The sequence below is a fragment of the Nonomuraea sp. NPDC049028 genome, from assembly GCF_043197735.1.
Lineage (GTDB): Bacteria > Actinomycetota > Actinomycetes > Streptosporangiales > Streptosporangiaceae > Nonomuraea.
Genome location: NZ_JBICTR010000004.1, coordinates 458,001 through 688,686, shown reverse-complemented (window position 1 = coordinate 688,686; position 230,686 = coordinate 458,001). Strand labels below are relative to the sequence as shown.

Here is a 230,686-nt window from a genome sequence, read left to right as displayed (position 1 = left end):
GCGCCGGTCCTGGTCAGGTGGCGCAGATGGTGGGCGACCAGGACGCCGGCCATGAGCCGGCGGCGCTCGGGGTCGGCGTCCGGGGTGAAGGCGGAGCCCAGGAGCCGGTCGAGTCGCGTACGCAGGGCGGGGTCGAGTTCGCTGCCCTCCTCGGCGCAGTCGAAGGCCAGGGACAGCGCGGTGACGGTGCCCGAGGACAGGCAGGCCGCCACGATCGGGTCGGCGTCGGAGCGGGCGGCGTACAGGAGGGTCGTCTCCCGCCACCACACGTCGTCGACGGCGGCGACCAGCACGTCGGGCCGGCCCTTGTCACGGATGTGCGCGGCGGCCAGGTACTCCTGGAAGGTGTGGTGGGCGAAGGAGTAGAGGTCGCTCTCGCGCTCGATGAGCAGGCCGTTCGAGCGGACGTCGCACAGGAGCTCCTCCGCGGTGAGCCGCGTCGCCATGCGGCGCAGGGCCGGCCGGATCTCGGCCAGTACGGCGGTGCTCGGCAGGTCGCGGACGCCGCGTTGCATCATCGCGTGCGCGACCCGGCGCAGCAGCACCTCCTTCTTGTCGCCGCTCAGCTCGAGCGGGAGCTTCTTGGCCTTCTGCCGCCGCCAGAGCATCACCTGGCAGATCTCGCTGTAGAGGCGCTCGCGGCTCTCCGGCAGGGCGCCCGGGTGGCGATGGACGTTGGCGATCATCGTCAGCAGCAGCGGGTTGATCGTCAGCTCGTACAGCTCGGGGGTGTGGTTGAGCCGGTCGAGCAGGTCGTCGGCCGCGGCCTCGGCGAGCCGCCGCGCGTCCTCGCCCGCCTCGCCGTGCTTTTCGACGGCGGTGTACCAGCCCCGGACGAACCGGTTGACCTGCTCGTCGGTGAAACCGCACACCTGGAGGACCGTCGCGCCGTCGACCCGGGCCGACAGGTAGCCCCGCGGCCGTGAGGTGATCGCGTAGTCGTTCTTGGGGTAGCGCCTGATCTGGGTCTCCACCCAGTCGGCGACGCTCCTGCGGTCGTCCTGGCCGGCGATCTCGTCCAGGCCGTCGAGCATGACGACGCAGTCGCCGTCGCGCAGCTTCTCCTCGAACCAGCCGGCCGGCTCCTTGACGCCCGGCTCCACCGTGTTCCGTACGAGCTGCGGCAGCGTGACCGTCGGGGCCGCCACGATCTCGGCGGCGTGGTCGCGCAGGTAGAGCAGGATCGGCACGCTACGCCGCCGTCCCCGCCCGGCCCGGCAGATCTGCTGGGCGGTGTGGCGCAGCAGGGTGCTCTTCCCGCTGCCCGGAACGCCGACGATCGCCAGCACCACGGGGCGCCGGCGGTCGAGGAAGTCGCCGATCGAATGGCGGTCGGTCACCTCGGCGGGCAGCTGGGCGAGCACGTCCTGGCGTACGTCACGCGGCGCCCGATAGGCCAGGCTCACGTCGACGAAGACCTCGTCCAGCTCGGGGGTGTAGTAGCCGATGGTCGGCAAGCCCTTGAGATCGATGTAGCGGAGGCTGCCCAGCAGGGACTCCCGGTAGCGCTTGTCGAACCGGGAGACGCGCCGCCCCACGGCCCGGTCGAGGCTGTCGACGATTCGCTGCCGCCAGCGCTCCACGACCTGCCCGGCGATCTGCCCGGCGAAGAGCGCGAGCGCGAGCAGGCCCTCGTAGAGCACGAGCAGGATGCCGGTGACCACCGGGTCGTCCCAGATCCGCGGTCCCCACGCGGCCACCGCCACCGATGGGGGAACGATGGCCGCCAGGAGCCACCTGACGAGCTTGCCGACCATCCGACCATCGTTCACCGGCGACGGCGGCCACGTCCGGATCTCTACGGAAGGTGATCAGAATCTATCCCCGTGTGACTGGGGGTCGCTTCCATGGCTCAGATGTCGTTCGCCGCCACGTAGCCGAAGGTCATGGCCGGTCCGATGGTCGAGCCGGCGCCGGCGTAGCTGTGTCCCATGACGGCGCCGCTGGCGTTGCCGGCCGCGTACAGCCCGGGAATGACCGAGCCGTCCGCCCGGAGCACCCGCGCCCGCGCGTCCGTACGCATCCCGCCCTTGGTGCCCAGGTCACCTGGGACGATCTTGAACGCGTAGAAGGGCGCCAGCCACAGGGGCGCCAGGCAGGGGTTGGGCTTGACGACGGGGTCGGCGTAGTAGCGGTCGTAGATGCTGTCGCCACGATGGAAGTCGGTGTCCTTGCCGGTCGCCGCGAAACCGTTGAACCGGGTGACGGTGGCGCGCAGCGTCGCCGCCGGGACGCCGATCTTCTGCGCCAGCTGCTCTATCGTCCACGCCTGGAAGGCGGCGCCGCTGTCGTACCAGGACTGGGGGAACGGCAGCAGCGGCGCGATGTCCTTGAACAGGTAGCGGTTGCGGTAGTTCTGGTCGACGATCAGCCAGGCGGGGATGTGCGGTGACGCCGCCGTGTTGCGGTCGTACATGACGTGCACCACGTCGCTGTACGGCGCCGCCTCGTTGACGAAGCGCTCGCCCTTGCCGTTGACCAGGATGCAGCCGGGCAGCGTGCGTTCGGCCAGGCAGAAGTACGGCTCGTCGGGCAGCGGGATCGCCGGTCCCCACCATGCGTCGTCCATCAGGTCCAGCGCGGCCCCGGCGCGTTCGCCCGCCTCGATGCCGTCGCCGGTGTTCTCCTTGGCGCCGACCGTCCAGCCGGTGCCGATGGGCTGCCGCTGGAACTCCGCGCGCATCGCCGCGCTGTGCTCGAACCCGCCCGAACCGACGATGACGCCGCGGCGGGCCTTGATCAGCGTCTGTACGCCGTTCCGCGTCACGACCACGCCGGTGACGCGGCCGCCTTCGACGCGCAGGTCGAGCAGCGGGGTGTTCAGCCATACCGGTACGTTCGCGGCGAGCAGTCCGGCGCGCAGGCTCGCCGCCAGGGACTGGCCCATGGTGAGCGGTTTCTCGCCGCGCAGCGCGGCCGCCGTGCCTCTGGCCAGGCACGCGGCGCTCACTTCCAGGCCCTTCGGGTTGACCAGGCTGAGGTTCAGCCACTTGTAGTCGGCGCTGAAGACGACCAGGCCGGCCGGGGTGGGGATGTACGGCGGGTTCAGGTGGGCGAGTTCGGCGCCGAGGATGTGCCCGTCGATCTGGTCGGGCTCGATGGAGCGGCCGTTCGGCATGCCGCCGGGGTACTCCGGATAGTAGTCGGAGTAACCCTCCATCCACCGGAACCGCAGCGGGCTGTTCCGCATCACGAACGAGATCATGGCCGGGCCGTTGGTCAGGAAGGCCTGCTGTCGCGCTTGGGGCACGGTGTCGCCGACGACGCGGGAGAGATACTGGGCGGCCTTGGCCGGGGTGTCCGGGACTCCGGCGGCCAGGATCACCTCGTTGTTCGGGATCCAGATCCCGGCGCCGGAGCGGGCCGCCGACCCGCCGAACGTCGGCGCCTTCTCGACCACCACGCACTGCAGGCCGCGCTTGGCCGCGGTGAGCGCGGCGGTCATCCCGGCCGCGCCCGACCCGACGACCACCACGTCGTACTCGACGTCGGCGGCGTACGCGGGTGCGCGGCCCAGGGCCGCTTCGGTCATGAGGACGCCGCCGGCGATGGCGGCGCCGCGCAGCAGCGTGCGGCGGCTCGGTCCATCTGTGGGCGTTGCGGGCGTCGAATCGGCCATGGTGGATCGGATCCCTTCAACGTGCGTGCGCTGCGGGCAGCACAGGTGGTCGGAGGAACAACCGTGGTGGCACCTCGCGCCGGTGCGACGCTACGGAAGAGCTGGGGGGTGTGGCCCCCGTCACAGCATGAAGCATGCGCTTGGTTGGGAACGCCTGTCAACAGATTGTGCGGGAGTGGCGATCATCAATGCCGCGGCGGCGTGGCGGCGCATGATCCCGCGGCGTCGGGGCAAAGGCCGTACGGCCCATTGGCAAACATGATTGAGTGAAATTTGACTATTCGTCAGGTACGGGAGGCATCAAGGATGCGGAACGGCCGGACCGGCACGACGATGTTCGCGAGCGCGCTCGCCTTGGCGGTGGCCCTGACCGCCGGATGCACCTCCAGCGGTGGCGCGCGGAACCCGGCGGCCGCCCCCCGATCACAAGGCCCGGTGGCGAAGGTGGCGATCAGCCCCGCGGACGGGACCAAGAAGGTCGCGCCGGACACCGGGGTCAGCGTCAAGGTCACCGACGGCAAGGTCACCCGGCTGGCCGTCGCCGATTCCAAGGGCCGTGAGGTGAGCGGCGCCGTGGGCGCCGACGGGACCTGGCGCCCCAAGTGGCCGTTGCGCCCCTCGACGGCGTACACGGTCAGCGCCCAGGTGACCGGCACGGACGGCAAGGAGGTTACGACGCAGGCGAAATTCACCACGCTGAAGCCGAAGCGCGCGCTGGAGAGCGGCATGTCGCCGCTGGACGGCGAGAAGGTCGGCGTCGGCATGCCCGTCCAGCTGCTGCTGTCGCGGTCGGTGACGGGCAAGGAGGAGCGGGCCGCGATCGAGCGGGCCCTGGTGGTCGAGATGTCCGAGCCGGTCGAGGGCGCGTGGAGCTGGGTGAGCGACCGGGAGGTCCAGTTCCGGCCGCGTGAGTACTGGCCGACCGGGGAGAAGGTCAAGGTCGTCGCGCATCTGGCCGGCGTACGGGCGGGTGAGGGGGTGTGGGGTACCAAGGACCGCAGCCTGAGCTTCACCGTCGGCGCCAAGCACATCACCAAGGTGAACGCCCGCACCCACGAGGCGGAGGTGAGCGACGGGGACAAGGTCGTCAAGACCATCCCGGTCAGCCTGGGCAGACCGGGCGACGACAGCTATTCGGGCACCATGATCGCCCAGGAGAAGGCCGCGGACATCATCATGGACTCCGCGACCACCGGTCACCCGGGCGAATACCGCATCCCTACCAAATGGAACGTCCGGATGACCTACAGCGGCACCTTCTTCCACGCCGCCCCCTGGTCGACCGGCGCGCAGGGCAACTCCAACGTCAGCCACGGCTGCGTCAACGCCAGCCCGGCCAACGCCCGCTGGTTCTTCGAGTTCACCCAGCGGGGTGACATCATCCAGGTCAGCGGTACGTCACGGAAGCTGCGGTTCGGCAACGGCCCGACACCGTGGGCCAAGTCATGGGACGACTGGCTGGCCGGCAGCGCGCTGGGCAAGCCCGTCAACGGGGGCTAGCCGCGTCGGCTTTTCAGGTGATGACCCGCGCATCCGTACGATCGCGCAGGTGCGCGACGCTCACGCCGGGCGCGCTCTCGACCAGCGTCAGGCCCTTGTCGGTGACGTCGAGGACGCCGAGGTCGGTGATGATCCGGTGCACGCACGCCCTGCCGGTGAGCGGCAGCGAGCACTCCTGGACGATCTTGGGGGATCCGTCCTTGGCGGTGTGATCCATGATCACGAGCACCTTGCGGGCGCCGTGGACCAGATCCATGGCCCCGCCCATGCCCTTGACCAGCTTCCCGGGAACCATCCAGTTGGCCAGATCGCCGCGAGCCGAGACCTGCATGGCGCCCAGCACCGCGACGTCGATGTGGCCGCCGCGGATCATGCCGAACGACAGCGACGAGTCGAAGAACGACGCCCCCCGCCTTACGGTCACCGTCTCCTTGCCCGCGTTGATCAGGTCCGGGTCGATCTCCTCCGGCGTCGGGTAGGGGCCGACGCCGAGGATGCCGTTCTCGGAGTGCAGGATCACGTCCACGTCAGGGGGCAGGAAGGACGGGATGCGCGTGGGCAGTCCGATGCCGAGGTTGACGTAGTCGCCGTCGCGCAGCTCGGCGGCCGCGCGCGCGACCATCTCGTCCCGGGTCCAGCTCATGACGAGGTCCCTTCGGGGGGAGTTGAGGTGGTACGTCGTTCGACGGACTTGGCGGTGGCCTGTTCCGGGGTGAGAGCCACGACGCGGTCGACGAACACGCCGGGCAGGTGGACCTCGTCGGGATCGAGCTCGGTCAGCTCCTCGACCTCGGCGATCGCGATTCGCGCGGCCATCGCGGCCAGCGGGTTGAAGTTCCTGGCGGCCTTGTTGAAGACCAGGTTGCCGTGCCGGTCGCCCTTCGCCGCCCGGACCAGCGCGAAGTCGGTGGTGATGGCGTGCTCCAGGACGTACTGCCGGCCCCCGAACTCGCGGACCTCCTTGGGAGGCGAGGCGAGCGCGACCGACCCGTCGGGCGCGTGGCGCAGCGGCAGGCCGCCCTCGGCGACCGGCGTGCCGACCCCGGCCGGGGTGTAGAAGGCGGGGATGCCGCTGCCGCCCGCGCGCAGCCGCTCGGCCAGACTGCCCTGCGGGGTCAGCTCCACCTCCAGCTCGCCGCCCAGATATTGCCGGGCGAACTCCTTGTTGTCACCGATGTAGGAGGCGGTCACGCGGGCGATCCGCCGATCGGCCAGCAGGGTGCCCAGGCCGCCGCCGTCTACGCCGCAGTTGTTCGACACGACGCTGATGCCGTGCACGCCCGAGTCGTACAGCGCCTGGATCAGCACGTCCGGAATGCCGCAGAGACCGAAGCCGCCGACCGCGAACGACGCGCCGTCCCGCACATCGGCCAGCGCCTCATGGGCGGTGGCCACCACTTTGTCTCTCCGCACGACACTCCGCTTCGTAGTGTTCGCCAGGTGAACTTCAGTTCATTATCCTGGTCGAGTATGCGGAGCCGCATCGCTCCCTGTCAAAGTCCTTGGGGCGGCTTGGGTCGAGGATGGGCGGCTTGAGGCGGGTTGAGGCGCGCGGGTTGAGGCGGATGGGTGGAGGTTGGAGGAGGCAGGTTGGTTGAGGTCGGAGGAGGGCGGATGGAACCGGCGGGCACTCTGGAGCGCGGGCTGGCCGTGCTGCGCGTGCTGGCCGCCGGTCCCAGGCGGCCGATGCGTGCGACGGACCTGGTGCGGGCCACGGGCCTGGCGAGGTCGACGGTCGACCGGATCGTGGCCACGCTCGTCCGGCTCGGCTACGCGCGGGCGGAAGAGCGCGACGTGCTGCTCGCGCCGCGCCTGATGGAGCTGGGGGAGGCGTACCTGACGTGCGGCGGTCTGGGGGCGCTCGATCCGTACGCCGAGCGGCTCGCCGACGAGCTGGACGAGTCGGTGTCGCTGGCCGTACGGGACGGCGACGGGGTCCGCTTCGTCGGGCGCTTCGTCCGCCGGCGAACCATGTCGGTGGCCTTCCGCGTCGGAGACCTGCTGCCCGCCGACCGCTGCGCGGCCGGACTGATCCTGCTCGACCCCGCCGCGCGGTGGGCCGAGGACGACCAGCTCACCGAGCCCGGCCTGGTCGCGGTCGCGGTGCCGGTACGGGACGCGGACGGGACGACGGTCTGCGCGCTGACCGTCGCCAGCCACACCAGCAGGCACACGGCCGCCGGCCTGCGCGACCACGCCCTGCCCAGCCTGCTGAAAACGGCGGCGGACATGGCCGCGCCCCTGACCGACCCGCCACTCCCGCCGCCTGCCCTGCCTCTCCTGGCTGCCCCGTCCGCTCCGCCCGTGCCGAGTGCTGCGGGCGTGGACACGTCTCGTGCCAGGAAGGAGGAGTTGGGCGCGGAGTATCTCCAGTCGCTGGCCCGGGGTCTGGCCGTGCTGGTGTCGCTCGGTTCGGCGCGTGGCGGGCTCACCCTGGCCGCCGCGGCCAAAGCCACCGGTCTGCCGCGGGCCACCGTACGGAGGGCGGTCCAGACTCTCGACCGCCTCGGGTACGTCGCCGCCGACGGCGCGCGTTTCGTCCTGCTGCCCAAGGTGCTGGAATTGGGGTACGCCCACCTGTCGGGCCGGACCTTCGGCGAGATCGTCCAGCCGCACCTGGCGGACCTGGTGGCGCGGGTCCACGAGTCGGCCTCGGTCGCGATGCTGTCCGGGGACGATGTCGTCTATGTGGCGCGGGTGCCGACCGTCGCCATCATGAGCGTCGACATCACCGTGGGCACGCGCTTCCCCGCGTACGCCACCTCGATGGGCCGGGTTCTCCTGGCCGACCTGCCCGGGGAACGGCTGGCCGGGATGCCCTCGCCCCCGCTGACCCGCCACACGCTCACCGCGCCCGCCGACCTGGCGGCAGCCGTACGACAGGCGGCCTTGGACGGGTACGCCCTTGTCGACCAGGAGCTCGAGGAAGGCGTGCGGTCCATCGCGGTGCCGATTCGCGACCGGAGCGGCCGGGCCGTCGCGGCCGTCAATGTGGCCACGCACGCCAGCCGCGCCACCCCCGCCGAGCTGATCCGCGACGTCCTGCCCGCGCTCACCGAGGCCGCCGCACGCATGGAGGCGGACCTGGCCCACACACGCGGCGCCGCGCGTCTTCACTGAACGTCCTCTTCACTGAACGTCCTCTTCACTGAACGTCCTCTTCACTGAACGTTTGCCACCACGATGGTCGGTGGCGCCACGTGAACCCCGGCCCGCCGTGGCCGGCCGGGGCACGTCACCCTCCAGGGCTACTCCAGAAATACTTAGGGGTTAGGAGGTGCCGTTGATCAGGGCCATGGCCAGCTTGGGGCTGAAAGTGCCGGCCGGGATGCCCGCGCCCAGGTTGCAGCTGCCGTCTGAGTCACCCGGGACCTTGACCCAGAAGACGTACTCGGCGCCGCTCGTCTGCTTGGCGGGCGCGGTGCCCAGCTTGCGTCCGGGCGGGTTGCACCAGTTGTCCACGCCGGTCCAAGGGCCGTTGCCGTTGCGGCTGGTGTCGATCACATACTTCTTGGCGCCGACGGTCCCCGAAAGGTAGCCGTTGACCGCGACGGCGTAGCTCTCGGAGTTGGCGGTGGTGATGTAGTTGGAGACGTTCACGGAGAAGCCGCGCGTGTTGGCGATGCCCGACTTGACCAGCAGCGGAGCCATGTCGGCGGCCGGAATCCAGGTGGCGTTGCCCGCGTCGAGGTACACCCAGGCGTTCGGCGCCTGGGCTTTCAGCACCTGGGTCGCGTCCAGCAGCATCTTGTACTGGTCTTCCGGATCCTTGCCGATCTGGGTCACGCAGCCGGCGGCGGCGACGGCGTCGGGCTCCAGTACGACGATCGCGTGCCTGTTGCCGATCGCCTTGGCGAACTCGGTGATCCAGGCGTGATAACCGGCCGCGTCACCCGCGCCGCCGCCCGACTGGTTCGCGCAGGCGTCGCGGTTCGGGATGTTGTACGCCACCAGCATCGGCAGCTTGTCCGCGGCCTGGGCGGCGCCGACGTAGGTGTCCACGGCCAGCGTGAGGTCGGTGAACCAGCCGCCGAACCACTCGAAGATCGGCTTGTTGGCGATGTTCGAGCCGATGGCCGTCGCGTCGCTCGTGCCCTGGTTGGCGGCGACCCACTTGGCGGGGTTCGACTGGTTGTTGACGTACAGGGCCGTGGGCCGGGTCGTCTGCGTCTCCATCAGTGAGACGTTGTCGAAGCGGACTGTCGGGGTGCCGCCGGACCCGCCGAGCTGGAAGGTCACCTCGGCGGCGGTGTTGGTGGCGGACGCGGCCACGAACGGGATGCTGTAGCGCCTGCTGCCCGTCGTGAGCTGGACGGGCGCGGCCAGCGACTGGTTGGAGCTGGGCGTCGCCACGTACTGCACGGTCGTGGTGGCCTTGAAGGCCGTCGTGGAGTACGCGTCGAACGAGAGCGTGTAGCTCTTGCCGGCGTTCAGGGCGGTCGTGGTGGGACTGGACACCATGGCGTCCCACGGGTTGGCGACGACGGACGTCACGTTCACCCGCATTCGGCCGGACTCGGCCGTGATCGTCGTCTGGCCGATCGTCTGCCAAGGGGCCGTCGAGCTGGTGAAGGCGCCGTTGCCGATCAGCTGGGCGGCGGCTGAGGCAGGCGGTGGGACGGCCAGGACAGCGGCCACGACCGCGGTTAACGCTGCGGCGGCTTTTGCTGCGATAAATCGCACTAAATCACCTTTCAGTGGGGTGTGGTGCGCCGAAGGGCTCGGTGGGGTTGGGCGCACCAGGAGAGCGTCGTCGACGGAGGCGCTGGAGGGGGAGGGTCACCACGGCCGGCGCACACGCCGGCCGCACTCGAACAGGCATGCCGGACCTCTCTCGGTGCGGTACCGCGGCGTCGGCGTGATCATTACTGACCACCCTAGATACGGTCAAGGGATTAGGTAGTGGTAAATATCCATCCCATGGGCCCTCTTCTCTCCGGCACAGGTGATGGTCTACCGTTTATGGGAGCGCTCCCAGGCAGTTGAGGCACCGATCGGCACAGGTCAGGTCTGTTCCCAAGAGAGCCGCGACCGCGCACCGGACGCCGAGGTCGCCTGTGGCGGTGGCAACGGCTCAATGGATCGGCCGTTGCGGGCGGGACGATCGAGCCGGTGGTCACGACCTTTAGCGGATTGCGCCGCCGGATCACCTCGGCGGCATCATGGAGAGGGCCGTCAGGGCATGAGTTTTCTCTGGGGCGCGGCGACGTCCAGCTATCAGATCGAGGGCGCGTTCGCGGAGGACGGCCGGGGGACGTCCATCTGGGACACCTTCAGCCGCGTCCCCGGCAAGGTGCGGGGCGCCGAGAACGGCGACGTGGCCTGCGACCACTACCACCGGTACGCCGACGACGTGCGGCTGATGGCGGAGCTGGGGTTGCGGGCGTACCGGTTCTCCGTCGCGTGGCCGCGCATCGTGCCGGAGCGCGGGGTGGTCAACCAGAAGGGTCTCGACTTCTACCGCCGCCTGGTGGACACGCTGCTGGAGCACGGCATCACCCCGTGGCCGACGCTCTACCACTGGGATCTGCCGCAGTACTTGGAGGACGCGGGCGGGTGGCCCAACCGGGACACGGCCTATCGGTTCGCGGAATATGCCGACATTGTGCATACGGCATTGCGCGATCGGGTGGCGAACTGGACGACGTTGAACGAGCCGTGGTGTTCCGGGCTGCTCGGGTACGCCAACGGGGAGCACGCGCCGGGGCGTCAGGAGCCGTCCGAGGCCGTCAAGGCGGTGCACCACCTGCTGCTGGGCCACGGCCTAGCCGTCCCCATCTTGTCCGGAAATATCGGCATCACGTTGAACATGTCGGACGTGACGCCCGCCACGGAGTCGGCGGCGGACGCGGACGCCGCCCGCCGGATAGACGGCATCCAGAACCGGCTGTTCATCGACCCGGTGCTGCGCGGCTCCTACCCCGAGGACGTCATCCGCGACCTGGCGCCCCACAGCGACTTCTCCCACGTCCTGGACGGGGACCTGGCGCTCATCTCCCGGAAGATCGACATGCTCGGGGTCAACTACTACTCGCCCGCCCTGGTGGCGGCCGGCGAGCCCGTACCTTCCGGCAGTACGCCGTGGATCGGCGCGGAGGACGTCCGCTGGGTGGACGGCGGCCGCAAGCGCACCACGATGAACTGGGAGATCGACGAGAACGGCCTGCTGCGCCTCCTCCAGCGGCTACGCAAGGACTACCCGGCCATCGACCTCTACATCACCGAGAACGGCGCGGCCTTCGCCGACGAGGTGAGCGAGGACGGCGCGGTGCACGATCCGGACCGCGTCGACTACCTGGAACGCCACATCAACGCCTGCGCCGAGGCGGTGAACAGTGGCGTCCCGCTCAAGGGCTACTTCGCCTGGTCCCTGCTGGACAACTTCGAGTGGGCCCACGGGTACGGACAGCGGTTCGGCCTCGTACACGTGGACTTCGACACCCAGCGGCGCACCCCGAAGGACTCCGCCCTCTGGTACGCGGCCCGCATCCGAAAGGGCGGCCTGGTGTGAACTGACCACGAGATAGGTTCAGCCGCGTGACCCGTACTTCTCCGTATACGTACGGGCAACGCGCAGGAGCTCGGACTCCATCCACTCGGCGGCGGCCAGCGTACGCGGGAGCAGGTGGCGCTCCGTGGTGGCGGCGCGGAGCAGCAGAGCCGCCGTGATGTCGTGGTCGGGACGGCGGACGACGGTGATCGGATCGCCCGCGCGGATCTCTCCCGGCGCGATCACCCGTAGCAGCGCGCCGGTGCGGCCGACCTCGATGAACCGTTTCATCCAGCCCTGCTCTCCGACCCACCCCGCGAACGTGCGGCAGGGAATCCGGCCGGCGGTCACCTCGACCACCAGGTCGGAGCCCACCTGCCAGCGTTCCCCGATGAGCGCCTCGGTCACGTCCAGCCCGGACGTGGTGAGGTTCTCGCCGAAGGCGCCGTTGGCCAGCGTACGGCCGAGAGCCTGCTCCCAGGCGTCCAGGTCCTCGCGCGCGAACGCGTACACCGCACGGTCACTGCCGCCGTGGAAGCGGCGGTCGCAGACGGCGTCCCCCGCCACGCCGCCGCCCGCCGTGCCCTTGGGGCCGACGGGTGACACCTGGACCGGCCCCGTCACCGGGCGCTTGTCGATGCCCGTCATCCCGCCCGGGGCATCGGTGTAGTCCACGGGCATGGGGCGGCCGACGTTCACCGACAGAAGTCTCATGGCCCCCAAGCTATGCGGAGCGAACACTTTTGGGGCTATCGGTGAAGGAGGGGGGACCGATCCCCCGCGACGGAAGACAGGCGATGACTCGAAGAGCTACGACATGGCCCCGATGACGGAGCGGGCGGAGGACGCCGCGATCATCGAGCGGTCCTTACGGGAGCCGGAGTGCTTCGCCGAGCTGTTCGACCGCTACCACGGTCCGATCCACGGTTATGCCGAGCGGCGGCTCACCCGGCCCCTGGCCGACGACATCGCCGCCGAGACGTTCCTGATCGCGTTCCGCCGGCGCGACACCTACGACCTGTCCCGGCCGGACGCCCGGCCCTGGTTGTACGGGATCGCCTCGAACCTGATCTCCCGCCACCACCGGGCCGAGGTCCGGCAGTACCGCGCGCTGGCCAGGGCCGGGGTCGAGGAGAGCAGCGAGGACCACGCCGACCGGATCGCCGCCTCGCTGGCGGACCGGCCTTGGCTGGCGGCGGCGCTGGCCGAGCTGCCCGCAGCGGAACGCGACGTACTGCTGCTGGTCGCCTGGGCCGACCTGACCTCCGAAGAGGCGGCCAAGGCGCTCGGCGTTCGGGCGGGCACGGTACGGTCCCGGCTCCACCGGGCCCGGACGAAGATCCGCGCCGCGCTGGACCCGGCACTCACCAGGAAGGACAGCTGATCATGAGCGAACATCCGGACGCCGATCTGGACGCCCTGCGCCGGGCCTGGCCCGAGCCCGTCCCGCCGTCCCGTGACACCCGTTCCGCCGCCAGGACCGCGCTCCTTCAGGAGGCGACCGCGGCGCTTCCCCGGCGTGCGCGCCGCTTCCGCCTGCCTCGCGCTGGCGGGCGCGTCCTCGCGGCGGGAGCGCTGGCCGTCGTGATCACGGCGGTCGCGTCCGTCGTCGGGAACCCCGAGGGAGACGCACCGCGCCCGATGGTCCCGGGCCTGGCGCTGCCGGCCGCCAACGCGCAGGTACTGCTCCACAAGGCGGCCGCCGTCGCCCGGGACCGGCCCTTCACCGCGCCCCGCCCGAAGCAATGGATCTACATGGAGACGCGCTACCAGGGTGTCCCCAAGGCCACCTCAGGCGAGGTACAGACCGCGGAGACGCCGCTGGAGAGCAGGGTGGATCGGGCCTGGACACGGGCCGACGGCAAGGTATTGGCCATGTTCGAAGGCGGCAAGCTGGTCCGCTCGCCCACCGGAGGTGGCATGCCCCCCACCGACTTCGCCACGGTCGCGGCGCTGCCAACGGATCCCGATGCGCTCCTGACCTGGCTGTACGGAAACGTGGGCGTTCGCCAGAAGCGGGATGTCACCGCCTACTTGATACTCGGCTCCCTGCTCAACAACAACCTCGTCCCCCCGGCCCAGGAGGCGGCCGTCTACCAGGCGATGGCCAAGATCCCCGGGGTGACGGTGAACCCGGACGCGGTAGACGTCGCAGGACGTCCGGCGCTGGCCGTCGGCTGTGTTGAAGACGGCTGGGTGGGTCACGAGATCCTGCTCGATCGGACCACCTACACGTACCTGGGCGAGCGCGCCGTCGCCATCGCCGACTACGTATCCCCCAACCCGGACATCGTCTTTTCGATCAAGAAGGGGACGATCATGAGCCGCTCCGTCCGCCTCGCCATCGGAATCACCGACAAGCCCGGAGTACGGCCCTGAACGGTGGCACGGCCCGCCCGCGCCGGTGGGCGGCGCCGGCGGCGTCGCTGCTGCTGGTGCTCCCACCGGTGGTGAACCTGGCAGGCGGGCTCACCTGGATCTGGACACCGTCGCTGCCGCTCCCACTGCTCCACCTGCTGACCCGGGCCGGCCTGCTGGACGCGTGGCTGCTGCTGGATCTCCTCGCCGCTTCGGGCATCCTGGGCGGGGCCGCCCTGGCGGCGCTGGCGGCACGGGAGCGGGCCACAGCCGTCCTGCTGATCGCCGCGATCTCGGCGATCAGCCTCGCCGCCGCTGTTGCCGGAGGCGCGTGGCCGCCCACTTGGTACGCCGTGGCGTACGGGGGAGCGCTGGTCCTTCTACGCGTTTCGCGGTGATGGATCACGGGGTGAACGTTTCACCGGCCGCACCGAGCTGACCCGGCAAGACCCGAAGGCTCCGAGCCCGCGCCTTGACGCTCCCCGTACGGCCGAGAAGACTCACCGGCGATCCCCTCAGGTGTTAGCGATAACAGCGAGGTGGCCCATGGCGCGATTCCTCGTCTCTCTTGTGACCATGCTGGTCACGGCGGTGATCGCCTACGCCGCCTCCACGTTCGGCTCCCGCAACTCGGCGATCTTCCTGGCCACCAGTGCCACCGGCGCCTCGGGTACGTGGGCCAACCAGGGCCTGGTCATCTCCACCACCTCCGCCAGCAGCTACAACGCGATCGACCCCAACCTGGTCACGGACGCCGCCGGCAACTGGTGGCTGTCCTTCGGCTCGTTCTGGAACGGCATCAAGCTGATCCCGCTCAACTCCTCGGCCGGGCTGCGGAGCGGGAGCGTGCTCTACTCGATCGCGCAGCGCACCGGCGCTAGCACGGCCGTGGAGGCGCCGTTCATCTTCCGGCACGGGTCGTACTACTACCTGTGGCATCAGGCGGTGATCACGGACAGCGACGCCGACGTCCTGTTCTACCACTACGCCGACAACGGCGCCTTGCTGCTGGGCATCAACCTCATCGCCTACGACGGCGCGGGCTGGCCCTACGTCTACTGATCAGGTCCGAAAGGAGCAGGCATGCTTCCCGCGCGAAGGCGCTCCCTCTCTCTCGTGATCGCCGTGGTCCTCGCCCTGACCGGGACCATGAACGTCAGTACCGCCTCAGCCGCCGCGGCCAGGCAGGTGGAGAACCTGGATCGCGGCCTGATCAGCGTCCATTCCGGCAGCGGCAACCTGGTGTCCTGGCGGCTGCTCGGCAGCGAGAGCATGAGCACGGGATTCAACGTCTACCGCGGCTCGACCCTGCTGACCTCGTCGCCCATCACGAGCTCGACGAACTACCTGGACTCCGGCGCCGCGGCGACGTCCACCTACACCGTGCGCGCCGTGGTCGGCGGGGTGGAGCAGGCGCCCTCCGCGGCGGCGACGCAGTTCGCCAACGGGTACCTGGACGTCCCGATCCAGCGGCCCGCCGGCGGCACCACGCCGGACGGGGTCGCCTACACCTACAGCGCGAACGACGCGAGCGTGGGCGATCTGGACGGTGACGGCCGCTACGAGTTCGTGCTCAAGTGGGATCCGTCCAACGCCAAGGACAACTCCCAGTCCGGCTACACCGGCAACGTGTACGTGGACGCGTACCGGCTGAACGGGACAAGGCTGTGGCGCATCGACCTGGGCCGCAACATCCGCGCGGGGGCGCACTACACCCAGTTCCAGGTGTACGACTACGACGGGGACGGCAGGGCCGAGGTCGCGATGAAGACCGCCGACGGGAGTGTCGACGGCACCGGCCGGGTCATCGGCTCCGCGTCCGCGGACTACCGGAACTCCTCCGGATACGTCCTGTCCGGGCCGGAATTCCTGACCATGTTCAACGGTCAGACCGGGGCGGCCATGTCCACCGTCAACTACAACCCGCCGCGCGGGACCGTGTCCAGCTGGGGCGACTCCTACGGCAACCGGGTCGACCGGTTCCTGGCCGGTACGGCGTACCTGGACGGGCAGCGGCCCAGCCTGATCATGGCGCGGGGTTACTACACGCGTACGGTGATCGCCGCGTGGGACTTCCGAAGCGGCGCGCTGACCCAGCGGTGGACGTTCGACTCCAACGTGTCCGGCTCCCAGTACGAGGGGCAGGGCAACCACCAGCTGTCGATCGCGGACGCCGACGCCGACGGCCGGGACGAGATCATCTACGGCTCGGAGGCGATCGACGACAACGGGAGCCCGCTGTGGAACACCCGGCTGTTCCACGGTGACGCGCTGCACGTCGGCGACCTGATCCCGGCCCGCTCCGGCCTCGAGGTGTTCAAGCCGCACGAGAACACCAACCAGCCGGCCACCTCCATGGTCGACGCCCGGACCGGCGCCGTCATCTGGACGAACCCCTCCTGCGGGTGCGACAACGGGCGCGGCGTGTCCGACGACGTGTACGCGGGCAGCGCGGGCGCCGAATCGTGGTCGTCGGCCGTCTCCGGGATCTTCAACACCTCCGGCGCGAACATCGGCCGCAAGCCCGGCTCGACCAACTTCCTCATCTGGTGGGACGCCGACCCGGTCCGCGAGCTGCTCGACGGCACGCACATCGACAAGTACGGCACCGGCGCCGACACCCGCCTGCTCACCGGTTCGGGCGTGCACGCCAACAACGGCACCAAGTCGACCCCGTCCCTGTCCGCCGACCTGTTCGGTGACTGGCGCGAGGAGGTCGTCTGGCCGACGACGTCGGAGACGGCGCTGCGGATCTACAGCACCCCCACCGTGACGACCCGGCGGCTGTGGACCCTCATGCACGACCCGATGTACCGGGTGGCGATCGCCTGGCAGAACACCGCCTACAACCAGCCGCCGCACCCGAGCTACTTCATCGGCAACGGCATGCCCACCCCGGCCCAGCCGAACGTCTACGTGCGCTAGATCGTTATGACATCAGCCGCTTTCGCGCCGTACTTCGGGTGCGGGCGGCAACCGTTGGGCCGCGGTCCGTTCCCGGTCGACCCGGTCCGCGACCTCAGTAAGGCGCGCACAGATGTGCTCGAGCCTCTCATGGGCTTGATTTCGCTCCGCGATGATCGCTGCCAGCAGCAGGGCGGTCAGCGACGCGGCCCCGTTGAACGCTTGCAGAGTGACCATGTTGAGGAAGAGGCCGTGCTCGGCGAACGGGCCCGAACCTTGCGCGGCCGCGACGATCGCGACCGTCGACACGATCAGCGCGCATGCCGCGGCGCCCGCCAGCTGGAAACGCAGGGCGGCCCAGATCAGGAACGGGAAGACGAGGAAGAGCAGGTTGATGGAGCTCACCGTTGCCACCACCGTGACGAGGAGCGTGCCCACGGCCAAGGCCACAGCCTCGCCCCAACGGGACAGACGAGCGTCCCACGGAGTCCGGGATGTGCGCAGCACCAGCAGGATGGGCGTTACTACGAGCACGCCCATCGCGTCGCCCGTCCACCACACCGACCACGTCGGCCAGAAGTCACCGCTTCGCAGTGCGCCGGCGAGCAGGAGCACGCCACTGCCCACCGTCGAGCTGATCAGCATCGCGGTCAAGGCGCCGAGGAAGACCAGCGCCAGCGCGTCCCGCAACCGATCCAGCTCGATGCAGAAACGCGCGCGAACGAGCAGGAGGTAAGCGCACACCGGAGCGAAGGTGTTCCCCACGGAGATCGCCGCGACCGCGAGCAACGACGGTCCGAGCATCAGGTTGACCAGGAACGCACCGAGAGTGATCCCGGGCCAGACTCGGATGCCCATGAGAAGCAGACAGGCCAGCGCGATGCCCGTCGGCGGCCAGAGCGGCGTGACCTGCCCGCCGACCAGCTCCTGCGCCAACCCCACCTTCGCAGCTGCGAAATAGGCGCCTGCGACGGCAAGCATCCGCAAGCCGTTCACGGCATATGAGCGGGGCCGAATGTTGTTCAGCACGCCGCCTCACTCCCTCTCACCTGCGAAAACTGCCCCCATGACATTCTGCTACGGGATGGGCCCGCGGTCACCGGCCGCTGGACGGGCTCTCGCGCACGCGACGTGCGGCGCGGGCCCGCCGGGGTTTCCGGCGCGAGCTGGCCTGCAACTTCCGCGGCAGCCGAGGTAAACCCCAGGTAGATGCGTAACGGCCGATCCCGGAGTTAGCGTGGCGGATGCCCATCAGCGCCGCATCACTCGTCCGGCGAGTGTCCGCGGTCAACCCCCTGCTCCTCGACGGCGCCCTGGCCCTGGCGCTGGTCGTCGGGACCTGGCTGTGGGAGATGTACGACCCGGGCAAGGGGCGGCCCCCGGACACGTTGTCCCTGTCCCTGACCGTGCTGGTGAACGCGCCGGTGGCACTGCGCAGGCGGGCGCCGGTCGCCGTCCTGCTGGTCTCCACCGGGGCGGCGCTGGTCTACCACATGCTGGGCTACCACCTCGGGCTCAACAGCATGGGGCCGCTGGTGACGCTCTACACCGTCGCCGCCCACCGGTCCTGGGCGTTCACCCTGGCCGGGGCGGCGCTGATCGTGACGGAGTGGACGCAGGCCTCGGTCCGCCAGCCCGACGTCGCGCTGTGGTCGGCGTTAGGGCAGTCGCTCCTGGTGGCGGCCTACACCGTGGGCGCGGGCACGAGCACGCGGTTGCTGGCCGAACGTACCCGGCAGCTCGCCGTGCTGGCCGACCAGCTCCACCGGGAGCAGGACGCCGCCGCCCGCCGCGCCGTCACCCACGAACGGGTACGGATCGCCCGCGAGCTGCACGACGTCGTCGCCCATCACATGTCGGTGATCTCCGTCCAGGCGGGGCTCGGCCGCTACGTCGCCCTGTCCGACCCGGCCACCGCGCACGCCACGCTGGGGGTCATCGCCGGCACCAGCCACGAGGCGCTGGCCGAGATGCGGCGGCTGCTGTCGATCCTGCGGATCGAGGCCGACGACGAGGACGACGGGCTCTACTCCACCGCCCCCGGCCTGCAGAGCCTCGAACCCCTGGCGGAGCGGATCCGCGCGGCCGGTCTGCCGCTCACGGTGATCGTCGAGGGTGAGGTCAGGCCGCTGCCGCCCGGCCTGGACATGTGCGCCTACCGCATCGTCCAGGAGTCCCTGACCAACGTGCTGAAGCACGCCGGTCGCGCCCGGGTGGAGATCCGGGTGACGTACGGCCCCGCCACGCTGGCCCTTCGCGTGACCAACGACGGCGCCGCGGCCACCGGGAGCTCCCGTTCTCGTGGGCACGGATTGATCGGCATGACCGAACGTGTCAGGCTTTATCAGGGAACGATCAACGCAGGGCCGCTGCCGCTGGGCGGATTCGAGGTGCTGGCGATCTTCCCGCTGTCCCCGCCCGACGATCAGCCTCAAGAAGCGAGCTCATGATCAGAGTGCTCGTGGTCGACGATCAGGTGCTCATCCGTGCCGGTCTGGCCGCGCTGCTGCGCGCGGCGGGCCTGGAGGTGGTGGGCGAGGCCGCCGACGGTGAGGAGGCGGTGCGCCTGGCCGCCGCGGTCAAGCCCGAGGTGATCCTGATGGACATCCGGATGCCGGGCATCAACGGCATCACGGCCACCGAGCGGATCCTGGCCGCCGCCGAGGGGACGCCGCCCAAGGTGCTCATCCTCACCACGTTCGACCTGGACGAGTACGTCTTCAACGCGCTGCGGCTGGGCGCCAGCGGCTTCCTGCTCAAGGACACGCCGCCCGAACGCCTGATCGCCGCCATCCACACGGTCGTCTCCGGCGACATCCTGCTGGCCCCGGTCGCCACCAAGCGGCTGATCGAGGCGTTCGTCGACCCGCCGCCGGCCGTCGAGACCCCGCCACCGGCCCTCGACCGCCTGACCAGCCGTGAGACCGAGGTGCTCGGCCTGGTCGGGCACGCCCTGTCCAACAAGGAGATCGCCGAGCGGCTGTCGGTGAGCGAGGGCACCGTCAAGACCCACCTCAACCGCCTGATGGCCAAGCTGGGACTGACCAGCCGCGCCCAGGTGATCGTCTTGTCCTACGACTGCGGCCTGGTCAGACCAGCCTCCCGGTAGCCCTGGTAATCTCCGAACCGCCCATTCGGGATAAGACCGTTCAGGGATAAGTCCGTTCGGGGATAAGAAGGGGACGGAGTCCATGAAGATCGCCGTAGACGACCTCTCCGGTCCGGAGATCGCCGCGTTCCTCGACGAACATCTCCAGCAGATGCGGTCGATCACGCCGCTGGAGAGCAAGCACGCCCTCGACCTTGACGCGCTCCGCGCGCCCGAGGTGACGTTCTGGACGGTCGTCGACGGAGACACCCTGGTCGGCTGTGGCGCGATCAAGCGGCTGGACGCCGAACACGCCGAGGTGAAGTCGATGCGCACCCGGCCGGTGCGCCGGCGCAGCGGGGTGGCGTCCCTGCTGCTGGGGCACATCATCGCCGAGGCCACGCGCATGGGCTTCACCCGGCTCAGCCTCGAGACCGGCTCCGACGAGTTCTTCCTGCCGGCGAGGAAGCTGTACGAGAAGTTTGGGTTCGCGTACTGCGAGCCGTTCGCGGACTACCGGCCCGACCCGAACAGCGCGTTCATGACAAGGACGCTGTAAGCATCCCCCGGGGCCGCCGACCGGTTTTCGGTGGCGGCCCGGGATCGTCGCGGTCAAGCGGGGCTGGTGGTGCCCAGGAAGTAGTACTCGCCGATCGGGGTGGTGGGGACGACGATGGAGTCGCTGACGCTGACCACCCACCGGTAGGTGCCCGCGGGCTGGCTGGTGGTCAAGGACTTGACGGTGGTGCCGGTGCTGGTGGTCGCCACCTCCACCCAGGACGGGATGCCGAAGGGCCCGCAGCAGGTGTACCTCTCCAGGCTGAGCCGCATACGCGCGGTGCCGGGTCCATCCATGCAGGCGGTGTGCGTGCCGGCGCCGGCGGAGGTGAAGCCGTTCGGCGGGTAGATCCCGGCGTCGGGGATGAGGTTGCCGAAGGTGCCCTGGTGGGCCGTCAGCTCGTTGAAGTGGTGGTTCGGGTGGCCCGCGCACTGGGTGCTCACGGTGGACAGCGTGAGCCCGTACGCGGTGAGGATCTCGTTGACCGGCTGGAAGAAGGTGGTGCCGCCGGCGCTGCAGTTGCCCGAGCCGCCGGAGGTGACGCCCTGCGCCTGGTAGCCGGAGATGAACGGGCCGCCGGAGTCGCCGGGCTCGGCGCACACGTTCGTCCGTACGACCTGGAAGATCGTCCCCTGGGAGTAGGTCACGCTGGTGTTCCGCTCCTGGATGGTGCCGCAGTGCCAGTGCGTGGTGGAGCCCGACCGGCACACGGCCGATCCGACCGGCGCCTCGGCGGAGCCGAAGACCGGCACCATCTCGGTGCCGTAGGGGTTGACCGCCGGGCGCGCGGTCCACTGCGAGTTGACCGCGACCCAGGAGTAGTCGTCCCCGGGGAACGAGGACCCCTGGAACGTGCCCTGGCTCTGCCCCCCGGAGCCGGAGGTGGTCAGTCCGGGAGTGCCGCAGTGACCGGCCGTGACGAAGCCCTGGGTGCTGCCCTGGGTCACCGGGAAGCCGATCGAGCAGCGTGTGCCGCCGGAGATGTAGTAGGCGTCGCCGCCGCGCAGGTTCTGGAAGGTGACGGGCCGCTCGGTGATGGTCTCGATCCGTACGGCGGCGCGGTCCACGCCGCTCGCGGCCACGAACGCCTCACCGGCGGCGGTGTCCAATGCCTGCACCACGACGGTGTTGGCCCGCTCGTCCACGAACCAGACCGGGACCTTTCGCCCTGTGCCTTTGTCGGCGGTGATGTCCAGGGTGCCCTTGATCGAGGTGAGTGTGGCCAGCGACCGGGTGACGACCTTCGCCTGGGCCCCCGCGCTGGTGACGGCGGTGGTCGCGGCGGCGTCGGTGGTGGCCACCACCAGCGTGCCCTCCTGGTTCACCCAGGATCCGGCGTAGCGGTCCTTGAGCTTGGCGCGCAGCTTGGGCTGGAGGCGGCGGGCCTGTTCCTCGTTGCCCAGGCGGGTGATCACCTGCTCGCGGGTGAGGCCCAGGTCGCGCCGCATCGCGTCGAGCACCTCCGGCGGCGGGTCCACCGTGGCCGCCTGTACAGCCTCTCTGGGGACGGCCGGCGCGGGGGCGGCCGTGGCGGGGGTCGCGGTGAGTGCGAGAGCGATGATCGCGAGCACCGCGCCCGCCGCCGACGGGCGGTAAGGGATCATGGAAGCTCCTCGGATCGGGGGGTGCCGTCACGGTATGACGGGGCCGATCAGCGAGGGGCATACCATCCGCGCATATCGCGGCGCTATGGGAACGGGCCCCGCGGCAATCGCCGCGAGGCCCAGCTCCACCGGTCGTCGTCCGGTTCACGATCGGTTGCGGAAAGCGTGCTCAGTTCACGATCGGCTGAGGGAACGCGCTCAGCTGGGGATCGGGTACGGGAACGCGCTCGTCACGCCGATCTTGTCGTACTCCATCTTCGAGGTGTCGAAGCCGTCCGCCCAGTTGGCGTTGGTGACCTCGTTGCACTTGTACGCCTGGTACTTGTCGTCGCTGACCTTGCCCACCTCGACGTTGGAGATGGCGAAGCCGCATCCTCCCGCGTCCATGTGCACGCCGCGGGTGCCGGAGTCCGGCATCTGCCCGGCGGGGTCGTTGAGGACGTCGCCGATCACCATCTGCGTGACGTAGTTGTCGATCGGGTGCGGCTCGACGTTGTGCACGCCGTAGGTGTAGAAGGCGCCCATGTCGCCGCTGTCGAGGCCGGTCTCCTCCAGGCGGATGTAGGAGAACTTGTTGTTGCGGGCGTAGTTGTCCTCGTTCTTGATCTCGGGGCGGACCTCAAGGCTGATGCCGTAGCGGGCGCTGTGCTTGACGACGATGTTGCTGACGGTGTTGTTGCCCGTGCTCATCAGCTCGATGCCGGCCGCGTCGCCGGGGACCAGCTCGCCGACGTGGTAGATGTAGTTATTCGTGATCGTGTGATGTCCGGAGATATCACCTTCGCCGGGGTAGCCGCCCTCCACCTTGATGCCGTCGCCGCCGAGGTTGTCCAGCAGGCTGTCCGACACCTTGACCCGCTCGTTGGCGAAGAGCAGGAAGACGCCCGTGAAGCCGCTGTCGGACAGGTGCAGCCTGGTCAGGTCGATGTCGCGGGAGTTCGTCACGGTGATCATGCCGAACCTGTTGCGCGGCATCTCGATCTGCCGGTCGTAGATCGGGTACTTGTGCTCGTAGCCCGAGTCGCCCGGGGCGTTCCAGGCATAGCGATACCAGTCGACGAAGTCGGAGTACTGCAGTTGCAGCCCGTCGAAGGCGAGGTTCTGGACGCGCCGGTCGGGGGACGACCCGGCCAGCGAGATGATCGTCTTGACCGTGGGCGCCATGACCTTGTCGATCGAGCCCTTGGGCCAGTAATAGACCTCGCTGTTGGCGAAGTCGAAGTAATACTCGCCCGGCTGGTCCAGGAAGCGCAGCGTGTTCTGCAGGAAGTAGCGCGAGCCGCTGCGGCTGTTGACGAGGGTGAAGCGGGCGTCGTGGTTGAGCGTGAAGAAGTTCTTGCGGAAGTCGGCCCCGCCGAGTGGCACGGTGTCGGTGAACCAGCTCCACGAACCGCCGGACCAGACGACCATCTGGGCGTTCTTGTCGAAGTCGGCGTCCCACTCCTTCGGGATGTCCTTGGCGTCGAAGAAGAGCCAGTTGTGCACGGCCTGGTATTCCGCCTCGGGCGTCACCGAGAACAGATACGGCGACCACAGGTCGTCGCTGGTCCTGTTCGGGTAGCGGGCGGTCGTGGCGCGCTTGCCGTCCTCGAAGAGGGTGTAGAAGTTGCGGTCGACCTTGGTCTTGTAGATGGTGTCGTTGTACTTCTGCCAGCCGGTCAGCGGCTTGGCGCCGAGCAGCCTGGCCTTGCCGGGGCCGTCGGCGCTGCGGTAGGTGATCTTGTGGCCGTTCTCGCCGGAGTCGGCCTCGGTGAAGGTGATCGTCTTGTCGACGACGTAGTCACCGGTCTTGACGTTGACCACGATGTCGCACTTCTGGTGCTTCTTCTTGGTTCGCAGCTGGTCGCGGGCCTGCTCGATGGACTTCCACGGGCGCTGGGCACTGCCGTCGGCCCGGTCGCCGCCCGTGGGGGAGACGTAGTAGTCACACGTGGCCTTCTCCGCCGCCGTCGCTGGTGCGGTCAAGCTGCCTAGCAATAAGACGACCGCACCCAAGGACCTGAGGATCACTGGCTCTCCTTTGCTTCCCGCCACTGCTCGTACTCGGCGCGGGTTTGGGGGGTTAGGGGGTAGTAGTCCGACAGGGCGCCGCCGTCCTCGATGCGGGCGCGGCTGTAGCGCTCCCACTGCTCGTGTTCGGCGGCGGCTTCGATCACCGACTCGGCCCGGCGGCGCGGTACCACCACGGCGCCGTCGTCGTCGGCGACGAGCAGATCACCGGGGAGCGCGAGCGCCCCGCCGACGGCGACCGGCACGTCATAGGCCCACGGGAACAGCTCCGCCTGCGAGGCGTAGTGCGGGGTCGCGCCCGTGGACCAGATCGGCACGTCCAGCTCGGCGACCCGGGGCAGGTCCCTGATGCGGCCGTCCACGACGATGCCCGCGCCGCCCTTGCGCTTGAAGTAGCGGACCAGCATGTCGCCGAAGCAGCCGGTGTAGGCGCTGCCGTACGCCTGGACGACGAGCACGTCGCCGGGCCGCACCTCCTCCAGGACCGCCCACAGCGCGGTGTGCCGCTCGACGTACTCCTGGCCGAGGCCCGAAGCGATGTCCTCGCGTTGCGGCATGAACTGCAGCGTCCGGACCCGGCCGGCGATCTTCTGCCCCCGCGCCAGCGGGAGCGGTCCCTCGACGAAGGTCCGCCGGATGCCCTGGGCGTGCAGTTTCGCGCAGGCGGTGGCCGAGCTGATCCGGGACAGCCCGGCCACGAGGGCGGGATCGGGTTCGGCGGGCAGCGGCCCGCGAACGGGAAGGTCCCAGATGGGGTCGTCCATGAAACTCCTCGGTAGAAGGGCTCGGTGCGGCTCGGGGTAGGGCCCGTGACTCGATAGGGCTCGGTACGGCTCGGGGTGGGGCCCGTGACTCGGTAGGGCCCGGGGATGGGCCCGGCCTCGGTCTCGATACGGCGAGAGGCTTGATACGGCGAGAGGCTTGATACGGCGAGAGGCTTGATACGGCGAGAGGCTTGATACGGCGAGAGGCTTGATACGGCGAGAGGTGCGGGTCAGTAGTGCTGGTGCGACGGGGTGCGGACGCGCGCCGTCGTGTGCAGGTCGAGCCGGATGCGGCGCCCGGGCGGCAGCTCCACCAGCAGCCGCGGACCGCCCACCGCCACCTCCCGCTCGGCCTCAATGATCGGGGGCGCGGTGTAGGAGCGCGGATCGCCCGGATAGCCGGGCTCGGCCCCGGTCACCACCGCCCGGTCGATGTCGTGCTCGCCGAACGCGCCCGCCTGCACCACGACCCGGCGGGTCCGGCTCAGTCCGAGGTTCACCAGCTCGACGCGGACGCCGTCGGGACGTACCGAGTCGACCAGCGCGGCCACGTCGGCGGGCAGGCCGGGGCGGTGGCGGTCGGCGTCGAAGTAGGCCAGCCGCGTCGGCAGCAGCCCGCCGTTGTAGAGGACCTGCGGCGTGCCCGTGACCAGCTGCAGCAGCGCCTCGGTGAGCACCGGGTTGAGCCGCTGCCAGTGGTGCACGTGGACGGTGGCCAGGTCGGCGTGGTCGGCGTCGATGAGCGCCATCCGCCGCTGCACCTGGCCGAGCGCGGTGGCCAGCATGGCCTCGGGGAAGCCGGGGTTGGCGCCGCGCAGGTACTCCAGCCAGGGTGCCTCGTGCCCGGCCTCCTCCTTGTTGCGGAACGGGTGCACCGTGGTCCAGTCATAGCCCGAGGCCGCGCGCAGCCGGTCCAGCCGGTCGGCGTCCTCGGCGGCCCGGCTCGCCTGCCACAGCCAGACGGGCAGGCCGAGCTGCGGCGGCTGGAAGTCGAACCAGCCGCCGTCGTCGTGCCGGTTGGGCACCAGCATGGTCGGCTGCCCGGCCTCCTCGCCCAGCTCGGCCAGCCAGCGGTCGCTGGTGCTCATCTCCGTGCCGGTCACGCTCGCCTGCCTGGCGTGGGCGTACACGCTCTCCAGGGGGTCGCGGCCGATGGCGAGCGTGGCGTCGTCGCCGGTCAGCAGGTGGGCGTTGACGGCGGCGACGGCCGCGGCGGCGCCGACGCTGTAGAGGCCGTGCGGCCACTGCCAGCCGTAGTTGCCGCCGTACCACCGGCCGCCGTGCAGCTCGCCGACCTTGCCCGACGGGCCGACGTTGTCGGGGAGTACGCCGTCGTTGGCGGTGGCCCGCTCCTGCCAGGCGCCGATGTAGCGCAGCGCCCAGTCGCGGTAGCGGTCGTCGCCGTCGTACAGCCAGGCGTTGACGGCCAGGCTGGTGGCGGCCAGGTTGACCGCCACGTCGCCGCGGCCGATCCGCTCGCTCATCGCGGCGCCCATGCGGGCGGCGTTGCCGGGGTCGGCCAGGTCCGCCCAGGTCGTGATCCCGGGCAGGTCGCGCAGCGGCAGGCCGTACGGTCGCATGCTGGTCAGGCCCGCGTGGTAGGAGGCCCACTCCCGCTGCATGCCGTAGCGGGGGCCGCCCGCGCCGTTGTGCGGGGCCCGGATGAGGTCGAGATCGGCGTCGTAGTTGGCGGAGCCGGGCAGGTAGAGCTCGGCGAACCGCCGGGCCCGCTCGCGATAGCGCTCGTCGCGCGGGTCTGCGGCGCAGATGCCATAGAACAGCAGCAGCGACTCGCCCTGGTGGAACCAGTCGTAACCGCGCTCGAACTCGTCCACCAGGTAACCCAGCTCGGTGAGCTGCGCGGTCACGCCCTCCCAGTGGTGCTTGGCCGCGTCGAGCAGGTCGTCGGCGCCGCCGAGCTGGTAGAGCGCCGGCCAGTTGAAGAACGCCTCGTAGAAGTCGTCGGCGCCGTCCCGGTCCTCGGTGGTGCCGTGGTAGATGAGCCGTCCGTCGGGCCCGCAGTAGCGGGCGGCGAAGGCCCGCCACGCCTCGTCGAGGGCGTCGAACAGCCTGCGTTCGAGCACCGCCCAGGCGGGCGGCGCGCCAAGAGGGACAGTCGCGGTGATCTCCCGCATGTCAACCTTTCGTGGCCCCGGCGGTGAGGCCGCTGATGATGTGCCGTTGCATGAAGACGAAGAAGACCAGGAGCGGGGCGATGGCCAGCAGCAGTGTCGGGAAGACCACCGTGTAGTCGGTGGAGTACTGGCTGACCGCCGCGTAGACGCCGGTGGTCACCGTGTACAGGCCGCTGCCGGGGCCCAGGATGATCTGCGGGTTCACGAAGTCGTTCCACACCGAGAAGGTGTTGAGGATGACCATCGTGGCGACCGCGGGCCGCATCAGCGGGAAGACGATCTGCCAGAACGTCCGCAGCCGCCCGGCCCCGTCCACCGCCGCCGCCTGGTCGAGCACGGCGGGGACGGTGGCGATGTAACCGGCGTACAGGAAGATCGAGAACGGCAGCGTGAGCACCGTCTCGAACAGCACGAACCCGCGGATCGTGCCCATCAGCCCGAGCGTCTTGAGTACGTAGACCACCGGGATGACCAGCACCTGCCCCGGGATGAACGTGCCGGCCAGGAAGAACAGCATCAGCACCCGGAAGCGGCGCTTCGGGCTGCGCGCGATCACGTAGGCCGCGGGCGCGGCCAGCACCACCGAGAGCAGGTTGACCGCCACCACGAACAGCAGCGTGACCGCGTACCCCTTGACCACGTTGAACTGCGGGTTCGTCAGCGCCCTGCCCAGAGGCTCCAGCGTGAGGCCCCCCAGGCCGAACGGGTTGCCCAGGATGTCCTGCTGACCCTTGAACGCGTTGACGGTCAGCACGTACAGGGGGATGAGCATGAAGGCGACGGTCGCCCAGAGGAAGGGCTTTCTCACTGGTGCACCGCCAGCTCGCCGCGCCTGCGCAGCCGGGTCACCACGAACGCCAGCGCCGCCGTCACCAGCATCAGCAGCACCGACTGCGCCGAGCCGAAGCCGAGGCGGGCGTCGTGGAAGGAGTTCCACAGGATGAGGTAGGCGACGGTCTGCGTCTGACCGGCCGGGCCGCCCGCCGTCAGCGACACCACAAGGTCGTACGTCTTGAGCAGCGTCACCAGCGACAGCACGATGTTGACCGTCACGGACGGGCCCAGGGCGGGCAGCGTCACGTTCCTGAACACCTGCCAGCGGGTCGCGCCGTCGATGCGCGCCGCCTCGATCAGCGAGTGCGGCACGGCCTGCAGCCCGGCCAGGTACAGCACGACGTTGACGCCGAACCCCGCCCACACCAGCACCGCGATCATGGTGATCGTGGCCCACGTCGGATCGGACAGGAACGGCAGCACCTCGCCGCCCCAGGTGGTCACCAGGTTGTTGACCGCGCCGGTGGTGCCGAGGATCGCCGACCAGAGGAAGCCGACCACGAGGGCGCTGAGCACGTGCGGGTAGAACAGCACGATCCGGAAGAACGTGTTCGCCCTGGAGACGCCGTTCACCAGGAGGGCGAAGCCGAGGCCCAGGAGGTTGAGCCCGGCCGTGCCCGCCGCCGCGACCAGCAGGGTGACCAGGGCGGCGCGGCGCAGCTCGGGGTCGTCCAGGAGGTTGACGTAGTTGGCGGCGCCGACGAAGGCGGGGTTGGCGCTGAAGCCGTCCCAGTCGGTCAGGCTCAGGTAGAGGGCCAGGCCGACCGGGATGATCAGCATCACGGTGTAGAGGACGGTGGCGGGGGCGACCATGATCGCGGTGGCCCATCCGTCGCGGCTCCTGGGCTTGCGCCGCACGACCGTGGCGGTGACGACGGGTGCTTCTTGGGTGAGCGTCATGAACGGCCGGCCAGCCAGCGGTCCACGCCCTCGGCCACTTCCTTGGGCGACTTGCCCACGTACAGGCCCTGGACCTCGGTGTTCCAGGCGGCGTTGAAGCCCTTGGGCAGGGTCGCGTCCCCGTACCCCTCACCCTGCGGGACCCCGGAGGGGGCGCCGTCGAGGATCTGCTGCACCTGCTTCTCCAGCGGGGTGAACTCGCGCTCCACGCCGCTGCGGAAGTTGCCGTCCTGCTTGAGCTGGCTCTTGACCGCCGCCGGGTCGGTGACGAGCCACTTCACCAGCTTGACCGCCGCGTCCTTCTGCGGGGTGGACTTGAGGATCATGTACGGGGCCGCCATCGTGGCGCCCTGGGGGCCCGGGTAGCTCAGGCCCTTGTCGACCGGGGCGGGGAAGACGCCGACTTCGAAGTCCTTCTTGGACTTGGCCTCGGCGGCGGTGAACCAGCTGCCCATGACGTACATCGCCGACTTGCCGGACAGGAAGGCGGTCTCGGCGTCGGCGTACTTCATGCCCAGGGCGTTCTTGTCGACGTAGCCCTTGTCGATCCAGGTGCGGTAGCGCTCCAGGAACGGCAGCAGCGACTCGCCCGCCTTGAGCTTGCCCGCCTTGATGTCCTGCTGCCAGGTGGGGTGGGCCTGGGCGCGCGACGGGCTGGACAACTGCAGCAGCTGGAGCCCGGTCAGGAACTCGCCGCCGGTCTGCAGCGGCAGCGTCCCGGCCGCCTTGAGCTTGCCCATGACCGTGTCGAACTCGTCGAGCGTGGTCGGCGGCTTGTCGATCCCGGCCTTCTCGAACGTGGCCTTGTTGTAGAAGACCAGCGACTGCGCCTGTACGCCGACGCCGACCGTGTAGACCTTGCCGTTCAGGCTCGCCTCCTTGACCAGCGGCGTGTCCTTCGCCCACGGCTGGTCGGTCAGGTCGAGCATCTGCTTGGAGAGCGTCTCGTCGGCCGTTAGCGTCTCCACCACGTCGGGGGCGTTGCCCGCGGCGAGTTGCTGGGGCAGCGTGTCGGCCACGCCCTTGCCGGTCGGCGCCTCGATCTTGACGTCGATGCCGGGATTGGCCTGCTCGAACGGCTTGACCAGCCCGTCCCAGTACGCCTGGGTGAGGTTCGGGGTGATGTTGACCAGCATCCGTACGGTGACCTGGCCCCCCTCGCTCTGCTGCGCCGACGAGCCGCCGGCGAAGCCGCCCCCGCCGCAGCCGGCGAGCAGGAGCAGGCCGCCGAGAGCGGTCAGGGCGTGGGTTGGACGTGGGGAGCGCATCGCACCTCCAGGGGAGACGCCTTTTAATGGGTCGTCACTCGATTAACGATTATTTAATACGTAGGTCACATATGCTCGTCAAGAGCCACGTAAATAGGTTGCGAGCGGATTGCCTGAGTCATAAATACGTTAGGATGGGCGGATGGCTGGACGCGAGGACGGCAAGCGGCTGGTGCTGGGCGCGGAGGAGCTGGACGCCCTGCGGGCGTGGGCGGAGGGGGCCGGTGAAAGCCTGAGCCTGCGCAGTCGCATCGTGCTCGCCTGCGCCGAGGGCCTGCCCCGCAACGAGATCGCGGCGCGGCTGGCGGTGAGCCCCGCGACCGTGGCCAAGTGGCGCGACCGCTTCGTCGAACGCGGCCTCGACGGCCTGGCCGACGCCCCGCGCCCTGGCCGCCCGCGCACCGCGGAGCGGCGGGAGGCCGAACGGGTGATCGCGGCCGCGGCCACCGGGCCGGCCGTCCCTTCGACGCGCACGATGGCCAGGCAGCTCGGCCTCTCGCAGTCCACGGTGGCGCGCATCTGGCAGGAGCAGCAGGTCGCGCCGCCCGCGGCCCGGCAGGTGCCCAGGGAACTGCTGTCCGACCGGGTCTACGAGCTGCTGCGCGGCTGGATCGTCGCCGGCGAGCTGGTGGCGGGGCAGCGGCTGGTGGAGTCGGAGATCGCCCGCCGGGTCGGCACCAGCCAGGCCCCGGCCAGGGAGGCGATCAAGCGGCTGGCGCACGAGGGCCTGGTCATCTCCTATCCCAACCGGGGCAGCTACGTCGCGGAGATCTCCGACGAGCAGGCCCGCGAGGTCCGCGACATCCGGGTGCTGCTGGAGGAGTACGCCGCCCGCGAGGCCGCCACCCGCGTCCGGCCCGAGACGCTGCGGCAGCTGGCCGCCGACGTGCAGGCGATGCGGCGGGCGGCGGGCGACGGCGACATCGGCGCCTTCCGGGACGCCGACCTGGCCTTCCACCGGCGCGTCTGCGCCGCCTGTGGCAACTCCTTCCTGCTGCGCCTGTGGCGGACCATCGAGTCCAACCTGTGGAGCCTGCACGTGGTCGGCAACCCGCTCTACGGCGGTGACTGGGGCGCGATGGCGGGCCACCACGACGACCTGGTGGCTGCGCTGGCCTCCGGCGACCCGGACGAGGCGGCCCGCCTGTTCGCCGCCCACGCCAGGGGCGAGGCGTCCCGCACCCCGCCCCGCACGAAGCCGCCTCAGGCGGACGCGGCCACCTCGTAGACCCCGCCGCGCCGGGTGTCGAAGACGATCACCCCCGGCTCCGGCCGTTCGGCCTTGACCGGCCTGCCGTGCTCGGTCACCGTGACGTCTTTCGCGGTGCGCAGCGTGAGCTTCCGTCCCAGATCCGAGCGGATCTTCCCGCGCAGTACGGCCCCGCCGGCCCACTCCAGATCGATCTCGAAGCCGCCGCGGGCCCGCAGCCCGCGGAACGACCCGGCCGGCCAGACCGAGGGCAGAGCGGGCAGCAGGTGCACCTGGTCGCCGTGGCTCTGCAGCAGCATCTCGGTGATCCCCGAGGTCCCGCCGAAGTTGCCGTCGATCTGGAACGGCGGATGCAGGTCGAACATGTTGGGCGCGGTCCGGGCGGGCAGCAACAGGTTGCTCAGCCGCTTGTACGCCTCGGGCGCGTCCAGCAGCCGCGCCCAGAAGTTGATCTTCCAGGCCAGCGACCAGCCCGCGCCCGCCTCCCCCCGCAGCTCCAGCGTCCGGCGGGCGGCCGTGGCCAGCTCGGGGGACAGGCGCGGGTCGATCTGGTGGCTCGGGAACAGGCCCCACAGGTGGGAGATGTGCCGGCTGCGCGACAACGCGGCGTCGCCCCGGTAGTCCTCCTGCCACTCCTGGATCTGGCCGAGGTGACCCACCTGGGTGGGCACCAGCCGGGAGCGGGCCTGCTTCACCTGCTCCCGCATCCCCTCCTCCAGCCGCAGGATCGTCGAGGCCTCCTCGAAGGCGCCGAACAGGTCACGCAGGATCTGCATGTCCATGGTCGGACCGGCGCAGATGCTGACGTTCTCGCCGCCGTCCTCGTGGTGGCCGACCTCGGGGGAGTGCGAGGGGTTGGTCACCAGGTAGCCGGTTCTGGGGTCGGTCTGCAGCGTGTCCAGGAAGAACTGGACCGAGCCCTTGATCAGCGGGAAGTGCTCGCGCAGCCGCCGCTCGTCGCCCGTGTACAGGTAGTGCTCCCACATCGTCAGGCAGAGCCACGCGCCGCCGCTCGGCCACACGCCGTAGAAGGCGAAGTCGACGGGCGCGGTGCCGCGCCAGCCGTCGGTGTTGTGGTGGGCCACCCAGCCGCCCGCGCCGTACTGTGTCTTGGCGGTCTTGGCCCCCGAGTCGGCCAGGTCCTTGATCAGGTCGAACAGCGGCTCCATGCACTCGGTGAGGTTGGCGGGCGCGGCCGGCCAGTAGTTCATCTCGCAGTTGATGTTGATGGTGTACTTCGACTCCCACGCGGGGGTGAGCGAGTCGTTCCAGATGCCCTGCAGATTGGCCGCGTAGCCGGGGGAGCGGGAGCTGGAGATCAGCAGGTAGCGGCCGTACTGGAAGTACAGCGCCGCCAGCTGCGGGTCGGTGTCGAGCTGCTTGCGGGCGATGCGCTCGTCGGTCGGCAGCGCGACGGCCTCCGAGGTGCCCAGGTCGATCGCCACCCGCCCGAACAACCGCTGATAGTCCCGTACGTGCCGGTGCGCCAGCACCTCGTACGGCCGCCCGCTCGCCCGCTTCAGATGCCGCTCCGCCACCTGGGCCGGGTCGCCGCCGACGTCCTTGAAGTTGCGGTAGCTCGAGCCCATGGAGATCAGCAGCGTGACCTCGTCGGCGCCCTCCACCACCAGCGTGCCGCCGTCGGTGCGGACCGTGCCGCCCTTCGCCTCGGCCCTGGCCAGGGCCTGGAAGCGCACCTCGCCCTTCATGCCCTGGGTGTCGCCGCTGACCCCGTCGAGCGCGATCGTGGCCCGGCCGGCCGCGGCCGTCGTGGAGCTCTGCGCGCTGGAGAAGGCCGCCTGGAACGACACCGCGCCCGGTTTGTCGGCCGTGTGACGGACGACGATGAGCTGGTCGGGATTGCTGGCGAAGACCTCGCGTGTGTGGCGGACGCCGTCGCGGACGTAGGTGACCGTGGTGACGGCGCGGGTCAGGTCGAGCTCGCGGCGGTATTCGGTGAACTCCGCCGACCCCGGGAACGTCAGCGTGAGGTCGCCGAGCACCTGGTACGGGGCCTGCTCGCTGGGCCGGCCGAGGAACTTCTGGTCGGCCAGGTTCTGTGCCGCCTGCCACTTGTCCTCCCAGACCAGCTGCCTGATCTGCGGGAGGGCGGCCAGCGCCTCGGGGCTGTCGTAATTGTGCGGGCCACCGGCCCAGATGCTGTCCTCGTTGAGCTGGAGGCGTTCGGTCGCCACGCCGCCGAAGACCATGGCGCCGAGCCGCCCGCAGCCGACCGGCAACGCCTCCAGCCAGGCGGCGGCGGGCTTGCCGTACCAGAGAGTGAGGGGGTTGTCCCGCGCGGACGGCTCGGCCCGCGCGGGTTCTGCGGCGATGCCGCTCGTGAGCAGGGATCCGGCGGCGGCTCCCAGCCCGGTCGTGAGCACGCCCCTGCGTGTGTAGCCGTGGGTCACCAATACTCCTCTTGTTTCGCTTTCGCGGAGGTTGTTGCGCGGTGGTTAACGCGGATGGGCCAAGGCGGACGTGGGATGTATTAGTACGCTCGATCATCGTCCGCTGTCTAGTTCCCCACGTCCGGCGCATAGGGCTGGCCAGAACATAGGACGTTTGTTAGATTCCAGCTGGCGAACGAGAGGATCAGATGTCCCTGACAGACGAGGCCATCGCCCGGATCCGGCAGCTCATCCAGTCCGGAGACCTGCCGCCCGGCTCGCGGCTGCCGCCAGAACCGCAGCTCGCCGCCCAGCTCGGCGTCTCGCGCAACCCGCTGCGCGAGGCCGTCAAGGCGCTGGTCGTCGCGCGGGTCCTCGACGTGCGCAGGGGCGACGGCACGTACGTCACCAGCCTGGAGCCGGCGCTCCTGCTCGAAGGGCTCGGGATCGCCATCGAGCTGCTGCGTGACGACACGCTCATGGAGGTCATCGAGACCCGGCGGCTGTTCGAGCCGGTCGCCACGGCGCTGGCCGCCACCCGGGTGTCCGACGCCCAGCTGGCGGTCATCGAAGAGCAGCTGGCGGCCATGCGGGAGGTCAGCGGCGACGTGGAGAAGCTCAACCACTTCGACGCCGCCTTCCACCGCGCGGTCGTGGCCGCGACCGGCAACGAGACGCTGTGCACGCTGCTCGACGGCATCTCCGGCCGGACGACGCGGATGCGGGTGTGGCGCGGGAGCGTGGTGGCGGGCAGCGCGGACCGTACGCTGGCCGAGCACCAGGCGATCTACGACGCTCTGGTCGCACGGGACGCCCCGCTGGCCCAGGCGGCGGCGCTGATGCACGTCAGCACGACCGAGAGCTGGTTCCGCCTCGTCCTCGCCACCGAGCCGCCGCGATGACCGGCATGGACGCGCCTGCGTCTGGGGTGGACGCGCCGCGCATAGAGGCGCCTCGGATAGACGCGCACCACCACGTCTGGGACCTCGGGGCCCGGGCCCACAGCTGGCTCGATGCCGAGAAGCTGGCGCCGATCCGCCGCACGTTCACCCTCGACCGGCTCGCCGAGCACGCGGCCGCGGCGGGAGTGGGCGGGACCGTGCTGGTGCAGGTGCTGCCCGACCTGGCGGAGACCGTGGAGTTCCTGGCCTTGGCCGCGGCGTCCGAGCTGGTGGCGGGGGTCGTGGGCTGGGTCGATCTTACCGCGCCCGCCATCGCCGAGACGCTGGCCGGCCTGCCCGGCGGGCGGTCAGGCAGGGCAGGCCAGGCAGGTCGGCCCGGCGGGCTGGTGGCGATCCGCCACGGCGTGCAGGCCGAGCCCGACCCCGGCTGGCTCACCCGCCCCGACGTCCGCCGTGGGCTGGCCGCCGTGGCGTCGGCGGGTCTGGCCTACGACCTGCTCACGCTGCCGCACCAGCTGCCCGCGGCCATCGAGACGGTGGCCGCGCTGCCCGAGCTGACGTTCGTGCTCGATCACCTGTCCAAGCCGCCCATCGCCTCGGGGGAACTCGAACCGTGGGCGAGCCGGATCCGGGAGCTGGCCGCACACCCGAACGTGTACTGCAAGCTGTCCGGGATGGTCACCGAAGCCGACTGGACGTCCTGGCGGGTAGCCGACCTGCGGCCCTACGCCGAGACCGTGCTGGCGGCGTTCGGGCCGGAGCGGGTGATGTTCGGGTCGGACTGGCCGGTCTGCCTGCTCGCGGCTGATTACCAGCGGGTCGTGTCGGTGGCCGAGGAGCTGTGCGCGGGGCTGTCGGCGGGGGAGCGCGCGGACGTCTTCGGCGGTACGGCCTGCCGGGCATATCGGCTCGGAAACCGCTGACGCGGACCCCCGCCTATGACCCCCATACGCCGATATTTCGGGCTTTACAAGATCTTGTCAGCGCATAAAACCAGTGTTAACTCTTGCGGAGGCGCGGGACACGAGTTCCCGCGCCTCTGGACGTTCAGGAGAAAGACGTTCAGGACAAGGATGTGCAGGAGGAAAAGGTGTCGAGCAGGCCCTGGTTACGCAGCACTGTCGTCGTCCTCGCCATCACGGCGTCCTCTCTACCCCTCACCGGAGCCGCCCGGAGTGAACCGGGCGCGACGGCTCCCCAAGTCCAAGGCGTTCACGAGGGCGAGCCCGGCAAGCCCGACCTGGACAACCGGCAAGGCAGAGTCCCGCCGCCGGTCGGGATCAACGCCCGCAGCGCGGGACCGGCGGCCGAGATCCGCTGGAACGTTCTGGGCACCCCCGCCGCCATCACCAGCGCCGAGCCGCTGGCCGAAGGGCTGGGCGCCGACCCGGAGCAGGCCGCGCGCGCCTACCTCAAGAACAACGAGCGGATCTTCGGCCTGTCCGCCGCGTCGGTCGACGCCCTGGAGAAGGTCGCGGTCAACCCGATCGGCGCGGGCCATGCCGTACTGCTGCGCCAGCGCTTCGGCGGTCTGCCGGCCGGCGTGGACGGCCTGGTCGCGATCGGCGTGGCCGGCGGCAAGATCAGGCACGTGACCTCCTCGCTGTCGCGTGACACGGCGGCGCCCCCGGCCGCCACGATCACCGCGCAGCGGGCCATGGAGATCGCGGCCAGGGACGACGGCATCGACCTGGCCACGGCCGTGACCAAGCAGGTCAGCGCGGTGGCCGTGCCGGCGCCCGACGGGGTGCACAGCGCGTACCAGGTCGTCCTGATCGGCGGTCAGGGCGAGGCGGCCGGATACACCACGCACGTGGACGCGGTCAGCGGCGCGATCCTCGTCCGGGAGAACCTGGTCGAGCACTTCGACCCGGACAACCCGACCTGGTCGGCCTTCCCGTCGAACCCGCCGGACGACTACTCCTCCACCGACACCCGCCAGACCTGGTGCTTCGCGGCGGCCTCCGGCTGCGACTACGTGACCGGCGGCGACCCGCCGACCGGCAAGGCGTGGGACGTCGACCACGCCACGAACACCTCCACCACCACCAGCGTCGGCAACGCGGCGAAGACCGTCGAGAACCGGGCGAACCCCGATCCGTTCTCGGTCGGCACCCGCAGCAACGTGCTCACGCCGAGCCGGAACTACGCCTACCCGTGGCGGAACCAGTGGCACGAGGCGAAGTGCGACCCGGCGGTCTTCGACCAGAACGGTGAGAACGACCTAGAGGCCGCCATCGCCAACCTGAACGCCATGCACAACCGCATGCACGACTGGTCCTACCGGCTCGGCTTCACCGAGACGGCGTGGAACATGCAGGTGGACAACGGTGACCGTGGCGGGCTCGGCAACGACCCCGAGCAGGGCAACGCCCAGGCGGGCGCCCGCGATCTGACCGTGCGCGACAACGCCAACCAGATCACCGGGCCCGACGGGGTGGCGCCGATCACGAACATGTATCTGTGGCAGCCGATCGCGGGCTCGTTCTACTCCCCGTGCGTGGACGGCGACTACGACATGTCGGTCATCGGCCACGAGAACACCCACGCCATCTCCGGCCGCATGATCGGCGGCCCGAACGCCGGCTGGAGCGGCGCGCAGGCCGGCGCGATGAACGAGAGCACCTCCGACCTGATGGCGATGGAGTACCTGTTCGAGTACGGCTTCCGGCCCTCCGGCCTGACCCCGTACGTCACGGGCGGCTACGTCACCGGCGACCGCGAACGGGGCATCCGGAACTACGACATGTCCAAGTCGCCGCTCAACTACAGCGACATCGCCTACGACCTCGTCGGCCAGCAGGTCCACGCGGACGGCGAGATCTGGTCGGCCACGCAGTTCGACGTGCGCGACGCCTTCGTCAAGCGATATGGCAAGGGCACCGCCAAGCAGCAGCGAGCCTGCGCGGACGGCAAGACGCCGCTGGACAAGTGCCCGGGCAACCGGCGCTGGGCGCAGCTCTCCCTCGACGCCCTGCTGCTGATGGCCTCGGGCGCGGTCAGCTACGTCGATCACCGGGACGCGCTGCTCGCGGCCGACGCGATGCGCTTCGACGGCGCGGACCAGGACATCATGTGGCGCGCGTTCGCCGAGCACGGCCTGGGCGCGACGGCGGCCAGCGTCGGCCCGAACGACCCCGACCCCACGCCGAGCTTCGTCAACCCGGCAGGCAAGAACGGCTCGCTGCAGCTCAAGCCGCTGGGCGAGGCGAAGGGCGCGGCGCTGCGCCTGTACGTGGGCGACTACGAGGGACGGGTGGTCCCGGTCGCCGACACCGACCCCGCGACGCCGCTCGGTGACACCGTGGAGATGACGCCCGGCGTCTACGACTTCGTGGTGGCGGGCAACGGGTTCGGGCACACGCGGCTGAAGTTCCCGGTGGTGGGTGGCGCGAAGCTGCCGCTTCCCCTGCCGCTGTCGCGTAACCTCGCCTCGGCCACGGCCGGCGCGGTGGCCTCGGGCGACGGCGTCAACCAGGCCAAGCTGATCGACGAGACCGAGGCCACGAACTGGGCCTCACTCACCGGGGCGCCGGCCGGCAAGTCGGTCACGGTGGACCTGGCGGGCGACAGCCCGGTCAAGATCCGCCGAGTCCAGGTCAGCGCGATGCTCAGACCCAACATCAACGACCCGGCCGACCCCGGCGCGCAGAACCGGTTCACCGCCCTGCGCTCCTTCGAGGTGCTCGCCTGCGCCAAGGACTGCGCGAACCCGGCCAATTTCCGGAAGATCTACACCAGCCCGGCGGACGCCTTCAAGACCACGCTGCCCCGTCCCCGTGGCGCGAACCTGCTCATCAAGTCGTTCACCGTTCCCGCCACCACCGCCACCCACCTGATGCTCCGTACGCTCACCACCCAGTGCACCGGCAACCCGCTCTACGCCGGTGAACAGGACAACGATCCCAACTCCTCGACGGACTGCGCCACGGCCAGCCCGGCGCGCGACCAGGCCCGAGCCGCCGAATTCCAGGCGTTCTCGTACTGATCCGCCGAGACGGTACGGCTTGCGCTCACCACCGGGCGCAGGCCGTACCGTTGATCTATGTATCCTCCGATCGAGCCCTACGACCATGGGCATCTCGACACCGGCGACGGCCATCTCGTCTACTGGGAGGTCTGCGGAAATCCCGAGGGCAAGCCCGCGCTCGTCGTCCACGGCGGCCCTGGTTCGGGCTGCTCGGAGAATCAGCGGCGCGGGTTCGATCCGGAGCGTTACCGCATCATCCTGTTCGACCAGCGCAACTGCGGCCGGAGCCTGCCGCACGCCAGCGACCCGGCCACCGATCTGTCCACCAACACCACCCCGCACCTGATCGCCGACATGGAACGGCTGCGGGAGCACCTCGGCGTCGACCGGTGGCTGCTCTATGGCGGCTCGTGGGGGTCCACGCTCATGCTCGCCTACGCCGAGGCGCACCCCACTCGGGTGTCGGAGCTGGTGATCTGCGGCGTCACGATGACCCGCCGCTCCGAGATCGACTGGCTCTACAACGGCGTCGGCCGCTACTTCCCCGAGCAGCGGCAGCGCTTCCGCGAGGGCGTCCCGGAGTCCGACCGCGACGGCGACGTACTGGCCGCCTACGCGCGGCTCATGTCCGACCCCGACCCCGTCGTCCGCGCCAAGGCCGCCCACGAGTGGGTGACCTGGGAGGACACGGTGATCTCCATGGAGGTCAACGGCAAGCCGAACGCCTACAGCGACCGGCCGCCCCTGGCTCTGCTGGCCTTCGTACGGATTTGCGCCCACTACTTCTCCAACGGCGCCTGGCTGGAGGAGGGCATCCTGCTGCGCGAGGCGCACAAGCTGGCCGGCATCCCCGGCGTCCTCCTCCACGGCCGCTTCGACCTGGGCTCACCCTTGGAGACCGCCTGGGACCTGGCCCAACGCTGGCCCGACGCCCGGCTGGTCGTGGTGGACGACTCGGGCCACACCGGCAGCGGCACCATGCGCAAGCAGGTCATGGCCGCCCTGGACGCCTTCGCGACCTGACCCTCTTCGTTTCCCCCGGAGGGGGTCCCTCTCCAGGGTCCTCAGCCCCGACGGACCGGCTTCTTCCGCACCCCCGAAGGGGGTATTCCTCCAAGGGACCCCAGCCACAACGGACCGTCACAGCCCTAATGACGGTCGGCCCCCGGTCGCTTGGCGGCCAGGGCGATCACATCGGCGAGTTCGCCCAGCTCAGCAGGCTCCTCGGTAAGCGCGGCAATGGCCAGCCGCAGATGCGGCCGACCAGGCCGGATCCGATACCGGCTGCCGGGCGCCGCCGAGATGCCGTGGGCGGCCAGCGTGACCAGAGCCTCCGACTCGTCATGGACCGGCACCCACAGCACGAGACTGTCCCGCCCCCCGGTGTGCACACCCCGAGCCGACAGCGCGGTGACCAGGCTCGCCCGGCGCCGGGCGTACGCGATCCGAGCCTGCTCCACGATCGACTGCGTGCCCGGATCGGTGAGCAGATGGGCCAGCGCGTCCTGGAGGATCCTGCTGGTCCAGCCGGTGCCGTAGCTACGCAGCACCCGCACCCGCTCCACAGCCTCCGCCGCCCCGCCGATGATCGCGAGGCGCAGGTCGGGCCCGTGTGACTTGGAGTACGAGCGCACGAGCACCGTCCGGTCGGGCAGCCGCGTGCCGATGCTGCTCAGCGGCTCGGTGGACAGGTCGCCGATCCCGTCGTCCTCGACGATGAGGGTGTTCGTGGGCGCGAGGAGCCGGGCCAGCTCGGCGGAGCGGCTCTCGGGCACCGCGTAACCGCACGGCGAGTGACCGCGCGGCTGGTAGACGAACGCCACCGGGCTGGAGCGCAGGCTTTCGGCGAGCGCGGCCGGGATGGGTCCGTCCTCGTCGCAGGCGACGGGGACCACCTCGACGCCGATCATCTCCAGGATGTCGAGCAGCCTGGCCGCGGTGGGCTCCTCGATGGCGATGCGGTCGCCGGGCAGGGCGGTCGTCTGGCAGAGCAGCTGGACCCCCTCGTACCCGCCACCGAGCGCCAGCCAGCTCTGAGCCGCGAACGGCCAGGTGGGTTCGACCGCGGCCCGCAGGCGCGGGGTGATCGTCTCGCGGACGTAGCCGTTGAAGCCTTCGGCGGAGGTGGCCGTGGCGAGCGCGGCGTCGAGAGGCGGGAGGAGCGCCCGGTCCGGCGCCGCGATGGCGAGGTCGATCGCCAGCCGGCTGCCGAAGTGGCCGATCCGCTCGTAGCGCGCCGGGTGGGGCACGCCAGGAGGTCCGAGCACCACGGTTCCCCGGCGGCCCTCCGTACCGATCATCCGGTGTTTGCGCAGCTCAGACCAGGCTTCGGCGATCGTGCTCGAGCTGACGCCCAGCGCGCGGGCCAGACTCCGCACGGTGGGCAGCCGCGCGCCGGGCCGCAGCGTGCCCTGCCGGATCAGGTCGATCAGAGAGGTGGCGATGCCACGCGCGCTCGGTTCGCGAACCTGCTGCCCCAGCCAGGCGGGATCGACCTCCACGAGAACTCCCATCTGACAAAGCTTTGTTCAGGAACAAAGAGCAACTTGTGTAGCGGATTTCGCTGAACATAAGGTACAGCCCAATACATCACTAAAGGGAGTTTTTGTGACGAAACCTGGCATTCGGCTTGGTCTGCGGGACTGGGATCACCTCGTGCCCGTGGCGACCGGGACGCTGACGTCCGAGGCGTTCGACCTGGATCTCGATTCCCGGTCGATCACGCCGGACGTGCTGAGCGAGCCCGAGCTGGACGGCGGGGAGACCTCCTTCAGCAGGTACGTTCTCGGCCGGGCCAAGGGTGACGACCGGCTGGTGGGACTGCCCGTCTTCGTGATGCGCGGCTTCCGCCAGCGGTGTGTGCTGGTGCGGCGTGACAGCGAGCTGCGCGAGTTCGCCGAGCTGAAGGGGGCCCGGATCGGCCTGACCGGCTGGCCGGACTCGGGCAACACCTGGACGCGGGCGCTCCTGCGGGCGGCCGGAGTCGACCTCGCCGGGATCCAGTGGACGGTCGGCGCCGTGGACGCGCCCGAGCCGGGCAAGGACCGCGTCGGCTCGGCGAAGCTGCCGGACAACGTCAGCGTGACCGACGGCTCGCTCGCCGAGCAGCTCGACGCCGGAACGCTCGACGCGATCATGACCCCGTTCATGCCCGAGGGCTTCTTCACCCCCGAGAGCCGCTTCCGTCACCTTTTGCCCGACCACCCGGCGGCCGAGCTCGACTACTACCGCCAGAACGGCTTCGTCCCCGGCATCCACCTGGTGACGCTCAAGCGCGAGGTCGTCGAGCGCCACCCCTTCCTGCCGCAGGCCGTACAGGAGCTCTTCGAACGCTCCAAGCGGCACTGGCTGGCGCGGCGCCGGCTCCTGACGGACACCACCCCGTGGCTGCTCGCCGACCTGAGCCGGACCCAGGAGGTCTTCGGCGCGGACTGGATGCCGTACGGCACCGCCGCCAACGCCGCCATGACCGCGGCCTTCTGCGCGGAACTGCACGCCCAGGGGATCGCCCCCGCTCCCATCGACCCCCAGGAGGTCTTTCCCTCATGAAGAACCTGCGTGTGGCGGTCGGCCAGTTCGCCTCATCAGAGGACTGGGCGGCCAACCTCAAGACCTGCGGCGACCTCTTCGACGAGGCCGCCGCCGGGAACGCGGACCTGCTGGTGCTCCCGGAAGGGGCGATGGCCCTGTTCGTCGACGATCCGGTACGGATCCGGCAGGCGGCCCAGCCGCTCGACGGGCCGTTCGTCACCGGCCTGGCCGAGCGCACCCGCGGGACGTCCACCACGGTGATCGTCGGCATGCACCAGCCCGCCGAGGACGGCCGGGTGATCAACACGCTGGTCGCGCTGCGCGACGGCGAGATCATCACCATCTACCGCAAACTGCACCTGTACGACGCCTTCGGCCGGCGCGAGTCGAACAACGTGGTGGCCAGCTCGGACAGCCCCGTCGTCTTCGACTGCGCGGGCTGGAAGGTCGGGCTGATGACCTGCTACGACGTCCGGTTCCCCGAGCTGGCCCGGCTCCTGGCCGACCAGGGCGCGCAGGTGGTCGCGCTGCCCGCCGCCTGGGTGCGCGGCCCCGCCAAGGAGTGGCACTGGGAGGTCATGGTCACCGCCCGCGCCCTGGAGAACACCTACTACGTGGCCGCGTCCGGCGAGTGCGGCCGGCGCAACATCGGCAACAGCATGTTCGTCGACCCGCTCGGCATCACCCGAGCCCAGCTCAACGGCGACACACCCGGTCTGCTCTGGTCCGAAGCCTCGGCCGAGGAGCTCGACCGGGCCCGCGAGAGCCTGCCGGTCCTCGCCAACCGGCGTTTCACCGTCAACCCCCTCCCCACCACCCCCTCGACAGGTCCCTCGACCTCGATCGCCCAAGGAGCGTAATGCGTAAGACCCAAGCCGCCGGTGCCGTCATGGCCGGCGCCCTGCTGCTGGCCGGATGCGGCGCCAACCCGACCGAGAGCCAGGGCGCCGTCGGGGACACCCCCTCCGCGCCCGCCGCCGCCAGCCACGCCAAGGACCAGGCCCTGTTCGACCGCCTGCCCGACAAGGTGAAGAGCGCGGGCAAGCTGGTCTCGGTGAACAACGGCTCGTTCCCGCCCTACGAGATCGCCGGCACCGACGGCAAGTCGCTGACCGGTGTCGCGGCCGATCTGTCCGAGGAACTGGGCGGCCTGCTCGGCGTCAAGATCGAGCACGTGACCGTGGACGGGCTGCCCAGCCAGCTCACCGGCATCGCGGCCGGCCGGTACGACCTGGCCCTCGGGCCGGTGGGGGACTTCCCCGACCGCCAGGCCTCCAACGACTTCGTCGACTGGGTGCAGGAGTTCGTCGTCTTCGCCGTGCCGAAGGGCAACCCGAACAAGATCCAGTCGATCGACGACACCTGCGGGCTGCGGATCTCCGTGATGGCCGGCGGATCGGCCGAGAAGGTGATCAAGGCGCAGTCCGACACCTGTGTCAAGGACGGCAAGAAGAAGGTCGAGGTTCAGTCCTACAAGGACCAGCCCACCTCGATCCTCGCGGTCCGCTCCAACCGGGCCGACGCCTTCTTCTCCTCGCAGGCGCCGCTGACTTACTTCGTAAAGCAGTCGGGCGGAGAGCTTGAGCTGGCGGCCACGGGTAAGCCCAACGGGTTCGACACCCTCTACCAGGGCGCCGTCGTGGCCAAGGACTCGCCGCTGCGGGACGTGATCAAGGACGGCATCCAGAAGCTGATCGACGACGGGACGTACGAGAAGGTCATGACCAAGTGGGGGACCAGCGGCAACATGCTCAAGCAGGCCGGCGTGAACCTGGCGGCGAAGCAGTGACGACCGCCACCGAGCGGCACTCGCCCCCTGAAGTGGACGTCGCGGGGGCGGCGCGGACGCGGCACCCGCTGCGCTGGGTGGCCTCGATCATCCTGCTGATCCTCGCCGCCCAGCTGGTGAACCTGCTGATCACCAACCACAACTTCAAGTGGGACGTGGTCGCGCGCTACTTCAACGCGCAGGTCATCGGGGCGGGCATCATCACGACGCTCTACCTCACGGTGATCGCCATGGCCGTCGGCGTGATCCTGGGGGTGATCGTCGCGATGGGGCGGCTCTCCCAGAACCCGATCGCGCGGATCGTCTCCGGGCTCTACGTCTGGTTCTTCCGTGGTACGCCGGTGCTGGTGCAGCTCGTGCTCTGGTACAACCTGTCCGCCCTGATGCCGCAGATCTCGTTCGGCATCCCGTTCGGCCCGGAATTCCTCACGGCCGACACCAACAAGCTGATCACGCCGCTGCTGGCCGCCATCCTCGGGCTCGGGCTCAACGAGGCGGCGTACATGGCGGAGATCATCCGAGGCGGCCTGATGTCGGTCGACCCCGGCCAGACCGAGGCCGCGTCGGCGCTGGGCATGAGCCGGGGGCGGACGTTCCGCCGGATCATCCTGCCGCAGGCGATGCGGTTCATCGTGCCGCCGACCGGCAGCCAGGTCATCAGCATGCTGAAGGCCACCTCGCTGGTCAGCGTCATCGCCCTCGCCGACCTGTTGTACACCGTGCAGGCGATCTACAACCGCACCTTCCAGACGATCCCGCTGCTCATCGTGGCCTGCGTCTGGTACCTGGTGATCACGTCGATCCTGTACGTGGGCCAGTCCTTCATCGAGCGCCACTACGCGCGCGGCGCCACGCGGAACGCTCCCCAGAGCTTCTGGAGCTTCCTGATGTTCCGGCGACGGCAGCCGGCGCCGGCCCCGACCCGCGAGGAGACGCCATCATGAGCACGCCCATGGTGCACGCCCGGGCCGTACGCAAGAGCTTCGGCCACCTGGAGGTGCTCAAAGGCATCGACCTGACCGTCGAGCGGGGTGAGGTCGTCGTCATCCTCGGTCCTTCCGGGTCGGGCAAGTCGACGTTCCTGCGGTGCGTCAACCACCTGGAGACCATCGACGGCGGCGCCATCCACGTCGACGGCGAGCTGATCGGCTTCCGCGCCAACGGCGGGCGGGTGCACCACCTGGGCGATCGGGACATCACCCGCCAGCGCAGGGAGATCGGCATGGTCTTCCAGCAGTTCAACCTGTTCCCGCACTTCACCGTGGTGCAGAACATCATGGAGGCGCCCGTCGGGGTGCGCGGCGAATCCCGCGCGAAGGCCCGTACGCGGGCTCTGGCCCTGCTGGAGCGGGTCGGCCTGGCGGACAAGACGGACAGCTACCCCCGCCAGCTGTCGGGCGGCCAGCAACAGCGGGTGGCCATCGCCCGCGCGCTGGCCATGCAGCCCAAACTGATGCTCTTCGACGAGCCGACCAGCGCGCTGGACCCCGAGCTGGTGGGCGAGGTGCTGGCCACCATGAAGGGGCTGGCCACCGACGGCCTCACCATGATCGTCGTCACGCACGAGGTGGGCTTCGCCCGCGAGGTGGCCGATCGGGTGGTGTTCATGGACGGCGGGGTCATCGTGGAGGCCGGGCCGCCCGCCGAGGTGCTCGACAACCCGCAGAACCCGCGCACCCGCGCCTTCCTCAGCAAGGTCCTCTGAGGTCTGGAACCGGCCCCTGATGTGATGGTCAGGCGCCGGCCGTCTTCCGGGTGAGGGCGGCGTAGAGCTCCGGGTCGCTCGACGCCCGGACGATGAGCTCCGGCCGGAGCAGCTCGGTCTCACCCTGCTCGCCCTCAAGGACCCGGACGAGCTGGTGCAGCCCGCGGCGGCCCATCTCGTGCATGGGGGAGCGGACCGAGGTGAGCGGGACCGGCAACTCGGCGGCGAGCGGGGTGTCGTTGAAGCCCACGACTGCGATGTCCGCCCCGACCCGCAGCCCGTGATCGCGCAGCGCGCCGATCGTGCCGATGGCGCCGAAGTCGTTGACCACGAAGATCGCTGACGGGAGCGGGCCCGTCGCGAGCAGGCGTTCGGCCCCCTCGTGGCCGCCGCGCGCGTCGAAGCGCGAGTGCACGATCCGGTGCTCGGGGATCGGGAGCCCGGCCTCGCGGAATCTCTCGACGAAGCCGCTGGTGCGGTCGATGCCGGTGCTCGCGTACGGCTCGCCGGCGACGATCGCCACCTCCTCGTGCCCGAGCCCCAGCAGGTGCTCCGCGGCCATCCGGCCGCCGAGCCGGTCGTCGCAGACCACCGCCGGGTGCCGCCCGGCCCGCCGGTTGACCAGCGTGAACGGGACACCACGCGCGGCCACCTCGTCGAGGAAGCCCGTGTCCGCGTGCGCGTCGCCGAAGATCATGCCGTCGACGCGGCGGCCGAGGACCATCTCCGTACGGGCGCGCTGGACGTCGGACAGGTCGCGCGTGTTGGTGACGAACGTCGACAACCCCTGCTCGGCCGCGGCCTCCTCGATGCCCTCGTAAATGGTCGCGAGCACCACGTCGGACAGCCGGGGGACCAGCACACCGATCAGGTTGCTGCGCTGGGTGCGCAGGCTCATCGCGTGCGGATTGCGCTGGTAGCCGAGCTCGTCGGCGAGCTTGCGGACGCGCTCCACGGTCGGACTCGACGCCGCCCGCAGACCTTCGCCGGGCTTGGCGTGCAGCACTCGCGACACCGTGGAGACGTGCAGTCCGAGCTGGTCGGCGATCATCTGCAGCGTAACCGGCCGCGCCCTCTTCGCACCCAATGTCCCTCGGCTTCCGGCTGGGGTTTTCTTGATTTTAACGTGAAGTTCTTGACATCTCGTAGGCGCAGGTCAGATGCTACCAAACGTTTGGCGCAAACGTTTGGGTAACTGAGGAGGCCGTCGAGTGTCCAAGGTCATCGTCCTGTCCACAGGAGGGACCATCGCGACCCGCAGGGACGGGCAGGGGGTGGGTCTCGCCCAGGATCGGGCGGGCGAGCTGCTCGGCCGTCTCCCGGTCGACCCCGGGGTGGAACTCGTCGGGCGGGACGTGCTGTGCGCGGGCAGCTACCTGTTCACGCTCGCGGACATGCGCGAGGTCGCGCTGCGGACCCGCGAGGCGTTCACCGACCCCGACGTACTCGGCGTCGTCGTCACCCACGGGACCGACGGCATGGAGGAGACGGCCTACCTGGTCGATCTGTTCCATGACGACCCGCGACCGGTCGTGTTCACGGGGGCGCAGCTGCCGGCCGACGCGGTCGACGGCGACGGCCCGCGCAACCTCGCCGACGCGATCGCGGTGGCGGCGGGCGGCAGGGCCTGCGGGCTGGGGGTGCTGATCGGCTTCGACGGCCAGATCTTCGCCGCCTCCGGCACCCGCAAGACGCACACGCTCGCCTCATCGGCGTTCTCCGCGCCGGACAGCGGGCCGCTGGGCCGCGTACGCGACGGCCAGGTGAACATCGTGATGACCCCCGCGCGGGCCAAGCCACTGGACCTCGACACCTTCGACCTCGACGGAGTCCGTACCGACATCGTGGCCCTCTACCCGGGCTGCGACACCGCCGCGCTGCGCGCGGTGGTCGACGCGGGCGCCACCGGGGTCGTCCTCCAGGCGTTGGGCGCCGGCAACGGCAACCCCCGGATCAGGGACGAGGTGGCCCGGATCACCGAGGCCGGCGTCGTCGTCGCCCTGTCCACCCGGGTCGATGCCGGGCCCGTCGCCGCGCTGTACGGCAACGGCGGTGGCGCGGATCTCGTCGAGGCCGGCGCCATCCCCACCGGAACCCTGCGCTCGCCGCAGGCGCGCGTCCTGCTGAGCGCGCTGCTCGGCGGCCATCGCGACCCGGTCCGGGTACGCGAGGAGCTGCGCGCGCGGACCTGGAATACCTCTCCGATCGAAAGGACGAAGTGACCATGCCCAAGGAGATTCTCGTCGCGTACGGCGTGGACGTCGATGCCGTCGCCGGCTGGCTGGGCTCGTACGGCGGGGAGGACTCGCCGTGCGACATCTCGCGCGGCCTGTTCGCCGGCGAGGTCGGCGTCCCGCGGCTGCTGCGCCTGTTCGAGAAGTACGACCTGCGGACCACCTGGTTCATCCCCGGCCACTCCATCGAGACCTTCCCCGACCAGACCCGCCAGGTCGTGGCCGGCGGTCACGAGGTCGGCGTGCACGGCTACTCGCACGAGAACCCGATCGCGATGAGCAGGGAGCAGGAGAGCGCGATCCTCGACCACTGCATCGACCTGGTCGAGAGGTACTCCGGCAGCAGGCCTACCGGATATGTCGCCCCATGGTGGGAGTTCTCGCCCGTCACCAACGAGCTCCTGCTGGAGCGGGGCATCAAGTACGACCACTCGCTCATGCACAACGACTTCAGCCCGTACTACGTCCGCGTCGGCGACTCCTGGACGAAGATCGACTACTCCCGCCCGGCGGCCGAGTGGATGAAGCCGCTGGAGCGCGGCCAGGAGACCGACCTGGTGGAGATCCCGGCCAACTGGTACCTCGACGACCTCCCGCCGATGATGTTCGTCAAGGCCAGCCCGAACAGCCACGGCTTCGTCAGCCCGCGCCACCTCGAAGAGATGTGGCGGGACCAGTTCGACTGGGTCTACCGCGAATCGGACTACGCGGTCTTCACCATGACCATCCATCCCGACGTCTCGGGCCGGCCGCAGAGCCTGCTCATGCACGAGCGCCTCATCGAGTACATCAGCGGCCACGAGGGCGTGCGCTGGGTGACCTTCGACGAGATCGCCGACGACTTCAAGGCCCGCTCACCCCGGTAGCGGCCCCGCGCCTGTCCATGCCGGTCCGGTGATGACGCATGCGCGAAACCCCCCACTCTCTTTCTCCGAAAGGGCATCTCCATGACAACCACCTCATCGGGCATCCCGGAATCGGGCACCCGGCCCTTCCCACGTGTCGGGGTGCGGCAGACGCGCAAGGCCACGGTGATCGCGCTGTTCGCGTGGATCTTCGCGGTCTACGACTACATCATGTTCGGGACCCTGCTGCCGGAGATCTCCGGCCAGTTTCAGTGGTCCCCGGCGCAGGCGTCACTGATCTCCACGCTGATCTCGGTGGGGACGGCGATCGTGGTCCTCGGAGTGGGACCGCTGGTCGACCGGCTGGGCCGCCGTAAGGGCATGATCATCACGGTGTCGGGCACGGCGCTGGCCTCGGCGGTGTCGGCCGCCACGATGAACGCCGCCTACCTGGTCGGCGTGCGCTCCATCGGCGGGCTCGGGCTCGCCGAGCAGTCGGTCAACGCGACGTACCTCAACGAGATCTACGCCGTCACCGAGGACGAGAAGATCAAGAAGCGCCGCGGCCTGATCTACAGCCTGGTCCAGGGCGGCTGGCCGCTCGGCACCCTGCTGGCCGCCGCGTTCATCGCGCTGTTCCTGCCGCTGGTCGGCTGGCGGGGCTGCTTCCTGCTGGCCACGTTCCCGGCCATCGTGATCGCGCTCCTGCGGCGCGGCCTGCGCGAGACGCCGCAGTTCGAGCTGCAGCAGAAGATGGACCGGATGCGCAAGGAGGGCCGTACGGAAGAGGCGGCCGTCCTCGCCCGCGAGTACGGCGTGTCCGAGGCCAAGTCGGCGCCGTTCCTGGAGATCTTCCGCGGGTCCGCGCTGCGTAACACGCTCGTCCTCGGGTTCGCCTGGTTCGTCAACTGGTTCGGCATCCAGGTGTTCAGCGTGCTCGGCACCACGGTGCTCACCCAGGGCAAGAATGTCAGCTTCACCAACTCCCTGCTCATGTTCATCGTGATCAACGCGGTCGCCTACGTCGGCTACGTCTTCCACGGCTGGGCCGGGGACCGGTTCGGCCGGCGCAACGTGATCGCGTTCGGCTGGATGGCCTCCGGCGTCATCTTCGCGCTCATGCTGCTGGTCGCCAATGGCACGTTCGCCGTGGTCGTGCTGTACTCGCTGGGCATGTTCTTCCTGGTGGGGCCGTACTCGGCGATGCTGTTCTTCATGGGCGAGTGCTATGACACCCGCTGCCGCGCCACGGGGACCTCGTTCATCAACGCGATCAGCCAGCCGGGCGCCATCGCGGCCGGCGCGATCATCACCGCGATGCTGGTCGCGGGCTCGGACTGGAACCAGGGCGCGCTGCTGGTCGGCGCGCTGGGCACGTTCCTGTCGGGATTTGTGATGTTCGGCGCGCGGAAGGTGCCCGCGCTGTGACCGCTCCCGACATTGACGGACGGGTCGCCGTTATCACCGGTGCCGCCAGCGGGATCGGCCGCGCGCTGGCCGTCTCGTACGCCACCCACGGGGTCCGTACGGTCATCGGCACCTTCCCCGGCGACCCGCACAACCCCGCCGAGACCCTCCGCCAAGTGGAGCAGGCCGGCGGCGCGGGCGTGGTGCATGAGGTGGACGTACGGGACGCCGCGCAGGTGGAGGTGTTCGCCCAGCGCGCGCTTGACGAGTGGGGCCGCCTCGACATCGCGGTGGCCAACGCCGGAGTGCTGCGCCGGGCCCCGCTTGCCGAGCTCACCGACGCGGCCTGGGACGACATGCTGCAGGTCGACCTGACCGGCGTCCTGCGCACTCTGCGCTCGGCGGCCGCACGGATCTCCGGTCCCGGCGCGATGGTCGCCGTCTCCTCCATCGCGGGGGGCGTGTACGGCTGGGGCGAGCACGCCCACTACGCCGCCGCGAAGGCCGGGGTGCTCGGCCTGTGCCGGAGCCTCGCGGTGGAACTCGCCTCCCGCCAGATCCGCGTCAACTCGGTCATCCCCGGCCTCATCGAAACCCCGCAGTCGTCCGACCCGGTGAACTCGCTCGGCCCCGACGGCCTGGCCCGAGCCGGGCAGGACATCCCCTGGGGCCGGGTGGGCCGGCCGGCGGAGGTCGCCTCCGTCATCCGGTTCCTCACCTCGGCCGACGCCGGCTACATCACCGGCCAGAACATCGTCGTCGACGGCGGTCTCACCGTCCGCATGCCCGCCTGAGGAGGAACCGCATGCCCGCCCCGGAACACCGGCCCATCCCGGTATATCGGCCCGCCCTGGAACACCGGACCGCGCTGATCACCGGTGGCGCGAGCGGTATCGGCCGTGCGATCGCCGAGGCGTACCTCCGCGAGGGAGCCCAGGTCGTGCTGGCGGACCTGGACGCCGAGCGCGCGGCCACCGACATCGGGGCGGCCGGGCACGTCGCCGTCGACGTGAGCGATCCCGGCTCCGTCGCCGGGGCCGTCGCCGGCGTGCTGGACCGGTTCGGCCGGATCGACGTCCTGGTGAACTCCGCCGGCATCCTCACCGAGGCGCCGCTGGTCGAGATGGACCCGAAGACGTGGGCGGAGACGATCGCGGTCGACCTCACCGGGGTCTTCCTGTGCTGCCGTTACGTCGTGCCGCACATGGTCGAGCGGCGCTGGGGACGGGTGATCAACATCGCCTCCCAGCTCGGCATCAAGGGCGGCCGCTCGCTCAGCCACTACGCGGCGGCCAAGGCCGGGGTCATCGGGCTCACCAAGTCGCTCGCGCTCGAGGTCGCCGAGCACAACGTACTGGTGAACGCGATCGCGCCTGGCCCCATCGAGACCCCGCTGGTGGCCGGGATCACCGAGGAGTGGAAGGCGGCCAAGCGGGCGGAGCTGCCCCTGGGCCGCTTCGGCCGCCCGGAGGAGATCGCGCCGACGGCGGTCCTGCTCGCCAGCGACCCCGGCGGCAACCTCTACGTCGGCCAGACCCTCGGCCCCAACTCCGGCGACGTCATGCCGTGATCCGTGTGGCGAGCCTTCTGGAAAGAGCGAATGGCTGATGTGCGGCGCTTGCGGGCCGGGAGAGCCTACTGATGTGTGGGCGGGGTGGTGATGGCTGATGTGCGGTGCTTGCGGTGAGCGCGGGGACGCGGACTGGGCGCGGCCCTGGGTGGCCGGGCCGGGCGCCCGTGCGGCGGTGGCTCGCGCGGTCAGCCGGGTACGGCCGTCTCCAGGGGCGCGGATCTCGCCCGCCGCCGCCGGCTGGCTCGTCGTCCGTCCCACCGGTGGCTCCGTGGTCTGCGCCACGCTCGGCGAACTCGTCGCCGCGGTGCGCATCGCGTCGTCCGGCGCGATCAGCCCGCTGGACCCAGCGTGTCCTTCGGGGCGGCTGCCGGTTCCCGCAGCGGACGGCCGGACGGGGATCGTCTTGCGCGTAGACCCCCTCGCGCCGCCAAGTCCCGCTCTTGGTGCGGGAGCCGAGGTGGTGGTGCCGGACGAGGCGGCGGCGCTCGCCATACTCGCCGAACTGGCCACGCCGATATGGCTGCGACGGCTCTACCTGGAGCGCGTCGAGGGAGTGAGCGCGCAGTGGGGCCGGCCGTTGGACGGCCCGTCCGTGCCGCCGCCAGGATCCGCAGCGCTCGCCGCCGATGCGGTCGTCCGGCTCGAATGGGCGCGGCAGGCGGGCCGGTTCGACGACACGGCCTTCGCCCTGAGCTGCCCTCTCGACGACGACGCGGCGCTGCTGGACGTGGAGATCCGCGCCGGTCACGTGGTCCGCGCCCGTACGCAGCCGTACGGACGCTTGGAGATCAGCGGTTCAAGAGCGTGCTGAGCCGGGGCGCGTACGTGGCGTGGAAGACCAGCGACGCGGCGCCGATCGCGGCGGCGTCGGCGGCGATGGGGGAGGTCTCGACCTGGACCGTGTGGAGGCGGCGGGCCAGGGGCCGGGTGGCCACGGCCGCCGCGACCACCTGACGGTAGACGTCCGCGACCTCGTGCATGGCCGGGCCACCCAGCACCAGCAGGTCGATGTCGAGCATGTTGACGATGCTCACGGCGGCGTCGGCGAGCCGGGCCGCGACCTGGCCGATGACCGTACCGGCGAGGGGATCGCCGGCCGCGGCCGCCGCGCAGATCGCCGCGTGGTCGAGCCCTTCGGCGCTCAGCGTGCTCTCGGCGCCCTCGGCCAGCCGCGCCCGTACGGTCGCCTCGATCGCGCTCGGGCAGCAGACCGCCTCGACGCAGCCGCGGTTGCCGCAGTAGCAGTCGGGGCCGTCCGGCGCCACCGTGATGTGGCCGAACTCCCCGGCGTTGAGGGATCGGCCGCGGTAGATCTGGTTGTCGAGGAACAGCCCGCCGCCGATGCCGGTCCCCAGATACAGGTAGGCGAAGCTCGGCGCGGCCCGTGCCACCCCGGCCCAGCGTTCGCCGATCGCCGCCGCCGTGGCGTCGTTGTCCGAGGTCACCGGGAAGCCGGCATGCTGCTCCAGCAGGCGTTTGATGGGCACGTGGTCCCATCCGGTCAGGCGCGGCGGGACGTTCATGATGCCGTCGGCGTCGAGCGGTCCCGGACAGGCCAGGCCGATGCCCAGCACCTTGCGGTCGGGTACGTCCGCTTCGCGCAGCACTCTGCGGGCGGTGCGGGCCATCTGGCGGATGACCGCGTCGGGCGCGAGGCCGGGCCGTACGGCGGTGTGCAGCTTGGCGACCGGCTGCCCCGCCAGGTCGGCCAGCACGTACGAGATCTCGCCGGGATCGAAGTGGATGCCGACGGCGTAGCCGGCGGTCGGGTCCACCCGCAGGATCGTGCGCGGTTTGCCGCCCCGGGACGGGAGCGAGCCGTCCTCGATGACGAGACCTTCCTCCAGGAGCCTGCGCACGATGACGGAGACGGTCTGGGCGGTGAGCCCGGCGCGCCCGGCGATCTGGACGCGGCTGATGCCGTCCGAGACCTGGATCGCCTCCAGGACGACGGCCCGATTGAAATGGCCTACTTTCGGAAGATTTGTCCCCTTCTGCATATGACTGCTCCCCGTGTTTCTGGGCTTCTGTCGTTGACTTAATAAATCAAAAAGATTTACCGTCTCGTCAAGTCAGTTCTGTGGGCCGGTGAGAAGGAGTCCCATGAGACGAGCGATGGTGGCCTCGATCCTGACAGTCGCGTTAGCCGCCACGGCCGGCGCATGTGGTGCGGACACGCCGCAGAAAAGCGCCAACGGGGCCAAGGAGATCGAAGTCCTCTACAAGGTGGAACCCTCCTGGCCGCACCTGGAGAAAATGCTCAAACAGGCCAAGGCGCAGTACGAAGCCGCGCACAAGGGCGTGACGATCAAGCTGACCGCGGTCCAGGGCAACAACGAGGTCTACTACACCAAGCTCGCCCTGCTGAACCGCTCGGCCGAGTCAGCCCCGGACGTGTACCTCCACGACACCTTCCAGGTCAACGCCGACGTCGCCGCCGGCAAGCTCGCCCCGCTCGACGACTACCTGAAGACCTGGCCCGACTGGGCCACCCAGTATCCCGACTCGGTCAAGCAGGCCGCCAAGGGCCCCGACGGCAAGATCTACGGCGTGCCGATCAGCACCGACACCCGAGGGCTCTGGTACAACAAGGACATCCTGACCAAGGCCGGCATCCAGCTGCCGTGGCAGCCCAAGACCTGGGCGGACGTGCTGACCGCGGCCCGCGCGATCAAGCAGAAGGTGCCCGGCGTCGTCCCCTTCAGCATGTACTCCACCAAGCCGCACGGCGAGGCCGCCACCATGCAGGGCTTCGAGATGCTGCTCTACGGCACCCCCGGCGGCACCCTGTACGACGACACCCAGAAGAAGTGGGTCTCCTCCGGCAAGGCGTTCACCGACTCGCTCGCCTTCATCAACACGATCTACCGTGAGGACCTCGGCCCGAAGAAGGCCGACGCGTTCAACCCCAAGCTGGGGGAGAAGATCGGGCTCGACTGGTTCCCCAACGGCAAGATCGGCATCGACCTCGACGGAGCCTGGATGTCGGGCAGCTGGCGGCCCACCAGCACCAAACCGTGGCCGCAGTGGGCCGAGAAGATGGGCTGGACCGCCATGCCGACCCAGAACGGTCAGGCGCCCGGCGCCGTCAGCATGTCGGGCGGCTGGGTCATGGCGATGAGCTCCTACGCCAAGGACAAGAAGGACGCGTGGGACTTCATCGCCACGGCGACCAACAAGGAGAACACGCTGGTGTACTCCATCGGCACGGGTGACCTCGCCCCGCGCAAGGACGTGGCCGCCGACCCGAAGTACAGCGCTGACAACCCGAGCGTGAAGTTCTGGTCCGATCTGGCGTCTGTCACGCACTACCGCCCGGCGTACGAGGTCTATCCGAAGGTCTCGGCCGAGGTGCAGAAGGTCATGGAGGCGATGACGACCGGCTCCAAGACCCCGGAGGCGGCGGCCAAGGAGTACGCCGACGCGCTGCCCGGCGTCGTCGGCGGCCCGGACAAGGTGATCCCCGGCTCATGACCGTCACGTCCGTGACGCCGCCACGGCTGGCCGGCTCCCCCGACAAGGGGGAGCCGCGCCGGCGGGCCCGGCGCACCCTGCGCTGGCTGCTGCCGCTCGGACCCGCCCTGATCATGTTCGTGATCTTCATGGTCGGGCCCATCCTGTGGAGCGTCTACATCGCCTTCACCAACGAGACGCTGACCGGCGCCGCGTCGGTGAACTCGCAGTTCGTCGGTGTGGACAACTTCGTCAAGATGTTCAGCGACGAGGACTTCCGCAACTCCCTCCTGCTGACCTTCGTCTTCGTGATCGGCTCGGCCGTCATCGGGCAGAACACCCTCGGCCTGATCATCGCGCTGCTCCAGCGGGGCCGGGGACGAGCGGTCCGGAGCGTGGTCAACGGCATCGTGATCGCGGCCTGGGTGGTGCCCGAGGTGGTCGCGGCGGCGTGCTGGTACTCCTTCCTGGCCGAGGAGGGCACACTCAACGAGGCGCTCGCCGCCCTCGGCTTCTCCCAGGACTGGCTCTACAGCGCGCCCATGATCGCGATCATCCTGGCCAACGTGTGGCGCGGCACCGCGTTCTCCATGCTGGTCTACTCCGCCGCGCTGTCGGACGTACCGGGGGAACTGCTGGAGGCGGCGGCGGTGGACGGGGCGAGCACCTGGCGGCGGCTGGCGCACATCACCCTGCCGTTGATCCGCCGCTCGATCCTGTCGAACCTCATGCTGATCACGCTGCAGACCCTGGCCAGCTTCGGCCTGATCTACGCCCTCACCGGCGGCGGTCCTGGCACGGACAGCCAGACCACCCCGCTCTACATGTACGAGCAGGCGTTCCGCTACTTCGAGATCGGCTACGGCAGCGCCATGGCCCTGGTGATGCTGGTCATCGGCGCCGCGTTCTCCCTCGTGTACCTGCGACTGATCAAGGTGGACACCTGATGACGCGCCTGGCCGCCCGTGGCGCGGCACTCATCTCGCTCGCGGTGATCGCGCTGGCCTTCCTCGGGCCGTTCCTGTGGGTGCTCCTCGCCTCGCTGCAACCCGACGCCAACCTCGCCGCGCAGCCGACCTTCCAGTTCTCGCTCAAGAACTTCAGCGCGGTGCTGACCTGGGAGACCATCTACCACCCGATCATCAACTCGATCCTCATCTCCGGCAGCACGGCGATCCTCACCGTGATCGTCGCCGGGCTCGCCGCCTACCCCCTGTCCCGCTACACCCTGCGCTTCAAGCGGCATTTCATGCTGACGCTGCTGTTCACGACCGGCCTTCCGGTCACGGCGATCATGGTGCCGGTCTACTCGATGTTCTTCCGGTTCAACTTGTACGGGTCGATTCCGGCCATGGTGCTGTTCCTGGCCGCCAGTTCGCTGCCGTTCTCCATCTGGATGATGAAGAATTTCATGGACGGCGTCCCGGTGAGCCTGGAGGAGTCCGCCTGGGTCGACGGGGCCGGCTGGGTGCAGTCGCTGCTCAGGATCGTCGGGCCGCTGATGGCGCCCGGGGTGGCGGTCGTGGCCATCTTCGTCTTCGTCGGCCAATGGGGGAACTTCTTCGCCCCCTTCGTCCTCCTCGACACGCCGGAGAAGCAGCCGGCGGCGGTGACCATCTACACCTTCTTCTCCCAGTACGGGCAGGTCGCCTACGGTGAGCTGGCCGCGTTCTCGATCATCTACACGACCCCGGCCGTGGCCCTCTATGTCGCCGTGAACAAGTACCTCGCCGGTTCCTTCAGCTTCGCCGGATCAGTGAAGGGCTGAGCGGCGTTCCCAGTACGCGGAGACGACCCGGGTGTGCAGCGGGAAGGCCAGCTCCCGCGGCTCGTCCATCACCGACCACTCCATGGTCTCGGCCGTCGGCACCATCGGCGGCAAGGCGGCCGAGACGGTCGGCGGTGCCAGGCCGAAGACCAGCAGGGTGCCGTCAGGAGCGCTGTGCGCGTCGAACAGCCGCACGCGGCCCGCGTCGACGACGACGGCCGTCTCCTCGTACAGCTCCCTGGCGGCGGCCTGCTGCCAGCTCTCGCCCACGTCGATGAACCCGCCGGGCAGGGCGAGCTCGCCCCGATGCGGCTCGATGCCGCGCCGGACCACCAGCAGACCATCGTCCACGGGCAGCAACAGCACCGCGACGGGCAGCGGGTTGAGGTAGGCGGTGTTGCCACAGCCGGCGCAGGTGCGCGGCCAGGGCTGGTCCGGGGTGTACGCCGTGCCGCAAAAGGAGCAGTGCGAGTGCCTGATCGCCATGAGGTGAGACTAGCGATGCCGATTGACGGCCTTGACGACGAGCTGGGCTGTCCGGTCGGCAGTGGTGAACCCCGGCTGCCGGCCCGTGTGGTAGACGACCACCCAGACGTTCGACAGGCGGAACGAGATCTGGGTCCGGTAGATCGTGTCCACGATGGATTCGGCCCGGGTGTAGCTGTACGCCTCGTCGCCGACGTCCGGACCCTTGCGGATCTTGGTGCCCGGGTTGCGCTTCGGTTCCTCCTTCATCGTCTTGACCGTGTACTCCTGGGCGGTGTGCGCGGCCGAGGCATCCGCCAGGCGGTTCGCCGTGACGCTCACGAACGCGCCGTTGTCGGGCCGGGTCCACATACAGGCAGTGGCTGTCTGGTACTGGCGTTTCACCGCGCCGCCGAGTAGTGAGCGCGCCTGGGCGTTGGTCAGCAGGCCACACGCCTCGAAGTTGCGCCCGAACAGCGCCCGGGCGGACCCCGTCGAGCGGGACGTCGGGGCCGGGGTGGAGGTGTCGCCGATCGTTTCGCTGAAGGTGGCGGTGAAGTTCGGCAGGACCCGTACCAAGACCACCACCCCTGTGGCCAGGGCCAGCACGACCGCCAGCCCGGCGCCCAGGAGGATGAGAGGCACGCGGCTGCGCTTGGGCACAGTGCCGGCCTGGGTCCGCTCGCGGTGCAGGGCCGGGTCGGTGCCGGCCGTCCTGAGCGAGGGTGTGACGGGCACCGGGCCCACCTCCGACCGGGCTGGCACGGCGCCCTGGGCGATGGCGTTCAGCCAGTCGGCCGCCTGGCCGGGGGCGCAGCGCCGTACCGGATCCTTCTCCAGGATCGCGGCCAGTACGGGGGCGAGCGGGCCGGCCAGCCGGGCGGGGGCGGGCGGCTGCATGAGCACGGCCGCCATCACGGCGGCCTGGTTGGCGCGGGCGAACGGCGGCCCGCCCTCCACCGCCGTGAACAGCGTGGCGCCGAGCGACCACAGGTCGGCGAGGGGGCCGTCGGTCTCGCCGCGCAGGCGCTCTGGAGCGATGTAGCCGGGCGAGCCGGTGAGCAGGCCGGTCTGCGTGAGCGCGGCGTCCCCTGCGACGGTCGCGATCCCGAAGTCGGTCAGCAGCACCCGTCCGTCGTCGGTGAGCATGACGTTGGCCGGTTTGACGTCCCGGTGCAGTACGCCCGACGCGTGCGCGGCGCCGAGCGCGTCGAGCATCTGGAGGCCGATCCAGGCCACCTGGCGCGGGGCCAGCGGGCCGTTGGTGCGTACGGCCTGGTCGAGGGAGCGTCCGCGGACCAGCTCCATGACGATCCACGGCCGGCCGCCGTCGAGGACGACGTCGTGCACAGTGACGATCGACGGGTGGGAACGCAGCCGCGCCGCGGCTCTCGCCTCGCGTAACGTGCGTTCGGCCAGCTCAGTACGTGCCGCCTCGTCGAGGTCCGGAGGCAGCCGGACCTCCTTGACGGCCACTTCCTGCCGCAGCAGTTCGTCCATCGCCCGCCAGACGGTGCCCATGCCGCCTTGGCCGAGCGGGGACAGCAGCCGGTAGCGGCCCGCGAGCAGCGTCACCGGACCGCCGCGCTTCGCGCACGTCCTGACGTGTTCTCGGTCCCGGGGCCACCCACTGCTTCCTCCGCTATCGGTCCTATGCGGACAGAAGTGATATTAGGGGTCTGTGCTGCCGCGTGGGCACTTACTGCGGAGTCGCGCCGATCGGTGCTCTCCCTCAAAAGGGCCTCCGCTTCGCTCCGGGCGTTCTTCCTCCCCGCCCGTCACCCGATTCGGTGGTTGGCCGTCTGATGCCCACCCGCCCACAACGGCCCTCCGCTACGCTCCGGACGTCCTCCCAGGCGGGCTGACGCCCGCCCCCTGAAGGACCTCGCTACGCACGGACCGCCTTCCAAGAACGCTTCGCCCGGTCGGCTGTCGACGACGGGTGAAAACTGACCCCGTGGCGATGATCGTTCGAATCCGCCGGGATCTGTTCGTCGGGATGTGGGGCATGATCCGCGCTCTGGGGGCGGTGCCCAAGACGCTGGTGTGGGACAACGAGGGCGCGATCGGGCAGTGGAGGGGCGGCAGGCCGCAGCTGACGGCCGAGGCGCATGCCTTCCGTGCGCATCCGCCAGTGCAAGCCCGCCGATCAGGAGGCCAAGGGACTGGTCGAGCGGGCCAACGGCTATCTGGAACCCTCGTTTCTGCCTGGCCGGGCCTTTACCGGCCCGTGCGACTTCAACGCCCTGCTGGCCCAGCGGCTGAGTCGGGCCAACAGCCGCCATCATCGGCGGCTCGGCTGCCGTCCGGCCGACCGGATCGTCACCGACCTGGCGGCGATGGTCGCGTTGCCGCCGGTGGCGCCGGTAGTGGGTTGGCGGACCTCGACACGGCTAGCTCGCGACCACTACGTGCGCATCGCCTCCAACTACTACTCAGTGCACCCCTCGGGCGTCGGGCGGCTGGTGGAGGTCATCGCCGATCTGGAACAGGTCACCGCCAGGTGCGGCGGCCAGGTGGTGGCTCGGCATGCGCGGTGCTGGGCCGCCCATCAGACGACCGCCGATCCGGCCCATGTCCAGGCCGCCGCCGCCCTGCGTGGTGCGCCTGGCCCGCACCTGGCCGGCGCTGCCTTGTCGCCGCCGGGCCAGGTGCAGGTGCAGCAGCGGCGACTCAGCGACTACGACGCCGCGCTGGGCATCGAGACCACGTTGGGCACCGAGCAGGTGAAGGGATGAGCAGCAACACATCCGCCTCCAACGTGACGGACGAGCTGCGACGTGACCGGCGTTGTCAGTGCCGCCCTCTATGTTGGCCCGATGGCTCATAGCATGGTCGACAAGCGGGTCGTCGAGGCAGCGGCGATCGACGCCGAAAGGGCGATAGCCGAGTTCGACGGGGCTTGCCGATGGCTGGCTTCTGTCCAGCGGGGGCCGATGGAGCCTCTCGCGGCCGAGGTGTGGGTGTTCGACAGGGATCTTGCCCGGGTGGTGTTGGTGCAGCATCGTTGGCGGGGTTGGGTTCCGCCGGGCGGGAAAGTCGAGGCCGGGGAGACACCGCGTGAGGGGGCGATCCGGGAACTGCTTGAGGAAACAGGCCTTCGGGTTGAACTACTGCCCGAACCGGCAGCGGTTGCGGTTCGCTCCTATCACCCGGACCGGCCGGTCACCCTCGGGCTGTCATATGCCGCGGTAGTTGATACAGCCGCCCCTTTTGTCGCAGAGGCCGGGCAGCCGGTGGCCTGGAAGCGGCTGGACGAGGAGTGGGAGAGCTATTTTCCCGACGATCTCTCCCGTATCCGTCGGCATGCGACGTGGTTGGCTGGTCGGGGCAATCACTGAGGAACTGCTTTGGTGCCGCCGCGGCGGGCCAATTCGCGTCGGAGGTCGAGGTTCTCGCCGTGAGCGCGCTCCAGCGCTGGCGAAGAGGCGGGTGACGATCTACGCCCAGGTGGTGCCGGTGAGGACGCGGTCGTGACGGGCGGTCAGGACGGTGCAGTGCCAGACGTGGCGGCGCATCGGGTAGCGGTAGGCGTCGACGGGCCGGTTGAGGTGGTTGGCGAGATCGTCGAGGGTGGCCTCGCCAGTGGCGGGGTCGGGCTCGAAGGGGTCTCAGGCGGCGATGAGGTGGGGGTCGCGTTGGTGTTCGTAGCGGCCTGGGACCCGTCAACCCGCTGCGGGTGCCGCCGTTGGCGCACCTGACGGGGCTTGGTCGAGCGCGTGACGGCGGACGCCGCGGATCAGCAGGTAGCCGACCATCCAGAGCTCCCCTACGGTCGCGGGGACGGTGAGAGCGTCTGCGATGCCCTGTACGCCGGGGACGAGATATCCGACGAACGCGCTGAGCAGGTAGCCGATGCCGCCGCCGATGAGAATCCAGCCGAGCGGGCGGGGCATCCAGCCCGAGCGGAGCACGCACGAGCCCATGGGGATGAGCCACAGGCCGAAGAACACTGTTCCCACGCCCCACAGGTTGCCGCTGACCAGGTACAGGACCTGGACGACGGCCGCCGCGTCGCCGATCGGGTCGAGCGCGACCTGGACCGCTGTGGCGAGCAGCGCCGCGCTGGAGAGCACCGTGACCGCGTTGACGAGGCCGAAGGCGGCGATACCGCTGGCGGCAAGCGGGTGTGCGGTCCGGAACAGGCGGTAGAACCACGCCACTGTGAGGGCTTTGGTGACGACGATGAGCAACTCTAAGGCGATCCCGGCGCGGGCGAGCGATTCGTGGTCGACCAGGTGGGCGAGCGTCGCACCGGGATCGCCGGCCGTGAAGAGCCGCGGCCGGATGAGCAGGAAGCCCAGTGCGCCGGTGACGGCGAGGCCGAGGTAGAGCAGCCCGGTCATGCGGGCGGTGCGGATCAGCGCGTGCATGGTGGCTCTCCTTGAGGGCTGTGCCGGCGCGGCGGCCGCGAGAGATCGACTGTGTACCTTACTCCGTAAGGTAACTTACGATGTAAGACGCCGACAAGGGGGTGGAAGACCGATGGCGGCGAAGGCATTCCGCGAGCCGCTCAGCCGCGAGCGCGTGCTGGCGGCGGCGGTCGTCCTGGCGGATGCGGAGAGGATCAAGGCGCTGACGATGCGCCGCCTCGACGCCGGCCTCGACGTTGAGGCCATGTCGCTCTAGCCTTCCAAGAACGCTTCGCCCGGTCGGCTGGTTGGAGCGGACCACGGCGGGGTAGCCCCGATCAATGTGGAGACGTACGCGACTTAGCGGAAAAGTCGCAGAACCCTCTCGGCCTGGCGCTCGAGGGTGCCTACCGGGTTATGAGGCATCGCCGGCCCATCGGGGCCGAGCTGGAGAAACCAGCCCAGCGCGATCAGGCGGCGGAAGCCCCGCACCCGCGCGGCTTCCCCCGGGGCCAGGTCGATGTGGGCCAGCAGTTGCTCGGCATCCAGGGCGCCGTCGATGCGGGAGATGTGCTCGGTTACCTCGCCAAGTTCGAAGGCGCGATCGCTGCGGCCGGAGTCTTCCCAGTCGATAAGCGCACGCGCCGCTCGTGTCCGTCCCACAGCAGGTTCGCGTGGTTGCCATCCGCTAGCCCGAGGACAGGCGGATGGGGGTTCGTCACGAGCTGGTCAGGATCGCTGGATGCCAGCCAGGCGGATCCCGCTTGGAGGGCGTGCCGCACAACCGGGTTCGCGCCGAGGTCAGGTCGCTTGTCGGCCCAGACGCGGGCTTTGTTCAGAGCTGCGGCGGGCCCCCAGGAGGCGGGGCGACTCCTTCCGCCACCCGAGTAGGGATTGCCTGGTGCAATCGGTTCACGGCGGTGGCCATCGCGCTGACCTGCTCGTCAGTGGCATGCGCGCCGCGCAGGATACGGCCGGGTAGCCTGGTCATCACGATCGTGGGTGGGTGAGCGTCGAGTGCGGCGTCCAAAGGCGTGGGTGCGAGGTCAGGCGCGTGTTCGGCGAGCAGTGTGAGTGCTGTCCACTCTCGGTGAGGCTCTCCTCGACCCCATGATGTGTAGCGCTTGACCACGACGTCGTCGCTGAATTCGAGGCTGTGAGTGCATCGGCCAGCCGTCATGTGCTCGCGTCGCCCTTTCTGTTCCTCAGACCCGAGGACAGGACCGGTCACGTCCAGCAATGGGAAGGAAAGGGCTTGAGACTACCGCAGGTCGCGGCCCTGTTCTCAGCTCTGCTAACCGAGCCCAAGTTCGTAGTCCACACGACTTCGGAATTCTCATACTTCATCTGACATGCCCGGAAATCAGTGCGCTCCACATGGCGTTTGCCACGTGGAAGGACCAGCGATCACTCTCATGAATGACGGTCTTCCCGGCCCGGAGAGCTGTCCGGCGAATGAACCGCAACCCGCCGAGCATGATCAGTTCGTAGAAGACCTCATCGCAGTCGCAGGTCCACCGCATTACCCGGCCGTGCGGCTCACCCCCGCGTGGATCGTTCCATGCCAGCTCCTCGTAGTGCGACTGGAGAGCGGGCACGTGCGGCGCCGTGCAATGGGGAGGAAATCGCCACTGACTCATCACTCAACTCACCCCCTCACCTGCCGCCCGCTGTGCGCGACCCCGACCGTCACGTCTTCCCCAGCGCAGACAGGCGCGACCTGGCCCGTGAACATCTCCGCCCAGACCGCGCGCTGCCCCGCGCCCAGCAAGCGCACACCCCACTTGAGCGCGATCTGCTCGACCAGCCACAGACCCCGCCCGTGACAGTCGTCATCGCCGGACGCGCGCGATCGAGGAATGGTGTCCGCCCCGTCGTCGGTCACCTCAACGCGAACGATCTCGGCATCAACGGCGACGACCTCCACCGTCACCACCCCGCCGTGCAGCCCCGAAGCGGTATGGATCAGCGCATTGGTGATCAACTCACTGACGATCAACCGCACGTCCTCTACGACTCGAAGCCCTGCCGCCGCCAGCATCTCCCCGACGCAGCGACGAGCCACCGCCACCGAGTGCGCCACCCCTGGCAACACGACCTCACCAAGAAACCGCTCGCTCACCGCGCCACCTCCCAGACCCGCGTAGCCGCATCCACGGCTTACGCACCCACCCACCGACCCCGACCATGACCCCACGCGAAAATCCACCCCTCACCCCTCAACGCGGCCCTCACATACAGCGGACCCCGCGCCCTGCGTATGGCGATGAACGGCTCATCCCTTCGACGGGCACTCCACCGCCAGCGACAGCCCGAACTGCGACAGATCCCACGACAATCGCACTAAGTAAACAAAACGTTCCTCATTGTCATCGAAGTTGCGCATGCTGATGCCCCTTCGAGTGGCCGCGTCGATCGACTTGATCCAGCTCTGTTCGATGCCTTGCCCGTGTAAATCGCGCGAGTTCATGGACCTGGCGGTCCTGCCGCTGAGGAGGGGGCCTGTCACGGGCTGCTTATTCCTATGATGCACATGAACCAAAGGAAGGTGCAACCGTTGCACGTGCATCTCGCTATAGACGTTCGGTAACCTTGCTCGCATGCCCCAAAGGCACCAGACGCCGACGGTCCGCCTGAGACAGCTCGCGAGGGCGCTCCGCCAGCTCCGCGAGAGTTCCGACCTGTCTCGCGAGGGGGTCGCGGAGATCACCTCCATGAACCGAGCGACCCTCTACAGGATTGAGACGGCCCAGGTTCGACCGCAGGTTCGCACGCTGAAAACGTTGATGGACGTGTACCAGGTGGCCGAGCCTCGGCGGACGGAACTGCTCGCCATCCTCAAGGCGGCGAACGAACAGGGCTGGTTGCAGACTGCTGTGGATCTGCCCCAGCAGTACGCCACATACATCGGGTTCGAGGAAGAAGCGCAACGGATACTCAACTACGAGTCGCTGTTCATGCCTGGCCTACTTCAGACCGAGGAATACGCACGGGCAGCTACCGTTGGAACCGGTCCAACGCTTCCGAAAGACGAAGTCGAGAACCGGGTTGTCGCCCGTATGAGCCGCCAAGAGCGTCGAGACCCACCGTTGGTTGTCTGGGCCATTATCGATGAAGCCACGCTACATCGGCAGGTCGGTGGGCCTCGCGTCATGCGTGAGCAGCTACAACGCCTGATTGACGCAAGCTTGGACCCCCATGTCACGTTGCAGGTGGTTCCGTTTGGAGCTGGCGCGCATCCGGGTATGCGCGGCTCATTCGTGATCCTCCAGTTTCCGGAAGAACATCATCACGATGTCGTCTATATCGAGACGAGTACAAGTGATCTCTTCCTGGAGAGCCAGGAGGATGTAGCACGATATAGCCTGGAATTTGAGCATCTTCGCGCAGTGTCGATCAGCCCCGACGCAACGCGCGATCTTATTGCCGACGTGCTTTCGAACATGAAATGAGAGGAGGTGCGGCGTGGCAAAGAAGGATGTTGACCTTTCGCAAGCTCAGTGGCGCACTAGCAGCTTGAGCGGAACGAACGGTCAATGTGTTGCCGTTGCCTTCGTTGAAGGTCATGTGGCGGTTCGTCACTCCAAGAATACGGATGGCCCTAGCATCATCTTCACGGTTGACGAGTGGCGAGCCTTCACAGGAGGCGTGCGACTGGGCGAGTTCGATCAGCCTTAAGCCACCTAACAGGGCTGCCCGGTCCCCATGGCGGTTCCTCCGAGGGGGCCGGGCATCTGTCTGTCTAAGAGCATGTTTGAGAAGATCGTCCATGTTCGGTGTGGCGGTGTGACGGCGGTGCAATATGTCGCCAGGGTGGCCGGGTGCCGTGGCCTCCTTACGCCTCGCACTTGACCAGCGCAAAGTGGAGCCGGCGATCGGGATCCCACGCCGGGTCCGAAGACCGATGGTCGCCCGGAGAAACGTCCGCGCCGGAAGGTCGTGAACCCAATCCTTTACATATTGCGGTCCGGCTATCCCTTGCGGTACGTACCTTGTCGACCCTCCTCGTCAAAGGACCGTTCTCATGCCTTCTGCCGTCTCACGGATCACCAAGCTCATCCCCCCGCGAACCACCCCACGATCCCGGAACTGGGAGTCTGTAGAGAACGAGCTCGGCACTCCGCTGCCCGCCGACTACAAGCAACTTGCCGATATCTACGGCGCGGGAGTCTTCGATGAGGAGATCTGGCTTCTGGAACCTGGATGCGACCACCACGAGATCTTCAAAGACGACCTGAACTTGGTGTCTGCGGCCAAGGAACGCGACGAGGTGCTGGCCGACCTCTGGGAGTTCGAGGACAAGCCCGCAGAGCTCCGCGAAGACGGGGCGCGCGTGCTGCCCTGGGCCTTTTTCGAAGGGAGCGGCCACTTCCTCTACTGGGTCCTTCAGCCTGGCCAGGCACCGGACGACTGGACTGTCATCATGAACGAAGGACGCGGCCCCGAATGGGAGAGTCACCCTCTGTCGTGCAGCCAGTACCTCTTTGCAGCCATGACCGGAAACCTCGACTCCGTCTACTTTGACGGCCCGCTTGCCACAACCCACCAGTTCCAGCCCATCACAGAATTCGTCTAATGGTTGGCAGGCTCCAGGTGATCGAGCGTTCAGGTGGTGATCGACGTCAGTCGCAGGCGTGGCGCGGTTGGCGTTGGGCGGGTCCTCCTCGGGTGAGGCGGCGGGCCATGTCGGCGATGGCGGCCCAGCGGATGATGGCCTCGGACACGGTGGGGTCGCGTTCATAGTCGCGGGCCAAGCGGCGGCAGGCGGTCAGCCAGGCCAGTGTCCTCTCCACCACCCACCTGCGGGAGATGACGTTGAAGCTGCGCTGGTCAGCGGGCTTGCGCACGATCTCCAGCGCGGTGCGCAGGGTGTCTCGTGCCCAGTGCACCAGCCTTCCTGCGAAGCCCTGGTCGGCAAAGACGTGCCGAACCGGAGTAGTCAGGTACGCCGACAGCAGGGCCGTCTTGGCGCCGTCACGGTCCTGCCAGCTCGCCAATCACTTCTCCGAGAAGGTCGACTTCACCTGTCCGCGATCGTCGATGAGGCAGCCATCCGAAGAGTGGTTGGCGCCCGCTCTGTCATGGAGGAGCAGATCGATCACATCGCGGAGATGTCCAAACTCGCCAACGTGTCATTCCAGGTCATTCCCTACTCGGCGGGGGCGCACCCAGGTATGACCGGCTCGTTCTCAATCTTGGAGTTTCCCCGAGACCGACGCGGACGTGGTCTACATCGACTCAGCGGCGGGGGATCTCTTCGTGGAACGGGAATCCGAAGTGTCTCGATATACACTAGATTTCGGGGACCTTCAAGAGATTGCGGCGAGTCCAACTGATTCCGTTCGGTTCATCTCAGACTCCCAAGGGGCAGGTAGCGATGCGCGACGAGCTTGATCTGACGAAAGCACGCAGTGCCAATGGACAGTGTGTGGAGATCGCCCTCGTTGGCGATCATGTCGCCGTCAGGGATAGCAAGAACCCTAGTGGCCCGAGTCTTGTCTTCAACTCCGGTGAATGGAAGGCGTTCATCGGAGGAGCCAAGAATGGGAAGTTCGACCTCCCATGATGTGATAAATCCGGGAAGGCGTGAAGACGCACATAATGCCGCGCCCCCTGACGCGGGCCGAGGCAGGGGAATGATCAGGCGGGGCAGCGTGTGACGGGCGTCGCAGGTATTACATTCAGCCGACTTGTTGCCCTGCTTGATCGCGCTGGTGTCGTCGGCGATCAGTACTCCGTCCGGGCGGCCCAGATGCTCCGGCACGTAGGAGCGCACCTGGTCGCGCAGGACGTCGGCGTCCCATTTGGCGCCGTTGAGCAGATGCTCGAATCGGTAGGCTTTGACGTGCCCGATGTGGTCGGCCAGCTGCCAGGAGTTCTTCCGTGGCACGTCAGCCAGCAGGCTGCGAACCAGGTCGGGGAAGGTGGAGCGCGGCTCGGGCCGGTTGAACAACGGCCCGGCGATCCGCTCGGTCAGCGTGGTCAGTTCCGTATCCCAGGACACGACCAGATCGTAAGTGAGAGTACAGGTCACCCATCGACGATGGACCCACTACATCCCGTAACGGGCCCGAACCTCAAGATCTCTGAATGTAATACCGGTTCCTGCCGGATTTCCGACCGCACTAACGGTAGGTGGCTTTCCTCTTACGAAGATCGCACTTTACTTTTAGCTGAAATTTATGTGATGATCACTCCGGTTTGCGGCCCATGATCCGAAAGGCTGGAGTGAACACTCGACGATCGGCGTCCGGTTTATCGCAGCGGACGCGGTACCAAGCTGCCCTGATTGCCGCGCTGACGCTGCCATTGACCCTGCTCGCACCCCCAGCGATCGCCCAGGACTCCACGCCATCACCCGCTCCCACCCCTTCCGCGTCCGACAGCGGCGCCACAGGCGTTGCCATGGCGCGGGCGAAGAAGGAGAGTAAGCGCGTCGAGATCGAGGCACTGCGCACGGAGAGCGCGACGTCCTTCGCCAACCCGGACGGCAAGACGCTCACTACCGAGTTCTACGCCGACCCCATCCGCTTCAAGCAGGGCGGCTCCTGGCATCCCGTCGATACCACGCTGGTGGCTGACAACGGCGTCATCAGGCCGCGCTCCACCAGGGCCGGTCTCACCCTCTCGCTGGGCGGCGACACCGAGCTCCTCACCGCAGGCAGCGGACGCGACGGATCGACGATCAAGGTCTCGGCGCCGCGGTCGCTGGCGGTTCCGAAGCTTTCAGGAAACCGGGCCGAATACGCAGACGCCTACGGTCCCGGCGTCGACCTCGTGGTTGTGGCCACGCCGACGGGATTCCGGGAGGAAGTCGTCATCAGGCGGCGGCCGAGCGGCCCGCTGGCATTCTCGGTCCCCGTCCAGCTTCCCGACGGCTTCTCCCTGGGGAAGAGCTCGGCGGGGAAGCTGGTCGTCCGCGACGGAGCGGCGCACACGACGACCGAGCTTCCGCCGCCGATGCTGACGGACGCGAGCGCGGATCTCAGCGTCGGTGAGGAAGGCCATCTGGGCAAGGTGGCCATGACAGTAGGCAAGGCCGCCATCGTCTACAAGCCCGACGCCGGCTTCTTCGGCAATTCGCGAGTTTCCTATCCGCTTTCCCTCGTGGTAGCAGACTCCGATTGGACGGAACTGCCCGTTGGAAATGACACGTTCATCAACAACTCCTCCTATCAGAACGGCTATGCCAACAGCGGCGCCTACCATTTGCAGGCCGGAAAGACCAACGAGGGCACGGTGCGCTGGCGCACCTATATTCGTTTCGAGGAGATTCCCGAGGACTCGCCGCTGCGCGGCGGCCGGGTGACCAACGCCGACCTCGTCCTCTGGAACATCGCCTCCAACGACTGCGGCGTCAGCGTCGGCTCCGGCATCACGGCCCGCAGGGTCACGCAACGCTGGGACGTGTCCACACTGACGTGGAGCAACCAGCCGACCGTGACGGGCGACGGCGCCAACACCGAGTACGGCGCCTATCTGCCCGGGTGCGACCGCGGCTACATGGACTACGAATGGGACCTGTACCACAGCGTCAACGCGATCACCCAGGCGTGGGCCGACGGTCAGGCCAACTACGGGTTCCAGCTCACCTCGGGCAACGAATCCGACTACCTCAACTGGCGGGCGTACCGCTCGAAGGAGTACGTCTCCGGCGGCGGCGCGCACGGTCCCAAACTGGTCATCGGCTACGTGCCGGCCCCGCCGAAGAACCCGAACCACATCACCCTCCTGGAAGAGGGCGAGCAGGTCCCCACCACGCTCGCCGACCTGGACGCGCTGGCCGCCCAGAGCCGGGTGGCCAAGTCGCTCATCGGCATGCCGCAGCTGTCCGACGACGAGATCGTCGACATCAGGAACGACGCCGACGCCGACGAGGCCCTGGTTCCAACGGAGGAACTGGACGAACCGGTTCCCGGTTTACCCGAGCCCGAGCACGGGCTCACCGGCCACTGGACCTTCGACGAGGGATCCGGTGACAGGGCGGCCGACTCCTCCGGCAATCTGCGCACCGCCACCCTCAACACCACCGCGGCCTGGACACCCGGCAGGACCGGGTCCGCGCTGACGAACCAGTCGACGCCCCCCGGCCTGACCCGGCAGCTGAGCCCGTGGATCGGGAACTCCCGGGCGGCCGCCGGGCCGGTGCTCAGCGGATTCGACGTTCAGCCATCACAGAAGGTCAACGGCACGATCGTCACCCCTTCCCTGACGCCTAGCCTGCGTGCCTTGGTCACCGATCCGGGCCGAGCGGCGTCCAAGGTCGACTTCCAGATCATGCGCTACGTCGACGATGCGCCCGTCTGGTCCGGCTCGCTGGCGAGCGTGCCGTCGGGGACCCAGGCCTCGATCGCGGTGCCCGCTGCGAAGCTGCTGGACGGCACGCGCTACGAGTGGCAGGTCCGCGCCACGGCTGGCGGCGTGACCTCGGCCTGGTCGGGCTACCAGTTCTTCACCGCGGACGTGCCCGAGGCGGTGGTGGACCAGTTCCAGGTCACACCGTCCTCGCAGGTCGGCACGGACACCGTGACGCCGACGCTGACACCCACGCTGAAGGCGAGGGTGACAGATCCGCTGGGCGGTCCCGTCGGGGTCGCGTTCGAGGTGAAGCGTTACACCGACGACGTGTCCGTGTGGTCTGGTTCGGTGGCCAATGTGGCCTCGGGCTCGCTGGCGTCAGTCACCGTTCCGGCGGGCAAGTTGGTCAACGGCGTGAAGTACGAGTGGCAGGTGAAGGCCACCACGCCTGGCTCGACCCCGGCCTGGACCGGTTACCAGTTCTTCTCGGTCGACGCCACCCCGTCCGTGGACCAGTTCCAGCTCACCCCCTCGCAACTGGTCGGGGGAGCCATCACCACGACGTCGCTGACGCCGACGATGCTGGCGCGAGCGACCAATCCCACGGGCGGCACGCTCACCGCCGAGTTCCGGGTGCTGAAGTACGCGGACGACAGCATGGTGTGGTCGGGCTCCGTGACCGCCGTGCCCTCCGGCACGCAGGCGTCGATCACCGTGCCCGCGGCGAAGCTGCTGGACGGCACGCGCTACGAGTGGCAGGTCCGCGCCACGGCCGGCGGCGTGACCTCGGCCTGGTCGGGCTACCAGTTCTTCACTGTGGACGTGCCCGAGGCCGTGGTGGACCAGTTCCAGGTCACACCGTCGTCGCTGGTGGGCGCCGAGATCGTGACGCCGTCGCAGACCCCCGCGCTGAAGGTCCGGGTGACCGATCCCCTGGGGCGCGCCGCCACCGTGGACTTCGAGGTACGCGACTACGCCACCGACACCTTGCAGTGGTCGACCTCGGTGCCTTCCGCGCCCTCCGGTGCTGAGGCCTCGGCGTCGGTTCCCCCGAACAAGCTGGCCGACGGCGTCAAGTACGAATGGCGCGTCAAGGCGAGCACGCCAGGCTCGACCCCTTCCTGGACCGGCTACCAGTTCTTCACGGTGGACGTGCCCGAAGCGACGGTCGGCGAGTTCCAGGTGACACCGGCCGAGACCATCGACGCCAACACGGTGACACCGTCGCTGACCCCGTCCCTGCTCGTCAGAGTCACCGATCCGCTGGGCGGCGCGGTCACGGTCGACTTCGAGGTCGCCGACTACATGACCGACACGGTCCTCTGGACGGCTTCCTCCGCCGGGGTTGCCTCGGGAACCACCGCGACGGTGAAGATCCCCACCGGCGTACTGTCCGATCAGCACGACTACGAGTTCCGTGCCAAGGCGACCACGCGGGGATCCACCGCGAGCTGGTCGTCATGGCAGCGATTCCAGATCAACGTCTTCAACCCCGACACCGATCCGGCGCTCGGTTCGCCGCAGGTGGTGCCCTCGCAAGTCGACAACGGCACGGCCGTCACCTCCACCGTGTCGCCCGAGCTGCGGGTGACCGTGACCACCCCGCAGGAGCACACCTCCCGGGTGGAGTTCGAGCTCGAGCACGACCCCTCGGCGCCGGAGGGCCAAGGATCGGGTCAGATCTGGGCCACCGCGCTCGACCAGGTGGTATCGGGCGCCACCGCGGCCGTCCAGGTGCCCGCTGACAAGCTGCACGACGGCTGGGTGACTCGCTGGCGGGTGCGCTCGCTCGACGGTGGCGCGTCATCCACGTGGACCGCCTGGCAGCGTCTCGCAGTGACCATCCCCAAGCCAGGAGTCACCTTCCCGCAGGTGACGCCGTCGTCGGTGATCGACGGCAAGCTGACCACGACGTCGCTGACTCCTGCGCTTGAGGCCGTGCTCACCTACGGGCCAGGCGGGACCCTTCGCGCCGAGTACGAGATCGAGCACGACCCGGACGCGCCGCAAGGCCAGGGAAGCGGGCTGATCTGGTCGGGGGCCGTCGGCGGTGTCCAGGCGGGCGCGCGAGCCGGCGTGAACGTGGAGCCGGGCAAGCTGACCGACGGCTGGCACGTCCGCTGGCGGGTCCGTTCGATCACCGAATCAGGTACGGCGCCGCTGACCTCCGCGTGGACGGACTGGCAGTCGCTGATCGTGGACCTTCCCGACTCGGCGCCGGCGGTGGAGGAGCTGCAGGTGACCCCGTCGAGTTCGGTGGACGGAAAGACGATCACCCCGACGGTCACGCCCCAGTTGCGCGCCACCGCGTTCGATCCCAGGGGCGAGCCGGTCCGCGCGGAGTTCGAGCTGGAGCACGATCCATCCGCGCCCGGGGAGCAGGGATCCGGGCAGATCTGGGCGAGCGGTGTCGACAACGTCCGGCCAGGAACCCAGGCCACCGTCGCCGTGCCAGGCGGAAAGCTCTCGGACGGCTGGATGACGCGCTGGCGCGCCCGCGCCGTCTCGGCGAGCGCCTCCTCGGCCTGGTCGGACTGGCAGCAGCTCACCGTCCGCCGCCCGGCCTCGGCACCCACCGTGGGAGAGTTCAGGGTGGTGCCGTCCGCCGAGGTCGGCGGGCAGACGGTCACCCCGTCGTTGACTCCCCAACTCCTGGTGACGGCGGCAGATCCACGCGGTGACCTCCTTTCCGCCGAGTTCGAGGTCGAGCACGATCCTTCCGCGCCCGAAGGGCAGGGGACCGGGCAGATCTGGACGGCAACGGTCGCCGACGTCCAGGCGGGAACGCAGGCCACGGCGGCGATGCCGGCGGGCGAACTCTCCGACGGCTGGGTCGTACGCTGGCGTGCCCGAGCCCTGTCGTCCACCGCGACCTCGGCCTGGTCGAGCTGGCAGAAGCTGACGATCAACGTCCCCAAGCCTGACGTGAGCGCGCTGGAGGCGACTCCGAACCAGGTCGTCAACGCCAAGCGGGTGGTCACCTCCACGACCCCCACGCTGGGCGCCACGGTCGTCAACCCCGACGGCGCCCCTGTCCGCGCCGAGGTCGAGCTCGAGCACGACCCGTCCGCCCCGGCAGGTCAGGGGAGCGGACGGATTTGGTCCGGCAGCGTGGACGGGGCCGCGTCCGGGAGCCGTGGTCAGGTCACGGTGCCAGCGAACCTACTGTCAGACGGCTGGGTCCTGCGCTGGCGCGCGCGTGCCGTCGCCGGGGAATCGACCGCGGGTTGGTCGCCCTGGCAGGTGATCGTCATCCACCTCGTCCAGCCGGGTGAGGAGGCGCTGGCACAGACGAGTGAGCCGGTCCTGGCGACAGACCACAGCTTCACCGTGGCCGCGTGGGTGCGCTGGACCGCCAGGAACGGTTCCTACAGCGTGGCCGAGCAGCGCGGCGCCCACCAGGCTCCCTTCCGCCTCGGCTACGACCAGGAGCACGGTCTCGTCTTCACCCTGACCAGCGCCGATACGGCCGACGCCACTACCGAGGGCGCCGTCTCCGGGATACAGCCACCGCTGAACGAGTGGTTCCATCTCGCGGGAACCTACGAAGCCTCCTCGAAGACGGCGACGCTGTACCTCAACGGCAGCCCGATCAAGACGGCTGCGATCTCCTTCCCGAGCTGGAATGCCGCCGGTCCGTTGACCATGGGGACCAGCATGCCCGGCGCGATCGACGAACTCCGCACCTACAGCGTGGCCGCCGCGCCGGAGAGCATCGCGGCCCTCTTCGGCGGCGTCGCAGCCCCCGCGGCGGCGAAGATCGCGTCCGCGGCCGCCCTGCCCGGGCGGACCTACGACCGGCTGGGCGCCAAGGAGTGTGCGACGAAGTACTTCTACCCGGAGAACGGCAAGCCGCGCTGGTCCAACGGCTGGGCCAAGAACGGCTTCAGCCTGTGCCGGATCTTCGCTCTCGAAGCGAAGTGGAATGACCGCTACGAGTACGAACCGCGCGTCAAGCAGTATCTCAATCCGATGTTCACCGCCGGGCTCATGGTGGTGGCCAGAACCTACGGCACCAAGCCCGACGGGCTCGACAGCCCGTCGCAGACCAACCGGCTCGTGGTCTTCGACGCCTACGTCCTGACAGGTAAGCGCCTCGGGCCTTCCATCGCCGACGAGGTGGTGACCATCGGCATGCTTCCCCCGCGCAATTCACGGGACTGCCTGGACGTCACCCAGTGGGGAGGCGCCCAGAACCGGAACTTTGTGCAGAAGACCGTCGACCAGTGGGAGACGCAGAATCCCTTCAAGACCGACGTCTGGACACCGCAGGCCACGTTCAGGTTCTGGTCGGACCCGGCCGCCAAGCCGGCCGAGCGCATCACCGGGGAACTGGACGCCAACGGTAAAGCGATCAAGGTGGAGAACGCCGAGGCGGTATCCCACTGCGGCTTCAACACCTACGCCCACGCGGAGGGTTTCGACATCCTGGGAGCCCCCTACCCGTGGGGCCTGTCCAAGCCGGTCCTGGTCCGTTGCGACTCCGCCGCGTACCTCTCCGGGGGCGGGGGCTGCGTCTTCCCCGCGGTGCCGTCGCTGCAGTTGGGGATGGGCAATCTCGCCACTCCCTACGACCAGACGTACATGCACTACTGGAATGCCTGCTACGCGAGCCCGACCACCTACCCGCGGAAGACCGGCAAGTTGATCCGCGGGTGCTACGACTACGGCAACGATCGGTTGCCTTCTCCGGAGCACAGGCTGACACGTAGACCGGACGACCCGGACGGCGGTCAGAACCGCGGCAGGGCGCAGACCCGGTGTGACAGCCTGTGGCTCGGCTACAAGAACAACGGCAGGGAGTGCGACGAGTACCCGTTCGCCACCACCAACAGGACGGTGGATTCCGACAAGAACAGGGAATTCTCGGTCTGTCCCGTTCCTGCCGCGTCGAACAGGAACGCCGGCACGGTGCAGAACCGGTTCTACCAGCAAGATCGAGTACTGTACCGTGACGCGTTCGCCGTACGGTTCAAGCAGTTGCTCGATGGCAAGGACGGACGGCCCAAGGCGTTCCCCATCGACACGCTCTGCGAGCCGCCCAAGAATCCCGTCTCGCCGTACGCGATCGACAAGGACCACGATTGACGCGCGAAACGCACTACCGCGACCTGCTGGAGACCGAGCAGTGGCTCGGCTCCGGCCTGTCGTGGACGGTCGTCAGGCCGGTCGCGGGGGCGATCGGCCCTGCCCAGGTCGCCGCCAGGCTCACCGGCGGCGGCCGGCCGGAGATCCGCGAGCTCGACGTGCAGGACACCGAGCTCGACGGGTTCCATGTCCTGTTCGTGGACACCGTCGGCGACGGCGTGATGCTGTTCGAGCGGTGGGGCGGGGGCTACGAGGACCGGCCCGAGGTGCTCGGCTGGCTGAGCGAGGACGCCTACGTGTGGAATCTCGGCTGGCACGCCGGTGGCGGCGAGCGGATCATCCATGCCGTGCCCGGGCGCTCCGGCTACGAGACCGTCGATCTGACGGATTCCGGCGCCTACTCGGGGGCGTTGGGGCCGGGTGTGGAGCGGGTGCGGGCGGCGTCCGGATGGGCGCGCAAGGCGGCGGCGATGGCGCTGGTGGAGGAGCTCACTGGCGCCCGGCTGGACCGGGAGTGGCTCACAGGTGCGCGGACCGCCGTGCTGATCGACACCCCCACGTCGGCAGGTCCGCTGGAGCCCCTGGGCCTGGAGCACGTCGAACCCGAGCTGGAGCGGCGGCTCCGCGCACTTGACGCGGCAGGCAGGCGGGCGGTCCTGATCGCGGTGGCGGGCGAGCTGGCCGCACGGTTCCAGCTCTGGGACGAGCCGGTCGAGGAGGCGTTGCGCGCGGATGGCCCGCTCGGTGCGGAGGTCAGGGATGGGCTGCTGCTCATGCACGCGCCGCTCCTGCGTGACTGGATGGACAGCAACGGCGGGTTCCCCAGAGAGGGCGACGAGCTCTGGCAGCGGTGGGTGGCCTCGCTCGCCGTACGGCACGCGCTGCTGAACCCCGATGACGGCCTGCACTCTCTCACCTATGCGCGCCGTGCGCTGGGGCCGGAGTGGCTCCACCGGACTATTCCAGAACGGGATTCTTGAATACCATTCTGAGAATGGCGATCACGGCGTGCGAGGCGGACGAGACAGTCCGGTTACGTTACGCCTGGCGGGCCGTGTCCGTCACCGGGCTCGGGATGCTCCTGACCGGCCTCAACTCGAGCTCGCTGAACGTCGCGCTGCCGACCGTCGTCGAGCACTTCCACGCCGAAGCGTTCGTCGCCAGCTGAGTGCTGCTGATCTACATGCTCGTCAGCCCCGTCGGCCTCGTCGTGTTCGGCAGGGTGGCCGATCTGTTCGGCCGCCAGGGCACCTACCTGCTCGGTTTCGTCGTCTTCACCGTCGCCAGCCTGCTCGCCGGGTTCTCGCCGAGCATCGAGGCGCTGCTGGCCGCCCGGTATTACATTCAGAGATCTTTGGGTCTCGGGTCGCCGCGTCGGCGGTAGTGGCTGACCAGGGCACGGGTTTGGTGGAGGCGGCGGAAGGCTGACCAGGCCAGGACGTGCGCGATGGCGTTGGCGGCTGGAATGAACAGGCGGGTCAGGACGCGGCGGATCTCGGCGAGTGAGGGCCGCAGCAGGCGGGTTGGGGTGCTCCTCACGGCGGGTTGGCGTTTGTTGTCGTGTCTTTTCCCTGGTCATCGGGTTCGTCGTGGTCTGGGGGTAAGGCGGCTTGAGTGACGGCGAGGAAGGCCAGGGCGAGCATGACGGTGGTGACGTGCCGGTGCCAGGGCGTCCACTTGCGGACCTGGTATTGCGTCAGACCGAGCAGGTCTTTGCTTTGGGCGTTGTTCTCCTCGATCTTCCAGCGGAGTCCGGCCAGTTTGATCAGTTCGGTGGTCGGGGTGCCGGTGGGGGCGTGGGCGAGGAAGAACTCGATGTCGGCTGGGTCGGTCACCGAGCGGCGGATCAATACCGTGTGGGCGTAGCCGGGAGCGGGGGTCTGCTCGGCCAGGTGGACAGCGACGGTGGCCCAGTCATACAGGCGGATGCCCTTGGTGCCGGATCCGCACGAGCGGCGCTCCCATACCGAGGAGTTGGCGTGGGCCAGGAGCCGATCCAGTAGGTGGCCGACCGGCTCGCCGCCGCCACGTACGGCAATCAGCGGCAGATCGACCGGGACTGCCAGGACGTAGCCGATGTGCTGGGTATGGCAGAAGGCGCGCAGGTCGGGGTCGCGGCCGTAGCCGGAGTCGCCGCACAGGTAGCGGAACGGAGTCCCCGCGGTGATCTCCTCGCTGAGCATGTCGATGAACAGGGCCGGCTTGGTGGCGAAGAGCAGTTGGGCGGGGATGCCCGCCTCCTTGCGCCGCTGCGGGTCGTTGGCCCAGCTCTCGGGCAGATACAGGCGCCGGTTGACGAAGGCGTGCCCGGCGCTGGAGGCGTAAGTGAGCATGGGCATGATCTGGCAGTTTTCGACCTGGCCCGTCAGCCCGCAATATTGGCGGGCCACGCCGGCCGACTTGTTGCCCTGCTTGATCGCGCTGGTGTCGTCGGCGATCAGTACTCCGTCCGGGCGGCCCAGATGCTCCAGCACGTAGGAGCGCACCTGGTCGCGCAGGACGTCGGCGTCCCATTTGGCGCCGTATAGCAGATGCTCGAATCGGTAGGCTTTGACGTGCCCGATGTGGTCGGCCAGCTGCCAGGAGTTCTTCCGTGGCACGTCAGCCAGCAGGCTGCGAACCAGGTCGGGGAAGGTGGAGCGCGGCTCGGGCCGGTTGAACAACGGCCCGGCGATCCGCTCGGTCAGCGTGGTCAGTTCCGTATCCCAGGACACGACCAGATCGTAAGTGAGAGTACAGGTCACCCATCGACGATGGACCCACTACATCTCGTAACGGGCCCGAACCTCAAGATCTCTGAATGTAATACAGGGGTGCTGATAACGCTGACCTATTGCTCCTGGTAAGTCGCAGCATGGGCGACAGGGATGCCGTGCCTGGCTGGTCACTGGCCGAGGTCGGCTTCGCGGGCCTGGATAATGGCTTGGGCGCGGTCGGCGACCTGCAACTTGGTGAAGACGTCGGACACGTTGTTGCGCGCCGTCTTCGGCGACAGCGACAGCGACTCGGCGATCGCTCGGTTGGAGAGGCCAGTCGCGATGAGCTCGAGCCAGCGCTCCCTGAGTGAGGTCACGGCGTAGGAGGCCCTTAATGGCTATTCAGGTATCGGTATGCGGGCCGCGTGACTGTACCGAAGATGACCGTCGCAATGCCCGCGAGCTGGGCCGCATGCTGGCCGAACGCGGAGCGGTAGTGATATGCGGCGGATATACAGGTGTCATGGCGGCGGTTGCCGCCGGTGCGAACGCCGCAGGCGGAACGGTTGTGGGGATCCTCTCCCGCGCTGACCGGGAGCACATCAACCCCGACCTGACCATCGTCATTCCTACAGGGATCGGCGAAGCTCGTAACAACGTCATCGTCAACTCAGGTGACGCCGTGATCGTGGTCGGCGGCTCCTGGGGAACGCTTTCCGAATTGGCCCTTGCCATGAGGAGAGGACGAGGCCCTGTCGTCCAGCTCGGAGGGTGGCGCATTCAAGATCGCCATGGGCGACCGATTCCAGGCATCCATTACGCCGACAGCCCTGAACACGCGATAGAGCTGACAGGTCTGTGGCGGTAGATCGCGACTGGATGTAGAGCCTGGTTCTGGGGTTCAAGGGGGTCGCGGGCTGAGGCGTCGCGGACGAACTGATCTGGTTTGGGCCGGAACTCAGTAGTAGGCCACGTTCGCGGCCAGGGCGGCCGCCGCCAGCGTGAAGAACACGGACCAGGCGCCGAAGTGGTGGTCACGCGCCCGCAGATGAACGCAGAACGCGCCGAGGAAGTACAACACGAGGCCGGCGGCGGCGAGCAGGCCCAGCACCGGAACGGCGAACCCGGCCAGCAGTCCCAGCGAGCCCGCCGCCAGCATCATGCCCAGCGGGAGCATCCAGGAACGGGGCACGCGAAGCTGGTCCGCCTGCTTCTTGGGGTATTCATGGCCGATGAGGTTGGCGATGGCGGCCAGGCCGACGACGGCCGAGGCGAGGAGAGTGATCACGAGGTAGACGGCGAACACGATGGTCCCCTTGTCCGTGCGAGTGATAGGCCGGTTGCGCACTACACGGACGAGATGAGCTGCCGGGAACGTGACATGCCCGGCGTGTGACTTGGGTTACGGCTCCGCCGGCCGACGCCAGGGATGGCGTCACATCGGTTGAGCGCCAGGTGCATGAGGTGGTGAAGGTCGCCCACCGGTGATGTCAACGAGCTGGTCAGACCGCGTCGGCGCGGGTCCACGACCATGTCCATGTCACTCGCCGGCGCCGGTCGGGCTCGCATGTCGGCATACCCCTGATCGTGCAGAGGGAGGCTTATCGGGCAATTCCTGCCGGATAGTCCCAAGACTCCGACTGGCTTCAACGGTCGGCGTTGGTCACATAAAGACCGCAGACGAAGTCGAGGGATTCTTCCGGGCGGCCTCGAGGACCTGCTGGCCCGGATCGAGCGACACGAGCAGAGAAGCTGCGCCATCTTGACGTAGCTGATCAGGGTGGTGGCGTGAGGGTCGTTCGGGGTGCTCGTGCTGGTGGTGGGCGGCAGTCTGAGGTGTAGATCGTCTGGCAGGGTTGGTTTTGCGGGTTCCGAAGCTCGATCGCCGGTTACCGTAAAGTCATATTCAGCGCGGTACGGCTCCTTCTTGCCAGCGGTAGAGGTCGCGCAGCAGGGAAATCTCGGCGCCGTGATGGATCAGCTCCCTGTTGACGTGCAGGACGATGCCCTCCATGGGAAACTGCTCGGGACCCACCGGGGGCGGATTCTCCAGGTCAGCGTCCGAGAGCTCGCGGACCCCCGCGTTCCATCTCCCATACATCTCATCGAGCTGCTTTAGCGCCTCGTCAGCGGTCCCCGCGTAGGCGAATGTCTGGGAGTCGACGTCCTGGCCGCCGAAGTGCCATCCGACCCGATAGCCGAGGCAGGAGACGATGATGTGCGCAAGCCGCCAGGCAATCGTGGTCACCGGAGCCGGCACCGGGGCAGGGGACGCGGAGTCCATCATCCATTCCCCTGAACCTGCCGACATCGGTTTGGCCGATGTGTCACGTGGGCGGATGCTCCAGCAGCCGCGCACCGGCTCCCAGAAGTACTCCTCATCGGCAAGACCGTCCAGCCGCGGCCGCAGATTCTTGTGCCAGTGCCGGTCCAGCTGGTCCGCGAGTCGCTCGCTTCTTGTCATTTCGGCACAGTACAGACAACGGAGACCTGGCTGCGACCCTCGCGGACGCCGTCGCCGGCCGTGGGCCGCGAGAGCGTACCGCACCGGGAGATGACGCTGGGGGCCCAGAAGGAGTCGAACCTCCAGCAGCCCGCTGGCTGCGACCACCAGCCTGCCGTACCGAACCCCGCCGCATAACCCCCAAAGGATTGACGAAGTCGATCACTTTAGGGGAGTCGGTGCCCTGCTCGTACAGCGCCCGCGCCAGGCGGGCCATCGAGGCGTAGTCGTCCCGTGACGCCTCCACGCGCAGCCGTTGGAGCGCATCCTCCGTCACTCTGACTCCCTTGGTCAGGGCCGGATCGTACATGATCGAGATCGTTCACACCTCTCACGAGCACCCACCGGTCACTGTCAGGTGACATCCAATCTGGCCATTGATCACGGCGTGACCTCGTGCTGGTCAGTTCATCTGTCACGGACGGCGAGGTGGCTGTGTCATTTGAAGTGGCCATTTTCCGGCAGTGGTAGCGGTTGCCATGTGTGACGCTGTTCGGCCAGGTGGCGTCGTCGGCGGATGCGGTGCTTGCGTCGCAGTTGCTCGACCCACCGGGTGAGCCCGTCTTGTTGTCCCCAGAGAGAGGGCGGGGCGGGCCCCTTACTCGCTGAAGCGGGCTCGTTCATCTGCTGAGCGACGCGCTCAGAGAAGCTGCGAAGCGCTCGCTCGTCCACCATGGCGACGTGGCGGCGCCAGCCCAGGTCGGTGAGGAGTTCGGTGAGCGCGACGGCTTCGGGTGTCAACGATCGAGCGCTACCAGGTGGTCACGTTCGACCCACGACTCGAACCCCACCCGGCGCTCCATCGTGGCCGACCAGTACCAGCCGGGATAGTTCCGCTGCCCGGTGATAGGACGGGAACGAACGGACGGGCAGCGCCTCCTCCAGCGCCACGCTCGCCAGCCGCTCCAACCCCACGAGCTGCTCCACGCCATCGGCAACGACGTAGGCGCCCCTGAACTCGCTGATCATATTCCGTGACGTAGCGCTCACAAATCACATCATGGCCACTTCGGTGCTCAGTGAGCGAAGGCCATCTGTTCAGTCGAGGATCGCGGTGGCTTCGATCTCGACCAGGTGGTCGGGGACGTCCAGTGCCGCAACGCCTATCAGCGTGGTCGGCGGGGCCGGGGTGACCCCCAGCTTCGCGGCTGCCCGGGAGATGCCTTCCAGGAGCGGGGGCATCTTGTCGGGGGTCCAGTCGACGACGTAGAAGGTCAGTTTCGCCACGTCGTCGAAGGAGCCGCCGACCTCGGCCAGGGCCTTGCCGATGTTGAGGTAACTCTGCTCGACCTGTGCGGCGAGATCGCCTTCGCCGACCGTGACACCCTCGGCGTCCCAGGCGACCTGTCCGGCGATGAAGATCAGCTTTGACCCGGACGCGATCGACACCTGCCGGTAGACATCGATCTTGGGCAATCCGCTGGGGTTGACAAAGGTGATGGCCATGGTGCCTGTCTCCTCGTTCTGAGCGCCTGTGGGCTCGCGTCCGCGCCGACCACGACACTCTTGCTCTCTTGTGGTTACTCAAGAACTATAAGAGACTGGCTGCTGACGTGGAAGAACGCACTTTTCCGTGACTGGAGAACCTTATGGTGACCAAGCAGTTCACAGGCTCGCCCGAGGACGCAGACCTGGCGCGTGCGGGCTCCTTGGCGCGGGAGATCTTCTCGGACGTGGCCAACAAGTGGGCGTTCCTGATCGTCGAGGGCCTCGGTGATCGCACCCTGCGCTTCAGTGAGCTGCGGAGCGAGGTCGAGGGCATCAGCCACAAGATGCTCACCCAGAACCTGCGCATGCTGGAGCGCAACGGCCTGGTCGAGCGCACCGTGTACCCCACCGTCCCGCCGCGGGTCGAATATACCCTCACTGAGCCGGGCCAGGCTCTGCGAGCGACGGTCGATGGGATGTGCGGCTGGACCCACCGGTACTTCGGTCACATAGAGGCCGCACGCCGTCGCTTCGACGCCTGACTTCTGCGGCCAACTGGGATGCCGAGAGGGGCCAGCTAGCGTGCTCAGTCACATTTGGCCACTTCGCCTGACGCTGGCCAACTATCTGGCCACTTTGGCTGGCACGCGGCCAGATGGCGTGTCACCTGACAGTTACCATCATGCAGTAGTCGGCAGGACCCCCCGGAGCCGCACTCCGCCGGCCGCGGCCGCCCGAGCCGGTTCGCCTCAGATCGGACGGTATCCCCGCGACCTGGTCACGGCAGGTGAGTCAGGTGTCCACCCGCGGCATCATTACCTCCAGCGAACCCGATCTCATCTGATCATCTTGGCCACATCTCGGGGGTCAGGGTGTGGCGGAACGGAAACGTACGCTAAGCCCATTCCCGCAGCCACCCTGCATCGGGCACACGCGAGGGATCACAGGCCTGATGGCCTACTGGATGCTCCAGGAGTGCGGATGCGAGGGAACAGGGCAGGCGAAGACGTTCAGCTGACCCCAGCGCCCCACGGTGACCTCGGTCGGCGTGGCGAACCGGTGCGCGGGCAGATCCTGTTCCTCGATCGGCTTCCAGCTGCCGCTGCCGCCGTCCCACTCGCTGCTGTCGATGGTCAACAGTAGGTCCATCGGTGCCGTGCAGGCCCGGCAGTGCATGGGAGACGGGTCGGTCAGGTGCCACGACGCGAACCCTCCGACGCGCCAGCCGGGCGGAATGGACAGGTCCTGCTGGTAGGTGGGCGCCTCGGGTGCGTCGTCTTCCCCTGTCTCTTCGGCCTCCTCCTCGAGGGCTTCCTCCCAGGCGTCAATCCGGGCGTGCAGGTCCTTGGGCAGCAGTCCGGCGAACGGGTAGGTGGCCACTTGTTCCGGGTGCAGCACGCAGGGCTCCGGAACATATCCGTCAAATCCCACGACCGCTGGTCGGGGCGGCGCGGCCAGGACCTCGGCCACCTCGGAGGATCGGCGCCAACGGAGGTCCAGCGACATGCCGCAGCCGGTCGGTCCGTGCCCGTCGAACGGGCACCAGAACACCTGGAGGAGGTCGCACCCGTCCGGTCCCGTCAGCAGATCGGGAACGTCCCGCCGGTACAGCTGGGCGACACCGATCATCGGCAGCGGATCGGTGTCGGCCACCCCCTCGACGCGATGCTTCCGCGCCAACTCCTCCAGGAGTGCCCGTTCCTCCGTCGTGGGACCCGCATCCGGGTCGCGGGCCCAGGCAGCCGCGAGGACTTGTCGCTCCCGATGGATGTCCGCGGGGCGCCGCCCGGTCCCGCGCTTGTGTGGCTTCGTACACACCGGCCATGGCTCGTCCGCCGGCCAAAGAAGGGGGCCGCCCACGGAACTGGACGACACGTCCGGGCTGCCCGGACGAGGGTGCAGCCGGGTAGTCGTACCGCGGTAAGCGGCCAGTTCCGGGAACAACACCTCAACATCGAGCGGGCGCGGCGGCGTGGTCCTCGTCATGGACGCGATCTTAGACAACACCTCAGCTACCGGGAGCCCGCTCCCATTCTCAGGTCAACGGCCCGAACATGACCAAACCCGACCGTCTCCTGGCTCGAGCCCCGGCACCAAATCCCTTTGTCAGCAGGCTCTTTGACCGACCGGCAAATGGATCACTTCAGGCGTCGGGTGGTGGGGCGGTGGTCCCAGCGATAGCGGGTCGTCGAGCGTCGGATGAGCATGCGGAGCGTGACGAAGGCGGCGGCGAGGTATAGGTAGAAGTCCACGGCGCTGCTGCGCTTCTCCCTATGGGTGAGCACGTCCGGGCCCTGTTCGAGGCCGGGTGGCACAGAACGAGCTCATGCCTCCAGGCTGAGGGCGGAGTTCATGGTTGAGCAGGCCCGGCGCAAGAGCGCGGGCAGTTCGCCCGGTGTGCAGTCGGGCAGCCATTCGTCCAGAGCGCAGCGCCAGGTGGCCACGAAGAACTCGATGAGGAGCCGCAGTTCGAGACGGTTTTGTTCGTCAAGTCGGCACGCGATCTCGGCTTGGACTTCGGCGCAGTGCCGCAGCGTGTACCCGTCGAGTGCGGGTGAGTCGGCGATGAGCCGGAGCGTGAGCGGGAAGCGCCGGTACCAGTCCTCGTCCATGCGCTCCAGAGTGGTCAGCATGGCGGCGAGGAAGACATCGGCCAGAGGCCCGGACTTCTGGATGCCGTCCAGGACTTCCAGGTAGGTGTCCCAGAGCTGCTTGACGGCGGTGAGTGCAACGTCCTCCTTGGAGCGGAAGTTGCGGAAGAAGGTCCGCCGGGACACCTCCACCTGCTCCAGCAGCGCGTCCAGCGGAGCGTTGTCGAATCCGCGTTCGCTGAAGAGCGTGATGGCGGTGTCGATCAGTGCCTGGCGAGTATGCAGCTTTTTGCGTTCGCGCAGGCTGGCGGGTTGTTTAACGGTCGTCATCACAATCACTGTACCAAGTACGCCGAGATTACGCATATGCTCTACTAGAGCAAACGCCACACTATGGCACTTTATGAAAGGGAACCTTCCTGTGCGTGCACTCGTCGTGGATCACACCTCACCTGGACACTTGTCACTGACGGACGTCCCTGCCCCGCGACCCGCCGCCCACGAGGTGCTCGTGCGGGTCGAGGCGGTCTCGCTGAACTTCGGTGAGGTCCATGTGGCCACCCGTCCGGAGATGCCGGACGGCACCGTGCTCGGATGGGACGCGGCCGGCGTGGTCGTTCAGGCGGCCGCCGACGGTTCGGGCCCGGCCGAGGGAGAGAGGGTTGTCACCCTTGGAGGGGAGGCCGGCTGGGCCGAGTTGCGCGCCGTACCCGCCGCCCTGCTCGGCACCGCGCCAAAGGACGCCGATCCCGGCGCGTTGAGCACCGTTCCCGTGGCCGGGCTGAGCGCCCTGCACGTGCTACGTCAGATGGGATCGCTGCTCGGTCGCCGCGTGATGGTCACCGGTGCTTCAGGCGGCGTCGGCCGCTACGCCGTCCAGTTGGCCGCCCGCGCCGGCGCGCACGTCGTTGCCATCAGCCGGAGCACCGCTCAGGCGGACGGGCTGCGAGCCCTGGGCGCCCACGAGGTCCACCCCGAGCCGGCCGCCGTGCAGCAGCCCGTCTCGGCCGTTCTTGACAACGTCGGCGGACAGTACCTCGTCGACGCCTTCGCCTCCCTGTCGGCCGGCGGCAGCCTCATCAGCGTAGGCCGATCCTCCGAGGCCGATGCGGTGCTGTCACCGGATGCCCTGCTGGGCGACGGAGGACGGCACGGCCGGTCGATCCGCACCTTCTTCCTCTTCGGCGACCCCACCACCGACTTCTCTGCGGATCTGACCTGGCTGGCTGGAGAGATCGCCGCAGGCAGCCTCGATCCGGGCATCAGCTGGCGCGGCCCCTGGACTCGCCACTCCGAGGCAGTCAAGGTTCTGCTCGACCGTCGCCTCCACGGCAAAGCCGTCCTCGATCTCAAGTAACCGGCTGGCGCGACGCCGTCACAACCTTCCTCCGTGCCGTACGACGCTGATGGAGGTCAAAGACGGGGCTGCGACCGACGGGCGAATGGTGGTGCCGGGTACGAGACAGGCACGGGCTTGAATGATCATGGAGTTCTCTACGCTCAGTGATCACTGGAGGGCCCGTGCCTGCTGTGCCATCTTGCCTGCTCGCCCCCCTGTGGGACCAGTTCGCCGCCCTGCTACCCGCGCGCGATGACTATGCGCCGACCCACCCGCTGGGCTGCCACCGTCGCCGGGTCCCGGACCGAATCGTCTTCGAGCACATCGTGCAGGCCCTGGTCCACGGCACTGGATACGAGCGGATCGCCAGTCCGGGCTGCTCGGACCGAACCATTCGACGCCGCGTCAAGCTCTGGTCGCAGATGGGCATATCAGAGCAGGTCCACGCCCTGGCGCTGCAAGCGTACGATCGCATGATCGGCCTCCAACTGGCTGAGATCTCCGTGGACGGATGCATCACGAAAGCTCCATCGGGCGGCGAGAAAGCTGGACGCTCCCCGGTCGACCGAGGCAAACAGGGACTGAAGCGATCGTTAGCCTCCGACGCGGCCGGGGTCCCTTTGGGAATTGTCTCCGCAGGCGCCAACCGGCACGACTCACCACTGCTCGGCCCCACCCTCGAAGCAACGAAAGCCCAGGTAGGAGCACTCCCCGAGCAAGTGAACGTCAATCTCGACCGGGGCTACGACAGCGCCAGGACCCGTGCCTTGCTCGACGAGTTCGGCTTCACCGGCGAGATAGCCCGCAAGGGCGTGCCCGCACCGATCCAGGCCGGCAAACGGTGGGTGGTTGAGCGGTGCCACTCGTGGATGAACGGCTACGGCAAGCTGCGGCGCTGCACCGAGAAGAGCTGCAGCGTCGTGGACTTCTACCTATACCTCGCCGCCGCCTTCGTCACGCTCCGCATGCTCATCCGACGCTCGACGACCCGCTATCGCTGGGACCACCGCCCCACCACCCGACGCCTGAAGTGATCCATTTGCCGGTCGGTCTTAGCATGATCACCATGCATCGCAGTCGTGTCTACGCCCTCCTGATAGACACCCCCACGCCGGAGGCTGAGGCAGCGGCGGCCTTCTGGGCCGCGGCGCTGGGGGCTACGGCTCGCCCGCTGCCTTCCGAGGAGCAGTTCATCTCGCTGCACGGCGCCTTGCCCGAGCCTGGCCCGCTCGTGGCCGTGCAGGCGGTCGACGACGCTCCCCGTTTCCATGTGGACATCGAGACCGACGACGTCGAGGCGGAGACCCGGCGACTGATCGCCCTGGGCGCGAGTGAGGTGGCGCGGTGGCAGGAGTGCCGCACCCTGCGCGTCCCCGGCGGTCATCTCATGTGCGTGCTTCCCGTGGAGAGCGACCGCGCGGTGTTCGAGTCCGAGGCCAAGACCTGGCCCTAAGTCTGCCGCTGGTAGACCAGGCGGGTGGGGGCCGGCGTGGGGGTCTCGACTGTCGATGGCCTGTGACAGTGCACGAGGCGAACGACGTGCTCGGGGGCCAGGCCGAATATGTGATGCGCGCCGTGCCGGTCGGCCCGTACGGTTGCGCCCATGCCGACGACTGGCTCGCCTCTGTCCGCGTATCCCCCGCTGAACGTGCAGGTGCACACACCTCGGCTGTCCTTGCTCGGGGCGACAGATGAGCTCCTAGAACGCCTGGTCCCGACGGTGCGCAAGGGCGTGGCCGTCAAGCCCCCGTGGCCCTTCGACGATCCGATGTCCCTCTATGCGGACAGCCCGGAGCGCGAGTGGGGCTGGCTGCGGGCGGTGTGGCGGGGCCGGGGCCAGGTCAGCGAGAGCTTGTGGCGTCTGTACTTCGTCGTAGTCGTCGACGGCGAACCGGTGGGCATGCAGGATCTGATCGGCCGCGACTTCGCCGCGTTCGGCACGGTCACCACATTCTCCTGGCTCAGCCCGGACGTTCGGGGCGGCGGCCTGGGCAAGGAGATGCGGCAGGCGGTGCTGCAGCTGGCTTTCGACGGGCTCGGGGCCAGTGAGGCGGGCAGCGATGCCTTCGTCGACAACCACGCCTCGAACCGCGTTTCGCAGGCACTGGGTTACGTGCCGAACGGCGTCGACTGGGACACCCGGCGCGGCGAGCCGGCAGAGATCAAGCGGTGGCGGCTGACCCGGGAGCAGTGGATCAAGCGGCGGCGCGACGACATCGAACTCGTCGCCGTCGGCGACTGCCTGCCAGTCCTCGGGATTGACCTACCACCAGCTGACTGACCAACAAACCTTCCAGGGAGGGTGTCCATTACGCCGACAGCCCTGAACACGCGATAGAGCTGACAGGTCTGTGGCGGTAGATCACGACTGAATGTAGAGCCTGGTTCTGGGTTCAAGGGCGGCGCTCCTGCCGAATCGTTTCGGAGCCAAACAGTCTGTGGGCCGCATTTTCTGGCGCTCTTGCTGGCAGCGTCGGCATCGCCCGGGGTCACGCGCCGGGCCGTATCAGGCCGCTCTCGTACGCCAGGATGACCAGCTGAACCCTGTCGCGCACGTTCAGCTTGGCGATGGCCCTGGTGATGTGGGTTTTGGCGGTGAGCGGACTGATGACGAGCCGCTCGGCGATCTCGTTGTTGGAAAGGCCGAGCGCCACGAGCTTGACCGTCTCCAGTTCCCGGACGGTAAGGGCGGCCAATCGCTGCCCCGCGCTGGGCGTGAGGTCCTGCCGGTGCGCGAACTGCTCGATGACGCGGCGAGTCACGCACGGAGACAGGAGCGCGTCTCCGTCGGCGACGGCGGCGACCGCCCGGCGCAGTTCGGCGGGTTCGACCTCTTTGGTGAGGAAGCCGCTGGCGCCGGCGCGCAGGGCGGCGAAGACGTGTTCGTCAGTGTCGAACGTGGTGAGGATGATGACGCGACAGCTCAGAGCGGTCGAGCCGGTGATGATGCGGCGCGTGGCGGTGATCCCATCCGTGCCGGGCATGCGGATGTCCATGAGGATCACGTCGGGGTGGGTGCTCGAGGCCAGCCGTACGGCTTCGTCGCCGTCCTGGGCTTCGCCGACGACCGTGATGTCCCGGGAGCGGGCCAGCAGGCTGCGGAAGCCGGCCCGTACGAGTGCCTGGTCGTCGGCGAGGAGCACCTTGATCGTCATGCCGTCGAGCCTGCCACAGGGATGTCGGCCCGCACGGCGAAGCCGCCGCCGGGGATCGGTCCCGCGGTGAGCGCGCCCCCGAGTGCGCTCACTCGCTCCCGCATGCCGGCCAGGCCATGGCCTTGGGTGACCTCGGCGCCGCCTGAAGTGCTGCGGCCGTTGTCGGTGATCTCGACGGTGATCGAGCGGGGCTGGTAGCCGATCGTCACCTGGGCCTTGCTCGCTCCCGCGTGCTTGAGCGTGTTGGCCAGGGACTCCTGGACGACGCGGTAAAGGGCGATGGCGAGAACGGCAGGGATGGCCGCGCGGTCGCCGTGCTCGTCGAGGGTCACCTCGAGCCCGGCGGCGCGGGCGTCGGCGATGAGAGTGTCCAGGGAGGCCAGATCCGCCTGGGGTGCGGTGTCAGCTGGGCTCTCGCGCAGGACCGCGACGAGGGAGCGGAGGTCGCTCATCGCCCGGTTCCTGACGTCCTTGGCCAGGCGTAGCGCGGCGGCGGCCGCGGTCGGATCCTCCTGGAGAGTGTCGGCGGCGACATTGAGCTGAACGCCGACGACGGCCAGCGTGTGCGCGATGATGTCGTGTACCTCGTGCGAGACGCGCAGCCGTTCCTCGGCGGCACGAGCACGGCTGTCGGTTTCGCGCAGCCGCTCGCGCCAGCGCATCGCGGCAGCGTAGGCGAGGCCCGCAGCGATGAGGATCGCCAGGAGCAGGCCTTCCCCCGCGACGTGTAAGACGTAGCGGGTCGGATTCGTGTCCAGCGCCCAGCGGAAGTCGACCGCAGAGTAGACCAGCTGGGCCAGGCCGATGGCAGCCACCCAGCGCACGCGTGGCGTGGTTGCGGCGGTGAAGTAGGCGACCGCGGCCGGCCAGATCCAACCGGCGGGAGACCAATGTCCGGTGAGGTGATAGGCGAAGATCCCGCCGATCGACAGCAGCAGCACGGTCATCGGCCAGCGGTGTCTGACCAGCAGGAGCGCTCCAAGAAGCAGAGCGAGGGGGTACGTGCCCTGCCGGGGGGTGTGCACCCCGGTGGCGAGGGCTACGGCGACGAAGAAGACCAGGGTGAGGGCAGCGAGCGCAATGTCGGTGACCCGGGCGAGGTGCCGGACAGGAGCGGGTTCGCGGCGTGGGGGCGGTTCGGCCATGCGAAGGCCCTTTCTCGAGGGGCGAGGGGTGTAACGCCGGGCCGGGGCGAACCGGGACGGCGTCGCCCAGGTGGCCGCCTAGGTGACGCCGTCGGCATGTTCGGCTTCCGGAGTCGCGCGGACCGGCGGACTCACGGACCGCGGAAGCTCTTGATCTGTTTACCAGCCCAGGTGGGAAGGTTCGGATCAGACGTGGGTGACCAGGAGGGTCACGCCTGCCTCGTCGCCACAGTCGACGAAAACGGGACCGACGCCGTTACCGATCGTGGGGGCGAGGGTCGCCTTCACCACGAATCCCTGCGGGTTGTCGTCAATGATGCGGATGTTCTGCAGCAGCGGGCGCGCTCTGTTGATCCCGGCGAGCACCGCCTTGAGCTCTTTGCCACCGCCGCAGTTGCCGGTGATCGTCACCTCCTGGCCTCGCTTGGTGGTGGGATTGGGGCTGACCTGAAGCACCGCCCTGGCGCCCTTCGGCGGCTTCGGCGCGGCCATCGCAGCGGTGGCCTGACTGGCCGTGCCAGCCTGGGCACCAGCCGGCACGCCGACCAATCCCAGCAAACCGGCCGTCAAGCTCAGCCCGGCGATCGCAGTGATCACTTTCTTGCTCATGGCGATTCCTCCAGTTCTCATCCGGCTATCTCGACGAGAAACGGTAGGCCGGACCGCAGCGGGAGCGCGTCGTCCGTTGATCGTCATTTGACCTTGCACCGTTCGCTGTACGAGCTACACCAAAGGGAGTAGGTATCAGGCATGAAATGCCCGGTGACCTGTGGACGGACATGAAGTTCCGCTGCCTATCGATAATGGACGCGCCAGTGGAGCACCCCTAGGGCCCCTATGGTTTCTCCAGGGCCCCCTATGCATTCCCTAGGCCATGGGCGCCGCTGATCGGCGATGGTACGAAATCGTTCGTGACCAAGCGAAAAATATTATCCCTGACATCCAGCAGAATTCTCGGCGCGGTCGCGCTCACCGCGAGCCTGACGACCGCGAGCCTGGCGACCGCGGCCCCTGCGGGCGCGACACTCGCGCCGGTCTGGGACCAGCTGTCCTTTCCCTACGGGTACGTCGAATCCGAGAAGCAACTCAAGGAACTCAACGATGTCGCCGCGCTGAGCGGCACCCAAGCTTGGGCTGTGGGGCAGGTGCGGATGGAGGGCTGGCCGAACCCGCCGGCGGGTGCGGTCTGCCCCGATCTGTTCCGCTGGAACGGTCAGAACTGGGTGAACGACCGGCCGGATATCAACTGCCGGGGCGCGCTGACCTCGGTGTCGGCCGCCGCGGCGAACGACGTGTGGGCCACCGGTTCGACCATCGCCTACCACTGGAACGGTACGGCCTGGACCCTCACTCCGTACCCGACCGAACAGAACAACCCTTTCTACCTTGATGATGTCGCCGCGGTGGGCGGCACCGCCTTCGCGGTCGGCAGGTCCTACCAGTCAAGCAGTGAGGTTTCCACGGCGGGTGTGATCCGCTGGAGCGGCACCGCCTGGCAGAAGATGAGCCTCCCGCCGCTCGCGGGCAACACCGACCTGAGCGCGGTGCATGCTCTGGCACCGGACAACGTCTGGGCGGTCGGCACCACCAACCGCTACGGGCCGAGCACCGATGCGCACACCCTGGTGCTGCACTGGGACGGCCACACCTGGACCCGGCTACCGGATCCGCCGAAGGAAGCGCTGGTCGAGACCGCCCTGGACGCGGTGGCCGCGCGGTCCGGCGAGGTGTGGGCGGCCGGTCAGCGGACCACCTACGAGGCCAACGGCATTTCAGTTAAGAAGCGCGAGGCGTTCGCCATGCGTTGGAACGGTAGCGCGTGGACGGTGACGCCGACCCCGGCGATCACCGGCTGGTACGGATCCTCCATCACCTCGCTGGCCTGGAACGGCACCGAGGTGTGGGCCGGAGGCAGCGGGCAGGACGACGCCACCGCGCGCAGCGTCGGTGTGCTGCTGCGCTGGAACGGCACCGCCTGGCAGCAGGCGCCGAAGCCGCCGCTGCTCGACGACTACCGGATCAAGCAGCTCGGCGCTGTGCCGGGCGGCGGCCTGTGGGCCACCGGCTTAGGCACCCGGGAGACCGACGAGCACGCCAAGGGCCAGTTCCTGGCCCGGGTCACCGGCTGAACCCCGGGCACTTCGCGATGCACCCCGTGGCGTTGACGCCTCGAACCAAGATCCGCCTCCGGCGGGGACGGACTCCGGAATGATCGAGTCCGCGCCGAACGGGACCTTCGTAAGCGGCTGAAGTGGTGGCCTGTTCATTGTCGAGAAGGCGCTCGACCAGGCCATGCGCGTCTTCTGGGAGCAGGGCTACGAGGGCGCCAGCCTCACCGACCTGACCGACGCCATGGGTATCAGCCGCACCAGCATGTACGCCGCCCCAGTTCGTCCAGATGTGCGGTGATATGGCCAGGCCCACATCCCAGGTCCGCGACCTGACCGTCCCCACCCGCACTGACGACCTCGGCGAAGGCACCCAAGATCGCGCGGTCCAGGGGACTGTCTCGCAGCGAGTCTCGGAACAGCCGCGCATAGGTGGGGGCGGCAACGTCGTAAGCGATCGAGACGTCCTGCAGGCGGTTCGCCGTGCCGCTCACGAACGCGCCGCACCGCGCAGACCGCGGTTTGTGGGCGACATCGGCCGGCGATCACCCGTAGAGCGAGCGGGCTCCCGGGCTGGTGCCCTTGAAGCGCTGGCCCACGGCGATCTCCTCGCCGACTACCGACCAGACGGTCTCGTCGTCCTGGAAGGGGAGCGGGTCAATGCTGCTCGTCTCCTGACGGATACGCTCAACCTCGCGTTCCAGGCGCTCGAAGTCGGCTTCCTCGTCTCCGTCGTCGCCGCTGAAGGTGAACTCCTCGAGCAGGCGCTGGAACCGGAGGGTGACCTGGACGAGGGAGGAGACGTCCGTGTGGAGTTCCCGCACGGTCTCCTCGTCGGTGTCGAAGGCGTGCACCTTGCCGGAGCCGGGGTCGAGGGCAAGGTGGGCGTTGAGCAGCCAGCCGATGACGGGCCATTCGCCCGCGTCCCCCGAGACGTCCTCGGCGTCGACGACGTCCCGGACGAGGGGCAGCCGACCGGAGTCCTCGTCGGCCTCATGCAGCCAGAGCGTCCCGGTGGGGACGCCGACGGTCTGCAGGAGGCGGGCGCCCTCGGTGCCTGCGGCGGAGGGCGGGAAGGCGGTGGCGGGCAGGGCCGCGAGCCGGTCCGCGCCGAAGATGTCGGCGAGTTCGCTGCGGGTGACGTCGAAAAGCACTGCCGGAACTCCGAACTCGGCGGCGGCACGGGCGCCGTGGGGATATTAGTGGATGGAAGCGGCCACAACAACAGCGTTGCGGATCGAGGTTTGCGACGTGAACGCTCTGGCACGTCCCAGTGCCGTTGACGACGGGCATCGGACATTCTCCCCGATCAGCTGCGGTCAGTTCGCGCGTTGTGAAGCCGGCTCGCCGGGCTGCTCCTTGCCGTCGGGGCCGCGGCCTGGGCGGCCGGTAGCCCCATCGTGGGAGACAAGATCCAGGAGGGCGTCCAGACGCTCGACACCGTCACCGGGATGCTGTTCGTCGTGGGGCTCTTCGCCTTTGTCTGGATGGTCATGTCCACCTGCGCCGCCGGAGAGGGGGGACCCGGGTGATTCCGGCGGGACTACTCGTGCTCCTGCCCGGCGCGTTCCGCTGGCTGCCGCTGCTCACGGGGATGTGGTCCCCGGTGGCCATGGTGGCTCAGATCTTCGGCGGCTCCACCGTATCGGTGTACGGTAGCGCGGCGTGGCTACTCGGCACGCACGCCCACCTGGGGCGCACGGCTCGCCGCCCACCCCATCAAGCTGTGACGAAGGCACTAGGCGGCCGAGTGGGTGATGGCGCCGGTGTAGGTCCCGGCGACGACATCGGCCGGCAAGGCCACGGTGATCGTCGGGTTCCAGGTGGCGGAGTTGTTCCCCGCGCCGTCGGCGGCGGAGAAGGCGATACGCGCGGAGCCGAGGCCGCCGGCCGTTCCGGGAGTGAATGTCGCGCTACCGGTCGTGTTGATGGCCGGGCCCGGGGAGTAGTTGACGGATCTCTTCGCGATGGTCTCGGGGGCGGTGGCGCCGCCAGTGGTGAAGTCCGTGGAGTCGACGGTCGCGGTCCAGGCGGCGTTCGGGTCACCGCGGGTGTCGGTCACGGTGATCTCGCCGAGCGGGCCCGACACGTTGGCGGCGCCGGCTGCTGCGGAACCCGGGTTCGCGCTGCCGGGCACGTTGATGGACAGTGCGCCGGTGGACCGGCTGATGGCGTTGGTGTCCAGGGTGACGGCGCCGTTGCGGGCCAGGACGCGACCGTTCACGTTCACGCCGGTGGTCACGGTGATCGAGGTCAGCGCGAGGACGTTCCCGGCCAGGCTGGAGCCGGTACCCAGCGTGGCCGAGCTGCCGACCTGCCAGATGACGTTGGCGGCCTTGGCGCCGCCGGTGAGGATCACCGCGCTGGAGGAGGCGGTGATAAGGGTGGAGGCCGCCTGGAAGATGAAGACCGCGTCCGGGTCTCCCTGCGCGTCGAGGGTCAGGTTTCCGGTGATCCCGAAGGTGCCCGCGGCGGAGTTGTAGACCCCTGGTTTCACGGTGGTCCCGCCGAGCTCTGTCCCGATGGTGGTGGCGGGAGTACGAGAGGCGGCGTCGTTGTAGGCGGCGGTCAGGTCGACCTGGGCGTGGGCGGCGGCGGTGTCGGCCACGTGGATGGCACCGCCGACCACGGTGCCGGGCGGGAAACCGGTGACCGACGTGCCCGGGCTCAGCCCGAGGTCGCCGGTGATGACGGTCTCGCCGGTGTTGGTGACGGTGCTGGCACCCAGAACCGCGAAGTTCGCGGCGCTGCCGAGCCCCACCGGCTCGTCCGGGGTGCACGCCCTGGCTTGCGCGGTAAGGAGCATGGTCACGACGGGAATGAGCGCGAAACCGGCCGCCAGCCGGGAAGAGCCAGGAAAGCCGATCTGTGCCGGGGCGGCCACACCGGTGGTCGCGAAGGTCGAACCCCTGGCATATCGCAGCATTGCCGAGACAAGTCTGTTCATACGTCCCTCACCTATGGACGGAGTTGCGGATAGTGATCTTGTAGTCCCCACATCGGCCCGGTGCGGGGGTGGCGTGCTCTGTGGATGACAAGACTTCTTTCCTTGATCACTGACACGGGATACAAGACAGCCGGGGTTCACCGGGATCAGCCCGATCCTTGGGATGGCTATGGCGCCGAATTTCGCTGTCAGCCCGTGACGCACGATTCACGTCGCGACACCACGGCGGGTGAGCTGTGGAAAACCGCAGTCAGATCCGGGTACGCGCTTCCTTCCGGCGCTCGGACCCCCCGGACCTCGCGTTTCTCGTCATGATGGGAAGTTGATCGACGTCCCGCGCCGCACGCTGGAGGGCCGATCTTGACGGGTCCGGTGGACGGGAGAGGCGATACATAGTCGTGAGATAGCGGGACATAGGCGTGGGGTCGCGGGCTGCGGTCGGCAGGGGTCCTACGGCGAGCGCCGCAGAAACCATGGACGGGCGCGGGGTTCCTCCATCGAGGCGCCGACAGCTCCCCGTTGCCAGTAGCCCGACCCGTAAGCGCTGGTCAGACGTTTTCGTCGGCCCTGCGACAGATTTCCGGATTCTTTCTGCCGGAAGGTTGACGTAAAAAATGGGCAAACCATAGGTTTCCAGCGTGTCAACGCCCAATGGAGCCCACGCGCTCGTCCGTCGCTCCCATGAGGAGAGAGTGCTGCGCCTGCTACGCCAGCACGGCGCGCAGAGCCGCAGCGAGATCGCGACGCGGGTCGGCCTGTCGCGCACCACGGTCTCCGAGATCACCAGTGACCTGATCGGGCGCGGCGCGATCCAGGTCGTCGACACCGACGCCGTCGAGCGCGTCGGCAGCGGCCGGCCGGCCGAGCGGCTCGCGCTGGACCCCGGTTCGGGGCAGTACATGGGCGTCGACTTCGGCCACCGGCGGGTGAACGTCCTGGTGGCCGACGCGGCGCACGACATCATCGCGTCCGGCACCTCGCGCTACGAGGAGTCGGCGCAGTGGCCCGAGCGGGTCGAGGCCGGGCTGGCGCTGATCGAGCGGATCAGCGCCGACACCGGTGTCCACTACGGCGCCCTCCAGGCCATCGGGATCGGCGTGCCGGGCTGGGGTGACCGCTCGCGCGCCGACGGGGTGGCGGAGCTGTTCGCCGAGCGCTTCCACACCGCCGTGATCGTCGACAACAACGTGCGCTTCGCGGGGCTGGCCGAGGCGCTGCACGCCCAGTCGGACTCCGTACGCGACCTCATTTACCTGCGCCTGTCCGACGGCGTCGGCGGCGGGCTCGTGGTGGGCGGCCAGCTCGTACGAGGCTCCAAGGGCTACGCCGGAGAGCTCGGCCATGTGACCGTCGTGCCCGGCGGCGCGCAGTGCCGGTGCGGCAAGCGCGGCTGCGTGGAGACCGTCGCGTCGGTCCCGGCGATCCTCGGGCGCTGCCGCGAGCTCGGCCTGCCGATGGAGACGCTCGACGACCTGCGGGCCGCCGTGGAGATCGCGCACCCGGTCGTCGACCAGGTGCTGCGCGCGGCCGGCGCGGCGGTCGGCCGGGTGCTCGGCACCGCCGCGATGACGCTCAACCCCAGCGAGATCGTGCTCGCCGGCGAGATCGTCACGATCGCGCCCACGCTGGTGCAGCAGGTCGCGGCCACGGTCACGTACGAACTGTCGTGGCTGACCGACGCGGCGCCGGTGATCCGCGCCGCCCTGCTGGCGGACGACGGCGGCGCGCTCGGCGCCATCGCGGCCCTGTTCCACGAGTCCCCGCTGCTGGCCGGATACGAAGCGAACGTCACAACGGACGGAGGCCACAGGTGGCCGTGATCACTACGGAAGCGGCGGCGGCCACGAAGGTCCGCCCCCGCAAGAGCCGTACCCTGCTGATGCTCAACATCGGCTCGGTGGTGGCCGGGCTGGCGATCTGGTGGGGGCTGTCCCTGGCCGGGCTGCAGTTCCCGACCCCGGGCGAGGTCGTCGCGGCCGCCTGGCGGATGCTCCTGGACGGCACACTCGTCACCGACGTCGGCGCCTCGCTCGGGCGGGTGCTGGCCGGGTTCGCGCTCGGCTCGGTCGCGGCGGTCCTGATCGGCTTCCTCATGGGGTGGTACACGATCGCGCGCGGCCTGTTCGAGCCGTGGATCCAGTTCTTCAGGACCGTCCCGCCGCTGGCGATGCTGCCGCTGGTGCTGGTCCTGATGGGCATCGGCGAGAGCCCGAAGATCTTCGTCATCTTCCTGGCGGCGTTCCTGGCCTGCGTCATCTCGACCTACCAGGGCGTGGTGAACGTGGACCGGACCCTCGTCAACGCCGCGCGGGTCCTCGGCGCGGGGGACGGGACGATCTTCGCGCGGGTCGTGGTGCCGGCCTCGACGCCGTTCATCCTCGTCGGGATGCGGGTCGGGCTCGGCTCGGCCTGGGGCACGCTGGTGGCCGCCGAGCTGCTGGCCGCGCAGGCGGGGCTCGGGCACCGGATGCAGAACGCGCAGCTCTACTACGACCTGCCGACGATCTTCGTCGGCATCATCACGATCGGGATCCTCGGCCTGATCATGGACCGGCTGCTCATGCTGGCCGGCAACAAGCTGACGGCCTGGCAGGAGAGCCGATGACCACGCCCAAGATCTCCGTACGCGACATCGAAAAGGTCTACCCCGTCGGCAAGGAGGACTTCGTCGCCCTCGGCGGCGTCTCGCTCGACATCGCCGACAACGAGTTCGTGACCGTCGTCGGGCCCTCCGGCTGCGGCAAGAGCACGCTGCTCAACATCCTCGCCGGGCTGGAGCAGCCCACCGGCGGCGCCGCGCTCGTCGACGGCAAGCCGGTCTCGGGTCCTGGCCCCGAGCGCGGGGTGATCTTCCAGCAGTACGCGCTGTTCCCGTGGCTGACCGTCCGCGAGAACGTCGAGTTCGGCCTGCGTACCGCCAAGGTGCCCAAGGACGAGCGGCGCCGGCGGGCCGAGCACTTCATCGGCCTGGTCGGCTTGGAGCGGTTCGCGGACGCGCTGCCCAAGACGCTGTCCGGCGGCATGAAGCAGCGCTGCGCCATCGCCCGCGCGTACGCGGTCAACCCGTCGATCCTGCTCATGGACGAGCCCTTCGGCGCGCTGGACGCGCTGACCCGGGTGCGGCTGCAGGAGCAGCTCCTGGAGACGTGGAGCCAGGAGCGGCGGACGGTCATGTTCATCACCCATGACGTGGACGAGGCGGTGTTCCTCGCCAACCGGGTGGTCGTGATGGCCGCGCGGCCCGGCCGCATCGCCGATGTCATCGACGTCGACCTCCCCTATCCGCGCGACGAGGACATGCGCCTGAGTCCCGAGTTCGGGAACCTGCGCAACCGCGTCTGGCATTCGGTGTACCACCAGCGGCAAGTCAAGGAGCCCGCGCAATGAGAAAGACATCCATCGCCGCTGCCGCCGTCATGCTGGCGCTCGGCACGGCCGCCTGCTCGTCAGGCGACGCCGGCACCCAGGTCAACTTCGGCTACATCGGCGACTTCAACGGCGCCAGCCTGCTCGCCGTCGCCGACCAGCAGGGCCTGTGGAAGAAGCACGGTATCGACGCGAAGACCAGCGTCTTCACCAACGGCCCGCTGCAGATCCAGGCGCTGGGCACCGGCGACCTCGACTTCGGCTACATCGGGCCGGGCGCCATGTGGCTGCCGGCCACCGGCAAGGCCAAGGTCGTCGCGATGAACACGCTCGGCAACGCCGACCGCGTCATCGCGCAGGCCGGTACGGGCTCGATGGCCGACCTGAAGGGCAAGACGATCGGTGTGCCCGAGGGCACCTCCGGCGACATGATCCTCACGCTCGCCCTGAAGAAGGCCGGGCTGGCGAAGACCGACGTCAAGATCGTCCCGATGGACGCGGCGACGATCGTCTCGGCGTTCACCTCCAAGCAGATCGACGCGGCCGGCTTCTGGTATCCGGCCATCGCCACGATCAAGAAGGCCGTTCCGGACCTGGTCGAGCTGGCCAAGAACGAGGACTTCGCCGACACGGTGTCCTTTCCGACCGCGTTCGTGGCCGGCAACGACGTCGTCGCCAAGGACCAGGGCAAGACCCAGAAGGTCATCGCCGTGCTCCGCGACGCGATCCAGTACCGCAGCGAGCACCTCGACGAGACCATCGCCGCGACCGCCAAGATGCTCAACCAGCCGGCCGAGCAGGTGAAGGCCGACGCGGCCAACTCCAAGGTGCTGTCGCTGTCCGAACTGGACGGCTACACCAAGGACGGCACCATCGACAAGTGGCTGACCGGCATGAACGACTACTTCGTCGGCGCGGGCAAGCTCACCGGAGCCGTCGCCCCCAAGACCTACTACACGGCCGACCTGTTCACGGGCGCCGCCAAGTGAACATCCTGTTCCTGATGACCGACCAGCACCGCGTCGACACCCTCGGCGCGTACGGCAACCGCCTGGCCGCCACCCCCGTCCTCGACGAGCTGGCCAGGACCGGAACCCGGTTCGACCGCTGGTACACCCCCACCGCGATCTGCACGCCCGCGCGGGCGAGCCTGCTCACCGGGCAGGCGCCGTTCCGGCACAAGCTGCTGGCCAACCACGAGCGCAACGTCGGCTACATGGAGGACCTGCCCGACGGGCAGTACTCCTTCTCCGAGGCGCTGCGCGAGGCCGGGTACAACTGCGGGCTCATCGGCAAGTGGCACGTCGGGCACCACCGGCGGGCGGCCGACTTCGGCTTCGACGGGCCGGACCTGCCGGGGTGGCACAACCCCGTGGACCACCCCGACTATCTGGACTACCTGGCGGCCAACGGGCTGCCGCCGTACGAGATCCACGACCACATCCGAGGGACGCTGCCCAACGGCGGGCCGGGCAACCTGCTCGCCGCGCGGCTGCGTCAGCCGGTGGAGGCGACGTTCGAGCACTACCTGGCGACGCGGACGATCGAGATGCTGGAGCGGTACGCGGCCGACGAGCGGCCCTTCTTCCTGCAGCTCAACTTCTTCGGGCCGCACCTGCCGTACATCGTGCCGGACGAGTACTTCGACATGTTCGACCCCGAGCTGGTCGAGCTGCCCAAGTCGATCGCCGAGACCTTCGCCGGCAAGCCCGCGGTGCAGGCCAACTACAGCGCGCACTGGACGTTCGACACCATGCCGCTGGAGGTGACGCGCAAGCTCATCGCCGTCTACTGGGGGTACGTCGCGCTCATCGACGCCCAGATCGGCCGGGTCATGGACGCCATGCGGCGCCTCGGGCTGGTCGACGACACGGCCGTGTTCTTCACCTGCGATCACGGCGAGTTCACCGGCGCGCACCGGCTGCATGACAAGGGCCCGGCGATGTACGAGGACATCTACCGCACGCCCGGCCTGCTCCGCGTTCCGGGGCAGGAGCCCGGAGTCGTCCGGTCGGAGTTCGTCAGCCTGCTGGACTGCACGGCGACCATCCTCGAACTGGCCGGGATCGACCCCGCTCCGGCCGTCGACTCGCGCAGCCTCGTGCCGCTCGCGTCCGCCGACGAGGTGGCGTGGGAGCAGGACATCGTCTGCGAGTTCCACGGGCACCACTTCCCGTACCCGCAGCGGATGATCCGGACCGACCGCTACAAGCTGGTCGTCAACCCGGACTCGACGAACGAGCTGTACGACCTGTTCACCGACCCGGACGAACTGCTCAATGTCTACGCGCATCCCGAGATGGAGGCGGTGCGCGGCCGGCTGATGCGGCGGCTGTACCAGGTGCTGCGGGATCGGGGTGACAACTTCTACCACTGGATGACGTCGATGTACGACGTCGGCGACGTCTCCTACGACCCGACGATGAGCGGGCTGGACGAGGCGACCTACCGGTGAGACGGCCCAACATCGTCATGATCCTCACCGACGACCACGCCTCGCACGCCGTCGGCGCGTACGGGTCGGTGGTCAACCGGACGCCGCGCATCGACGAGATCGCGGCGTCCGGGGCCCGGTTCGACAACTGCTTCGCGACCAACGCGCTCTGCTCGCCGAGCCGGGCCAGCATCCTGACCGGCACGTACTCGCACGTCAACGGCGTCTCGACGCTCGTCACGCCCATCGACGCCGCCCAGCCGACGTTCGTGAGCCTGCTGCGGGACGCCGGGTACCGGACGGCCATCGTCGGCAAATGGCACATGGGGGACGGCCCCGGTCATGATCCGCAGGGGTTCGACTACTGGGACGTGCTGATCGAGCAAGGGGAGTACGTCGATCCGCGATTCCTCTCGAAAGAGGGCCTGCGGACCGTCCCCGGCTACGCCACCGACCTCATCACCGACCTGGCGCTGTCGTGGGCCGACGGGCTCGACGGCGACGACCCGTGGTGCCTGCTGATCTACCACAAGGCGCCGCACCGCCCGTGGGAGCCCGACGAGAAGCACGCCGGGATGTACACCGAGCCCATCCCGGTGCCGGCGACGTTCACCGATGACCACGCGACGCGCTCGTCCTCGGCGCGGCGGGCGGCGATGCGGATCGCCGAGCACCTGAACGCCGAGGACCTCAAGCAGGATCCGCCCGAGGGGCTGTCCTACGAGGAGCTGGCGCTGTGGAAATATCAGCGCTACATGGAGGACTACCTGGCCGTCGTCGCCTCGGTCGACGACAACGTGGGCCGGGTCGTCGACTGGCTCCGGGCCCGTGGCGACTTCGCGGACACGCTCCTGATGTACTGCTCCGACCAGGGCTTCTTCCTGGGGGATCACGGCTGGTTCGACAAGCGCTTCATGTACGAGGAGTCGCTGCGGATGCCGCTGGTCCTGAGCTACCCGAGGCGTGTACCGGCTGGTCAGGTACACCCCGGTATCGTGACGAACGTGGATTTCGCGCAGACCGTGTTGGACGTGGCCGGGGTGGCGCACCATCCCCGTATGCAGGGGCGCAGCTTCCTGGCGGACCTGACCGGCGAGCCCGGCCCGGCTCCCGCCGAGGGGATGTACTACCGCTACTGGGAGCACGACGACGTCTTCCACAAGGCGCCGGCGCACTACGGTTACCGGACGTCCCGCTACAAGATCATCTACTTCTACAACGACGGCATGGGGCTGCCCGGTACGGGCGCGTTCACCTACAGCGGGGAATGGGAGCTGTACGACCTGGAGGCCGACCCCGCGGAGCTGCGCAACGTCTACTTCGAGCCGGACTATCTCGCGGTCCGCGAGGAGATGAAGGCCCGCATGTGGCAGGCGCAGGCGGCACTCGGCGACGAGCCGCACCCCAGCCAACCGGTCCCCAGCCAGTTGCTCCCCGGCCGGCCGCGCCCGAGCCAGTCGCTCCCCGGTCAGCCGCACCCCGGCGGGGAGTGACATGTCGGGCAGCTGCTGCACACCCGCGACGCCGGCCACACCCCTGGAGCCGACCCGGTTCGCGGCACAGGGCACGCACGCGATCGAGCAGGTGGACCTGCCCGGCGGCGAGTTCCGGATGGGCGACGCCACCGGCGACGGCAACCGGGGCGACGGTGAGACGCCCGTCCACCCGGTGGTCCTGGCGCCGTTCTCGATCGACGCGACCTGCGTGACGACGGCCGACTTCGCCGCCTTCGCGGAGGCGACCGGCTACCGGACGGAGGCCGAGGAGTACGGCTTCTCCGCCGTCTTCCACCTGGCGCTGCAGGCCCGCCCGGAAGACGTGATGAACCCCGTCCCCGGCACCCCCTGGTGGGTCGGCGTCCATGGCGCCGACTGGCGGCACCCCGGCGGGGCCCTGTCATCGGCGGAGGCCGACCACCCCGTGGTCCATGTGAGCTGGAACGACGCCCTCGCCTACTGCTCGTGGGCCGGCCGGCGCCTGCCGACCGAGGCCGAATGGGAGTACGCCTCCCGTGGCGGCCTCGAGGGCGCACGCTACCCGTGGGGCGACGACCTGCCCGAGGACGAGTGGCGGGTGAACATCTGGCAGGGCGTCTTCCCCACCCGGAACACGCTGGCCGACGGCTACCTGACCACGGCTCCGGTCCGCACGTTCGAGCCCAACGCGTACGGGCTCTGGCAGACGGTCGGCAACGTCTGGGAGTGGTGTTCGGACTGGTACGCCCCCGACTACTACGCCTACTCCCCGTCGGCCGACCCGCGCGGCCCGCTCCGTGGCACGACGCGGGTGCTGCGCGGCGGCTCCTTCCTGTGCCACGACTCCTACTGCAACCGCTACCGCAACGCGGCGCGGTCCTCGAACACGCCCGACTCCTCGATGGCCAACGCCGGCTTCCGCACCGTGACGCTATAAGAGCGCCGACTCTGGCGCTATGAGATCGCCGGCTGGTGGCCGAACCTGACCGGTTCCGGACCGCGCAACCGGACGGCCGGGTCGGTCAGCGCCTGGTCCCGGGCCTCGACTTCGACGGCCGGCTCGATGACCGGCTCGGCCTCGCCCGCCGCCACGATCCGCCGCAGCAGCCGCGCGCGCAGCCCGGCCGCCACCTCCAGATGGGACCGGTGCCCCGCCAGGTTGACCAGCTCGTGCGGGTCGCTGTCCAGGTCGTACAGGGCCTGCTCGCGGTAGTGGGCGGAGGCGGGGCTGGCCACCGGGTCGGCGTCCTCGGCGACGGCGTAGTACTTCCACCGCGAGGTACGGATGCCGCGCCCCACCTCCGATTCGCTCACCTGGAAGAACACCTCGTCCGGCCAGGGGGCGCGGGCGTCGCTGAGCAGCGGCAGGAACGAGCGGCCCTGCATGTTCTCCGGCACGGGCAGCCCGGCCGCGTCCAGCAGCGTGGGCGGCAGGTCGATGACGCTGACCGGCCGGGAGATCGCGCCGCCCCCGTCGAACCCCGGCCCGCGCACGGCCAGCGGCACCCGCAGCGACGCGTCGTGGCAGGACCGCTTGTACTCGCCGTTGCGGGTCTTGAAGTGGTTGCCGTGGTCGGAGGTGTAGGCGACGATCGTGTCCTCGAGCAGGTCCATGCTCCGCAGCGCGTCGAGCAGCCGGCCCAGCCCTTCGTCCAGGCGCTTGACCTGCCCCAGGTACCCGCCCAGGTGCCGGGCGGCCGTGCCGCCCAGCGCGGTCAGGTCCGGCGGCGTCCAGCGGCCCTGGTAGCGCTCCTCGTAGCCGTCGGGGGCCGGGTAGTTGTCCACCTCGTTCTGGTGGTGCGGCTCCAGGAAGGACAGGAAGAGGAAGAAGGGCTCGTCGTGGTGGTCGGCGACGAACCGGACGGCCGCGTCTACCAGGGCGTCGGAGCGGTAACCGGGCAGGAAGACGGGGTCGTTCGCCTCGTCGTACACGATCGTGCGGTAGGCGTCGGAGGTGTGCTCCAGCGCGTTGGCCGCCAGCCACGACCCGTAGCCGCCGCGCAGCTCCTCGGGCACCGGCTCGGTGGCGGCCAGGTGCCACTTGCCGATGTAGCCGGTGGCGTATCCGGCGGCGCCGAAGTGGTGCGCCAGGGTGCGCTCCTCGGCGGGCAGGGCGCGGCCGTTGCGGTAGACCCCGGTCGTGGTCGGGTAGCGGCCCGTCTGCAGGGCCGCGCGGGCGGGCGCGCACACCGGTTGCGGGGTCAGTGCGACCGTGGCCTGCGTGCCGTGCCGGGCCATCCGGTCGAGGTTCGGGGTGAAGGGACCCACGGTGTCCCACCGCTGCTGGTCGGTGAAGACGACGATCACGTTCGGGCGCAAGGAAGAGCTCCTGTCGAAGGGCCGTTGGGAGAGGCTGTTGGGAAGGGCTGTCAGGAAGAGCCGCGTCGCAGGAATGTCCATGGGCGGACCACTTCGCGGGCGGGCAGGGGCCCGTCGGCCTGGAGGCGGTCGAAGAGCAGGCGTACGACGTCGGTGTAGTCGTGTCTGAGCGGGCCGACGGTGCTCAGCTGCGGGTTGCTGATGAGCCCCTCGTCGATGTTGCCGACCCCGATCACCGCGACGTCGCCCGGCACGCTCAGCCCGGCGTCCCTGGCGGCGGAGAGCACGCTGATCGCCGCCCGGTCGGACGCCGCGAAGATCGCGTCCGGCCGGTCGGGGGAGCGCAGGAGCTCGGTGGCGGAGTGGTAGGCCGCCACGCGGTCGTCCGCGCCGGAGACGATGATCCGCCGCTCGACGCCATGCCGGTCGAGGGCCGTCGTGTAGCCCAGCAGCCTGCCGGTCGGGTGGTCTCGGTAGAGCTCGTGGCGGTGCGCCATGAAGGCGATGCGCGTGCGGCCCTCGGCGAGCAGATGCTCGACCGCCTCGGCGCTGACCTCGGTCTCCGGTGTCCGTACGACGTCGCAGCCGTCCGGCACGCTCTCGTTGCGGACCACGACCATCGGCAGACCGCCGGCGGCGATCTCGGCCAGCAGGTCGTGGGTGAGGTGCTCGCCGGCCAGATTGACCAGCGCGCCGTCGGCGATCCCGCTCCGCAGCACGTCGGCCGCGGCCCGCGCGCGAGCCTCGGAGTAGACGGCGAGCGTGATCACGGAGTAGCCGTGTACGTCGGCCATCTCGTGGAGGTCCCTGGCCAGCCGCTCGTCGGTGGGCACCCCGCCGAGCGAGCCCTGAACCAGGCAGACCCGCTGGGTCCGGCGCTTGCGCAGGCTCCTGGCGGCCTGGTCGGGCGTGTAGCCGAGCTGCCTGGCCGCGTCGAGCACCCGCTGTCTCGTCTCGGCGGCGACGGGCCGGTCCCGGCCGCTGAGCACATAGGACACGGTCGCCACCGACACCTGCGCCAGCTCGGCCACCTGTCGTGCTGTGGGTCTCATGTGTGCTGATGTTAAACGATTAACATCAGCGGGCTCTACTCTAACCCTCTTGATCGGATCAACCTTCTGTCGTTCGGACGCTCTTTACCGGTGAGGTAGAATTCAGGTACCGAGGACATTTCGTGCGTTGACACTCAGGTCGGCGTCGCCCACGGCGATCCGCGATTGTCGGCCTCCTCATGTTGGGCCGGACAGGTCAGGCGACCATGAAGGCGTCAATTCTTACTCATCTCAAGCCGCTGCACGCTGTCGCTTCCGCGGTTCCCGCCATCGACTCAGAAGTGCGGCTCAGTCTGAATCCCGTGCTCAGCCGGCGATCCGTCGTGGACGGGGCGTGGTGGCCCCACTCCCGCGACGCGGCCGCGGAGCTGCCAGGGCTCATCGCCGCCGTCGATCAGCGGCTCGACCAGACCACGTTGCGGGTCGGCGTGCGCAAGGAGACGTGGGACCACATCCCGCGCCGTATCCCGGCACCCGGGCGCCAGGTCAAGGTCGGCTGGTTCCGCAACACCGACCCTCAGGTGGTCACGTTGATCCTCGCGGGTGCCGAGCCGATCGTGCTGCTGGTCATCCCACCGGGCACCGCGAGCGGGCCCGCTGCGGCCGCGCTCAAGCTCGGCGCTCAGGACACGACCGGATTGTGGCCGGTCGACCTCCTCACCATCGCCCGCCTGCCCGCCACCCGCGGTGCCCGGCCGGCGGGTCGGGAAGCCTCGGACAGCTGGGAGAACGAGGGTGGGCACATCGCCGACCAGGCGGCCGGTCCGCCGATCGGATAGCCAGTAGTTCCAACCGGATCGCCGGGTCGGCGAGGGCGTAAGCTGCCGGGTGTGGACCTCCCCCCGTCCCACGGCCCGACATTGCAGGTCGCCCAGGCGTTCATCACCCTGGCCGACACGCTGGTAACCGGGTTCGACGTGATCGACTTCATGCATGGCCTGGCCGAGCAGTGCGTGCGACTCCTCGGCGTCGACGCCGCCGGGCTGCTGTTCGCCGCCCCCGGCGAGAAGTTGCGGTTGGTGGGCGCCTCCAGTGAGCAGAGCCGGCTGCTGGAGCTGTTCCAGCTCCAGACCGACCAGGGTCCCTGTCTGGACTGTTTCGCCACCGGTCAGTCCGTGCACTGCGCCGACCTGGCCACGGCGGAGCCCATGCGGCGCTGGCCCCACTTCGCCGAGCAGGCCGGCGTCAACGGGTTTCGCGCGGTCGACGCGCTGCCCATGCGGCTGCGCAACCAGGTGATCGGCGCGATGAACCTGTTTCGCCACGAGCCCGGCGAAATGCCGGCCCCCACCGTCGCGCTCGCCCAGGCCCTGGCCGACATCGCCACCATCGGGCTGCTACAGGAGCGCACCATCCGGGAAGGCCAGATCCTGTCCGAGCAGTTGCAGCACGCGCTCAACAGCCGGGCGGTGATCGAACAGGCCAAGGGCATGCTCAGCGAGCGTTACACGCTGCCGATGGAGCAGTCCTTCGTCGTGCTGCGCCGGCACGCTCGCGACCACAACCGCCACCTGACCGAACTCGCGCGTGAGGTGGTCGCCCGTGCCGCCGACCCCGGCCTCATGCCCTTCCCTCCTGCCCCCTCAGCCGAGGACGCTGACCCGACGCCGTGATACCCGGCGAGGCGTCAGCCCGGTAACCGGACGGTGGTTCCGCCCGTGTCGCTGGAGAAGGTGACCGCGTCGCCGAACTGCCGGATCGGGGGTGGGGTACGGGAGCCCCTGAAGTCCCAGGTCGGTGACAGGTCCTGTACGCCGGTAGCATGGGGCCCAGGCACCGAGTGTTCCCCCGATGTATCGGGGGACGTCAGCCACAATCCTGAGAGCGGGACGCAAGATGCGTAGTCCTCGCACAACCGAAGACTTGACCACGATGGAGTCCGCCCCGACCACCGAGGCCGACGAGCGGGCCGAGCACGCGGCCAACGCCCAGTGGCTCAAGGACAACCCGGCTTCGATGCCGCAGGTGGCCGCGGGCCGCTGGGCCGTGTACAACCGCGCCGGCCACCTGCGCGGTCACCTCGTCGGTGATGGCCCGACCCGCGAGACCCGCTTCAAAGCGACCAGCGCCGACAAAGCGGACAACGACCGGATGCCCGCCGGCAGCGCGCGCTTCGGCATCACCTTGCACGATGCCGGGGCACATCTCCTCGATGGGGGCACGCACGGCGGCCTCGCCGAGGCAACGGGCAGCTGAGCGCCGCTCAGGCACCGGCGCACCGTGCGAGGCCGCTCGGTCATGCGTTGGGGCAGTAGGCCGGGGCCGTGCCGTAGGCGTACTGGAGGAAGTCGACCAGGTCATCAGGCCAGGAGTTCCAGTCGTGGCCGCCGGTGCCGTAGCAGTAGCGGTGGTTCACTCCCAGACTGGTCAGCGTCTTGTCGAAGTCGCTCGCGTACGAGCCGAGGATGGTCTCGTCGACCGACAAGGCGTCATCATGGGCCTTGCTGTCGTAGGCGCACGTCTTCGGCGCTGGGTGGTTGCCGTCGGCGTACTGGGGATTGCCGGGAGCGCCCGGCAACTCCTTGCAGCCGCCCGCGTACAGGCCGAACCGGCCGCTGTAGGGCGCGTACTTGCCCTGTGTCACCAGCTCGGCCGGGTTGACGGACGGCCAGTCGTCGACCGTCTTGCCGTTGAAGACGGTGCTCGTGTACGGCCCGAACAGGCTCTCCAGCCGGTAGCGCCGCTGCTTGTCCTGGTCGAGCACCAGGACGCCGTTCTCGTATTTGTTGACCCTGAACGCCCCCCAGTCCGTCAGTGGCATGATCGCCGCGCCGGACGCCCACATGGAGTCGGAGATCGTCCGCTGGGCGGGCATGCCCCGCAGGTCGATGCCCGGGGAGAAGGCGCCGATGACGGAGAACACGTCGGGGTGCGCGGCGGCGTACTTGAGCGTGCCGAAGCCGCCCATCGAGATCCCGGCCAGCCCGCGCCCGGATCGGTTGGCGATGGTGTTGAAGTTGGCGTCGATCCAGGGGATGAGCTGGGAGATGTGGTACGTCTCCCACTTGGGTGCGAAATATCCGTCAGTGCGGCCGACCCAGTCGCTGTACCAGCCGGTCATCCCCCCGGTCGGCATCACCACGATGCCGTCATAGGCCCCCGCCTGGTCCACCAGGGAGACCAGATCGGTCTTCGTCGTCCATTCGTCGTAGTTGTCCCCGCCGCCGTTGAGCAGGTAGAGCGAGCGGTAGCGGGTGCTCCTGGCCGGGTCGTAGTCCTTGGGCAGGTAGATCCGTACGGTGATCGGACGGGCCAGCGGGTCGATCGCCGGAGTGCCGCCGGACGCCTGGAAGATCGCCGTGGAGGTCATGGTGATGTCCCGCAGCTCGGACCCGTTGTCCTGGAGATGCCGGTCCACGCTCACGCAGGTGATGCCGTAGTCGTCGGGGTGGGGCAGGGTCGTCGAGCAGGTCTGCGCCCGCGCCACGCCGGCCGGGACCACAACCGCTCCGGCGATCATCAGCAGTCCGGTCAATGCGCGCGATAACCACCGTGGGGAACTTCGCATCGCTTCCTCCTCCAAGTGAGAAACCGGGCATCAAGGTACAAAGCGGTGCCGATTTCCGCGTCAACCGCCGGGTGGAGAAAGTGGTCAACCTTCGCCTTGTGGGCCGGGGCCGCGTACAACTCCTGCGGTAGGTCGCCTGGCGTATTGCGGCTTTCGAGTGGGTCTTGCCAGTTTTGTCATGTCGGCTTTCACTGATCTCCATACCGGTGATCCAGGAGGAGCCGATGCGTGGCTTACGGGCGTCCGCAGTCGTTCTGGCGATCGTTCTTCTCACGACGTTCCTGACCTCGGGGCAATCCGTCCCGGCGGTCGCCGGGCCGTCCGACCCGGAGCCGGCCTCTCTGGTCACGCTCTCCGTGCCGGACCAGGCCACGATGGAGCGGCTGACGGCCTCGGGGGCGGACCTCACCGAGCGGGTACGCCCACAGGCGGACGGCAGCGTCCAGGTCGACGCGGTCGTCACGCCGAGCCGGCTGACGGCGCTCGCCGCGCTCGGCGCGACCCTGGCGCCCGGCACGCCGCCCAGCTCCCGGGCGACGCCGAAGGGCACCGCGGCGCCGGATCAGCTGGTCATTGAGCGGGCGGTGTGGTTCAAGAGCCGCGACGGGTACTTCCTGTCGGTCGAGGCGTCCAGCAGCGCGGGGGCGGCGGCCACGCTCAGCGTGAGCTGGACGGGCAAGGGCGGTGCGGGCGGTCAGGTGCCGATGGTGCCGTACGTCGACGCGGGAGCGTACCTGGGCCACCAGCTCAGCACCCCCGTGCCGGCGGAGAACCGGCCGCAGTGGGTCACCGTCACGTCGGCGGCCGGTGGCAAGGCGGACGCGCGGGTCCAGGAGTGGCCCGACGGGGAGCGGCCCGACCGCCAGGGTCCCGGCTACGAGAAGGACTTCGTCAGCCAGTACATGCCGCCGACCCAGCTCAACGAGCGGGTCAAGGCGCTGCACCGGCGCTTCCCCAAGCTCACCGACATCATCACGCTGCCGAACCCGACCAACGGCTACCGGCGCAACGCCCAGGCCCTGATCGGCACCCCGCCCGGCGCCGCCGTCGTGGTCACCTCGAACGCCTACGGCTCCGAGGGCGGCAACGACCTGGCCATCGAGCTCGTCACCCCCGGCGCCCCCGACCGGCAGTTGCAGGTGACGGTGAACGGCAAGCAGATCACCCTCAGCCTGGCCACCGACGGCTCCGGCACGCCCACCAGCACGGCCGCCCAGGTGGTCGCGGCGATCAACGCGACGCCGGGCATCGCCGTCAAGGCCACGACCTACCGCACCGACGCGGGACTCGGCGTCAAGGCGCCCGCCCCGCTCACCCAGCTGAGCGACTTCCTCAAGGCCCCGGCCGACGTCCCCCGCGCGCCGTGGCGAGTGCTGGCCCTGCGCGTCGGCGTACACCGGGACGGCTCGCGCACCGGAGTGCTCGCCTACGCGCAGGAACACGCCAGGGAATGGGTGGGGCCGCTGGTCACCATCGAGGCGGCCGAGCGGCTGCTGCGCAACTACGCGCGCGACGCGGCGACGCGGGAGCTGCTGAAGCGCACCGACATCTTCATCGTGCCCACGGTCAACCCCGACGGCGCGAACTACAGCTTCTACGACTTCAACTCCCAGCGTAAGAACATGACCAACCACTGCCCCGCCCAGCAGTCCGACCCGGCGCTCCGCAACACCTGGGGAGTGGACGTCAACCGCAACTACGCCGTGGGCTCGCTGTCGGACGGATACTTCGGCGCCTCGGCCGGCTGCCAGAGCGGTACGTACGCCGGGCCCGCCGAGCACTCCGAGCCCGAGAGCCGCAACGTCATCTGGCTGGCGCAGCGGTATCGCAACATCAAGTTCGCGATGAACGTCCACAGCTACGGCGGCTATTTCATGTGGCCGCCGGGCGCCTACAAACTCGACGGCCGCGTCACCCTGCCCCGGCCCACGCCCCGGCAGGAGGCGTACTTCCTGCGTTCGGCCCGCACCATCGAGCAGGCCATCGCCGCCGAACGCGGCACGGTCACCTGGCCCCAGCAGACCGGGCCGGTGACCGACGTGCTCTATTCGGCGGCGGGCAACTCCGCGGACGAGCTCTGGTACGACCACGGCGTCTTCGGATGGGACTTCGAGGTCGGCAGCGACCTGTGGAACCCCACGACACAGAGGTGGGAGGGAGTGGGGTTCCAGCCGCCGTTCAGCGAGGGGCACGCGGAGGCGATGGAGTTCGCCTCCGGCCTCATCTCGCTGATCGGGGTCGCCGCGGACTATCGAGAGCCGTGACGGGCAGGTCTCGCCGGCCCGGCCGCGGCGGCGGCTGGGCGTGCCGGAGTGTCAGCCGATCACCCGCGCCACCGCCGGTATCCGCCGGAGCACCAGCCAGTCGAGCAGCAGCACGGCCGCCATGGTGACACCCGCCAGCGGGAACAGCAGGCCGAGCACCGCCATGACGGCGATCACTCCGTACGCGCTGCGCCTGTTGGTCGCGCGGGCGGGCGCACCGGCTCGCCCGCGCGGGCGGCGCTTCCACCACATCCACGCGCCGGTGACCACGAGCGTGATCAGGGACAGGCAGGCGGCGAGCATGACGAGCAGGTTGACGGTGCCGTAGCGGCGGCCCTCGTGCAGGGCGATGCCCTGTTCGACGGCTTTGGCCATGATGCCGTACTCGGCCCAGCCATAGGAGACGAGCACCCGGCCGCTGTACTGGTCGACGTGGAGCGTCTGCGCGGCGGCCGGGTCACGGCGGTTGTCGGTCACGACGGTGTACACGCCCTTCGCGTCCTTGGGGAGGAGGACCTTGACGTCGCATTCGGCTGGCTGGCAGTCGCGCAGGACCGGACGGGCGGCGGCCAGGGCCCGCTCGATGGGCACCGCACCCGGTTGCAGCACGCCGCCGGCCGTTTCGTGCGCGGCGTGACCTCCGGACTGCGGTACGGGGAGTCGTTCGGCGGACCAGGGCACCTTGGCGTCGGGGTTGGTGGACAGGTCTCCGGACAGCGTCGAGGTCTTGGGGAAGGAGTCCGCGCTGGGGGTGGTCGAGCCCGTACTGTCCTGGATGCGCTGCAGGCCATCGCCCCACACGCCCGACCAGGGCAGGCCGGACAGGACGAGGAAGACGACCACCGCCCCGGCGCCGACTCCGGTGAGGGTGTGCAGGCGGCGCAGCCGGCCGCGGCCCGACCGCTTGGCCCGCTTATGTGTACGTCGCCCGCTCCACCACAGGTACGTGCCGGTGGCGATGAGGATCAGCGCCCAGCACGCGGCGATCTCGACGACCCGGTCGCCGATGGTGCCCGCCATCAGCTCACCGTGAATGGTGCGTATGACACGCATGAAGGTGGTGCCGTCGTCGATCTGCCCCACCACGCGGGCCGTGGCCGGATCGACGTAGACCGAGACGCCCTGAGCGAAGGGGCCGGTGTCGGCGCCCTGGAGGATGACCCGGGTGGTCCGGTCCGGGGCGGTGGGCGGGATGACCGACATGACGGCCGCGCCGGGCCGCGCCTGCCGGGCGGCGGCGATCTGCTCCGACAGGGGCTTCGCGGCAGTTACGGGTGTGGCGAGAGTGCGGACGTCGGCGTAGTGCCACTCCTCGAACGGCTCCTTGAACAGGTAGATCGACCCGGTTATGGCGAGGATGAGCAGAACGGGGGCGACGAACAGCCCGGCGTAGAAATGCCAGCGCCAGATGATGCGATAGCGCTGGGACGACAGGGCCGGGGTGGGCTGGACGGTCGGCGGCCGTACCTCGACAGAGGTCATGGGGTTCTCCATTCCGGAGACGCGCCCGTCTCGGGGCGCGCGAACAGCGGGGGCGGTCATGACCGGCCGATCGGGTCTTCAAGGCGCGATCGGGCCGCGAAGGCCGTGATCGTCGTGCGGTCATGACGGACCGGACGTGCGGCTTCCGGGTACGACGACGGCGATGCACGCGGTCGGTCCCGGCGGCACACGGTGCCGGTAAATGGTCGGCTTCAGCAGGCGTCGCCTACTGAGGCGGCCCCCGGCGGCACAGCTCCCAGGTCAGTACCTGGGTGGTGGGCATCCCCGGCGTGACCTCCACTACCGGCGCCACGCGGCGCGGCGTCGAGGTCGGCACGAGCAGGTCGGTCAGCGGGCGCCACAGGTCGCGGAGCGAGCAGGCCAGCAGGAACAGCAGTGTGGCCAGTGCCGTCTCACCACGCTCCAGCCACCAGGCGGACACCGTGGCGACCAGCACGTGCGCCAGCAGCATCCCGACCCCGGCGGACAGTCCGCCGAGGTGGTGTCCCGTCAGCGGAAGGCCGGGGCCGGGACCGAAGAGATGGTGCATGCCGTACTGCGCGGCGAAGGAGGCGACGAGCAGCGTTCCCAAGCTCCGCCGCCGGCGCGCGAGGACGTACGCCCCCGCGCCGGTCACGGCGGTGGCGGTGGCGACGATCCCCAGCCCGGCGCCGGTGCCACCGGCCAGCACGTGCATGCCCAGCGCGGCGTACACGCAGACGACCGCGAACACCGCCGCGCGCACGACACGTCCGGCGGGCTCGTTCCGATCGGCGCTCACGCGCGATCACCGCTCACATGTGCAGATACGGCCCAGCGGGTGTCTCGGTTCGATCGCGCCGTAATGGGCGGTGGTCCCGTGGGCTCCATCGGATTGACCTGCGGAAACTTCGGCTCGCCGGGTAGGGGTGTCGGGGAAGGGGACGTCGGACGGGGGCAGATCATGATCATTGTCGGGGTGGACGGCTCGCGGGCGGGGCTCGAGGCCGTCGGGTGGGCCGCCAGGGAGGCCGCGCTGCGCGAGGTGCCATTGACCGTGGTGCACGCCATGCCGGGATGGGCCTGCGAGACGGCGTCCGGCCACTATGCCGCCGTGGCCAAGTGGATGCGCGACGGGGGCGAGATGGCGCTGGCCGCGGCCGAGGACCGGGCGCGCGGCGAACACCCGAAGATCAACATCAGGACGATGCTCCTGCCCGGCGATCCCCGAGCCGCCCTGATCGGGGCCGCGAAGGAGGCCGAGCTGCTGGTCATCGGCAGCCACGGGCTCGGGGGAGTGCGCGGGCTGCTGGTGGGGTCCGTGGCGTACGGGGTGGCCGGGCACGCGCCCTGCGACGTGGTCGTCGTGCGGCAGCTGCCGTCCCTTCCTCGTGGCGAGCTGGTGGCCGGGGTGGACGGCTCGCCGCGGACCCGCCGTCGGGTGCTGGACTTCGCCTTCTCCGAGGCGGAGTTGCGGGGTGTGACCCTGCGGGCCGTACACGCCTGGAGCGGGTTCCAGCCCACGAGCGAGGAGGATGAGCGGGACGGGCGGCTCATCCTGCGCGAGGCGCTGGCCGGACACCGTCAGGACCATCCCGATGTCGAATTGATCGAGGAGGCCGTGCACGGTCACCCCGTGGAGGTGCTGCGTCAGGCCGCTGAGGGCGCCGACCTGCTCGTGGTCGGCTCGCACGGGCACGGCGCGTTCGCCGGCATGGTCATGGGCTCGGTCAGCCAGGCCATGCTGCACCACTCCCCGTGCCCGCTCGCCGTGGTCCGGAACCGGCAGGACGACCCGGGTTGAGTTTCGAGCATTCATGGGTTGATGACGACCGCGCTGCCCAGCGGGACATGTGCCAGGACGCGCAGGGCGGCGGCCGGGACACGGACGCAGCCGTGACTGACCTCCTGCCCGAACACGCTCTCGTCCGGCCAGCCGTGCAGCCCGATCGTGCCGGGGCCGCCGTCGAAAGTCTGGAGGACGGCGGAATGCGAGCCCAGCGCGAGCATGCGCGGGCTGTACGTCGCGTCCTCAGGAGTCAGCGAGGCGAGCAGGAACGTCCGTCCCGTTGGCGTGGGGGTCGACGGGGAGCCGGTGGCGACTTTCCACGTGCCCAGACTGCGATCGGTCTTGAACACCGTGAGTTGATGAGCGGCCAAATCGATGCGTACGTAATAAGGGCTGTAGGCATTCCGCAATCCGCCGCCAGCGGTATAAATCCAGCCCGTCGACAGATTCGGGCGGCTCGGCAGCATAACGCGTACCCATCCCGGCTGCTCTTCCACTATGGGCACCCATACCGGGCCGCCCACTGAAGTGGTCGGCAATATCCCCACCGGTGCGCCGCCGGGGCTGGCATAAACCACCTGTGGTCGCGTGGGATGCGTCACGTGCCCATTTCCCGGCTCGAAAGGAGCGGTGTCTTTCGGCGCGCCGCGCAATCTCGTGTACGTCGTGGAGCGCGTCAGCCGAGCCCGTTGCGCGGCCGACACCGGCAGCGGCGCGATCTGCTGGATCGGGGCGGCATGGGGCGCGGTGGCCGGTGGCGGGGCGGTCGTTCCGCAGGCCGCGGCCAGGGTCATGGCGGCCAATGCCGTGCTCCACGCGATCGGCCGCGCATTGCTGTTCCTGTCCAGTCCCATGCGATCGCGCAAGGCGGCCTCCACTATTTCCGGGGTGAGCAAGGGCAGTTTACGGAGGAGCCTTGAGCGTCTTGGGCCGAGAATTGGGATAAGTCGTTCTATCGGGTGATCTCGGATCTTGGTTGATAAGTGGCAGAGGCTTTGTCGCGCCTTTACCGGTCGATTGTGCGTGGTCGTTGATCTCCCCGAATATCATGCCGAGTTGCTTGCCGTTTCACCTCGCTGCGCGGGTGGAAGCCGGTTGTATCCAGCGCGCTCCCCTATAGAAAAGATTCACTACATGGAAGTAATCTCTGGTCGCGCTTCCCGCCGGTCGCGATGGGTCTCTCTGCTGGCGGGGGCCTTCGTGCTCGTCGTCGCCGGTGCTCTGCTGACCACATGGCCATCCGGCGCAAAGGCGGCCCAGCCGCGGTCCTGCCACCAAAACGAGGACGTCTGCGATAGCCCGGCCACCAGCATCTCGGGCGATCTCGAAGGCATGACCCTCGAACCCGGCGTCTACACGGCCGCGTCCTCGATCGAGCTGACCGGCACGGTCACCCTCGACGCTCAGGGCGATCCCGACGCCGTCTTCATCTTCCAGATCGGCACCGAGTTCTTCACCGGCCCGGACAGCGACGTCGAACTCGTCGGCGGCGCTCAGGACTGCAACGTCTTCTGGGAGGTGGGCAACACGGTGACGACCGGCGCCATGCCCGACGTGACCGTACCGGTGGACGAGGAGGTCGAAGAGGAGGTCAATGAGGATCGGGGGAGGCCCGGGACCGAGACGGCCGTCACGGACGACTGCCCTCTGGCGCATCAGGTCACGCCGCCCGCCCTTCCGCCATGTGCGGAGACTCCGCCGGTGCGGCCGGTACCGACTCCGATAGAGCGGCCGACCCCGGCCCAGCCGGTGAAGCCGACTCCGACGCCGAAGGTGGTTTCTACGCCCCAGGTGGACGCACCTCCGAAGGCGGTGTCGACGCCTCCGACGGTTTCGACTCCCCACACGGTTACGCCGCCGAAGGTGGTTTCGACGCCTCAGACGGTTACGCCGCCGAAGGTGGTTTCGACGCCTCAGACGGTTACGCCGCCGAAGGTAGTTTCGACGCCCAAGACGGTTGCGACGCCTCAGACGGTTGCGACTCCGAAGGTGACGTCGACTCCGACGGCGACCGCGACGTCCACTCCGACGGCGACATCCACCTCCAGGACGAGCACACCCGATCACCACCGTGATCATCACCACCGCGACCGCCACAACTGCGGTCACCACTGCGGGCTCGAACCGGCGCCCGAGCCCGTCCCGGTCGGCTCGCGTCTGCGTGTGGCCGGCTGACGATCCTGTCCGGCTGCCTGTTTCGGGGCGATGCGCGGGATGACCAGCTCGCTGAGGCCATCCCGCACATCGCCGCAGCCGGTCGGCGTCTGTGAGCGCCGAGGTCGGTCGCGCAGAGAGTCATCGCGCGGGGCCAGAGGACGGGCGTCGAGGGGCGAGCATTCAGAAGACGGACGTCAAGGGGCCGGACGTCAAGGGGTGGACGTCAGAGGACGGGCATCCGGAGATGGGCGTCAGGGGATGGGAGTCAGGGGTGGCTCGCCGTTCAGGACCGCGATGATGTTGTCCACGGCGAGGTCCACCATCCGGGCCCGGGTCGCCTCGGTGGCCGAGCCGATGTGCGGGAGGGCCGCCACGCGTTCGTGCTGAATCAGCGGGTCGCCGACGCCGTTGCGCGGCTCGCGGTCGAACACGTCCAGCCCGGCCGAATGGAGCCGCCCGGCCTGCAGGGCGGCGAGGAGCGCGGCCTCGTCGACGACGCCGCCGCGGGCGGTGTTGACGAGGGTCGCGGTGGGTTTCATCATCGCGAGCTCGTCCGCGCCGATGAGACGGCGGGTCTGATCGGTGAGCGGTACGTGCAGAGACACCACATCGCTGGTGCTCAGGAGCTTGGGCAGGGAAACCGCCTGGGAGAGCTCGTCATCGGGTTTACGGGACAAGGTGTGCTGGACGGTCATTCCGAACCCGATCGCCCGGCGGGCGACGGCCTGCCCGATCTCGCCGTAGCCGATGAGACCCAGGGTCGCCCCCGCCACGTCGAGTCCGAGGTAGGCGTCCAGCCGGCTGCCGGTCCACCCGCCGTTCCTGAGACTGTCGGCCGCGGTGACCAGCCGCCGCCGCGCCATCAGGATGAGGGCGAAGGCGGTGTCGGCGGTGGTCTCGTGCAGGACACCCGGGGTGTTGGTGACCACGATGCCGCGCTCCCGCGCGGTGGCGACGTCGGTGCCGTCGTAGCCCGCGCTCGGCAGGGCCAGTACCCGCAGCCGGTCGCCCGCCTCGAGCACCGCGGCGTCGACATGGTCGGAGTTCTGGCACAGCAGCGCGTCCGCGCCGGTGAGGAGGTCGCGCAGCCGCTCGGGCGGCGGCGGCGTGACCTCGGACCACTGGCGTAGCTGGGCGACGCGGCCGAGCCGTTCGAGACCCGTGCCCGGCAATGTCGGCCGGGTGACCACCACGATCGGCGCCGTCGCCTGCATATTGCTCTCTCCTCCCGATGGGGTCCGGCCTGAGCACGGACAACATCCCTCCATCAACATAGATCACCTGGATGTCGACGAAGTCAGGGGGCGGGGGGAGGAGAGTGCGGGCGGACGAGGTTGACGAAGCCAGAGGGCGGGCGGGGGATGAGCGGGCGGGTGAGGAGAGGGCGGGTCAGCGTGGCTCGGTGGCTCCGGTGAAGGGCATGTGCTCGCCTTCCACGTACTTCGGGAACGGCTGGTAGACATTCGCGCCCGGCTGGCCACGCAGCAGCAGCGCCGAGACGAACGGCTGCTCCTCGCTGGTGATCCGGGTCGAGGTCGGGATGTAGCGGATGGTCAGGCCGCAGCGGCGCTTGGGGGAGGTGTTGGCGCTGGAGGCGTGCAGGATGTTCGGGTGGTGCACCTCCACGTCGCCGGGTGACAGCACCAGGTCCACGGCCTGGGACTCGTCCACCGTCACGGCGCTCTCCGAGCCGAGCACGTTGGCGACGTCGTCGCGCTGCCGCAGCTCGTGCAGGGCCTCCTTGTGCGAACCGGGGATCACCCGCATGCAGCCGTTCTCCGGCGTGGACTCGTCGACGGCCAGCCAGAGCGTGATCACCCGCATCGGCTCCAGCGGCCAGTAGGCACCGTCCTGGTGCCAGAGGACCGCCTTGCCGGAGAAGGGCGGCTTGCTGATGTAGTGCGAGGCGAACAGCGCGAGGTCCGGGCCGACAAAGAGCTCGGCGATGTCCAGCAGCCGATCGTCGGAGATCAGCCGCACCCAGAACGGGTCGTCGGCCACCAGTTCGGTGCCCAGGTCCTCGCCGAGCAGTTCGGGGTGCTTGGCCTGGAGCCAGGCGACGTGGTCGCCGGCCTCGGCGATCAGATCGGCGTCGATGACGTTCCGGAAGATCGTGTAGCCGTCGCGGTCGTAGTCCTGAAGGCGGGTTGAGTCCTGAAGAGTGCGGTCGGCTTCCTGGGTCACGATGTTCTCCTGTGCGCGGGAGCGATGGACATCGATCCGGATTCTTCGGCCTCCGCGCCCCGACTTACTAGCACTCGCCGCCCCATAACTATTAATTTCCTGACATGCCGACTGTGCTGCGCTGGGTGGAGTTCGCGTACGGCCTGCCCTACCACGCGGCGCTGGTGCCAGTGAGCGGCGGCCGTCGCGACCGGCCCGAGCCGCACAGTCATGCCGATTTCCATGAGTTCGTCTTCGTGACCGCGGGAGCCGGCGCGCAGCGCGTCGGCGAGGCGGAGATGCCGCTGCGCGCGGGCGACGTGGTGCTGGTCCGGCCGCATGACCGGCACGAATTCGCGGGTACGGCGGCCGACGGGATGCGCTTCATCAACATCGCCTTCCCCAGTTGGCGCTGGCGTGCCTTCGCCGACCTCGCCGGGCTGGCGGGCACGGCGGAATGGGAGCGGCGCGACCTTCCCCTGGCGGCGCGCACCGACCTGGACGGGCCCGTCGCGGCGGAGTTCGCCCGCGTGCTGGCCGCCTATTCCGGCATGCCGCGCGTGCTCGACCTGGTCGGGCTGTGGACGACGGTCGTGCCGCTGCTGGAACGGGCCGACGGCACGGCCGTGGACCGGCGGCCGGGCTGGCTGGTGGCGGCCTGCGTGGCGATGAGCCGCGAGGAGAACCTGCGCGACGGGCTGCCCCGGCTGCTCGCGATGGCCGCGGTCAGTCCGGGGCATCTGGCCCGTTCCATGCGTACGCACTACGGGTGCACGCCGATCGCGTTCGTCTCCGCGCGCCGCCTGGAGCACGCCGCGCTGCTGCTCACCACGACGACCGAGGGCATCGGCCAGATCGCCCAGCGCTGCGGTTTCTCCGGCCAGTCGTACTTCGGCAGGCTCTTTCACCAGAAATACGGCCTGGCGCCCCGCGACTATCGGGAGGCCACCCGGCGGGCGGTGGTTCCGGCGGCCCTGGACACCCCACACATCAAGTGATTAGATGACTTCACTTGGGCGAAGGACGCATGGTGCGGCCGCCCGATCCACCTCCGGCGGACACGAGCACGCCCTCCCACTCGACGCCCACGTACGAGACACCCCCCAAGATCGAACAGGAGGCCGGGCATGATCCGGTCGCGTTTACTGTGCATGGCCGCCATCTGCGCCGTCGTCACCCCGCTCGCCCTCACGGGCTGTTCCTCCAGCGGTGACACGGCGAAGGAAGCGGGCAAGACCGAGCTGAAGCTCTACAACGACAAGGGCGCCTGGAGTAAGTACTTCGACCAGATGGGTGCCCTGTCCAAGCAGCAGATCGGGCTGTCGATGAAGCCGGTCGGCTACACCGACGAGCCGACGTACCAGGCGTTCATCAAGGCGTCCTTCCGCACCAACGTCAAGCCCGACCTGTTCACCTGGACGACCGGCGGCGGGCTGGCCGAGGTCGTCGCCCAGAAGCAGCTGGCCGAGACGACCGCCCTCTGGCAGGAGGCCATCAAGAACGGCGACCTGTCGGCGGACCTGGCGAAGTACTACACCGTGGGCGGGAAGCAGTACTGCGTGCCGCTGAACGCCGCCTACTGGGGGATGTTCTACAACAAGAAGGTCTTCGACAAGTACGGTCTCAAGCCCCCCACCACCTGGGACGAGCTGATCAAGATCGCCGACACGATGAAGAAGAACGGCGTGCCCGCGTTCTACCACACCTCGGTGCTGTTCTCCTTCGTCTGGTTCGAGCAGCTGCTCGCCGGCACCGATCCCGACCTGTACGACCGCCTCTCCACCGGCCAGGCGAAGTACACCGATCCCGGTGTGGTCGAGGTCATGAAGCGGTGGAAGTCGATGATCGACGCCGGATACTTCAACAACGCCGGCGACAAGACCGACCCGGGTGACGTACTCAAGACCGGCAAGACCGCGATGGTGTCGTTCGGTACGTGGTTCAACACGAGCATGACGCAGCGCGATCTGAAGGCCGGCACCGACTACGGCTACTTCACGATCCCGAACGTCAACCCCGCGCTGCCCAAGACCTCGATGATCTTCGAGAGCGGCCCGCTCTGCTCGCTGGCCAAGGCGCCCGACCCCGAGGCCAGCACGAAGTACCTCAAGTGGTGGGTGACGCCGGCCGCGCAGGAGAAGTGGGCGACCGCCAGGGGAGACGTCTCGGCCAACCCCAAGGTCACCATCACCGACCAGGCGATCGCGGAGGTCAGCAAGGCGGCGGGCAGCGGACAGTATCGCCTGGTCAACCGCTACTTCGAGGCCACGCCGCCGCCCGTGCTCACGGCCGCGCTGGACGGCTTCGGCGCCTTCCTCGTCAAGCCGGACAGCTACCAGAAGGTCCTTGAGGACATCCAGGGCGCCGCCGACGAGTACTGGAGCAGTCACCAGCCCGGCAGCTGAGATTCGAGGGCGCACCGGCACCTGTACGAATTCTGTACGCCGCGCTTGCAGGCTGATCAACAGCGGGTGCCGCGTGCGGCCTCCACTCCTTGCGATGCCCCCCGGAACTGTTCTTGAGGAGAAACCTGTGCAGGTCCGACTCCGTCGTTCGGCCGCGCTGCTAGCCGGTGCGCTCATCCCCCTCTCGCTGCTCACCGGCCAACCGGCCGGAGCCGCGTCCGCCGATCCCATGACCGACGCCTTCGCCCGCGCGGCCACCACGTACGAGGTGCCCCGCGACCTGCTGGTGTCCCTCGCCTACTCCGAAACCCACCTGGACGGTCACCGCGGCCAGCCCAGCGCGTCCGGCGGCTACGGCGTGATGCACCTGGTCAGCAACCCCGTCACGCACACCCTTGAGCGGGCGGCCACGCTGACGAAGCAGCCCGTCTCGGCCCTGAAGGCGGACGCCGCGGCCAACATCACGGGCGGCGCCGCCGTGCTGCGCGCCTACGCCGACGAGCTGGGGCTGGACGCCAAGGCCCGCAAGGACGCCGCCAAGTGGTACCAGGCGGTGGCCAAGTACGGCGGCGCCTCCTCGCCGGAGGTCGCCCGCCTGTACGCCGACACCGTCTACGACCTGATGGCCCAGGGGATCCGCGCCACCACCCCGGAGGGCGAGGCCGTCACGGCGGCGCCGCGGGTCGTCGAGCCCGAGCGTGGTTCCTACGCCAAGGCGCAGGAGCTGGGCAAGACCAACACGCTCGCGGCGGCGGTCGACTACCCGGGGGCGACGTGGGCGGCGGCGCACAGCTCCAACTACGCCGTCTCCAACCGCCCGACCAGCGACGCGATCGACCGCATCGTCATCCACGTGACCCAGGGCTCCTACGCCGGGACGATCGACTGGTTCCAGACCGGGCCGCGGCCGAACCCCACGTCGGCGCACTACGTCATCCGTTCGTCGGACGGCGCCATCACCCAGATGGTCAGGGAGAAGGACCGGGCCTTCCACGCCGGTGACTACAACCGGCGCTCGGTGGGCATCGAGCACGAGGGATTCGTCGACAACGCCTCCTGGTTCACCGACGCGATGTACCGCTCCTCGGCGGCGCTGACCCGCAACATCGCCGACCGGTACGGCATCCCGAAGGACCGGGCGCACATCCTCGGCCACAGCGAGGTGCCCGGGGCCGACCACACCGACCCGGGTCCGAACTGGAACTGGACCACGTACATGAACTACGTCACCGGCGGCAGCGGCCCCACCAACCCGCACACCGCCGAATCGGTCTGCGGCACCGGGTTCAAGGTGATCGACTCGGCGGCGCTGGGCACGGCGGGCACCGTCTACCTGACGTACAACTCGACCACCGGCTACAACTGCGTGGCCACGATCAAGAAGACCCAGCTCGGTACGGCCTCGGCCACCAGCGCCTACCTGGAGGTGGAGGGCCAGACGCGCATCACCGACAGCGGTAACTTCGCCTACTACGCGGGTCCGGTACGCGCCAACGCGGCCGACAAGTGCGTCAGATGGGGCGGCAAGGCCGGCGCGTCCACCTACGACAGCCCGTCCGAGCACTGCGGATAGCCGGAACGTCCCGGCCTCGACGCGCGATGCGCCGGGGGTAGCCGGAAACAGAAACAGCGGGGCCCCGACGAATCGTCGTCGGGGCCTTCGCCATGTCAGATGATCACTGGGCCGGAGTGGGGCGCCGCCGGTTCCAGGAGTCGAGGATGTGCGTGCGCATCGCCGCGGCCGCGGCCTCGGGGTCGCCGGCCGAGATCGCGTCGCTGATCGCCTGGTGCTCGTCCAGCGTCTGGCGCATGACCTCCTCGTTGTACTGGCCGTGGTAGCGCATGCTGGTGCGGGCCTTGTCGTGGATGCTGTTGACGATGGCGCGGCCGAGCCGGTTGCGGGAGGCCGCCATGATCACGTCGTGGAAGCGGACGTCGGCGGCGCCGAAATCGGGGGGAGAGGCGACGTTCGACCGCATGACGCCCAGCGCCTCGGCGATGCGTTGATCGTCGTCGGAGGTGCGGGCCAGCGCCGCGGCGGCGGCCATCTCGGCTTCGAGCGCGGTGCGTACGGTGACCAGCTCGTCGAGGAAGGCCGCGGTCTCGTCGTGCGCGATCACTGAGGTGAGCACGACGTCGTCGAGGAGGTTCCACTGCCTCGGCTCGGTGACCTGGGTGCCGCGACCGTGCTCGATCCGGACCAGGCCCTTCTCCTGGATCACCTTGACCGACTCGCGGATCACCGTGCGGCTGACGCCGAACTCCTCGCACAGGTCGGCCTCGGGCGGCAGCGTCGCACCCGGGCGCAGCGTGCCGCGGATGATGTCGTCGACCAGTTGCTCGACCACCGTGGTGCCCAGCTTGGGGGCCCGGGTGCGGCGGGGTCGTTTCGCGGGCGGTTGGGGCCGCACCGCGTCGTCCGTCCACGGACCCTCCGCGTGCTGAGTCAACGTGCCCTCCCTTGATCACGACAGCGCCTTGAGTATAGGCCATTGTGTAGATGTCATTCGTATGATGTCATATCTCGAAACATGCCGTTAACGGAGGCACTATGAGACGACGCAGTCATGCCGCGTACCGCCGTGCGGTGCCTGCGGCCACCGCCGCCGCGGCGGTTCTTCTCGCCGTCGCGGCCTGCGGTCCCCCCAACCCCACGGCTTCGTCGAAGCCGACCGGCGCCGCCTCCCAGTACGGGTTCAGCACGGCCGAGCAGAAGGACGGCAAGCTCGTGGTCTGGGTGGACTCCACCCGGCTCGACGCCGCGAAGGCGTACCAGACGGCGCACCCCGGCGTGCCGCTGGACATCGTCACCTACGACGGCAACGCCAACGGCTCCAACACCCTCAAGACCAAGGTGCAGCTGTTCAACCGGGCCGGCGAGGGCTGGCCGGACGTCGTGTTCACCACCGACAACAACACCGCCTCCTGGGCCTCGCAGGGCGACGACGCCTTCGTCGCCCCGCTCAACAAGGGCCTGCTCGACGACGCCACGCTGAGCGGCTTCGCCAAGGGCGCGCTCGACGTGTGCGCCATCGACGGCACGGTCTACTGCCTGCGCAACGACCTGGCCCAGGTGGTGCTCTGGTACAACAAGAAGCTGCTCGACAAGTTCGGCTACACGTTGCCCAAGACGTGGGAGGAATACACCGCGCTGGGCGAGAAGGTGGCCGCCGAGCACCCGGGATACATCATCGGCACGGCCGGTGACGCGTGGGCGCCGGAGATCTACATGTGGGGCGGCGAGTGCCCGGCCAACCAGGTCACCGGCGCCAAGGCGATCACCGTCAAGGCGACGGACGCCAAGTGCGTACGGACCGCGCGGATGCTGGACAAGCTCGTGGCGAACAAGACGATGTCCATGTTGCCGCTGTTCGGCCCCGACTTCGTCAAGAACCAGGGCGACAAGGTGCTCATGCTGCCCGGCCCGGCCTGGTACGGCGGGGCGGTGTTCCAGGGGACGATCAAGACCCCGAAGGGCGAGCTCGCGGTCGGCGACGCGCTGCACTGGGCGGACCAGACCCAGCCGGTGACCGGCAACGTCGGCGGCGGCACCTGGTGGCTGTCGCGGCACACCGCGCACCTGAAGGCGGCCAAGGACTTCATCAGCTGGGTCGCCACCGCCGACGAGTACCAGGTCGCCCTCTCGCCGGGCTATCCCGCCTTCTCGGCCGCCGCGACGAAGTGGATCAAGAAGCAGCAGGACAGCGGCTACTACGCGGGCGACATCGCCGCCCCGATCGCCGCCGCGGCCGGACAGGTCTGGTCCGGCTGGGGCTCGCCCGAGTTCAGCCAGGAGGCGATCTGGGCCAAGACCGTCATTCCCGGCCAGACCGCCGGTAAGACCATCGAGTCGCTGCTGCCGGACTGGCAGACGGCGATCGAGCAGCAGGCCCAGGTGTCCGGATACCAGGTCACCAAGTGAGCGTTACGCACGTGCGGAGTCGTTCCTGGCGGCCTGCCGCCGGGCACGTCTTCGTCTCCGGGTACGTGGTGCTCCTGGTGGCGTTCGGCATCGCGCCCACGGTGTACGCGCTCAATCTGGCGTTCACCGATGGCGAGGGGCGCTTCGCCGGCATCTCCAACTTCCTGCGTACCGCCCAGGACTACCGGTTCGTGGCCGCTCTCGGGCATGTGGCGACCTACCTCGTGCTGTGGCTGGTCACCCTGACCGTGCTCGTCCTGCTGCTCGCGCTGGTGGTGCACCGGCTCGCCTCGCGCTGGTCACGGGCCGCGCTGCGGTTCGTCTACTACGTGCCGGGCGCGCTGGCCGGCGCGTCGAGCGTGCTGCTGTGGCTGTTCATGCTGGACCCCTCCGTGAGCCCGGTCGACGGCCTTGTCCGCTCGCTGTGGGGCGACACGTTCGTGCAGGTGATCGCGCCGGGACATCTGCCGTGGATCTTCACGATCATCGCCTTCTGGACCGGCGCGGGCGGCTGGATCACGGTCATGTACGGCGCGCTGAACAGCATCCCGTACACGGTGATCGAGGCGGCGCGGGTGGACGGCGCCGGGCCGGTGAAGACGGCGCTGCGGGTGCAACTGCCGATGCTGCGCAAGTGGATCGTCTACATGCTCATCCTGTCCCTCGCCGCGGGCACGCAGCTCTTCGTCGAGCCGCAGCTCGTCTCGCAGGCCGGGTTCGGGGTGGTCGGGACCGACTACTCGCTCAACCAGCTCGCCTACCTGTACGCCTTCGACCAGAACGACTTCAACGGCTCGGCGGCGATCGCGATCGACCTGCTCATCGTGGCGCTGTGCTGCGCCGGGCTGTTCGTCGCGCGGGGAGGTCTCTTCGATGCGGACTGATCAACGGCCCGGCGTCATCCGGCTGGTCGGCCGGGGGCTGATCGCCGCGCTGCTGCTGGCCTTCGCGCTGTTCTTCGTCCTGCCGATGGTGTGGCTGCTGCTCGCCTCGACCAAGAGCCCGGCCGACCTGATCCACGCCAACCCGCTGTCACCGGGCTCGATCGGCTCGCTCGTCACGAACTGGCAGCACCTCATGTCCTTCCAGGACGGGGCGGTGCTGACGTGGATGACGAACTCCGTCGTCTACTCGGCGCTCTCGGTGGCGCTGACCCTGCTGGTCGGCATCCCGGCCGGCTACGCGATGGCGCTCATGCGGTTCGGCGGACGTCGCCTGCTGCTCATCGTCACCCTGGTGGTGATGCTGATGCCGGCCACCGCCCTGGTGCTGCCGATCTTCCTGGAGCTCAGCTATCTCGGGCTGATCAACAAGACGGCCTCGGTCGTGCTGCCGATGTCGTTCTTCCCCTTCGGCGTGTACCTGACCTACATCTACTTCTCCACCAGCGTCCCCGGCGACCTGCTGGACGCGGCCCGGCTCGACGGTTGCGGCGAGACCGCGACCTTCTTCCGGGTTGCGCTCCCGCTGGCCAAACCGGTCGTCGCGCTGGTCGCCTTCTTCAGCTTCGTCAACAACTGGAACAACTTCTTCCTGCCGTACGTGATGCTGCCGAACAGCGGCAACTACCCCATGCAGGTCGGCCTGACGCAGATGCTGGCCGCGACCCCCACCTTCAACCCCGTCGTCGGCGCCAACGCCGAGGTGCAGCCGCCCGAACTGGTGCTGGCCACCCTGATCTCCATCGCGCCGGTGTTGCTGGTGTTCCTGTTCTCTCAGCGCTTCCTGGTCGCCGGGCTGACCGCCGGCGCGACCAAGGGATGAGGAGTACACACCCTATGACCGACAGCTCCGCCCGGCGCCCGCCCGTTGTCACGGCGAGCGTCCCCGTCATCGAGCCCCCGGCCTGGGCGCTGTCCCAGCGCGCGCTGTTCGACCTGCTGGACAGCGGGTGGCGGCTGTTCTCCTCCCGCTACACCCGGCCCGACGGCTCGCTGCGTTACTCCGGCCGGTTGTCCAGCCGTGATGGCGCGGACGACTTCTTCGAGCCGTTCTTCAACTGGCCGCAGCTCTACCTGCTGGGTGGCGCGGACGACCTGCTCCCGGCGTGCGCCCACCACTGGGAGGGTGTGGTGGCCCAGATGACCGAGCTCGGCATGTTCGCCGAGGAGTTCGAGATCGGCTACGACTGGTTCCACCAGGGCGAGAGCCTGCTCTTCACCTACTTCCTCACCGCCGCCGACCCGGCGGCCTGGGCGGAGCGGGCGACCCGGTTCGCCGACCTCTATCTCGGTCCGGCCAATTACGACCCGGACCACCACATCATCAAGGCCCCGCACAACGGCAGCGGGGGAGCCCGCGACGGGGTGTCCGACACGCCCGCCTATCCCTGGACCGAGGCCGAGGCCGCGCAGTACGGCTACCCGCTGGACTGGCTGGTTCCGGCCGACGCGCCGGTGCCGCCGCTCGCCGACGACCCGCGGCTGGGCGCGGAGATGCGCGAGCGTATGGGCCGGGGCGACGCGGTCGGCAACCTGAGCGTGGCCGGCCTGGTCTGCAACGCCTTCCTGGTCTCCGGCGACGAGCGATACACCGGCTGGCTGCGCGAGTACGTCGGCGCCTGGCAGCGCCGGGCCCAGGACAACGGCGGGATCGTCCCGGACAACGTCGGCCTGGACGGTGTGGTCGGCAGCCAACTGGACGGGCGCTGGTACGGCGGTCACTACGGCTGGACCTGGCCGCACGGCATGTACAGCGTCGGCCAGGCGACGGCCGTCGGCGCGCTCAGCGCCGCGCTGGCCACGCGGGACGACGGCTACCTCGACCTGCTCCGGTCGCTCCTGGACGCGATCATCGGCCTGGGCGTCCAGCTGCCCTTCAGCCAGAGCGACTCGGCCAACCAGGGCCGCTGGCGCGCTCATCTCGGCTCGGACGTGGACACCGCCACCCTGCTCGTGCCCTACCGGCACAGCGACAAAGGCTGGTTCGACTACAACCCGATCCAGACCTCGGTCCCGTTCGCGCTCTGGCACCACACCGGCGCGGCCGAGGACCGGGCCCGCCTGGACGCGCTGCGCGCCGCGGCCGGTTATGACTGGGCGACCATACGGCCGTTCCGCGACAAGGAGGAGGCCGGGCACGAGGAGCCGTGGTACGCCTACCTGTGCGGCGACAACCCGGACTACCCCCAGCAAATCCTCGCCGCCGCGCACGCCCAGGCCCGGCGCCGCATAGCGCTGCTGCTCGCCAACGCCGACCGGGACCTGCCGGAGGAGGCGATCCACCTGTGGCAGAACGTCAACCCGGTGGTGACCGAGGCGCTGGCCCAGACGATGTGGGGCGGCCCGCAGGTCATCTACAACGGCGGCCTGCAGCAGGCCAGGGTCCGCTACTTCGACGCCGAACGCCGCCGCCCCGGCGTGCCGGAGCAGGTCGCCGCGCTGGTCAGCGCCATCGAGCCGGAGGCCACCGTGGTCACGCTGGTCAACCTCTCGGCCACCGACGACCGGGTGCTCATCGTGCAGGCGGGGGCGTTCGGCGAGCACGAGATCGCCACCGCCGTCGCGACCGGGGCCGAGCCCGGCTGGACCGGCCGCGACGCCGAGTACATCCACCACCAGCCGGTGCCGTCCGCCACCGAGCTCACCGTCGGCGGCCCGCACCTCACGGTGGAACTACCGGCCGGCACCACCGTCACGCTGACCCTGCGGCTGCGGCTGCACGCTTACCAGCCGTCGTACCGGCAGCCGTGGGACTGAGCCTTCCCGCCCTGCGGCCTTCCGCGACCGGGTCAGCCGTACGGCCAGGAGGGCGAGGGCGGCCACGGGGAGCGCCAGGTAGATCAGGCCGGCCAGCCATTGCCCGGCCGCCACGCCCGGCGCGCCGCGCGGGGTCACCTGCGCGAACCAGTCCTGGGCCAGCACCGGCCCGTACAGGAGGAGCAGGCCGACCACCACCTGCGTCGCGACGACGGCCGCGAGCAGCCGCGTGCGATCGCGCCGCGCGATCGTCTGGGGCAGCGGGTCGACCCCGGCCAGCACCCAGCAGCACAGCAGCCCGGTACTGAAGAACAGGCCCTGGGTGAGCAGGTGGACCGCCTGGTTGGTGACCGACCAGGCCAGCCACTCGGTGCCGTAGAGGACGAGGACCGGCAGGACGTAGCTGGCCAGGAGGGTCATCGGATGAGTGAGTTGCCTGGTCAGGGGGCTGTTCAGGATGGCGGAGGTGACGTCGCCGTACTGTGAGCGGGATGTGATGGCCCGCGCGGTCAGCGTCAGCGGCGCCCCGAAGGCCAGCAGCAGCGGGCCGACGACGTTGAGCACCGTGTACTGCAGCGCGTGCGCCGACGGCATCGCCCGCGCGTAGGCGCTCACGCCGCCGGCGAGCACCAATGCCAGCACCGCCACCCCGGCGAACCAGGAGATCGTCCGGCCCACCGGCCACGGCACGCCGGCGCGGGCGAGCCTGCGCAGCCCGGCCAGATAGCCGATGACCGGAAGCGCCAGGGCGAGCAGGACCAGCGGGTTCGGCCGGAACTCGGTGATCAGGTGGCCGATCGAATAGGGCGCCAGGTTGTAGCCCAGGAGGTCGTCATGGCTGCCGGTGGTCGGCGGCGCGGAGCGCGACAGGCCGACGGCCAGGCCCATGGCCGCCGCCATCACCACGATCTCGCCGGTGGCCAGCCGGACGAAGGTGCCGCGCTTGGAGCGTTCGGCGATCCCGGCGACGGTACGGCGGCGGTGCATCCACCCGATGACGCCCAAGGCCACCAGCGCCGTCACCTTGGCCAGGACGAGCGTGCCGTACCTCGTCGTCCACAACTGCGGCACCGAGTCCAGCCGGACCCAGGCGCCGGCCACACCGGACACGGTCACCGCGACGAAGCAGCACAGGGCCAGCGTGCTGAATCTGGCGACGACGCCGGCCAGCCGGTCCGAGCGGCGGAAGTGGATCAGCACGGCCACCAGGCCGCCGACCCACACGGCTGCCGCGAGCAGGTGTGTCATCAGCGCGGAGACCGCGACGTCGTGGTCTCCGGCCGAGGCGGCGTGACCGACGTAGGCGGGCGGCAGCAGGCCGAACGCGGCGGCCACGAGCAGGGCGACCGCCCACCGGGGCCGCCGGCCGTCCCGTACCCGTGAGGAGCCGAGCACCACGACCGTGGCCGTGCACGTCACCACGAGCATGGCCTGCGTCTGGGGGAGGGCGGTGCCGAAGTTCAGCAGGGTGAAGTCGCCGAACACCTGGCTCGCCGGGAGGCTGAGGATGTTCGCGAGCGTCAGCAGGTAGGTCAGCAGCGCGCAGACCGCCCAGCCCAGTGCCCAGCCGCCCGCCGCGCGTACGCAGGCGCTCGCCTCCGGCGCGTCGCGCCGGACCAGGACAACCCCGGCGACCAGGGTCCCCACCGTGCCGACGGAGCACACCTCCAGCGCCAGCCGCGCCAGCGGCACTCCCCAGACGGTCAGCGGATCGGGTGTCGGCAGTCCCTTGATCGGCGGCGGCGTTCCGCCTCCGCCGACCCATAACGCGCCTACCAGCGCCAGGACGCCGACCGCGACGGCTACACCGGCGTATAACAGCGCCCGACGCCCGGATGACAGCACCAGCGTCCTCCTTTGTCGGGGGGCGTCCCTCTGTTGGGTAAGCGTCCCCCTATGGACGGGTACGTCCGCGTACCTGCGGCGGTTCGATGGCCGCAGGGGCGGATTTATCGCTTTATTCTTCCGCGAAGCTCGGCGCCGGTGTCGGCGATCGCGGTGATCGCCGCGGTTTCCGCGGCGGGTTCCGCGGCGGCGGCCGGGCCGGGCAGGACGGGCTTGAAGGCGTAGACCAGGGCGGCGGTGGCGATGGCGCCGGTGTTCAGCGCCAGAGCCCGGTCGTTGATGTTCGTCGTGGTGTCGCAGGCCTTGTGGTAGCACGCGTCGTACGGCTGGCCGGCCGTACCACCGAACAGGGCCGCCTCCTGGGCCGTCTTGATGCCCTCACCTCCGGTGAACAGGCCGCCGGAGGCGATGCCGGCCGCGATGAACGGCCCGTAGTCGGAGCGGCCGTCGAAGTCGGTCCCGTTGTGGCCCTGGTGCAGCAGGTCGTAGTAGCTCTCGAACAGCTTCTCGATCTCGGCCGAGCCGGGCGGACCGGCGGGCTCGCCTGTGGCGTCGGAGTCGTCACCGTCGTAGATCTTGAGGGCGTAGTTCGGCGAGGCGATCATGTCGTAGTTGAGGTAGAGCTTGATCCGGCTCCGCCGGGCGGGCGTCAGGTGCTCCACGTAGAACTTCGAGCCCAGCAGGCCCAGCTCCTCCGCGCTCCACCAGGCGAAGCGGAGCCTGTTCCGGGTGGGGATCTTGCCGAGCGCCTCGGCGACGGCCAGGAGCGCGGCGCTGCCCGAGCCGTTGTCGTTGATGCCCGGCCCCTCCAGGACGGAGTCCAGATGCGCCCCGGACATGACCACCTTGTTCGGGTCGCCCCACGGGGAGTCGGCGATCACGTTGGAGGTGGTGCGTACCTCGCTGATCGTGTCGGTCTTGAGGTGGACCGTCGCCCCCGTGGCGAGCTCCTGGCCGACCGCGAAGGAGGCGCCGACGACCGGGATGGAGACCGGTTCGCCGAGGTTGCCCTGCGGAGTCGCGGTACGGCCCGGCTGGCCCTCGTTGAAGATGATCGCGGCCACGGCGCCCGCCGCCTGGGCGTTCCGCGTCTTGACCAGGAAGGTGCAGGTGCCGCGCTGCAACAGCGCGATCTTGCCCGGCGTGAACCCGGCGAAGTCGGCGGCCTCGCAGCCGGAGGTGGAGGTGCTCGGCGTCGGGCCGGGCGGCAGGACCAGGTCGACGTTCTGCAGGGCCGCGATGACGGCGCCGCGCCCGGAGTAGCTCATCGTGGCGAACTCGCCGAGGCCGGAGCCGTCGGGCGGGGTGGGGGCGTAGACCTTGTGCGCCGGGGCGACCCGCTCCATCAGCGCGGTGGATCTCTCCTGGTAGAAGGGGAAGTCGAACGGCTGAACGGTCACCTGGTAACCGGCGGCCCTGAGCTTGGCGGCCACGTAGTCACGCGACGCGTCGTGGCCGCGGGTGCCCGCCGCGCGGGTGCCGTGGTAGATGTTGGCGACGGCCTGCAACGCCCGCAGGTGCTCCTTGACCGCCGTGAGGGCCCCGAAGCCGATCAGCCTCCCCTCGGCAGGGCCGGGGGCGGTGTCGGCGTGGGCGGCGACAGGGGTGAGGGTGAGTGCCGCGACCACGGTGAGGGCGCGGTAGACACCCCCGCGCATGACGGTACGCATAGGGCTCCTCTAACTGGCGGTGGGTGTAGTGCGATCCGGACACCATCAGCCGGGAAGAACCTGGCGACCGCCAGTCAGATGATCACTCCATTCTAGGAGCCGCCCCCGCGAATACCGGACACCCTCCGGCAGCCAGGCATGTCGTGGCGCTGTCCGAGGTGGCCGCGCCTGTTGCTTTATCCGAGGTAGCCGCCCATGGTGCGGAAGTAGTCGGTGGCCGCGTGCTCGGCGCCGTCCGGTGTCCGCAGCCGTTTGACCACCAGCCCGCGCCGCTGCCCCGTCCGCGCGTCCGCGCCGGCGACGATGACCACGCCGTCCCCCTCCCGGATGAAGATCCGTCCGGGGGTGCCTCCGTAGCGGGCCTGCGACACCGCGGCCGAGACGATCTGGATCCGCTCGCCGCGATGGTGGGTGAACGCGTTCGGGTACGGGTCGGACTGGGCACGGACCAGCCGCTCCAGGTCCTCCGCCGGCCAGGACCAGTCGATCCGGCCGTCCTCGACCGACCGCTTGTGGAAGAAGCTGGCCTGGGTACGGTCCTGGGGGACCCAGCGCGCCCGGCCGGAGGCGATCAGGTCCAGCGACTCCCGCACGAGCGGCTCGATCAGGTCCACCGTCCGGTGGAAGAGGTCGGTCGTGGTGTCGTCGTCCTTCACGGGTACGGCCCGTTGCAGCAGGATGTCGCCCGCGTCCAGTTCGGCGTTCATGCGGTGCGCGGTGACGCCGACCTCCCGCTCGCCGTTGATCAGGGCCCAGATCAGCGGGGAGAAGCCCGCGTACGCCGGAAGCAGCGAATCATGGATGTTGAGCGTGCCGTGCGGCGGCAGGTCGAAGATCTCCGGCGGCAGCCAGGTCCGCCAGTTGTTGGCGACGATGATGTCCGGCGCGGCGTCCCGGAGCGCCTGGAGGAGGCCGGCGTCGTCGGGCCGGTTGCGCAGCAGCACCGGCACGTCATGCCGCTCCGCGAGCTCCGCGACCGAGTCGTCCCAGATCTTCTCGTAGGCGTGCTCGCTCTTGGGATGGGTGACGGCGAGGACCACGTCGTGGCCGGAGTCGAGCAGGGCGCGTAATGTCCGATGGCCCCACGTCTGGTACCCGAACATGACCACTCGCATGATCGATCCTCTCTGCCATGATTCTTGAAAGGTTAGCCTTACCTTATCTACTATTGCCCCGATAAGGGAGGCGATGCCGCGGTGGAGACCCTGCCGAGTGGTCCGGACACGATCTACGACATCCTGGGAGTCGGATTCGGGCCATCCAACCTGGCGCTGGCCATAGCCGTCGACGAGCACAACGCGCGGGTCCCGGAAGCGGACCGGCTGCGCGCCGGGTTCCTGGAGAAGCAGGCCGCCTTCGGCTGGCATCGGGGCATGCTGCTCGACGACGCCACCATGCAGGTGTCGTTCCTGAAGGACCTGGTCACCATGCGGGACCCGGCGAGCGACTTCAGCTTCCTGTGCTACCTGAAGGAGCGCGGCAGGCTGGTGGACTTCCTCAACCACAAGACGCTGTTCCCGTTACGGATCGACTTCCACGGCTACTTCGAGTGGGCCGCGGACCGGATGCGGGAGATGGTCGAGTACTCCGCCGAGGTCCTGTCCATCGAGCCGGTCGTCACGGAGGACGGCGAGGTCCCCCTGTTCGACGTGACCAGCCGCGACCCCGGCGACCCGGACCGCGTCATCGTCCGCCGGACCCGCAACATCTGCGTCGCCACCGGCCTGGAACCCCACCTGCCGCCGGACGCCGCCCTGTCCGACCGCGTGTGGCACAACAGCGAGCTGATCCCGCGCGTGGCCGCCCTCACCGAGGCCGGCGTCCCGGTACGCCGGATCCTGGTGCTCGGAGCCGGGCAGAGCGCGGCGGAGACGGCCGACTATCTCCACCGGACCTTCACCGGCGCCGAGGTGTGCGCGGTGTTCGCGAAGTACGGCTACACCCCGGCCGACGACAGCCCCTTCGCGAACCGGATCTTCGACCCCGAAGCCGTCGACACCTTCTTCCAGGCTCCGCCCTCGGTCAAGCAGGCGCTCCACGACTATCACCGGGGCACCAACTACTCGGTGGTCGACATGGACCTCATCGAGTCCCTGTACGCGACCATGTACCGCGAGAAGGTCCAGGGCAACGAACGCCTGCGCATCCTCAAGGTCTCCCGCATCAGGGACGTCAGCGTCAACGGCGACCGCCTGGACGTCACGGTGGAGTTCCTGCCCACCGGCGAGCGGGAGGTGCTGGCCACGGACATCCTCGTGCACGCCACCGGCTACCGCCCCCAGGACATCGGCGCCGTGCTCGGCGAGACGGCCAAGCTCTGCCTGCGCGACGAGGAGGACGAGGTCCGGATCGGCCGCGACTACCGCGTCGAGGTGCCCTGGCACGTGTCGGCCGGCATCTACGTACAGGGGGCCAGCGAGCACACGCACGGCATCACCTCAACCCTGCTGTCCACCACGGCCGTACGCGCCGGCGAGATCCGCGACTCGCTGCTCGCCAACCGCGCGCGAGCCACGAGCTAGTGGTATCCCTGCGCCCACACTCGCCGACTTCGCCCAAGCGGACGGAGCGGCAGCCGACCGGCGGCGTCGCCGCGACGAACGCGGGCCGCAGCGCCTGGCTGGCGATGTGCGTGGTGCTGCTGGCCGTCGCCTGCGTCCTGAGCATCGTCATCGGCACCAAGAACATCGCCCCGGACACGGTCTGGAACGCCTTCGCCCACTTCACCAACACCGACGACCAGGTGCTCGTACGCGAGCTGCGCGTCCCCCGGACCGCGCTGGGCCTGCTCGTCGGCGCGGCGCTGGGCATCGCGGGCGCGCTCCTCCAAGCCGTGACCCGCAACCCGCTGGCCGACACCCAGATCCTCGGCGTCAACGCGGGCGCGGGCCTGTTCGTGGTCTTCGCGATCGGGGTGCTGGGGCTCACCGGGATCTGGTCGTACGTGTGGTTCGCCTTCCTCGGCAGCGCCGTCGCGATGGTCCTGGTGTACGCGCTGGGCTCGGCGGGCAGCAGGGGCGCGACGCCGATCCAGCTGACGCTCGCCGGTGTGGCGCTGGGCGCGGTCATGGAGGGCGTCTCGGGCGGGATCCGGCTGCTGAAGCCGCGGGCGTTCGACTACCTGCGGTTCTGGGACGTAGGCACGCTGGCGGGCAGGCCGCTGTCGATCGCGGGGGCCGTGGCGCCGTTCGTCGCGGCGGGGCTGGTCCTGGCACTGGCCGTCGCGCGCTCCCTCAACGCCATCGCGCTCGGGGACGATCTCGCCCGGTCCTTGGGCACGAACATCGCGCGGGCGCGGGCGCTGTCCATGGTCGCGGTGACCCTGCTGGCCGGCGCGGCCACCGCGGCCGTGGGCCCGATCGGGTTCGTGGGCCTGATGGTGCCGCACGCCGTCCGCTGGATCGTCGGCCCGGACCAGCGGTGGATCTTCGCGTACACGATGGTGTGCGCGCCGGTTCTCATGCTCGCCGCCGACGTCGTCGGCCGGGTGGTCATCCGGCCGGCGGAGCTGCAGGTGGGGATCGTGACGGCGTTCGTGGGCGGGCCGGTGCTGATCTGGCTGATCCGCCGCAGAACGGTGAGCGGCCAGTGACCGGCCCGACGGGTTCCGGTCTGGACTCGGGATCTGGTCTGGACTTCGGCCGGCGGGTCGTGGTCGTGCGTGGGGCGTCGGTGTCGCTGCGGTTCGGGGTGCGGACGGCGGTCATCTGCGGCGTGCTGGGTCTGGCGGCCCTCGCGGTGGGCGTGTTAGCCCTCGGCACCGGCGAGTTCGAGGTGCCCGTCGGGGAGGTGGTCCGCGTCCTGCTCGGCGGCGAGCCAGGTCCCGCCCGGCTGGTGATCATGGAATGGCGGCTGCCACGAGTACTGCTGTCCCTGCTCATCGGGATGGCCCTGGGGCTGAGCGGTGCCGTGTTCCAGTCGTTGATGCGCAATCCCCTGGGCAGCCCCGACGTGATCGGCTTCAACACCGGCGCCTACACCGGAGTGCTGGTCACGATGATGTTCGTCGGCCGCGACTACTACCAGACGGCCGCGGGCGCGCTGGCGGGCGGCCTGCTCGCCGCCGCCGCGGTCTACCTGCTGGCCTACCGGAAGGGCGTCCAGGGGTTCCGGCTGATCATCGTGGGGATCGCGGTCAGCGCGATCCTCGGCGCGGCCAACCAGTGGTTCGTCATCAAGGTGAACCTGCAGACCGCCGTCGCCGCCGCGATCTGGGGACAGGGCAGCCTGAACACCCTGACCTGGGACCAGGTCCTGCCCGTGGCCGTCTCGGTCGCGCTGCCGACCGCGCTCCTGGTGGCCCTCGGGCCGCGCCTGTCCCTGCTGGCCATGGGGGACGACGCCGCCGCGGCACTCGGCGTACGGACGGAGCGGTCGCGCCTGGCGTACCTCGTCATCGGGGTCGCGCTGACGGCGGTGGCGACGGCCGCCGCCGGGCCGATCTCGTTCGTCGCGCTCGCCGTCCCGCAGCTGGCCCGCCTGCTGACGCGTACGGCCGGCATCGCGCTGATGCCGTCCGCGGTCACGGGCGCGTTGCTGCTGGCCACGAGCGACTGGCTCGCTCAGCGGGCCTTCGCCCCCACCCAGCTGCCGGTCGGCATCGTCACGGTGTCGCTGGGCGGCGTCTACTTCGCCTGGCTGCTGGCCAGGCAGGCGCGCAGCCGATGAGGAGAGCCATCGTCGCCGTGGCGCGGGGCGACCCGTAGACGCACACGCCGCTGGTCATCCCGCGCTCCCATCCATCCACCCCGATGCCGAGGAGGCACAGTGTCCGACAACCCCTTCGACGACGAGAACGGCACCTTCTACGTCCTGGTGAACGACGAGGAACAGCACTCCCTGTGGCCCACCTTCAAGGAGGTGCCCGGCGGCTGGCGAATCGTCTTCGGCGAAGGCGGCCAGAGCAAGCGGCAGGCGTGCCTCGACTACGTCGACGCGAACTGGACGGACCTGCGTCCCAAGAGCCTGCGTGAGAGCATGGCCCGCGCGTCGGCCCAGGTGAACGACAGCTGAACGCGTCAGCCACGGCGCGGCCCCGGACGGGGTGGCGCGTTCTCCTGCGTACGGTGACCCGCAACCGGCGGCGGCTGGGCCTGGGAACCGCTCTCATCAGCCTCCACCAGGTGTGCGAGTCACTCGTACCGATTTTCATCGGGGTCATCGTCGACCGGGCCATCGGCCCCGGCGACGGTGGCGCCCTCGTGCTCTGGGTGGCGGCCCTGGCGGTGCTGTTCGTCGTGCTGACGACGGTGTACCGGTTCGGCGCCCGGCAGCTCATGCTCGCCATCGCGGTGGAGGCCCACACCCTCCGGGTCGAGGTGGCGGAGAAGATCATGCATCCGCGCGGCATCCGTACCGACCGGCGCGCCGGCGACCTGCTCACCGTCTCGACCACCGACACCGACAACACCTCGTACCTGCTGGACTACGTGCCGCGCGTCGCCGGCGCGGTGACGGCGACGGTGGTGAGCGCCGTCGCGCTGCTCGTGATCGACTGGCGGCTCGGGCTGGCCGTCCTCGTCGGGACGCCCGTGGTGCTCCTCGCGCTGCAGGCGGGCACGCCGCTGATCACCAAGCGGGTGACCGAGCAGCAGGAACGCGCGGCGGAGGCCACGTCACTGGCGACCGACCTGGTCAGCGGACTGCGTCCGCTGCGCGGCCTCGGCGCCGAGGCCGCGGCCGCCCAGCGCTATCGGGAGGTCAGCGGGCGTTCCCTGCGAGCCGTCGTGCGGGCGGCCCGCACGCAGGGCGTGTACGTGGCCGCCTCGACGACCTGCGGCGCGCTGCTGGCCTGCGGCATCGCGATCCTGGCCGGGTGGTTCGCGCTGACCGGGCGGATCAGCGCCGGGGAGCTGATCACCGTGATCGGGCTCGCCCAGTTCCTGATGGAACCGATCGGGCTGCTCGCCATCGTCCCGAGCTGGGTGGCGGAGGCGCGAGCGTCGGCCGAGCGCGTGGCCGTCATCCTGAACGCGGCCCCACTGGTACCCGACGGCACCGAGCCACTCGACCACGGGGCGTCCGGCGACAGGGCGTCCGGCAACGGAGCGCCCGGTCTGGAGGTGCGCGCCCTCAGATACGGCACCCTCGACGGGGTGGACCTGCTCGTGCGTCCCGGCGAGTTCGTGGGTGTTGCGGCACACCGCTCCGCCGACGGAGAGGCGCTGGTCAAGGTCCTCTCGGGGCGGGTGGCGCCGGAGGAGTACGACGGCCGGGTCCTGGTCGGCGGTCGGGAACTGGCCCGGATACGGCTGGCGCACGCCCGCCGGACGATGCTGGTGGAACCCCATCAGACGGACCTGTTCACCGGCACAATCCGCGACAACCTCACCGTCGGCGCACTGGCGGCGGGCTCGGCCGGTCCGGCTCTGTTGGCTGAGGTCCTGGCTGCCTCGGCTGCCGAGCAGGTGCTCTCCGCCCATCCCGACGGTCTGGAGCACCTGGTCACCGAGCGGGGTGTCAGTCTGTCGGGTGGGCAGCGGCAGCGGGTCGCGCTCGCCCGGGCGCTGCTGGCCCGCCCGCCGATCCTCGTGCTGCACGACCCGACGACGGCCGTGGACGCCGTCACCGAACACGCGATCGCCCAGGGCGTACGAGCGCTGCGGCACGCGCAGGCCCCAGGGCAGGCCCCCGAGCAGGGCGTACAGGCTCCGTGGCACCCGCGCGGCGAGGCAGGGCCGTTCACCACCGTCGTGGTCACGAGCAGTCCCGCGATGCTGGCCGCGACGGACCGGGTCGTCGTCATCGACGGCGGCCGGGTGGTCGCCGAGGGGAGCCACGCCGAGCTGGCCGCGACCGACAGCGACTACAACCGGGCGGTATTGAGATGACCCGAGCAGACGAGGCCGGTGCTGACGTGACTGGATCAGGCGGCGACGGGACGGACGCCGGACGAGATCGCGAGCTGCTCCCGGTCGCCGGCGCGCGCCTCACCTGGGTGTGGCTGTGGCGCGAACTGCGCGCCAGGTGGCCGAGTCTCACCTTCGCGCTGCTGGTGGGCCTCCTGGGGGCGGTCGCCTCCGTGGTGCCGGCGTACGCGCTGGGCGCTCTCGTGGACCGGGTGCGGGAGCACGCCCCAGCCTCCGCGATCGTGCCCATCACGATCGTGATCATCGTCGCGGCCGTGGTCGGCGGGCTGGCCACCGGCCTGGCGACGTACCTGATCGGCCGGTTGTGCGGGCAGATTCTCGCGGTGCTGCGGGAGGCGACCGTGGCGAGGGCGCTGACGCTGCCCGCCACGACGCTCGAACGGACCGGGAAGGGCGATCTGCTCTCGCGGGTGGGCAGCGACGCGGCCGCGATCGGCAAGGCGGCCTCCGACGTGATTCCCACGATGATCTCGGCGTTCCTGCTGGGTGTCCTGAGCGTCGCCGCGATGGCCGGGATCGACTGGCGGCTCGGGCTGGCCGGCGCGGTGGCGGTGCCGTTGTACGCGGTGGCGCTGCGGTGGTACCTGCCGCGTGCGGCGCCCCAGTACGCCCGGGAGCGGCAGGCGGTGGCGGACTCGTCGCAGCTGCTGGTCGAGAACATGCAGGGTGTACGCACGGTGCACGCCTACCGTCTGGAGCAGGCGCGGCTGCACGACATCGGGATCGCCTCCGGGCGGGCCCGCGACATCTCGGTCTCGGTCTTCACGCTGTTCACGCGCTTCGTCGGCCGGGTCAACCGGGCGGAGTTCTTCGGGTTGGCCGCGATCCTGGTGGCGGGGTTCCTGCTGGTGCGCGGGGGGTCGGTGACGGTCGGCGAGAGTGCCGCCGCGGCGGTCCTCTTCCATCGGCTGTTCAACCCGATCGCGATGCTGCTGTTCACCTTCGACGAGGTACAGGCGGCGGGCGCGAGCCTGGCCCGGCTCGTCGGCGTGGTCGAACTCTCTCCGGCGCCCCAACATTCGGATCGGGCGCCACGCGTACCCGCGGACGGCTCGCTTGAGTTGTCCGGCGTGCGCTTCAGCTATGACGGCCAGGTCGATGTGCTCCACGACGTGAGCGTGCGGGTCGCGGCGGGTGCGCGGGTGGCGCTGGTGGGGTCGACGGGGGCGGGCAAGTCCACCCTCGCGGCCATCGCGGCTGGGATCCTGCGGGCCGGGCACGGCGAGGCGCGTGTCGGCGGCGTGCCGCTGGCGGAGCTGGCTCCGGCGGAACTGCGGGAGCGGGTGGCGATCGTCACCCAGGAGACCCATGTCTTCGCCGGGCCGCTGATCGAGGACCTGCGCCTGGCCCGGCCGGGGGTTTCGCCGGACGAGGCCGCCGCGGCACTGGACACCGTAGGCGCGCTGGACTGGGCGCGGAGCCTTCCGGAGGGCCTGGACACGGTGGTCGGTGAGGGCGGGCACGAGCTGACGGCGGCCCAGGCCCAGCAACTCGCTCTGGCGCGGCTGGTACTCGCGGCCCCCGCGTTCGCCGTCCTGGACGAGGCCACGGCGGAGGCGGGCAGCCTGGGCGCTCGTGACATCGAGGCGTCCGCCGCCGCGGCGACCCGGGGACGTACCACCCTGATCGTCGCCCACCGTCTCACCCAGGCGGCGTCGGCCGACCGGGTGGTCGTCCTCGAACACGGCAAGGTCGTCGAGGAGGGCCCGCACCACGAACTGGTCGCCGCCGGCGGCCGGTACGCCGAACTGTGGCGGGCCTGGGAGACGCGTACACCCACTTCCTCATCAAGTAAGGCTAGGCTAACCTAAGTTGCGTGGCGAATACCGTGAACCCAGGGCGTCCGGACGGCATAGGCGAGCGACTTGAGGCACTGCGCAGGTGGAACAACGCGACCACTCCAGAGACGATCACCACGGTCGCCGACCTGTTCACCGCACAGGTACACCGCACTCCCCACGCCCTCGCGGTGGTGGCGCCCGGCGCCCGCCTGACGTACGCCGAGCTGGGTGCCCACGTCTTCCAGCTCGCGCACCACCTGCGCGGTCGCGGCCTGGGGGCGGAGGACGTTGTCGCGGTGTCCACGCCCCGCTCGGCGGAGCTGGTCGTCGCCGTCCTGGCGGTCATGGTCGCGGGCGGCGCCTTCGTACCGGTCGAGCCGTCCTGGCCCGCGGAACGCCGAGCCAAGGTACGCGCCGAGGCCGGGGCGGGCCTGGTCATCGCCGCCCCTGGCCTGGAGACCGGTGACTCCGTCATAGAGGTGGACCTCGGCGCCTGGCGCTACGGCGGCGAACCCGTCGAGCCGCCGCCGCTGCCGCCCATCAGCGGGGGACGGCTCGCGTACGTGATGTTCACCTCCGGCTCCACGGGCACCCCCAAGGGGGCGATGATCCGGCACGAGGCGATCAGCACCCGGCTGCTGTGGCAGGTCGAGGAGATCCTCGGGTTCGGGCCGGGGGACGCGTCGCTGTTCAAGGCGCCGCTGTCGTTCGACATCTCGGTCAACGAGATCCTGCTGCCGCTCGTCTCCGGCGGTTATGTGGTCGTCGCCGAGCCCGGTGGCGAACGCGACCCCCAATACCTGCTGGATCTGATCGCGGGGGAGCGGGTGACGTTCGTCTATCTGGTGTCGTCGATGCTCGACACCCTGCTGGAGATGGCCGACGGGACCTCGCTGCTGTCAGGGCTCAAGCACGTCTGGTGCGGCGGCGAGGTGCTCACGCCGGAGCTGTTCGACCGGTTCCGGAGCCGGCTGTCCACCACCCTCTACCACGGCTACGGTCCGGCCGAGGCGACCATCGGCGTCTCGCACGTCATCTACCGGGACACCGCCGAGCGCATCGCGACCTCGATCGGCCGCCCCAACCCGCACACACAGCTCTACGTGCTCGACGACCGGCTGGAGCCGCTGCCCGTGGGTGCGGTCGGGGAGTTGTACGCGGCGGGGTTCCTGCTCGGGCGCGGGTACATCAACGCCCCCGCGCTGACCGGCTCCCGGTTCGTCGCCAACCCGTTCGGGGACGGCGGTTCCCGGATGTACCGCACCGGCGACCTCGCGCGCTGGAACGCCGACGGCTCGCTGGAGTTCGTGGGGCGGGCGGACAACCAGGTGAAGATCCGCGGCATGCGGCTGGAGCCGGAGGAAGTGGAGGCCGTGCTGGCCACCTACCCGGGGGTCCGGCAGGCGGCCGTCACGGTGGGTACGAACGCGGCGGGCGTACGGCATCTCATCGGGTACGTGACCTCCCACGACGACCTTCCGGCGGCGGAACTACGGCGCTGGTGCGCCGACCGGCTGCCCGAGTACATGGTGCCGAGCGCCTTCGTCGTCCTGGACCACTTCCCGGTCACCGCCAACGGCAAGGTGGACCGCCGAGCTCTACCGGATCCGAAGCCCGAGGTGGGTCGCCGTGCTCTGCCAGAGTCCGGCGGACAGGGCCGCGACGTGGGCGAGTCTCGGATTGAGCGGGAACGTGTTCTCTGCGAGATCTTCGCGCGGGTCCTCGGCCTCGAGGAGGTGGGGGCCGAGGAGGACTTCTTCGCGCTGGGCGGTGACAGCATCGTCGCCATCGGCGTCGTCCGGCAGGCGCGGCGCGCCGGACTCGTGGTGCGGGCGCGCGACCTGTTCGCCCATCCCACTCCCGCCGCACTGGCGGTCACGGTGACCGAGGTCGCCTCGACCTCAGGGCCCACCACCGGTGCCGTGGGGGAGGTGCCCGCGACCCCGATCACCGAGTGGCTCCAGGCCAACGGCCCATCGATGGACGGGTTCATCCAGTCGATGACGGTCCGCACACCCGCCGGCATGACGGCCGAACAGCTCGAACGCGTCGTCGACGCCGTACTCGCCACCCACGACCTGCTGCGGGCACGGACCGACGGCGCCTCCCCCTGGACCCTGGCGGTCCAGCCGGTGGGCTCACCCCGGGCGGCACAACTGATCACCCGCGTGGACGTGACCGACAGCAACGCGGCACAGGTGGCGGCCGTTTTGGACAGCGAGATCACGGCGGCGGCGCGGCGGTTGGATCCGGTCGGCGGCCGAATGATCGATCTGGTGTGGCTGGATGCCGGGCCGCACGCGCGGGGCCGGCTCGTGGTGGTGATCCATCACGTGATCGTGGACGGGGTGTCGCTCCGCGTGCTCCTGGAGGACCTCGGCCACGCCTGGGCGGCGGTACGCGACGGGCAGGCGGTGTCGCTGCCCGGCGTACCCACCTCATTCAGGCAGTGGGCGACCCTGCTGCGCGAACGTACCCGCGCGGGCGCGTTCGCCGCCGACGAGGCGTACTGGCTGCGGGCCGCGGCCACGCCGGACCCGACGCTGGGGGAGCGGCCCCTGGACCCGCGCCGTGACGTGGTGGCCGCCGAGGAGTCGCTGACGGTCACGGTCCCCTCACCCGTGGCCGCCCGGCTGCTCGGCGCGGTGCCCGCGGCCGTTCACGGCGGTGTGCACGACGTGCTGGTCGCGGCGGCGGCGATCGCCCTGGGCCGGTGGCGGGCCGGACACTGCCCGGACGCCGGTTCCGAGGTGCTGCTGGAGCTGGAGGGGCACGGGCGCGAGGAAGACGCTGTGGGGGACGTCGATCTCTCCCGTACCTTCGGCTGGTTCACCACGCTCTTCCCTGCCGTACTCGATCCGGGCCCGGCCGACGCCGCGTACGGCGACGCGGTGAAGGCGGTCAAGGAGCAGCTCCGCGCGGTCCCTGGGCGCGGGCTGAGTTACGGCGCTCTGCGTTATCTCGGTGACGATCCCCGTCCCGACCTGGCGGTGGCGCCGCAGGTGCTGTTCCACTACCTCGGGCGGTTCGCGGCCGGGTCCACCGAGGCGTGGACGGCCGTCGGTGACACCGAGATCGTGGTCGAGCGGCGCGACCCGCGCATGCCGCTGCCACGCGTACTGGAGATCAACTCGGTCGCCGTGGACACGGCCGGCGGGCCGGTGCTGGAGACGCGGTTCAGCTGGCCCGGCGGTGTGCTCGACGACGGACGGGTACGGGCGCTGGCCGATCTGTGGACCGAAGTGCTCACTGGGATCGCCACGAGTGAGACGGTCGCCGGGCACACCCCCTCGGACTTCCCTCTCCTTGCCCTGGAGCCCGGTGACGTGGCCGCCATCGAGGCCGCGGCACCGGAACTGCGGGAAGTGCTTCCCCTGTCTCCGCTGCAGCTCGGCCTCTACTTCCACGCCACCTTCTCCCGCGCCGCCGACCCGTACGTCGTCCAGCAGACCATCGAGCTGACCGGCCCGCTCGACGGCGACCGGTTGCGGCTGGCGGCGGACCGGCTGATCGACCGGTACCCCAACCTGGGCGCGGCCTTCCGCACTGTCGGGGATGGGCGGGTCGTGTCCGTGATCGCGGGCCGTCCGCGGGTGCCGTGGCGGGTGGAGGATCTCACCGGCACCGATGTCGCAGCCTTAGGGCCGGACGGCTTCGCGGGCCTTGGTGCCGAGGACGTCGCAGCGCGGGTGGCCGCCATCGCGGAGGCGGAGCGGTCCGCGCCGTTCGATCTGGGCCGGCCTCCGTCCATGAGGTACGCGCTGCTCAGGCTCGGCGAGCGACGGCACGTGCTGATCCACACCGTGCACCACATCCTGGCCGATGGCTGGTCGGTGCCGCTGATCCTGCGCGACCTGCTGGCGCTCTACGAGGCCGAGGGACGGTCCGAGGCGTTGCCCGCGCCCGCGCAGTACCGGGAATTCCTGCGGATGCTGGCCGCGCAGGACCCTGACGTGGCGACCGAGGCATGGGCGGACGTTCTGGCTGACGTGCAGGAGCCGACCAGGCTCGCCGACGCGCTGAGCACCCCTCAAGCCGCGGGGCTCGTCGATGCGCTGGGCGCTCCCCAAGAAACCGGGCTCGCCGACGAAGGTGGCGGGGGGTTCGGCCGGGTCGAGTGGGAGTTGCCCGCGGACGTCGGCGACCGGGTGCGTGACTGGGCGCGGGAGCACGGGCTGACGGTCGGCGCCGTCATCGCCGCCGCTTGGGGGATCCTCGTCGGGCGGTTGGCCGGTCGGTCCGACGTGACGTTCGGCTCGACCGTGTCCGGCCGGGGGCCGGCCGACGTCGCGGGCATCGACTCCATGGTCGGGCTGCTGATCAACACCGTTCCGGCGCGGGTACGGTGGGTGCCCGGGGACTCCCTCGCCACCGTGGTACGGCGCTTCGCCCGCGACCGGCGTGAGGTGGTGGAGCACGAGCACGTCTCGCTGGCCCGGCTGCAGCGGCGGCTGGGCGTGCCGGAGCTGTTCGACACGCTGGTGGTCATCGAGAACTACCCGGCCGAGCCCACCCCGGCGGGCGAGGTACAGATCGCGGCGGTGCACACCGTCGAGGCGCCGCACTACCCGGTGACCCTGATGGCCAAGCCGGGTGCGCGGATCGCCGTCACGCTGACCCACGACCGGCGGGTGGTCGGGGCGGATGCCGCGGCCCGGCTGGCCCGCCAGTACGAGATGGTGCTGACCGCCCTCGCCGACGACCCCGAGCGGGCCTGCGAGCGGCTGGACCTGGTGACCGATGAGGAGCGTGAGCGGCTGACGGCCGTTGGCTCCGGTGCCCCGGCTCGGGTGGGCAGCACGGTGGTGGGGCTGTTCGCGCGGCAGGTGGCCGAGCACCCGGAGCGTACGGCCATCGTCTGCGGGGAGCGCGTGCTCACCTACGCCGAGCTGGACGATCGCGCCCGGAGAGTCGGCCGGACGCTGACCCGGGCGGGGGTGCGGCGCGGCGACGTCGTCGCGGTGGCGACGAGCCGCTCGGCGGACATGGCCGTGGCTCTTCTTGCCGTCATGCGCGCCGGGGCCGCCTACCTTCCGGTCGATCCCGGCTATCCGGCGGCCCGGATCGAGTTCATGCTCGAAGACGCGCGTCCGGTGTGCGTGCTCACCGACGAGGCGAGTGCCAGGTCGCTGCCGCCGCACGACCTGCCGACGCTCACCGTACGAGCCGCCGCCGACGCCAGCGCCGACGTGCACCCCATCGCCGACGTGGCGGCCGACCCGGGGGATGCCGTTTCTGTCGTGTACACCTCCGGCTCGACGGGTCGGCCGAAAGCGGTCGTCGGGACGCAGGAGGCGCTCGCCAACCGGCTGGTCTGGGCCGCTCAGGAGTGGGGGTCCGGCGTCCGGGTGGCGAAGAGCTCGCTGAGCTTCATCGACGGCACCACGGAACTGCTCGGCGGCCTGGTCGCCGGGGCCACGACGGTCATCGCCGACGCCACCGAGGCCACCGACGGTGCCGCGCTGGCCAGGCTCGTCGAGCGGTCCGGGGCGACCCAGCTGCTCGCTGTGCCCAGCCTGGCCGGTGCGCTGGCGGACACCGAACCGGTGCGGCTCAGCGCGCTCAGCCGCTGGATCTGCAGCGGGGAACCCCTCGATCGGGCCTGCGTGAACGCGCTCCGGCAGGCGTCCCCCGACGCCCGGATCGTCAACTCCTATGGGTCTTCGGAGGTGGCGGGTGACGTACTTCAGGGCGAGGTCGAACCGGCGGGGCCGGTGACGCTGGGCAGACCCGTGCCCGGGGCGCGGGTCTACCTGCTGGATGCCGCTCTCGACCTCGTTCCGCCCGGTGCGGTGGGGGAGATCTATGTCGGCGGGGTTCAGCTCGCTCTCGGGTACCTGGGTCAGGGCGGCGTGACGGCCACCCGCTTCGTGGCCGACCCGTACACCGACGGCGCCCGGCTCTACCGCACCGGCGACCTCGGCCGGTGGACGGCTGACGGCCGGGTCGAGTTCCTCGGCCGGGCCGACGACCAGGTGAAGATCACCGGATATCGGGTCGAACCGGGTGAACTCGAGGCCGCCCTGATGCGCCGCCCAGGCGTGGCCGACGCCGTGGTCGCCGTACGCACCACCGGCGAAAGCACGCGTTCCCTGCACGCGTACGTGGTGGCCGCCCCGGGCGAGGAGCTCGACCCCAACGCCCTTCGCGCGACCCTGCGTGCCGAGCTGCCCGCCTACCTGGTCCCCGCGACCGTGACCGTTCTGGACCGCCTGCCGGCCCTGCCCAACGGCAAGCGGGACCGCCGGGCACTGCCGGACCCCGAGCACATCGCCAGAGGCGGACTGACGCGCACCGCCAGGGAGGCGCTGGTCTGCCGGCACTTCGGTACGGTGCTCGGCCTCGACGGCATCGGTGTCCACGACGACTTCTTCGCCGCCGGGGGAGACAGCATCCTCGCCATCCGCGTCGTCAGCCTGCTCGCCAACGACGGGATCGAGCTGACCACAGAAGACGTCTTCCGCCTGCGCACTCCGTCCGTCATTGAGGCGCACCTGACAGGTGGCGAACCGGCGGCCCAACCGGTCCGGGCTCAACTGGACCCGGCCGAGCTGACGACCGTGTCGCTGACGCGGGCCGAGATCGACCACGTCGTGGCGAACAGCCCGGTTCCGGTGGCCGACATCTGGGCGGTCTCGCCCCTTCAGGAGGGCGTCTACTACCAGGCGGCCTACTCCGAGGGCGCCGGCACCTACATCGCGCAGAACGTGTTCGACTTCGACCACCGGCTCGACATCGAGGCCATGACCACGGCGTTCGCGGCGCTGCTGCGGCGCCATCCCACGCTGCGGGCCGGGTTCACCGGCGACGGCGTGCCCGGTGTCGTGCAGTACATCGGCGCCGAGGTCCCAGCCGAGGTCGCGGTCGTGGACCTGTCGACCGGTTCCAGAACGGATCCGTCTGCCGCCTCCGGGACGGACATGCCGCCTGGTTCCGGGACAGGCCCGTCGACCGACTCCACGACGGACCGGGCGGACGCCCTCGCCAAGTTGCTGCGGTCCGACCGGGAGGAGCCGTTCGACCTCAGTCGGCCGCCCCTGGTCCGGCTGACCGTCATCCGCCTTCCCGGCGGCCGCGACCGGTTGCTGCTGACCGCCCACTTCCTGCTCTGGGACGGCTGGTCGCGCGAGCTGGTGCTGCGTGAGCTGTTCGCGCTGTACGAGTCCCGAGGCGAGCGCGGCGCCTTGCCGCCCGCCCAGGCGGCGTTCACCGACCACCTCGCCTGGATCGCCGCCCGTGACCGCGACGCCTCCACCGCCGCCTGGGCCGCCGCGCTCGCCGACGTCTCCGGGCCGACCATCCTGGTCCCGGAGGCGGTCGGCCGGGAGCCGATCCCGTCCGAACGCGTCCTGGCCGCGCTCCCGGCCGAGGTGACGACCCGGCTGGGGGAGCAGGCCCGGCGCGGTGGCGTCACGCTCAACTCGCTGCTGACCGCCGCGCTCGGCCTCCTCCTCGGGTACGAGACCGGGCGCACCGACGTCGTGTTCGGCACGACGGTCGCGGGACGCCCCGCGGGGCTGGCCGGGATCGAGAACGTGATCGGCCTGTTCCTCAACACCGTCCCGGCCCGGGTGACGGCCTCGCCCGACCTGACGGTGATCGAGCTGGCGCGCCGGGCCCAGGAGGACCGCATCCGGCTGGCGCCGCACGAATACCTCGGGCTCGGCGACATCCAGCGCGCCGCCGGTCAGGAACAGCTCTTCGACACCCTGTACGTCCTGCAGAACTTCCTGTCCGACACCACCTTCACCGACCTGGAACGCGAGCAGGGCATCGTCGGAGTGGAGTACGTCGACACCACCCACTACCCCTACACCTGGGTGCTGACCCCCGGCGCCAACCTGCGGATCAAGCTCGAATACCGGCCCGACGCGGTGACGGAGGCGGACGCGCGGCGGCTGGTCCGGCGCTTCAGGCGGCTGCTGGAGTCGCTCGCCGACGGCCTGTCGGTCCAGGCGGGCGCGCTGGACCCGCTGCTCGACGAGGAGCGCGCCGAGCTGGCCGGGCAGTGGGCGGCCACGGAGCATCCGATCGGCGAGGCGACCATCGCCGACCTGCTCGCCGAGCGGGCCGCGAGTTGCCCGGATGATGTCGCCCTGGTGTTCGGGGAGCTGTCGCTGACCTACGCCGAGCTGGACGGCCGGATCAACCGCTGCGCCCGGCTGCTGCTGGCCAAGGGCGCCGGACCGGGCCGGATTGTGGCGCTGGGGCTGCCGCGCGGCGTCGAGATGGTGGTCGCGCTGTTCGCCGTCCTGCGTACGGGCGCCGCCTATCTCCCGCTCGACCTCGATCACCCGGTGAACCGGCTCGCCGAGATGCTCGACGACGCGCGGCCGGTGCTGCTGGTGTGCGCCGACGCGAGCGCACCGCTGGCCGAGCGGCAGCGGCGGCTGGGCGGGGACTGCCTGGTGCTCGATGGCGAACCGGCCACACTGCCCGCACCCCCGCTGAGCGACGCCGAACTGGGGGCGTTCGCCGGTACGGTTCCGGGCAGGCTGGAGCATCCGGCGTACGTCATCTACACCTCCGGCTCCACCGGCCGGCCCAAGGGCGTGGTCACTCCGTACCGGGGCCTGACCAACATGCAGCTCAACCACCGGGCCGAGATCTTCGACCCGGCCGTCGCCCGCGCGCGGAGCGCCGGGCGGGAGCGGCTGCGCATCGCGCACACGGTGTCGTTCTCCTTCGACATGTCGTGGGAGGAACTGCTGTGGCTCGTCGAGGGCCACGAGGTGCACATCTGCGACGAAGAGCTGCGCCGGGACGCCGCCGCGCTGACCGCCTACTGCCGCGCGAACCGCATCGACGTGATCAACGTGACCCCCACGTACGCCCACCACCTGTTCGAGGAGGGGCTGCTCGACCGGGACGGGCACCCGCCCCGCCTGGTGCTGCTGGGCGGCGAGGCGGTAAGCGAAGCCGTCTGGGACAGGTTGAGCGAGCCGGACGGCGCCGAAGGCTACAACCTGTACGGCCCGACCGAGTACACGATCAACACCCTGGGCGCGGGCACGCGCGACAGCGCCACCCCGACCGTGGGCCGGCCCATCTGGAACACCCGCGCGTACGTGCTGGACGCCTGGCTGCGCCCGGTCCACCCCGGTGTGCTCGGCGAGCTCTACGTGACGGGCGCCGGGCTCGCACACGGCTACCTGCACGCGCCGGGTCTGACCGCCGGGCGGTTCGTGGCGGATCCGTTCGTGCCGGGCGGGCGCATGTACCGGACCGGGGATCTTGTACGGCAGCGTCCGGACGGCAACCTCGACTTCCTCGGCCGGGTCGACGACCAGGTGAAGATCCGCGGCTACCGGGTCGAGCTCGGCGAGGTGGAGTCGGCGCTGGCCGCGCTGCCTCAGGTCCGGCAGGCCGCGGTCATCGCCCGTACCGACTCGGCGGTGACCGGCCTGAAGAAGCTGGTCGCGTATGTGGTGCCGGCGGAGGGGTCCGAGGGGGCCGCCTTAGTCGCGGACTTGCGGGCCGCGTTGGCCGAGCGGCTGCCCGGCTATATGGTCCCCGCGCTGTACGGCGTCGTCGGTGAGCTGCCGCTGACCGTCAACGGCAAGCTCGACGTCGCCGCCCTGCCCGAGCCCATAGCGCCCGTCAGCGGCGGCGACCGGCCACGCGACGACCGCGAGCGAACCCTGTGCGGCATCTACGCCGAGGTGCTCGGCCTGCCGGAGGTCGGCATAGACGACGACTTCTTCGCCCTCGGCGGCGACAGCATCTCCTCGATCGCCGTGACCGGCCGCGCGCGCAAGGCGGGCGTGCACCTCACTCCGCGCGACGTCTTCCGCCGCCGCACCGTACGGGCGCTCGCCGCGGTTGCGCCCCAGGCCGCTCCGGGCGTCGGGCCACGGGACAACGGCGAAGGTACGGTCGCGCTCACCCCGATGCTCGTCGAGACCATGCGGGCGCAGACGCCGCTGGAGCACTTCTACCAGTCGATGGTCTTCCGCACCCCGTCGGAGATGACCCGCGCGCAGCTGGAACGCGTGCTCAAAGCCGTCGGCGAACGCCACGATCTGCTGCGGGCCCGGCTCGACCGCCACGGCGACGCCGAATGGGTGCTGTCGGTGCCGCCACCGGAGGCATTCAGTGCGGCGGACGCGCTCACCCTGTCCGTCCTCGGGGACGTGGAGGAGGCCACCCGGCAGGCCGCCGACCTGCTCGACCCGGATCGCGGGATCATGTTGCGGGCAGTCTGGTTCGCCTCCGAGCCGGAGTCGGAGCCGGGTCGCCTGCTGCTGGTCATCCATCACCTGGTGATCGACGGTGTCTCCTGGCGGGTGCTCGCCGACGACCTCGCGCGGGCCTGGGCGGAGGTACGGGCGGGCCGCGAGCCCGTGCCCGACGAGGTGCCGACCTCCTTCCGTACCTGGTCGAAGCTGGTCGAGGAGGCGAGCGCGCGGGGTACGTTCCGCGACGAGCTCGACCACTGGCGGGCCGTCCTCGCCACCGAGGACCCCTGGCTGGGTCCGCGCCCGCTCGACCCCGCGATCGACACGGCCGCCACCGTGGAGGCGCTGACGGTCTCGCTGCCCGGCGAGGTGAGCGCCGCCCTGCTGTCGGCCGTGCCCGCCGCGATGCACGGCGGCGTCAACGACGTCCTGCTGACCGGCTTCGCCGCCGCACTCGCCGAGTGGCGGGGTGGTGAGAGCGCCGTGGTCCTCAGCTTGGAGAGCCACGGCCGCGACGCCCTCGACGGCGTGGACCTGTCCCGTACGGTCGGCTGGTTCACCGCCATCTACCCCGTACGCCTCGACCCGGGACCGCTGAGCTGGGCGGAGGTCACTGAGGCGGGGCCCGCCCTGGCGGCGGCGGCGAAGCGGGTCAAGGAGCAGCTCCGCGCCGTACCCCGGCAGGGCCTGGGCTACGGGATCCTGCGCTATCTGGACGGTGAGGTGGACCTTCGGGGCGAGGCACCGCAGATCCTGTTCAACTACCTGGGACGGTTCGCCGCCGACGAGGGCGGGGACTGGGCGGCGGCCGGCGCGCTGCGCGAAGGCGTCCACCCGAGCAATCCCGCGATGGGACTGGAGATCAACGCGCTGGCTCAGGACGGATGGGCGGGCACGGTGTTCTCCGCCACGCTGTCCTGGCCGTCCGGCGTCATGACGGCCGCTGAGGTGGGCGAGCTGGCGGAGCTGTGGATGGCCGCGCTGACCGCCCTGACCCGGTGCGCCGAACTCGCCGGGCGTACTCCCTCCGACTTCCCGCTGGTCGAGCTGACCCAGGGTGACGTGGACCGGCTCGCGCCGGACGGCGTGCGGGACATCCTGCCGCTGCTGCCGTTGCAGGAGGGCATGTACTTCCACGCGTCCTTCGCCGAGGACCAGACCGACACGTACATCGTGCAGCAGGTGGCCGAGCTGTCCGGCCCGGTCGACCGGGCGGCGTTGCGCCGCGCGGTGGAAGCGGTGGTCCAGCGGCACGACGCCCTGCGCGCCTGCTTCCGGGAGGTGGCCGACGGCCGGGTGGTCCAGGTGATCGCCGGTGCCGTGGAGGTGCCGTGGCGCGAGGTGGACCTGACTGGTCTGGACGCGGCGGCGGCGAGCGAGCGGCTGGCCGAGGTCACGGCCGCCGAGCTGGCCGAGCCCTTCGACCTGTCGGCCGCGCCCCTGCTCCGCTACGCGCTGGTCTCGCTCGGTCCCACCGAACATCGGCTCGTGGAGACCATGCACCACATCCTCGCCGATGGCTGGTCGTACCCGCTGGTGTTCGGCGACCTGCTGGAGTCCTACGAGCGCGGCCGGTCCGGGAGCGGGTACGACCTGCCCGCCCCGGCGGTGACGTTCCGCGACCATGCCGAGGCGGTGGCCGCCCTGGACCGCGTACGGGCCCGCGAGGTGTGGGCCCGCGCGCTGTCCGGCATCGGCTCCACCACCCGCCTGGTCGGCGCCGCGCAGGGGGAGACCGTCCAGGGACAGGCCGTCCAGGGACAGAAGGTGTCGCGGCACGACAGCGTCCATGTCGCGCTGCCCGCCGAGCTCGCGGGCGCCCTCGTCGAGGCCGCCCGCGAGCAGGGGGTGACCCTCAGTACGTTCGTGCACGGCGCCTGGGGGCTGCTGCTCGGCAGGTTGCTCGCGCGGGAGCGGGTGGTGTTCGGCTCCACGGTGTCGGGGCGGGGCGGAGAGTTGCCCGGCGTCGAGTCGATCGTGGGCCTCCTGATCAACACCGTTCCGGTGCCGATGTCCTGGCGCCCTGGCGACACGCTGCGCGAGGTGCTCGCACGGCTGCAGGAGCAGCAGACGGACCTGCTGGACGTGCAGCAGATGGGGCTCGGGGAGCTCGCCGCCCTGGCTGGGGTCCGGGAGTTCTTCGACACGATGGTGGTGGTGGAGAACTTCCCCGCCGTGCGGGCCGGTGCGGGGGATGGGCTGAGCGTGCTGGGGTTCACCGGCACTGATGCGCCGCACTATCCGGTCTCTCTGGTGGCCTTCCCCGGGGAGCGGCTGACGCTGGAGATCAAGTACGACGTCGAGCTGGTCGGGGAACGGGCGGCCCGTCGGCTGCTCGACCAGGTGGGACGTGTCCTCGACCAGCTGGCCACCGCGCCGAGCACGCCGGTCTCGCGGCTGGACGTGCTGGCGGCGGGCGGCTTGACGCTCGCCGACGCGTACGCCGCCGCACCCGTCCGGCCGGGCTCCATAGCCGTCACCTCGGGCGACACAATGCTCACGCACACCGAGCTGGACGCGGCCGCCAACCGGCTGGCCCGCGCGCTGGCCGCCGGGGGCGTACGGCCGGAGTCGCGGGTCGCCGTCGCGCTGCCCCGCTCGGCGGACCTCGTCGTCGCCCTGCTCGCGGTCGTGAAGGCGGGCGGCTGCTACGTACCGCTGGACATCAGCGCCCCGGCCGGACGGCTGAGCCACATCCTCGCCGACTCGGCCCCCGTATGCCTGCTGACCGACACCGCGACGCTGGACTCGCTGCCCCCCGTCACGGTGCCGGTCATGCTGCTGGACGACCCGCGCCTCCTCGCGGACCACTCCTCCGCCCCGCCGCCCCTGGTCCCGTCGGCGGCGGCTGACAACGCGGCGTACGTCATCTACACCTCGGGTTCGACGGGCCTGCCCAAGGGTGTGGCGGTGACCCATCGCAACGTGCTGTCGCTGTTCGCGGCGGCTGGGGAGCTGTTCGACTTCGGTCCCTCTGACGTGTGGACCATGTTCCACTCGTACGCGTTCGACTTCTCGGTGTGGGAGCTCTGGGGCGCGCTGCTGCACGGCGGTCGCCTGGTCGTCGTCGACCGCGACGTGGCCCGCGACCCGCGCCGCTTCCTGGCGCTGCTGGAACGCGAGCACGTGACCGTACTGAACCAGACGCCGTCCGCGTTCTACCCGCTGATGGAGGCCGAACGGGAGCGGCCGGGCGAGCTCGCGCTGCGGTACGTGGTCTTCGGCGGCGAGGCGCTGGACCTCGCGCGTCTGGCGCCCTGGTATCAGGGTCACGCGGACGGAGCGCCGCGCCTGGTGAACATGTACGGGATCACCGAGACCTGTGTGCACGTGTCGTTCCGTGCGCTGACCTCGGCCGACGCTGAAGACGCGAGCGGCGACAGCGTCGTCGGCGGACCGTTGCCCGGTCTCGGCGTACACCTGCTCGACGACCGTCTCGAGCCGGTCCCGCCGGGGGTCACCGGCGAGATCTATGTCGCGGGCGATCAGCTCGCTCGCGGCTACCTCGATCGGCCCGGCCTGACCGCCGAGCGCTTCGTGGCGCGCACTGGCGGCACCCGCCTCTACCGCAGCGGCGACCTCGCGCGGTGGACTCCCGACGGCGATCTGGTCTACGTGGGCCGCTCCGACCAGCAGGTCAAGGTACGGGGATACCGCATCGAACCCGGCGAGATCGAGTCCGCGCTGCGCACGCTGGACGGAGTCGTGAACGCCGCCGTCACCGTGCGGGAGGACGAGCCGGGACGGCGGCGGCTGGTGGCGTACCTGGTCGTGCGGAACGGGGCGCGTCTCGGTGCCGCCGAGGCCCACGCCCACCTGGCCGAGAGGTTGCCCGGCTACATGATCCCGTCGGCGTTCGTCCCACTCGACGCGCTGCCACTCACGGTGAACGGCAAGCTCGACCGCACGGCCCTGCCCGCCCCTTCGCCCGCCCGGGCCGCCGTCGTTGGCGACGCTGGGGGGTCGCCTGTGGCGGTGTTGCGGGCGCTGTACGCGGAGGTTCTGCGGCTGGACGGTGTGGGCCCCGACGACGACTTCTTCGTGCTCGGGGGTGACAGCATCATCGCCATCCAGCTGGTCAACCTGGCTCGGCGCCGGTCATTGCGGCTGTCTCCCCGTGACGTGTTCGTCCACCGCACTCCGGCCGCGCTCGCTGAGGCGATCGGCCATGGTGCGCAGGGTGTGGTTGCCGGGGGGATCGGCCACGGTGAGCGTGGTGCGGTCGGCCATGGTGTGCGGGGCGCGCTTGCTGGGGCGGTCGGCCACGGTGGCGCGGACACCGGCCCCGGCCGGGCGCCGGACGGGCTCGCGTCCGGCCCTGGCTGGGAGCCGGACGAGGTCGTGTCCGATGGGGTGGGCGAGGTCATGCTGATGCCGATCGTGCATCGGCTGGCCGAGTTGGGCGGGCGGATCTCCCGGCTGAACCAGTCCGAGCTGCTGTTCACCCCACCGGGCGCGACCCACGAGCAGATCGTCGCGCTGATCCACGCGCTCGTCAGGCGCCACGACGCGCTCCGGTTGCGGCTGCATCGGCCGTCTCCACTGCTGTGGTCCCTGGAGGTCCGCCCGGCCACCGACATCCCCGGCGCCGCCGACATTCCCGGTCCCGCTGGTGTCTCCGGCCTCGCTGGTGTCTCCGGTCCGGCTGGTGTTTCCGGTTCGGCCAGTGGCTCCGATCTCACTGGTGCCTCGGAACCTGCCGATGCCTCCGACCCGGCCGTGACCTCGGTCGACGCGGTGGGTCTCGACGACGACGCCCTGCGCGCTCTGGTCGCCGCCCAGTCCGACGCCGCCGCCGATCGGCTGGACCCCGATGGCGGTCACGTACTGCGGGCGGTGTGGTTCGATCGGGGGCCCGAGCACCAGGGCAGGCTGCTGCTCGTCGCGCACCATCTGGTGGTCGACGGGGTCTCGTGGCGGATCCTGACCGACGACCTGCGACAGGGCTGGGACGCCGTGAGCACCGGGCGCCGCGTCCGGCTCGAACCGGTCGGCACGTCCCTGCGCGCCTTTGCGCGGTCCATCACCGAGAACGCCACTCAGGCGGCCCGGCTCGCCGAGTTCGAGCACTGGACGACGACCCTGGCACCGGGCGGCGAACTCGACCCGTCAACCCCGGCCATCGGCCTGACAGCAGGCCAAACCCGGGACCACGTCGTGCGCCTGCCTCCCGAGGTGACCGCACCATTGCTGACCACCGTGTCGCCCGCCCTCGTGGCCGACATGACCGCACCGCCGCTGGCCATCGCGTCGGCCGCCCCTGTCGCCGATGTGACCGCTGTGCTCGTTGCCGCGCTGCACCTCGCCGTTTCGCGCTGGCGTGTGGCGCGTGGCGGCGAGCCCGGGACGCCGCTGGTGATCGACCTGGAGCGGCACGGGCGTGAGCAGATCGCCGACGAAGACGACCTGTCCAGGACCGTGGGGTGGTTCACCGCCATCGCCCCTGTACGCCTGCCCGCCGTTACCGGTGGCCCCCGAGACGTACTCGGCGACGTGGGCCACGCGCTGCGAGCCGCCCCGGACCGGGGCCTGGGGTACGGGCAGTTGCGTTACTGCAACGCGCGCACCGCGCCTGCGCTCGCCCGGCTGGGAACACCCCAGTTGCTCTTCAACTACCTCGGTCGATTCCCCACCGGAGGATCCGGCGACTGGGACTCCGCACCCGAGGCGACGGCGCTGCGCGTACACCCGGACCCCGACCTGGGCACCCCGTACCTGCTGGAGATCAACGTCGCCTGCCACGACACGGCGGCAGGGCCAGAGCTGCACGCCGTGTTCACCTACGCGGACGGCGGGCTCGCCGCGGCCGACGTGGACACGCTCGCCGACGGCTGGGTGACGGCCGCCCGCGAGCTGGCCACCGCATCCTCCGGTTCCGCCTCCCCTGGTTCGGCCCCACCCGGCTCCGCGTCCTCCGGCCCTGGGTCGTCCGAGCCCGGTGGGACCGCCCGGCCCACCCCGGTCACCCACCCCGCCCTCACCCCCGATGAGATCGATCGGGTGGTCGCCGCAGCCCCGGTCGACGTACAGGACATCTGGCCCCTGTCGCCGCTCCAAGAGGGCCTGTACTTCCAGGCGGGCTACGCGGGTGACGCCGACGTGTACGTGGCGCAGAACGCGTTCGACTTCGCTGGGCGGCTCGACGTCGCGGCCCTCCGTCGCGCCTACGCCACTGTGCTCGACCGGCACGCGGCCATGCGGCTCGGCTTCACCGCCGAAGGCACGACCCGGCCCGTCGCCCTGGTCGGGACCGCGCTGGACAGCTCGGTCGGCGTGGTTGACCTGTCGGACGTGGCCGACGGCGACTCGGAAGTCGTCTACGGCGGCTCGGGAGCGGCCGACGGCGGCTTGGGAGCAGTCGACAACGGCTCGGGAGCGGTCGACGATGGCCGGCTCCGGGCGCTGATGGAGGAGGATCGTCGGCGGCCGTTCGACCTGGCCCGGCCGCCGCTGTGTCGCCTGACCGTGGTCCGGCTGCCCGGCGGGCGCGACCGGCTGCTGCTCACGTACCACCTGCTGCTGTGGGACGGATGGTCGCGGGAGCTGGTGCTGCGCGAGCTGTTCGGCCAGTACGCCCTCGCCCGCGACAACCGCCCGACCCCGGAGACCGCCGAGCAGACGGCGACGTCCATCGACTACCCCGCCCCGCGACAGGGAGGGGAGACGGCGACGTCCATCGACTACCCCGCCCCGCGACAGGGAGGGGAGACGGCGATGTCCACCGACCACCCCGCCCTGCCGCCAACCGAGCAGACGGCGACGTTCATCGACTACCTTGCCTGGCTGGGGCGGCAGGACACGGACGCGTCCGCGCGGGCGTGGGCGCGGGCGCTGGCCGGGGTCGAGGAGCCGACCATCCTGTTCCCGGCGGCCGCAGGGACCGCGCCGGTGCCGGCCACCAGCCTGTCGTTCCGGTTGACCCGGGAGCAGACCGGGCGCGTCACCGACCGGGCGCGCCGGGGCGGGGTGACGCTCAACGCGCTGCTCAGTACGGCGCTGGCCATGGTGCTCAGTCATGCCTCCGGCCGCCAGGAGGCCGTGTTCGGGACGACCGTCGCCGGACGGCCGACCGAGCTGGACGGCATCGACTCGGTGATCGGGGTCTTCCTCAACACCGTTCCGGTCCATGTCCGGCTGGCTCCGGGCGAGCCCGCGCTGGAGGTCATGCGGCGGGTGCAGGCCGACCGCGTGGAGATGATGCCGCACGAGTACCTCGGCCTGGGCGACATCCAGCGCGCGGCCGGCCGTGACCAGCTCTTCGACAGCCTGTACGTCCTGCAGAACTTCCTCGGCGACGACACCTTCACCGACCTGGAGCAGGAGCACGGCATCGTCGGCGTGCGGAGCGTGGACGCCACGCACTACCCGCTCACCTGGGTGGCCACGCCGGGGGCGCGGCTGGCGGTGCGGCTGGAGTACCGCGCCGATGTGGTCGCGCCCGAGCAGGCGCGGGCCCTGCTGTCCCGGCTGGAGCAGGTACTGCTCCACCTCTCCGAGCATCCCGCCACGACCGTGGCCGACGTGCCCGTCATCCTCCCGTACGAGCGCGCGGCGCTGGAGGCCGGATGGGACGCCGTCACCCATCCCATCGGCGCCGAGACCATCGCGGAGCTGATGGAAGCCCAGGCCCGGCGGACACCGGACGCCGCCGCGCTCACCTCAGGCGCGCGGACGCTGACCTACGCCGAGCTCGACGCGCGGGTGAACCAGCTCGCGCGCCTGCTGCTCGACCGGGGAGCGGGCCCCGAGCGGATCATCGCGCTGGCCGTGACCCGGTCCATCGACATGGTGGCCGCGTTGTTCGCCGTCCTCCGCACCGGAGCCGCCTACCTTCCCCTCGAACTGGACCATCCCGACGACCGACTGCTGGCGATGCTGGCCGATGCCGGGCCGGTCCTGCTGGTCACCACCGAAGCGGTGGCGCCCCGGCTCGCCTCCCACCCCGTGCCGGTGCTGTGCCTGGACGGCGCCGACGGGCGTACCGGATCGGCGGACCCGATCGAGGACCACGAGCTGGGCGACTTCGCGCCCGGCAGTCCGGGACGGCTCGACCACCCGGCGTACGTCATCTACACCTCCGGCTCCACCGGACGGCCCAAGGGCGTGGTCACCCCGTACCGGGGGCTGACGAACATGCAGCTCAACCACCGCGAGGCCATCTTCGCCCCCACGATCGCCGCCGCCGGGAACCGGATCCTCACGATCGCGCACACGGTCTCATTCTCGTTCGACATGTCGTGGGAGGAGCTGTTGTGGCTGGTCGAGGGCCATCACGTGCACATCTGCGACGAGGAGCTGCGCCGTGACGCCCGCGCGCTCGTCGCGTACTGCGACCGGCACCGCGTCGACGTCGTCAACGTGACCCCGACCTACGCCCAGCACCTGCTCGACCAGGGGCTGCTCGACGGCGCGCGGTATGGGGGGCCGCCCGGTTCGTACCGTCCGGCTCTGGTGCTGCTCGGTGGCGAGGCGGTGCCGCAGACGTTGTGGAACGCGCTGAGCGAGGCCGAGGGGGTGGCGGGTTACAACCTGTACGGTCCGACCGAGTACACGATCAACACCCTCGGCGCGGGCACCGAGGACAGCGCGGGCACCACGGTCGGCCGGCCCATCTGGAACACCCGAGGCTACGTGCTGGACGCCGCCCTGCGCCCGGTGCCCGTGGGCGTGCCCGGCGAGCTGTACATCAGCGGGGCGGGGCTGGCCCGTGGATACCTCGACCGGTACGCGTTGACCGCCTCGCGGTTCGTGGCGGATCCTTTCGTGCCCGGTGGGCGGATGTACCGGACGGGCGACCTGGTACGTGCCCGTGCCGACGGGAACCTCGACTTCCTGGGCCGTACTGACGATCAGGTCAAGATCCGCGGTTATCGGGTGGAACCGGCGGAGGTCGAGGCCGCCGTGACGGCACGGCCGGGCGTGCACCAGAGCGCGGTGCTCGCGGTTCCCGCTCCGTCGGGTGGCAAACGGTTGGTGGCCTATGTCGTTCCCGAGGAGCCCGGTGACGAGGACTCGCTGCTGGTGGCCGTCCATCGTGAGCTGAAGTCGGTGCTGCCCGGGTACATGGTGCCGTCGGCCTTCGCGGTCGTGGAGGCGCTGCCGCTGACGATCAACGGCAAGCTGGACACCGCCGCGCTGCCCGCACCGCGGTCGCTGCCGTCGAGCTCGAGGGCGCCGGCGGGTGAGCTGGAACGGCGGCTGTGCGAACTGTTCGGCGAGGTCCTCGGTGATCTCGGCGGGTTCGGCGCTGAGGACGACTTCTTCGACCGGGGTGGGCACTCCCTGCTCGCCATCCAGCTGTTCGGGCTGGTGCGTGCGGCTTTGGGCGTCGAACTGTCGTTGCGCGACCTGTTCGACACGCGAACGCCCGCGCGCCTGGCCGCCCGTCTCGCCGACCGAGCCGGGACCGCACCCCCCGAGCTCACCTCCCGCCCGCGGCAGGGGCGCCCACCGCTGTCGGCGGCCCAGGAACGGCTCTGGCTGCTCCAGCAACTGGACCCCACCTCGACGGCGTACAACTACCCGCTGCTCGTCCGCCTCCGCGGATCCGTTGACCACGACGCCCTCCGCGCCGCGCTCGGAGACGTCGTGACGCGGCACGAGGTGCTGCGGACGCTGGTCACGGTCATGAACGACCAGCCGTTCCAGGACGTACTCGATCCGTCCCCGATCGAAGTCGCGGTCATGGACCGCCCGGCCGCCGAGACCGGGAGCGTGGTGTCGGCGGCGGTGGCCCGACCCTTCGATCTGGCCGCGGACCCGCCGTTGCGGGTCACCCTGATCCAAGAGCAGGACACCGGGGACAGCGTGCTGGCCCTGATCCTGCACCACATCGCCATGGACGAGTGGTCCGACCGGCCGCTGCTGCGCGACCTCGACACCGCCTATGCCGCACGGCGGGCCGGTCATGCCCCGCAGTGGGAGCCGCTGCCGGTGCAGTACGCGGACTACACCCTGTGGCAGCGCGAACTGCTCGGCGACCCCGGGAACGCGGCCGGCAGGCACGCCGCCGAGCGGACCTACTGGCAGGAACGCCTGCGCGGCCTACCGGACGAGATCCCCCTCCCCGCCGACCGGCCCCGGCAGGCCCGCGCCGCCCGCCGGGCCGGTCGAGTGTCCGCGCCGCTCTCGCCGGGGCTGATCGACCCGCTGCGGGAGCTGGGCAGTGCCGAGTCGGCGAGCCTGTTCATGGTGCTGCACGCCGCACTCGCTACCTTGCTGCACCGCCTCGGCGCGGGTACCGACGTCCCGATCGGCAGCCCGACCTCGGGCCGCGCCGACGCGGTGCTGAACGACCTGGTCGGCTTCTTCGTCAACACCGTCGTACTGCGCGCCGACCTTTCCGGCTCGCCGTCCTTCACCGAGCTGTTGCGCCGGGTGCGCGAGACGGACCTGGCCGCGTTCGAGCACGCCAACGTGCCCTTCCAGCAGGTCGTCGAGGTGGTCAATCCGGTACGCGAGCAGGGGCGCAACCCGCTGTTCCAGGTGATGATCGGTTTCCTGCATCGGCCGGGCGACCAGGACACCGTCCTGGGCCTGCCCACCGGCGAGGCGCCCTCCTCCTTCGCCGATCCGAAGGTCGAGCTGAACTTCACCTTCGTCGACGCCGGACCACGACAGCCGGTCGAACTCATCCTGGAGTACGACGCCGGACGCTTCCACGACCACACCGCCCGGCGCCTGCTCGACCGCCTCATGGTGCTGCTCGACGCACTCGCGGCCCGGCCGGACCAGCCGGTCGACACGGCGCCGATCCTCGCCGCGAGCGACCTCGACGACCTCGCCAGGTGGCGGTCAGGCGGGCCGGTGGAACCCGCTGACCTGTCCTGGTACGCGCGGTTCTCCGCGCGCGCGAAGGCGGCGCCCGACGCGGATGCCTGCGTGTCGGGCGGTCGGACGATGAGCTACGCCGAGCTCGACGCGGTCTCGAACGCGTTCGCCGCCAGGCTCGCCGACCTTGGCGTCGGCCCGGAGAGCCTGGTCGGGCTGGCCCTGCCGCGCTCGGCCGACCTGCTGGCGGCCGTGCTGGGTGTCGCCAAGGCGGGGGCCGCGTACCTGCCGCTCGACCCCGCGTTCCCGGCCGACCGCCTGCGATTCATGATCGATGACGCCCGGCCCGCCGTCGTGGTCATCGACGAGTGTTCGCGTGAGCTGTTCCCCGTCCTGCCTGACGGTACGTCTCTTATCGACCTCGGCCGGGGACAGGCGGACGTGGAACCCTTCCACCCCGTCTCACCCGATCCGGACGCCGCCGCGTACGTCATCTACACCTCGGGATCCACCGGCAGGCCCAAGGGTGTGGTCGTCACCCATCGCGACCTGGAGACCTTCCTCGCCGCCGTGACCGCCGCCGTCCCGATCGGCGACTCCGATCGCCTGCTCGCCGTCACCACCCTGTCCTTCGACATCTCCGTACTCGAGCTGATGGCGCCCCTACGCGCCGGCGGGTGCGTGGTGATGGCCACGGAGGAGCAGGTACGCGACCCGCGACTGTTCACCGCACTGGCCGAGGCCGAACAGGTCACGGTCATGCAGGCGACCCCGTCCCTGTGGTCGGCGCTGACACAGTCGCCGGGCGCCGACCTCGGCGGTGTGCGGGCGCTGGTCGGCGGCGAGGCGCTCCCGCCCCCGCTGGCCCGGGAGCTGGCGGCCAGAGCCCGGAGCGTGACGAACCTGTACGGACCCACGGAAGCGACCGTCTGGGCGACATTCGCCGCTGTGGAGACCGACTGGTGCGACCGCCCCACGATCGGCCGTCCCCTGCCGGGCGCCACGGTCCACCTCCTGGACGCGGCCCTGGGCCCGGTGCCTCCCGGCGCCGTCGGTGAGCTGTATCTCGGTGGGGCCCAGGTCACCAGGGGTTACCTGGGCCGCCACGGTCTCACCGCGTCCCGGTTCGTCGCCGATCCGTACACGCACGGCGCCCGTCTCTACCGCACCGGCGACCTCGCCCGCTGGACCGGTGACGGCTCGCTGGAGTTCCTCGGCCGCTCGGACCAGCAGGTCAAGGTGCGCGGCTTCCGCATCGAGCCGGGCGAGATCGAGTCGGTCGCGGCCGATCATCCCGCCGTCCGGCAGGTGGCGGTGGCCGTCCGCCAGGACGCGCAGGGCGAAACCCGCATCCTCGCGTACGTCACCACCGGCGACGGCTCATCGGCACCGCTGCTGCGGGAGTACCCCGCCATCAGCGACGCCTCATCGACGCCACCGTTGCGGGAGTACCTCGCCCGGCACCTGCCGTCGTACATGGTCCCCTCGGTCGTGACGGTGCTCGACGAGCTGCCGCTCACCCCGAACGGCAAGGTGGACCGCGCGGCCCTGCCGGACGTCGACTTCGCCCGGCTGACCACCCCCGCCGCGCCGCGCTCGCGTACCGAGGCGGCCGTCTGCGCCGTCATCGCGGAGGTGCTGGGGTTCGACTCGGTCGGCGTGGACGACGACTTCTTCGTCCTCGGCGGCCACTCCCTGCTGCTGGTACGGCTGGCCGCGGCCCTGCGCAGGGAGCTCGGCGCCGACCTCCCGATAGCGGAGCTGTTCACGACACCCACGGCCGCCACCCTCGCCCAGCGCATCGCCGACGCGTCCCCCGCCGACGCCCCGACCGCCAGCGACGCGATGGCCCCGCTGCTGGTCCTGCGGGCTGGCGGCACCCGGCCACCGCTGTTCTGCCTGCCGCCCGCCAGCGGCCTGAGCTGGCAGTTCGCCGGGCTCAAGCGCTACCTGCCCGAAGACGTACCCCTCTATGGGCTGCAGTCGCCCCTCCTGAGCCGTACCACCCACCTGCCCGCGACGATGCCCGAGCTGGTCAAGGAGTACGCCGGGCTGATCGACCGGACCGCACCCGAGGGGCCCGTCAGCCTGCTCGGCTGGTCGTTCGGCGGTGCGGTGGCCCACCAGGTGGGGGTGCGCCTGGCGGCCGGCGGGCGCGAGGTGGCGTTCCTCGGCATGCTCGACACGCGGAAGGACTTCGCCGAGAGGCCCGAAGGCGCATGGGACCGGTCGTCGGCGATCGCCGACCTGCTGACCGAGATGGGCTGCCAGGTGCCGGAAGGGCGGCGGGCCACGCTGTCGATCGCCGACGCGGTCGGGTTCGTCCGGGATCTGGGCGGCGGCGTGGCCGCGCTGGAGGACGCCCAGATCGCTCGGGTGGTGGAGAACTACCTGGCCGGCGACCGCCTGATGGAGCGGGCCGTGTACGGCGTCTTCCCCGGAGACGTGGTCTTCGTCGACGCGACCGTACCGGAGCAGGGGTTCGCGGGGACGGCCTCCGAGCAGTGGAGCGGGTACGTCGGGGGAGAGCTACGGACGTTCGCCGTCGAGTGCGGGCATTCCGAACTGCTGGACACCCGCACTCTGGAGACCCTGGGCCCGCTGATCGCCCGCCACCTCTCCCGGTGAGGCCGGGTGGGAGCCGAGGTGGGAGCTCAGGTGGGAGCCGGGTGAGGACCGGTCAGGTGACGTTGGACAGGTCGGTGATCGCGGTCGACGGCTTCATGTCGGCCGCGTTCGCCAGCTGGGGCACGAGCACGTCGAGCGCGTAGAGCAGCGCGTCCGGCCCGCTGTACGACAACGCGCCCCCGAGCGGAGTGGAGAAGTCCGTATAAATGGTCCGATCGGTCTTGACCACGTTCAGCCGGGCGAAGACCGGCGAGGAGGTCATCTTCGCCTTGGTCGAGCCATTGACGAACAGCACGTCCTTGTCGAGCAGGTCCAGCCGCTCCTCGCTGATGTCGCCGCTCTGGCTCTGGGCGGCAAAGCCGAGCGCGTCGAACAGCGCCCGCCGCGGGTCGCGGCCCGGAATCAGGTAGTGCTGCCCGTTCTCTGGCCCGTAGTCCACCACCAGAACCTTCCCGGCGAACTCGGGATGCGCCTGCTTCGCCGCGGCGATCTTGCCGTTGACCTTGTCGACGAGCGCCTGCGCCTGCGCGGACTTGCCCAGTGCCTTACCCGTGGTGAGCGTCTGGACGTCCCACGGCGTCTGCTCGTCCGGATACGCGCTGGACTGAATCACCGTGGGGGCGATCTGCGAGAGCTTGTCGTACGTCTGCTTGTTGATCGTCTCGTAGATCGCGATGATCAGGTCGGGCCGCTGCTTGATGATGGCCTCGAAGTTGATCTCCGCCGAGAACGTGGGCAACGGCTTGCCACCCAGCGCCGTCTTGACCCAGGGATAGGTGAGGTATTCCTCGAACCACTCCCGCGTGCTCACCGGCACGACGCCGAGGGCGAGGGCGTAGTCCTGGTCGTTCCACCCGACGGTGACCACCCGGGTGGGCCGCGACTTGATCGTGGTGGACCCGAACTTGTGGTCGATGGACACAGGAAAGGCCGGATCGGCCGCCGCCGTGGCCTTCGGGGCCGGCGCGGGGCTCGAACACGAGATCAGCGAACTCACCATGAGGACGCACGCCACGGCGATCGCCGCGGCTCGCCAGGGACGGATGGTGCCGGGAGGAGTCATCTGAGTTCCTTGTCTCTGTGCCCTCCGGCGCCTCGGTGACCGCTGGCCCGGGGGGTGCACAGGCGGGAGTCGATGGGTGTACTTAGGATAGCATTACCTAACTTTTACCGACTCTTCGGAGGGCATGGACATGCAGCGCACCCTGCTCGGCGGAAAGATCCACAGGGCCACCGTGACCCAGGCCGACCTGCACTACGTCGGCTCGATCACGATCGACAGAGTCCTCATGGACGCGGCCGACCTGGTCGAGGGCGAGCAGGTCCACGTCGTCGACATCACCAATGGCTCCCGGCTGACGACCTACGTCATCGAAGGGCCGGCGGGTTCGGGGGTGATCGGTATCAACGGCGCGGCCGCCCACCTCGTGTCCCCGGATGACCTCGTCATCATCATGAGCTATCGGCAGGTGGACGAGAGCGAGGTCAAGTCGTACGTCCCGTCCGTCGTCCACGTCGACGGGCGCAACCGGATCGTCGACCTCGGATCCGACCCGTCCGCCCCGGTGCCGGGCGCGACCGACCAGAAGTCCGGCTCGACGGTCGGCTGACCGCCCGGCGACCTCGGGCGAGCCTCCGGTCAGGCGGGCAGTCGCCGGCCGGTGGCCGGGGAGAAGAGGCGTTCCTTGCCCGGCAGGATGCGCAGCCGGACCCGTTCGCCCTTGGCCGGGGGCATGTTGGGGTCGACGCGGGCGATGACGGTCTGCCCGAGGCGGACCGGGTCGGTCGTGTCGGCGTACTGGCCGTAGAGGAAGGCGTCCGAGCCGAGTTCCTCCACGACGGTGACGGTGACCGGGAAGCTGCCCGGCGTGCCCTCGCCCACCACCTCGACGCCCTCCGGCCGGAAGCCCAGGATGACGCGATCGCCGCCCTCCTCCTTGAGCGCCTGGATGGTCTCGCGGCTCAGCCGCACCCGCGTGTCGTCCAGGATCGCCTCGTCGCCCTCGACCGGGTACTCGGCGAGGTTCATCGACGGCGAGCCGATGAAGCCGGCCACGAAGACGTTGGCCGGGTGCTGATACAGCCGCAACGGCGTGTCGACCTGCTGGAGCACGCCGTCCTTGAGTACGGCGACCCGGTCACCCATCGTCATGGCCTCGACCTGGTCGTGGGTCACGTAGACGGTCGTCACGCCGAGCCTGCGCTGCAGGGCGGCGATCTGGGTGCGCGTCTGCACCCGGAGCTTGGCGTCCAGGTTGGACAGCGGCTCGTCCATGAGGAACACCTTCGGCTCGCGGACGATCGCCCGGCCCATCGCCACGCGTTGCCGCTGCCCGCCGGAGAGCGCCTTGGGCTTGCGGTCGAGGAACTCGGTCAGGTCCAGCAGGCCCGCGGCCTCCTTGACCCGGCGGTCGATCTCCTCCTTGGGCGCCTTCATCACCCGCAGAGCGAAGCCCATGTTGTCGGCCACCGACATGTGCGGATAAAGAGCATAATTCTGGAACACCATGGCGATGTCCCGGTCACGCGGCGCCAGGTGGGTGACGTCCCGGTCGCCGATGGAGATGCGCCCGCCGTCGACCCGTTCCAGCCCGGCGAGCATGCGCAGCGACGTTGACTTCCCGCACCCCGACGGACCGACCAGGACCAGGAACTCACCGTCATGGATGTCGAGGTCGAGCGCGTCGACCGCGGGCCGCTCGGTTCCGGGATAGACCCTGGTCGCCTCGTCGTAAAGAACTCTGGACATGATCTCCCCTAAAACTCACTCCTGCGGCCGGACGACGGCTTTGACCAGCTCGGGGTCACGGGCGCCGGCCGTGAGCGCCTGCTCGACCTCGGCCAGGCCGTAATGGCCGGTCACCAGCGCGTCCAGCTGGACCCGGCCGGCGGCGGCCAACGCGATGGCCGCCGGCCAGGTGCCGGCGTAGCGGAACGTGCCCGTCACTTCCAGCTCGCGGGTCTGTACGTGGGCCAGCGGCAGCGGGATCTCGTCCCCGCCCATGCCGACGAGGACGACCCGCCCGGCCCGTCCGACAGCGCGGATGGCCGGCCCGATCGCGGCCGGCTGACCCGAGCATTCGAGCAGCACGTCGGGCTCGAACCCGGCGTCGGACAGCGGGTTCTCGCGCACGTCGAGGGTCTCGCTCGCGCCCAGGTCGCGGGCCACCCTGAGCCGTACGGGGTTCACGTCGGTGACCAGGACGTCGGTGGCGCCGAAGGCCAGGGCGGTCTGCATGCACAGCAGCCCCACCGGGCCGGCGCCGGTGACCAGCACGCGGGCGCCCGGCTGGACCCGGGCCTTGCGGCAGGCCCACACGCCCACAGACAGCGGCTCGATCAGCGCGGCGGCGTCATCGGACAGGCTGTCGGGGACGGGGTAGGCGAACTCCTCGCGCACGACGACGTACTCACAGAAGGCGCCGTCGATCGGCGGGGTGCCGAAGAACCGCATCCGCGGGCAGAGGTTGTACCGGCCGGCCCGGCATTGGCGGCAGGTGAAGTCAGGCATGCCCGGCTCCACCGAGACGCGCCGCCCCACCAGCTCACGGCCGACGCCCGGCCCGCTGACGACCACGGTGCCGGACGGCTCGTGACCCAGGACCAGCGGCGATTCCACCACGAAGTCGCCGATACGGCCGTGCTCGTAGTAGTGCACGTCCGAGCCGCATGTGCCGACCGACGCGACCCGTACCAGCACCTCCCGGGGACCGGGCTCGGGCCGGGGACGCTCCTCCAGCAGGATCTTGCCGATGCCGTGCAGTACGGCCGCGCGCATAGCCTCACCTACTCCCCGGTGATGGCGCCGAGGGTGAGTCCGGTGACCAGCCAGCGGCGCACGGCGAGCCCGGCGAGCATCATCGGCACGACCACGATCGTGCCGATCGCGGTGAGCTGCCCCCAGTCGATGCCCGTCTGCGTGACCAGCTGGGAGGCGGCGATGGGCAGCGTCTGGGAGTTCGGCCCGGAGAAGACCACGGCGAAGGCGTAGTCGTTCCAGGCGAAGACCAGGCACAGGATGAACGTGGTGACCAGCCCCGACTTGGTCAGCGGCAGGATGACCATCCAGAAGGCCTGCCAGCGGGAGCAGCCCGCGACCAGCGCCGACTCCTCCAGCGACGAGGGCACCTCGGCGAAGAACGCGCTCATCAGCCAGATGGCGAAGGGCAGGTTGAAGGTCAGGTAGGCCAGGATCAGCCCGGGAATCGAGTCGATCAGGCCGAGTCCGCGGAAGATGAGGAACAGCGGCACCACGACCGCCGCGATGGGCGCCATACGGGTGGAGATGATCCAGAAGGCCAGGTGTTTCTTCCCGCGCATGTGGGTGCGCGCCAGGCCGTACCCGGCCAGCGCGCCCAGGCCGACCGCGAGCAGCGCGGAGATCCCGGCGGCCAGCACGCTGTGCACGATGTACGGCCCGAGGTTGTTGGCACCGGTGAACAGGTGGCGATAGTTGTCCAAGGTCGGCGAGAAGAAGAACTGCGGCGTGGCCGCCGTCACGGCCTCGGCGTTCTTGAACGACGACATCAGCATCCAGATCAGGGGGACCAGCGTCCAGAGCAGCGCCAGCACGATGAGCAGCGTCACCAGCCACCGCGTACGCCGGCTGCTCTCCTCCAGCGGCGACTGGGCCTCGCCGCGCGGGGCGGCGGTGACCGGTGGCCGGGTGGCCTCGCCGGGAAGGGTCTCCGGAGGTATGGGCGCCGCCGGCGGTGTCATCGAGGTGCTCATCGGGTCAACCCCCTCACGTCCAGCAGCCGGACGAAGGTACGCGCAATGAAGATCGAGAAGGCCAGCATCGCCAGGCCGATGGCGGCGGCGTAGCCCAGGTCGAAGAAGCGGAACGCGGTCTCGTACAGCCGGACCGGCACGATCTTGGTCGCGTCCGCGGGGCCGCCGTTGGTGGTGACCCAGATGATGTCGAAGAACCGGATGGCGTCCATGGAGCGGATCAGCAGCGCGACGAGCAGCACATTGGAGATCGCCGGGAAGAGGATGTAGCGCAGCGTCATCCAGCCCCGGGCGCCGTCGACGGCGGCGGCCTCCCGTACCGACTGCGGCACGCTGGACAGCCCGGCCAGGGTGATCAGGGCGATCAGCGGGGTCCACTCCCACACGTCCATGAGCACGACGGCGGCGAAGGCGCTGACCGGGGCGCCGAGGATGTCACCGGTGTACCCGAGCCCGCGCAGGACCCACGCGTAGAGCCCGAAGGTGGAGTCGGTGAGGTAGCGCCCCAGCAGGCCGACGATCGACGGCGCGGCGAACATCGGCAGCAACAGCAGGCCGAGCAGGATGTTACGGCCGCGCAGCACGCGGAACAGGCACAGGGCGATGCCGATCCCCAGGACCATCTCCAGCCCCACGGTGAGCACGAAGAAGATGATCGTCCGCAGCCAGGACAGCCACATGTCCGCGTCGGTGAAGAAGCGCGCCCAGTTGTTCAGGCCCACCAGGTCGAGCTTCACCCCGCCCAGCAGCCGGACGCGGGAGAAGCTCATCGCGATCAGGGCGATGAACGGCACGATCGACAGCGCGGCCAGCAGCAGCAGGCCGGGGGCCATCATCCAGCCTTCGAAGCCGACCCGCGGCTCCTTGCGGCCTGCGCTCTTCGGCTGGGCCGCGCCAGGTACCGCCGCTGAGGTCTCCGCCGCGTGCGCCATCTAGGCCACCCACCCTCGCGCCACGATCCGGTCCACCCGGGATTTGATCGAACGCATCGCGTTCGCCGGTGACTCCGCCCCGCTGAGCATCGTGGACAGCTGGGTGAAGATCGCGGTGTTGCACTCGTTCCACATGGGGATCTTGGGCCGCAGGCCGATCCGCTCGGGCGTCCACGCCTGCCGTACCGCGGCGGCCGCGAGCATGTTGGGCATCGGCGACGGCCGCTTCTCGGCCGCGCGCACTTCCGGCATCTCGTAGACGGAGGTCCGGGTCGGGGTGCCGCCACCGGCCTTGCTCTTGAGGTTGGCGAGCTGGGTCTCGGGGGAGGTGGCCCACACAAGGAACAGCCAGGCGGCGCCGCGCTCGTTGGGCATCGTGTTCGCGCTGATCCCGATCCCCGTGCCGCCGTACATGTTGGCCGTGGCGACCGGGCCCTTGGGCAGCACCGAGTAGCCGACCTTGCCGGGCAGCACCAGCTCGTTGCTGGCCGCGAACTCATGCCAGTTCGGGCACATCGCCAGCCGGCCCGCGCGGAAGGCGGCGCCGACGCCGTCCCAGTCCCACGTCTTGGAGGCGGGATCGGCGATGGACAGCAGCCGGTTGTAGAACTCCGCGCCCGCGATGGCGGCCTCGGAGTCGAGCCGGCACGGTCCTGGATCCCGTGAGCCCAGACGGCCCACTTCCCTGCCGTGGTCGAAGTAGGTGCCGCCGTAGGACCACAGCACGTTGCTGAAGTCGTTCATGAGGGAGTCGTGCTGCCTGGCCTGGTGCCCGGTGCCGTACTTGACGTCCGAGGTGGCGTTCTTGTTGAACCACTGGGCGATCCGGAAGTACTCCTCCCAGGTCCGCTCTCCGCTCGGCGTGGGGTCGAACCCGAGGTCGTGGGCCATGCGGTCGTGGTACTTGGCGAACAGGTCCTGCCGGTACTGCCAGATCATCGTCGGCGCGTCATAGGGCAGGGCGTAGTACGGCGCGGGCTCGACGAACCGGCCGGCGGCGTCCATCTGGACGGGAATGAAGTCGCCGATGCCGCCGGGCAGATGGGGCAGATTCGGGTTCGCCTCCAGCGTCCGCAGGTCCACCAGCCCTCGCTGGTACGGAGCGAGCACCTGGTAGGGGTCGGCGTAGATCACCTGGTATTGGGCCCGGCCCGAGGCCAGGTCCAGGGCGACCCGCTGGACCAGGGCGGTCAGCTCCAGCGTAACGATGCTGATGTTGATGCCGGTCAGGTCGGTGAACGGCTTGGTGTTGGCGGCGATGGCGGCGGTGGGGGCGGTGTTCTCCGAGATGAAGTTCAGGGTGGCGCCCTGGAACTGGCGCCACTGGTCGGTCGTGCCGGCTCGCGCCACATCGCCGCGAGATCCACAAGCGCTCAGCCCGCCGCCGAGAGTCACTGCTGCGCCGGCGGCCATGGCTCCACGAAGAATGTCGCGCCTGCTCGGTTGAGGTGGATAGTTCACCGCCTCTTCACCCCCCGATACCGCATAAGAAAAGGGCGATGAGACCAGGTTTATCCCTTATCGACATTGTTTGAAAACTCATATGTGAGATTTTCGCAGAAATAAGGGGATATTTTGGCTTTCGTGAGTTAAGTAAAATTGTCAGGTGCGGTGCTCCGCGAGCTCCCGTACCGTGGCGTGGGCGCCTTTGGCGCGCAGCGACTCCAGCGCGCGCAGATACGGCCGGACGAACCGCTCGTCATCGACGAGATCACCGAAGAGCCCCCGATTCGCGATGAACGCCGTAGGGTCCTGGCGCTGCGTCCGCGCGATGGCCGTCAACCGGTCCTTCAGCCGGTCGACGATCGCGATGGGTGCCCCCGATTCGTCGACGCCCTCGGCGTAACGCGCCCAGCTGGCCACCACGGCGGCCGCCCGGGTCACCGAACCGCCCTTGGCCAGCTGCTCGCGTACGACGGGTAGCAGCCACTTCGGGATCCGGTCCGACGACTCGGCGCACAGCCGGGCGAGCGTGTCCCGTACTTCGGAGTTGGAGAAACGCTCGATCAAGGTCCGCTTGTAGACGTCCAGATCGACGCCCGGCACCGGCCGCAGTGTGGGCGTGGCCTCGATGTCCATGTAGTCGAGCAGGAACGTCGCGATCGCCGGATCGGTCGCCGCCTCGTGGACGTAGTGGTGACCGCTGAGGAAGCCGAAGTAGGCCAGCGCCTGGTGCCCGGCGTTGAGCAGGCGCAGCTTCATCAGCTCGTACGGCTCGACATCCGCGACGACCTGCACCCCCACCTCCTCGAACGGCGGCCGCCCACCGGGAAAACGCTCCTCCAGCACCCACTGCGTGAACGGCTCGCAGATGACCGGCCACTCGTCCCGGACTCCGAACCGCCGGGCCACGTCCTCGCGATCCTCGTCGGTGGTGGCCGGGGTGATGCGGTCGACCATGGAGTTGGGGAAGGCGACCTCGCGCTCCATCCAGGCGGCGAGCTCGGGGTCGGCGAGCCGGGCGAAGGCCGTGAAGGTACGGCGGGCCACGTCGCCGTTTCCCTGGATGTTGTCGCACGACATGACCGTGAACGGCGTCACGCCCCGAGCACGCCGCCGCCGCAGCGCCTCGGTGACCAGGCCGAACACCGTGGCCGGGACCGCACCGGGTGCCAGATCCGCGCGGATGGCCGGGGACTCCGGGTCGAACTCACCGGTGACGGGGTGGATGTTGTAGCCGCCTTCGGTGACGGTGAGGGACGCGACGCGTACGGCCGGGTCGGCCAGCCTCTCGATGACCGCCTCCGGATCGTCGGGGGCGAAGAGATACTCGATGATCGACCCGATGACGCGGGCTTCGCGCGTACCGTCAGGGTGCTTCAGCACGAGCGTGTAGAGGCCGTCCTGCGCGGTCAACGCGTCCCGCATCCGCGCGTCGCCGGGCAGGACCCCGACCCCGCAGATCGCCCAGTCGAACGCCTTGCCCTCGTTCATCAGCCGGTCGAGGTACATCGCCTGATGCGCGCGGTGGAATCCGCCGACCCCGAAGTGCACGATGCCGGTCGTGAGCCGCGACCGGTCGTAGGAGGGGACCGCCACCTGCTCCGACAGGCTCGTCACCGTCTCCTGCGTGAGCGTCGTCACCGCCATGAGTCCCCCTTCGGCCCTACGCTCAGCATGGCCAGCTCCACCGGCTTCAAACTCCTGACCTGCGTGTATGCCCGTGAGCGCCAGCCGCGGAGGCCTGGGCGGCTAGGTTGTCCTTGTCACGCGGATCTTTGGTGGAGGAATGATGTGGGAAGAGCAGTTCGCCACGCTTTCGGCCGTCGCCGCGCGCCAGAGCGGGCTGATCACGGAGGCGCAGGCCGGCCGGCTGGAGATCGACAAGCCGGCGCTGCTCCATTTCGCCGAGTCCGCGTTGCTGGTCGAGCTGGATTGGGCGGTCTACCAGCTCGCGTGGTCGGCCACGGGGCCGCGCTACGCCTATCCGATGGCCGCCTGGCTGGCGATCATGCCGGGGAGTTTCCGCTGGGAGCGGTCGCGGTCCCTGCATGAGGACGCCGTCCTGTCGCATGAGTCGGCCTGCGGCCTGCACGGGCTGGGCGCCGAGCCGAGCCCTTTGGTGACGTTCACTGTGCCGGAGGAGTTCGAGGGACCCCGGGCGACGAAGATGCATGTCGCGTCGCTGAAGCCGGACGAGGTGAGCGTGGTCGAGGGGATCCCGGTGACGACCCCCGGCCGGACGATCGTGGATCTCGCCGCCGGTTGGGCCGAGCACGGCGAGCTGCGCCGCGTCCTCATGGACGCCGTACAGAAGGACCTCGTGGACCTGCGCCGGATTCACGCGGATCTGGCGCCGCTGGGCGGGCGGCACGGGTTCCCGGAGGACGGCCGGGAGTTCGTGGCGTACTTCCTGCCCGACCTCGACCCTGCCGAGCTGTCCGCCCGTAACCAGCGCGGCTACGCCGCCCTGGCGCACCCGGACCGGGTGGCGGACCTGCAGCCCGCCGTGGCGCGGCTGATCCCAGAGGGCGGGGACGAGGCGCTGAGCTGGGACATAGCCGCCGAAATCATCGGACGGACCTGAAGCTCACGGCGATCGGGCGGACCTGAAGCTCACGGCGGCGGCGGATCCGCGAACATCGTGGAGATCTCGTACCCGTCCCGCTGCCGGTTGACCTGGAAGAAGAACTCGACGGTGCCGCCGTCGAAGCTCTCCATGGGCGTGGCCTGCGGCTCCGGCACGCCCGGCCGCTCGCCGGCGCGCAGCGCCCTGACCCAGATCAACCGGTTCGCGACGGCGGTCTCGGGGCTGCCGTCGACCGGCACGATCCGGAATCCGGCGCAGTACAGGTGGCCGTCGGGGCCGAGCAGCTCGTCGATCGGCAAGGACACCCGGCCGGGCCGCTGATCGGGGTCGAACGGGGTCGCGAGAGCACCGCGCATGACCGGGTGCTCAAGAGCGCGGACGAAGGCGACGGCGAAGGCGACCGGATCGTGGATGGCCGTGGCCGTGTCCGGGCAGCGGTGCTCCAGGTCGCCCGGCCGGAACGCGTCAGTGGCGCGCCCTCGCAGCTCCTCGTCGAGCTGCGCCGGATCTTCGAGGCGGGCGACACGGCCGTGGAGCCGGCCGTCGGCGGCGAACGCCCCGTGCCGGGCGAGATGATGGCCCTGACCTTGGTCGATGGCGACCAGCACGCGCTGGACGGCGGGGTCCAGACCGGCCGCGGCGGCCAGCCACGGCCGCGCGGCGGCGTTGCGCGCGATGTAGGCGGCGGCCTCCCGCGCGCTCACCTCCGGCAGCCCTGCCCTGGTGGCGTCGAACCGGTCGAGCACCTGGCGGGGCGTCGGCTGCCCGTCGCCGAAGGGGACGTCGAGCCGGTCGGCGTACGGCCGCACCGGCGCCGCTGTCACGCGGGCGACCGCCTCGCCCAGGTCGCGGACCTCTGACCGGTCGAGCTGGAAGAGCCGTAGGTCGTCGAGGGCCTGGCGGGCGAAGCCGGGCGAGTCGAGCAGGGACTTGATCGCGTGCGCGACGGCGGCGGCGCGCTCGCCGGGATCCAGCCCGTACGCCCGGGAGATCCGGATGGCGTCCACGTCGATGCGCGAGCGCTCGAGGTGCAGCACGGCGTACGGATGCGCCAGGGACACGCCCTCGTACTCCTGATCGATGGTGAACTGCGGCTCCAGCACGCCCAGCAGAGCGAGCCGGATGCCGTGCCACTTACGGCCTGCCTCCTCGGGCGTCCTGGCGTCCACGCGCACCCATCGGCGCAGCTGCTCGGCGTAGTACGCGCTGCGCTTCCAGTCCTCCTCGCTCCAGTACGTCCAGCGGTCACCGTCGAGCGTGGCGCTGCGGCCCAGCCGGTTCGGCCACTGATCCAGCTCACCGCCGCGGATGAGCCGGTTGATCCGGTCCACCGTGACCGCGACGCGGGCCGGGTAGTAGACGGCGACGGGCTGACCCCGGCGGTTGGCCGGGTCGGGCAGGTCGGGGCCGAACAGCAGCCGCCGCATCGCCGGCAGCGGGGCCCGGCTGGTCTCCGTCGTGACGAACCGCGTGATGGGCCGCCCGCTCGGATCGAAGCGCGGATTGCCCCGCTCGTCGAGGACCGGCTCGGAGTCGCCGTAGGCCCAGTCCTGCCAGTACAGCTGCCAGCGGTTGCCCTTGTTCCCGTCGTGCTCCCTGGCCTCGAAGTAGACGGTGGGCACGCCGAGCATGGCCGGGATCTCCAGCGCCCCGCTCTCCATCCCGATCTGCACCACGTCGCTCTGGGTGGTCAGGCGATGGAAGAACAGGCCCTGCTCGGCGTAGCTCAACGCCTGCCCGCCGTTGCGCTCGGCCGCCCAGAACTCCACCAGCGTCCGGGTGTCGACCCCGTCCAGCACCCCTTCCTGGCGCCAGGCCTCTTCCAGCTCGGGACGGCCGGCGAAGATGTCGTCGCCGAGGAGGACGACGCGGCGGCCAGGATGGCGCGCGTGGAGCGCCTCGATCGTCTGGCGCAGGACCTCGGGCCGGGTGTCCAGGTGCGGGCCGTGCCGGCCGCCCACCGGCTGGCCTCGGGTGTCACGGACCCAGAGCAGGGCGTACTCCTCGGACTGGCCGTTCGCCTGCCTGTCGGCCTGGCCGTTCGCCTGGTGGAGCCGGTCGATCACCGCCTGGGCCCGTGCCCTGCGCCGTGCGGCCGTCGCCTCGTCCGGCCCGAGCATCGCGGCCACCATGCGCTGCCGCGCCTGAACCGGGTCGGCCTGGATCGCCCGCAGGGCGAAGAGCTGGGCCCGCATCCACTGCGACTCGCTGTAGTGGCTCTTCTGGCTCGTGTTGGCGAACGCCAGCCGGACCCGGTGCGGTTCGACACCGTAGTCGTCGATCAGCTTCTGCCGCAGGGCTAAGGCGTCCCTGAGCGGCTTGGCGTGCAGCTCGATGAGGGCGTCGACCAGCGCCGCCGGGTCGTTGACACTGCGCCCCTTGACCATCTGGTGCAGCACGGCGGCGTTGGCCTCGTCCAAGGTGATGCCGCTCGGCAGGGTGCCGAGGTAGGCCAGGTGGGACTGGTGGGCGTCCCACTGGAAGGTCTTGAAACCGCGGTCCGGCTCGTAGGCGATCTCGACCGTCGTGTCCGGATCGGCCATCAGGGCCGCCGCGTGGCTGTACAGCTCGCCGCGCTGATGGGCGTAGAAGCGCAGGTGTTTGAAGTGCTGGTTGTCCGGGCCGGGGACGCGGGTCAGCTCGACGTACCCGCTGTCGTACATCATCCGGCTGCGGATGAAGTCGACCTTCTCGGCAGGGGAGAGGTCGGTGCGCTGCTTGAGCTGGGAGAGTTCGGCGTCGAGGTCGCCCGCGGACAGGCGGTCCCACGTCGCGATCATGTCCGGGTCGGCGTGCACCGCCGACGCCGGGGCGGTGCTGGGCACCTGCAGATGCCGTACGTCCGCGGTGCCGTCCGGCGCGACCGCGTCGCCGGAGGCGTCCGGGGCCGTGACGTCGTCCGTCTCCACCCAGCGGCGGAGGCTGGGGTCCCAGCGGCTCGGCGGCGGCGCCTCTTCCCGCAGCAGCGGATCGAGGAACGCCTGGGCGACCGGAACGGCCTCGGTGAGCCCGGCGTACGGCAGGCCGGGGGTCGTCCTGGCGTACTGATCGAACTTCCGGAACCAGTCCGGGCTGGGAACCTCGAAGGCCGACGGCACCTTCAGGTTCTCGCCCTGCTCCAGCCGCCAGGCGAACTCCGCGTGCAGCATCGCGTGCGTGGCCGGGCCGTCCCACGAGGAGTTCAGAATGATCATCAGGATGTCGACCAGGTCCTGACACCGGTATGGCAGGTCGCCCGCCTTGCAGCTGAACAACCCCTTGCCACGGGCGATGCAGTCGTGGCAGCGCGTCTCCAGCGTCCTGATGCCGTGGGTGTAGATGCCCGACACCTTGTGCGCCAGCGTGTCGTGATAGGAGATCACCCGCAGGCGCGGGCTCTCGTCGGGGTGCCCCGTCGCGAGGATCTGCTGGGGGAAGGGGATGATCTCCGGTTCCTTCCACACCGCACGGGTACGCGGCGGGGCGAGATCCACGCTGAGCCGCATGATCTCCATGTCGCCGCAGTAGACCGTGTGCGCCATCCTGACCGCCTTGCCGTGCAGGATGTAGGTCTTGGACTCTCGGACGAACCGCAGCTGGTCGCCATGATCGCGGGCGAGCGCGGCTTCGTACTCGTCGGCCATCGCGTCCGGGTCCGGGTTCCCCGACATCCGGACGAGGTCGATGTCGGTGCTCGCCCGGCCGCCCGGGTTCCTGGAGAGCATCGCCTGGCCGCCCTTGAGCATCCAGTCGTCGGGGTTGGCGGCGAAGATACGGCCGATGGCGCGCTGGAGTGCGAACTGCTGCAGCTCGTCGAGGGGCGCCGTCCCGCGCCGGTGGGCTTCGGCGCGTACCTGGTTCATCAGGTCGCGCCAGAACCTCAGGAACTGGCGGGGATCGCTGTCCGCGTTCCGGTCACCGGTGGGGCTGAGGCTGGAGCGGAGCCCGTCGGTGGGATTGGGGGCGGAATCCGTGCTGGGATCTGCCTGCGCCTTCGCGGTCGGATCCGTCGTGGGCGGGCTGATTCCCGCGCGGCGGAGCTGGATGATGCCCGGCATCGAGCGCCGGAAGCTCTGGATGGCCCGGCGCAGCGTGTCCGCTCCCGGCTCTCCGGGGTGGGGTGACACGGTCGCCGCGAGGCGCACCAGCAGGTGGATCTGCTGGGTGGTCACCGGGGTGGTCGCGTCCCTGCCCAGCAACGCGTTGACCGCCGTGCGCAGCAGGTCGATCCGCGGTACGGAGTCGCCGAGCAGCAGCTCGGCCAGGTGCTTCATGGCGGCGAGCTCGGCGATGGCGAAGGAGTACTCCGGCCCGGTGCCGTAGATCTCCTGCGTCATCCGGACCAGCGCGTCCGTGTACGCCAGGTGCTCGTTCGTCAGCGGGCGCCCGTCGGCGAACAGGCCGTCCATGCGTTCGAGCAGCCGGAGGTGCTCCACGAGCGGGCGCCCGTCGGACGGGAACTCCTCGACCAGCCTCAGGACGTTCCCCGGCAGACGACCGGCCGGCTCGAACTCCGGCCGCGCCCACTCCTCGGCCGGGGCGGCGGAGGCGGGCCGGGTCAGCGGCACCTTGGGCCGCAGGTCGCTCTCCGGCAGAAGCGCGAAGAGATGCTCCAGGTGCCGGTCGCGGAGCCCCGCCGTTTCGGCCACCGTACGGCCGTCCCGGTCGAGCACGGGCCGGCCGGCCGACCAGAACAGCTGGGCCTGACCCAGCAGGTTGGAGTCGGCGTGCACGCCGCGCGCGGCCAGGTCGCGCCGGTCCTCGGCTTGCGGGTAGACGTATTCGTCGAGCATGCCGAGCAGATGCAGCGTCTCGTGCGCGAACACGACCGGCTCCATCCCCGCATACCAGCTCAGGTAGTGGATCGGGGACCGGTCGCGGTAGGACCGCAGCTGGTCCAGCGGGGTGCTGATCACCTCGCCCGCGCCGTGCCAGCTCTCGCGGTCGGCGAAGTCGGCGGCGCGGGTGCCGGTCCCGGAGTGCAGCAGGACGACCGTGCCGTCGGGGGCCTCGTCGGGCGCGGCCACGAACTCCATCCGTACGTGGAGGAGCGATCCGTCGGTCAGTTGGTGCTGGTGGTTGTAGTAGAGGTCGATCCCTTCGAGCAGGCGGGCGTGCGCGTCGGCGATCTCCTCGGGGGTGAGCCGGGGGTCGGCGCGATACTGGACCCGGACGGTGAACTCCGTGACGGGGTGCAAGCCGCCCCGCCACGGGACGAGCAGCCTGCGGGCCTCCACCCGGGCCGCGCCCTCGGTGTGGGGGACGGTGATCGGCTCAGGGGCGGCCGATCCGCGCAGGGGCTCCCACTGGGCGGCCAGCGGAACGTTCCGTGGGTCGTGGACGTTGGCGAGCGTCTGGCCGGACCTGGAGGGTGGGTCCATGTTGAGGGTCGGGGTCCGGGTCGCGTGGTCCACGGCTGTACGGGGTGCGGTGTCCCGGTTGACGAGGTCGTCTGTCCGGTCGGTGAGGTCGTCTGTACGGGGTGCGGAGTTCCGGTTGATGAGGTCGTCGATGCTCGTGGGCCGGTGATCTCCCTCGGTGGCGAGCGCCGTCGTCGTGGTCTCGCTGGAGGGATGGCCGGGCGCGTCCGCGACGCCTTGACCGCTGGCTGAGGGTTCCTGGCCGCCCGTCGCCTGCGGGCCTGGTCGGCGCGGGTCGGCGGCTTGCGGATCCGGCTGGGCCGCCGAGTCGGCCTGTGACGCCGAATCGGGCGCTGTCGCCGAGTCGGTCTGTGCCGTGGGACCGTAGGACCCCGTCCCGTTCGGCGGAGTCTGCGGACCATCAGTGGGCCGTTGACCGTGGCCGGGCCGCGCATCCGTGTCGGGCCGCGCGTCCGTGCCGGGCCGGGCGCCCGTATCGGGGCCCGTGTCGGGCCGGGCGTCTGTGTCGGCCTGCGCCAGATCGGTGGCCTGCGTCAGGTCGGTGGGCCGCGCCAGGTCGGTGGCCGCCGCGGTGTCGAAGGCGGAGTTCAGGGCGCTCATCGGGTGCAGCACCGCCCCGGCCACGCTGGGGTTGAACGGGCTGATCGTGTTCGTCCGGCCCGCCCCACCCATGAACCCACCGACCAGGGAGTCGGCGGTCGGCGGCTCCCACTGCCCGTACACCAGCCCGTTGGCCACGAAACTGCCCGCAGGCGAGGCCACCACGTTGTTCAGGCCCGTGTTCAACGCCCGGCCGGGGAATCGCCGGAAGGCGTTGCCCCACCCCGGCAGGTCGCCCGCCGTGCGGTTCAGGTGGCTGATCCCCGGGATGGCGCTGGTGAGCCGGGACACCGGAGCGCCGAGCTTGGTGCCGGCGACGGCGCCCACACCGGCGCCCACCGCCGCGGCCATGGTCTTGTCCCAGTCCCAGCTCAGCCGGGTGCCCATCTGGATCTGCTTGTACTGGGTGAAGGCGTCGATGAAGACCTCTTCACCGATCTCCTCGATCAGTTCGTGCGTCAGCGCGGCCGACATGAACCGGCGGCCCAGTGTGCCGCCCGCGAGGGTGGTCAGCCTGCCCGCCGCGGTGACCCCGGCCGGGCGGGCCGCCGCGATTCCCAGACGGGTGAGGATGTTCCTGATGGCCAGCCGCAGGCTCGCCGCCGCAGGGCCTACCAGTGGCGCCGTCGCGCCGGCCGAGAAGAACGAGACGAGCAACGCGACGGCGATCGCGATGACGGCCACCCAGAAGGCCACGTTGATCGAGATCTTCGAGTACTGGGTCTCCAGCGCGAAGGCGTCCGCCTGCTGGGCGTACTGATGGTGGGCGGCCATCTTGGCCAGCGCGCCGGTCTGCTCGTCGTACATCCGCTCCACGCGGGTGAACGTGACGGGTTTGGCGGGAGACTCCCACCCCGCGGCGATGGTCCGAACCGCCGTGCCGGTCGGCTCGAACGTCGCCACATAGGTGTCCACGGCCCGCCGGTGCGCTTCACGCAGCCGCCACAGACCGCTCTCGCTGGCCTCGGGCCACGCCTGCCCCGACATGAGCATCGGGATCAGCCAGTACACCACCCAGTCCGGCAGTTTCTCCGTCTCCCACACCGGACGCACATCGCTGGCCGAGATCTCCCCGAACCTGTCCGATGGCAGCCCATCCGGCGTCTGTGAATTGACGTCACCGCGACCCGCCACGCTGGACCGTCACACTTCCCTTCTGATCCGACCACCGGAGGCGAGATCCTCCGCGATCGCGGCGTCCGTGGAACGGGAATTGGCGATGGTCTCGCGCAGCAGCGGCCCGACGTCCACGATCTCGCCGACCAGCGCGGTCCCGGATTCGACCAGCCTGCTGGGGCCGTCGTCCTTGAGATAGGCCTGCGCGAACATCCGGCCTTCCGCGCCGTTCCCCCAGGGAGCGGCCGCGTTGAGCGCCCTCAGCTCCGCGGACACCTCCGGCCACGCCTGCTCCAGGTCGAGGGCCATGGTGTTCCATTGGGCGATGCCGCTCTCGATGGACGGGCCCAGGTACAGGGTCCGGGGGCTAGGAGCCGGCATTCTCCCTCCCCGCCATTTGGTCGGCGAGTTGCGCGAGCACGGTCTCCACGTCGCCGTCCAGATGCGCCCGCATCTGCTCGGCGGGGATCACCGGCTCGAAGATCTCCACCACGCGCTGCCGCATCTTCTCCGCCGCGTGGTGGGTGGTGTCGGTGATGACATCGGCCAAAGTACGCGCATCGGGGCGGCGGTAAATCCGGGGGTCAAGATCCAGCCGGACCAGTTCACCGCGCGCGTCGACCGTTACCGCGACCAGGCCGTCCTGGGATTTCTCCGTCACTTGTACGGCTTTCGCCTCCGCGAAAAGGCGAAGCCCGTCGTCCTGTAACCGAATAAACGTCTGGCGTAGTTCATCGGCGTAAGCCTGCATACCAGACGTGTCCGCTTCTCCAGTCGATCGCACGTGCCGTTATCTCCTTATTACAGAGAGGTAACACCCGCTCTAGGAGTAACGGATCATATAGGCGTCATTCACCGTTGTTCATAGTGAATTCCCAAAAAACTAGAGTTTCCCGAGGTCAATCGCGTGCTCGCGCAGTGCGGCCACCTCGTCACGGGCGGCCCAGCGGCGATACACGCCCCGCTCGACCCGCTCCAGCTCGAGCTCCGTCGCCTCGGGCGCCGACGCACCGGCGTACTCCAGCAGGACTTCGCCGTCCCTCTCCGCGATGACCAGGAAGGACGCGCCCTTCCACGCGCAGACCGTCGTGACGAGGTCCACCCGTTCGCACTCCGCGGCGGGCACCGCTCTGACCCAGACGCCGGGAGCGATCTCCTCGAACCCGGCGCCTGCGGCGGTGTCGCGTAGACGCAGCCACACCCCGTCGGCGCGCAGTTCCGGAGCGGCCTCGTAGTCGACCCCGCCCCAGCGGGCGCGGTAGAAGGACCGCGTCATCGCGCCGCCCAGCGGTAGAGAAGCCGGGTCATCGCGCCGCCCGGCGGTAGAGGGACCGGGTCATCGCGCCGTCCTCAGGAGCCACCGTCCGAGGTCCCCGTCGAAGACGGCGCGGCCACGCGTGACCCCGTCGATCCCCAACTCCACGATCTCCGCCCCGTACGGCAGCGCGACTCCCGTCACCTTGTACTCCCTGATCGTCTGATCTACGCTCGGCACCAGTCCCATGCCGACGAAGGGCGGCTCCTCGACCACCCAGCCGGCGACGGCCCGCATCCCCTCCTCGTCCTCCCCGCCGTAGGGCGTCGGGTAGAGGTCGACGCCGATCGCGGGCCAGCGCAGGATGTTCAGGGCGCCCTGGTCGGTGAGCGCGTCCTCCCGCGACAGCGCTTCGGCGAGCACGGACGGTGTCGCGATGTGGGCGACGTCGAGGGCGTGGTGGCAGTATCCGGACACTCGCGGCTCGCCGTCGTCGAGCAATGCCTGGATCTCCGCGGGCCCCAGCAGCTTCTGCACGATCGGGACACCCGGTTCGACCGCGTGGTCCTGGGCCAGAGTGGGCACGGCGAGCCTGGCCACCGTACCCGGCTCCAGGAAGAACGCGAGCTCCAGCCCGGCATTGACCGCCAGCCCCCACCGGAGGTCCGGCCAGCCCGCGGCGAGCTCCACCATCGACACGACCCGGTGCTCCTCGACGCCGGTGGCCGCCCTGAGGGCGCCCGCCGAGGTGTAGACGATCAGCCACGTACGCTCGTCGTCGGCCTGAGTGGCCCAGGCCATGGGCTCGTCGCCGGCGGCGGCGGCCTCGCTGATCGGCATCGCGAAGTCCGCCGCCCGCAGCAGACCAAGGCAGAGGGCAAGGTCGCCTTGCGCCTGTGCTGCCGCGAGTTGTTCTTCGAAAGCACTGGCCTGCCACACACGGCACAGCGTCTTCAACTCTCTGTGTTTACCTGAGTAAAACGGACATCAGCGTAGCCTCGTCGCTTCCCGACCGAGGCCGGGAGGCGATCCGGTGGAAGCCGATGCCGCGTCCGTCCGGCGAGCCGGACGGACCGTGGGTGAGAGCCGCGTTGTCGGGGCCTGACTCCGCATTCCCAGATGGAGTGCGGCTCTTGGGCCACCGCCCCGCCGGACGCTGTCCCGTTGGTGCGAACACCAATGGGGGCGGGGACCGAGCGCCAGTCAGGCACCCGGCTGTTGCTGGACATTACCATATGATTACTTTCGGTAGTGGTCGATCGGAAGCTTCGATCACAGTTCTTCTGGCGGACACAGGTTGGCGTAGCGAGCGCTGGCAACGGTTCATACCCTATAAGCGCGCGCTCGCCGCCCCTGTCAAAGGCAAGCGAACCAGGAGATCGCGATGAACCGGCGCCGCATGATCGCCGTATTGCTGCTCGGAGGCGTGTGGACGGCGCTCGGAAGTGGAGGTCAGTGGAACTGCGGGACGATCAGGTAGATGCCGTAGCCGACCACCGCCGCACAAGCGGCGAAGCACAGGACGGCGGCGGTCAGCGGGCCGGTGCCCGTGGCCTGCCGCTCCTCGGCTACCTGGCGGGCCGATATCGCCAGCACACCGAGGGAGAAGACGACCACGACGACGACGCTGACGGCCAGACTGACGACGAGGACTTGGCCGAGAGCGGCCCATTTGATGTCCATCACGATCCCCTCAGGCGGCGACCCGCTGCGGTTGGGCGGGGAGCTGGTTTCGGGCGGCACCCGCTGTGGCAGGGCAGCTGGTTCAGGCGGCGACCCGCTCTGGCTGGGCGGGCAGTTCGTTGACGTTGCCCGCGTGTACGGGCTCGCGGCGGCTGGCCGCGTACAGGCCGGCTGAGACGGCGATCGCGACCACCGCGGCGATGGTGACGCCGAGCGTGCCGGTGGTGGCCACGGCGGCGGCCACTCCGCCCACCGCGGCCGCCGCGGGCAGGGTGAGCAGCCAGGCCAGTGCCATCCGGCCGGCCAGGCCCCAGCGCACCTGGGCCAGGCGCCGGCCCAGGCCGGTGCCGAGGATGGCGCCGGAGACCACCTGCGTGGTGGACAGCGCGAAGCCCAGGTGGGAGGAGGCCAGGATGACCGTGGTCGCGCTCGCCTCGGCGGCGAAGCCCTGCGGGGACTCGATCTCGGTGAGGCCCTTGCCCATGGTACGGATGATGCGCCAGCCACCCAGGTAGGTGCCCAGGCCGATGGTCAGCCCGGCGGCGGCGATCACCCAGACGGGCGGGCCGGAGCCGGAGGCGAGCGCGCCGGTCGAGATCAGCGTCAGGGTGATGACGCCCATGGTCTTCTGCGCGTCGTTGGTGCCGTGAGCCAGCGACACCAGCGACGCGGAGGCGATCTGACCGAAGCGGAAGGTGCTGGTCACAGACTCGTGCCGGGCGCGGGCGGTGATCGTGTACGCCAGGTAGGTGGCGGTCATGGCCACGAACCCGGCGATCAGCGGCGAGGCCAGCGCCGGGATGAGGATCTTCTGCAGCACCGTGTCGAAATGGACGCCGCGCATCCCGGCCCCGACCCAGACCGCGCCGATCAGGCCCCCGAACAGCGCGTGCGAGGAGCTGGACGGCAGCCCGAACAGCCAGGTGAGCAGGTTCCACAGGATCGCGCCGATCAGCCCGGCGAACACCATCGGCGGTGTCACCAGCTTGTCGTCCACGATCCCGCCAGAGATCGTCTTGGCGACTTCCACTGACAGGAAGGCGCCCACGATGTTCAGTACGCCCGAGATCGCCACCGCCACCTTGGGCCGTAGCGCGCCGGTCGCGATGGAGGTGGCCATCGCGTTGGCCGTGTCGTGGAAACCGTTGGTGAAGTCGAAGGCCAGCGCCGTGATGATCACCACGACGACCAGGAACGTCACGTGCTCCATGTCGTTGTCCCCATCGTCTCGCCGTAACCCGGACGTTAGGCGCACGTGGTGAACCGGCCGTGAATTCCCAGCGGAGACCGGATAACGAACTCCGGTCTCCGCGCCACGGCCGAGCCGGTCCAGCCGGCGTCGGACTGGGTCAGTCGGCGTTGGAGGGACGGCGCCACGGGCCGGTGATCGCCAGGACGTGGCCGGGGCTCTGGATGTTGGCGAACAGGATCCGGCCGTCCGCGCTGAAGTTGGGGCCGGTGAACTCGCTGTCGTTGAGTTCGTTGCGCGCCATCGGGTACGCCTTGCCCTGCGCGGTGACGCCCACCAGGTGCTGGATGCCCTCTCCGTCCTCCGCGAGGATCACTCCTCCGTACGGCGAGACGGTGATGTTGTCCGGCCCGTCATAGTTCGTGTCCTGGGTGGGGTCGGGGTTGACGCCGAAGATGGTCTTCAGCGTGACCGTCTGGTGGCGCGGGTCGTAGAACCACACCTGGCCGTCGTGCTCGTTGACGCTGCCGTCGGTGTGGCGGGCGTAGCTCGCGACGAAATAGGCGCCGCCATCCGCCCACCAGGCGCCCTCCAGCTTGCGGCTGCGGGTGATCTGGTCGTTGGGGAGCTGGGTGCGTACGGACTGGACGAGCGCGTCGCGTTCGGGCACCTCCACCCACCGGACCTGGTAGCGGGTGCCGGGGGAGGTGGCCTCCGACAGGTCGGCGACGTGCGTGCCGTCGCGATAGCAGCTCAGCGCCTCCAGCTTGCCCGCGGTCGCGCCGCCGTCGGAGAGGGCCAGCTCCCGCAGCGCGCCCTTGCCGCCGTGGAACCCCTTCGGCGGCGTCCAGCGGTAGTACAGCCCATTCGGGCCGGAGGCGTCCTCGGTCAGGTAGATCGCCGACGTCTTCGGGTCGACGGCGACGGCCTCGTGCGAGTAACGGCCGAGGAACTTCAGCGGCACCGGGTCCTGGTTGGCCTTCCGGTCGAACGGGTCGACCTCGAACACGTACCCGTGGTCCTTCTGGAAGGCGCCACCGGCCCGCTGCTCGGTCTCCTCGCAGGTCAGCCAGGTGTTCCAGGGGGTCTTGCCGCCCGCGCAGTTGTTGTGCGTGCCGGCCAGGCTGACGTATTCGCGGATCCGTACGCCGTGCGCGTCCACGTCGATGTTGGTGGTGCCACCGCCCGCGCCCGGATCATAGGTGAGGCCAGGCAACGCGGGCACCCGGTACGGCTCGCTGCCGCCGATCTCGTGGTTGTTGACCAGCGTGGCGCCGCCCTTGCCACGGCCGAGCTCTGCGTCCGCTTCGTCGCCGTCAACCCCGATGCCCTTGCCACGGGTGAAGCTCGCCGTCCCGTCCGCGTCGCTCGGCGTCGGCTCGCCGCTCTCCAGCAGCGTCACCCCCGCCTCCGCGACGATCCGGTACGAGAACCCGGCGGGCAGGGCCAGCACCCCGGCCGGATCGGCGACCAGCGGGCCGTAGCCGAGCGGGGGCCGCGTGGCCGCGAACGCGGCGGGCCCGGCGATCGCCTCGATGCTGCCGGCGAACACTATGCCGAGGCCACCGGCGGCGCTGCGGCCGAGGAAGGAACGACGAGAGACAGGTGCGGACATGGGACATCGCCTCCAACGTTGACGTCTGCAGGAGCCGACCCAATTGCGTCGCGGGAACGGGCGGCACCCCGCACTCCGTCCTTATGGTGAACGTTCGAGGAAGAACCGGCACCCGGATCGATCATCTTGATCGCCCGAAAGTGAATGATTCGTACGCACTGTGTTTGGAACCACGTCATGTGACACTCCTAGCGTGCCGGTCATGAAACGCATCTCCCTCGCGGTGGGCGCGGCCCTGCTGGCCGTGAGCCTCGCCCCCACGACCGGTCCCGCGTCCTACGCCGCCGCACAGGACGGCGCGCGGGACAACACGGGCCGCGCCACGCTGACCGGGTTCGCCGCGCTCCCGGCGCAGACCTTCGTACCCGGCAGCGAGCCCTCCGGCTCCCAGATCGGCACCACCCCGATCAACGGCGTCACGCCGCCCTTCGCCGGCCAGCCGGTCCAGGGGTTCAGCGGCATCGTCCGGCGCGGCGACGGCAGCTTCGACGTGCTGTCCGACAACGGGTACGGCGGCAAGAACAACAGCGCCGACTTCCTGCTGCGCGTGCACCGGGTCAGGCCGGACTTCAAAGCGGGCACCGTACGGGTGCTGGGCGGGTTCAACCTGTCAGACCCGCGCGGCCGGGTCTCGTGGCCGCTGACCAGGGCGGACCGGGTGCTCACCGGCGCCGACTTCGACGTGGAGTCGATCGTCCGGGCGGCGGACGGCACGTACTGGATCGGCGACGAGTTCGGCCCGTTCCTGCTGCACTTCTCGGCCACCGGCACGCTGCTGGAGGCGCCGATCGAGCTGCCCGGCGTCAAGGCGCCCGAGAACCCGACCCTCAACGGCGCGACGCCGAACCTGGCCGGCAGCAAGGGCTTCGAGGGCATGGCCCGTTCCGCCGACGGCCGGTGGCTCTACCCGCTGCTGGAGGGCACGGTCAGCGGAGACCCGGCGGGCACGCTGCGGCTGAACGAGTTCGACGTCCGGAAGCGGGCGTACACCGGCAAGCGCTGGACGTACAAGCTGGACAGCCCGACCAACGCGATCGGCGACGCCATCGCGGTGGACGAGCACCGCTTCCTCATCATCGAGCGGGACAACGAGCAGGGCGACGCGGCCAAGCTCAAGCGCGTCTACCTGGCCGACACCCGCGACCGTGACCACGACGGCGCGCTGGACAAGACGCTCGCCGCCGACCTCCTGGACCTGGCCAACCCGAAGGGCCTGGGCGGGTTCGGCGAGACCTTCCGCTTCCCGTTCCAGACCATCGAGGATGTCGTGATCCTCGATGACCGCACGCTCGGCATCCTCAACGACAACAACTTCCCGTTCTCGTCCGGACGGACGGCCGGGCAGCCGGACAACGACGAGTTCATCACTGTCCGCCTGCCGTTCCGCCTGCACGCCCGCTGACGAAGAGGGGCGGGCCGAACCGCCCGCCCCACCGTCGTCAGGGGGCTCTCAGGTGAAGTCGAGGGGCCCGTCGTTGAAGAGCTTGAACGGTCCACCCATGATCGCCTGCTTCCACCCATCGTCGTGTTCGCGCAGGTGGCGCTGGTAACTGGAGCCGTATCCGCCGTCGAGGTAGGTCTCGCGGGCCGCCTGCTCGTGGCCCAGCTGACTCCCCATCCGGTACGCCTCCTGGTCGGCCGCCTGCTCCTCCTTGTCCCGGGCGGCGCTGTACTCGGCGAAGTTCGTGCCGACCGGACTGTTGCCCCACCGGTCCTTGGCCATGTGAACCTGGCGCACGAACTCCCCGGCGAGCGCCTCGGAGCTGGCCGTTTCGGCTCCGCCGATGCGGATGACGTTGAGCTGCCGGTTGTAGTCGGACCACTGGATGTTCTGGCCGCTCTGGTACAGCGTGGTGATGCCGTGCTCCCTGGCGTAGGCCAGCGCCTCCCGCCCGGCGGGGGTCTCATTCAGGACCCGCTCGGTGTCCTCCTGCGCCTGCGAGTTGTTGTCCCACGGCTTGAGCGTCATCGTGTTGACTCCGGCCAGGGCCGTCTGCGCACCCGGAATGATCATGAGACGAGCCAGCATGTGTCTCGCCAGCTGGAGAGACGTGACCGCGCCCCTGGCGATGTTGCGCTCCACCTGGCCGAGAGCCAGGGCGAGGGCCTTGCGCGTCTCCATGATCCGCCGCCTGCCGAACAGCGCCCCCAGCACCGGACCGAGCTGGAAGCCGCGGATGAGCGAGATCAGGAGCACCAGGAGAGTGATGACGAGCAGGTATTTCCACGCGGTCTTGAACACCACGAGGGCGGTGGTCCCGGCGCCGACCAGCGCGGTGGCCACCGAACCGTCGTCCATCCGCCTCGACTCGAGGCTGTACTCGTTCTCGAAGACGTTGATGTCGCCGCTGTAGTTGCCGGCCGCCCGCACGTGCGCGGCGGCGGGATCCGCCTGCGCCTTGCCGTCCTTGGCGGCGGAGGCGAGATCCAGCCAGGAGCCGGCCCCCTGGAGGCGCGACATGTCATCGGATTTCGGCCAGGGAGCGTCGGCCGCGACGAAACCGTGCACCGCACGCAGGGCGGGCGGCAACTCCCAGGTCACAGCGCCTCGATCGGCGGAGTCGTCCGGCCCGCGGCCGCCGTGCCGGCCTGCTCGGCCTGGGTGAGGTTCGCCTCCGACAGGGCGTGCTTGGACGCGATGCCACGCAGGCGCTCGGCGGTGCCGCCGAACGCGCCGCGCACCAGGTCGACCAGCCCCGAGAACTCGGCGTCGAACTGGGCGCCGGGCCGGTCGGGGCCGTCGGTGGCCGCCGCTCGCCCGGCGCCGTGGAGCGAGCCCCACATGGACTGCTCCAACTGGTCGGCGGTGTCCGCGAACCGGCTCGCCGAGACGAGCCGGCTGCCGAAGACGACCCGCAGCTCGCCGTTCCTGTCTTCCACTCGTGTCACCATCGCTCCGCTAGTTACTCGTGTCACCCGCTCCGCCAGGGATCCGGTCGTACGCGTGCGCTCATCAGGTCGGCCGCATCAGCCGGTCCAGCCTCATGGTCAGCTCGTTGGCGACGCTGAGGATCTCGTTCATGTTGCCGTGGGCGTCGGCCTTGATGTCCTGAAGCAGGGCGTTCAGCTCGGGCGTCTCCTGCTTCAGGGCGTCGGGGATGGCCGCCGCCGCGCGTTCCTGGGCGGCGGCTCGCCCCTGGCTGAACGCCACCCTGATCGCGGCGGCCAGCTCGTACGATGACAGCCGCATCGCCCTCGGGTCGATCACGAGCCCGACCAGGTCGCTGGTGCCGTCGACCTCCGCCTTGACGAGGCCGTTCGCCGCCACGCCGGTCTCCCGCAGGGCGGCGAACCGGTCAAGGAAGTCCGAGGACTCGTCGTTCATCTGGGGGGTCTCCAAGCAGCGCGGTGTGGTCAGCGCCTCTGGTGGCGCAGCCAAGATCCTAGGAGGCGGCCTCGGTGCTCTCGGTCAATGATCATCACTGTTCATCGACGGTTAACCACGCGTTCTGGCCGGTCGGAGGTGGACCGTTTTCTTCCTCCCCCCTCCGTGCTGGCTGGGGTTCCTAGCGGGGGATACCCCCTTCGGGGAGCGGAAGACCCGGCGTGGACCTCGCCCTGATGGAGCTAGCCGAGGGCGTGGTCGAGGTTGAAGGCGGCGCTGATGAGGGCCAGGTGGGTGATCGCCTGCGGGAAGTTGCCGAGTTGCTCGCCGGTGTGGCCGATCTCTTCCGCGTACAGCCCCAGGTGGTTGGCGTAGGTGAGCATCTTCTCGAAGGCCAGGCGGGCTTCGTCGACGCGGCCGGCGCGGGCCAGGGCCTCGACGTACCAGAACGAGCAGATCGAGAACGTGCCTTCCGGCCCCTCCAGACCGTCCGGGCTGGCTTCGGGGTCGTAGCGGTAGACCAGCGAGTCGGAGACCAGCCCGCTGCCGAGGGCGTCGAGGGTGGACAGCCACTTGGGATCGGTGGGGGAGACGAACTTGGCCAGCGGCATCATCAGGATGGACGCGTCCAGGACGTCGTCGTCGAAGTGCTGGACGAACGCCTGCAGCGAGGTCGACCAGCCATGCTTCATGATCTGGTGGTAGATCGTGTCGCGGGCCCGCCGCCAGCGCGGTATGTCGGCGGGGAGCCCTCGATGGGCGGCCATGCGCATGGCGCGTTCGATGGCCACCCAGCACATCAGCCGTGAGTAGACGAAGTCCTTGCGCCCGCCGCGGGTCTCCCAGATGCCTTCGTCGGGTTGGTCCCAGTTCTCGCAGACCCAGTCTATTAGCGTGCAGACCTGCTCCCAGCGGTCGCTGGAGATGGGGTTGCCCCATTTGTTGTAGAGGTAAATGGAGTCGAGGAGCGCTCCATAGATGTCCAGCTGGAGTTGGTTGACGGCGGCGTTGCCCACGCGTACCGGCGCGGATCCCCGGTAGCCCTCCAGGTGGTTCAGCTCGGATTCGGGCAGTTCGCTGCGTCCGTCGATGCCGTACATGATCTGCAGCGGGCCGGTACTGCCGGCACCGGTGAGCGGGACGTGCGTGGACAGGAAGCCCATGAAGGCTTCGGCCTCCTCGGTGAAGCCGAGCCTGAGCAGTGCGTACACGCAGAACGCGGCGTCGCGTACCCATACGTAGCGGTAGTCCCAGTTACGTCCGCCCTTGACCTGCTCGGGCAGGCTGGTCGTGGGCGCGGCGACGATCCCGCCGGTCGGCGCGTAAGTGAGCAGCTTCAGCGTGAGGGCCGAACGGTGGACGACCTCACGCCACCTGCCCCGATAACGGGAGGCGGACAGCCACTTCCGCCAATACCGCACCGTGGCGGCGAACTGCTCCTCCGCCTCCGCGATCGGGCAGGGTCGTGGGGTGATCCCGTCGCCGATCCGGTCGAGGGCGAACACCGCGTGCTCGCCCTCCTTGAGCTCGAAGCTCGCCCAGGCGTCCCGTCCGTCGGTTTCGATGGGCACGCTGGCGGACAGCGCGAGGGACAGGGACTCCGACTCGAACGTCGTCCGGGACCCGTGCTGGTGGACCGTGTGGGGTTGCCTGGCGTAGTCGAACCGGGGGGCCACCCGGGCGCGGAACGGGAGGGCTCCACGGACGCAGGCCACCCGGCGGATCACCCGGTGCCGGTCCACATCGTCGGAGTCATCCTCGACCGGCATGAAGTCCTGGATCTCGCCCACCCCGTCGACGGCGAAGAAGCGGGTGATCAGGACATTGGTGTCGGGGAAGTAGAACTGCTTGGTCTTCGCCAGAGTGTCGGCGTACAGCTCGAACGACCCGCCCTTGTCGGCGTCCAGGATCGAGGCGAACACGCTCGGGGCGTCGAAGCTGGGGCAGCAGTACCAGTCGATCGTGCCGTTGGTGCCCACGAGCGCGACCGTGCGCAGGTCGCCGATCAACCCGTGCTCTCCGATCGGCAGGTACCGCGAGTCCTCCGGGTAGCCGCCTGGTCCAGCCGTCATATCTGTTCCCTGCCACGATTCCGGGAAAATATGCAGGTCAGAGCAGCTCGACGCGCGGTCAGGCCGCCGACGGTGGTGGGGGCATGCCGTACGAAGCGCTCATGGTCAGGACCCGCTTCTCCAGATAGAGACACATCATCTCTGTCACGGTGTCTCTGTTCTGCGGCGTGAGGTGGAATGTCTCCACCGCTTCATGTTCCTTCAGGACATCGACCCACGGCTCTGCGGGGGACATCACCGTGCCCAGGATGAGGCACGGGCTTTCGAGCATATCGAGTACGACCTGCCGAAACGCCGCCGAGTACAGTTGCATGGGGCCGATCTCGTCCACCAGCACGATTCCCCCTGGATTGTTCGACAGGGAGGCACGCAGGGCGGGCACGGCGACACCGTCCAGGAATTCGAGGTCCACGCCATACTTGAGCCGTCCATGGCTGAGCAGTCGCCCCACGCGCATATCACTGTCCGAATCAATGGACGCGAGCCGGCCTGACCGGCCGTCCAGCATCTCGATCTCGAAGCCCACGCGCTTACCGTCTATTCGCCGCTCGGTGGCGAAGAATCCGACGACGCTCTTGGGGGCCAGTCTGGTCACGACGTTTCTCAGGGCCGTCGTCTTGCCGACCTTTTTGACGCCAGTAAAGAGCAGTGCCCTACCCATGATCGCTCCCCGGAATGAGTAGCCGCGGCAAACCGGCGCCCTTGAGGTCGCCCCAGAGAACCGGGTTCTGGCGGCCATTGCTATAGTCACGCACTTGATGGAAAACCAGGTCGTACAGACTGGCCAGACCGATGACGTTCGTCGCCCCCGGACTGCGTAGCTGTTCGAGCAGGTAGTAGGAGAACACGCCATGTCCGAGGGTGCCGTCTTCCCGCGCGACTTCGTCGTCGGCACAGGCCGACAGGAAGATCGTGCCTGAGCCGAGCGGCAGGTTTTCCAGCCGGATCCGCGGTCTGTGCGTTCGGCGCTGCTCCGCCAGCAGCGGCCCGGTTATCCCACGCCCATCGGAGTAGCCGGAAAAACAGGCATCGAGGATGAAGACCACGAGGCGCGCATTGAGCCGGCTGGCCAACCGGGCCAGATCTGTATGCACCTCGATGGCGCTCGAAAGCAACGCATGCCGCTGGGTGTCATGGCAGACCAAGAAGCGTGACACTTTATCGACCCCGGGATGAATTTCGGGGGAGCCATGCCCGGCGAAGAAGATCAGCACCGCGTCACGGCGGTCGACGATCTGTGCCAGTCGTACCCCGATAAGGTCGATGATGCCCGATCGGGTTGCCTGACCGTCCACGAGTGGATGCACCTGCACGCTGGACGCGTATAACGCCTGCCCGAACAATTCGGCAAAGGCGAGCGCATCCGCTCGTGCGTATGACAGGTCGGGGATCGTTATATCGGCATACTTGTTCACGCCGATGAGCACCGCATGAAGCCGGGTCATTCGTGACCCCCTGCCGAGCGGTGTTCGAGGTAGTCACGCAGAGCCTCTGCTGCCAGCAAGTCGCCGTAGCCCAGGAGCGCAGCCCCATCGGGGACGGGATATGAGTAAGCAGCGTGGAGCTTGGAGCGGGAGACCGCCAGCTGGTGATACTTCGAGCCGTCACGGAGGCGAACGACAGCCAAGGACGTCACTTTCAGCAGCGCGTCGGCCGTGTCGGACAGCATCGTCACTGACTGATTCTCGCCCTGATGCCCCAGCCCCAGCATGCGTCGCGCGGTGTTGGCTTCGGTGACCACTCCGTCCAGGCCGCCCAGAATCTCCGCGACCTCGGTCAGCGCGTCGAAGAGCCGATAGAAGTCGTGCGGCACCACATCGAGCACCACGAGGGCGCCACTTCGCCTGGCCTCGGCGACAGCCCCGACGACCGCCGCGAACCGTGGTACGGAGCGGGACCGAAGACAAAGCCCCGAGATCCAGATGAGATCCCATGGCCCGGATTCGCCGGCGCGCACGAAGTCGCTCGACAAGGCGTCATTGGCACTTACCGAGGACGTGAACATGTGGCGCGCACCGGACGCGTCGTAGGCGACGAGGGTACGAGCCGTGGGAGCCGTGGTACTGCGCTGGACCCGGCACTCGAACGGCGCCGCGGCCAGCGCATCGCCGATGATCTCGCCGGCGGCATCCTCGCCTACTGAGCCGACGACCGTAGGTGAGAGCCCGAACTGTACGGCCCGTCTGGCGAATTGGTAAGCCGTGCCACCTACCTGGTCGGCTATGGGGCCACGCGCCAACAGTTCGCCAGAGGCGGCGACGCGGGACCAGGTTTTCGGCAGCCAGGTCTCCACGACGGTATCCAGACACAGGTCGCCCATGACGAGCACCCGAGGCGGGTCGTTCACCGCTCTGTTCCCGTGGGCATGTCGAGGATGTGGCCGTGATTGAGCTTGTCCCGGTAGTAATCACGTAGCTGTGGATGGCGTGCCAGGTCGACCGCCACCGGCAGCAGATTCGCTACTTTTATCCCGTCTCCAGCAATGGCACCGGCTTTGGCCGGACTATTGGTCAGCAGGCGAATGGACGTCACCCGCAGGTCGTACAGAATGGCGGTCGCCTGCTCGTAGTGCCGCTGATCGTCGCCGTAGCCCAACCTCCGGTACGCCTCGGTTTGCGGGATGCCCTCCTCGGCGGACAGTTGAGTGGCCAGCATCAGCGCGAAATGCCCATTGGCTCGTCCCTCCTGATCGAGCCAGATCACGACCCCCTTCCCGTGCTCCTGGATCGTCGCCTGCGAGGTGGCCATCTGCTCGCGGCAGTCGCATTCGATGCTGTTGAACACGTGGGCGGAAATGCAGGCCGAGTGGACCCGGCACGGCACTTCCTCCTGGCCGCTCACCTCGCCGTGGACCAGGGCGACGCTCTCCGCGACCCCGTCGTAGTAGAGAATCTCCCGCCAGCTGCCGAATTTGGTCGCCAGCGGGCGCTCAGCGAGTCTGACGATCGCTCTTGGCATGCCGCTACTCCAGATTGTCGGGCAGTTGTAGACCGGCCTGTTTCCGCAATATCAAACTCAGGGCCATGACATGGCTGCAGGTGGCGTGCACTGCGAAGAAGTCGCACGTGCATGACCAGGAGCCGGCCTCGAAGCTGATATGCCGCTCATCGTGTTCGGATCGCATGGTGACCTGTAGCGAGTCAAGGCAGAACCTGTCCTGCTCCCGGGCGTAACGCTCCGCCTTCTGCCACTTGGCGGCGACCGCCGCTGTCATATCAGGCATTGTTTTCCGTTTCTTCATGGGTTTCCAGCCAATTTTGGATCTCCGTGGTAAGTCCGATCCGCAGGACACGGCTCTCCGTCAGAGCGCCCCGCGCTTTGTGTCGGGCGCTTTCACGAGCGCTGTTGGCCCAGTCGAGGAGCGCTTGGCCGAACTGAGCGTGTACCAGCCACACCTGATCACCGAGTGTCTCGGAGATCTGCCGGCTCTCGGTGAACAGCCTTTCCGCGTCGGCCGTCCGGCCGGTCTCGAGAGCGAGTTTGGCCATTTGGAACAGCGTCGCCTGCTCCATCACCGGATCTCCGGCCAACTGCTCCAAGTGCAGCGCCTCCTCGTACAGAGTCCGGGCGGAGTCGGTCCGGTGCGCGGCGTGTTCTATTCGCGCCCGCTCATGGATGGTTTTGGCCAGGGCTCCGTCATGACCGGCGCGGAGTCGGTTCTCGTATACGCGGGTGAACAGCTCCCGCGCCTCATCCAGCCGGTCTTTGCGATAAAAGATCTTGGCGATTTGGTGATCGATGTCAGAGATCGCCTCTTCGTCGTCGGCCAGCCGGCGCGCATCCCGATAGACGGTCTCCGCCTGATCGAAATCGCCCATCCGATAATGCACTTGGCCTACCCCGCGAAGTGCCTGCAGCCTGAGACCGCGGGCGTCCGCCTCCTTCGCCAGCAACGCGGCCTGCGTGTACGCGTTTTCCGCGTTCGTGAAAGCGGCAAGCCGATATTCCACCAGCCCACGGACGATGAGGAAGGCCGCCTGACGCATGTGATCACCGAACCGGGACGCGGACCGGATGGCGGCGTCAAGCAGGTCGAGAGCCAAGGGCCAAGGCCCTCTGCGGATCAACGGGAGGTCCCGGTGGCCCACCACCGTTTCGCAGTAGCTCAGGATGTCTTGCCAGAGCCCCAGATCTTCGGCGACGCGCAGCGCTCTGCGGATGTTGCCCGACTCGTCGGCGGGATAGTTGCCCTCGTTCGCCAATTCCAGCTGTTGGGCGAGTTGCGATCTTATGAGGTCACTCATCTTCTCTTGGGAAAGCCCCGCGTGCCGGCGTCGCAGATGGGCGACGAGGAGCGAATGCATGACGCAGCGCGTGCCGCCGCCCGGCTGGTCGTGGCGGTCGATCAACGCGGCGCCATGAAGCTCGTTGAGCGCCGCGTCGAGCCGGGATCTCGTGGTGGGGGTGAGCTCACGGCCGCCCATCGCCACATGCCGCCATGCTGATTCTTCGGCTCCGTCCTCGAAGACGGCCCAAGCGTCGAGGAGGTCGCGCACCGCGGGAGTGCGCTCCTCCAGAAGAGTGATCACCCTGCCGAGCATCTCGCTGTTGACCGCGAGCGGCCCGCCGCCGCTCAGCCTCAGGAGATCGCCCCGCATCTCCGTCCAGCGTTGTCCGAGCTGCAGGAGAGACGCTGTGTACTCGATGGTCTTCGGATGCCCGAAACACAGCCGAGAGGCTTCGGCAACGTGCTCATCCGCGCCCACCAGCCTCCTCGCCCTCTCGGTTCCGCCCAGACAGGCGACCATGAGTTCGCGGGACGCGTCCTGCGGCAATCCGGTCACGGTGATCCAATTCGCACCGATGATGCTCTGCAGCTCGGCGCGATAGGAGTAGGAAATGAGCACGGCACGTCCGCCGAGGCTGGTGTCCCATGAGCTCAGCAGCGCTATGACCTCGGCGAGGACGGATTCGGGCGCCTCATCGATGTCATCGAAGATGAGGAGGAAGCGGCCGCGCGAGAGTCGCATGGCGACTTCTTCGGGCCGCATGGTGCCTTCCCCTTTCGGCCAGCCCAACACCTCGGCGAGATCGGATGCCGCGAAGCTGCCCCGTAGCGAGAAGTAACCGATGCCGCCACGAAATCGCCAGCCATAGCGATTGGCCATTGTCTGTACTATGGTCGTCTTTCCGTTTCCGGTGATTCCGACAAGGCCGATGTAAGGGCTTCCTCTGTCTTCGTCGAAGAGCCGGTGATAGAGGGCGAGCAGTTCGTCGGCTCGATCGACGACCGCGCGGTGCTGCGTCGGCACGTTCGCCGGCGGATTGCAGGCGAAATAGGTGGGACGTCCGCTGGTCGGCATGGCGTCGAAAGCGGGAGCGCTTTCCCGTGGCCCGCGGACTCGAATGGGATCCGCCGTATTTCTCAGCGGAATGCGGCGAAGCACGGCTTGCGAGGCGCTGTTGACCACCTGGCTGAGCGGAGTCCTGGTGAAAAGGAGTCCGTAGATTTCCTCGATGGCGCGCAGGGCGTCACGCCTGCTGATGCTGCCGGCCACGGAGATGGTGGTCAGGTTGCGATTGGCCAGCGCGAGCCGGTCGGCGAGGCTCTCGGTCGAGCAGCCGTTCAGGACGAGCAGACACTGCTGACGGTTGGGAAACGCGTCGGCGAACTCGTCTTCGCCCACCAAGATCGCCGTGCCGTCATCGTCTTCGAACTCGATTCCGCCGCCACTATGAGCGGCCACGTGAACAATGTCGAACTTATCGCTGGCCAGCGCGCGCCTAAGGCGGCCGATGGTCGGCGGCATTAGGCGGAGGATGTCCACTTCCGCCCCCGCTTCCTCCACGGCGGCAGTGACGTGCGCAAGCTCGGTTTCCGGGTGAAGCCGCCCAGGGTCGTTGATAGGCGACGGCGTGACCAGGAGCAGTCGTATCGGTGCAGTGCTCGCCGCCAGGGCCTCGATCAATGTTACGGGCGTCGTCACGCTCGCCTCCCGGCATGAGGGGAAGCCCTAAATTATGCAGCTGCTCGCTTAGTCTAGACGGAAACTTCGATCAGAACACCGGCAATCTTTTGATGGACACCGTGCTCCGTTGAACGCGAAGGATGTGTGCTTCATCGCGCTGTGCCCGCTTTGTGCACATCGCGGATCGGCGCGTTTTTGTTGATCAAAAGCAGCCATGTGTCGCTCTTAAATGTATTTATGGTTGGTCATGCTGACCGGTCTCGCGTCGAGGGACCCGTAGGCGGCGCCGGTCCTGCCGACGTCGGCCCGCTTCTGAGCTTGTGCTTTCTTTGTGCTCCCGCCTGCCAGGATGACCTTCGACCGCTTGGTCCAAGCAGTTCATCCTTCGTGGAACAGCCGAGAGACAGTCGAGGGTAACGAGCATGATTTCGCAGGTCAGGTTGGGAAGAGGAGTCGCCTTATCGGTCGGCGTCCTGCTCCTGGCCATGTCGGGTGCCACCGCCGCCAGGGCCATGACCCCCGCCACCGCCGGGGCCGTGACCGGGACGACCGCAGCCAGGGCCGTGACCGGCGCTGCCACTGCGACCGGCACGTCCGCGGCCACCGGACCCCTGCCGTTCGATCTGCCGGCGAAGGCCAGGCTGCGGGCCTCCGCCAAGAAGGTGTTCGCGCACTACTTCACGCCGTACCCCGTCTCCTTGGACAACAAGGAGAGCAGCGTCGACTACTACACCAAGAACTACCTCAACCCGGCCGGCGAGAGCGGCAAGCACGCGGCCTACGGCGGGCTGCTGCGCGACCGCCCGCGGCCGCGCGCCGTGCGCTCCGGCGACTACCAGCTCCAGGACATGGAGAGCGAGGTCAAGACAGCCGCCGCGGCGGGCATCGACGGCTTCACCGTCGACATGCTCTCGCTGTCCAGCGCCAACTGGACCCGGCTCAAGCTGCTCGTGAAGGCGGCCGAGACGGTCGACACCGGCTTCACCATCGTCCCGATGCCCGACATGACGTCGTTGTCGGCCGACGCCGCGACGCTCGCCGCCTCCCTCGCCGAACTGGCCGCGTCGAAGTCGATCTATCGCCTGGCGGACGGCCGCGTCGTCGTGTCGCCGTTCAAGGCCGAGGCCAAGACCGCGGCCTGGTGGGCGGATCTCATCGACATCATGAACACCAAGTACGGCATCAAGGTCGCCCTCGTACCGACGTTCCTGAACTTCTCCGCCAATGCCGCGGCCTTCGCCCCCATCAGCTACGGCTTCTCCAACTGGGGCAACCGCAGCCCGGCCGGGCAGTCGGGCATCGCGAGCAACATCAAGAAGGCGCACGACCTCGGCAAGATCTGGATGCAGCCGGTCTCCGTCCAGGACGAGCGCCCGAACCAGAGCATCTACGATGAGGCCCTGAACACCCAGAACCTCCGGACCACGTGGGAGGGCTCCATCAGCAACGGCGCGGACTGGGTCCAGCTCACCACCTGGAACGACTTCTCCGAAGGCACCCAGTTCACCCCGTCCCCGCACAACGACTCGTCCTATCTGGACATCTCGTCGTACTACCTGACCTGGCTGAAGACCGGTGCGGCCCCCGCGATCGTCAGGGACACGGTGTACCTGACACACCGCACCCAGCTCGCCGCCGCCAAGCCCACGGGCGGCCAGACGAAGCTGATGGCGCCCCGCTCAGGCACCAGCACGCCCAGGGACAGCGTCGAGATCCTGTCGTTCCTCACCGGCGCCGCGACCGTGAACGCCACCATCGGCGGCACGGCCAAGACCTACCAGGGCAAGGCGGGTGTGCAGGCCCAGCTCTATCCGCTGGCCAACGGCACCAACAAGGTCTCCGTGGTCCGTTCCGGGGCGACGACGGCCACCGTCACCTCCCCCTGGACCGTGGTGGCCGCCCCCGTGGTGCAGGACCTGCAGTACCACGCGGTCAGCAGCGGCCGCTGATCGCGAAAGGGCCACCCGAGGGGGTTCTCGGGTGGCCCTTTCGCGCGTTCCTCCTTCCGGCTGTCAGCGGTTCCTTCCGGTTGTCAGCACCTCCTGCCGCTGTTGATGCATCGGACGACGTTGTTCATGAGCTGCTTCGACATCACCGCGATGGCACCCGCGTGGTCGGTGTTCGGGCTGTTCCCTTCGCTGGGGGCGCTGTCCACCATGAAGGGGACGTTCGTACCGTCGGGCTGGGTGTTGGGTACGTCGTCGTAGACGAGCGTGACGCGCAACTGCGGCACCGCCTGGGTGTCGGCCGGGCAGGCTCCGTTCTCGTCGGGGAAGACGACGTGGGTACGGTGGTCCGCGCTGTCGAGGTTCTGGCCGTCCCAGCAGCTGGGCATGTCGAAGACACGCATGAGGTTGCTGCCGGACGGGCAGATCGGATACTTGTCGGTCAGCCTGTTGGCGAAGCCGGTGCAGCTCCACGTGGGCCTGGCATTGGCCGCGTCACTAGGCGCGTCACTAGGCGCGTCACTGGGTGCGTCAGTGGCGGTGTCACTGGCCTTGGCACTGGCGGTGTCAGTGGCCTTGGCACTGGCCGTGTCAGTGGGCGGGTCGCTCGGCATGTCACTGGCCGTGTCGCTGGGCAGGTCGGTAGGCACATCAGTGGGCAGGTCGGTGGGCAGGTCAGTGGGCACGTCACTGGCAGTGTCGCTGGGCGCGTCACTGGCCGTGTCACTGGGCCTGCCGCCGCTCACCGCCTGCGCGTCGCCGGTGATCAGCCTGAGGAACTGAGGCGCGGCCGTGACCTTCGACATGGCGTTGCCACGGAACTGCAACTGCACCAGAGACGGCCGCACGGCGTTGCCGTCCGCTCCGCCTACCCGCAGGACCGGCCAGAAGTACGTCGACCTGTCGGCGCGGATGCGGCAGGTGGTGTCCGAAGCGGCCAGGCTCTCGTTCGTGGAGAAGGCGTCCGTGGACACATTGCCCACGTAGTCGTTCTGCTGCTGGCCACCCTTGGCCACACCTGGAGCGGTGATGACGTTGTCGCTGTTGGCGTGACCCTCCTGGGGCGTGCCACACCTGGAGACGAAGGTGCCGCTGGAAGCGGTCCTCTGCAGCTGCTGCACGGGGTCGACCGACTGGATGTCGACGAAGTCGTCGGCCGTCGGCCCGGACGCCGCCTTCGCGCTCGCGCTCGCGCTCGGCTTCGAGGTCGCTGCGCCGCCGTTGCCGAGCGTGCACTTGGCCAGGCCGTCCAGCCCGGTGGGGCGGTCGGCAACTCGTCCGATGGCTGTGGCGATGCGGTTGATGGTGGCTGTTCGTTTGTCGGCCAGGGGGCCGAGGATGGCGTTCTGTACGAAGTTGGGGCCGCCTTCCCCTGCTGAGGTGATGAGTCGGTTGTTGGCTTCGTTGATCTGTGTTTGCAGGAGTTTGAGGTTGCGGTCCACTTCGGCTTGGGCCTGGGCGGGAATGTCGGGAAGTTTGCCCGCTACGTCCGGGCAGGTGATCTTGTTCCCGCCGGTGGCGGGGGGTGTGGTCGCATTGTCGGACGGCGGTGTGGTCGCGTCGTCGGACGGCGGCGACGTGGGGGGCTCTGAGGCGTCAGGGTCCTGGGTGGCGGGGGCGGTCGCGCCGCCGCCGTTGCCGAGTTTGCAGGTGGCCAGGCCGTCCAGTCCGGTGGGGCGGTCGGCGACTCGTCCGATGGCTGTGGCGATGCGGTTGATGGTGGCTGTTCGTTTGTCGGCCAGGGGGCCGAGGATGGCGTTCTGTACGAAGTTGGGGCCGCCTTCCCCTGCTGAGGTGATGAGTCGGTTGTTGGCTTCGTTGATCTGGGTTTGCAGGAGTTTGAGGTTGCGGTCCACTTCGGCTTGGGCCTGGGCGGGAATGTCCGGCAGTTTGTCGGCGACGTTCGGGCAGGTGATCGTGTCCGCGCTGGCGGACAGGTTCACCATGTTCCGCGACTGCCCGGATAACGGGCCACCCGCCAGAACGAGGGCGACACCTCCGACTAGGGAAACGACTCCCAGCCATGGCCTGAATGGCTTGCTCCCCGAGGCATTCGCCATACGGGAACTCCTCCCGGATTGATGACGTGGGCGGGAAAGCCCGCTTTTCATCAGATACGGGGGCATCGGCGGCATGGTTCACCCGGATGGAGAAGTCGCAGGTCAAAGCGGCGATTCGGGCTTGATGGCGAAGGCTGTGCCGTCGTCGGCGTTCACGTACAGGAGCGCGGCAGTTGGGGTCATAGGTGGCGTGAGCGGCACGAGAGTCGCGGCAAGAAAATGGCGATGACGATCCACCTCGTCACGTCGTCATGGGAAACGCGGCGGCAAATTCGCATTCTCCTTCGAGCTGACGCGGTGACGCGTTCTGCCTGGGTATGTGCCCTTTAAATCGTTCAGCGGGATATCTCTTCAGGGCAGTCGCTGAACAGCGCTCTGGCGCTATCCCACGCGTTATCGGTGGATCCCTCGCCGGTCCGGACCATGCGAATTCCGGCCGATGACAGCTTTATTTCTACGTAGGGGGTCCGGGCGGCGCCGGGCGCGGTCGGTGTCGCGATGGCTCTATGCACCTAACCAAGCGCTTGCTACGCTCCGCTCATGCTGTCCACGATCGTCTGGGGCACCGGCAATGTCGGCCGTGCGGCCATCCGTGCCGTCGAGGCTCATCCGGCACTGACACTCGCGGCCGTACTCGTCCACGATCCCGGCAAGGTCGGCCGCGACGCGGGCGCGCTCGCCCGGCTCGACCATGATCTGGGGGTCGCGGCGACCGACGACGTCGACGCGGTGCTGGCCGCCGGTCCCCGCGCCGTCGTCTACGCGGCGTCCGGCGACATCCGCCCCGACGAGGCGCTGGCCGACATCATCAGGGCGATCCGGGCCGGTGCCGTGGTCGTCACCCCCTCGTTGTACGCGCTCTATGACCAGCGCAACGCCCCGCCGGAGCTGCGGGAGCCGGTGCTGGCGGCCATCGCGGACGGCGGCGGCTCGCTGTTCGTCTCCGGCATCGACCCGGGCTGGGGCAACGACGTGCTGCCCCTGTTGATCAGCGGACTCGGCGGCACCGTGGACGTGATCCGCTGCCAAGAGATCTTCGACTACTCCACCTACGACCAGCCCGACTCGGTCCGGTACCTGGTCGGCATGGGCCAGCCGATGGACTACGAGCCGCCGATGATCGCGCCGACGGTCCCGACCATGGTGTGGGGCGGCCAGGTACGGCTGATGGCCAGAGCCCTCGGCGTCGAACTCGACGAGATCCGCGAGAGCCGCGACCGGCGCCCGCTCGACGCCACGGTACGTACGGAGACGATGGGCGAGTTCGACGCCGGCACCCAGGGCGCGGTGCGCTTCGAGGTGCAGGGCATCGTCGAGGGCGAGCCCCGCATCGTCATCGAGCACGTCACCCGCATCCATCCGTCCTGCGCGCCGGACTGGCCGACGCCGCCCGACGGCCACGCGGCGCACCGGGTGATCATCGAGGGCCGCCCGCGCATCGAGGTCACGATCGAGGCCACCGACGAGGGCGGCAACCGGGCAGCGGGCGGGAACGCCACCGCGGTCGGCCGGCTGGTGAGCGCCATCGACTGGCTCGTGGCGGCCGAACCCGGGCTCTACGACGCGCTCGACGTCCCACTGCGCCCCGCGATCGGCAAACTCGGGAGGAAACAGCCATGAACCTCGACATCCCCGAGGGAAAGGACGCGATCGAGTACGTCTGGGGTGAGATGGTGCCCGGCATCGGGACCGCCGCCTCGCACTTCTCCCTGTCGGTGTACGCCCACACGACCCTCGGGCTCCGCGAGTTCGAGGCGGCACGGCTGCGGATCGCGCAGATCAACGGGTGCGCCTTCTGCCTGGACTGGCGTACCGAGCGGGACGGGCAGAAGGTCGAGGAGGAGTTCGCCGACGCGGTGACCCAGTGGCGCACCACCGACGCCTTCGACGACCGCACCCGGCTCGCCGCCGAATACGCCGAACGCTACGCCCTTGACCACCACGGCCTCGACGACGAGTTCTGGACCCGGATGACCGCGCACTACAGCCAGCTCGAGATCGTCGAGCTGAGCATGAGCATCGGGTCCTGGCTGGCCTTCGGGCGGCTCAACCACGTACTGGGCCTCGACACCGTGTGCCGGCTGCCCAGCGGCCGTTCACCCGCTTCCCGGCGGACACGCTAGATCTTCTCCAGGCTTTCTCCAGGCGCGAGCTGCAGCAAGAACCTGTTCTCATCCCACCGAGAGTAAGGACCATCGGATGAGTGACAACACCCCGGGCGAGGCCGGTTCCAGAGGTGTCTCGCGTCGTGGATTCATCGCCGGAAGCGTGGGCGCCCTGGCCCTCGCGGCCCACCCCACCGCGGCCCAGGCCGCGGCTCCGGCGGCGGCCGGTCCGATCGGCAACGGGGCCCATGTCCAGGCCCTGGTGATCGGCACCGGGTATGGCGGCTCCGTGGCGGCACTGCGTCTCGCCCAGGCGGGTGTCGACGTACACATGATCGAGATGGGTATGGCCTGGGACACCCCCGGCTCCGACGGCAAGATCTTCTGCAGCACGCTCGCTCCGGACAACCGCTCCTACTGGTTACGTACCAGGACCAAGGCGCCACTCAACTACTTCCTCGGCTTCCCGATCGACCGGGACATCTCCCGCTACACCGGGGTCCTGGACGCCGAGGACTTCAGCGGCATCACCGTCTACCAGGGTCGCGGCGTCGGCGGCGGCTCGCTGGTCAACGGCGGCATGGCGGTCACCCCCAAGCGGGAGAACTTCGCCGCCATCCTCCCGTCGGTCAACGCCGACGAGATGTACAACACCTACTACCCGCGGGCCAACGCCGGTCTCGGGGTGGGCACCATCCGTTCCGCCTGGTTCGACTCCACCGACTGGTACCAGTTCGCCCGCGTCGGCCGTAAGCACGCCCAGCGGTCCGGCTTCCCGTTCGTCTTCGTACCCGACGTGTACGACTGGAACTACATGGAGCAGGAAGCAGCCGGAACCGCCACCAAGTCCGCCCTGGCCGGCGAAATCCTCTATGGCAACAACTACGGCAAGAAGTCACTCCAGAAGACCTATCTCGCCCAGGCCAAGGCCACCGGCCGGGTCACCATCTCGCCGCTGCACAAGGTCACCTCGGTCGCCCCGGCGGCCGGTGGCGGCTACACGGTCGTCATCCAGCAGATCAACACCACCGGTGACACCACGGCCACCAAGACCGTGACCGCGGACCGGGTGTTCTTCGCCGCCGGCAGCGTCGGCACCAGCAAGCTGCTGGTCAAGCTGAAGGCCACTGGCGCGCTGCCCAACCTCAACAGCGAGGTCGGCAACGGCTGGGGCGACAACGGCAACGTCATGTGCGGCCGCGCCAACCACCTGTGGGACCCGACCGGCGCCTCCCAGTCGACCATCCCCTGCGCCGGCATCGACAACTGGGCGGCCGGTGGCGCGTTCGCCGAGGTCGCGCCGCTGCCCACCGGGATCGAGACCTTCGCCTCGTTCTACCTGTCGATCACCAAGAACCCGAACCGCGCCCGCTTCTCCTGGAACGCCGCGACCGGCCAGGTCGATCTGAACTGGCAGACCGCCTGGAAACAGCCGGCCATCGACATGGCCAAGTCGATCTTCGACAAGATCAACAACAAGGAGGGGACGATCTACCGGACCGACCTCTTCGGCGTCTACAAGGTGTGGGGCGACCACCTCACGTACCACCCGCTCGGGGGCGCGGTCCTGAACAAGGCCACCGACAACTACGGACGACTGGCCGGGTATCCGGGCCTGTACGTCATCGACGGCTCGCTGATCCCCGGCAACACCAGCGTCAACCCGTTCGTCACCATCACGGCGCTCGCGGAACGGAACATCGAGAAGATCATCGCCACTGACCTGTAGCGAGTGAGTGAGCGGGCGGTCGGTCGATCGGTCGCTCTGGAAGGGGCTGCGGTCTGCCCGCCGCGGCCCCTTCCCACGCTGGGCCTCGCGACCTCGACGACGCCGAGTCGTACACGGACCGGATCCTCTGCACGGCCGGCGCCTACCTGGCCGTGACGAGGGACGGGCAGTGCCAGGCCCTGCTGTCCAGGGAGCGGGCCGTCAACAACCTGCTGCGGGCGGTACTACGGACAGACTGACGACGACGCGGCCCGCGCACGGGCCCGGACCGCATGCCGACCCCGCCGCCCCGCCGTCTGGTGATGTACAGGCGACGGCAGGGCTGGGGCGTCAGGTCGCGTTGGTGTTCTGCGCGGCCTGGTAGACGGCCATCGCCTCGTTCCCGAAGAAGGGGCCGAACATGAAGTCCGGGGCGAAGTTGTACTTGAAGCTGTTGACGGAGTTCAGCCAGCCGAGCCCGGTGGACTCGTTGAACCCCTGGAACCACGGGCCGCCGCTCGCCCCGCCGGTCATGTTGCAGCGCAGCCCCTGGTCCCGGGTCATGACGGTGTCGTTGAACGCGCGCCCACTGCAGTAGATGAGCCTGGAGCCGTCGAACGGCGGCGCCGCCGGGTAGCCGAAGGAGAACATCTGCCGCTGCCTCGGCTGGTTGAACGCCACCCCCTGCCCGCCCACGACGTCGGTCAACGTCCGTCCCTGCAGTGGCGCGACCACGACCGCCGCGATGTCGAAGTTGATGTCCTCGTTGGCGTTCCACTGCTGCGTGGTCAGCATCCTGGTGGCCACCCACGTGCCGAACGGCCGCCGCCCGTTGTCGAAGCCCGGGATGAACACCCAGTTGCGGTGGGCCGCACCGTCGATCTTCACGCAGTGCCCGGCGGTCATCACGACGCTCTCGTTGGCGCTGGTCACCGCCGTACCGGAGCAGGAGGCGTTGCCGCCTTCGGCGGTGGTGAAGAAGACGCGTCCGGTCGTACGTACGACGGCGCCGCCGTCCGTCCACCGGAGGCCGGGGCTGTTGGGCACCCGGGCTCCCTGCTGGGCGGTGGCGGCCGAGGCGGTCTGGACGCGCGTCGCGCCGCCGCTGGTCCACGGGCGCTGGGTGATGGTGGCCGAGGCGCCGCGGGTCGCCCACGGGGTTCCCTGGGTCGGCCCGCTCGACCGATTACCACGTCGCGGCGTGGGCGTATCCAGTGGCCGCGCCGCCAGTGTGCGCTGCTGCGTCCAGTACTGCAGGACGTTCCTGCGTTCCGCCGAGGAGTCCGTGGCGGACCACCTGACGGGCCTGGGGTCGAGGCCGGTCCCGCTCGTGGCCTGGGCGGCGCCCGCTGGGACCAGGGCGCCTGCCACGGTGAGCGCGACGGCGGAGAGCAGGGCGACTCTGCGGTGCATACATACCTCCCGAAACCGGAATCTGCCGTCAGGAGGTACGTATGGCAGCCGTCATCTTCCTCAAGTCATGCGCATTCGGGTATGGCAGCATTACGGGGCGATTGTGCGGTGATACTGCGGGTTATTTCGGCCATGCCGCGGAGGAGCCGGGTCAAGGCCTCCTGACGCCGTGCTTCACAATGTGATGCCATGGATCTCGCCGCCCCCGAGGCCGTATGGCAGGCGCCCACCGACGTCGAACGTGACCTGTACGCGGCCAAGACGCGCGGCGACTGGGCGGCGTACTTCGACGTCCTCGCCGGTACAGACCTGTATCACGCGATGTCGCGCGCTCAGGCCGACGCCAAGCCGGGCTGGCTTCACTACAACGCCGCATACTGGGGCCCTCAGCCGGGAAGCCCCCTGAGTCTCGCGTTCGTCACCGAGGGGATGCTTCCGGCGCCCGCGCCCGACCCGGTCTTCTTCGAGGTCGACCTGGGACAGCTGGTCCGGGACTGGCCCCGGGACGACGAGTGGCTGGCCATCAATCCGGGCACCCCGTGTGAGGCGTTCTTCCCCGCGACGGCCGCCCATCGGCAGACGTGGCGCTGGCATGCCGACCGGATCTCCAGCACGCGCCGCAATCAACTGCGCACACTGTGGGTCGGGGGCCCGCTGCACGGCAACGTCGCTCACGGCCTGGCCTGCGGGGCGCTGCTCTGCGTGAACAACGCCTCGCTCTGGAACGCGATGGGCTGGCACGGCACCGGCTACGTCCGTGAGCGGAGGCGCCTGGAGGAGTGGTGGGAGATCACCAGCCGGGAAGGGTGGCAGCATGCCCAGGAGGAGCTGCTCAAGGGCCGGATGAGCAGCTCGGTCTGGGGATTCGTGCTGGGGATACGCGGCACCCTCGCCCGTGACTTCGGTGGCGCGGTCGAGGTGGATCACTGGCGTCAGGTGACGTCACGGGTCATCCGGCGCCGCGCCGCGGAGAACGCGACCACCCCTGACTCCGAGACGGAGGCCGAGGTCGCCGGAGCGCAGCGGCTCATCGGACGGATCATCCGCTACGAGGCGCGATTCCGGGCGGACGGGCTGCTTCCCGAGGGCGGGTTCGTACGCACCGTGGAGGCGTGGGACTACGGGCGGGCGTCGAAGATGGCCCGCTGGGGGCTCGGCGCCCGCTACTGCGACCTGGCGGAGGCCGAAACGGCGGTCCTGCGCGCGGGCGCGGTCAGCCGGATCAGCTACCGCTCCTGGGAAGAGTTCTCCGCCGCCTACATCCTGGGCCGCTGCCTCCACTTCGACGAGGAGGAGTTCGGCGACTGGTACGGGGAAATGCTCAACGCCCACCGAATCCTGACGACCGACCCGAACAGCCCCTGGCTCAACATCCCCTTCAGACGATGAAGGCGACCTGACACCCCCCCCAAAAAAAAGCCGCTGGTCACCGAGCGCCGAGCGGACGGCCGCAGAGCCCGTCCGGTCGGCGCTCGGCGTTTTGACGCCTCCATGACATCACAGCAGGCCAAGCAAGGCACTTGCAATGACGCCATTGTGACGTCATAGTTGCGTCATGGACCTCGCGCCGTACGTAGATCACCTCCGCCGCGAACTCGCGGCCACCGCCCAAGCGGGCGACGACGACGCCCGCGCGACCGCCGAGCGTCTCGCCGCGGCGCTTGAGCCGGCCACCCGGCTCGCCCTGCTGGAGGCGCTCTCCGCCGCCGCGGACGAGATCACCCGCGATCTCGCGCCGGGCTCGGTGGAGGTCCGCCTGCGTGGCCGCGAGCCAGGCTTCATCGTGACGTCACCGCCCGTCGGCCAGTCGTTCGGGGAGGCGGGCGAGACCGGGCCGGTCAGGGCGGCCGATCCAGGTGTCCGAGCGGACGAGGGCGGGACCTCGCGGATCTCGCTCCGCGTCCCCGACCACCTCAAGCCGCGCATCGAGGAGGCGGCCGCCGGAGACGGCCTCTCGGTCAACACCTGGCTGGTCCGCGCGGTCTCCGCCGCGCTCGAACGTGACGGGAGCCGGCACCGGGGCGCCCAGACCGTTCGGAGCCACACCGGCTGGGTGCGCTAGCCGGGCCCACGACCACGCGTTCCGCTAAGCGGAACACCGCCGAATCCATGAGGGAAACGCCATGCCAACGTTCGACACCCCCGAGCCCATCGTGGCCATCATCGATCTGGCGACCGCCAACGTCCGGATCAACGCGAGCGATCGCACCGACACCGTCGTCGACGTGCGCCCGAGGGACGCGTCCAACGACGCCGACCGGCAGGCCGCCGAGCAGGCCCAGATCGAGTACGCCGGCGGCAGGCTCCTGGTGAAAGTGGGTAAGCCCCGGGCCGCGTCGCTGTCCGGGTGGAGCGGCTCGATCGACATGCTGGTCGAGTCGCCCAAGAACTGGGCCCGTTCGCTGCTCGGATGGGACGGTTCCGTCGACGTGACGATCGACCTGCCGGCCGGCTCGCGCGTCGACGCGAACGGGACGGCGGACTTCCGCTGCAGAGGCCGACTCGGCGACGTGAAGTTCACCGCCTCCTACGGCGACATCAGGCTGGAGCGGGCGGGCCGGCTGCAGCTGAAGACCGGCTCCGGCGACATCTCGGTGACCCGGTCGGTCGGGCACGCCGACATCTCCAGCGCCAACGGCACCATCCGGGTCGGCGAGATCGACGGCACGGCGGTGGTCAAGACCTCCAACGGTGACCTCGTCCTCGGCGCGGTGACCGGCGAGCTGCGCCTGAACACCGCCTACGGCGACATCATCGTCGACCACGCCCTGGCCGGCGTCGCCGCCAAGACCGCCTACGGAAATGTGCGGATCGGCGAGGTGGTGTCCGGCGCGGTCGTCCTGGAGACCGCCGGCGGCCGGCTCGAACTCGGCATCCGGGAGGGCAGCGCCGCCTGGCTGGATGTGAGCTCCCAGTACGGCACCGTCGACGTCGACCTGGACGCCTGCGACGGCCCGGCACAGGCCGACAAGACCGTCGAGGTACGCGCCCACACCGCCTACGGCGACATCGTGATCCGCCGTTCATGACACAAAAAGTTCGTGCCACAAAACACCGAAGGAGATCTCATGCCCCCCGCGATCGTGGCCGAGGGTCTGGTCAAGAAATACGGCACCGTCACCGCCCTGGACGGCATCGACCTGTCGGTTCCAGAAGGCACGGTCTTCGGATTACTCGGCCCCAACGGCGCCGGCAAGACGACGACCGTGCGGATCCTGACCACCCTGCTGCGGCCGGACGCCGGACACGCCACCGTCGCCGGTCTCGACGTCGTCACCGACGCCCAGCGCCTGCGCTCCCGCATCGGGGCGTCCGGCCAGTACGCGGCGGTCGACGAGCACCTCACCGGCGCCGAGAACCTGGAGATGGTCGGCCGCCTCTACCACCTGGGCACCAAGCGCAGCAGGCAACGCGCCCGCGAGCTGCTGGAGCGCTTCGACCTGACCGACGCCGGCGACCGCCCGGTGCAGGGCTACTCCGGCGGCATGCGGCGCCGGCTCGACCTGGCCGGCGCGCTGGTGGCCGATCCGCCGGTGCTGTTCCTGGACGAGCCCACGACCGGCCTGGACCCCCGCGCCAGAGTGGGCCTGTGGGAGGTCATCTCCGAGCTGGTCGCGGGCGGCACGACCGTACTGCTCACCACCCAATATCTGGAGGAGGCCGACCGGCTCGCCGACCGGATCGCGGTGGTCGACCACGGGCGGGTGATCGCGCTCGGCACCGCAGACCAGCTGAAGGACCAGGTCGGCGGCGACCGGATCGAGCTGACGGTGAGCCACGCCGCCGATTTGGAGACCGTGCGCCGGGTCCTGGCGCCGCTGGCCGTCGCCGACGTCCGGACCGACCCCACCTCCCTGAGCATCACCATCCCCGTGGCGGGCGGCGCCGCCTCTCTCACCACCGCCCTGGGGCACCTGGCCGCCGAGCGCGTCACCGTACGCGACGCCGGGCTGCGGCGGCCGACCCTGGACGAGGTTTTCCTCAGCCTCACCGGCCACCAGGCCGCCATCGACGACACCAAGGAGACGGTCCGATGAGCCCCCTTCAGATGGCGGTCGCCGACGGCATGACGATCAGCAAGCGCAACGCGCTCAAGATCAGGCGAGCTCCCGACCTGCTGGGCGGCGTGATCATCCTCCCGGTCGTGTTCGTGCTGCTGTTCGTGTACGTGTTCGGCAGCATGATCGACCTGCCCGGCATCTCGTACCCGGAGTATCTGCTCCCGGGGATCTTCGTCCAGACGATCGTCACCAGCGCGCAGATCACCGGCTACACGCTCACCCAGGACCTGCAGAAGGGCATCTTCGACCGGTTCCGCACGCTGCCGATGGCGCCGTCGGCAGTGCTGGTCGGGCAGACGCTCTGCGACATGCTCATGAACATCACGAGCATCGCCACGATGGCGCTGGTGGGACTTCTGGTCGGCTGGCGCGTGCACTCCTCGCCGCTCGAGGCTCTCGCGGGGTTCCTGCTGCTGCTGTTCTTCGCCTACGCCTTCTCGTGGGTGACGGCGACGATCGCGCTGGCCCTGCGTACGCCGGAGGTGTTCAACAACATCGCCACCCTCGTGTCGTTCCCGCTGGTCTTCCTGTCCAACGTCTTCGTCGACAGCTCCCGGCTGCCCGGCCCGCTCAAGCCCGTCGCCGAATGGAACCCGGTCTCCACGTTCGTCCAGGCGGCGCGCGAACTGTTCGGCAACACCACCGCCCTCAGGCCGGTGCCCGACGCGTGGCCGCTCCAGCACGCGGTGGCGGTGTCGGTGGGCTGGTGCGTGCTGATCCTGGCGGTGTTCGTCCCGCTGGCCACGCGCCTGTACAAGAGAGCGGTCTCCCAATGAACCTCCCCGCGGGACGGTACGACGACTTCGAGCGCGACCGGATCGTTCAGCGCGTCCAGCAGGCGTACGCCGACGGCCGCCTCGGCTTCGCCGAGATGGAGGAGCGGGTCGAACGGGCTCTCACCGCCGTGACCCAGGGCGATCTGGCGCGGGCTGTCGCGGACCTGCCCGACCCTCCCGAGGAGGAGGTGGTCCTGCTGAGGTCCACCGGCGGGCGCGTCAGACGGTCGGGCGACTGGCAGGTCCCGCGCGTGCTGCGGGTGGAGTCCGAGTACGGCGGTGTGCACCTCGATCTGTCGGGGGCCGTCATCGACCATCGCGAGATCGGGATCGAGCTCCGGCTCGCGTACGGCTCCGCGGTGATCATCCTGCCGGCCGGCGCGACGGCGAACGTCGACCAGGCGCGGACCGAGTGGGGGCGGGTGATCTGCAAGGCGCCCGGTCGTCCGCGTCCGGGACGGCTGCACGTCCAGATCGCCGGGGAGCTCGCCTACGGTCATCTGCGGGTCCGCCACCCGCGCGGCCTGGTCAGATAGGCGTGTCCGACGGACCTGGAAGAGCCGCCGGGCTCGGCTCAGACAGGCGAGTCCGACTGGTCGGCCGGGAACGCCGTGAGGCCCCGGAGCTCCTTGCGCGACAGCAGGCCGAGCTTGCGCAGCGAGCTGGAGACGTGGCTCTCCACGGTCCGCCTGGACAGGAACAGCTCGGTCGCGATCTCCTGGTTGGTCTTCCCCGCCGCCGCCAGCAGCGCCACCTCCCGCTCCCGTGACGACAGCGTCTGCCCATGAGAGGGCCGCCCGCCGCGCCACGGATAGGGGATGGGCACCCCGTTCTGCCGCATGATCCGGCAGATGCGGGCGATGTCCCGGTCCGCGCCCATCGCCCCGTACCGTCGCAGCGCGCTTTCGAGCAGGTCGCCACCGTCGGCCGCGCCACGTTCGCAGCGCCACCTGCCCAGGCGCTCGCCGGCCAGTGCCTCCTCGTAGCGGAGCCCGGCCTCCCGCAGCGTGGTGCGCGCCGCGTCGATCAGCCGCTCGGCCGTCAGCCGATCCGCCCGGGAGCGGGCGATGACGGCCCGGGCGCTCAGCGCGGCGGCCTGCGCGATCGGCGCGTCGGCGCCGTCGATCGCGGCGCTCAGCTCGTCGACCAGCGCGGCGGCCTCGCCCGCCTTCCCGAGGGTGTCCAGGGCGTCCACGAGGCACAGTACGGTCTCCGCGCCCCAGACCCAGTTCCCCTTGGCCCGCACCTGGTCGAGCCCGGCGTTGGCCTGCTCGACGGCGCCCACCGCGTCGTCGAGGGTCAGCAGGAGCCGGGACAGCGTCATGCGGGCGGAGATGAGCGGCCAGACGGCGCCGACCCGTTCGGCGATCGCGATCACCTCGCCCAGGCCCGTCACGGCCTCCTCGGCCGGGCCCCTCGCCGCCAGCAGCGCGCCCCGCATCAGCCGCGAGTCCAGGGACCCGGCGGCGAACGTGGCCGACGCGCCCTCCAGCGGACGCAGGCGGTGTTCCAGCCCCTCCCACCGTCCGGCGGCTCGGTCGACGGCGGCCGTCACCAGCTCGACGACGTCCGCCACCCGGAGATATTCGGCCTGGTCGGCGGCCTGACGGCCCTCGGCCAGCAGGCCCTGCGCGCGTTCGAGCCGGCCGATGTGCAGGGCGCCCTGCGCCCAGTTGAGGCAGGCGCGGGCGTGCTCTTTGGGCGCCGACCGCAGACCGTCGTCGCGCAGCAGGTCATCGATCAGCCGCCAGCTTCCCGGGTCGCCCTGTTCCAGAAGAAGCGACGCCCGCGCGATGCGTACCGCGATGTCGACGTCCCGGTCGCCGCTGCGACGCGAGGCCTCCTCGGCCTGCTCGCAGCGCGCGGTGTGCTCGCTGACGTGCCGGTTCACCACGGTCTCCGGTACGGCGAGCACGGCGAGCGCGCGGCCGAGGAGCGCGGGCCGCTCCGCGAGGTCGTCGATCGCGCCCTCGATCTGCAGGTAGCCCGCCCGCGCCTCACCCTGCTGACGCAGCAGGCGGCCGAGGGCGAAGCGCAGCTCGCCACGCAGCGGAGCGGGGAGCGGCTCGGTGGCCAGCAGGCGTTCGAGTATCGGTACGGCCTGGGTGTGCGCCAGCCCGTCGACCGCCACCCGGCCGAGCTTGACGGCCAACCGCACGCGCAGCTCACGGGGTAGCTCGCCGATCTCCAGCGCCTGGAGCAGGAACCGCGCCGCCGTGGCGTCGTTGCCGTGGGACAGGGCGGTGTCGGCGGCGGCCTCGGCGTTGCCGACGAACTCCGTCGTCCGGCCCGCGAGCCGGAAATGGTGGGCGAGCCTGGCCACCGGTCGGGGACCGGCCACCGACTCCAGGGCCCGCGCGGTCCTGAGATGCAGCCACCGCCGGCCGGACACGGCTACGGACTCGTACACGATCTGCCGCGCCAGGGCGTGCCGGAACCGGCAGCGGCCGTCCTCCTCGTGCAGGAGTCCGACCGCCTGCGCCTGCCCGAGAGCACGGGCGATCTGCGCCGGGCCGCGCTCCGTGACCTCCGCGAGCACCCGGTCATCGGGCGTCATGCCGATGACCGCGGCGGCGCCGAGGATCTCCTGCGCCGCGTCGTCGAGCGAGGACAGCCGTCGCAGCACCACGTCGCGCAACACCGTCGGAACGGCGAGCTCGGCCAGGACGTCCGACCGGCCGGGGATCTCGCTCGCGGGCAGGCGCTCCAGGAGGGTACGGAGCACCTCCTCCACCACGAACGGGATGCCGCCCGTCTTCTCGTACAAGAGGGCGGCGAAGGTGGGCGGCAGCTCGGCCATCAGGATGCTCCGCGCCAGCTCGGCCACCTCGGGCCTGCTCAGCGGGGTGAGGCTGACCGACCGCGCCGGCCCCGACGGCGCGCGGGCGAAGGCCTCCCGGATCGGGAGCAGCCCCGCCTCCGTACGGACCGTGAGGATCACCGACAGGTGCCTCGGCTGGTGGGCGGCGAGGAAGGCCAGGAAGTCGTGGGTGCCGCTGTCGGCCCAGTGCACGTCCTCCAGGACCAGCACCAGCGGGCTCAGATGGTCGAGCAGGGCCACGGCCGCCCGGAACACCCGGTGTCGCTCCGCCCGCTGGTCGGGCAGCGGGGGCAGGGGCGGTGGCAGGTGTGCGGCGATCTCGGGGAGCAGCGGCGCGAGCGCCCCGATGACGGGGTTGACCGGGCGGGACCGGGCGAGCTCGGCCCCGGCCAGGCGGAAGGCGTCGAGCAGGGGGGACAGCGGCAGGGGCTCCTGAAGCTGCTCGCACTGGCCCACGAGCCGGCGGATCCCGGCCAGGCCGGGTGTGGCCAGCAACTCGCTCACCAGCCGGCTCTTGCCGATGCCCGCCTCGCCTTCGATCAGGGCGAGGGAGGGCGGAGCGGTGATGACCGTGCGCAGGAGCGCGAGCTCCGCCTGGCGGCCGACGAGCACGTCGGACAGGGAGCCCGAGGGGGCGATGCGGGCCGGTCCCAAGGGCATGTGGCGAACCCCCTACCTGCTGGTATCAGCATGAGCAGGCTACCGGATCTTAAACCCGCGGTAAGTAGCGGCCAAAAATCCGTATACGGTACGGATGCTCCATCCGGCCGGCTCTCAATAGCCTCGGCGATCGTCCGCGTGATCCGCGGCGATGCACTGAGGGGCGACGATGGATCTGTCCACATCTCCTGGACGCACTACCAGCAGGCGCCGCCGGCTGGTGGCGGCCATGGCATTAGCCGGATTGACGCTGACCGGAGCGGCCTGGCCCGGTCCGGTGACCGCGGAAGCCGAACCGGAACAGCAGAAGACCTACATCGTGCAGATGGCCGCCGACCCCGTCGTGACGTACGAGGGCGACGTGGCCGGGCTGTCCGAGACCAAGCCGCAGCGGGGCGAGAAGATCGATCCCCGCTCCACCGAGGTGACCAGGTACGTCGACCACCTGCGCGGCCGGCACGACGCCGCGCTCAAGAAGGTCGGCGGTGAGAAGGTCTACGAGTACGCCTACTCCTACGGCGGTTTCGCCGCCCGCCTGACCGCGTCCCAGGCGTCCCAGCTGCGCGCGATGTCCGACGTCGTGACCGTGGTCGAGGACAAGAAGGTGTCGGTGCAGACGTCCTCGACGCCGTCCTTCCTGGGGCTGGACGCGCGCGGCGGACTCTGGGACCAGCTGGGCGGCCCCACCGGTAAGCGCCCGGGCAAGGGCGCCGGCGAGGGCCTGGTCATCGGCGTGATCGACAGCGGCATCTGGCCGGCCAGCAAGAGCTTCGACGGCCGCGACGCGGACGGGAAGCCGTACGGCCCGGTTCGCGGATTCCACGGCACGTGTACGACGGGGAGCCCGGACGACTCCTGGAACAGCGGGATGTGCAACGGCAAGCTGATCGCCGCCAAGCACTTCGACGCCGGGTGGGGTGGTGACGCGGGAATCAAGGAGCAGCTCCCGTGGGAGTTCCTGTCGCCGCGCGACTACAACGGGCACGGCACGCACACCTCCTCCACCTCGGGCGGCAACTACGGCGTGCCGGCGACCGGGGCGGCCGCGGCGTTCGGCAAGATCAGCGGCATCGCGCCGCGGGCCCGGATCGCCGCCTACAAGGCGCTCTGGTCGACGCAGGACGCCTCGACGGCCAACGGCTACTACTCGGACCTGGTCGCCGCCATCGACCAGGCGGTGGCGGACGGTGTCGACGTCATCAACTACTCGGTCTCGGGTACGCAGTCGGACTTCCTCGACCCGGCGGAGATGGCGTTCCTGTCCGCCGCGGAGGCGGGCGTCTTCGTCGCCGCCGCGGGCGGCAACAGCGGCCCGGCCGCCGCCACCGTGGCGCACCCGTCTCCCTGGGTGACCACGGTCGCGGCCGGTACGCACAACCGCGGCACGCAGGGGTCGGCGACGCTCGGCAACGGCACCACTTACAGCGGCGCCTCGCTGGCCGCCACCAAGGTCGGGCCCGCGCCGCTCGTGGACGCCACGGCGGCGGGGCTGCCCGGCGCCGATCCGACACGGCTGGCGCAGTGCTACGCCGCCAGGGACAACGACGGCAAGGCGGTGCTCGACCCGGCCAAGGTGAAAGGCAAGATCGTCGTCTGCGACCGCGGCGAGACGCCCCGCGTCAACAAGAGCGTGGCCGTCGCCGAGGCGGGCGGCGTCGGCATGATCCTCACCAACACCGACGAGAACTCGCTCAACGCCGACCTCCACTCCCTGCCCACGGTGCACCTGGCCGTCAAGGACAGGCAGGCGGTCAAGGACTACGCCGCCGCCGACGGCGCGACGGCGACGATCGACCAGGCCAAGATCAACAACAACACGCCGGCTCCGTACGTCGCGGAGTTCTCCTCGCGCGGCCCGCTGTACGCCGCGGGCGGCGACCTGCTGAAGCCGGATGTGATCGCTCCGGGGCAGGACATCCTCGCGGCGTTCGCGCCGCCGGGCGCCAACGGGGCCGAGTTCAACATCTCCAGCGGCACCTCGATGGCGGCCCCGCACGTCGCCGGGCTCGCCGCGCTGCTGAAGGACCTGCACCCGGACTGGTCGCCGATGGCGATCAAGTCGGCGCTGATGACGAGCGGCTCCGACATCCTCGACGGGCCCGGCACCGACCCGTCGGTGATCTTCAGCCAGGGTGCCGGCCACGTCACCCCGAACAGCGCCGCCGACCCCGGCCTGGTCTACGACAGCGGCATCAAGGACTGGATCGCGTTCCTGTGCGCCACGACCAAGGGCGTGTCGGACCAGGTCTGCGACGCGCTGGCCCAGAAGGGCTACTCGCTCAAGGCGCGTGAGCTGAACGTGCCCTCGATCTCGCTCGGCCGGATGGCCGGCACCCAGACGGTGACCCGCAAGGTCACCAACGTCGGCCGCTCGACCGCCACGTACACCGCCTCCACCGCCGGCCTGAAGGGGATCACGGCCAAGGTCACGCCGAGCCGGATCACGCTGCGGGCGGGGCAGACGAAGTCGTTCGCGGTCTCCTTCACCCGCACTACCGCCCCGATGAACAGCTACCAGGGCGGGCGGCTCATCTGGAAGGACGGCCGCCACACCGTACGCGTCCCGGTCATCCTGCGTCCGGTGCCCGAGACATGGGCGGCCACCCACGGAGTCACGGGCGGGCAGGACTCCGCCGAGTTCATCGCCCTGGACCCCAAGGGCAAGCGGGTCTACGTGACCGGCGCGAGCTTCGGGTCCTCGCCCGGCATGCTCAGCCCGCGGATCGAGACCGTCGCCTACGACGCGGCGACCGGCGCCGAGCTGTGGAGCAAGGGCTACACGGGCCCCGCGGGGAACTATGACGAACCGCACGCGCTCGAGGTGAGCCCCGACGGGAGCAAGCTCTTCGTCACCGGCACGAGCGCCGGGAAGGAGACCGGCAACGACGCGGTCACGATCGCGTACGACACCGCCACCGGCCAGGAGCGCTGGATCGCCCGGCACACCGGGCCGGCGGGTCTGTCGGACTTCGCCAACGCGCTGACGATCGGGCCCGACGGGAAGAGCGTCTACGTCACCGGGATGTCCACGCTGGCCGAGGGCGGCAAGGACGACTTCTTCACGGTCGCCTACAACGCCGACAGCGGTGAGCGTACATGGCTCGCGTACTACGACGGGCCCGGAGCGGCCACCGACGACGCCAGGGCGATCAAGGTGACGCCGGACGGGTCCAAGCTCGTCGTCACCGGCCAGAGCCAGGGCGAGCCCGGCACCGGCCTGTCCGACTGGGGCACGGTCGCCTACGACGCCCGCACCGGCGAGCAGCTCTGGACGGCCCGGCACAACGGTCCGTCGAACAGCATCGACATCCCCGTCGGCATGTCGGTCGCCCAGGACGGTAAGTCGGTCTTCATCACCGGAGCCAGCGAAGCCCCCGGCACGCAGACGGACATGACCACGATCGCCTACGACACCACCTCAGGAAAGGAGATCTGGGCGGACCGCTACGACGGCGCCGCGCACGGCAGCGACAACCCGCACGACATCACCCTGGCGCCCGGCGGCGGCAAGCTGTACGTCACCGGCAACACCGAGGGCGAGGGGACGCGGTCGGACTACACCACGATCGCCTACGACCCCGCCACAGGTAAGCGGTCCTGGGTCCAGCGCTACGACGGCCAGGCGAAGGGCGACGACGTCGCCTGGGACGTCGCCGTGACGCCGGACGGCGGCAAGGTCGTCGTCACCGGTCAGAGCACGGACGACGAGGCCAGGGGCGGAGACTACGTGACGATCGCCTACGACGCCGCGACCGGCGGGCAGACCTGGACGGGCCACTACGACGGCGCGGCCGGCGCCTCGGACAACGCGCACGCGCTCGCCGTGGACGCGGCCGGCGGTGCCGGGGTCCGGATCTTCGTGACTGGGTCGAGCGCGACAGGCGGGAACCCGCCCGACGCGCTGGAGATCGACTTCGCGACGGTGGCCTACTTCGAGCCCTGGAAGAAGCCCTGATCCTGGAGTGAATCGCGCGCCTCCGGCTCCCACCGGGGGCGCGCGAGGCGCGTCAGGGCTTCGGCGAGGGTACGGTCGAGCTCGCTCTCCTCGGCTCGGGCACGCTCGCGGGCGTACTCCCGCATCAGGTCGTGGAAGGTGTAACGGCCCGGCTCACTCTCCTCGATGAGGTGCGCGGCGGCGAGCCGGCACAGCAGGAGGTCGGTCTCGTCCGGGGGCGCACCGGAGAGCGCGGCGGCGGTCTCGGCGGTGAACGTCGGCCCGGGGATGAGGCCGAGCAGCCGGAACAGGCGCTGTGACGGCGGGTCCAGACGACGATAGGACAGGTCGAACGCCCCGCGCACCGCCGCGTGCGGATCCCCGCTGACCGCCAGCGAGGACAGCCGGGTCCCGGCGAGCCGGCGCACCTGGCCGGCGATGCCCCCGGCGGGTCGGCCGAGGACGCCGGCCGCCGCGACGCGCAGCGCCAGTGGCAGGTAGCCGCAGGCCCTGGCCAGCTCACGGGCGGCGTCCCGCTCGGCCGCCAGGCGCTCGTCGCCGAGGAGCCGGCCGACCAGGGTGCCCGCCTCGTCCGGGGCCAGCATGCCGAGCGGAACGGGGATCACGCCGTCCCGGGCGACGAGGCCGGTCAGCCGGTCCCGGCTGGTGATCACGGTGGCGCAGCGCCGGCCGCCGGGCAGGAGCGGACGGACCTGCTCCTCGCTGCCGGCGTCGTCAAGGATCACCAGGACCCTCCTGTCGGCGAGCAGGCTGCGATAGGCGGCGCTGGCCTCCTCCTCCGCGTGCGGCACCCGTTCGGCGGGCACGCCGAGCCCGCGCAGGAACTGCCCGAGCGCCTCGATCGGGCGCAGCGGACGCTCCGGCGAGTGGCCGCGCAGGTTGACGTAGAGCTGGCCGTCCGGGAACAGCGAGCGCATCCGGTGCCCCCAGTGGACGGCCAGCGCCGTCTTCCCCACCCCGCCCGTGCCCGTGACCATGGAGATCGCCGCCGTGTCGCCGCCGGTCGCGGCCGAGTCCAGGAGACGGAGCTCGGCCGCCCGCCCGGTGAACTGCCCCGGCTCCGGCGGCAGTTGCGCCGGCATCGCCGACGCGTCCCACGTCTCGCCCTCGTTGAGAGCGACCCCGTTGAGAGCGGACCCGTTGAGAGCCGAAAGGTCGGGTGACCTGATGGTGGAGACCTTCCCCCGGAGGATCCGCTGGCGCAGTTGCCGCAGCTCGGGACTGGGGTCCAGACCCAGCTCCTCGATGAGGCGGCGGCGGGTGCGTTCGTAGCGCTCCAGCGCGTCCACCCGCCGGCCCGCCCGGTACAGCGCCAGCATGAGCAAGCCGACCAGGCCCTCCCGGAACGGGTTCTCCGCGACGAGCGCGATCAGCTCGGGGACCAGCCCGGCGTGCCGGCCCGCCCGCGTCTCGGCGTTCAGGCATTCCTCGGTGACCGCGAGCCGTTCCTCGACCAGGGCGTCGCGCAGCAGGTCCAGCAGCCCTCCGCCGGAGACGCCGCTCAAGGGCTCGCCCCGCCACAGCGCCAGCGCGCGTCTCAGCCCGGCGGCCCGTGCCTCGGCGGACTCCATCGTCCGCGCGCGGGCGACCGCGTTCCTGAACTCGTGTACGTCCACCTGCTCAGCGGCGAGCCTGAGCAGGTAACCCTGCGAGTAGTACGCGATCGTGACGTTGGCTCTGGCCAGGGCGGGCCGCAGCCGCGAGACGTAGCCCTGCACCATGCCCCGGGCGCCCGTGGGGGCCCGCTCTCCCCACAGCCCTTCGATCAATCGTTCGACCGACACGGTCCGGCCCGCCTCCAGCGCCAGCAAGGCCAGCACCGCCCGCTGCCGGGGTGGTCCGAGTAAGACCTCCTGATGTCCGTGCCACGCTCGCACCGCTCCCAGCAGTCCGATCTTCAGCGCTTGGCCGAGGCCCTGCAGTTCTAATCCGTCTGGCATATCGCTCCCCGTCTGGCACGTCGTGGTTACAGGCCGCCATACGAAAGACACGAGACGCAGTCCAGTAGAAATCCTTCCGGAATCAAGCCCCCCTGCAGCGCCGTGCGGCACTCTGAACGCGTTCTCCGGGGTGCATTCGACGTCGAATGACCGTGGGATGAAAATACGCGGTGCTCCCCGGGGTCAGCTCGGAAAGAGGCAACCTTGTTTTATCCGTACGACCTGATCAAGGACTTCGCCGGCGCGGTCGGCCGCCATCCCGACCGCCCGGCCATCGCGTACAACGGCCGGACCCTCACCTACACCCAACTCCACGCGTGGATGTGCGCGACCGGCCGGCGGCTGGGCCCGCGTCCCGGGGTGGTCGGGGTGCTGGCGTCCCGGTCGCCGGAGACGGTGGCCGCCCTGCTCGGCATCCTGGTGGCGGGCGGAACGTACGTACCGATCGATCCGGGGTTCCCGTTGCCGAGGCGGCGGGCGCTGATGTCGGCGAGCGGGTGCACGACGCTGATCCCCACCACCAAGCCCACCAATTCCACCAAGCCCACCAGCAACCCCAACGATCCCACTGATCCCACTGACCCCGCCGATCCCGCCGACCCCAGTGGGCCCGGCGTGCGACTGGTGGATCTTCCCGATCTCCCCTCCCGCGTCGAAGCGGGCCAGGCCGCCCGTACACCGGAGACGGAGGTCGTCGCCGGGGACGATCCGGCCTACATCCTGTTCACGTCCGGATCCACCGGCGCGCCCAAGCCCGTGGTGACCCCGAGGCGGGCCATCGCCGTCGTGACCGGCGCGCTGCGGGAGCTGTTCGGCCTCACCCCCGAAGACCGCGTCCTGCAGTTCGCGTCCCTGAACTGGGACACCTGCTTCGAGGAGATCCTGCCCACCCTCACCACCGGCGCGACGCTGGTCTTCCACGACCAGGCACACTCGGGATCGTTCCATCGCATGCTGCGCATGATCGCCGCCGAGCGGATCACCGTGCTGGACCTCCCGTCGGCGTTCTGGCACGAGCTGGTGCGCCACCTGGTGGACGAGGGGGCCACGCTGCCCGCCTGCGTCCGGCTGGTCGTCATCGGCGGGGAGGCCGTGAGCGCGGCGCGGCTGGCCGACTGGCGCGCGCTCGACACCGACGGGATCCGCCTGGTCAACACCTACGGGTGTACGGAGACAACGCTCATCACCCACGCCATAGACCTGCACGGCCCGCTGGCAGCAGGGGGAGCAGGAGAGCGGAGGCCGACCGAACTGGCCGCCGCGGGCGCAGGGGAGCGGGTGCCGATCGGGCGGCCGCTGCCGCACGTCGGGCAGCACGTCAGCGAGGATGGCGAGCTGCTGGTCGGCGGTCCGTCACTGGCGCTGGGCTACCGGGGCCTGCCGGAGGCGACGGCGGAGCGGTTCGTCGAGCTCGGCTCCGAGCGGTACTTCCGTACCGGCGATCGGGTCGGCGTGGCCGCCGACGGCACGCTCACGCACGAAGGCCGGCTCGACCACGAGCTCAAGATCCGCGGCATCCGGGTCGATCCGGGCGAGGTAGAGGCGCAGATCTCCGGTCATCCGCGAGTGCGCGCCGTGGCGGTGGCGGGCGTCACCGTCGCCGACCACACGACGCTCGCGGCCTACATCGTCCCCGGCCGACCCGCCGACGGCGGCACGACCACCGTCCCCGGCCCATCCGCGGATGACGGCACGACCATCCTCCCCGGCCCATCCACCGATGACGACACGACCATCGCCCCCGGCTCACCCGCCGACGACGACACGACGCTGGCCGCCGATGTCCGGGATTACCTGCGCGACCGCGTCCCCTGTCATCTCGTGCCCAGCCGGATCACCGTCGTCCCCGAACTCGTCTACACGGCGAGCGGAAAAGTCGACCGGGCCGGTTCGCATCGGCGATACGCGTCCGCCACCGTTTGAGGAGACCATTCCGTGAATGTCAACGCCGTCTCGGCGGTATTTCAGCGTGTCCTGGAGAATCCGGAAGTCAGCGCGGACTCAGACTTTTTCGTCATGGGCGGGGATTCGCTGCTCGCCACCCGTGTACTGAGCGCGATCGCCCGTACCAGCGGCGTTGAACTGGATTTCGACGACTTCCTCGACGCGCCGACCCCGAGCGCCCTGGCCAAGAAGATCGCGAGCGCCGAGCAGAGCGCGAGCCCGGCATGAGCGTCGTCGTCGTGGGAGCCGGCCTGGCCGGGCTCACCGCCGCCACGGACCTGGTGGCGAGCGGCGTCGAGGTCACCGTCCTCGAGGCACGCGAGCGGGTCGGCGGCCGTACGCACGGCATCGAGGTCGCCCCGGGCGTCTGGGTGGACGCGGGCGCCGCGTACCTGGGAGACCGGCACACAGCCCTGACCGCCCTGCTGGCCGAGCTGGACCTGAAGACCACCCCGACCACCATGACCGGCGCGAGCCGGTTCGCGCTCGGCGGCGAGGGGCAGGGCCAGACCCGGGCCGGCCGGTTCCCGCCGCTGTCGGCGGTCGCGCTCGGCGAGCTGTTCGACGCGCTGGACGAGCTGGACCGCGGGGTGCGCGCGGACGCCCCCTGGCTGTCGGCGGGCGCCGCCCGGCTGGACGCGCTGACCGCGGCCGAGTGGGCGCGCGAGCACCTGCGTCATCCGGACGCGCGGCTGTTCTTCCCGCTGTTCCTCGGCGAGATGATGGCCGCCGACCCGGCGGACGTGTCCGTCCTGCACATGGCCTTCTACCTGCGCTCGGGTGGCGGGATCCGCTACCTGAACGCCTTCGCGGGCGGCGCGCAGGAGGACCGGATCGACGGCGGCGCGCACCAGGTGTGCCGGCGGCTGGCCGCCGGACTGGGCGACCGGGTGCGGCTGGGCGAGCCGGTGCGCGCGATCCACCAGGACGGCGACGGCGTGACCGTCGTCGCCGCGACCGGATCGGTACGGGCCCAGGCCGTGGTCGTCGCGGTGCCGCCGTCGCTCGCCGACGCGATCGACCACCGGCCCGGCCTGCCCGAGACCCGCTCCGGCGAGCGTACGGCGCCCGGCTGCGCGGTGAAGGTCCACCTGGTGTACCCGTCGCCGGCCTGGCGGGAGCAGGGGCTGTCCGGCTGGTCGGTCAACGCGCGCGGCCCCTTGCTGTCCACCGTGGACGACTCGCCCACCGACGGCGGGGTGGGCGTGCTGACCGGGTTCGTGACCGGCAGGGAGGCGTACAAGTACGCGGCGCTGCCCGCCGCCGAGCAGCGCGAGCAGGCGGTCGCCCAGGCCGCGCGGCTGTTCCCCGGATTGCCGGAGCCGATCGGCTGCCACGTCACCGACTGGGTTCACGAGCGCTACAGCCGGGGCTGTTACGCGGCGCTGTTCGGGCCGGGCGACTGGCCGCGGCTCGGCCCGCGGCTGACGGCCCCCCACCGGCGGGTGCACTGGGCCGGCACCGAGACGAGCACGGAGTTCTTCGGACTGATGGAAGGAGCCATCCGATCGGGGCACCGGGTGGCCGCGGAGATAAGCGCGACGTACCGATGGAGGGACATCCATGACTGACAGCACGTCCATCGCTCCCCTGGCCGTCCGGCAGGGATTCATGACCGAGCCCGGCCTGGGCGCGGGCAACTTCCTCGACCACGCCCTGGCGGCCAACCCGAACCGGGCGGTGCCGTTCGTCTACAGCCACCACAACGACCACCGAGGCCGGGTGGTGCTGCGCGGCCACAGCCTGGTCGACCTCGCGGCGCTGCGCGACCGGTACGCCAAGTGGTACTGGGCCAACGGGGTGCGGCCCGGCGAGCCGGTGGGCATCGTGGTGGCCGAAGGGCTCGAACCGCTGCTCCACTTCCTGGCGCTCACGGCGCTCGGCGCCATCCCGACGATGATCAACGACGCGATGCGGGCCGACGTCATGGTCCGCTACCTCGACCACGTGGGCGTCGTCGGCATCGTCGCCGACGACACGACCAGGCTGCAGATGGCCTACCGCAACGCCCCGCAGACCAGGCCCAGGTTCATCGCCCTGGCCGCCGAGGTACGGGCCTACGACGCCGACTCCGGCCGCTTACCGGAGGAGTACCCCTACCAGCACGCTCCCGACGACATCGTGGCGTTGATCCACTCCTCCGGCACCACCGGCACCCCGAAGTCGACGACGCTCGGGCATCGCAGCTTCTGGGACGGCAAGCAGCCACGGATGCTGCGCTTCCCCGCCGAGCCGTACGACAAGCTGATGTCGCTCATGCCGCACACCCACGCCGGCGGGCTCAGCTACTTCCTCACGGCGGTGCTGCTCGGACTGCCGACCGTGGTCATGGCGGACTGGCGGCGCACGGTCGTGGAGCCGGTGATGGAGGCGTTCCAGCCGACCATGGTGGCCTCCTTCCCCCGGACGTTCGTGGAGCTGGCCACCGGCGAGCTGCCGGTCAAGGGGGCGGCGAAGGTCCACTCCTGGTTCAACACCGGAGACAGCGCCCATTACGGGCACATCAGGCGGCTGGTCGAGCTCGGCGAGCGGCCCGCCGGCCTGATCAAGTCGTGGCTGCTTCCGCAGGGCGACGCCGGCGAGCCGCTGCCCGGCTCCCAGTTCGTCGACGGGCTCGGCTCCTCGGAGATGGGGATGGCGCTCTTCGGCCAGGTGACCGCGCCGGAGACCCCGCGCGACGACCGGTGCGTGGGCAAGGCGCAGGACGCGGTGATCAAGGCCGCGGTGCTGGACGAGAACGGCGAGGAGGTGCCCGACGGCACCGTCGGCCTGCTGGCCGTGATCACCCCCTCGCGTACGCCGGGCTACTGGAACGACCCGCGGCTGACCAGCAGCTTCGAGCTCAACGGCTACTGGCTGACCGGGGACGTGGCGCGCCGGGACAGCGAGGGCAATTTCTACCACCTCGACCGCACCGTGGATGTCATCGACACCGCGACGGGGCCGGTCTACAGCCTGCCCATCGAGGAGATCCTCATCGCCGACTGCGCCGACCTCGTCCAGGACTGCTCGGTCGTGGGCGTGCCCGGCAAGGCGGGGGAGGGGCAGCGCCCGATCGCCGTGGTGCGGTTGCAGGCCGGCGCCGCCGACGCCACCGCCGACGAGGTCATGGACAAGGCGAACAAGGCCCTCGCCGACGCCGGTCTGGCCACGCTCGCCACCGTGATCATCGCGCGGACCGACGAGGACTATCCGCTCGGCCCCACGGGCAAGGTGCTCAAGCGCGAGCTCCGTACCCGCCACGCGGTGCTGTTCACCGGATGAGCCATCAGATGAACGCCGACGCCGCCCGCGGCCCGTACACCTATGTGCGCCGTCCGCTCGTCGAGCCGGACTGGCGACGGCTGCCGGGCTGGCGCGGCGTCACCGACGCGCAGTGGCGCGATGCCCAGTGGCAGCGCGCCCACTGCGTGAAGAACGCCGGGCAGTTGCGCGCGGTGGTGGGCGACCTGCTCCAGGGGTCCTTCTACGCCGACCTGGCGGCCGACGTGGCCCGGTTCGCGACCATGTCCATGCTCATCACGCCGCAGTTGCTCAACGTGATGACGCCGGAGCCCGTGAGCGATCCGGCCGCGTTCACCCGGGCCTTCCTGGCGGACCCGGTCCGCCGCTACCTGCTGCCGGTCCGCTCCGACCGGCATCCGGTCTGGCCCAGCCATCCGCGCGCCCGCCGCGACTCGCTGCACGAGGCCGAGATGTGGGTGGTGGAGGGGCTGACCCACCGCTACCCGACGAAGGTGCTGGCCGAACTGCTGTCCACCTGCCCGCAGTACTGCGGGCACTGCACCCGGATGGACTTGGTCGGCACCTCGACGCCGCAGGTCGTCAAGGCCCGGCTCGCGCTCAAGCCCGTCGATCGGCAGGAGCTGATGCTGGACTACCTCAAGCGCACGCCCGGCGTACGCGACGTGGTGGTCTCCGGCGGCGACGTGGCCAACCTGCCGTGGCCGCGGCTGGAGGCGTTCCTGCTGCGGCTGCTCGAACTGGAGTCCGTCCGGGACGTCCGCCTGGCCAGCAAGGCGCTGATCGGCCTGCCCCAGCACTGGCTCCAGCCCCGCGTGGTCGAAGGGATGGGCCGGGTGGCCGCCATCGCCCGCGCCCGCGGCGTGAACCTGGCCATCCACACCCACGCCAACCACGCCCGGTCGGTGACGCCGCTGGTCGCCGAGGCGGCCCGGGTCATGTTCGAGGCGGGCGTACGGGACGTGCGCAACCAGGGCGTGCTCCTGCGCGGCGTGAACACGACCACGGAAGACCTGCTGGACCTCTGTTTCGCGCTCCACGGCGAGGCCGGAATCCTGCCCTACTACTTCTACCTCTGCGACCTGATCCCCAACGCGGAACACTGGCGGATCCCGGTCCACCAGGCCCAGCGGCTGCAGGAAGCCATCATGGGCTACCTCCCCGGCTACGCGACGCCGCGGCTCGTGTGCGACGTGCCCTACGTCGGCAAGCGCTGGGTGCATCAGGTGGTGGAGTACGACCGGGAACGCGGCATCTCGTACTGGAGCCAGAACCACGGAATCGGGCTCCAGCCGGTCGAGGACCGCATGTTCCCCTTCTACGACCCGATCGACACCTTGCCCGAGCCGGGCCGCCGCTGGTGGGCCGACGGAGAGGGACGACCATGACCCCGAGCACGCTGCGCCGCATGTGCTGGATCTTTCCCGACCGCGAGTCCACCCGGGGCACCGCGATGTGGCACCCCTTCTTCTGGGACCTCTACGCCGAGGTGGCCGCCGAGCTCGGCCTGAGCTGGTGCCGGCATGCCCCGGACGCGGTGACGGTCGACGGCCTGGAGACCGGCAAACCGCGTGTCTACGTGGACGACGAACTCGTCACCCCGGAGGACACGCTCTTCATCACCGCGTTGTACTCGCTGCCCTACCAGTCCATGGACGTCTTCAACCAGTACGCGCTGTACGCCGTGCTGGAACAGGCCGGCTTCTACCTGTCGTTCCCGCCCAGCCTGTCGCCCATCGCCAACGACAAGCTGGCCACGGTCCTCTACCTGCACGATTCGCCCATCCCGCCGGTGCCCACCCTCCGCATCGGAACCGGGCGGGACACCAGCAAGCACCTGTACGAGGTGGCGCTGGCGAACCTGACCTACCCGGCCATCGTCAAGCCGTCCGGCTGGTGCGGCGGCGGCGGGGTGAACCTGGCCCGCGACGCCGAAGAGATCCGCGGCCTGGCCAGCCTCGCGCAGGGCGGCGACACCACGCTCGTGATCCAGCCCTACCTGGGCGACGGCACGGTCGACTACCGGGTCTACGTCGTCGACGGCGAGCCGTACGCCGTGATGAAGCGGATCCCCGAGCCCGGCTCGCCGGTCGCCAATGCCAGCCGGGGCGGCGCGATGGAGTTCCCGCCGGTCCCGCCCGAGCTGGCCGAGGCGACGGCGTACTTCTACGAGAAGCTGCCCATCCCCTTCTTCTGCGTCGACTTCCTGTTCGACGGCGAGCGGTACTGGTTCTCCGAGCTCGAACCCGACGGTGTGATCGCCCCGGACTACGGCGACCCGCACCGCACGCTCCAGCGCGAGGTCACCCGGGCTCGCTGGACGGCCTACCGCGACGCCCACACCCGCTGGCTGACCGAAAGTCAGGTGAAGAAATGACCGAATCGTTCTCGCTGTCGCCCGAGGCGGCCGAGCCGCATCTGCGCGTCCCGCGCCGAGCCCTGGAGCGGCTCAAGGCCGTGCCCGCGCTGGCGCCACGCTACGCCGGCTGCGACAAGCTGCTCACGCTGGAGGACGTCGCCGCGCTTCCCCCGCTGGTGAAGGACGACCTGAACGTGGCGCTGGCGCACCTGACGCCCAAGGCCGAGCAGGGTGCCACCTGGCTGTTCCAGAGCGGCGGCAGCACCGGCGCGCCCAAGGTCGGCTACGCCCCCACCGGGTTCTACATGGCCGGCGTGTACGAGCAGTGGCGGCCGCTGGACCCGGACGACGTCTTCGTCAACGGCTGGGGCGCCGGCCGCATGTGGGGCGCCCACTTCCTGGCCGGGGCCTTCGCCGACCTGTCCGGCTGCCGGGTCATCGCGCTGGGCTCGGTGACGAAGGAGGAGTACGGCGACTGGCTGTCGTTCTTCGCCGCCCAGGGCGTGACCGCGTTCGGCGGCACCCCCAGCGTGCTGCGGCTGTGGTTCGCGCACGCGCGGGCCACCGGCGTGCGCCTGCCCGCGCTGCGCAAGGTGCTCTGGCTGGGGGAGGCGTGGCACCCCCAGCTCGACGAGGACATGGCCGTGGTGGCGCCGGACGCGCGCCGCTGGGGCATGTTCGGCAGCACGGAGACCTGGGTGATCGGCACCAACACCCCGCAGTGCCCGGCCGACGTCTTCCACCCGCTGCCCGCGCAGCTCGTGCACACCGACGCCGACGAGCTGCTGGACTTCACCACGCTCGACCCGGACATGCTCAACCCGGTGCTGCGCTACCGCACCGGCGACGCCGGCCGCTTCGTCACCTGCGAGTGCGGCCGGGAGGACCGGGCGCTGCGGGTGCTGGGCCGCCGCGACTCGGTGGTCCAGGTACGCGGACTGGGGCTGCACGTGGACGACATCGTCGCCCAGGCGGAGCGCGAGCCGGGCGTCTCCCGGGCGCAGATCCTCATCACCGAGCAGCGCGGCCGGGTGTCCGCGGTGGACGTGCTGCTGCTGACCGACGCGGACGCGCCGCCGGACCTGCCCGAACGGCTGCGGGCGGAGCTCATGTCCGCGACGTTCACGATCAGCACGGCCTTCCAGCACGACCCGCACGCCTTCCGGGTCACGGCCGTCGACGCGCTGATCAGCAACGAG

Annotated in this window: 179 protein-coding genes and 4 pseudogenes (2 of these 183 only partly in view); 100 read left to right on the top strand and 83 right to left on the bottom strand. The window is 69.7% G+C overall.

The genetic code is table 11. The features are described from left to right. Positions 1-1,757 carry the 5' portion of an NACHT domain-containing protein gene (locus tag ACGFJ2_RS18605; protein ID WP_393469701.1) on the bottom strand. Its footprint begins 1,312 nt before the window's first position, so only the first 1,757 of its 3,069 coding nucleotides appear in the window; its start codon is at positions 1,755-1,757; its stop codon lies off the left edge, out of view. A 95-nt stretch (positions 1,758-1,852) separates the two neighbouring features. Continuing rightward, positions 1,853-3,619 carry a 3-oxosteroid 1-dehydrogenase gene (kstD, locus tag ACGFJ2_RS18600; protein WP_393469698.1) on the bottom strand — a complete coding sequence of 589 codons (1,767 nt, stop codon included), beginning with the start codon at positions 3,617-3,619 and terminating at the stop codon, positions 1,853-1,855. Between the two features lie 306 nt (positions 3,620-3,925). Here kstD and ACGFJ2_RS18595 point away from each other — a divergent pair, with 306 nt between their 5' ends. Beyond that, on the top strand, positions 3,926-5,119 hold the full coding sequence (locus tag ACGFJ2_RS18595) for an Ig-like domain-containing protein (RefSeq protein ID WP_358173920.1): 1,194 nt from the start codon (positions 3,926-3,928) through the stop codon (positions 5,117-5,119). Between the two features lie 13 nt (positions 5,120-5,132). Here ACGFJ2_RS18595 and ACGFJ2_RS18590 read toward each other — a convergent pair whose 3' ends face one another. Together ACGFJ2_RS18590 and ACGFJ2_RS18585 are read right to left on the bottom strand one after the other, a co-directional pair. After that, entirely contained in the window at positions 5,133-5,762 is a 630-nt protein-coding gene (locus ACGFJ2_RS18590; RefSeq protein ID WP_358173917.1) for a CoA transferase subunit B, read from the bottom strand. Next, the gene (locus ACGFJ2_RS18585; RefSeq protein ID WP_357947950.1) at positions 5,759-6,532 is read right to left on the bottom strand and encodes a CoA transferase subunit A; all 774 of its coding nucleotides are present in this window, start codon (positions 6,530-6,532) and stop codon (positions 5,759-5,761) included. The genes ACGFJ2_RS18590 and ACGFJ2_RS18585 overlap by 4 nt, the downstream gene beginning before the upstream one ends. Positions 6,533-6,733: 201 nt before the next feature. Between ACGFJ2_RS18585 and ACGFJ2_RS18580 the strand changes: the two genes are divergently transcribed. Next, positions 6,734-8,239 (top strand): IclR family transcriptional regulator C-terminal domain-containing protein, encoded by a 1,506-nt coding sequence (locus ACGFJ2_RS18580; RefSeq protein WP_393469693.1) that lies wholly within the window; start codon positions 6,734-6,736, stop codon positions 8,237-8,239. A 150-nt stretch (positions 8,240-8,389) separates the two neighbouring features. Here ACGFJ2_RS18580 and ACGFJ2_RS18575 read toward each other — a convergent pair whose 3' ends face one another. Then, on the bottom strand, positions 8,390-9,802 hold the full coding sequence (locus tag ACGFJ2_RS18575) for a glycoside hydrolase family 6 protein (RefSeq protein ID WP_393469690.1): 1,413 nt from the start codon (positions 9,800-9,802) through the stop codon (positions 8,390-8,392). A gap of 499 nt (positions 9,803-10,301) precedes the next feature. On the opposite strand from ACGFJ2_RS18575, the gene ACGFJ2_RS18570 reads away from it, so the two are divergent. Then, positions 10,302-11,630, top strand: coding sequence for a GH1 family beta-glucosidase (locus ACGFJ2_RS18570; protein WP_393469687.1), 1,329 nt, complete (start codon positions 10,302-10,304; stop codon positions 11,628-11,630). A gap of 18 nt (positions 11,631-11,648) precedes the next feature. On the opposite strand, the gene ACGFJ2_RS18565 is transcribed toward ACGFJ2_RS18570, so the two are convergent. Next, complete coding sequence (locus tag ACGFJ2_RS18565) at positions 11,649-12,323, bottom strand: MOSC domain-containing protein (RefSeq protein WP_393469684.1); 675 nt, start codon at positions 12,321-12,323, stop codon at positions 11,649-11,651. Positions 12,324-12,426: 103 nt separating this feature from the next. Between ACGFJ2_RS18565 and ACGFJ2_RS18560 the strand changes: the two genes are divergently transcribed. From ACGFJ2_RS18560 to ACGFJ2_RS18540, 5 genes are all read left to right on the top strand, one after another. Then, on the top strand, positions 12,427-12,993 hold the full coding sequence (locus tag ACGFJ2_RS18560; protein WP_358173903.1) for a sigma-70 family RNA polymerase sigma factor: 567 nt from the start codon (positions 12,427-12,429) through the stop codon (positions 12,991-12,993). A 2-nt stretch (positions 12,994-12,995) separates the two neighbouring features. Beyond that, positions 12,996-13,988: a CU044_5270 family protein gene (locus ACGFJ2_RS18555; RefSeq protein WP_393469681.1), complete on the top strand. Its 993-nt coding sequence runs from the start codon at positions 12,996-12,998 to the stop codon at positions 13,986-13,988. 68 nt (positions 13,989-14,056) lie between these two features. Further along, on the top strand, positions 14,057-14,365 hold the full coding sequence (locus ACGFJ2_RS18550; protein ID WP_357947968.1) for a hypothetical protein: 309 nt from the start codon (positions 14,057-14,059) through the stop codon (positions 14,363-14,365). 148 nt (positions 14,366-14,513) lie between these two features. Further along, positions 14,514-15,029 (top strand): family 43 glycosylhydrolase, encoded by a 516-nt coding sequence (locus ACGFJ2_RS18545; protein ID WP_393469678.1) that lies wholly within the window; start codon positions 14,514-14,516, stop codon positions 15,027-15,029. A gap of 21 nt (positions 15,030-15,050) precedes the next feature. Next, positions 15,051-16,892, top strand: coding sequence for a rhamnogalacturonan lyase (locus tag ACGFJ2_RS18540; RefSeq protein ID WP_393469675.1), 1,842 nt, complete (start codon positions 15,051-15,053; stop codon positions 16,890-16,892). 12 nt (positions 16,893-16,904) lie between these two features. On the opposite strand, the gene ACGFJ2_RS18535 is transcribed toward ACGFJ2_RS18540, so the two are convergent. After that, a complete protein-coding gene (locus tag ACGFJ2_RS18535) occupies positions 16,905-17,900 on the bottom strand; it encodes an MASE1 domain-containing protein (protein ID WP_357947977.1) in 996 nt (331 codons plus the stop codon). A 215-nt stretch (positions 17,901-18,115) separates the two neighbouring features. Here ACGFJ2_RS18535 and ACGFJ2_RS18530 point away from each other — a divergent pair, with 215 nt between their 5' ends. The 3 genes from ACGFJ2_RS18530 (at position 18,116) to ACGFJ2_RS18520 (ending at position 20,518) form a co-directional block, all read left to right on the top strand. After that, entirely contained in the window at positions 18,116-19,321 is a 1,206-nt protein-coding gene (locus ACGFJ2_RS18530) for a sensor histidine kinase (protein WP_393469672.1), read from the top strand. After that, on the top strand, positions 19,318-19,980 hold the full coding sequence (locus tag ACGFJ2_RS18525) for a response regulator transcription factor (protein WP_357947983.1): 663 nt from the start codon (positions 19,318-19,320) through the stop codon (positions 19,978-19,980). Before ACGFJ2_RS18530 ends, ACGFJ2_RS18525 begins: the two co-directional genes overlap by 4 nt. Positions 19,981-20,062: 82 nt before the next feature. Next, complete coding sequence (locus ACGFJ2_RS18520; protein ID WP_357947986.1) at positions 20,063-20,518, top strand: GNAT family N-acetyltransferase; 456 nt, start codon at positions 20,063-20,065, stop codon at positions 20,516-20,518. Positions 20,519-20,571: 53 nt separating this feature from the next. Here the strand turns inward: ACGFJ2_RS18520 and ACGFJ2_RS18515 are convergent, their stop codons facing one another. From ACGFJ2_RS18515 to ACGFJ2_RS18485, 7 genes are all read right to left on the bottom strand, one after another. After that, positions 20,572-22,122 carry a S1 family peptidase gene (locus ACGFJ2_RS18515; protein ID WP_393469668.1) on the bottom strand — a complete coding sequence of 517 codons (1,551 nt, stop codon included), beginning with the start codon at positions 22,120-22,122 and terminating at the stop codon, positions 20,572-20,574. Positions 22,123-22,320: 198 nt separating this feature from the next. Next, positions 22,321-24,087 (bottom strand): right-handed parallel beta-helix repeat-containing protein, encoded by a 1,767-nt coding sequence (locus ACGFJ2_RS18510; RefSeq protein ID WP_393469665.1) that lies wholly within the window; start codon positions 24,085-24,087, stop codon positions 22,321-22,323. Positions 24,088-24,128: 41 nt separating this feature from the next. Then, on the bottom strand, positions 24,129-24,896 hold the full coding sequence (locus tag ACGFJ2_RS18505) for a hypothetical protein (RefSeq protein WP_357947995.1): 768 nt from the start codon (positions 24,894-24,896) through the stop codon (positions 24,129-24,131). Positions 24,897-25,126: 230 nt separating this feature from the next. Then, positions 25,127-27,031: a hypothetical protein gene (locus ACGFJ2_RS18500; RefSeq protein ID WP_393469662.1), complete on the bottom strand. Its 1,905-nt coding sequence runs from the start codon at positions 27,029-27,031 to the stop codon at positions 25,127-25,129. Position 27,032: 1 nt separating this feature from the next. Next, a complete protein-coding gene (locus tag ACGFJ2_RS18495; RefSeq protein ID WP_357948001.1) occupies positions 27,033-27,839 on the bottom strand; it encodes a carbohydrate ABC transporter permease in 807 nt (268 codons plus the stop codon). Further along, complete coding sequence (locus tag ACGFJ2_RS18490; RefSeq protein ID WP_393469659.1) at positions 27,836-28,765, bottom strand: carbohydrate ABC transporter permease; 930 nt, start codon at positions 28,763-28,765, stop codon at positions 27,836-27,838. The genes ACGFJ2_RS18495 and ACGFJ2_RS18490 overlap by 4 nt, the downstream gene beginning before the upstream one ends. Next, positions 28,762-30,033 carry an ABC transporter substrate-binding protein gene (locus ACGFJ2_RS18485; RefSeq protein WP_393469656.1) on the bottom strand — a complete coding sequence of 424 codons (1,272 nt, stop codon included), beginning with the start codon at positions 30,031-30,033 and terminating at the stop codon, positions 28,762-28,764. The genes ACGFJ2_RS18490 and ACGFJ2_RS18485 overlap by 4 nt, the downstream gene beginning before the upstream one ends. Positions 30,034-30,175: 142 nt before the next feature. Between ACGFJ2_RS18485 and ACGFJ2_RS18480 the strand changes: the two genes are divergently transcribed. Beyond that, positions 30,176-31,261: an FCD domain-containing protein gene (locus ACGFJ2_RS18480; RefSeq protein ID WP_393469653.1), complete on the top strand. Its 1,086-nt coding sequence runs from the start codon at positions 30,176-30,178 to the stop codon at positions 31,259-31,261. Here the strand turns inward: ACGFJ2_RS18480 and ACGFJ2_RS18475 are convergent. Beyond that, positions 31,237-33,654 carry a glycoside hydrolase N-terminal domain-containing protein gene (locus ACGFJ2_RS18475; protein WP_393469650.1) on the bottom strand — a complete coding sequence of 806 codons (2,418 nt, stop codon included), beginning with the start codon at positions 33,652-33,654 and terminating at the stop codon, positions 31,237-31,239. The two genes, ACGFJ2_RS18480 and ACGFJ2_RS18475, sit on opposite strands and share 25 nt — an antisense overlap. 188 nt (positions 33,655-33,842) lie before the next feature. Between ACGFJ2_RS18475 and ACGFJ2_RS18470 the strand changes: the two genes are divergently transcribed. The 4 genes from ACGFJ2_RS18470 (at position 33,843) to pip (ending at position 39,528) form a co-directional block, all read left to right on the top strand. Then, the gene (locus ACGFJ2_RS18470; protein ID WP_393469647.1) at positions 33,843-34,535 is read left to right on the top strand and encodes a FadR/GntR family transcriptional regulator; all 693 of its coding nucleotides are present in this window, start codon (positions 33,843-33,845) and stop codon (positions 34,533-34,535) included. 5 nt (positions 34,536-34,540) lie between these two features. Further along, positions 34,541-35,458 carry an amidohydrolase family protein gene (locus ACGFJ2_RS18465; RefSeq protein WP_393469645.1) on the top strand — a complete coding sequence of 306 codons (918 nt, stop codon included), beginning with the start codon at positions 34,541-34,543 and terminating at the stop codon, positions 35,456-35,458. 167 nt (positions 35,459-35,625) lie between these two features. Continuing rightward, positions 35,626-38,523 (top strand): M36 family metallopeptidase, encoded by a 2,898-nt coding sequence (locus ACGFJ2_RS18460; RefSeq protein WP_393469642.1) that lies wholly within the window; start codon positions 35,626-35,628, stop codon positions 38,521-38,523. 57 nt (positions 38,524-38,580) lie between these two features. Further along, positions 38,581-39,528, top strand: a complete 948-nt coding sequence (pip, locus tag ACGFJ2_RS18455; RefSeq protein WP_393469639.1) for a prolyl aminopeptidase — start codon at positions 38,581-38,583, stop codon at positions 39,526-39,528. A 125-nt stretch (positions 39,529-39,653) separates the two neighbouring features. Here pip and ACGFJ2_RS18450 read toward each other — a convergent pair whose 3' ends face one another. Then, complete coding sequence (locus tag ACGFJ2_RS18450) at positions 39,654-41,018, bottom strand: PLP-dependent aminotransferase family protein (RefSeq protein WP_393469636.1); 1,365 nt, start codon at positions 41,016-41,018, stop codon at positions 39,654-39,656. 94 nt (positions 41,019-41,112) lie between these two features. Here ACGFJ2_RS18450 and ACGFJ2_RS18445 point away from each other — a divergent pair, with 94 nt between their 5' ends. From ACGFJ2_RS18445 to ACGFJ2_RS18425, 5 genes are read left to right on the top strand one after another with little or no spacing between them, the layout of a single operon-like run. After that, positions 41,113-42,054, top strand: a complete 942-nt coding sequence (locus tag ACGFJ2_RS18445; RefSeq protein WP_393469633.1) for a hypothetical protein — start codon at positions 41,113-41,115, stop codon at positions 42,052-42,054. Then, positions 42,051-42,896 carry a nitrilase-related carbon-nitrogen hydrolase gene (locus ACGFJ2_RS18440; RefSeq protein WP_357948031.1) on the top strand — a complete coding sequence of 282 codons (846 nt, stop codon included), beginning with the start codon at positions 42,051-42,053 and terminating at the stop codon, positions 42,894-42,896. Before ACGFJ2_RS18445 ends, ACGFJ2_RS18440 begins: the two co-directional genes overlap by 4 nt. After that, positions 42,896-43,825 (top strand): ABC transporter substrate-binding protein, encoded by a 930-nt coding sequence (locus ACGFJ2_RS18435; RefSeq protein ID WP_357948034.1) that lies wholly within the window; start codon positions 42,896-42,898, stop codon positions 43,823-43,825. The genes ACGFJ2_RS18440 and ACGFJ2_RS18435 overlap by 1 nt, the downstream gene beginning before the upstream one ends. Further along, complete coding sequence (locus ACGFJ2_RS18430; protein WP_357948037.1) at positions 43,822-44,769, top strand: amino acid ABC transporter permease; 948 nt, start codon at positions 43,822-43,824, stop codon at positions 44,767-44,769. Before ACGFJ2_RS18435 ends, ACGFJ2_RS18430 begins: the two co-directional genes overlap by 4 nt. Next, positions 44,766-45,530, top strand: a complete 765-nt coding sequence (locus ACGFJ2_RS18425) for an amino acid ABC transporter ATP-binding protein (RefSeq protein WP_357948040.1) — start codon at positions 44,766-44,768, stop codon at positions 45,528-45,530. The genes ACGFJ2_RS18430 and ACGFJ2_RS18425 overlap by 4 nt, the downstream gene beginning before the upstream one ends. A 28-nt stretch (positions 45,531-45,558) precedes the next feature. Here ACGFJ2_RS18425 and ACGFJ2_RS18420 read toward each other — a convergent pair whose 3' ends face one another. Then, positions 45,559-46,581, bottom strand: coding sequence for a substrate-binding domain-containing protein (locus tag ACGFJ2_RS18420; RefSeq protein WP_357948043.1), 1,023 nt, complete (start codon positions 46,579-46,581; stop codon positions 45,559-45,561). A 160-nt stretch (positions 46,582-46,741) separates the two neighbouring features. On the opposite strand from ACGFJ2_RS18420, the gene ACGFJ2_RS18415 reads away from it, so the two are divergent. From ACGFJ2_RS18415 to ACGFJ2_RS18390, 6 genes are all read left to right on the top strand, one after another. Continuing rightward, complete coding sequence (locus ACGFJ2_RS18415) at positions 46,742-47,752, top strand: asparaginase (protein ID WP_393469628.1); 1,011 nt, start codon at positions 46,742-46,744, stop codon at positions 47,750-47,752. A 2-nt stretch (positions 47,753-47,754) separates the two neighbouring features. After that, a complete protein-coding gene (locus ACGFJ2_RS18410) occupies positions 47,755-48,630 on the top strand; it encodes a polysaccharide deacetylase (RefSeq protein ID WP_363991180.1) in 876 nt (291 codons plus the stop codon). 81 nt (positions 48,631-48,711) lie between these two features. Then, a complete protein-coding gene (locus ACGFJ2_RS18405) occupies positions 48,712-50,037 on the top strand; it encodes an MFS transporter (protein ID WP_393469625.1) in 1,326 nt (441 codons plus the stop codon). Continuing rightward, on the top strand, positions 50,034-50,810 hold the full coding sequence (locus ACGFJ2_RS18400) for an SDR family NAD(P)-dependent oxidoreductase (protein ID WP_363991186.1): 777 nt from the start codon (positions 50,034-50,036) through the stop codon (positions 50,808-50,810). Before ACGFJ2_RS18405 ends, ACGFJ2_RS18400 begins: the two co-directional genes overlap by 4 nt. 11 nt (positions 50,811-50,821) lie before the next feature. Next, positions 50,822-51,586: an SDR family NAD(P)-dependent oxidoreductase gene (locus ACGFJ2_RS18395; RefSeq protein ID WP_393469622.1), complete on the top strand. Its 765-nt coding sequence runs from the start codon at positions 50,822-50,824 to the stop codon at positions 51,584-51,586. A 97-nt stretch (positions 51,587-51,683) separates the two neighbouring features. After that, positions 51,684-52,400 (top strand): hypothetical protein, encoded by a 717-nt coding sequence (locus tag ACGFJ2_RS18390; RefSeq protein ID WP_393469619.1) that lies wholly within the window; start codon positions 51,684-51,686, stop codon positions 52,398-52,400. Here the strand turns inward: ACGFJ2_RS18390 and ACGFJ2_RS18385 are convergent. After that, positions 52,378-53,589 (bottom strand): ROK family transcriptional regulator, encoded by a 1,212-nt coding sequence (locus ACGFJ2_RS18385; RefSeq protein ID WP_393469616.1) that lies wholly within the window; start codon positions 53,587-53,589, stop codon positions 52,378-52,380. The two genes, ACGFJ2_RS18390 and ACGFJ2_RS18385, sit on opposite strands and share 23 nt — an antisense overlap. A 103-nt stretch (positions 53,590-53,692) precedes the next feature. Between ACGFJ2_RS18385 and ACGFJ2_RS18380 the strand changes: the two genes are divergently transcribed. Genes ACGFJ2_RS18380 through ACGFJ2_RS18370 form a run of 3 tightly spaced genes read left to right on the top strand, consistent with a single transcriptional unit; the run spans position 53,693 to position 56,810 of the window. Then, positions 53,693-55,063, top strand: coding sequence for an extracellular solute-binding protein (locus ACGFJ2_RS18380; RefSeq protein WP_393469613.1), 1,371 nt, complete (start codon positions 53,693-53,695; stop codon positions 55,061-55,063). Then, positions 55,060-55,989 (top strand): sugar ABC transporter permease, encoded by a 930-nt coding sequence (locus tag ACGFJ2_RS18375; RefSeq protein WP_358173820.1) that lies wholly within the window; start codon positions 55,060-55,062, stop codon positions 55,987-55,989. The genes ACGFJ2_RS18380 and ACGFJ2_RS18375 overlap by 4 nt, the downstream gene beginning before the upstream one ends. Next, a complete protein-coding gene (locus ACGFJ2_RS18370; RefSeq protein WP_357948071.1) occupies positions 55,989-56,810 on the top strand; it encodes a carbohydrate ABC transporter permease in 822 nt (273 codons plus the stop codon). The genes ACGFJ2_RS18375 and ACGFJ2_RS18370 overlap by 1 nt, the downstream gene beginning before the upstream one ends. Here the strand turns inward: ACGFJ2_RS18370 and ACGFJ2_RS18365 are convergent. Beyond that, positions 56,796-57,296: an NUDIX domain-containing protein gene (locus ACGFJ2_RS18365; protein ID WP_393469609.1), complete on the bottom strand. Its 501-nt coding sequence runs from the start codon at positions 57,294-57,296 to the stop codon at positions 56,796-56,798. The genes ACGFJ2_RS18370 and ACGFJ2_RS18365 overlap by 15 nt on opposite strands. A gap of 9 nt (positions 57,297-57,305) precedes the next feature. Further along, on the bottom strand, positions 57,306-58,850 hold the full coding sequence (locus ACGFJ2_RS18360; protein ID WP_393469606.1) for a serine/threonine-protein kinase: 1,545 nt from the start codon (positions 58,848-58,850) through the stop codon (positions 57,306-57,308). A gap of 397 nt (positions 58,851-59,247) precedes the next feature. Here ACGFJ2_RS18360 and ACGFJ2_RS18355 point away from each other — a divergent pair. Together ACGFJ2_RS18355 and ACGFJ2_RS18350 are read left to right on the top strand one after the other, a co-directional pair. Beyond that, positions 59,248-60,013, top strand: a pseudogene (locus ACGFJ2_RS18355) (IS21 family transposase); the annotation flags it as partial. A gap of 42 nt (positions 60,014-60,055) precedes the next feature. Beyond that, a complete protein-coding gene (locus ACGFJ2_RS18350; protein ID WP_393469603.1) occupies positions 60,056-60,616 on the top strand; it encodes an NUDIX domain-containing protein in 561 nt (186 codons plus the stop codon). A 324-nt stretch (positions 60,617-60,940) separates the two neighbouring features. Here ACGFJ2_RS18350 and ACGFJ2_RS18345 read toward each other — a convergent pair whose 3' ends face one another. Next, entirely contained in the window at positions 60,941-61,648 is a 708-nt protein-coding gene (locus tag ACGFJ2_RS18345) for a DUF4386 domain-containing protein (protein ID WP_393469600.1), read from the bottom strand. Positions 61,649-61,760: 112 nt separating this feature from the next. Here ACGFJ2_RS18345 and ACGFJ2_RS18340 point away from each other — a divergent pair, with 112 nt between their 5' ends. Further along, positions 61,761-61,904, top strand: a complete 144-nt coding sequence (locus ACGFJ2_RS18340; RefSeq protein WP_357948082.1) for a hypothetical protein — start codon at positions 61,761-61,763, stop codon at positions 61,902-61,904. A gap of 83 nt (positions 61,905-61,987) precedes the next feature. Here the strand turns inward: ACGFJ2_RS18340 and ACGFJ2_RS18335 are convergent, their stop codons facing one another. The 3 genes from ACGFJ2_RS18335 to ACGFJ2_RS18325 form a co-directional block, all read right to left on the bottom strand. Continuing rightward, positions 61,988-62,290, bottom strand: coding sequence for a hypothetical protein (locus ACGFJ2_RS18335; protein ID WP_393469596.1), 303 nt, complete (start codon positions 62,288-62,290; stop codon positions 61,988-61,990). Positions 62,291-63,275: 985 nt separating this feature from the next. Then, the gene (locus tag ACGFJ2_RS18330; protein WP_393469593.1) at positions 63,276-63,749 is read right to left on the bottom strand and encodes an ATP-binding protein; all 474 of its coding nucleotides are present in this window, start codon (positions 63,747-63,749) and stop codon (positions 63,276-63,278) included. 153 nt (positions 63,750-63,902) lie between these two features. Beyond that, a complete protein-coding gene (locus tag ACGFJ2_RS18325; RefSeq protein ID WP_393469590.1) occupies positions 63,903-64,097 on the bottom strand; it encodes a hypothetical protein in 195 nt (64 codons plus the stop codon). A 130-nt stretch (positions 64,098-64,227) separates the two neighbouring features. On the opposite strand from ACGFJ2_RS18325, the gene ACGFJ2_RS18320 reads away from it, so the two are divergent. From ACGFJ2_RS18320 to ACGFJ2_RS18310, 3 genes are all read left to right on the top strand, one after another. Beyond that, the gene (locus ACGFJ2_RS18320; RefSeq protein ID WP_393469587.1) at positions 64,228-65,079 is read left to right on the top strand and encodes a helix-turn-helix domain-containing protein; all 852 of its coding nucleotides are present in this window, start codon (positions 64,228-64,230) and stop codon (positions 65,077-65,079) included. 13 nt (positions 65,080-65,092) lie between these two features. After that, positions 65,093-65,305: a DUF397 domain-containing protein gene (locus ACGFJ2_RS18315; RefSeq protein WP_393469584.1), complete on the top strand. Its 213-nt coding sequence runs from the start codon at positions 65,093-65,095 to the stop codon at positions 65,303-65,305. 346 nt (positions 65,306-65,651) lie between these two features. Then, complete coding sequence (locus ACGFJ2_RS18310; protein WP_393469582.1) at positions 65,652-66,203, top strand: hypothetical protein; 552 nt, start codon at positions 65,652-65,654, stop codon at positions 66,201-66,203. A 46-nt stretch (positions 66,204-66,249) separates the two neighbouring features. On the opposite strand, the gene ACGFJ2_RS18305 is transcribed toward ACGFJ2_RS18310, so the two are convergent. Continuing rightward, on the bottom strand, positions 66,250-66,624 hold the full coding sequence (locus ACGFJ2_RS18305) for a transposase (RefSeq protein ID WP_393469579.1): 375 nt from the start codon (positions 66,622-66,624) through the stop codon (positions 66,250-66,252). Here ACGFJ2_RS18305 and ACGFJ2_RS18300 point away from each other — a divergent pair. From ACGFJ2_RS18300 to ACGFJ2_RS18290, 3 genes and pseudogenes are all read left to right on the top strand, one after another. Next, positions 66,511-66,783 (top strand): annotated as a pseudogene (locus tag ACGFJ2_RS18300) (Scr1 family TA system antitoxin-like transcriptional regulator); the annotation flags it as partial. The gene ACGFJ2_RS18305 and the pseudogene ACGFJ2_RS18300 sit on opposite strands and share 114 nt — an antisense overlap. 67 nt (positions 66,784-66,850) lie before the next feature. Continuing rightward, complete coding sequence (locus ACGFJ2_RS18295; protein ID WP_393469576.1) at positions 66,851-67,021, top strand: Scr1 family TA system antitoxin-like transcriptional regulator; 171 nt, start codon at positions 66,851-66,853, stop codon at positions 67,019-67,021. After that, a complete protein-coding gene (locus tag ACGFJ2_RS18290) occupies positions 67,005-67,193 on the top strand; it encodes a DUF397 domain-containing protein (protein ID WP_393470019.1) in 189 nt (62 codons plus the stop codon). Before ACGFJ2_RS18295 ends, ACGFJ2_RS18290 begins: the two co-directional genes overlap by 17 nt. 126 nt (positions 67,194-67,319) lie before the next feature. Here the strand turns inward: ACGFJ2_RS18290 and ACGFJ2_RS18285 are convergent. Further along, positions 67,320-67,631, bottom strand: a pseudogene (locus tag ACGFJ2_RS18285) (transposase); the annotation flags it as partial. Positions 67,632-68,032: 401 nt separating this feature from the next. On the opposite strand from ACGFJ2_RS18285, the gene ACGFJ2_RS18280 reads away from it, so the two are divergent. The 4 genes from ACGFJ2_RS18280 to ACGFJ2_RS18265 are packed head-to-tail and all read left to right on the top strand — an operon-like array spanning position 68,033 to position 76,397. Continuing rightward, on the top strand, positions 68,033-75,013 hold the full coding sequence (locus ACGFJ2_RS18280) for a DNRLRE domain-containing protein (protein WP_393469573.1): 6,981 nt from the start codon (positions 68,033-68,035) through the stop codon (positions 75,011-75,013). Further along, a complete protein-coding gene (locus ACGFJ2_RS18275; protein WP_363991215.1) occupies positions 75,010-75,993 on the top strand; it encodes a hypothetical protein in 984 nt (327 codons plus the stop codon). The genes ACGFJ2_RS18280 and ACGFJ2_RS18275 overlap by 4 nt, the downstream gene beginning before the upstream one ends. A 14-nt stretch (positions 75,994-76,007) precedes the next feature. Then, entirely contained in the window at positions 76,008-76,181 is a 174-nt protein-coding gene (locus ACGFJ2_RS18270; RefSeq protein ID WP_363991218.1) for a hypothetical protein, read from the top strand. Next, positions 76,182-76,397: an MFS transporter gene (locus ACGFJ2_RS18265; RefSeq protein WP_363991221.1), complete on the top strand. Its 216-nt coding sequence runs from the start codon at positions 76,182-76,184 to the stop codon at positions 76,395-76,397. 151 nt (positions 76,398-76,548) lie between these two features. Here ACGFJ2_RS18265 and ACGFJ2_RS18260 read toward each other — a convergent pair whose 3' ends face one another. Both ACGFJ2_RS18260 and ACGFJ2_RS18255 read right to left on the bottom strand, forming a co-directional pair. After that, the gene (locus ACGFJ2_RS18260; protein ID WP_393469568.1) at positions 76,549-77,727 is read right to left on the bottom strand and encodes an IS701 family transposase; all 1,179 of its coding nucleotides are present in this window, start codon (positions 77,725-77,727) and stop codon (positions 76,549-76,551) included. Positions 77,728-77,897: 170 nt separating this feature from the next. Then, positions 77,898-78,086: a LuxR C-terminal-related transcriptional regulator gene (locus ACGFJ2_RS18255; protein ID WP_363991227.1), complete on the bottom strand. Its 189-nt coding sequence runs from the start codon at positions 78,084-78,086 to the stop codon at positions 77,898-77,900. Between the two features lie 17 nt (positions 78,087-78,103). On the opposite strand from ACGFJ2_RS18255, the gene ACGFJ2_RS18250 reads away from it, so the two are divergent. Continuing rightward, positions 78,104-78,577 (top strand): TIGR00725 family protein, encoded by a 474-nt coding sequence (locus tag ACGFJ2_RS18250; protein ID WP_393469565.1) that lies wholly within the window; start codon positions 78,104-78,106, stop codon positions 78,575-78,577. 90 nt (positions 78,578-78,667) lie between these two features. Here ACGFJ2_RS18250 and ACGFJ2_RS18245 read toward each other — a convergent pair whose 3' ends face one another. From ACGFJ2_RS18245 to ACGFJ2_RS18225, 5 genes are all read right to left on the bottom strand, one after another. Then, positions 78,668-79,057: a DoxX family protein gene (locus ACGFJ2_RS18245; RefSeq protein WP_393469562.1), complete on the bottom strand. Its 390-nt coding sequence runs from the start codon at positions 79,055-79,057 to the stop codon at positions 78,668-78,670. 558 nt (positions 79,058-79,615) lie between these two features. After that, the gene (locus tag ACGFJ2_RS18240) at positions 79,616-80,173 is read right to left on the bottom strand and encodes a DinB family protein (RefSeq protein WP_393469559.1); all 558 of its coding nucleotides are present in this window, start codon (positions 80,171-80,173) and stop codon (positions 79,616-79,618) included. A 477-nt stretch (positions 80,174-80,650) separates the two neighbouring features. Beyond that, the gene (locus tag ACGFJ2_RS18235; protein WP_393469557.1) at positions 80,651-80,953 is read right to left on the bottom strand and encodes a hypothetical protein; all 303 of its coding nucleotides are present in this window, start codon (positions 80,951-80,953) and stop codon (positions 80,651-80,653) included. Between the two features lie 21 nt (positions 80,954-80,974). Continuing rightward, positions 80,975-81,181, bottom strand: a complete 207-nt coding sequence (locus ACGFJ2_RS18230; RefSeq protein WP_393469554.1) for a hypothetical protein — start codon at positions 81,179-81,181, stop codon at positions 80,975-80,977. 69 nt (positions 81,182-81,250) lie between these two features. Beyond that, positions 81,251-81,658 carry a RidA family protein gene (locus ACGFJ2_RS18225; RefSeq protein ID WP_357962525.1) on the bottom strand — a complete coding sequence of 136 codons (408 nt, stop codon included), beginning with the start codon at positions 81,656-81,658 and terminating at the stop codon, positions 81,251-81,253. A 143-nt stretch (positions 81,659-81,801) separates the two neighbouring features. Here ACGFJ2_RS18225 and ACGFJ2_RS18220 point away from each other — a divergent pair, with 143 nt between their 5' ends. After that, a complete protein-coding gene (locus tag ACGFJ2_RS18220; protein ID WP_357962522.1) occupies positions 81,802-82,182 on the top strand; it encodes a helix-turn-helix domain-containing protein in 381 nt (126 codons plus the stop codon). A gap of 415 nt (positions 82,183-82,597) precedes the next feature. Here ACGFJ2_RS18220 and ACGFJ2_RS18215 read toward each other — a convergent pair whose 3' ends face one another. From ACGFJ2_RS18215 to ACGFJ2_RS18205, 3 genes and pseudogenes are all read right to left on the bottom strand, one after another. Next, positions 82,598-83,626, bottom strand: coding sequence for a hypothetical protein (locus tag ACGFJ2_RS18215; protein WP_363991243.1), 1,029 nt, complete (start codon positions 83,624-83,626; stop codon positions 82,598-82,600). Positions 83,627-83,778: 152 nt separating this feature from the next. Continuing rightward, positions 83,779-83,910: pseudogene (locus ACGFJ2_RS18210) on the bottom strand (IS5/IS1182 family transposase); the annotation flags it as partial. Between the two features lie 54 nt (positions 83,911-83,964). Then, positions 83,965-84,561, bottom strand: coding sequence for a TetR family transcriptional regulator (locus ACGFJ2_RS18205; RefSeq protein WP_357962672.1), 597 nt, complete (start codon positions 84,559-84,561; stop codon positions 83,965-83,967). Between the two features lie 130 nt (positions 84,562-84,691). Here ACGFJ2_RS18205 and ACGFJ2_RS18200 point away from each other — a divergent pair, with 130 nt between their 5' ends. The 4 genes from ACGFJ2_RS18200 to ACGFJ2_RS18185 all read left to right on the top strand — a co-directional run bounded on the left by ACGFJ2_RS18200 (position 84,692) and on the right by ACGFJ2_RS18185 (position 87,851). Beyond that, on the top strand, positions 84,692-85,588 hold the full coding sequence (locus ACGFJ2_RS18200; protein WP_358173782.1) for a zinc-binding dehydrogenase: 897 nt from the start codon (positions 84,692-84,694) through the stop codon (positions 85,586-85,588). A 164-nt stretch (positions 85,589-85,752) separates the two neighbouring features. After that, the gene (locus ACGFJ2_RS18195) at positions 85,753-86,604 is read left to right on the top strand and encodes an IS5 family transposase (protein WP_393469549.1); all 852 of its coding nucleotides are present in this window, start codon (positions 85,753-85,755) and stop codon (positions 86,602-86,604) included. Positions 86,605-86,636: 32 nt separating this feature from the next. Next, a complete protein-coding gene (locus ACGFJ2_RS18190; protein ID WP_357952195.1) occupies positions 86,637-87,023 on the top strand; it encodes a VOC family protein in 387 nt (128 codons plus the stop codon). 150 nt (positions 87,024-87,173) lie between these two features. Then, positions 87,174-87,851 carry a GNAT family N-acetyltransferase gene (locus ACGFJ2_RS18185; protein WP_393469546.1) on the top strand — a complete coding sequence of 226 codons (678 nt, stop codon included), beginning with the start codon at positions 87,174-87,176 and terminating at the stop codon, positions 87,849-87,851. Between the two features lie 208 nt (positions 87,852-88,059). Here ACGFJ2_RS18185 and ACGFJ2_RS18180 read toward each other — a convergent pair whose 3' ends face one another. The 3 genes from ACGFJ2_RS18180 to ACGFJ2_RS18170 form a co-directional block, all read right to left on the bottom strand. Beyond that, positions 88,060-88,725, bottom strand: coding sequence for a response regulator (locus ACGFJ2_RS18180; RefSeq protein ID WP_393469543.1), 666 nt, complete (start codon positions 88,723-88,725; stop codon positions 88,060-88,062). Then, on the bottom strand, positions 88,722-89,870 hold the full coding sequence (locus ACGFJ2_RS18175; protein WP_393469540.1) for a sensor histidine kinase: 1,149 nt from the start codon (positions 89,868-89,870) through the stop codon (positions 88,722-88,724). Before ACGFJ2_RS18175 ends, ACGFJ2_RS18180 begins: the two co-directional genes overlap by 4 nt. 186 nt (positions 89,871-90,056) lie before the next feature. Continuing rightward, complete coding sequence (locus ACGFJ2_RS18170) at positions 90,057-90,479, bottom strand: hypothetical protein (protein WP_393469537.1); 423 nt, start codon at positions 90,477-90,479, stop codon at positions 90,057-90,059. A gap of 302 nt (positions 90,480-90,781) precedes the next feature. On the opposite strand from ACGFJ2_RS18170, the gene ACGFJ2_RS18165 reads away from it, so the two are divergent. Continuing rightward, positions 90,782-91,999: a hypothetical protein gene (locus ACGFJ2_RS18165; RefSeq protein ID WP_393469534.1), complete on the top strand. Its 1,218-nt coding sequence runs from the start codon at positions 90,782-90,784 to the stop codon at positions 91,997-91,999. Between the two features lie 163 nt (positions 92,000-92,162). Then, positions 92,163-92,279, top strand: a complete 117-nt coding sequence (locus ACGFJ2_RS18160; RefSeq protein ID WP_393469531.1) for a TetR family transcriptional regulator — start codon at positions 92,163-92,165, stop codon at positions 92,277-92,279. A gap of 244 nt (positions 92,280-92,523) precedes the next feature. On the opposite strand, the gene ACGFJ2_RS18155 is transcribed toward ACGFJ2_RS18160, so the two are convergent. Beyond that, positions 92,524-93,132: an SUKH-4 family immunity protein gene (locus ACGFJ2_RS18155; protein WP_393469528.1), complete on the bottom strand. Its 609-nt coding sequence runs from the start codon at positions 93,130-93,132 to the stop codon at positions 92,524-92,526. A 246-nt stretch (positions 93,133-93,378) separates the two neighbouring features. Here ACGFJ2_RS18155 and ACGFJ2_RS18150 point away from each other — a divergent pair, with 246 nt between their 5' ends. Next, the gene (locus ACGFJ2_RS18150) at positions 93,379-93,510 is read left to right on the top strand and encodes a hypothetical protein (protein WP_393469526.1); all 132 of its coding nucleotides are present in this window, start codon (positions 93,379-93,381) and stop codon (positions 93,508-93,510) included. Positions 93,511-93,716: 206 nt separating this feature from the next. Here ACGFJ2_RS18150 and ACGFJ2_RS18145 read toward each other — a convergent pair whose 3' ends face one another. Next, on the bottom strand, positions 93,717-94,925 hold the full coding sequence (locus tag ACGFJ2_RS18145; RefSeq protein ID WP_393469523.1) for an ice-binding family protein: 1,209 nt from the start codon (positions 94,923-94,925) through the stop codon (positions 93,717-93,719). A gap of 638 nt (positions 94,926-95,563) precedes the next feature. Between ACGFJ2_RS18145 and ACGFJ2_RS18140 the strand changes: the two genes are divergently transcribed. From ACGFJ2_RS18140 to ACGFJ2_RS18110, 7 genes are read left to right on the top strand one after another with little or no spacing between them, the layout of a single operon-like run. Further along, a complete protein-coding gene (locus tag ACGFJ2_RS18140) occupies positions 95,564-96,745 on the top strand; it encodes an ROK family protein (RefSeq protein WP_393469520.1) in 1,182 nt (393 codons plus the stop codon). Then, complete coding sequence (locus ACGFJ2_RS18135; protein WP_393469517.1) at positions 96,736-97,530, top strand: ABC transporter permease; 795 nt, start codon at positions 96,736-96,738, stop codon at positions 97,528-97,530. The genes ACGFJ2_RS18140 and ACGFJ2_RS18135 overlap by 10 nt, the downstream gene beginning before the upstream one ends. After that, positions 97,527-98,312 (top strand): ABC transporter ATP-binding protein, encoded by a 786-nt coding sequence (locus tag ACGFJ2_RS18130; RefSeq protein WP_393469515.1) that lies wholly within the window; start codon positions 97,527-97,529, stop codon positions 98,310-98,312. Before ACGFJ2_RS18135 ends, ACGFJ2_RS18130 begins: the two co-directional genes overlap by 4 nt. Next, complete coding sequence (locus ACGFJ2_RS18125) at positions 98,309-99,280, top strand: aliphatic sulfonate ABC transporter substrate-binding protein (protein WP_357952208.1); 972 nt, start codon at positions 98,309-98,311, stop codon at positions 99,278-99,280. Before ACGFJ2_RS18130 ends, ACGFJ2_RS18125 begins: the two co-directional genes overlap by 4 nt. Continuing rightward, positions 99,277-100,746 (top strand): sulfatase-like hydrolase/transferase, encoded by a 1,470-nt coding sequence (locus ACGFJ2_RS18120; protein WP_393469512.1) that lies wholly within the window; start codon positions 99,277-99,279, stop codon positions 100,744-100,746. The genes ACGFJ2_RS18125 and ACGFJ2_RS18120 overlap by 4 nt, the downstream gene beginning before the upstream one ends. Next, a complete protein-coding gene (locus tag ACGFJ2_RS18115; RefSeq protein ID WP_393469510.1) occupies positions 100,743-102,218 on the top strand; it encodes a sulfatase in 1,476 nt (491 codons plus the stop codon). The genes ACGFJ2_RS18120 and ACGFJ2_RS18115 overlap by 4 nt, the downstream gene beginning before the upstream one ends. A 1-nt stretch (position 102,219) precedes the next feature. Further along, positions 102,220-103,137 (top strand): formylglycine-generating enzyme family protein, encoded by a 918-nt coding sequence (locus tag ACGFJ2_RS18110; protein WP_393469507.1) that lies wholly within the window; start codon positions 102,220-102,222, stop codon positions 103,135-103,137. A 17-nt stretch (positions 103,138-103,154) separates the two neighbouring features. On the opposite strand, the gene ACGFJ2_RS18105 is transcribed toward ACGFJ2_RS18110, so the two are convergent. Together ACGFJ2_RS18105 and ACGFJ2_RS18100 are read right to left on the bottom strand one after the other, a co-directional pair. After that, on the bottom strand, positions 103,155-104,519 hold the full coding sequence (locus tag ACGFJ2_RS18105) for a sulfatase-like hydrolase/transferase (RefSeq protein WP_393469504.1): 1,365 nt from the start codon (positions 104,517-104,519) through the stop codon (positions 103,155-103,157). A gap of 50 nt (positions 104,520-104,569) precedes the next feature. Further along, positions 104,570-105,571, bottom strand: coding sequence for a LacI family DNA-binding transcriptional regulator (locus ACGFJ2_RS18100; protein WP_393469501.1), 1,002 nt, complete (start codon positions 105,569-105,571; stop codon positions 104,570-104,572). A gap of 179 nt (positions 105,572-105,750) precedes the next feature. On the opposite strand from ACGFJ2_RS18100, the gene ACGFJ2_RS18095 reads away from it, so the two are divergent. Both ACGFJ2_RS18095 and ACGFJ2_RS18090 read left to right on the top strand, forming a co-directional pair. Beyond that, positions 105,751-106,350 (top strand): DUF5994 family protein, encoded by a 600-nt coding sequence (locus ACGFJ2_RS18095; protein WP_393469498.1) that lies wholly within the window; start codon positions 105,751-105,753, stop codon positions 106,348-106,350. A gap of 51 nt (positions 106,351-106,401) precedes the next feature. Next, positions 106,402-107,184 carry a GAF and ANTAR domain-containing protein gene (locus ACGFJ2_RS18090; RefSeq protein WP_393469495.1) on the top strand — a complete coding sequence of 261 codons (783 nt, stop codon included), beginning with the start codon at positions 106,402-106,404 and terminating at the stop codon, positions 107,182-107,184. Positions 107,185-107,198: 14 nt separating this feature from the next. Here ACGFJ2_RS18090 and ACGFJ2_RS18085 read toward each other — a convergent pair whose 3' ends face one another. Continuing rightward, complete coding sequence (locus ACGFJ2_RS18085) at positions 107,199-107,348, bottom strand: hypothetical protein (RefSeq protein ID WP_393469492.1); 150 nt, start codon at positions 107,346-107,348, stop codon at positions 107,199-107,201. An 86-nt stretch (positions 107,349-107,434) separates the two neighbouring features. Between ACGFJ2_RS18085 and ACGFJ2_RS18080 the strand changes: the two genes are divergently transcribed. Further along, positions 107,435-107,767: a hypothetical protein gene (locus tag ACGFJ2_RS18080; protein WP_357952216.1), complete on the top strand. Its 333-nt coding sequence runs from the start codon at positions 107,435-107,437 to the stop codon at positions 107,765-107,767. 40 nt (positions 107,768-107,807) lie between these two features. Here the strand turns inward: ACGFJ2_RS18080 and ACGFJ2_RS18075 are convergent, their stop codons facing one another. Continuing rightward, on the bottom strand, positions 107,808-109,079 hold the full coding sequence (locus tag ACGFJ2_RS18075) for an alpha/beta hydrolase-fold protein (RefSeq protein ID WP_357952217.1): 1,272 nt from the start codon (positions 109,077-109,079) through the stop codon (positions 107,808-107,810). A gap of 224 nt (positions 109,080-109,303) precedes the next feature. Here ACGFJ2_RS18075 and ACGFJ2_RS18070 point away from each other — a divergent pair, with 224 nt between their 5' ends. Continuing rightward, a complete protein-coding gene (locus tag ACGFJ2_RS18070; RefSeq protein WP_393469489.1) occupies positions 109,304-111,343 on the top strand; it encodes a M14 family zinc carboxypeptidase in 2,040 nt (679 codons plus the stop codon). Between the two features lie 51 nt (positions 111,344-111,394). Here ACGFJ2_RS18070 and ACGFJ2_RS18065 read toward each other — a convergent pair whose 3' ends face one another. Then, positions 111,395-112,825 (bottom strand): PepSY-associated TM helix domain-containing protein, encoded by a 1,431-nt coding sequence (locus ACGFJ2_RS18065; RefSeq protein ID WP_393469486.1) that lies wholly within the window; start codon positions 112,823-112,825, stop codon positions 111,395-111,397. 226 nt (positions 112,826-113,051) lie between these two features. Beyond that, complete coding sequence (locus ACGFJ2_RS18060) at positions 113,052-113,606, bottom strand: hypothetical protein (RefSeq protein ID WP_358173747.1); 555 nt, start codon at positions 113,604-113,606, stop codon at positions 113,052-113,054. A gap of 162 nt (positions 113,607-113,768) precedes the next feature. Between ACGFJ2_RS18060 and ACGFJ2_RS18055 the strand changes: the two genes are divergently transcribed. After that, positions 113,769-114,608, top strand: coding sequence for a universal stress protein (locus ACGFJ2_RS18055; RefSeq protein ID WP_357952221.1), 840 nt, complete (start codon positions 113,769-113,771; stop codon positions 114,606-114,608). An 11-nt stretch (positions 114,609-114,619) separates the two neighbouring features. Here ACGFJ2_RS18055 and ACGFJ2_RS18050 read toward each other — a convergent pair whose 3' ends face one another. Beyond that, entirely contained in the window at positions 114,620-115,459 is an 840-nt protein-coding gene (locus ACGFJ2_RS18050) for a L,D-transpeptidase (RefSeq protein WP_393469481.1), read from the bottom strand. 334 nt (positions 115,460-115,793) lie between these two features. Between ACGFJ2_RS18050 and ACGFJ2_RS18045 the strand changes: the two genes are divergently transcribed. Further along, positions 115,794-116,768 (top strand): ice-binding family protein, encoded by a 975-nt coding sequence (locus ACGFJ2_RS18045; RefSeq protein WP_393469478.1) that lies wholly within the window; start codon positions 115,794-115,796, stop codon positions 116,766-116,768. Between the two features lie 233 nt (positions 116,769-117,001). On the opposite strand, the gene ACGFJ2_RS18040 is transcribed toward ACGFJ2_RS18045, so the two are convergent. Next, positions 117,002-117,964, bottom strand: coding sequence for a D-glycerate dehydrogenase (locus ACGFJ2_RS18040; protein ID WP_357952224.1), 963 nt, complete (start codon positions 117,962-117,964; stop codon positions 117,002-117,004). 175 nt (positions 117,965-118,139) lie between these two features. Continuing rightward, positions 118,140-118,934 carry a phytanoyl-CoA dioxygenase family protein gene (locus tag ACGFJ2_RS18035; protein ID WP_393469475.1) on the bottom strand — a complete coding sequence of 265 codons (795 nt, stop codon included), beginning with the start codon at positions 118,932-118,934 and terminating at the stop codon, positions 118,140-118,142. A 104-nt stretch (positions 118,935-119,038) separates the two neighbouring features. Here ACGFJ2_RS18035 and ACGFJ2_RS18030 point away from each other — a divergent pair, with 104 nt between their 5' ends. The 3 genes from ACGFJ2_RS18030 to ACGFJ2_RS18020 all read left to right on the top strand — a co-directional run bounded on the left by ACGFJ2_RS18030 (position 119,039) and on the right by ACGFJ2_RS18020 (position 122,891). Then, entirely contained in the window at positions 119,039-119,911 is an 873-nt protein-coding gene (locus ACGFJ2_RS18030; protein WP_393469473.1) for an AraC family transcriptional regulator, read from the top strand. A gap of 129 nt (positions 119,912-120,040) precedes the next feature. Next, complete coding sequence (locus tag ACGFJ2_RS18025) at positions 120,041-121,318, top strand: ABC transporter substrate-binding protein (protein ID WP_393469470.1); 1,278 nt, start codon at positions 120,041-120,043, stop codon at positions 121,316-121,318. Between the two features lie 127 nt (positions 121,319-121,445). Then, positions 121,446-122,891 carry a peptidoglycan recognition family protein gene (locus tag ACGFJ2_RS18020; RefSeq protein ID WP_358173733.1) on the top strand — a complete coding sequence of 482 codons (1,446 nt, stop codon included), beginning with the start codon at positions 121,446-121,448 and terminating at the stop codon, positions 122,889-122,891. A 103-nt stretch (positions 122,892-122,994) separates the two neighbouring features. On the opposite strand, the gene ACGFJ2_RS18015 is transcribed toward ACGFJ2_RS18020, so the two are convergent. Then, complete coding sequence (locus tag ACGFJ2_RS18015; RefSeq protein ID WP_393469467.1) at positions 122,995-123,768, bottom strand: FadR/GntR family transcriptional regulator; 774 nt, start codon at positions 123,766-123,768, stop codon at positions 122,995-122,997. Between the two features lie 101 nt (positions 123,769-123,869). On the opposite strand from ACGFJ2_RS18015, the gene ACGFJ2_RS18010 reads away from it, so the two are divergent. Genes ACGFJ2_RS18010 through ACGFJ2_RS17995 form a run of 4 tightly spaced genes read left to right on the top strand, consistent with a single transcriptional unit; the run spans position 123,870 to position 128,938 of the window. Further along, positions 123,870-125,240, top strand: a complete 1,371-nt coding sequence (locus ACGFJ2_RS18010; RefSeq protein WP_358173731.1) for an extracellular solute-binding protein — start codon at positions 123,870-123,872, stop codon at positions 125,238-125,240. 11 nt (positions 125,241-125,251) lie between these two features. Further along, positions 125,252-126,124, top strand: coding sequence for a sugar ABC transporter permease (locus tag ACGFJ2_RS18005; RefSeq protein ID WP_357952231.1), 873 nt, complete (start codon positions 125,252-125,254; stop codon positions 126,122-126,124). Next, positions 126,114-127,004: a carbohydrate ABC transporter permease gene (locus ACGFJ2_RS18000; RefSeq protein ID WP_357952232.1), complete on the top strand. Its 891-nt coding sequence runs from the start codon at positions 126,114-126,116 to the stop codon at positions 127,002-127,004. Before ACGFJ2_RS18005 ends, ACGFJ2_RS18000 begins: the two co-directional genes overlap by 11 nt. 14 nt (positions 127,005-127,018) lie before the next feature. Then, complete coding sequence (locus ACGFJ2_RS17995) at positions 127,019-128,938, top strand: hypothetical protein (protein ID WP_393469462.1); 1,920 nt, start codon at positions 127,019-127,021, stop codon at positions 128,936-128,938. On the opposite strand, the gene ACGFJ2_RS17990 is transcribed toward ACGFJ2_RS17995, so the two are convergent. The 3 genes from ACGFJ2_RS17990 to ACGFJ2_RS17980 all read right to left on the bottom strand — a co-directional run bounded on the left by ACGFJ2_RS17990 (position 128,855) and on the right by ACGFJ2_RS17980 (position 133,568). Further along, positions 128,855-130,783, bottom strand: coding sequence for a cytochrome c oxidase assembly protein (locus tag ACGFJ2_RS17990; protein WP_393469459.1), 1,929 nt, complete (start codon positions 130,781-130,783; stop codon positions 128,855-128,857). The genes ACGFJ2_RS17995 and ACGFJ2_RS17990 overlap by 84 nt on opposite strands. A 104-nt stretch (positions 130,784-130,887) precedes the next feature. Further along, positions 130,888-132,453 carry a M28 family peptidase gene (locus ACGFJ2_RS17985; protein ID WP_393469456.1) on the bottom strand — a complete coding sequence of 522 codons (1,566 nt, stop codon included), beginning with the start codon at positions 132,451-132,453 and terminating at the stop codon, positions 130,888-130,890. 176 nt (positions 132,454-132,629) lie between these two features. Continuing rightward, the gene (locus ACGFJ2_RS17980; protein WP_357952236.1) at positions 132,630-133,568 is read right to left on the bottom strand and encodes a methionyl-tRNA formyltransferase; all 939 of its coding nucleotides are present in this window, start codon (positions 133,566-133,568) and stop codon (positions 132,630-132,632) included. An 81-nt stretch (positions 133,569-133,649) separates the two neighbouring features. On the opposite strand from ACGFJ2_RS17980, the gene ACGFJ2_RS17975 reads away from it, so the two are divergent. From ACGFJ2_RS17975 to ACGFJ2_RS17945, 7 genes are all read left to right on the top strand, one after another. Continuing rightward, positions 133,650-134,975, top strand: coding sequence for a lysine N(6)-hydroxylase/L-ornithine N(5)-oxygenase family protein (locus ACGFJ2_RS17975; protein ID WP_393469453.1), 1,326 nt, complete (start codon positions 133,650-133,652; stop codon positions 134,973-134,975). Then, positions 134,975-136,045 (top strand): FecCD family ABC transporter permease, encoded by a 1,071-nt coding sequence (locus tag ACGFJ2_RS17970; RefSeq protein WP_393469450.1) that lies wholly within the window; start codon positions 134,975-134,977, stop codon positions 136,043-136,045. Before ACGFJ2_RS17975 ends, ACGFJ2_RS17970 begins: the two co-directional genes overlap by 1 nt. Beyond that, positions 136,042-137,121 (top strand): FecCD family ABC transporter permease, encoded by a 1,080-nt coding sequence (locus ACGFJ2_RS17965; protein WP_393469447.1) that lies wholly within the window; start codon positions 136,042-136,044, stop codon positions 137,119-137,121. The genes ACGFJ2_RS17970 and ACGFJ2_RS17965 overlap by 4 nt, the downstream gene beginning before the upstream one ends. Positions 137,122-137,220: 99 nt before the next feature. Continuing rightward, positions 137,221-137,466: an MbtH family protein gene (locus tag ACGFJ2_RS17960; RefSeq protein ID WP_357952240.1), complete on the top strand. Its 246-nt coding sequence runs from the start codon at positions 137,221-137,223 to the stop codon at positions 137,464-137,466. A gap of 53 nt (positions 137,467-137,519) precedes the next feature. After that, positions 137,520-139,283 carry an ABC transporter ATP-binding protein gene (locus ACGFJ2_RS17955; protein WP_393469444.1) on the top strand — a complete coding sequence of 588 codons (1,764 nt, stop codon included), beginning with the start codon at positions 137,520-137,522 and terminating at the stop codon, positions 139,281-139,283. A 26-nt stretch (positions 139,284-139,309) separates the two neighbouring features. Further along, positions 139,310-141,133 carry an ABC transporter ATP-binding protein gene (locus ACGFJ2_RS17950; protein WP_393469440.1) on the top strand — a complete coding sequence of 608 codons (1,824 nt, stop codon included), beginning with the start codon at positions 139,310-139,312 and terminating at the stop codon, positions 141,131-141,133. A gap of 5 nt (positions 141,134-141,138) precedes the next feature. After that, positions 141,139-164,679: a non-ribosomal peptide synthase/polyketide synthase gene (locus tag ACGFJ2_RS17945; RefSeq protein ID WP_393469437.1), complete on the top strand. Its 23,541-nt coding sequence runs from the start codon at positions 141,139-141,141 to the stop codon at positions 164,677-164,679. A gap of 52 nt (positions 164,680-164,731) precedes the next feature. Here ACGFJ2_RS17945 and ACGFJ2_RS17940 read toward each other — a convergent pair whose 3' ends face one another. After that, positions 164,732-165,742 carry an ABC transporter substrate-binding protein gene (locus tag ACGFJ2_RS17940; protein ID WP_393469434.1) on the bottom strand — a complete coding sequence of 337 codons (1,011 nt, stop codon included), beginning with the start codon at positions 165,740-165,742 and terminating at the stop codon, positions 164,732-164,734. A 130-nt stretch (positions 165,743-165,872) separates the two neighbouring features. Here ACGFJ2_RS17940 and panD point away from each other — a divergent pair, with 130 nt between their 5' ends. Next, the gene (gene panD, locus ACGFJ2_RS17935; protein ID WP_357952245.1) at positions 165,873-166,289 is read left to right on the top strand and encodes an aspartate 1-decarboxylase; all 417 of its coding nucleotides are present in this window, start codon (positions 165,873-165,875) and stop codon (positions 166,287-166,289) included. Between the two features lie 29 nt (positions 166,290-166,318). On the opposite strand, the gene ACGFJ2_RS17930 is transcribed toward panD, so the two are convergent. From ACGFJ2_RS17930 to ACGFJ2_RS17905, 6 genes are all read right to left on the bottom strand, one after another. Next, positions 166,319-167,428 carry an ABC transporter ATP-binding protein gene (locus tag ACGFJ2_RS17930; protein ID WP_393469431.1) on the bottom strand — a complete coding sequence of 370 codons (1,110 nt, stop codon included), beginning with the start codon at positions 167,426-167,428 and terminating at the stop codon, positions 166,319-166,321. Positions 167,429-167,443: 15 nt separating this feature from the next. Beyond that, positions 167,444-168,457, bottom strand: coding sequence for an NAD(P)-dependent alcohol dehydrogenase (locus ACGFJ2_RS17925; RefSeq protein WP_393469428.1), 1,014 nt, complete (start codon positions 168,455-168,457; stop codon positions 167,444-167,446). An 8-nt stretch (positions 168,458-168,465) separates the two neighbouring features. Beyond that, the gene (locus ACGFJ2_RS17920) at positions 168,466-169,410 is read right to left on the bottom strand and encodes a carbohydrate ABC transporter permease (protein ID WP_357952248.1); all 945 of its coding nucleotides are present in this window, start codon (positions 169,408-169,410) and stop codon (positions 168,466-168,468) included. Beyond that, the gene (locus ACGFJ2_RS17915) at positions 169,407-170,342 is read right to left on the bottom strand and encodes a carbohydrate ABC transporter permease (RefSeq protein ID WP_393469425.1); all 936 of its coding nucleotides are present in this window, start codon (positions 170,340-170,342) and stop codon (positions 169,407-169,409) included. Before ACGFJ2_RS17915 ends, ACGFJ2_RS17920 begins: the two co-directional genes overlap by 4 nt. After that, positions 170,343-171,692, bottom strand: coding sequence for an extracellular solute-binding protein (locus tag ACGFJ2_RS17910; protein ID WP_393469422.1), 1,350 nt, complete (start codon positions 171,690-171,692; stop codon positions 170,343-170,345). Between the two features lie 252 nt (positions 171,693-171,944). After that, complete coding sequence (locus tag ACGFJ2_RS17905; RefSeq protein WP_393469419.1) at positions 171,945-173,432, bottom strand: mannitol dehydrogenase family protein; 1,488 nt, start codon at positions 173,430-173,432, stop codon at positions 171,945-171,947. Positions 173,433-173,571: 139 nt separating this feature from the next. Here ACGFJ2_RS17905 and ACGFJ2_RS17900 point away from each other — a divergent pair, with 139 nt between their 5' ends. Then, complete coding sequence (locus ACGFJ2_RS17900) at positions 173,572-174,369, top strand: hypothetical protein (RefSeq protein WP_393469416.1); 798 nt, start codon at positions 173,572-173,574, stop codon at positions 174,367-174,369. 29 nt (positions 174,370-174,398) lie between these two features. Here the strand turns inward: ACGFJ2_RS17900 and ACGFJ2_RS17895 are convergent, their stop codons facing one another. From ACGFJ2_RS17895 to ACGFJ2_RS17860, 8 genes are all read right to left on the bottom strand, one after another. Beyond that, a complete protein-coding gene (locus ACGFJ2_RS17895; RefSeq protein ID WP_393469413.1) occupies positions 174,399-181,376 on the bottom strand; it encodes a hypothetical protein in 6,978 nt (2,325 codons plus the stop codon). A gap of 99 nt (positions 181,377-181,475) precedes the next feature. Beyond that, positions 181,476-181,829: a hypothetical protein gene (locus ACGFJ2_RS17890; RefSeq protein ID WP_393469410.1), complete on the bottom strand. Its 354-nt coding sequence runs from the start codon at positions 181,827-181,829 to the stop codon at positions 181,476-181,478. Further along, positions 181,816-182,199 (bottom strand): YbaB/EbfC family nucleoid-associated protein, encoded by a 384-nt coding sequence (locus tag ACGFJ2_RS17885; RefSeq protein WP_393469407.1) that lies wholly within the window; start codon positions 182,197-182,199, stop codon positions 181,816-181,818. The genes ACGFJ2_RS17890 and ACGFJ2_RS17885 overlap by 14 nt, the downstream gene beginning before the upstream one ends. A gap of 132 nt (positions 182,200-182,331) precedes the next feature. Then, positions 182,332-182,724, bottom strand: a complete 393-nt coding sequence (locus ACGFJ2_RS17880) for a hypothetical protein (protein ID WP_393469404.1) — start codon at positions 182,722-182,724, stop codon at positions 182,332-182,334. 60 nt (positions 182,725-182,784) lie between these two features. Then, the gene (locus ACGFJ2_RS17875) at positions 182,785-183,642 is read right to left on the bottom strand and encodes an SseB family protein (RefSeq protein WP_393469401.1); all 858 of its coding nucleotides are present in this window, start codon (positions 183,640-183,642) and stop codon (positions 182,785-182,787) included. A gap of 513 nt (positions 183,643-184,155) precedes the next feature. After that, positions 184,156-184,386 (bottom strand): hypothetical protein, encoded by a 231-nt coding sequence (locus tag ACGFJ2_RS17870; RefSeq protein WP_357952253.1) that lies wholly within the window; start codon positions 184,384-184,386, stop codon positions 184,156-184,158. Positions 184,387-184,468: 82 nt separating this feature from the next. Then, positions 184,469-185,596, bottom strand: coding sequence for an inorganic phosphate transporter (locus ACGFJ2_RS17865; protein ID WP_357952254.1), 1,128 nt, complete (start codon positions 185,594-185,596; stop codon positions 184,469-184,471). A gap of 139 nt (positions 185,597-185,735) precedes the next feature. Continuing rightward, positions 185,736-187,190: an alkaline phosphatase PhoX gene (locus ACGFJ2_RS17860; protein WP_393469397.1), complete on the bottom strand. Its 1,455-nt coding sequence runs from the start codon at positions 187,188-187,190 to the stop codon at positions 185,736-185,738. A 202-nt stretch (positions 187,191-187,392) separates the two neighbouring features. Here ACGFJ2_RS17860 and ACGFJ2_RS17855 point away from each other — a divergent pair, with 202 nt between their 5' ends. Further along, positions 187,393-188,592, top strand: a complete 1,200-nt coding sequence (locus ACGFJ2_RS17855) for an esterase-like activity of phytase family protein (RefSeq protein WP_358173684.1) — start codon at positions 187,393-187,395, stop codon at positions 188,590-188,592. A 48-nt stretch (positions 188,593-188,640) separates the two neighbouring features. Here ACGFJ2_RS17855 and ACGFJ2_RS17850 read toward each other — a convergent pair whose 3' ends face one another. The 10 genes from ACGFJ2_RS17850 to ACGFJ2_RS17805 form a co-directional block, all read right to left on the bottom strand. After that, positions 188,641-189,732 (bottom strand): hypothetical protein, encoded by a 1,092-nt coding sequence (locus ACGFJ2_RS17850; RefSeq protein ID WP_393469394.1) that lies wholly within the window; start codon positions 189,730-189,732, stop codon positions 188,641-188,643. Next, positions 189,729-190,070 (bottom strand): hypothetical protein, encoded by a 342-nt coding sequence (locus tag ACGFJ2_RS17845; RefSeq protein ID WP_393469391.1) that lies wholly within the window; start codon positions 190,068-190,070, stop codon positions 189,729-189,731. Before ACGFJ2_RS17845 ends, ACGFJ2_RS17850 begins: the two co-directional genes overlap by 4 nt. A 73-nt stretch (positions 190,071-190,143) precedes the next feature. Beyond that, entirely contained in the window at positions 190,144-190,515 is a 372-nt protein-coding gene (locus tag ACGFJ2_RS17840) for a YbaB/EbfC family nucleoid-associated protein (RefSeq protein ID WP_357952259.1), read from the bottom strand. Positions 190,516-190,757: 242 nt separating this feature from the next. Beyond that, complete coding sequence (locus ACGFJ2_RS17835) at positions 190,758-192,587, bottom strand: glycoside hydrolase family 15 protein (RefSeq protein WP_357952260.1); 1,830 nt, start codon at positions 192,585-192,587, stop codon at positions 190,758-190,760. 58 nt (positions 192,588-192,645) lie between these two features. Further along, positions 192,646-193,248 (bottom strand): nucleoside-triphosphatase, encoded by a 603-nt coding sequence (locus tag ACGFJ2_RS17830; RefSeq protein WP_357952261.1) that lies wholly within the window; start codon positions 193,246-193,248, stop codon positions 192,646-192,648. Next, the gene (locus ACGFJ2_RS17825) at positions 193,241-194,032 is read right to left on the bottom strand and encodes a caspase family protein (RefSeq protein ID WP_357952262.1); all 792 of its coding nucleotides are present in this window, start codon (positions 194,030-194,032) and stop codon (positions 193,241-193,243) included. Before ACGFJ2_RS17825 ends, ACGFJ2_RS17830 begins: the two co-directional genes overlap by 8 nt. Beyond that, positions 194,029-194,934 carry a hypothetical protein gene (locus ACGFJ2_RS17820; protein WP_357952263.1) on the bottom strand — a complete coding sequence of 302 codons (906 nt, stop codon included), beginning with the start codon at positions 194,932-194,934 and terminating at the stop codon, positions 194,029-194,031. The genes ACGFJ2_RS17825 and ACGFJ2_RS17820 overlap by 4 nt, the downstream gene beginning before the upstream one ends. After that, positions 194,931-195,545, bottom strand: coding sequence for a hypothetical protein (locus tag ACGFJ2_RS17815; RefSeq protein WP_357952264.1), 615 nt, complete (start codon positions 195,543-195,545; stop codon positions 194,931-194,933). The genes ACGFJ2_RS17820 and ACGFJ2_RS17815 overlap by 4 nt, the downstream gene beginning before the upstream one ends. Positions 195,546-195,549: 4 nt before the next feature. After that, on the bottom strand, positions 195,550-195,801 hold the full coding sequence (locus ACGFJ2_RS17810; protein ID WP_357952265.1) for an SWIM zinc finger family protein: 252 nt from the start codon (positions 195,799-195,801) through the stop codon (positions 195,550-195,552). Position 195,802: 1 nt separating this feature from the next. Next, positions 195,803-198,514: a tetratricopeptide repeat protein gene (locus tag ACGFJ2_RS17805; protein WP_393469384.1), complete on the bottom strand. Its 2,712-nt coding sequence runs from the start codon at positions 198,512-198,514 to the stop codon at positions 195,803-195,805. 404 nt (positions 198,515-198,918) lie between these two features. Here ACGFJ2_RS17805 and ACGFJ2_RS17800 point away from each other — a divergent pair, with 404 nt between their 5' ends. Then, the gene (locus ACGFJ2_RS17800; protein ID WP_393469383.1) at positions 198,919-200,445 is read left to right on the top strand and encodes a glycoside hydrolase family 71 protein; all 1,527 of its coding nucleotides are present in this window, start codon (positions 198,919-198,921) and stop codon (positions 200,443-200,445) included. 83 nt (positions 200,446-200,528) lie between these two features. Here the strand turns inward: ACGFJ2_RS17800 and ACGFJ2_RS17795 are convergent, their stop codons facing one another. Continuing rightward, positions 200,529-202,388 carry a DUF1996 domain-containing protein gene (locus ACGFJ2_RS17795; protein WP_393469380.1) on the bottom strand — a complete coding sequence of 620 codons (1,860 nt, stop codon included), beginning with the start codon at positions 202,386-202,388 and terminating at the stop codon, positions 200,529-200,531. A gap of 654 nt (positions 202,389-203,042) precedes the next feature. Between ACGFJ2_RS17795 and ACGFJ2_RS17790 the strand changes: the two genes are divergently transcribed. The 3 genes from ACGFJ2_RS17790 (at position 203,043) to ACGFJ2_RS17780 (ending at position 206,336) form a co-directional block, all read left to right on the top strand. Then, complete coding sequence (locus tag ACGFJ2_RS17790) at positions 203,043-204,122, top strand: dihydrodipicolinate reductase (protein ID WP_393469378.1); 1,080 nt, start codon at positions 203,043-203,045, stop codon at positions 204,120-204,122. Beyond that, positions 204,119-204,625, top strand: a complete 507-nt coding sequence (locus ACGFJ2_RS17785) for a carboxymuconolactone decarboxylase family protein (protein ID WP_357952270.1) — start codon at positions 204,119-204,121, stop codon at positions 204,623-204,625. The genes ACGFJ2_RS17790 and ACGFJ2_RS17785 overlap by 4 nt, the downstream gene beginning before the upstream one ends. A gap of 76 nt (positions 204,626-204,701) precedes the next feature. Beyond that, complete coding sequence (locus tag ACGFJ2_RS17780) at positions 204,702-206,336, top strand: GMC oxidoreductase (protein WP_357952271.1); 1,635 nt, start codon at positions 204,702-204,704, stop codon at positions 206,334-206,336. Positions 206,337-206,666: 330 nt separating this feature from the next. Here the strand turns inward: ACGFJ2_RS17780 and ACGFJ2_RS17775 are convergent, their stop codons facing one another. Beyond that, on the bottom strand, positions 206,667-207,728 hold the full coding sequence (locus tag ACGFJ2_RS17775) for a trypsin-like serine peptidase (RefSeq protein WP_393469374.1): 1,062 nt from the start codon (positions 207,726-207,728) through the stop codon (positions 206,667-206,669). 189 nt (positions 207,729-207,917) lie between these two features. Here ACGFJ2_RS17775 and ACGFJ2_RS17770 point away from each other — a divergent pair, with 189 nt between their 5' ends. The 6 genes from ACGFJ2_RS17770 (at position 207,918) to ACGFJ2_RS17745 (ending at position 213,101) form a co-directional block, all read left to right on the top strand. Next, on the top strand, positions 207,918-209,117 hold the full coding sequence (locus tag ACGFJ2_RS17770) for a DUF1266 domain-containing protein (protein ID WP_393469371.1): 1,200 nt from the start codon (positions 207,918-207,920) through the stop codon (positions 209,115-209,117). Between the two features lie 166 nt (positions 209,118-209,283). Beyond that, positions 209,284-209,790 (top strand): hypothetical protein, encoded by a 507-nt coding sequence (locus tag ACGFJ2_RS17765; protein WP_357952274.1) that lies wholly within the window; start codon positions 209,284-209,286, stop codon positions 209,788-209,790. Positions 209,791-209,851: 61 nt separating this feature from the next. Continuing rightward, complete coding sequence (locus ACGFJ2_RS17760; protein ID WP_393469368.1) at positions 209,852-210,757, top strand: DUF4097 domain-containing protein; 906 nt, start codon at positions 209,852-209,854, stop codon at positions 210,755-210,757. Positions 210,758-210,796: 39 nt separating this feature from the next. Continuing rightward, positions 210,797-211,765: an ATP-binding cassette domain-containing protein gene (locus ACGFJ2_RS17755; protein WP_393469365.1), complete on the top strand. Its 969-nt coding sequence runs from the start codon at positions 210,797-210,799 to the stop codon at positions 211,763-211,765. Then, on the top strand, positions 211,762-212,565 hold the full coding sequence (locus ACGFJ2_RS17750) for an ABC transporter permease (RefSeq protein WP_357952277.1): 804 nt from the start codon (positions 211,762-211,764) through the stop codon (positions 212,563-212,565). The genes ACGFJ2_RS17755 and ACGFJ2_RS17750 overlap by 4 nt, the downstream gene beginning before the upstream one ends. Further along, entirely contained in the window at positions 212,562-213,101 is a 540-nt protein-coding gene (locus tag ACGFJ2_RS17745; protein ID WP_393469362.1) for a DUF1707 domain-containing protein, read from the top strand. The genes ACGFJ2_RS17750 and ACGFJ2_RS17745 overlap by 4 nt, the downstream gene beginning before the upstream one ends. A gap of 38 nt (positions 213,102-213,139) precedes the next feature. On the opposite strand, the gene ACGFJ2_RS17740 is transcribed toward ACGFJ2_RS17745, so the two are convergent. Further along, on the bottom strand, positions 213,140-216,046 hold the full coding sequence (locus ACGFJ2_RS17740; protein WP_393469359.1) for an AAA family ATPase: 2,907 nt from the start codon (positions 216,044-216,046) through the stop codon (positions 213,140-213,142). Between the two features lie 169 nt (positions 216,047-216,215). Between ACGFJ2_RS17740 and ACGFJ2_RS17735 the strand changes: the two genes are divergently transcribed. Then, the gene (locus tag ACGFJ2_RS17735) at positions 216,216-220,001 is read left to right on the top strand and encodes a S8 family serine peptidase (RefSeq protein ID WP_393469357.1); all 3,786 of its coding nucleotides are present in this window, start codon (positions 216,216-216,218) and stop codon (positions 219,999-220,001) included. On the opposite strand, the gene ACGFJ2_RS17730 is transcribed toward ACGFJ2_RS17735, so the two are convergent. Then, positions 219,974-221,941, bottom strand: coding sequence for a BTAD domain-containing putative transcriptional regulator (locus tag ACGFJ2_RS17730; protein ID WP_393469354.1), 1,968 nt, complete (start codon positions 221,939-221,941; stop codon positions 219,974-219,976). The genes ACGFJ2_RS17735 and ACGFJ2_RS17730 overlap by 28 nt on opposite strands. A 204-nt stretch (positions 221,942-222,145) precedes the next feature. Here ACGFJ2_RS17730 and ACGFJ2_RS17725 point away from each other — a divergent pair, with 204 nt between their 5' ends. The 7 genes in view from ACGFJ2_RS17725 to ACGFJ2_RS17695 are tightly spaced (at most 12 nt apart) and all read left to right on the top strand, a layout consistent with a single transcriptional unit that may run on beyond the window. After that, positions 222,146-223,864: an AMP-binding protein gene (locus tag ACGFJ2_RS17725; protein ID WP_393469351.1), complete on the top strand. Its 1,719-nt coding sequence runs from the start codon at positions 222,146-222,148 to the stop codon at positions 223,862-223,864. Positions 223,865-223,876: 12 nt separating this feature from the next. Then, complete coding sequence (locus tag ACGFJ2_RS17720) at positions 223,877-224,113, top strand: phosphopantetheine-binding protein (RefSeq protein WP_357952283.1); 237 nt, start codon at positions 223,877-223,879, stop codon at positions 224,111-224,113. Next, a complete protein-coding gene (locus ACGFJ2_RS17715) occupies positions 224,110-225,456 on the top strand; it encodes a flavin monoamine oxidase family protein (protein WP_393469348.1) in 1,347 nt (448 codons plus the stop codon). Before ACGFJ2_RS17720 ends, ACGFJ2_RS17715 begins: the two co-directional genes overlap by 4 nt. After that, entirely contained in the window at positions 225,449-227,149 is a 1,701-nt protein-coding gene (locus ACGFJ2_RS17710) for a class I adenylate-forming enzyme family protein (RefSeq protein ID WP_357952285.1), read from the top strand. Before ACGFJ2_RS17715 ends, ACGFJ2_RS17710 begins: the two co-directional genes overlap by 8 nt. Continuing rightward, on the top strand, positions 227,146-228,516 hold the full coding sequence (locus tag ACGFJ2_RS17705) for a lysine 2,3-aminomutase (protein ID WP_357952286.1): 1,371 nt from the start codon (positions 227,146-227,148) through the stop codon (positions 228,514-228,516). The genes ACGFJ2_RS17710 and ACGFJ2_RS17705 overlap by 4 nt, the downstream gene beginning before the upstream one ends. Continuing rightward, positions 228,513-229,505, top strand: a complete 993-nt coding sequence (locus ACGFJ2_RS17700) for a RimK family alpha-L-glutamate ligase (RefSeq protein ID WP_393469345.1) — start codon at positions 228,513-228,515, stop codon at positions 229,503-229,505. Before ACGFJ2_RS17705 ends, ACGFJ2_RS17700 begins: the two co-directional genes overlap by 4 nt. Further along, on the top strand, positions 229,502-230,686 hold the 5' portion of the coding sequence (locus ACGFJ2_RS17695) for an AMP-binding protein (RefSeq protein WP_393469342.1). 45 nt of this gene lie beyond the right edge of the window; 1,185 of the gene's 1,230 nt are visible here — the first part of the coding sequence; the start codon lies at positions 229,502-229,504; its stop codon lies off the right edge, out of view. Before ACGFJ2_RS17700 ends, ACGFJ2_RS17695 begins: the two co-directional genes overlap by 4 nt.

Bases quoted from the DNA above. Each gene is read 5' to 3' on its own strand.
- kstD (WP_393469698.1), bottom strand. From the start codon at position 3,619: ATGGCCGATTCGACGCCCGCAACGCCCACAGATGGACCGAGCCGCCGC.
- ACGFJ2_RS18595 (WP_358173920.1), top strand. From the start codon at position 3,926: ATGCGGAACGGCCGGACCGGCACGACGATGTTCGCGAGCGCGCTCGCC.
- ACGFJ2_RS18590 (WP_358173917.1), bottom strand. From the start codon at position 5,762: ATGAGCTGGACCCGGGACGAGATGGTCGCGCGCGCGGCCGCCGAGCTG.
- ACGFJ2_RS18580 (WP_393469693.1), top strand. From the start codon at position 6,734: ATGGAACCGGCGGGCACTCTGGAGCGCGGGCTGGCCGTGCTGCGCGTG.
- ACGFJ2_RS18570 (WP_393469687.1), top strand. From the start codon at position 10,302: ATGAGTTTTCTCTGGGGCGCGGCGACGTCCAGCTATCAGATCGAGGGC.
- ACGFJ2_RS18565 (WP_393469684.1), bottom strand. From the start codon at position 12,323: ATGAGACTTCTGTCGGTGAACGTCGGCCGCCCCATGCCCGTGGACTAC.
- ACGFJ2_RS18560 (WP_358173903.1), top strand. From the start codon at position 12,427: ATGGCCCCGATGACGGAGCGGGCGGAGGACGCCGCGATCATCGAGCGG.
- ACGFJ2_RS18555 (WP_393469681.1), top strand. From the start codon at position 12,996: ATGAGCGAACATCCGGACGCCGATCTGGACGCCCTGCGCCGGGCCTGG.
- ACGFJ2_RS18545 (WP_393469678.1), top strand. From the start codon at position 14,514: ATGGCGCGATTCCTCGTCTCTCTTGTGACCATGCTGGTCACGGCGGTG.
- ACGFJ2_RS18540 (WP_393469675.1), top strand. From the start codon at position 15,051: ATGCTTCCCGCGCGAAGGCGCTCCCTCTCTCTCGTGATCGCCGTGGTC.
- ACGFJ2_RS18530 (WP_393469672.1), top strand. From the start codon at position 18,116: ATGCCCATCAGCGCCGCATCACTCGTCCGGCGAGTGTCCGCGGTCAAC.
- ACGFJ2_RS18525 (WP_357947983.1), top strand. From the start codon at position 19,318: ATGATCAGAGTGCTCGTGGTCGACGATCAGGTGCTCATCCGTGCCGGT.
- ACGFJ2_RS18520 (WP_357947986.1), top strand. From the start codon at position 20,063: ATGAAGATCGCCGTAGACGACCTCTCCGGTCCGGAGATCGCCGCGTTC.
- ACGFJ2_RS18515 (WP_393469668.1), bottom strand. From the start codon at position 22,122: ATGATCCCTTACCGCCCGTCGGCGGCGGGCGCGGTGCTCGCGATCATC.
- ACGFJ2_RS18505 (WP_357947995.1), bottom strand. From the start codon at position 24,896: ATGGACGACCCCATCTGGGACCTTCCCGTTCGCGGGCCGCTGCCCGCC.
- ACGFJ2_RS18500 (WP_393469662.1), bottom strand. From the start codon at position 27,031: ATGCGGGAGATCACCGCGACTGTCCCTCTTGGCGCGCCGCCCGCCTGG.
- ACGFJ2_RS18490 (WP_393469659.1), bottom strand. From the start codon at position 28,765: ATGACGCTCACCCAAGAAGCACCCGTCGTCACCGCCACGGTCGTGCGG.
- ACGFJ2_RS18485 (WP_393469656.1), bottom strand. From the start codon at position 30,033: ATGCGCTCCCCACGTCCAACCCACGCCCTGACCGCTCTCGGCGGCCTG.
- ACGFJ2_RS18480 (WP_393469653.1), top strand. From the start codon at position 30,176: ATGGCTGGACGCGAGGACGGCAAGCGGCTGGTGCTGGGCGCGGAGGAG.
- ACGFJ2_RS18470 (WP_393469647.1), top strand. From the start codon at position 33,843: ATGTCCCTGACAGACGAGGCCATCGCCCGGATCCGGCAGCTCATCCAG.
- ACGFJ2_RS18465 (WP_393469645.1), top strand. From the start codon at position 34,541: ATGGACGCGCCTGCGTCTGGGGTGGACGCGCCGCGCATAGAGGCGCCT.
- pip (WP_393469639.1), top strand. From the start codon at position 38,581: ATGTATCCTCCGATCGAGCCCTACGACCATGGGCATCTCGACACCGGC.
- ACGFJ2_RS18450 (WP_393469636.1), bottom strand. From the start codon at position 41,018: ATGGGAGTTCTCGTGGAGGTCGATCCCGCCTGGCTGGGGCAGCAGGTT.
- ACGFJ2_RS18440 (WP_357948031.1), top strand. From the start codon at position 42,051: ATGAAGAACCTGCGTGTGGCGGTCGGCCAGTTCGCCTCATCAGAGGAC.
- ACGFJ2_RS18435 (WP_357948034.1), top strand. From the start codon at position 42,896: ATGCGTAAGACCCAAGCCGCCGGTGCCGTCATGGCCGGCGCCCTGCTG.
- ACGFJ2_RS18425 (WP_357948040.1), top strand. From the start codon at position 44,766: ATGAGCACGCCCATGGTGCACGCCCGGGCCGTACGCAAGAGCTTCGGC.
- ACGFJ2_RS18420 (WP_357948043.1), bottom strand. From the start codon at position 46,581: ATGATCGCCGACCAGCTCGGACTGCACGTCTCCACGGTGTCGCGAGTG.
- ACGFJ2_RS18410 (WP_363991180.1), top strand. From the start codon at position 47,755: ATGCCCAAGGAGATTCTCGTCGCGTACGGCGTGGACGTCGATGCCGTC.
- ACGFJ2_RS18405 (WP_393469625.1), top strand. From the start codon at position 48,712: ATGACAACCACCTCATCGGGCATCCCGGAATCGGGCACCCGGCCCTTC.
- ACGFJ2_RS18395 (WP_393469622.1), top strand. From the start codon at position 50,822: ATGCCCGCCCCGGAACACCGGCCCATCCCGGTATATCGGCCCGCCCTG.
- ACGFJ2_RS18390 (WP_393469619.1), top strand. From the start codon at position 51,684: ATGTGCGGTGCTTGCGGTGAGCGCGGGGACGCGGACTGGGCGCGGCCC.
- ACGFJ2_RS18385 (WP_393469616.1), bottom strand. From the start codon at position 53,589: ATGCAGAAGGGGACAAATCTTCCGAAAGTAGGCCATTTCAATCGGGCC.
- ACGFJ2_RS18380 (WP_393469613.1), top strand. From the start codon at position 53,693: ATGAGACGAGCGATGGTGGCCTCGATCCTGACAGTCGCGTTAGCCGCC.
- ACGFJ2_RS18375 (WP_358173820.1), top strand. From the start codon at position 55,060: ATGACCGTCACGTCCGTGACGCCGCCACGGCTGGCCGGCTCCCCCGAC.
- ACGFJ2_RS18370 (WP_357948071.1), top strand. From the start codon at position 55,989: ATGACGCGCCTGGCCGCCCGTGGCGCGGCACTCATCTCGCTCGCGGTG.
- ACGFJ2_RS18365 (WP_393469609.1), bottom strand. From the start codon at position 57,296: ATGGCGATCAGGCACTCGCACTGCTCCTTTTGCGGCACGGCGTACACC.
- ACGFJ2_RS18345 (WP_393469600.1), bottom strand. From the start codon at position 61,648: ATGCACGCGCTGATCCGCACCGCCCGCATGACCGGGCTGCTCTACCTC.
- ACGFJ2_RS18340 (WP_357948082.1), top strand. From the start codon at position 61,761: ATGGCGGCGAAGGCATTCCGCGAGCCGCTCAGCCGCGAGCGCGTGCTG.
- ACGFJ2_RS18325 (WP_393469590.1), bottom strand. From the start codon at position 64,097: ATGAACTCGCGCGATTTACACGGGCAAGGCATCGAACAGAGCTGGATC.
- ACGFJ2_RS18320 (WP_393469587.1), top strand. From the start codon at position 64,228: ATGCCCCAAAGGCACCAGACGCCGACGGTCCGCCTGAGACAGCTCGCG.
- ACGFJ2_RS18310 (WP_393469582.1), top strand. From the start codon at position 65,652: ATGCCTTCTGCCGTCTCACGGATCACCAAGCTCATCCCCCCGCGAACC.
- ACGFJ2_RS18290 (WP_393470019.1), top strand. From the start codon at position 67,005: ATGCGCGACGAGCTTGATCTGACGAAAGCACGCAGTGCCAATGGACAG.
- ACGFJ2_RS18280 (WP_393469573.1), top strand. From the start codon at position 68,033: ATGGCGCGGGCGAAGAAGGAGAGTAAGCGCGTCGAGATCGAGGCACTG.
- ACGFJ2_RS18270 (WP_363991218.1), top strand. From the start codon at position 76,008: ATGGCGATCACGGCGTGCGAGGCGGACGAGACAGTCCGGTTACGTTAC.
- ACGFJ2_RS18250 (WP_393469565.1), top strand. From the start codon at position 78,104: ATGGCTATTCAGGTATCGGTATGCGGGCCGCGTGACTGTACCGAAGAT.
- ACGFJ2_RS18240 (WP_393469559.1), bottom strand. From the start codon at position 80,173: ATGACAAGAAGCGAGCGACTCGCGGACCAGCTGGACCGGCACTGGCAC.
- ACGFJ2_RS18230 (WP_393469554.1), bottom strand. From the start codon at position 81,181: ATGATCAGCGAGTTCAGGGGCGCCTACGTCGTTGCCGATGGCGTGGAG.
- ACGFJ2_RS18225 (WP_357962525.1), bottom strand. From the start codon at position 81,658: ATGGCCATCACCTTTGTCAACCCCAGCGGATTGCCCAAGATCGATGTC.
- ACGFJ2_RS18220 (WP_357962522.1), top strand. From the start codon at position 81,802: ATGGTGACCAAGCAGTTCACAGGCTCGCCCGAGGACGCAGACCTGGCG.
- ACGFJ2_RS18215 (WP_363991243.1), bottom strand. From the start codon at position 83,626: ATGACGAGGACCACGCCGCCGCGCCCGCTCGATGTTGAGGTGTTGTTC.
- ACGFJ2_RS18205 (WP_357962672.1), bottom strand. From the start codon at position 84,561: ATGACGACCGTTAAACAACCCGCCAGCCTGCGCGAACGCAAAAAGCTG.
- ACGFJ2_RS18190 (WP_357952195.1), top strand. From the start codon at position 86,637: ATGCATCGCAGTCGTGTCTACGCCCTCCTGATAGACACCCCCACGCCG.
- ACGFJ2_RS18185 (WP_393469546.1), top strand. From the start codon at position 87,174: ATGCCGACGACTGGCTCGCCTCTGTCCGCGTATCCCCCGCTGAACGTG.
- ACGFJ2_RS18180 (WP_393469543.1), bottom strand. From the start codon at position 88,725: ATGACGATCAAGGTGCTCCTCGCCGACGACCAGGCACTCGTACGGGCC.
- ACGFJ2_RS18175 (WP_393469540.1), bottom strand. From the start codon at position 89,870: ATGGCCGAACCGCCCCCACGCCGCGAACCCGCTCCTGTCCGGCACCTC.
- ACGFJ2_RS18170 (WP_393469537.1), bottom strand. From the start codon at position 90,479: ATGAGCAAGAAAGTGATCACTGCGATCGCCGGGCTGAGCTTGACGGCC.
- ACGFJ2_RS18160 (WP_393469531.1), top strand. From the start codon at position 92,163: ATGCGCGTCTTCTGGGAGCAGGGCTACGAGGGCGCCAGCCTCACCGAC.
- ACGFJ2_RS18145 (WP_393469523.1), bottom strand. From the start codon at position 94,925: ATGAACAGACTTGTCTCGGCAATGCTGCGATATGCCAGGGGTTCGACC.
- ACGFJ2_RS18130 (WP_393469515.1), top strand. From the start codon at position 97,527: ATGACCACGCCCAAGATCTCCGTACGCGACATCGAAAAGGTCTACCCC.
- ACGFJ2_RS18125 (WP_357952208.1), top strand. From the start codon at position 98,309: ATGAGAAAGACATCCATCGCCGCTGCCGCCGTCATGCTGGCGCTCGGC.
- ACGFJ2_RS18110 (WP_393469507.1), top strand. From the start codon at position 102,220: ATGTCGGGCAGCTGCTGCACACCCGCGACGCCGGCCACACCCCTGGAG.
- ACGFJ2_RS18100 (WP_393469501.1), bottom strand. From the start codon at position 105,571: ATGAGACCCACAGCACGACAGGTGGCCGAGCTGGCGCAGGTGTCGGTG.
- ACGFJ2_RS18095 (WP_393469498.1), top strand. From the start codon at position 105,751: ATGTTGGGCCGGACAGGTCAGGCGACCATGAAGGCGTCAATTCTTACT.
- ACGFJ2_RS18075 (WP_357952217.1), bottom strand. From the start codon at position 109,079: ATGCGAAGTTCCCCACGGTGGTTATCGCGCGCATTGACCGGACTGCTG.
- ACGFJ2_RS18070 (WP_393469489.1), top strand. From the start codon at position 109,304: ATGCGTGGCTTACGGGCGTCCGCAGTCGTTCTGGCGATCGTTCTTCTC.
- ACGFJ2_RS18065 (WP_393469486.1), bottom strand. From the start codon at position 112,825: ATGACCTCTGTCGAGGTACGGCCGCCGACCGTCCAGCCCACCCCGGCC.
- ACGFJ2_RS18055 (WP_357952221.1), top strand. From the start codon at position 113,769: ATGATCATTGTCGGGGTGGACGGCTCGCGGGCGGGGCTCGAGGCCGTC.
- ACGFJ2_RS18040 (WP_357952224.1), bottom strand. From the start codon at position 117,964: ATGCAGGCGACGGCGCCGATCGTGGTGGTCACCCGGCCGACATTGCCG.
- ACGFJ2_RS18030 (WP_393469473.1), top strand. From the start codon at position 119,039: ATGCCGACTGTGCTGCGCTGGGTGGAGTTCGCGTACGGCCTGCCCTAC.
- ACGFJ2_RS18025 (WP_393469470.1), top strand. From the start codon at position 120,041: ATGATCCGGTCGCGTTTACTGTGCATGGCCGCCATCTGCGCCGTCGTC.
- ACGFJ2_RS18010 (WP_358173731.1), top strand. From the start codon at position 123,870: ATGAGACGACGCAGTCATGCCGCGTACCGCCGTGCGGTGCCTGCGGCC.
- ACGFJ2_RS18000 (WP_357952232.1), top strand. From the start codon at position 126,114: ATGCGGACTGATCAACGGCCCGGCGTCATCCGGCTGGTCGGCCGGGGG.
- ACGFJ2_RS17995 (WP_393469462.1), top strand. From the start codon at position 127,019: ATGACCGACAGCTCCGCCCGGCGCCCGCCCGTTGTCACGGCGAGCGTC.
- ACGFJ2_RS17985 (WP_393469456.1), bottom strand. From the start codon at position 132,453: ATGCGTACCGTCATGCGCGGGGGTGTCTACCGCGCCCTCACCGTGGTC.
- ACGFJ2_RS17980 (WP_357952236.1), bottom strand. From the start codon at position 133,568: ATGCGAGTGGTCATGTTCGGGTACCAGACGTGGGGCCATCGGACATTA.
- ACGFJ2_RS17940 (WP_393469434.1), bottom strand. From the start codon at position 165,742: ATGACTCCTCCCGGCACCATCCGTCCCTGGCGAGCCGCGGCGATCGCC.
- panD (WP_357952245.1), top strand. From the start codon at position 165,873: ATGCAGCGCACCCTGCTCGGCGGAAAGATCCACAGGGCCACCGTGACC.
- ACGFJ2_RS17930 (WP_393469431.1), bottom strand. From the start codon at position 167,428: ATGTCCAGAGTTCTTTACGACGAGGCGACCAGGGTCTATCCCGGAACC.
- ACGFJ2_RS17925 (WP_393469428.1), bottom strand. From the start codon at position 168,457: ATGCGCGCGGCCGTACTGCACGGCATCGGCAAGATCCTGCTGGAGGAG.
- ACGFJ2_RS17920 (WP_357952248.1), bottom strand. From the start codon at position 169,410: ATGAGCACCTCGATGACACCGCCGGCGGCGCCCATACCTCCGGAGACC.
- ACGFJ2_RS17915 (WP_393469425.1), bottom strand. From the start codon at position 170,342: ATGGCGCACGCGGCGGAGACCTCAGCGGCGGTACCTGGCGCGGCCCAG.
- ACGFJ2_RS17905 (WP_393469419.1), bottom strand. From the start codon at position 173,432: ATGGCGGTGACGACGCTCACGCAGGAGACGGTGACGAGCCTGTCGGAG.
- ACGFJ2_RS17900 (WP_393469416.1), top strand. From the start codon at position 173,572: ATGATGTGGGAAGAGCAGTTCGCCACGCTTTCGGCCGTCGCCGCGCGC.
- ACGFJ2_RS17890 (WP_393469410.1), bottom strand. From the start codon at position 181,829: ATGCCGGCTCCTAGCCCCCGGACCCTGTACCTGGGCCCGTCCATCGAG.
- ACGFJ2_RS17885 (WP_393469407.1), bottom strand. From the start codon at position 182,199: ATGCAGGCTTACGCCGATGAACTACGCCAGACGTTTATTCGGTTACAG.
- ACGFJ2_RS17880 (WP_393469404.1), bottom strand. From the start codon at position 182,724: ATGACGCGGTCCTTCTACCGCGCCCGCTGGGGCGGGGTCGACTACGAG.
- ACGFJ2_RS17870 (WP_357952253.1), bottom strand. From the start codon at position 184,386: ATGGACATCAAATGGGCCGCTCTCGGCCAAGTCCTCGTCGTCAGTCTG.
- ACGFJ2_RS17865 (WP_357952254.1), bottom strand. From the start codon at position 185,596: ATGGAGCACGTGACGTTCCTGGTCGTCGTGGTGATCATCACGGCGCTG.
- ACGFJ2_RS17860 (WP_393469397.1), bottom strand. From the start codon at position 187,190: ATGTCCGCACCTGTCTCTCGTCGTTCCTTCCTCGGCCGCAGCGCCGCC.
- ACGFJ2_RS17855 (WP_358173684.1), top strand. From the start codon at position 187,393: ATGAAACGCATCTCCCTCGCGGTGGGCGCGGCCCTGCTGGCCGTGAGC.
- ACGFJ2_RS17840 (WP_357952259.1), bottom strand. From the start codon at position 190,515: ATGAACGACGAGTCCTCGGACTTCCTTGACCGGTTCGCCGCCCTGCGG.
- ACGFJ2_RS17835 (WP_357952260.1), bottom strand. From the start codon at position 192,587: ATGACGGCTGGACCAGGCGGCTACCCGGAGGACTCGCGGTACCTGCCG.
- ACGFJ2_RS17830 (WP_357952261.1), bottom strand. From the start codon at position 193,248: ATGGGTAGGGCACTGCTCTTTACTGGCGTCAAAAAGGTCGGCAAGACG.
- ACGFJ2_RS17825 (WP_357952262.1), bottom strand. From the start codon at position 194,032: ATGACCCGGCTTCATGCGGTGCTCATCGGCGTGAACAAGTATGCCGAT.
- ACGFJ2_RS17815 (WP_357952264.1), bottom strand. From the start codon at position 195,545: ATGCCAAGAGCGATCGTCAGACTCGCTGAGCGCCCGCTGGCGACCAAA.
- ACGFJ2_RS17810 (WP_357952265.1), bottom strand. From the start codon at position 195,801: ATGACAGCGGCGGTCGCCGCCAAGTGGCAGAAGGCGGAGCGTTACGCC.
- ACGFJ2_RS17800 (WP_393469383.1), top strand. From the start codon at position 198,919: ATGATTTCGCAGGTCAGGTTGGGAAGAGGAGTCGCCTTATCGGTCGGC.
- ACGFJ2_RS17795 (WP_393469380.1), bottom strand. From the start codon at position 202,388: ATGGTGAACCTGTCCGCCAGCGCGGACACGATCACCTGCCCGAACGTC.
- ACGFJ2_RS17790 (WP_393469378.1), top strand. From the start codon at position 203,043: ATGCTGTCCACGATCGTCTGGGGCACCGGCAATGTCGGCCGTGCGGCC.
- ACGFJ2_RS17785 (WP_357952270.1), top strand. From the start codon at position 204,119: ATGAACCTCGACATCCCCGAGGGAAAGGACGCGATCGAGTACGTCTGG.
- ACGFJ2_RS17780 (WP_357952271.1), top strand. From the start codon at position 204,702: ATGAGTGACAACACCCCGGGCGAGGCCGGTTCCAGAGGTGTCTCGCGT.
- ACGFJ2_RS17775 (WP_393469374.1), bottom strand. From the start codon at position 207,728: ATGCACCGCAGAGTCGCCCTGCTCTCCGCCGTCGCGCTCACCGTGGCA.
- ACGFJ2_RS17770 (WP_393469371.1), top strand. From the start codon at position 207,918: ATGGATCTCGCCGCCCCCGAGGCCGTATGGCAGGCGCCCACCGACGTC.
- ACGFJ2_RS17765 (WP_357952274.1), top strand. From the start codon at position 209,284: ATGGACCTCGCGCCGTACGTAGATCACCTCCGCCGCGAACTCGCGGCC.
- ACGFJ2_RS17760 (WP_393469368.1), top strand. From the start codon at position 209,852: ATGCCAACGTTCGACACCCCCGAGCCCATCGTGGCCATCATCGATCTG.
- ACGFJ2_RS17755 (WP_393469365.1), top strand. From the start codon at position 210,797: ATGCCCCCCGCGATCGTGGCCGAGGGTCTGGTCAAGAAATACGGCACC.
- ACGFJ2_RS17750 (WP_357952277.1), top strand. From the start codon at position 211,762: ATGAGCCCCCTTCAGATGGCGGTCGCCGACGGCATGACGATCAGCAAG.
- ACGFJ2_RS17745 (WP_393469362.1), top strand. From the start codon at position 212,562: ATGAACCTCCCCGCGGGACGGTACGACGACTTCGAGCGCGACCGGATC.
- ACGFJ2_RS17740 (WP_393469359.1), bottom strand. From the start codon at position 216,046: ATGCCCTTGGGACCGGCCCGCATCGCCCCCTCGGGCTCCCTGTCCGAC.
- ACGFJ2_RS17735 (WP_393469357.1), top strand. From the start codon at position 216,216: ATGGATCTGTCCACATCTCCTGGACGCACTACCAGCAGGCGCCGCCGG.
- ACGFJ2_RS17730 (WP_393469354.1), bottom strand. From the start codon at position 221,941: ATGCCAGACGGATTAGAACTGCAGGGCCTCGGCCAAGCGCTGAAGATC.
- ACGFJ2_RS17715 (WP_393469348.1), top strand. From the start codon at position 224,110: ATGAGCGTCGTCGTCGTGGGAGCCGGCCTGGCCGGGCTCACCGCCGCC.
- ACGFJ2_RS17710 (WP_357952285.1), top strand. From the start codon at position 225,449: ATGACTGACAGCACGTCCATCGCTCCCCTGGCCGTCCGGCAGGGATTC.
- ACGFJ2_RS17705 (WP_357952286.1), top strand. From the start codon at position 227,146: ATGAGCCATCAGATGAACGCCGACGCCGCCCGCGGCCCGTACACCTAT.
- ACGFJ2_RS17700 (WP_393469345.1), top strand. From the start codon at position 228,513: ATGACCCCGAGCACGCTGCGCCGCATGTGCTGGATCTTTCCCGACCGC.